This is a genomic window from Streptomyces sp. 142MFCol3.1 (genome assembly GCF_000424945.1).
Taxonomy (GTDB): Bacteria; Actinomycetota; Actinomycetes; order Streptomycetales; family Streptomycetaceae; genus Streptomyces; species Streptomyces siamensis.
Map to the genome: position 1 here is coordinate 115,343 of NZ_AUKV01000012.1, position 185,834 is coordinate 301,176.

At 72.5% G+C, this 185,834-nt stretch carries 151 protein-coding genes and 7 pseudogenes (1 of these 158 cut by a window edge); 73 read left to right on the forward strand and 85 right to left on the reverse strand.

The window, feature by feature from the left end; genetic code table 11:
- Together H305_RS0119205 and H305_RS0119210 are read right to left on the reverse strand one after the other, a co-directional pair.
- On the reverse strand, positions 1 to 290 hold the start of the coding sequence (locus H305_RS0119205) for a glycoside hydrolase family 6 protein (protein WP_028801809.1). 1,426 nt of this gene lie to the left of the window's left edge; 290 of the gene's 1,716 nt are visible here — the first part of the coding sequence; it begins with the start codon at positions 288 to 290; the stop codon falls past the left edge of the window.
- A 34-nt stretch (positions 291 to 324) separates the two neighbouring features.
- Positions 325 to 1,803 (reverse strand): cellulose binding domain-containing protein, encoded by a 1,479-nt coding sequence (locus H305_RS0119210; protein ID WP_028801810.1) that lies wholly within the window; start codon positions 1,801 to 1,803, stop codon positions 325 to 327.
- A 252-nt stretch (positions 1,804 to 2,055) separates the two neighbouring features.
- Between H305_RS0119210 and H305_RS0119215 the strand changes: the two genes are divergently transcribed.
- Both H305_RS0119215 and H305_RS54885 read left to right on the forward strand, forming a co-directional pair.
- On the forward strand, positions 2,056 to 4,971 hold the full coding sequence (locus tag H305_RS0119215) for a glycoside hydrolase family 48 protein (protein ID WP_028801811.1): 2,916 nt from the start codon (positions 2,056 to 2,058) through the stop codon (positions 4,969 to 4,971).
- Positions 4,972 to 5,065: 94 nt separating this feature from the next.
- On the forward strand, positions 5,066 to 5,206 hold the full coding sequence (locus H305_RS54885; protein WP_324608108.1) for a cellulose binding domain-containing protein: 141 nt from the start codon (positions 5,066 to 5,068) through the stop codon (positions 5,204 to 5,206).
- A gap of 166 nt (positions 5,207 to 5,372) precedes the next feature.
- Here H305_RS54885 and H305_RS0119225 read toward each other — a convergent pair whose 3' ends face one another.
- Positions 5,373 to 6,317, reverse strand: a complete 945-nt coding sequence (locus tag H305_RS0119225; RefSeq protein ID WP_028801812.1) for a helix-turn-helix transcriptional regulator — start codon at positions 6,315 to 6,317, stop codon at positions 5,373 to 5,375.
- A gap of 39 nt (positions 6,318 to 6,356) precedes the next feature.
- On the opposite strand from H305_RS0119225, the gene H305_RS0119230 reads away from it, so the two are divergent.
- Entirely contained in the window at positions 6,357 to 6,863 is a 507-nt protein-coding gene (locus H305_RS0119230; RefSeq protein WP_037764528.1) for a hypothetical protein, read from the forward strand.
- Positions 6,860 to 7,330, forward strand: coding sequence for a hypothetical protein (locus H305_RS0119235; protein ID WP_028801814.1), 471 nt, complete (start codon positions 6,860 to 6,862; stop codon positions 7,328 to 7,330). Before H305_RS0119230 ends, H305_RS0119235 begins: the two co-directional genes overlap by 4 nt.
- Positions 7,331 to 7,342: 12 nt before the next feature.
- On the opposite strand, the gene H305_RS0119240 is transcribed toward H305_RS0119235, so the two are convergent.
- The 3 genes from H305_RS0119240 to H305_RS0119250 form a co-directional block, all read right to left on the reverse strand.
- Complete coding sequence (locus H305_RS0119240) at positions 7,343 to 8,059, reverse strand: class I SAM-dependent methyltransferase (RefSeq protein WP_028801815.1); 717 nt, start codon at positions 8,057 to 8,059, stop codon at positions 7,343 to 7,345.
- Between the two features lie 5 nt (positions 8,060 to 8,064).
- Complete coding sequence (locus tag H305_RS0119245) at positions 8,065 to 8,370, reverse strand: 4a-hydroxytetrahydrobiopterin dehydratase (RefSeq protein ID WP_028801816.1); 306 nt, start codon at positions 8,368 to 8,370, stop codon at positions 8,065 to 8,067.
- Between the two features lie 430 nt (positions 8,371 to 8,800).
- Positions 8,801 to 9,919, reverse strand: coding sequence for an ADP-ribosylglycohydrolase family protein (locus tag H305_RS0119250; RefSeq protein ID WP_078629126.1), 1,119 nt, complete (start codon positions 9,917 to 9,919; stop codon positions 8,801 to 8,803).
- 161 nt (positions 9,920 to 10,080) lie between these two features.
- On the opposite strand from H305_RS0119250, the gene H305_RS0119255 reads away from it, so the two are divergent.
- The gene (locus H305_RS0119255; protein ID WP_037764529.1) at positions 10,081 to 10,953 is read left to right on the forward strand and encodes a helix-turn-helix domain-containing protein; all 873 of its coding nucleotides are present in this window, start codon (positions 10,081 to 10,083) and stop codon (positions 10,951 to 10,953) included.
- Between the two features lie 3 nt (positions 10,954 to 10,956).
- Here the strand turns inward: H305_RS0119255 and H305_RS0119260 are convergent, their stop codons facing one another.
- Entirely contained in the window at positions 10,957 to 11,373 is a 417-nt protein-coding gene (locus H305_RS0119260; RefSeq protein WP_028801819.1) for a hypothetical protein, read from the reverse strand.
- A gap of 213 nt (positions 11,374 to 11,586) precedes the next feature.
- Between H305_RS0119260 and H305_RS0119270 the strand changes: the two are divergent.
- The 5 genes and pseudogenes from H305_RS0119270 to H305_RS54890 all read left to right on the forward strand — a co-directional run.
- Positions 11,587 to 11,997: pseudogene (locus tag H305_RS0119270) on the forward strand (choice-of-anchor P family protein); the annotation flags it as partial.
- Positions 11,990 to 12,328, forward strand: a complete 339-nt coding sequence (locus H305_RS0119275; protein ID WP_037764531.1) for a hypothetical protein — start codon at positions 11,990 to 11,992, stop codon at positions 12,326 to 12,328. The pseudogene H305_RS0119270 and the gene H305_RS0119275, both read left to right, overlap by 8 nt.
- A 134-nt stretch (positions 12,329 to 12,462) precedes the next feature.
- Positions 12,463 to 13,326 (forward strand): helix-turn-helix domain-containing protein, encoded by an 864-nt coding sequence (locus tag H305_RS0119280; protein ID WP_028801822.1) that lies wholly within the window; start codon positions 12,463 to 12,465, stop codon positions 13,324 to 13,326.
- Positions 13,327 to 13,365: 39 nt separating this feature from the next.
- Complete coding sequence (locus H305_RS0119285; protein WP_028801823.1) at positions 13,366 to 14,178, forward strand: SAM-dependent methyltransferase; 813 nt, start codon at positions 13,366 to 13,368, stop codon at positions 14,176 to 14,178.
- Between the two features lie 60 nt (positions 14,179 to 14,238).
- A pseudogene (locus tag H305_RS54890) lies at positions 14,239 to 14,619 on the forward strand (nitrate reductase subunit alpha); the annotation flags it as partial.
- 40 nt (positions 14,620 to 14,659) lie between these two features.
- Here H305_RS54890 and dnaK read toward each other — a convergent pair.
- The 4 genes and pseudogenes from dnaK to H305_RS0119305 form a co-directional block, all read right to left on the reverse strand.
- Positions 14,660 to 16,534, reverse strand: a complete 1,875-nt coding sequence (dnaK, locus tag H305_RS0119290) for a molecular chaperone DnaK (RefSeq protein ID WP_028801824.1) — start codon at positions 16,532 to 16,534, stop codon at positions 14,660 to 14,662.
- Positions 16,535 to 16,754: 220 nt separating this feature from the next.
- The gene (locus H305_RS0119295) at positions 16,755 to 17,180 is read right to left on the reverse strand and encodes an OsmC family protein (RefSeq protein ID WP_028801825.1); all 426 of its coding nucleotides are present in this window, start codon (positions 17,178 to 17,180) and stop codon (positions 16,755 to 16,757) included.
- Between the two features lie 270 nt (positions 17,181 to 17,450).
- Positions 17,451 to 17,714 (reverse strand): annotated as a pseudogene (locus H305_RS0119300) (hypothetical protein); the annotation flags it as partial.
- A gap of 65 nt (positions 17,715 to 17,779) precedes the next feature.
- A complete protein-coding gene (locus H305_RS0119305; RefSeq protein WP_028801827.1) occupies positions 17,780 to 18,841 on the reverse strand; it encodes an ATP-binding protein in 1,062 nt (353 codons plus the stop codon).
- Between the two features lie 279 nt (positions 18,842 to 19,120).
- On the opposite strand from H305_RS0119305, the gene H305_RS49450 reads away from it, so the two are divergent.
- Positions 19,121 to 19,513 carry a hypothetical protein gene (locus H305_RS49450; protein WP_158690552.1) on the forward strand — a complete coding sequence of 131 codons (393 nt, stop codon included), beginning with the start codon at positions 19,121 to 19,123 and terminating at the stop codon, positions 19,511 to 19,513.
- Positions 19,514 to 19,658: 145 nt separating this feature from the next.
- Here the strand turns inward: H305_RS49450 and H305_RS0119315 are convergent, their stop codons facing one another.
- Positions 19,659 to 21,734: a phage holin family protein gene (locus H305_RS0119315; protein WP_028801829.1), complete on the reverse strand. Its 2,076-nt coding sequence runs from the start codon at positions 21,732 to 21,734 to the stop codon at positions 19,659 to 19,661.
- Positions 21,735 to 21,839: 105 nt separating this feature from the next.
- Positions 21,840 to 22,235, reverse strand: coding sequence for a hypothetical protein (locus tag H305_RS0119320; protein WP_028801830.1), 396 nt, complete (start codon positions 22,233 to 22,235; stop codon positions 21,840 to 21,842).
- A 285-nt stretch (positions 22,236 to 22,520) separates the two neighbouring features.
- Between H305_RS0119320 and H305_RS0119325 the strand changes: the two genes are divergently transcribed.
- Both H305_RS0119325 and H305_RS0119330 read left to right on the forward strand, forming a co-directional pair.
- Positions 22,521 to 23,294, forward strand: coding sequence for an MBL fold metallo-hydrolase (locus H305_RS0119325; RefSeq protein ID WP_028801831.1), 774 nt, complete (start codon positions 22,521 to 22,523; stop codon positions 23,292 to 23,294).
- Positions 23,295 to 23,376: 82 nt separating this feature from the next.
- Complete coding sequence (locus tag H305_RS0119330) at positions 23,377 to 23,985, forward strand: DedA family protein (protein WP_028801832.1); 609 nt, start codon at positions 23,377 to 23,379, stop codon at positions 23,983 to 23,985.
- A 108-nt stretch (positions 23,986 to 24,093) separates the two neighbouring features.
- On the opposite strand, the gene H305_RS0119335 is transcribed toward H305_RS0119330, so the two are convergent.
- From H305_RS0119335 to H305_RS0119350, 4 genes are all read right to left on the reverse strand, one after another.
- Positions 24,094 to 25,281, reverse strand: coding sequence for an MBL fold metallo-hydrolase (locus H305_RS0119335; RefSeq protein WP_028801833.1), 1,188 nt, complete (start codon positions 25,279 to 25,281; stop codon positions 24,094 to 24,096).
- Complete coding sequence (locus tag H305_RS0119340) at positions 25,278 to 26,525, reverse strand: aminotransferase class I/II-fold pyridoxal phosphate-dependent enzyme (RefSeq protein ID WP_028801834.1); 1,248 nt, start codon at positions 26,523 to 26,525, stop codon at positions 25,278 to 25,280. Before H305_RS0119340 ends, H305_RS0119335 begins: the two co-directional genes overlap by 4 nt.
- 130 nt (positions 26,526 to 26,655) lie before the next feature.
- Entirely contained in the window at positions 26,656 to 27,744 is a 1,089-nt protein-coding gene (locus tag H305_RS0119345) for a hypothetical protein (protein ID WP_028801835.1), read from the reverse strand.
- Positions 27,745 to 27,947: 203 nt separating this feature from the next.
- Positions 27,948 to 28,673 (reverse strand): ANTAR domain-containing response regulator, encoded by a 726-nt coding sequence (locus tag H305_RS0119350; RefSeq protein ID WP_037764600.1) that lies wholly within the window; start codon positions 28,671 to 28,673, stop codon positions 27,948 to 27,950.
- A gap of 126 nt (positions 28,674 to 28,799) precedes the next feature.
- Between H305_RS0119350 and H305_RS0119355 the strand changes: the two genes are divergently transcribed.
- Positions 28,800 to 29,927, forward strand: a complete 1,128-nt coding sequence (locus tag H305_RS0119355; protein ID WP_028801837.1) for a PAS domain-containing protein — start codon at positions 28,800 to 28,802, stop codon at positions 29,925 to 29,927.
- A gap of 15 nt (positions 29,928 to 29,942) precedes the next feature.
- Here H305_RS0119355 and H305_RS0119360 read toward each other — a convergent pair whose 3' ends face one another.
- Positions 29,943 to 30,737, reverse strand: coding sequence for an RNA polymerase sigma factor SigF (locus tag H305_RS0119360; protein ID WP_028801838.1), 795 nt, complete (start codon positions 30,735 to 30,737; stop codon positions 29,943 to 29,945).
- Between the two features lie 372 nt (positions 30,738 to 31,109).
- Here H305_RS0119360 and H305_RS0119365 point away from each other — a divergent pair, with 372 nt between their 5' ends.
- Both H305_RS0119365 and H305_RS0119370 read left to right on the forward strand, forming a co-directional pair.
- Positions 31,110 to 31,496 carry a DUF2795 domain-containing protein gene (locus H305_RS0119365; protein ID WP_028801839.1) on the forward strand — a complete coding sequence of 129 codons (387 nt, stop codon included), beginning with the start codon at positions 31,110 to 31,112 and terminating at the stop codon, positions 31,494 to 31,496.
- Between the two features lie 93 nt (positions 31,497 to 31,589).
- Positions 31,590 to 31,970, forward strand: a complete 381-nt coding sequence (locus H305_RS0119370) for a CBS domain-containing protein (protein WP_028801840.1) — start codon at positions 31,590 to 31,592, stop codon at positions 31,968 to 31,970.
- 69 nt (positions 31,971 to 32,039) lie between these two features.
- Here the strand turns inward: H305_RS0119370 and H305_RS0119375 are convergent, their stop codons facing one another.
- The 3 genes from H305_RS0119375 to H305_RS0119385 form a co-directional block, all read right to left on the reverse strand.
- Positions 32,040 to 32,657 (reverse strand): TIGR03086 family metal-binding protein, encoded by a 618-nt coding sequence (locus tag H305_RS0119375; protein WP_051370737.1) that lies wholly within the window; start codon positions 32,655 to 32,657, stop codon positions 32,040 to 32,042.
- 5 nt (positions 32,658 to 32,662) lie between these two features.
- On the reverse strand, positions 32,663 to 32,896 hold the full coding sequence (locus tag H305_RS0119380) for a DUF6158 family protein (RefSeq protein ID WP_037764603.1): 234 nt from the start codon (positions 32,894 to 32,896) through the stop codon (positions 32,663 to 32,665).
- Between the two features lie 227 nt (positions 32,897 to 33,123).
- A complete protein-coding gene (locus H305_RS0119385; RefSeq protein WP_028801843.1) occupies positions 33,124 to 34,743 on the reverse strand; it encodes an ATP-binding cassette domain-containing protein in 1,620 nt (539 codons plus the stop codon).
- Between the two features lie 216 nt (positions 34,744 to 34,959).
- On the opposite strand from H305_RS0119385, the gene H305_RS0119390 reads away from it, so the two are divergent.
- The 3 genes from H305_RS0119390 to H305_RS0119400 all read left to right on the forward strand — a co-directional run bounded on the left by H305_RS0119390 (position 34,960) and on the right by H305_RS0119400 (position 37,641).
- Positions 34,960 to 36,477 carry a bifunctional phosphatase PAP2/diacylglycerol kinase family protein gene (locus tag H305_RS0119390; protein ID WP_028801844.1) on the forward strand — a complete coding sequence of 506 codons (1,518 nt, stop codon included), beginning with the start codon at positions 34,960 to 34,962 and terminating at the stop codon, positions 36,475 to 36,477.
- Positions 36,478 to 36,605: 128 nt separating this feature from the next.
- Entirely contained in the window at positions 36,606 to 37,427 is an 822-nt protein-coding gene (locus H305_RS0119395) for a class I SAM-dependent methyltransferase (protein WP_028801845.1), read from the forward strand.
- A 43-nt stretch (positions 37,428 to 37,470) separates the two neighbouring features.
- The gene (locus tag H305_RS0119400) at positions 37,471 to 37,641 is read left to right on the forward strand and encodes a hypothetical protein (protein ID WP_028801846.1); all 171 of its coding nucleotides are present in this window, start codon (positions 37,471 to 37,473) and stop codon (positions 37,639 to 37,641) included.
- Between the two features lie 110 nt (positions 37,642 to 37,751).
- On the opposite strand, the gene H305_RS46460 is transcribed toward H305_RS0119400, so the two are convergent.
- The 4 genes from H305_RS46460 to H305_RS0119420 all read right to left on the reverse strand — a co-directional run bounded on the left by H305_RS46460 (position 37,752) and on the right by H305_RS0119420 (position 42,493).
- A complete protein-coding gene (locus H305_RS46460) occupies positions 37,752 to 38,537 on the reverse strand; it encodes a GvpL/GvpF family gas vesicle protein (RefSeq protein ID WP_051370739.1) in 786 nt (261 codons plus the stop codon).
- 97 nt (positions 38,538 to 38,634) lie between these two features.
- Positions 38,635 to 40,482: a transketolase gene (locus tag H305_RS0119410; protein WP_028801847.1), complete on the reverse strand. Its 1,848-nt coding sequence runs from the start codon at positions 40,480 to 40,482 to the stop codon at positions 38,635 to 38,637.
- Positions 40,479 to 41,822 carry an NAD(P)/FAD-dependent oxidoreductase gene (locus tag H305_RS0119415; RefSeq protein ID WP_028801848.1) on the reverse strand — a complete coding sequence of 448 codons (1,344 nt, stop codon included), beginning with the start codon at positions 41,820 to 41,822 and terminating at the stop codon, positions 40,479 to 40,481. Before H305_RS0119415 ends, H305_RS0119410 begins: the two co-directional genes overlap by 4 nt.
- Positions 41,823 to 42,001: 179 nt before the next feature.
- The gene (locus H305_RS0119420; protein ID WP_028801849.1) at positions 42,002 to 42,493 is read right to left on the reverse strand and encodes a phage holin family protein; all 492 of its coding nucleotides are present in this window, start codon (positions 42,491 to 42,493) and stop codon (positions 42,002 to 42,004) included.
- 155 nt (positions 42,494 to 42,648) lie between these two features.
- Between H305_RS0119420 and H305_RS0119425 the strand changes: the two genes are divergently transcribed.
- A complete protein-coding gene (locus H305_RS0119425) occupies positions 42,649 to 42,999 on the forward strand; it encodes a VOC family protein (RefSeq protein ID WP_028801850.1) in 351 nt (116 codons plus the stop codon).
- Positions 43,000 to 43,117: 118 nt separating this feature from the next.
- Here H305_RS0119425 and H305_RS0119430 read toward each other — a convergent pair whose 3' ends face one another.
- The 13 genes and pseudogenes from H305_RS0119430 to H305_RS0119490 all read right to left on the reverse strand — a co-directional run bounded on the left by H305_RS0119430 (position 43,118) and on the right by H305_RS0119490 (position 59,231).
- Positions 43,118 to 45,091 carry a DUF5107 domain-containing protein gene (locus H305_RS0119430; RefSeq protein WP_028801851.1) on the reverse strand — a complete coding sequence of 658 codons (1,974 nt, stop codon included), beginning with the start codon at positions 45,089 to 45,091 and terminating at the stop codon, positions 43,118 to 43,120.
- 51 nt (positions 45,092 to 45,142) lie between these two features.
- Complete coding sequence (locus H305_RS0119435; protein WP_028801852.1) at positions 45,143 to 46,039, reverse strand: arginase family protein; 897 nt, start codon at positions 46,037 to 46,039, stop codon at positions 45,143 to 45,145.
- A gap of 5 nt (positions 46,040 to 46,044) precedes the next feature.
- Entirely contained in the window at positions 46,045 to 46,605 is a 561-nt protein-coding gene (locus tag H305_RS0119440) for a GNAT family N-acetyltransferase (protein WP_028801853.1), read from the reverse strand.
- Positions 46,606 to 46,631: 26 nt separating this feature from the next.
- Positions 46,632 to 46,874 (reverse strand): hypothetical protein, encoded by a 243-nt coding sequence (locus tag H305_RS0119445; protein ID WP_028801854.1) that lies wholly within the window; start codon positions 46,872 to 46,874, stop codon positions 46,632 to 46,634.
- Between the two features lie 118 nt (positions 46,875 to 46,992).
- Positions 46,993 to 47,381 (reverse strand): annotated as a pseudogene (locus tag H305_RS50770) (peptidase S15); the annotation flags it as partial.
- Between the two features lie 49 nt (positions 47,382 to 47,430).
- On the reverse strand, positions 47,431 to 48,366 hold the full coding sequence (locus H305_RS0119455; protein ID WP_028801856.1) for a S66 peptidase family protein: 936 nt from the start codon (positions 48,364 to 48,366) through the stop codon (positions 47,431 to 47,433).
- A gap of 31 nt (positions 48,367 to 48,397) precedes the next feature.
- Positions 48,398 to 50,371, reverse strand: coding sequence for a prolyl oligopeptidase family serine peptidase (locus tag H305_RS0119460; RefSeq protein ID WP_028801857.1), 1,974 nt, complete (start codon positions 50,369 to 50,371; stop codon positions 48,398 to 48,400).
- A 9-nt stretch (positions 50,372 to 50,380) separates the two neighbouring features.
- Complete coding sequence (locus H305_RS0119465; RefSeq protein WP_028801858.1) at positions 50,381 to 51,685, reverse strand: M20/M25/M40 family metallo-hydrolase; 1,305 nt, start codon at positions 51,683 to 51,685, stop codon at positions 50,381 to 50,383.
- Positions 51,678 to 52,511: a M55 family metallopeptidase gene (locus H305_RS0119470; protein WP_028801859.1), complete on the reverse strand. Its 834-nt coding sequence runs from the start codon at positions 52,509 to 52,511 to the stop codon at positions 51,678 to 51,680. The genes H305_RS0119465 and H305_RS0119470 overlap by 8 nt, the downstream gene beginning before the upstream one ends.
- Positions 52,512 to 52,587: 76 nt before the next feature.
- On the reverse strand, positions 52,588 to 53,313 hold the full coding sequence (locus H305_RS0119475; protein WP_028801860.1) for a class I SAM-dependent methyltransferase: 726 nt from the start codon (positions 53,311 to 53,313) through the stop codon (positions 52,588 to 52,590).
- Between the two features lie 169 nt (positions 53,314 to 53,482).
- Complete coding sequence (locus tag H305_RS0119480) at positions 53,483 to 55,975, reverse strand: SpoIIE family protein phosphatase (RefSeq protein ID WP_028801861.1); 2,493 nt, start codon at positions 55,973 to 55,975, stop codon at positions 53,483 to 53,485.
- A 240-nt stretch (positions 55,976 to 56,215) separates the two neighbouring features.
- Complete coding sequence (locus H305_RS0119485; protein ID WP_028801862.1) at positions 56,216 to 58,606, reverse strand: MFS transporter; 2,391 nt, start codon at positions 58,604 to 58,606, stop codon at positions 56,216 to 56,218.
- A gap of 178 nt (positions 58,607 to 58,784) precedes the next feature.
- Positions 58,785 to 59,231, reverse strand: a complete 447-nt coding sequence (locus H305_RS0119490; RefSeq protein WP_028801863.1) for an SRPBCC family protein — start codon at positions 59,229 to 59,231, stop codon at positions 58,785 to 58,787.
- 170 nt (positions 59,232 to 59,401) lie between these two features.
- On the opposite strand from H305_RS0119490, the gene H305_RS0119495 reads away from it, so the two are divergent.
- From H305_RS0119495 to H305_RS0119510, 3 genes are all read left to right on the forward strand, one after another.
- Positions 59,402 to 60,448 carry an Rv2578c family radical SAM protein gene (locus H305_RS0119495; RefSeq protein WP_028801864.1) on the forward strand — a complete coding sequence of 349 codons (1,047 nt, stop codon included), beginning with the start codon at positions 59,402 to 59,404 and terminating at the stop codon, positions 60,446 to 60,448.
- Between the two features lie 205 nt (positions 60,449 to 60,653).
- Positions 60,654 to 62,237: an alpha/beta hydrolase gene (locus H305_RS0119500; protein WP_028801865.1), complete on the forward strand. Its 1,584-nt coding sequence runs from the start codon at positions 60,654 to 60,656 to the stop codon at positions 62,235 to 62,237.
- Positions 62,238 to 62,436: 199 nt separating this feature from the next.
- On the forward strand, positions 62,437 to 62,949 hold the full coding sequence (locus tag H305_RS0119510) for a GNAT family N-acetyltransferase (protein ID WP_199791430.1): 513 nt from the start codon (positions 62,437 to 62,439) through the stop codon (positions 62,947 to 62,949).
- Between the two features lie 113 nt (positions 62,950 to 63,062).
- Here H305_RS0119510 and H305_RS0119515 read toward each other — a convergent pair whose 3' ends face one another.
- Positions 63,063 to 63,641 (reverse strand): adenylosuccinate lyase, encoded by a 579-nt coding sequence (locus H305_RS0119515; RefSeq protein WP_028801867.1) that lies wholly within the window; start codon positions 63,639 to 63,641, stop codon positions 63,063 to 63,065.
- A gap of 367 nt (positions 63,642 to 64,008) precedes the next feature.
- Here H305_RS0119515 and H305_RS0119520 point away from each other — a divergent pair, with 367 nt between their 5' ends.
- The 9 genes from H305_RS0119520 (at position 64,009) to pssA (ending at position 75,647) form a co-directional block, all read left to right on the forward strand.
- Complete coding sequence (locus H305_RS0119520; protein ID WP_028801868.1) at positions 64,009 to 65,814, forward strand: 3-hydroxyacyl-CoA dehydrogenase family protein; 1,806 nt, start codon at positions 64,009 to 64,011, stop codon at positions 65,812 to 65,814.
- Between the two features lie 136 nt (positions 65,815 to 65,950).
- Positions 65,951 to 66,763: a TetR family transcriptional regulator gene (locus H305_RS0119525; protein ID WP_028801869.1), complete on the forward strand. Its 813-nt coding sequence runs from the start codon at positions 65,951 to 65,953 to the stop codon at positions 66,761 to 66,763.
- 1,147 nt (positions 66,764 to 67,910) lie between these two features.
- Entirely contained in the window at positions 67,911 to 69,248 is a 1,338-nt protein-coding gene (ccrA, locus tag H305_RS0119530) for a crotonyl-CoA carboxylase/reductase (protein ID WP_028801870.1), read from the forward strand.
- Between the two features lie 9 nt (positions 69,249 to 69,257).
- Positions 69,258 to 71,285: a protein meaA gene (locus H305_RS0119535; protein WP_028801871.1), complete on the forward strand. Its 2,028-nt coding sequence runs from the start codon at positions 69,258 to 69,260 to the stop codon at positions 71,283 to 71,285.
- Positions 71,282 to 72,247 (forward strand): HpcH/HpaI aldolase/citrate lyase family protein, encoded by a 966-nt coding sequence (locus tag H305_RS0119540; RefSeq protein ID WP_028801872.1) that lies wholly within the window; start codon positions 71,282 to 71,284, stop codon positions 72,245 to 72,247. The genes H305_RS0119535 and H305_RS0119540 overlap by 4 nt, the downstream gene beginning before the upstream one ends.
- 5 nt (positions 72,248 to 72,252) lie before the next feature.
- On the forward strand, positions 72,253 to 72,780 hold the full coding sequence (locus H305_RS0119545; RefSeq protein WP_028801873.1) for a MaoC family dehydratase: 528 nt from the start codon (positions 72,253 to 72,255) through the stop codon (positions 72,778 to 72,780).
- A 2-nt stretch (positions 72,781 to 72,782) separates the two neighbouring features.
- The gene (locus tag H305_RS0119550; protein ID WP_028801874.1) at positions 72,783 to 73,988 is read left to right on the forward strand and encodes an acyl-CoA dehydrogenase family protein; all 1,206 of its coding nucleotides are present in this window, start codon (positions 72,783 to 72,785) and stop codon (positions 73,986 to 73,988) included.
- Between the two features lie 170 nt (positions 73,989 to 74,158).
- Complete coding sequence (locus tag H305_RS0119555; protein ID WP_028801875.1) at positions 74,159 to 74,806, forward strand: phosphatidylserine decarboxylase; 648 nt, start codon at positions 74,159 to 74,161, stop codon at positions 74,804 to 74,806.
- A gap of 22 nt (positions 74,807 to 74,828) precedes the next feature.
- Entirely contained in the window at positions 74,829 to 75,647 is an 819-nt protein-coding gene (gene pssA / locus H305_RS0119560) for a CDP-diacylglycerol--serine O-phosphatidyltransferase (protein WP_028801876.1), read from the forward strand.
- A 68-nt stretch (positions 75,648 to 75,715) separates the two neighbouring features.
- Here the strand turns inward: pssA and H305_RS0119565 are convergent, their stop codons facing one another.
- The 5 genes from H305_RS0119565 to H305_RS0119585 form a co-directional block, all read right to left on the reverse strand.
- Entirely contained in the window at positions 75,716 to 76,978 is a 1,263-nt protein-coding gene (locus H305_RS0119565; RefSeq protein WP_028801877.1) for an ABC transporter substrate-binding protein, read from the reverse strand.
- On the reverse strand, positions 76,975 to 78,108 hold the full coding sequence (locus tag H305_RS0119570) for a branched-chain amino acid ABC transporter permease (protein WP_028801878.1): 1,134 nt from the start codon (positions 78,106 to 78,108) through the stop codon (positions 76,975 to 76,977). The genes H305_RS0119565 and H305_RS0119570 overlap by 4 nt, the downstream gene beginning before the upstream one ends.
- A complete protein-coding gene (locus H305_RS0119575; protein WP_028801879.1) occupies positions 78,101 to 78,991 on the reverse strand; it encodes a branched-chain amino acid ABC transporter permease in 891 nt (296 codons plus the stop codon). Before H305_RS0119575 ends, H305_RS0119570 begins: the two co-directional genes overlap by 8 nt.
- Positions 78,988 to 79,782 (reverse strand): ABC transporter ATP-binding protein, encoded by a 795-nt coding sequence (locus H305_RS0119580; protein ID WP_028801880.1) that lies wholly within the window; start codon positions 79,780 to 79,782, stop codon positions 78,988 to 78,990. The genes H305_RS0119575 and H305_RS0119580 overlap by 4 nt, the downstream gene beginning before the upstream one ends.
- A gap of 120 nt (positions 79,783 to 79,902) precedes the next feature.
- Entirely contained in the window at positions 79,903 to 80,706 is an 804-nt protein-coding gene (locus H305_RS0119585; protein ID WP_028801881.1) for an ABC transporter ATP-binding protein, read from the reverse strand.
- Positions 80,707 to 80,885: 179 nt separating this feature from the next.
- On the opposite strand from H305_RS0119585, the gene H305_RS0119590 reads away from it, so the two are divergent.
- On the forward strand, positions 80,886 to 82,097 hold the full coding sequence (locus tag H305_RS0119590; protein WP_028801882.1) for a PucR family transcriptional regulator: 1,212 nt from the start codon (positions 80,886 to 80,888) through the stop codon (positions 82,095 to 82,097).
- A 225-nt stretch (positions 82,098 to 82,322) separates the two neighbouring features.
- Here the strand turns inward: H305_RS0119590 and H305_RS0119595 are convergent, their stop codons facing one another.
- On the reverse strand, positions 82,323 to 83,441 hold the full coding sequence (locus H305_RS0119595; protein WP_028801883.1) for a glycerate kinase: 1,119 nt from the start codon (positions 83,439 to 83,441) through the stop codon (positions 82,323 to 82,325).
- Between the two features lie 358 nt (positions 83,442 to 83,799).
- On the opposite strand from H305_RS0119595, the gene H305_RS0119600 reads away from it, so the two are divergent.
- The 3 genes from H305_RS0119600 (at position 83,800) to H305_RS0119615 (ending at position 86,540) form a co-directional block, all read left to right on the forward strand.
- Positions 83,800 to 84,879 (forward strand): ADP-ribosylglycohydrolase family protein, encoded by a 1,080-nt coding sequence (locus H305_RS0119600; RefSeq protein ID WP_028801884.1) that lies wholly within the window; start codon positions 83,800 to 83,802, stop codon positions 84,877 to 84,879.
- 110 nt (positions 84,880 to 84,989) lie between these two features.
- Complete coding sequence (locus H305_RS0119605) at positions 84,990 to 85,481, forward strand: NUDIX domain-containing protein (RefSeq protein WP_028801885.1); 492 nt, start codon at positions 84,990 to 84,992, stop codon at positions 85,479 to 85,481.
- Between the two features lie 333 nt (positions 85,482 to 85,814).
- Complete coding sequence (locus tag H305_RS0119615) at positions 85,815 to 86,540, forward strand: SIR2 family NAD-dependent protein deacylase (protein WP_028801886.1); 726 nt, start codon at positions 85,815 to 85,817, stop codon at positions 86,538 to 86,540.
- 51 nt (positions 86,541 to 86,591) lie between these two features.
- Here the strand turns inward: H305_RS0119615 and H305_RS0119620 are convergent, their stop codons facing one another.
- From H305_RS0119620 to H305_RS0119645, 6 genes are all read right to left on the reverse strand, one after another.
- Positions 86,592 to 87,080, reverse strand: coding sequence for a methylated-DNA--[protein]-cysteine S-methyltransferase (locus tag H305_RS0119620; protein ID WP_028801887.1), 489 nt, complete (start codon positions 87,078 to 87,080; stop codon positions 86,592 to 86,594).
- Positions 87,081 to 87,120: 40 nt separating this feature from the next.
- The gene (locus H305_RS0119625) at positions 87,121 to 88,590 is read right to left on the reverse strand and encodes an AlkA N-terminal domain-containing protein (RefSeq protein WP_028801888.1); all 1,470 of its coding nucleotides are present in this window, start codon (positions 88,588 to 88,590) and stop codon (positions 87,121 to 87,123) included.
- Between the two features lie 168 nt (positions 88,591 to 88,758).
- On the reverse strand, positions 88,759 to 89,688 hold the full coding sequence (locus H305_RS0119630; protein ID WP_028801889.1) for a M48 family metalloprotease: 930 nt from the start codon (positions 89,686 to 89,688) through the stop codon (positions 88,759 to 88,761).
- Positions 89,685 to 90,122, reverse strand: a complete 438-nt coding sequence (locus H305_RS46465) for a BlaI/MecI/CopY family transcriptional regulator (protein WP_078629128.1) — start codon at positions 90,120 to 90,122, stop codon at positions 89,685 to 89,687. Before H305_RS46465 ends, H305_RS0119630 begins: the two co-directional genes overlap by 4 nt.
- Positions 90,123 to 90,282: 160 nt before the next feature.
- Positions 90,283 to 91,218 carry a lysylphosphatidylglycerol synthase domain-containing protein gene (locus H305_RS0119640; RefSeq protein WP_028801890.1) on the reverse strand — a complete coding sequence of 312 codons (936 nt, stop codon included), beginning with the start codon at positions 91,216 to 91,218 and terminating at the stop codon, positions 90,283 to 90,285.
- On the reverse strand, positions 91,215 to 92,723 hold the full coding sequence (locus tag H305_RS0119645; RefSeq protein ID WP_028801891.1) for a hypothetical protein: 1,509 nt from the start codon (positions 92,721 to 92,723) through the stop codon (positions 91,215 to 91,217). Before H305_RS0119645 ends, H305_RS0119640 begins: the two co-directional genes overlap by 4 nt.
- Before the next feature lie 217 nt (positions 92,724 to 92,940).
- On the opposite strand from H305_RS0119645, the gene H305_RS0119650 reads away from it, so the two are divergent.
- The gene (locus H305_RS0119650; protein ID WP_028801892.1) at positions 92,941 to 93,324 is read left to right on the forward strand and encodes a BlaI/MecI/CopY family transcriptional regulator; all 384 of its coding nucleotides are present in this window, start codon (positions 92,941 to 92,943) and stop codon (positions 93,322 to 93,324) included.
- Between the two features lie 139 nt (positions 93,325 to 93,463).
- Here the strand turns inward: H305_RS0119650 and H305_RS0119655 are convergent, their stop codons facing one another.
- From H305_RS0119655 to H305_RS0119670, 4 genes are all read right to left on the reverse strand, one after another.
- Positions 93,464 to 93,985 (reverse strand): O-acetyl-ADP-ribose deacetylase, encoded by a 522-nt coding sequence (locus H305_RS0119655; protein WP_028801893.1) that lies wholly within the window; start codon positions 93,983 to 93,985, stop codon positions 93,464 to 93,466.
- Complete coding sequence (locus H305_RS0119660) at positions 93,982 to 95,391, reverse strand: phytoene desaturase family protein (protein WP_028801894.1); 1,410 nt, start codon at positions 95,389 to 95,391, stop codon at positions 93,982 to 93,984. The genes H305_RS0119655 and H305_RS0119660 overlap by 4 nt, the downstream gene beginning before the upstream one ends.
- A gap of 645 nt (positions 95,392 to 96,036) precedes the next feature.
- Positions 96,037 to 96,876: an inositol monophosphatase family protein gene (locus H305_RS0119665; RefSeq protein WP_028801895.1), complete on the reverse strand. Its 840-nt coding sequence runs from the start codon at positions 96,874 to 96,876 to the stop codon at positions 96,037 to 96,039.
- A gap of 88 nt (positions 96,877 to 96,964) precedes the next feature.
- Entirely contained in the window at positions 96,965 to 98,794 is a 1,830-nt protein-coding gene (locus H305_RS0119670) for a gamma-glutamyltransferase family protein (RefSeq protein ID WP_028801896.1), read from the reverse strand.
- Between the two features lie 211 nt (positions 98,795 to 99,005).
- On the opposite strand from H305_RS0119670, the gene H305_RS0119675 reads away from it, so the two are divergent.
- Entirely contained in the window at positions 99,006 to 100,070 is a 1,065-nt protein-coding gene (locus tag H305_RS0119675; protein ID WP_028801897.1) for a lipoate--protein ligase family protein, read from the forward strand.
- 206 nt (positions 100,071 to 100,276) lie between these two features.
- On the opposite strand, the gene H305_RS0119680 is transcribed toward H305_RS0119675, so the two are convergent.
- The 3 genes from H305_RS0119680 to H305_RS0119690 are packed head-to-tail and all read right to left on the reverse strand — an operon-like array spanning position 100,277 to position 102,749.
- The gene (locus H305_RS0119680) at positions 100,277 to 100,933 is read right to left on the reverse strand and encodes a DUF4232 domain-containing protein (RefSeq protein ID WP_158690553.1); all 657 of its coding nucleotides are present in this window, start codon (positions 100,931 to 100,933) and stop codon (positions 100,277 to 100,279) included.
- A gap of 38 nt (positions 100,934 to 100,971) precedes the next feature.
- Entirely contained in the window at positions 100,972 to 101,640 is a 669-nt protein-coding gene (locus H305_RS0119685; RefSeq protein ID WP_028801899.1) for a response regulator, read from the reverse strand.
- Entirely contained in the window at positions 101,637 to 102,749 is a 1,113-nt protein-coding gene (locus H305_RS0119690) for a sensor histidine kinase (RefSeq protein ID WP_028801900.1), read from the reverse strand. The genes H305_RS0119685 and H305_RS0119690 overlap by 4 nt, the downstream gene beginning before the upstream one ends.
- Before the next feature lie 230 nt (positions 102,750 to 102,979).
- On the opposite strand from H305_RS0119690, the gene H305_RS0119695 reads away from it, so the two are divergent.
- The 3 genes from H305_RS0119695 to H305_RS0119705 all read left to right on the forward strand — a co-directional run bounded on the left by H305_RS0119695 (position 102,980) and on the right by H305_RS0119705 (position 105,771).
- Complete coding sequence (locus H305_RS0119695; protein ID WP_028801901.1) at positions 102,980 to 103,987, forward strand: carboxymuconolactone decarboxylase family protein; 1,008 nt, start codon at positions 102,980 to 102,982, stop codon at positions 103,985 to 103,987.
- The gene (locus tag H305_RS0119700; RefSeq protein WP_028801902.1) at positions 103,984 to 104,937 is read left to right on the forward strand and encodes a class I SAM-dependent methyltransferase; all 954 of its coding nucleotides are present in this window, start codon (positions 103,984 to 103,986) and stop codon (positions 104,935 to 104,937) included. Before H305_RS0119695 ends, H305_RS0119700 begins: the two co-directional genes overlap by 4 nt.
- 168 nt (positions 104,938 to 105,105) lie before the next feature.
- Positions 105,106 to 105,771 carry a hypothetical protein gene (locus H305_RS0119705; protein WP_028801903.1) on the forward strand — a complete coding sequence of 222 codons (666 nt, stop codon included), beginning with the start codon at positions 105,106 to 105,108 and terminating at the stop codon, positions 105,769 to 105,771.
- A gap of 17 nt (positions 105,772 to 105,788) precedes the next feature.
- Here the strand turns inward: H305_RS0119705 and H305_RS0119710 are convergent, their stop codons facing one another.
- From H305_RS0119710 to ggt, 9 genes are all read right to left on the reverse strand, one after another.
- Positions 105,789 to 107,315: an NCS1 family nucleobase:cation symporter-1 gene (locus H305_RS0119710; protein ID WP_028801904.1), complete on the reverse strand. Its 1,527-nt coding sequence runs from the start codon at positions 107,313 to 107,315 to the stop codon at positions 105,789 to 105,791.
- Positions 107,316 to 107,512: 197 nt separating this feature from the next.
- Entirely contained in the window at positions 107,513 to 108,532 is a 1,020-nt protein-coding gene (locus tag H305_RS0119715) for a TIGR03842 family LLM class F420-dependent oxidoreductase (protein ID WP_028801905.1), read from the reverse strand.
- Positions 108,533 to 108,550: 18 nt separating this feature from the next.
- Positions 108,551 to 109,951 carry a dihydropyrimidinase gene (gene hydA, locus H305_RS0119720; protein WP_028801906.1) on the reverse strand — a complete coding sequence of 467 codons (1,401 nt, stop codon included), beginning with the start codon at positions 109,949 to 109,951 and terminating at the stop codon, positions 108,551 to 108,553.
- Between the two features lie 162 nt (positions 109,952 to 110,113).
- Positions 110,114 to 110,956 (reverse strand): nitrilase-related carbon-nitrogen hydrolase, encoded by an 843-nt coding sequence (locus H305_RS0119725; RefSeq protein ID WP_028801907.1) that lies wholly within the window; start codon positions 110,954 to 110,956, stop codon positions 110,114 to 110,116.
- A gap of 124 nt (positions 110,957 to 111,080) precedes the next feature.
- On the reverse strand, positions 111,081 to 112,706 hold the full coding sequence (locus tag H305_RS46470; RefSeq protein WP_234020962.1) for a PucR family transcriptional regulator: 1,626 nt from the start codon (positions 112,704 to 112,706) through the stop codon (positions 111,081 to 111,083).
- A gap of 97 nt (positions 112,707 to 112,803) precedes the next feature.
- A complete protein-coding gene (locus H305_RS0119735) occupies positions 112,804 to 114,087 on the reverse strand; it encodes an aspartate aminotransferase family protein (protein WP_028801908.1) in 1,284 nt (427 codons plus the stop codon).
- Positions 114,084 to 114,926 carry a nitrilase-related carbon-nitrogen hydrolase gene (locus tag H305_RS0119740; protein ID WP_028801909.1) on the reverse strand — a complete coding sequence of 281 codons (843 nt, stop codon included), beginning with the start codon at positions 114,924 to 114,926 and terminating at the stop codon, positions 114,084 to 114,086. Before H305_RS0119740 ends, H305_RS0119735 begins: the two co-directional genes overlap by 4 nt.
- A 748-nt stretch (positions 114,927 to 115,674) precedes the next feature.
- A complete protein-coding gene (locus H305_RS0119745) occupies positions 115,675 to 117,390 on the reverse strand; it encodes a hypothetical protein (protein WP_028801910.1) in 1,716 nt (571 codons plus the stop codon).
- Between the two features lie 414 nt (positions 117,391 to 117,804).
- Positions 117,805 to 119,616 (reverse strand): gamma-glutamyltransferase, encoded by a 1,812-nt coding sequence (ggt, locus tag H305_RS0119750; RefSeq protein ID WP_028801911.1) that lies wholly within the window; start codon positions 119,614 to 119,616, stop codon positions 117,805 to 117,807.
- 104 nt (positions 119,617 to 119,720) lie between these two features.
- On the opposite strand from ggt, the gene H305_RS0119755 reads away from it, so the two are divergent.
- Positions 119,721 to 120,482 (forward strand): hypothetical protein, encoded by a 762-nt coding sequence (locus H305_RS0119755; RefSeq protein ID WP_028801912.1) that lies wholly within the window; start codon positions 119,721 to 119,723, stop codon positions 120,480 to 120,482.
- 216 nt (positions 120,483 to 120,698) lie between these two features.
- Positions 120,699 to 122,270, forward strand: coding sequence for a CocE/NonD family hydrolase (locus tag H305_RS0119760; RefSeq protein WP_028801913.1), 1,572 nt, complete (start codon positions 120,699 to 120,701; stop codon positions 122,268 to 122,270).
- 48 nt (positions 122,271 to 122,318) lie between these two features.
- On the opposite strand, the gene H305_RS0119765 is transcribed toward H305_RS0119760, so the two are convergent.
- The 3 genes and pseudogenes from H305_RS0119765 to sigJ all read right to left on the reverse strand — a co-directional run bounded on the left by H305_RS0119765 (position 122,319) and on the right by sigJ (position 124,322).
- A complete protein-coding gene (locus H305_RS0119765; RefSeq protein ID WP_028801914.1) occupies positions 122,319 to 122,612 on the reverse strand; it encodes a hypothetical protein in 294 nt (97 codons plus the stop codon).
- 131 nt (positions 122,613 to 122,743) lie between these two features.
- Positions 122,744 to 123,010: pseudogene (locus tag H305_RS50775) on the reverse strand (ATP-binding cassette domain-containing protein); the annotation flags it as partial.
- 439 nt (positions 123,011 to 123,449) lie between these two features.
- Positions 123,450 to 124,322, reverse strand: a complete 873-nt coding sequence (gene sigJ / locus H305_RS0119775) for an RNA polymerase sigma factor SigJ (RefSeq protein ID WP_028801915.1) — start codon at positions 124,320 to 124,322, stop codon at positions 123,450 to 123,452.
- 97 nt (positions 124,323 to 124,419) lie between these two features.
- Between sigJ and H305_RS0119780 the strand changes: the two genes are divergently transcribed.
- A complete protein-coding gene (locus tag H305_RS0119780; RefSeq protein ID WP_028801916.1) occupies positions 124,420 to 124,806 on the forward strand; it encodes a hypothetical protein in 387 nt (128 codons plus the stop codon).
- A 60-nt stretch (positions 124,807 to 124,866) separates the two neighbouring features.
- Here H305_RS0119780 and H305_RS0119785 read toward each other — a convergent pair whose 3' ends face one another.
- Positions 124,867 to 125,307 carry a DUF6278 family protein gene (locus H305_RS0119785; RefSeq protein ID WP_028801917.1) on the reverse strand — a complete coding sequence of 147 codons (441 nt, stop codon included), beginning with the start codon at positions 125,305 to 125,307 and terminating at the stop codon, positions 124,867 to 124,869.
- 519 nt (positions 125,308 to 125,826) lie between these two features.
- On the opposite strand from H305_RS0119785, the gene H305_RS46475 reads away from it, so the two are divergent.
- From H305_RS46475 to H305_RS0119830, 9 genes are all read left to right on the forward strand, one after another.
- Complete coding sequence (locus tag H305_RS46475; RefSeq protein ID WP_051370741.1) at positions 125,827 to 127,182, forward strand: radical SAM/SPASM domain-containing protein; 1,356 nt, start codon at positions 125,827 to 125,829, stop codon at positions 127,180 to 127,182.
- Positions 127,183 to 127,241: 59 nt separating this feature from the next.
- Positions 127,242 to 127,400: a hypothetical protein gene (locus H305_RS53445; RefSeq protein WP_158690554.1), complete on the forward strand. Its 159-nt coding sequence runs from the start codon at positions 127,242 to 127,244 to the stop codon at positions 127,398 to 127,400.
- A gap of 193 nt (positions 127,401 to 127,593) precedes the next feature.
- Positions 127,594 to 129,117: a coproporphyrinogen-III oxidase family protein gene (locus H305_RS0119800; RefSeq protein WP_028801918.1), complete on the forward strand. Its 1,524-nt coding sequence runs from the start codon at positions 127,594 to 127,596 to the stop codon at positions 129,115 to 129,117.
- 4 nt (positions 129,118 to 129,121) lie between these two features.
- Complete coding sequence (locus H305_RS0119805) at positions 129,122 to 129,838, forward strand: alpha/beta hydrolase (protein ID WP_028801919.1); 717 nt, start codon at positions 129,122 to 129,124, stop codon at positions 129,836 to 129,838.
- Between the two features lie 38 nt (positions 129,839 to 129,876).
- Positions 129,877 to 130,659: a class I SAM-dependent methyltransferase gene (locus H305_RS0119810; RefSeq protein ID WP_037764627.1), complete on the forward strand. Its 783-nt coding sequence runs from the start codon at positions 129,877 to 129,879 to the stop codon at positions 130,657 to 130,659.
- 412 nt (positions 130,660 to 131,071) lie between these two features.
- Positions 131,072 to 131,545 (forward strand): SAM-dependent methyltransferase, encoded by a 474-nt coding sequence (locus tag H305_RS56410; RefSeq protein WP_037764628.1) that lies wholly within the window; start codon positions 131,072 to 131,074, stop codon positions 131,543 to 131,545.
- A 22-nt stretch (positions 131,546 to 131,567) separates the two neighbouring features.
- Positions 131,568 to 133,046: an MFS transporter gene (locus H305_RS0119820; RefSeq protein WP_028801922.1), complete on the forward strand. Its 1,479-nt coding sequence runs from the start codon at positions 131,568 to 131,570 to the stop codon at positions 133,044 to 133,046.
- Positions 133,030 to 134,640 (forward strand): FAD-dependent oxidoreductase, encoded by a 1,611-nt coding sequence (locus H305_RS46480; protein ID WP_051370743.1) that lies wholly within the window; start codon positions 133,030 to 133,032, stop codon positions 134,638 to 134,640. Before H305_RS0119820 ends, H305_RS46480 begins: the two co-directional genes overlap by 17 nt.
- 59 nt (positions 134,641 to 134,699) lie before the next feature.
- Complete coding sequence (locus tag H305_RS0119830) at positions 134,700 to 135,257, forward strand: TetR family transcriptional regulator (RefSeq protein WP_028801923.1); 558 nt, start codon at positions 134,700 to 134,702, stop codon at positions 135,255 to 135,257.
- Between the two features lie 51 nt (positions 135,258 to 135,308).
- Here the strand turns inward: H305_RS0119830 and H305_RS50785 are convergent, their stop codons facing one another.
- The 3 genes from H305_RS50785 to H305_RS46485 are packed head-to-tail and all read right to left on the reverse strand — an operon-like array spanning position 135,309 to position 138,187.
- On the reverse strand, positions 135,309 to 135,509 hold the full coding sequence (locus tag H305_RS50785; protein WP_028801924.1) for an acyl-CoA carboxylase epsilon subunit: 201 nt from the start codon (positions 135,507 to 135,509) through the stop codon (positions 135,309 to 135,311).
- Positions 135,510 to 135,530: 21 nt separating this feature from the next.
- Positions 135,531 to 137,105, reverse strand: a complete 1,575-nt coding sequence (locus H305_RS0119840) for an acyl-CoA carboxylase subunit beta (protein WP_028801925.1) — start codon at positions 137,103 to 137,105, stop codon at positions 135,531 to 135,533.
- Complete coding sequence (locus H305_RS46485; protein WP_051370744.1) at positions 137,102 to 138,187, reverse strand: 3-oxoacyl-ACP synthase III family protein; 1,086 nt, start codon at positions 138,185 to 138,187, stop codon at positions 137,102 to 137,104. The genes H305_RS0119840 and H305_RS46485 overlap by 4 nt, the downstream gene beginning before the upstream one ends.
- 170 nt (positions 138,188 to 138,357) lie before the next feature.
- On the opposite strand from H305_RS46485, the gene H305_RS0119850 reads away from it, so the two are divergent.
- From H305_RS0119850 to H305_RS55785, 3 genes are all read left to right on the forward strand, one after another.
- The gene (locus H305_RS0119850) at positions 138,358 to 138,963 is read left to right on the forward strand and encodes a hypothetical protein (RefSeq protein ID WP_028801926.1); all 606 of its coding nucleotides are present in this window, start codon (positions 138,358 to 138,360) and stop codon (positions 138,961 to 138,963) included.
- A gap of 281 nt (positions 138,964 to 139,244) precedes the next feature.
- Positions 139,245 to 139,874: a TetR/AcrR family transcriptional regulator gene (locus H305_RS0119855; protein WP_028801927.1), complete on the forward strand. Its 630-nt coding sequence runs from the start codon at positions 139,245 to 139,247 to the stop codon at positions 139,872 to 139,874.
- A 350-nt stretch (positions 139,875 to 140,224) separates the two neighbouring features.
- Positions 140,225 to 140,350 (forward strand): hypothetical protein, encoded by a 126-nt coding sequence (locus H305_RS55785; protein WP_267880799.1) that lies wholly within the window; start codon positions 140,225 to 140,227, stop codon positions 140,348 to 140,350.
- Between the two features lie 53 nt (positions 140,351 to 140,403).
- Here H305_RS55785 and H305_RS0119865 read toward each other — a convergent pair whose 3' ends face one another.
- Positions 140,404 to 141,465, reverse strand: a complete 1,062-nt coding sequence (locus H305_RS0119865; RefSeq protein ID WP_028801928.1) for a type III polyketide synthase — start codon at positions 141,463 to 141,465, stop codon at positions 140,404 to 140,406.
- Between the two features lie 576 nt (positions 141,466 to 142,041).
- Here H305_RS0119865 and H305_RS54900 point away from each other — a divergent pair.
- The 3 genes and pseudogenes from H305_RS54900 to proB form a co-directional block, all read left to right on the forward strand.
- Positions 142,042 to 142,296: pseudogene (locus tag H305_RS54900) on the forward strand (WhiB family transcriptional regulator); the annotation flags it as partial.
- 302 nt (positions 142,297 to 142,598) lie between these two features.
- Positions 142,599 to 143,597, forward strand: a complete 999-nt coding sequence (locus H305_RS49455) for an alpha/beta fold hydrolase (RefSeq protein WP_028801929.1) — start codon at positions 142,599 to 142,601, stop codon at positions 143,595 to 143,597.
- A gap of 20 nt (positions 143,598 to 143,617) precedes the next feature.
- Complete coding sequence (gene proB, locus H305_RS46500; RefSeq protein ID WP_037764642.1) at positions 143,618 to 144,829, forward strand: glutamate 5-kinase; 1,212 nt, start codon at positions 143,618 to 143,620, stop codon at positions 144,827 to 144,829.
- Between the two features lie 676 nt (positions 144,830 to 145,505).
- Here the strand turns inward: proB and H305_RS53450 are convergent.
- Genes H305_RS53450 through ccrA (H305_RS0119905) form a run of 5 tightly spaced genes read right to left on the reverse strand, consistent with a single transcriptional unit; the run spans position 145,506 to position 150,337 of the window.
- A complete protein-coding gene (locus H305_RS53450) occupies positions 145,506 to 145,670 on the reverse strand; it encodes a hypothetical protein (protein ID WP_158690555.1) in 165 nt (54 codons plus the stop codon).
- A 16-nt stretch (positions 145,671 to 145,686) separates the two neighbouring features.
- Complete coding sequence (locus H305_RS0119890) at positions 145,687 to 147,060, reverse strand: glutamate-5-semialdehyde dehydrogenase (RefSeq protein ID WP_267880800.1); 1,374 nt, start codon at positions 147,058 to 147,060, stop codon at positions 145,687 to 145,689.
- Positions 147,057 to 147,221, reverse strand: coding sequence for a hypothetical protein (locus H305_RS54905; protein WP_234020964.1), 165 nt, complete (start codon positions 147,219 to 147,221; stop codon positions 147,057 to 147,059). Before H305_RS54905 ends, H305_RS0119890 begins: the two co-directional genes overlap by 4 nt.
- A gap of 24 nt (positions 147,222 to 147,245) precedes the next feature.
- Positions 147,246 to 148,961 carry a 3-hydroxyacyl-CoA dehydrogenase family protein gene (locus H305_RS0119900; protein ID WP_028801931.1) on the reverse strand — a complete coding sequence of 572 codons (1,716 nt, stop codon included), beginning with the start codon at positions 148,959 to 148,961 and terminating at the stop codon, positions 147,246 to 147,248.
- Positions 148,958 to 150,337 carry a crotonyl-CoA carboxylase/reductase gene (gene ccrA, locus H305_RS0119905; RefSeq protein ID WP_037764535.1) on the reverse strand — a complete coding sequence of 460 codons (1,380 nt, stop codon included), beginning with the start codon at positions 150,335 to 150,337 and terminating at the stop codon, positions 148,958 to 148,960. The genes H305_RS0119900 and ccrA (H305_RS0119905) overlap by 4 nt, the downstream gene beginning before the upstream one ends.
- A gap of 262 nt (positions 150,338 to 150,599) precedes the next feature.
- Here ccrA (H305_RS0119905) and H305_RS46505 point away from each other — a divergent pair, with 262 nt between their 5' ends.
- From H305_RS46505 to H305_RS46515, 5 genes are all read left to right on the forward strand, one after another.
- A complete protein-coding gene (locus tag H305_RS46505; RefSeq protein ID WP_063611346.1) occupies positions 150,600 to 151,934 on the forward strand; it encodes a cation:proton antiporter in 1,335 nt (444 codons plus the stop codon).
- A gap of 209 nt (positions 151,935 to 152,143) precedes the next feature.
- On the forward strand, positions 152,144 to 153,559 hold the full coding sequence (locus H305_RS46510; protein WP_051370745.1) for a citrate/2-methylcitrate synthase: 1,416 nt from the start codon (positions 152,144 to 152,146) through the stop codon (positions 153,557 to 153,559).
- A gap of 51 nt (positions 153,560 to 153,610) precedes the next feature.
- Positions 153,611 to 154,750, forward strand: coding sequence for an acyl-CoA dehydrogenase family protein (locus H305_RS0119920; protein ID WP_028801933.1), 1,140 nt, complete (start codon positions 153,611 to 153,613; stop codon positions 154,748 to 154,750).
- Positions 154,747 to 156,222 carry an amino acid adenylation domain-containing protein gene (locus H305_RS0119925; protein WP_028801934.1) on the forward strand — a complete coding sequence of 492 codons (1,476 nt, stop codon included), beginning with the start codon at positions 154,747 to 154,749 and terminating at the stop codon, positions 156,220 to 156,222. Before H305_RS0119920 ends, H305_RS0119925 begins: the two co-directional genes overlap by 4 nt.
- Before the next feature lie 104 nt (positions 156,223 to 156,326).
- Entirely contained in the window at positions 156,327 to 156,857 is a 531-nt protein-coding gene (locus H305_RS46515) for a flavin reductase family protein (RefSeq protein WP_037764655.1), read from the forward strand.
- 281 nt (positions 156,858 to 157,138) lie between these two features.
- Here the strand turns inward: H305_RS46515 and H305_RS46520 are convergent, their stop codons facing one another.
- On the reverse strand, positions 157,139 to 157,909 hold the full coding sequence (locus H305_RS46520; protein ID WP_051370747.1) for a thioesterase II family protein: 771 nt from the start codon (positions 157,907 to 157,909) through the stop codon (positions 157,139 to 157,141).
- Complete coding sequence (locus tag H305_RS49460; RefSeq protein ID WP_051370749.1) at positions 157,897 to 158,994, reverse strand: 4'-phosphopantetheinyl transferase family protein; 1,098 nt, start codon at positions 158,992 to 158,994, stop codon at positions 157,897 to 157,899. Before H305_RS49460 ends, H305_RS46520 begins: the two co-directional genes overlap by 13 nt.
- A 173-nt stretch (positions 158,995 to 159,167) precedes the next feature.
- Here H305_RS49460 and H305_RS0119945 point away from each other — a divergent pair, with 173 nt between their 5' ends.
- The 7 genes and pseudogenes from H305_RS0119945 to H305_RS50790 form a co-directional block, all read left to right on the forward strand.
- Positions 159,168 to 159,437, forward strand: a complete 270-nt coding sequence (locus H305_RS0119945; RefSeq protein WP_037764538.1) for an acyl carrier protein — start codon at positions 159,168 to 159,170, stop codon at positions 159,435 to 159,437.
- A gap of 74 nt (positions 159,438 to 159,511) precedes the next feature.
- Entirely contained in the window at positions 159,512 to 160,870 is a 1,359-nt protein-coding gene (locus tag H305_RS0119950; RefSeq protein ID WP_037764540.1) for an NAD(P)/FAD-dependent oxidoreductase, read from the forward strand.
- Between the two features lie 252 nt (positions 160,871 to 161,122).
- Complete coding sequence (locus tag H305_RS49465) at positions 161,123 to 169,804, forward strand: type I polyketide synthase (protein WP_051370751.1); 8,682 nt, start codon at positions 161,123 to 161,125, stop codon at positions 169,802 to 169,804.
- Entirely contained in the window at positions 169,804 to 175,197 is a 5,394-nt protein-coding gene (locus H305_RS46535) for a type I polyketide synthase (RefSeq protein ID WP_051370754.1), read from the forward strand. The genes H305_RS49465 and H305_RS46535 overlap by 1 nt, the downstream gene beginning before the upstream one ends.
- 91 nt (positions 175,198 to 175,288) lie before the next feature.
- Positions 175,289 to 176,956: an NAD(P)/FAD-dependent oxidoreductase gene (locus H305_RS46540; protein WP_051370756.1), complete on the forward strand. Its 1,668-nt coding sequence runs from the start codon at positions 175,289 to 175,291 to the stop codon at positions 176,954 to 176,956.
- Positions 176,957 to 176,970: 14 nt separating this feature from the next.
- Positions 176,971 to 179,100, forward strand: a complete 2,130-nt coding sequence (locus H305_RS46545; protein ID WP_051370758.1) for an NAD(P)/FAD-dependent oxidoreductase — start codon at positions 176,971 to 176,973, stop codon at positions 179,098 to 179,100.
- 229 nt (positions 179,101 to 179,329) lie between these two features.
- Positions 179,330 to 179,983 (forward strand): annotated as a pseudogene (locus H305_RS50790) (TetR/AcrR family transcriptional regulator); the annotation flags it as partial.
- Here the strand turns inward: H305_RS50790 and H305_RS56415 are convergent.
- Positions 179,927 to 180,919 carry a hypothetical protein gene (locus H305_RS56415; RefSeq protein ID WP_051370760.1) on the reverse strand — a complete coding sequence of 331 codons (993 nt, stop codon included), beginning with the start codon at positions 180,917 to 180,919 and terminating at the stop codon, positions 179,927 to 179,929. The pseudogene H305_RS50790 and the gene H305_RS56415 overlap by 57 nt on opposite strands.
- 239 nt (positions 180,920 to 181,158) lie before the next feature.
- The gene (locus H305_RS46555) at positions 181,159 to 182,907 is read right to left on the reverse strand and encodes an MFS transporter (RefSeq protein ID WP_051370762.1); all 1,749 of its coding nucleotides are present in this window, start codon (positions 182,905 to 182,907) and stop codon (positions 181,159 to 181,161) included.
- 320 nt (positions 182,908 to 183,227) lie between these two features.
- Here H305_RS46555 and H305_RS0119990 point away from each other — a divergent pair, with 320 nt between their 5' ends.
- A complete protein-coding gene (locus tag H305_RS0119990; protein ID WP_028801938.1) occupies positions 183,228 to 183,713 on the forward strand; it encodes a hypothetical protein in 486 nt (161 codons plus the stop codon).
- Positions 183,714 to 184,389: 676 nt separating this feature from the next.
- Here H305_RS0119990 and H305_RS0120000 read toward each other — a convergent pair.
- The gene (locus H305_RS0120000; protein WP_158690556.1) at positions 184,390 to 184,977 is read right to left on the reverse strand and encodes a TetR family transcriptional regulator; all 588 of its coding nucleotides are present in this window, start codon (positions 184,975 to 184,977) and stop codon (positions 184,390 to 184,392) included.
- Between the two features lie 421 nt (positions 184,978 to 185,398).
- On the opposite strand from H305_RS0120000, the gene H305_RS0120005 reads away from it, so the two are divergent.
- Positions 185,399 to 185,834, forward strand: a 436-nt coding sequence (locus H305_RS0120005) for a 2-oxoacid:acceptor oxidoreductase family protein (RefSeq protein ID WP_028801941.1), incomplete at its 3' end; no start/stop codon positions are given.

Sequence of the window (185,834 nt, forward strand, 5' to 3'; positions counted from 1 at the left end):
GTCACGGCCGTGCCGCTCTGGGTGATCCTGGCGTTCCAGCCGGAGGTCACCTTCTGGTTACCGGCGTACGACCATTTCACCGACCAGGACGACTTGGCGGAGGAGTTGTTGGTGACGGTGACGGCGGTGGTGAAGCCGGTGTCCCACTGGTTCTGCACCTTGTAGTCCACGGTGCAGGGGACGGCGGCGATGCCGGGTTCGGGGGCGACGGCGGCGGCAGCGGTGCCGGTCGTGGTCGCGCCGCCGAGGAGGACCAGGCTCGCCAGTAACGCTGTTCTGGTGCGACTCATGAGTGCGGGTGTCCTATCCGTTGACGTGTGTGTCTCATCCGTCGAGGGCGCGCAGGTGGTCGCGCAGCCCGATGCCGTACGAGGTGGGGGTTCCGTCGTAGTCGGAGATCAGGGAGGGGCCCGAGGAGCAGTCCCAGGTGTTCCAGGTCCAGCCGAGGTAGGAGAGGTTCCGGTCGTCGAACCACTTCATGACGGTGTCGACGAAGCCGTGGGAGCAGGTGTTCTCGCCGATCTCCCCGGCCACGAGCGGGACCTGGGCCGCCACCGGGGCGAGTGTCGAGTTCCAGCAGCTCTCGCTCGCGCAGGTGTTGAAGTTGTAGACGTGGTAGGCGGCGACCAGATTGCCGGTGGGATCGGCCGGCTTGTACGTGAGCCACTGGCTGAGGTCGTTGGAGTACGCGAGACCGCCGGCCAGGACGACGTTCCTGGCGCCGGTGCCGCGGACGGCGTCGACCAGGTCCTGCATCCCGGCGACCTCGTAGGAGATGCCGGGGCAGGTGCCGCCGTCCCGCCAGCAGGTCCACGCCTGGGTGGTCGCGGACGTCGCACGGTCCGGGTACGGCTCGTTGAACAGGTCGAACGCGACGGCCGGGTCGTCCTTGAAGGTGCCGGCGACCGAGGCCCAGAACGACGGGGCGTACTGCGCGTCCGGCATCGGCTTCTGGCAGGTGGCGTGCACGTCGGAACAGCCCGCGGAGTTGCCGGTGTACTGGCCGTGGCTCCAGTGCAGTTCGACGATCGGGGTCATGCCGTGCGCCTCGACCTTGGCCACCAGGTCCTTGACGGCGGCGATGTAGTCGGCTCCGCCGTACTCGGGTTTGATGTTGGACAGGCCGAGCCAGCACTCCTCGTTCAGCGGGATGCGGACCGTGTTGGCCTTCCAGTCGGCGATCGCCTTGACGGCGGCGTCGTCGACCGGTCCGTCGAAGATGCCGTATCCCTGGACGCACATGAACTCGCCGCCGGAGCGGTTGACTCCGAGCATCCGGCGGGTGGCGCCGCCTGCGTCCACGAGCTTGTTCCCGGACACGTGGAGCTTCGGCGCCTCACCGGTGGGGGGCGGATCGGTGGGCGGTGGGTCGGTGGGGGTCGGCTCGCCGTCCACGTTGCACGCCGTGCCGTTGAGCTTGAATCCGGTCGGTGCCGTGTTGCTCCCGGACCACGAGGCCAGGAAGCCGGCGCTGACGCTCGCGCCGGTGGCCAGCGAGCCGTTCCAGCTCTCGTTGGCCGCCGTCACCGAGGTGCCGGACTGGGACCACTCGGCGTTCCAGCCCTGGGTGACCTTCTGACCCTGGGCGAAGTCGAAGGTGAGGCTCCAACTGCTCACCGGGGCCATATTGTTGGTGATCTTCACGGCGCCCTGGAAACCGGAGTCCCACTGGTTGGTGACGGAGTACTCCACCGTGCACGCGGGAGTGGCTCCCGAGGCCGTGACCGTCGGCGCGATCGCCGTGCCCACGAGGGCGACGGCGGCGCCGACGAGTAAAAGTCCTGAACGCGGGGGGTGTCGCATGAGCGACTCCTTGCAGCTCGGGCGCGTCGTTACGGACGCGTCGACTGATGGAACCGCTCCCACTGGTGCGGTTGAAGTTAGCGCCAAGCGTCCGCAAAGGACAGAGGTGTTGCGTTGTCGATCAATCGAATCATTTCGACTCACCGAGCACCTTGACCGCTCACAGCCCGCTCTCCACTATGGGAGCGCTCCCACTGGTTCAAGGCTTGTTGCTCCTCCCCCATTCTCCGAGCCGCAAGGAGGAACCAGCACATGCTCCCCAGACCGGGACGCCGCACGTCGCGACGTCTGTGGACCGCTGTCGTGGCGGCCCTGGCACTCCCCCTGACCACCCTGGCGACGGGTACAACTCCCGCACACGCGGCCGGAGTTCAGTGCAGCGTCGACTACAGGACCAATGACTGGGGCTCCGGATTCACCGCGGATCTGACGATCACCAACCGCAGCACGGACGCGATCGCCGGCTGGACCCTCAGCTACGCCTACGCGGGCAACCAGACCCTCACCAGCGGCTGGAACGGCACCTGGTCCCAGTCCGGCAGGACGGTCACGGTGAAGAACGCGGACTGGAACGGGACGATCGCCGCCGGGGCCGCCGTCACCACCGGCGGCCAGTTCACGTACAGCGGCACCAACACCGCCCCCACGTCCTTCGCGGTCAACGGCACCAGCTGCGCGGGCGCGCACCAGCCGCCGGTGACCGTACTGACCAGCCCCACCGCGGGAGCCGTCTACTCCCAGGGCGACGCTGTACCGCTGGCGGCGACCGCGGCCGCCGCCGACGGGGCGACCGTCAGCAAGGTCGAGTTCTACGACGACACCACGCTGCTCGGAACCGACACGAGCTCGCCGTACACACTGTCGGCCAATGGCTTGACCGTGGGCAGTCATTCGCTGGTCGCGAAGGCGTACGACAGCCTCGGCGCGTCCGCCGACTCCACGCCGGTCGGCATCACCGTCGCCTCGGGTCCCGCCGTGGTGGCCTCGCCCTCTCAGCTCGGCGTCCAGCAGGGCAAGGCGGGCACCTTCGACGTGAAGCTGTCCACCCAGCCGTCGGCGAACGTGACGGTCGCGGTGGCCCGGACGGACGGCAACACCGGCCTGTCGGTCACCGGCGGCTCCTCGCTCACCTTCACACCGTCGAACTGGAACACCGCGCAGAAGGTGACGATCACCGCCGACGCCTCGGGCACCGGCGCCGCCACCTTCACCGCCTCGGCGACCGGCCACACCAAGGCCACGGTCACCGTGACGGAACTGGCCGCCTCGAAGGCGTACGACGCACGGTTCCTGGACCTCTACGGCAAGATCACCGACCCGGCGAACGGCTACTTCTCCCCCGAGGGCATCCCCTACCACTCGGTGGAGACGCTGATCGTCGAGGCGCCGGACCAGGGACACGAGACGACGTCGGAGGCGTACAGCTATCTGATCTGGCTGCAGGCCATGTACGGGAAGGTCACCGGCGACTGGTCCAAGTTCAACGCCGCGTGGCAGACCATGGAGACGTACATGATCCCCACGCACGCCGACCAGCCGACGAACTCCTTCTACAACGCCTCGAAACCGGCGACGTACGCCCCTGAGCTGGACACCCCGGACGAGTACCCGGCCAAGCTCGACACCGGCGTCTCCGTGGGACCGGACCCGATCGCCTCCGAGCTGAAGAGCGCGTACGGCACGGACGACGTGTACGGCATGCACTGGCTCCAGGACGTCGACAACGTCTACGGCTACGGCGACGAGCCCGGCAAGTGCGAGGCGGGCCCGACCGCGACCGGCCCCTCCTACATCAACACCTTCCAGCGCGGCGCGCAGGAGTCGGTGTGGGAGACGGTGCCGCAGCCGACCTGCGACGCCTTCAGGTACGGCGGCGCCAACGGGTACCTGGACCTGTTCACCGGTGACTCCTCGTACGCGAAGCAGTGGAAGTACACCGACGCGCCGGACGCCGACGCGCGCGCGGTGCAGGCCGCGTACTGGGCCGACGTGTGGGCCAAGGCCCAGGGCAAGGGCGGCGACGTGTCCACCACCGTCGGCAAGGCCGCGAAGATGGGCGACTATCTGCGCTACGCCATGTACGACAAGTACTTCAAGAAGATCGGCAACTGCGTCGGCCCGTCGACGTGCGCGGCCGGCACCGGCAAGGACGCCTCGCACTACCTGCTGTCCTGGTACTACGCGTGGGGCGGCGCCACCGACACCTCCGCGGGATGGGCCTGGCGGATCGGCTCCAGCCACACGCACGGCGGCTACCAGAACCCGCTGGCGGCCTACGCGCTGAGCTCGAACGCCGACCTGAAGCCCAAGTCGGCCACCGGACAGGCGGACTGGGCCAAGTCGCTCGGCCGGCAGCTGGAGTTCTACCGCTGGCTCCAGTCGGACGAGGGCGCCATCGCGGGCGGCGCGACCAACAGCTGGGCGGGCCGCTACGCGACCCCGCCGGCCGGCACGCCGACCTTCTACGGCATGTACTACGACCAGCAGCCGGTGTACCACGACCCGCCGTCCAACCAGTGGTTCGGCTTCCAGGCGTGGTCGATGGAGCGGGTCGCCGAGTACTACCAGCAGACGGGGAACGCGAGCGCCAAGGCGATCCTCGACAAGTGGGTCTCCTGGGCGCTGTCCAAGACGACCGTCAACCCGGACGGCACCTACCAGATCCCGTCCACCCTCCAGTGGTCCGGCACCCCTGACACCTGGAACGCGTCGAGTCCCGGCGCCAACAGCGGGCTTCACGTCGCCGTCGCCGACTACACGAACGACGTCGGGGTGGCCGCCGCGTACGCCAAGACCCTGTCGTACTACGCCGCCAGGTCCGGCAACACCCAGGCGAAGACGACGGCGAAGGCGCTCCTCGACGGCATGTGGAGCAACTACCAGGACAGTCTGGGCATAGCGGTCCCGGAGACACGCGCCGACTACAACCGCTTCGACGACGGCGTGTACGTCCCGAGCGGCTTCAGCGGCACGATGCCGAACGGCGACAAGATCAACTCTTCCTCGACCTTCGCCTCGCTCCGGTCCTTCTACAGGAACGACCCGGCCTGGTCGAAGATCGAGAGCTATCTGGCGGGCGGCGCCGCGCCGTCCTTCACGTACCACCGTTTCTGGGCCCAGGCGGACATCGCACTCGCCATGGGCTCGTACGCGGAGCTGCTCGAATAGTCCCCGCTGAGGCTCCGTGTACACGGCCCTGTCCCTGACGGCAGGGCCCCGGCCGGGCGGCCCTCACCCGCACCGAGGACCGCCCGGCCTTCGCGTGACCGCGAGGAACGTGAACCGGAACGCCACCCTGGCGCCGGGTTCGTCGGAGGGCTTCGGCTTCACGGGCAGCTGGACGGGCTCGAACACGAGACCCACGTCGTTCCGGCTCGACGACCGGACCCGCACGGCGACCTGACCGGCCCGGGATCCGGACACACCGGGGCAGCCGCGCGACGGGACCGTGCGGCTGCCCCGGCCCGTTCACCGGGCGCCGTGTTGCCGGCCGTCGGCCGTACGACCTCCTCGCGCCAGTCGCCGGACAGCGACGGGGTCGCCTCGGTGCCGTCGTCGGAGTGGACGTTCTATCCGTATCGGCGCGCCAGCTCCCGCACCGTCGCGGCGATCCGCTCGCGCAACTCCGGCGGCTCCAGGACCTCGACCGCCGCACCGAGCCGCAGGAAGTCGTCGTGCGCCTGGTCCACGGACTCGATGGGCACGGTCACCCGCGTCCAGCCGTCCTCGTCCGTACGGCCGTCGGCGGCCACCGCGTCGGCCGGCAGTCCGCTCGGACGGCTTCCGGGAGCCAGCCGGACGACGGCCCGGCCGCGGCGCAGCCGCCGGTGGAAGTCCTGCTGGTAGGCGGTCCAGTACGCGGCCAGGTCGAAGTCCTCGGGACGGGTGAACTCCACCTCCGTCGAGGCCAGTTCGAGAATCTGGTCGACGCGGTAGGTGCGCGGGCCCGGTCCCGCAACGACGTACCAGCGGCCCGCCTTGAGGACGAGACCGTACGGCTCCAGGCGGCGCTCCACGTCGGTCGGCTCGCGCCAGCGGCGGTACAGGATCCGCAGGACGCGCCCGTTCCACACGGCGTCGGCCACCGCCGGCAGGTACGGGGTGTCGTCGGCGTCCGCGTACCAGCCGGGCGCGTCCAGATGGAAACGGCTGCTGATCCGGTCCGCGTGTCCCCGCAGCTCGTGCGGGAGGGCGGCGCGCACCTTCAGGCGGGCGGCGGCGAGGACCGGGCCGAGGCCGAGTTCGGCGGCCGGTCCGGGGACGCCCGCGAGGAAGAGCGCCTCGGCCTCCCCGGCGGTGAGGCCGGTGAGACGCGTCCGGTAGCCGTCGAGGAGCCGGTAGCCGCCGGCGTGGCCCGCGTCTCCGTACAACGGCACCCCGGCCGCGCCCAGCGCCTCGACGTCGCGGTACACGGTCCGCACCGAGACCTCGAGCTCCTCGGCGAGCTGGGCGGCGGTCATCCGGCCGCGGGTCTGCAGCAGGAGGAGGATCGAGACGAGTCGGCCGGCTTTCACTGACACAGGATGTCAGTGGAGCGGGCCTAGCGTCCTGTCATGGCTTCGACGACCTTCTCGGCCTCCCCTGGCTTCCGGGAGAAATTCCTGACCGTGCCGCCGCCCGTCGAGGTGGCGGGGCGGCACATCAAGCGCTACCACGTCACCGCGGACCCCGCCGGCATCGCGCCCGAGGTCGAGCGGGCGGCGTACGCGATACTGCCGCGGCTGCTCCCCGAACCGGACGGCACCCCGCCGGCCACCTTCGTCGTGCTGCACCGCGGCGGCGACGACGGCGCGTACCTCAACGTCTACAGCTGGGTGTGGGACAACGTCCTGCACTTCGGCGGCGCGGCGGCGGGCCAGCCGGTACTGGGCTGCCCCGACCGTGACCCCACGCACTTCGTCGTGCTCGGCCGGCCCTGGATCGGCTGCGTCTGGGAGCTGCCGCCGATCCTGCACGAACGCGACGCCTGGGTGCGGCATCTGCTCGCCCCCGACACCCCCGACCTGGAGGCCTACCTGGCCGACTCGCTGCCCGAGGGAACCACGGGAGACCGCTCATGAGCACCCCGCACGACTTCGACTTCCTGCTCGGCGACTGGGACGTCCACAACCGCCGGCTGACCGACTTCCTCGACCCGGACGGCGGCTGGGAGGAGTTCCCCGCCACGAGCCACTGCCGGAGCCTTTTCGACGGGGCCGCCGACATCGACGAGATGGACGTGCCGGACCTCGGCTGGAAGGGGCTCACCCTGCGGCTCTTCGACCCGGAGGCGCGCCGGTGGTCACTGCACTGGTCCAGCAGCCGCAGCGGCAGGCTCTTCCCTCCGGTGTACGGGCGGTTCGGGCCCGACGGGCGCGGCGAGTTCCTCGGGGACGACACGCACGACCGGAAGGACGTACGGGTGCGCTTCGTGTGGTCGGGGATCTCTGCGACCACCGCCCGCTGGGAGCAGGCCTTCTCGGTGGACGGGGAGCGGACGTGGGTGACGAACTGGGTCATGGAGTTCACCCGCCGCGAGCCGGTGTGACGGCGGGCCGGCTCAGCTCCGGCGGTACGCCCGCAGGGTGAACTCCGGGTCCGGGCGCGGCGAGTCCGGGTCCGGCAGGGCCTCGACGCGGTCGGCGAGTTCAGTGCCGCCGGCGGGGTAGATCACGCCGTCCCGAATGCGGCGGGCCAGCCGGCGCGGGACGCGGCCCTGACCGTGCCCCGGGAAGCGGGCGGTTCCGCTCGGGAGGAGACCGTGCGCGGCGGCGTACGCCGTGACGAGCGCGGCCCCGTCCGTGGCCTGCCCGGTGCGGTAGGGCGCGGCGAGCACGTCGATGTCGCTGTCCACGTGATGCGCGGCGTCCTTGTCGACGGTGGTGACGAGGACGCCGCCGGGCCGCAGGACCCGTGCGGCCTCGGCCACCACGGCTTCCGCGTCGGCCAGCAGGTGCAGCAGCCAGATGACCGTGACCGCGTCGAACGAGCCGTCCGCGAAAGGGAGTCGACGGGAGTCGCCGAGGACTACGGCACCCGGGAGGCGCACCGCGGCCGTGCGGGCCATGCCCGCGGAGGAGTCGACGCCCGTCACCCGCAGTCCGGGCCGGCCCGCGGCGAGACGTCGCGTCACGATCCCCGTCCCGCAGGCGACGTCGAGCAGGCTGCGCGCGCCGGCCGGCACCAGCCCGAGGGCCGAGCCGGCCGCCGCGGCGGCGCGTGGCTCGCCGCCGCGCGTCGCGTCGTACTCGTCCGCTTCCCTGTCGTAGTCCAGCACGTGGGTCAGTTTGCCCCATGCCCCGCTGCGAGGTCCTCCACCCTGCGGGCGAGACGGAAGTCGAGTTCGGTGACCGCGCCGCCGATGCTGTGCGTGTTCACGGTGAGGTGGATCGTGTTGTAGCCGAGGGTGAGGTCGGAGTGGTGGTCGAGCTCCTCCTGCACCTGTGCGATGTGCACCACCATCGCGGTGGCCGCGAAGTGCGAGCCGAGCCGGTAGGAGCGGGCGAGGCGGTCGCCGTCCAGCGACCAGCCCGGCAGCTCGGCCAGCCGGTCCTCGATCTCCTTCTGCGACAGCGGCTCGACGGCCATGACCTCGCTCCTCTCAGGGACAGGGGGCTGCGGGTTCCCGCATTCCTCAGCGTGCCACAGGGGCTCGCGCCCGGCTCCGTGGACACCGGGCCGTTGTCGGCCCCTCGGGCCCGGTCCCGCCTCGTTCCACGGGCTCCGCAGGAGCCGGCCTCGTTCCCCGGACTCCAAAAGAGCCGGCCCCGTTCCCCGCGTTCGGGAGGGCCGGCCTTGTCCCTCGGGCTCCGCAAGGGCCGACCTCGTTCCCGCGCTCCGCAAGGCTGGGGCCGCCCCGCTGCCTCGGACGCCGGAACGGCGGGGTGCTGATCCGACCGGGGCCTCCGCCGACCGGATCCCTTCCCGGCGGGCCTTCCCGCGGTCCGGGCTCACGTCGCCGGGCTTCCCCGGCGCGGGACGCCTGCGGGAGAACGAACGCGGCGGTACCCGGCACGGCTCAGCGCCGGACGCACTCCGCCGCGAAGTCGTCGGCGGCCGCGGCGATCCACGCCCGTCCCTCGACATGCTCCAGCCACTCCTGCGGAAGCCCGTGGTCGCCGTGGCGTGCGCCGAGCAGGTTGCCGCAGATGGCGCCGGTGGAGTCGCTGTCACCGGAGTGGTTGACGGACAGCAGCAGTGCCTCGGCCGCACGGGGGCGGGCCAGCGCGCAGTACACCGCGATGGCGAGGGCCTCCTCGGCGATCCAGCCCGCACCGAGCCGCTCCACCTGCTCCGCGCCGGGGTCACCCGCGTCGGCCAGCTCCAGGGCGCGCCGCAGAGCGGCCGACGTCTCCTCGTGACCGGGGTGCCGGGCGAGCAGCCTGAGCGCCCGCAGGACGGCACTCTCGACGGACTCCCCCGCGACCAGGTGCACGACCATCGCGGCCAGCGCTCCGGCGGCGTAGTACCCGGTGGGGTGACCGTGGGTCATCTGGGCACAGCGGGCCGCGAGACCGAACGCGACGTCCTCCGTCACGGGGCCGAGCCCGAAGGGCGCCGAGCGCATGACGGCACCGCACCCCTTGGACTGGGGGTTCACGGCCCCCGGCGGACCGAGCCGCAGAGCGGGGTCGGGGACGTGGTCCTGTTCGAGCCCGGAGAGGCAGGCGTTGCCGGGGGCGCGGCGGGCGTAGAGCCAGGGCTGCGCGGCCAGACCACCGGTGGGGCCGCCGTATCCGCCGGGGCCGTGCCCTCCGGAGCCGGAGAACGCGCTGTCCTCTGGGCCGGGCCTGCGTTGGGTCTCCAGCCACCGCTCGTAGGCCCAGCGCACCAGCCGCGGGGCGCCGCCGCCGATGCCCTTGCGGCGCTCTCGTGCGTGCGCCTGCCCGAGCCCCTCGACGGTGAACAGCGTCATCTGTGTGTCGTCGCTGACCCGTCCCACGACTCCGTCGGCGTCGGGCACGAGACCGGTCACGCCCCGGGGACCGTGCGCGGAGCGGATCCCTTCGAGGGAGACGAACTCGATCGGATAGCCGAGGGCGTCTCCGATCGCGCCGCCGAGCAGGCAGCCGCGCACGCGTGCGCGGTAGACCGCCTCGGTCTGCCAGTCCGGACGCCCGATCCCTGTCACGCTCACTCGCCGTCCTCCTTACCGCTCACTCGCCGTCCTCCGTACCACTCACTCGCCGATCTCCGTACCGCTCACTCGCCGATCTCCGCACCGCTCACGAGCCGCTCCTTCGCCGCGGTGGCGCCGCTGCCCGGCCGCCACCGCAGTTCCTCGACTACCGTCCTCGTATGAGGATTGTCGCGTCCGGAGCCGCCATGCTTCCCAGTGCCCCCGCCGGCAGAGGCGCCGTGCACGGCGCCGGCAAGGAACGCCGTCCCGAGGAGGGCGTGGGCCCGCTGCTGCGCGGCTGGCGCGAGCAGCGGCGGGTGAGCCAGCTGGAGCTCGCGCTGCGCGCGGGATCCTCGGCCCGTCACATCAGCTTCATCGAGACGGGCCGTTCCCGCCCCAGCGAGGAGATGGTGCTGCGTCTCGCGGAGCACCTGGACATCCCGGTGCGGGACCGCAACGCGCTGCTCCTCGCGGCCGGTTACGCACCGCACTACCCGGAGACGCCGCTCGACGACCCCTCGATGGACGCCCTGCGCGAGGGCATGGAACGGCTGATCCAGGGCTACGAGCCGTATCCGGCGCTGGTGGTGGACGCCACGTACGACGTCCTCGCCGCGAACCGGGGCATCGCCATGCTCCTGGACGGCGTCCCGGAGCAACTCCTCGAACCCCCGCTGAACGCGATGCGGCTCACCCTCCACCCGGAGGGACTGGCGCCACGCATCCGCAATCTGCGCGCGTGGCGCGATCATCTGCTCGCCCAGATGGACCGTCAGATCGCCCTGCGCCGCTCGGAATCGCTGCGTGCCCTGTACGAGGAGGTGGCGGCGTACTCGGTCCCGGAGCCGGAGGTGGACGACGAACCCGTGGACCCGGTCCCGTACTTCGCGCTGCCGATGCAGATCGAGCACGAGGGCCGGACCCTGTCGTTCATCTCGTCCATCTCCACCTTCAACACGCCGATGGACGTGACCGTCGCCGAGCTGGCCATCGAGACGTTCCTCCCGGCCGACCCCGCGACGGTCAAGTACCTCCGGTCGATACTCTCCTGAGGCTCAGGCTTCGCGGGCCCGCAGTGCCGCGTACTGGAGCGCCGCGAAACCCGCCACCGTGAGCGCCTGCAGCACGCCCCACACGGCGCCCGCGGTGCTCGGCGACAACCACAGGGCGACGGCTGCGAAACTCAGCAGCGTCCACGCCAGGTTGGTCTCGATCACGGCGCGCACGGACCACGCGGACGGCTCGGGCCGCGAAGCGAGCAGACCGACGGCCGCCGTGTACACCGCGAGCACGAGGCCGAGTTCCAGGAGCAGGCCGGACCCGACACCGAGCAGCCTCCCGAGCGGCCCGGACGCGGCCAGGTAGGCGACCGCGTTGGCGCCGGTGACCAGGGCATCCAGCACCAGGAACCGGCGCAGCGCGATGCGCGGCTCGGTCGTGCGGGCCAGGGCTGCGAACTGGGTTGCGGACATGGCGGATCACCCTCCGTCGAGTTCGGACTCCAGCGGGACCTCTGCAGGATTCCTGCAGTTGAGATGCCTGGCCCCCGGACCGGAGTGCGCCGGCCCGGGAACCAGTACGCCCACCATGCCGGGCGTCCGGGGGCCGGTCGATTACGTCGGAGGTAATCGCCCCTCCGTCACCGGACGACCTTCCGACACCCCTCCGACAAGCCCTCTCGCGTACACCTCGCCCTGCTGTCCGCGCGGAAGCTGTGCCCCGAGGTCACCACGACGCTCGACCCGGGCAAGGTCACGGCGGTCGCGACCGTCCCGCGGGTCCGCATCGAACTGCCCGGCGTGCCCCTGATCGAGGTGTCCGGGCTCACCGCGACCTCCAGCGGCCGGTGCGGCAAGGCCACGGGCGGCACCGCACTCACCCTGGAGATCGCGGGAGTTCCGGCTAACGTGTCGGGTGATCCGAATACGGAGATCCCGCTCGTCGGAGGTGGCCGACTCGTCGTGAACGAACAAGTGCCCTCGATCGCCGCCGACTCAGGCGTCGAGGTCAACGGCCTCCACCTCGTCCTTCCGGCCGGCGGCGGTGAGGTCGCCCTCGCCTCGGCGGACGGCGCGACGCACAACCGCGGTGACTGAAGACCTCGTCGACCCGGACGGGCCTCGGGAATACACGGACGTGTTCCTGCGGTCCGCCCGCCGGGCCGTCCAGGACCTGTGCGAGCGGCGGGGCGCCGGACTGGAGTCGCTCACCTGCGAAGTCGTGCCCGGCGCTGCGGGCGACGTGGTCGTCGCCGCGACGAGCGTGGTGCACTTCCGCGGCCGCCGGTGTGTCTTCCGCCGCGGGGTCTGGCCGCCGAGCCACCCCGCCGCCACCCGGGCCGCCATCTACGCGTCCGCGCTGGAAGAGGGCCTGCTGACGCGGGTGCACCCCGGGCTCGGCGACGACGCGACGCCGGTCGATCTGTGAGCGCGCACTCACCGGCGCCCGCACCCGGAGGTCACAAAGCCCGCTGCCCACCGCCCCGTTGGCCCGGACCCCCTGAGTGTTCTCCACGAACATGACACACTGCACGCAGACTTCGGCGCGTGGGGAGGCGTGGCGTGAGTGAGCGGCGGGCTGCGCCCACCGTGGGGCAGGTGGTGCTGGGGCGGCGGTTGCAGGAGCTTCGGGAGGCCGCCGGGCTGAAGCGCGAGGAGGCGGCCCAGGTGCTGCGGGTCGCCCCGGCGACGGTACGGCGCATGGAGATGGCCGAGGTCGCCCTCAAGATCCCTTACGTGCAGATGCTGCTGGAGACGTACGGGGTGGCCGACGGCGAGGTGAGCGCGTTCGTCGCGCTGGCCGAAGAAGCCAACCGGCCGGGCTGGTGGCAGCGTTTCCACGACGTGCTGCCCGACTGGTTCAGCATGCACGTCAGTCTCGAGGGCGCCGCCCGGATGATCCGCTCGTACGAGCCGCACTTCGTTCCCGGTCTGCTGCAGACCGAGGACTACGCGCGCGCCGTGCTGGAGGCCGGGACGGTCGGACAGACCGGCCCCGAGGCCATAGAGCGGCATGTCGCGCTGCGCATGAACAGGCAGAAGCTGCTCACCCGCGAGAACCCGCCGCACCTGTGGGTGATCATGGACGAGACGGCGCTGCGCCGGCCCGTGAGCATCGACGGCGGGGTCATGCGGGACCAGATCGACCGGCTCCTCACGGCCATGGAGGGCGATCACGTCACGCTCCAGGTCGCCGAGTACGCGAGCGGCCCCCATCCGGGGACGTACACGTCGTTCGCGCTGTTCCGCTTCGCGGAGCCCGAGCTGCCGGACATGGTGTACAGCGAGTACGTCACCGGCGCCCTGTACCTCGACTCGCGCCCGGAGGTGTCGCAGCACCTGGAGGTCCTCGACCTCATGTCCGCCCACGCGGCGTCCGTGCAGCGCACCAGGAAGATCCTCCGGGAGTTCCGCGAGAGCTTCTGAGACCCGTCGCACCCATCGAGCACCTTGAGGAGCAGCCGCATGACCGAACGTGAAGCCGCGCCCACCCGCGTGGACACCAGCCGGCCCCACCCCGCTCGCGTCTACGACTGGTGGCTGGGCGGCAAGGACAACTACCCGGTGGACGAGGAGCTGGCGCGCAGAATTCTCGCGGCGGACGGCACCGCGGTGCGCGGGGCGCGCGCCAACCGCCGGTTCATGCACCGGGCGACGCGGGCCGCCGCCGACGCGGGGATACGGCAGTTCCTGGACATCGGGACGGGCATCCCCACGGAGCCGAACCTGCACCAGGTGGCCCAGGGCAGCGCGCCGGAGTCGAGGATCGTCTACGCCGACAACGACCCGATCGTGCTGCGTCACGCGCAGGCGCTGCTGCACGGCACCGCCGAGGGTTCCACCGAGTACGTGCACGCCGACGTCCGGGACCCCGAGACGATCCTGCGGCTGGCCGGTGAGTCCCTGGACCTCACGCGGCCCGTCGCGCTGTCGCTGGTCGCGCTCACCCACTATCTGGGCGACGCCGGCGAGGACGACGTGCACGGGCTGCTCAAGGGGTATGTCGACGCGCTCGTGCCGGGCAGCTTCCTGGTGCTGTCCCAGGTGACCTCCGACATCAGTCCGGAGGGTGTGACGAAGGCCGCCGAGCTGTTCCGCCGGAGCGGCACGCCCTTCTATCCCCGCTCGCGGGCCGAGTTCACCCGGTTCTTCGACGGTCTGGAGCTGGTCGATCCGGGCGTGGTGGCGGTCTCCGAGTGGCGACCGGAGGAGGAGGACCTGGCGGCGCAGGCGGAGGGTCCCGTCCCGGTGTACGCGGGGGTGGCCGTCAAGTCCTGACCCGCACGGGTGACGTGAACGGGTGCGCTCCCGCGCCCGCCCCCCGGTTCGGGACAAGGGGTGCCGTTCCTGGTGACGCTGTCGGAGAAGGCGGACGGCGCCTACGTCCCCGCGAAGTTCCTGCGGTGCACCGAGGTGGGGCGGGCCGTTGGGGGCGCCGCGTGGAAGACGGTGGTGCTGGACTCGGTGACCGGCCGGGCGGTGGTGCCGGGCGGCTCTCTCGGCTTGCGCTGGACGGAGTCCGGCAAGGGCAGGCGGAACCTCGAACCAGGCGATGTCGAGCCCGAGTTGACGCTCAACGGGCACGAGACGGCGGGCGGGGTCGAGGTGCTGCTGCCACGCTTCGACACCGAGGGCGGCGAGCACGGCCAAGGCTGCGGCGACGTCGTGCGCCGCGGTGTTCCGGCGACGCGGCCGAGCGGGCGCGGGGGTCCGCTGGTGGACGACGGTCACCCGGCCGGACTCGCTCGCCCGAGGCCGGTCAGGCGGCGCCGCCCTTCGCCTCGCCGTCCCTGGTCTCGTCGACGATCTCCGCGTCCACCACGCCCTCCTCGTCCCCCTGTGCCTGCTCGGTGGGGTGCTCGTCCTGCGCGGGCTGGGTCTGCTGGGCCTGCGCGTACATGGCCTGGCCCATCTGCTGGCTGACGGTGGCCAGCTTCTCGATGCCTTCGCGCAGCACGGCCGTGTCGGTGGAGCCTTCCAGGAGCCTCTTCAGGTCGGCCGCCGCGGCCTGCACCTCCGTCCTGGTCTCCGGCGGAACGCGGTCCTCGTTCTCGCGGAGGAACTTCTCCGTCTGGTAGACGAGCTGCTCGGCCTGGTTGCGGGTCTCCGCCTCCTCCCGGCGCCTGCGGTCGTCCTCGGCGTACTGCTCGGCCTCGCGCATCATGCGGTCGATGTCGTCCTTGGGCAGCGCGGAGCCACCGGTGACGGTCATCTTCTGTTCGCGACCGGTGGCGAGATCCTTCGCCGAGACGTGCATGATGCCGTTGGCGTCGATGTCGAAGGCGACCTCGATCTGCGGGACCCCGCGCGGTGCGGGCGGCAGCCCGGTGAGGTCGAAGACGCCGAGCTTCTTGTTGTACGCGGCGATCTCCCGCTCGCCCTGGTAGACCTGGATGCCCACCGAGGGCTGGTTGTCCGCGGCCGTCGTGAAGATCTCCGAACGCCTGGTCGGGATCGTCGTGTTGCGCTCGATGAGCTTGGTCATGATGCCGCCCTTGGTCTCGATGCCGAGGGACAGCGGGGTCACGTCGAGCAGCAGCACGTCCTTGACGTCGCCGCGGATCACTCCGGCCTGCAGCGCGGCGCCGACGGCCACGACCTCGTCGGGGTTGACGCCCTTGTGCGGGTCCTTGCCGGTGAGCTCCTTCACCAGGTCGGTGACGGCGGGCATACGGGTGGAGCCGCCGACCAGGATGACGTGGTCGACCGCCGACAGTTTCACTCCCGCGTCCTTGACCGCCTGGTGGAAGGGGGTGCGGCAGCGGTCGAGCAGGTCCGCGGTGAGCTCCTGGAACTGCGCCCGGGTCAGCTTCTCGTCGAGGTGCAGCGGGCCGTCGGCGGTGGCGGTGATGTAGGGCAGGTTGACGGTCGTCTCGGTCGAGCTGGACAGTTCGATCTTGGCCTTCTCGGCGCCCTCGCGCAGCCGCTGGAGCGCCATCTTGTCGTGGCCCAGGTCGATGCCGTGCCCGGCCTTGAAGCGCTGGGCGAGGTGTTCCACGATCCGCTGGTCCCAGTCGTCGCCGCCGAGCCGAGTGTCGCCGTTGGTGGCCTTCACCTCGATGACGCCGTCGCCGATCTCGAGCAGCGAGACGTCGAAGGTTCCTCCGCCGAGGTCGAAGACCAGGACGGTCTGCTCCTCGCCCCGGTCCAGCCCGTACGCCAGGGCGGCCGCCGTGGGCTCGTTGATGATGCGCAGGACCTTGAGCCCCGCGATCTCGCCCGCTTCCTTGGTGGCCTGGCGCTGCGCGTCGTCGAAGTAGGCGGGCACCGTGATCACGGCGTCCGTGACGTCCTCGCCGAGATACGCCTCGGCGTCGCGCTTGAGCTTCTGCAGCACCCGCGCCGACAGCTCCTGCGCCCGGTAGCGGGTGCCGTCGACGGAGCCGCTCTCCGGGAAGCGCCAGCTCACGTCGCCCATGTGCCGCTTCACGGAGCGTGCCGTGCGCTCCACGTTCGTGACCGCCTGCCGCTTGGCCACCTCGCCGACGAGCACGTCGCCGTTCTTGGCGAAGGCCACCACCGAGGGTGTGGTGCGCGCACCCTCGGCGTTCGCGACCACGGTGGGGTCCCCGCCCTCCAGGACGGCCACCACCGAGTTCGTCGTCCCGAGATCGATCCCGACCGCACGTGTCATGTCCGTCCCCTTCCGCGAACTCTGCCCGATATCCAGCACAAAACTCGAGTGCCTGGTTGTCAATGGGACGGATGGCCGCTGCCGGGGGGCGCCGCGGGCCCGGCGGGACGGCACGGGGCCGGTGCGACGGCCTTCCCGGTGGGCAGCAGCGGTGCGGCGGCCCGCACACGGCGCTGCCGCGGCCCCGGGAGGGGAATCGCGGCAGCGGTGCGGACGGCTGTCAGGCGAGCTTCGCCGACAGGGTGATCGTCGTGCCGGTCAGCGCCTGGCTGACCGGGCAGTTCTTCTTGGCCTCCTCCGCCGCCGCGACGAAACCGTCGTTGTCGAGGCCCGGCACCGTGCCCTCGACGGTGAGGTGGATGCCGGTGATGCCCTCGCCGGGCTGGAACGTGACGTCGGCGTTGGTGACGAGCTTGGCGGCCGGGGTACCGGCGCCGGCCAGGGCGTGCGACAGCGCCATGGAGAAGCAGCTGGAGTGGGCGGCGGCGATCAGTTCCTCGGGGCTGGTCTTGCCGTTCGCGTCCTGGGCCCGCGACGCCCACGTCACCGGCTGCTGGCCGATACCGGAGGAGTCGAAGGTGACGACGCCGTTGCCTTCGAGCAGGTTGCCTTCCCACACGGTGTGTGCGGTGCGCGTGGTTGCCACGATGAGTCCTTTCGCGTGTGGTCCCCCTCCCGGGGGCCGTGTCCTCATCCGATCACACCCGGGCCCTGCGCACCCACCGGATACGACGCCGACCTGCCGGACCGTGCAGGTGATTTCCCCGGCGGGGCGACCGGCGATGGTGAGCGGCGGGCCCGTCGGCCCGTGCCGGGCCGGGCCGGGTCAAGTGCTCGGGGAATCAGGGGATTCGGCGGGGCGCCTCCCGGAGCGGGCAACCCCGCGGCCCGCGGCGGACGTGTCACCGCACCCGGAGCAGCGGGCGGCGAGGGCATAGCGGTCGGGCTGTTCGCGCTCGCCGGTCGCGGCCGGTACATGGCCGAAGCCGAGGTGGATGACGGCATGGGCGACGGCCCAGGCCCAGGCGGCGGGTTCGGCACGGCGGGTGGGGTGGACGTGCAGGACGCCGTCGGAGTCGACACGCACCAGTCCGTCCCGGGGCGCCCGCGCGCAGCTCTCCTGACGGCAGGTGCTGAATCCGACGGCGGCCAGCGCACGGTTGGCGCGCACCAGCCGCATGCCCTCGGCGAAGGCCTCGGCGGCCGGGTCCGGCTTGTCCTCGGGGCCCTGGGCGTGGCGCCGGCTCACTGCCTGGCCTCGACGAGGCGCGGCATGTCCCGGGCCGCCTCCACCAGGAACCACGCGGGCAGGACGGGATTGCCGTCGGTGTCGGCGGCGATGACGGTCTGGGCGACCTCGACGGAGATCTCGGCGAGCTGGACGAGGAGGGACTTGGCCCGGTACGCGGTCTGGCGGCCGTTCTCGGAGAGATGCTCCCGGTCGACGGGCAGTTCCTTGACGAGTCGGCCTCGGAAGGACTCGGCGAGGTAGTAGAGCAGGTCGCGGTCCTCGGGGCGGTGAGGCCAGCGGGCGTCGCCCTTGACGATCGCCTCGATGCCGAAGCGGCTGCGCACGATCTTGACGTAGCCGCAGAAGGCGACGGCGTGCGCGGGGGTCAGCGTGCCGTGCGCGATCACCGTCAGCGTGGCTTCGTCCAGGGCGGCGCCGAAGGAGTGCAGGGCGTCGGAGAGCATGTGCCAGGAGCGGGGCGTGGAGAAGGGCTCCTCCGTCTTCGGCGGTTTGGACCACAGGTGGTCGGGCCGGTCGGCGAGGTGGTCGAGGACCCAGGGGTGGATGTCGTGGGCGGCGGCCCAGGCGAGCCAGTCCTTCGGCGACGCCTCCAGGTGCACATGGGTGAGGCGGTTGACGAGCGCCGAGGCGATGGGCCGGGCCAGCGCGTTGTCGGTCGCGCGGTTGCCCGCGCCGATCACGATGGACCCCTCAGGCAGTTCGTAGCTGCCGATGCGGCGGTCCAGGATCAGCGAGTAGAAGGCCTTCTGCACGTCGGGGGTCGCCGCGTTCAGTTCGTCGAGGAACAGGCAGTACGGCTCGTCGCGGGCGATCGCCTCGGGCGGGCAGAACACCGAGCGGCCGTCGCGGATCTGCGGCACGCCGATGAGGTCCTCGGGGGCCAGCTGGGTACCGAGCAGACTCACGCACTCCAGGCCCAGCGATTCGGCGAACTCCCTTACGAGGGAGGACTTCCCGATGCCGGGCGCGCCCCAGATGAAGACCGGCCGTACGGTCGCGAGACCGAGCAGCAGTTCCGGTATGCGGGCGGGGGTGACGGTGACGGCTGCCTGCACGCTGGGGCTCCTCGGGGTTGTTCGACGGGGGGCCGCAGGTGCGCGGTGTCCGATGCGGACAGTGTGGGCACCGACGCCCGGCCGTCGCAGCTCATTTTTCTCGCGTGCGGGACCGCTCCCCACCGCTCGCGGATCTGGCGCGCCCCTTCGCCGAGCGGCACGCGGACGGCGCCGAGCCGGTCGTGGAGTCCGTGCACGACCTGTGGCAGAACTCGGGCACCAAGGACGGCTCGCGGCTCGGCAAACCCGTCGCGCCGGCAACAGATGTGACGCTCCGTCATGTCTTCGCCGGAAGGCCCGGTGATCACGCCGGGCCCGGGCGAGACCCGGGTGGCGCTGGACAACGACGAGACCGTGGTGCGGGCCCACCTGTCGACGCGCGAGGCCGCTGGCTCGACGCGCACGCCCGGTTCCGTGGTGGCCCCGCCGTCCGGTGAGGGGCAGCGGGCCGCGGTGGCGCCACTCCCCCGCGACCCGGCCGAGTCGCCGTCCGCGGCCCAGCTCAGGCCGGTCTGGCATCTCGCCGTGGTGGGCTCGGACGCACAGCGCCCGGCCGACGACGTACGCCGTCGGCTGGAGATCCGCGACGTGCCGGGCACCTCGCGGGCGGCTCACGAGATCGAGGGCAACGAGGCGTTGCCGAAGGCCCGCAAGCTTATTGAGGTCGGGTAGGCCGACAGCATGTTCAGGACGCGGCGCCAGGTGGTCGCCCCGCCGGCGTGCTGACGGGGCGGAGGACCCCCGCGGGCCCAGCCGACGGTGCGCGCGACACCGCACGCCGACGGCCGGCCGTCAGGCGACGCTCCTTCGGGGCGCGTCAGGCAGCGCGCTCCTTCGGGGCCGCCGCCAGCGGCACCTGAGGGCCGTCGCACTCGCGCAGCCACCGTCTCAGCACCTGGTGCACCTGCTCCGCTCCGACGAGCGCGGCGCCGTCCCCGACCGGCGCGGACAACGTGACCGGCGACAGCAGGAAGGGCCGCCCCTGGGCGCCGCCGAGTCCGCCGTGCGAGCCGATCTGCTCCTCGAAGGCGAGCACCTCGCCCTCCTCGGGGTCGTACCAGGAGTTGACCATGATGTCGGCGGTGTGCGGGAACGTGTGCGTGCGCCGCACGGCGTCGGCCGCGCCCGGCCCGAAGTCGGCGAGCGGACCGGGGTGTTCATCGTCCAGCTCGTCCAACGGCACCTCCGCGCCGTTCGCGGCGAGGACCAGTGCGCCGTACTCCTCGCTGCGCACGAGCACGAAGCCGACACCGGGGTGGTTGGCCAGCGTGGACAGCAGCGCGGGATGACGGCGGTCGATCTCCTCCCGGCTCATCCGGTGCGGCACGTCCGGGAAGGAGACCAGGCCGAGATTGCCGGAGGCCAGCACGATGGGCTCGGACCGCCGTCGCGCGGGCCGGTGCCGCTCGCCACCCTCCTCGACGGGCCGGCGCAGCGCGGCCCGTACGGCGGCCCGCGCCTCGGCGCCACTGTGCGTGCGCTGCGCCCTGCGCGGCACGGGCAGCCCGCAGCCGGCGCGGACCAGGTTGCCGAGGCTGAGACCGTAGCGGGTCAGGAAGGTCTCGCCGGGGCTCTGACCGTGGTCGGACAGCAGCACGATCCGGTAGGGCCGGGGGGCGTGCTCGGCGACCTTCGCGATCAGCGCGAGCGAGCGGTCCAGCCGCTCCAGCACCTTCTCGGCGTCCCGGCCGCGTGGTCCGGAGTGGTGCGCCACCTCGTCGTAGGCGACCAGATCCGCGTAGACGGCGTTGCGTCCGACGAGCATGTCGCCGATCACCGCGGCGACGACGACGTCCCGCTCGACGACGGTCGCGAAGGCGCGGACGACGGGGTAGAGCCCGCCGCGCTTGACGCGTGGCCGCCGTTTCTTCGCCCGGGCCCGGGAGGACTGGCCGATCTCCCGGAAGACCTCGGCGACGAACGACATGGCGGTCCGTACGGCGTTGGCGGGGTCGGAGAAGTAGGCGAAGTACCCGGCCCGTGAGCGGTTCTCCCGGCCTCGGCGCGCGGCCACGGAAAGGACGAGGGCGAGTTGGCCGGCGCCGCCGCTGAACAGGTTGCCGCGGCTCGCGCCGTCGGCGGTGAGCAGCCCTCCGTCGCCGGTGTGCTCCACGGCCCGGCGCTGGAGTTCGGCCGCGCTGGTGGGCCGGTTGCAGACCATGACCTCCTGGCTGTCCTTCTCGTACCACCGGAACGCCGGGATGTCGTGGTTGCTGCCGTGCAGGATGCCGAGCTGGCTGGCTCCGGTCTGGCTGGACCAGTCGGTGCGCCAGGGCGTGAGCCGGTGGGTGGGGCGGTCGCCGTCGAGCCACCGCGCGACGGTCGGCATCAGGCCCTTCCCGGCGGCCTGTACGAGGAGGTCGTGTCCCACTCCGTCGAGCTGGATGAAGACGGCGCCGGGAGTCGAGGGCCCGGCCCGCCCGTCGCCCCGGCGGCGGCGCCGGTCGGCGAGCCGGTACAGCCGGCGCCGGTACGCGTCGTCGTCCCGTACGGCCAGGGCACCGCCCGTGGCGGAGGCGACGGCGGACATCACGGCGGCGACGACCACCGCGGTCTCCGGGGCGGCCTCGCCCTGCCCGGAGGGGCTGATCCGCAGGGCGAGCAGCAGCAGCGACCCGTTGAGGAAGAACACGAGCAGGCCGAGCACGAGGGCGGGCACCAGCAGCAGGGCCCGCACCAGCAGCGGCCACACCAGCGACGACAGCAGACCGAAGACGCCCGCTCCGGCCGCGGCGGTGACGGCGATCTGCGTGGCGCTGTCGCCGTCGTCCGACTGGAGCTGGAAGTCGGGCAGCAGACCGGCGAGGACGAGCATCGTCGCCGTGGACGCGGCCCAGACGGTGATGCTGCGCCACACTCCGCTGAGGAACCGCCGCCAACGTCCTCCACCCACGCCCAGTCCACCTCGCCTCGCGGCCCGCCCGGTCCGCGAGGCCTGCTCCCACCCTGTCACACCGCCGGCACCGGGCCACGGGCCGTTCGCCGCGCGGAACGCACGTCAGCGGCCGTCGTAGCCCGCCGTCGGCATCGACAGACGGCGGTGGATCCGGGCCTTCATCTGGGCGTCGTACGAGGGTTCGGCGCAGCCGACGGTCTCCACGCGCACCCCGCGGCGCACGCACTCGGCGGTGAACTCGTCGACGGAGACGAGAGCGCGCTCCAGGACCCGGCGGCTCGGTGCGACGAACAGGTCGACGAGACCCGCCTCGACGTCCTCCCACAGGGTGCGGTGATCGGTGCGCAGGCCGCCCACGAGCAGTTCCCGCGTGACCACGTAGCCCCGCTCGGCGGCCCAGCGGGCACAGATCGCGTGCTGGCTGCGGGAGTCGACCAGGAACGGGTCCGCTTCGAGCTCCTCGAGAGGGATCAGACTGGCGATCGCCGTGACCCGCAGCGCCCGTGAGCGGTCCCGGTCGAGCGGACGGTCCGGTGTGTACGGGCCGCGGGCACCGCTCGGTCCGAGCGGACGGTCCGGTGTGTACGGGCCGGGGCCGCCGTGCTCCGGCGGGAACCGGCCGGTGTGCGGGCCGGCGCCGCTCTCCTCCGGCGGGAACCGGCCGGCGTGCGGGACCGAGGCACCGCGCGCGTCTCCCATGGCGTCCCCCTCACCTCCGGGTTTCGCCGCCGACCCTACTCCTGCCCGTAGGCTCGGGGGGAGTCGCGCGAAGGAGGCAAAGAAGTGCCGGTGGAGATCACCTGGTGGGGGCATGCCACCTGCACGCTGGAGGACTCCGGGACACGCGTGCTCACCGACCCCCTCTTCGCGCGCCGGCTCGCGCACCTGCGGCGCAGGCGCGGGGCGCCGCCCCCGCCCGAGGCCGCGGTCGCCGACGTGGCGCTCGTCTCCCATCTGCACGCCGACCATCTGCATCTGCCGTCGCTCGCGCTGCTCGCGCCCGGCACCCGGCTGCTCGTGCCCGAGGGCGCGCCGCGCGCGCTGCCCGGGCTGCGCCGCCTGCGGCACCTGCTGCTCACGGAGATGGCGCCCGGCGACCGGACCCAGGTCGGTGGCCTGGTCGTGCGTGCCGTCCCGGCGCGGCACGACGGACGCAGGCTCCCGGTCGGACCACACCGCTCCCCCGCCCTCGGATACGTGATCGAGGGTGAGGCACGCACGTACTTCGCCGGGGACACCGGCCTGTTCCCGTCGATGGCGGAGGAGGTCGGACCGGTCGACGTGGCGCTGCTGCCGGTGGGCGGCTGGGGACCGTACCTCGGTGAGGGCCACCTCGACGCGGGTCGGGCCGCCCAGGCGCTCGCCCGGTTGTCGCCGCGCAGCGCGGTGCCGGTGCACTACGGCACGTACTGGCCGATCGGGATGGATGCCGTGCGCCCCCATGAATTCCACGCGCCGGGGGAAGAGTTCGTGCGCCTCGCCGCCGAACATGCGCCCCTGGTCTCGGTCCACCGGCTCGGTCACGGCGAGCGCGTCCGGCCGGAGGTCGCACGGTGACGGCGGTGACGGTGACGGAGCTGTCCCCGGGCACGGTGCGCCGGCCGGGGCGCGGCGACGGCGCACGACCGGGGGCCGATCGGTGATATCGCTGTCCGCCGCGGCCACCGTGTCGCCCGAGTCCACTCAGCAGGCCATCGGGTATCCCACGCTGTTCCTGCTCGTCCTGGTCGGCGCGCTCGTCCCGGTGGTGCCGACGGGAGCGCTGGTGAGTTCGGCGGCCGTGGTGGCCTTCCACCAGACGGCGCCGTTCGCGCTGCTGTTGGTCTTCGCCGTCGCGTCGCTCGCGGCCTTCCTCGGGGACGTCACCCTGTACTGGCTCGGCCGGCGCGGCATGCGGTCCAAGAACGGTTCCCGGTGGCTGGCGACACTGCGCGACCGCGCCCCCGAGGAACGCCTCGGCCAGGCGCAGGAGAAGCTGGACGACCACGGCGTCGCCGTCCTCGTGCTGTCCCGTCTCGTCCCGGCGGGCCGCATCCCGGTGATGCTGGCCTGTCTGCTCGCGAAGATGCCGCTGCGCACCTTCGCGCGGGGCGACGTGCCCGCCTGCCTGGCCTGGGCGGTGACGTACCAGCTGATCGGCATACTCGGCGGCTCGCTGTTCAGCGAGCCGTGGCAGGGCGTGGTCGCGGCGGTCGCGGTGACGCTGGCGATCAGTGTCGCGCCGAGCCTGTGGCGCAGGGTGCGATAGCCGGCCAGGCAGACCGGGGCCCGCTTGCCCGGGGCAGACCGGGGCCCGCTTGCCCGGGGGCGGGCCGGGCCCGGCATCCGCGGGGCGCACGGGCGCGGGCCCGGCGGCTCAGTCGGGGACGCGGGAGGCCTCGAGCACCCGTGAGGCCCCGACCGGCAGGTCCCACAGGTCCTCCCGGGGCAGCCCTTCCTTCTCCCAGGCCGCCCGCACCCGCGTCAGCGGCTCAAGGACGGGCTCGGCGGACAGGACGAACGTGCCCCAGTGCATGGGTGCCATGCGGCGGGCACCGAGATCCACCGCCGCGCGGACCGCCTCCTCGGGGTCGCAGTGCACGTCGCTGAGCCACCAGCGGGGGTCGTACGCCCCGACGGGCAGGAGGGCCAGGTCGATTCCCGGGTAGCGGTCGCCGATCCGGGAGAACCAGCGGCCGTAACCGGTGTCTCCGGCGAAGTACACGCGCCGGCCGTCGGGCGCGGTCAGGACCCAGCCGCCCCACAGTGTGCGGCAGGTGTCCGCGAGGCTGCGCTTGGACCAGTGGTGCGCGGGGACGAAGTCGAAGCGGACCCCGCGCAGTTCGGCCGCCTCCCACCAGTCGAGCTCGGTGACCTGGCCGAACCGGCGGCGCCTGAACCAGCGGCCGAGCCCGGCCGGTGCGAACACGGGCGTCTCGCGCGGGAGTCGGCGCAGGGTCGGCGCGTCCAGATGGTCGTAGTGGTTGTGGCTGATCACCACCGCGTCGATCCGCGGCAGCGCGCTCCAGGCCACGCCGACCGGGGTGATCCGGGCCGGGGTGCCGAGGATCTTGCGAGACCACACCGGGTCCGTGAGGACGGTGAGCCCGCCGATCCGCACCACCCAGCTCGCGTGCCCCGCCCAGGAGACGGCGACCGTGCGGGCGTCGACGCGGGGCAGCGGCCCCGGCTCGAAGGGCAGTAGCGGGATGTCGGCCAGCCCTGCGGTCCCGGGGCGCAGCGCCCCCTCGCGCGCGAACCGGGCGAGGGCCCTCAGCCCCGGCAGCGGCGCGGTCAGCCGGTCCGCGAAGGACCGTGGCCACAGCCGCTTCTCGCCGAGCGGGCGGGGCTCGGCGAGGGGGCGGGGCTCGGCGACATGACCGGGGACGGCAGCGGGACGGGGATCGGCGAGAGGACGGGCGTCGACGCGGGGGCCGGCCTCGGCCGGCGCGGCGGGGGGAAGGGGTGAGGACAGGTGCCCGGCCGCCTCCGGGCTCGCACAGGACGCCGGATCGTCGGCGTCCTGGGTGGTCGTGCTCGTGGTCGACTCGGACTGCTGCGTCATCGAGGAGGCTCCCATCGCTGAGCTTCGTCGCGAAGATCGTCGAAGGCCGACCCCAGCAGGGTCAACGCGTGTTGCACATGCGGCAGTTCCAACGGCGAGGAGGCGGTGAGGCATTCCTCCCGCTCCTCGTCCGTGGTGCCGAGCAGCGGTCCCGTGCCCAGCCGTACGCGCAGCGCGGCGAGGTCGTCGCCGAACCGGTGGCCGCCCGGCGCGGGCATCCCGAGCCGGGCGGTGAGGAAGTCCTCCAGGTCCTGGGCGTCGCCCACACCGTGCGCGCCGAGCGCGGTGCGCAAGGGGCCGAGGTCCACGTACAGGTGTCTGCCCGCCTGCGGGGGCCGCGCGAGCGCGCCCGCGCCGACCACCGCGCGGTGCGCGGCACGCGCCACGCCCGCGTGCAGGCGTACGGCTGCCGCGAGCCGCTCGGTGACCGCCTCCGGCTCGCCGAGCGCGTACGCGGCCGCCGCGGCGACCGGTTCCGCGACGCGCGCGCCGAGCACGGTGAGCACGTCGAGGACCTGCGAACGCAACCGCGCCCCCGGGGCGTTGTCGGGGAACCGGGCGACGGCGGCCGGCCAGCCCTGCGGCAGGAACGGGCCCGCGAGGTCGGTGAGAACGGTGACGCGGTCGGGGAGCATCTCGGCGGGGCTGAGCAGCACGGTGTCGTGCGCCCGGTGCAGGGTGTCGCGCCACGTCTCGTCGCTGACGACGTGCAGCCCCTCGCCCGCCGCCGCCTCCACGGTCTCGTGCACCAGTTCGGGCGGTGCGACGGTGGCGGTGGGGTCGTCGGCCACCGACAGGACGACCAGGCGCGGATCGCCGCCCTCCGTGCGGATCCGGCGGACTGTCTCCAGGAGGGCGTACGGGTCCGGGACGCCGCCGCACTCGGCGGGGGTCGCCACATGGAAGACGGACCGTCCCAGCAGGCGGGCCTGCGGCTCCCACCACGCGGCGCAGGGACGGGGCACCAGGACGTCGCCGCCGAGTGCGCCGGTCAGGGCGAGGAGCAGCGCGGGAGCGCCGGGCGCGGCGGCCACCAGATCGGCCGTCGCGGGCAGTCCGCGGCGGTTCCAGTAGCCGCAGGCCGCTGCGAGGAGTTCGGGTCCGCCGCCGCAGGGCTCGGCGCCGGCCGGACCGACGGCAGCGGCGAGCACGGAGCCGAGGGCGGGCAGCACGGGCAGGCCCTGGCCGGGCAGGGGCGGACCGTAGCGGACCGGGCCGTGGTCTTCCGGATCCGTCCGCCGCATGAGTGCCTCCCCGCAGTCCGTGGTGCCGTGCCCTGTCCGGGTTCCCGCCCCGGCACGGCCCTCGGCCGTCTCCGTACCCACGGTGCCAACGCCCCATGGGCACCCGGCCGGGCCGGGCTCCGCCGCGGTGTCAGCGGCCCCAGGTCCTGCGCCGACGGCGCAGGCGGTGCACCGCCGCTCCCACGGCCCCCGCGATGAGGACGCTCCCGCAGATCAGCGCCGGGACGGAATCGGTGAAGGTGCCGCCCGCACCGGCGTCCACCCCGCGCTGGACGGCCGCGGCGCCGTACTCGTCCGTGGTGCCGTGTTCCCCGCCGGTGCCGTGCTCCCCGCCGGTGCCGTCCTCCCCGGTCTTCCCGTGGTCGTCGGTGCCGCCCTCGTCCTCGGCCGTCCCGTGTTCCCCGCCGGTGCCCCGGCCCACGGAGTAGGAGGCGCTCCAGGGCTTCGACCGGCCGCCGGCCGCGGCGGGGCAGGCGCCGTCGACGCCCCACTGGGAGTCGGCGTCGGAGGTGCTGCCCCCCGTCGGGATACGGGCCGTGCCGCGGTACGAGACGGCCGTGGCGCCACCGGGATCGGCCACGCCGGCCGTACCTCCGGGATCCGTCAGACCTGACGTGCCGCCGGGATCCGTCAGACCTGACGTGCCGCCGGGATCCGTCAGGCCTGACGTGTCTCCGGGATCCGTCAGGCCTGACGTGTCTCCGGGATCGGTCAGGCCCGTCCCGGTACCCGGGTCCGTCAGGCCCGCCGCGCCGTCGAGGTCCGTCAGACCCGTCGAGCCGTCGGGATCCGTCAGACCCGCCGGGCCGTCGGGATCCGTCACGCCTCCCGGATCCGTGAGACCCGCCGCGCCACCGGGACCCGTGTCACCGGGTGTACCCGGCGCCTGCGTCGGACCGGGCACGCCACCCGGATCCGCGGTGCCCGGCGTCCTTCCCGCACCCGGCGCGCTCTGCGGACCCCCCGCTCCGGTCACGCCGTCCTGGACGCGGTGCAGCTGGATCTTGCCCTCCTCGAACCCCTTCGAGGTGGCGTCGATGGACTCCGGCGGGGCCCCGGTGAGTTCGTCGCAGGTCACGGAGACGGTCACGGTGCCCCCGGGTTCCACGGACCCCGGGCTTACCTTCGCATCCGGATCCGCGGACGCGGCCGACGCGGAGGCACCCAGGGCGGCACCGGCCAGGGCGAGGGCGGACAGGACACGGGCGGTGCGGCGCATGGATGGGGCTCCTTCGGCAGGGCGGATTCCCGAGAAGCACGGCCGTCGCGCCCCTCGGGCCCATCACAGCCCGACCCGCTGCCGGGCGCGCGCCGCCGGACACCATTCGCGGGAAAACGGGCGTCCGAGCGGGTGACACCGCACGGCCCGCCCGGTGCCCCCGGCGCCGCGTGGGACGGCCGCCGGGCGGGGGCCACGGCCGCTCAGCCGGACAGGGAGAGCAGCTCCCGCTCCAGCCCGCGGCCACGTCTGTCCACGACCGCGCCGGCGACGTCGGCGAGTTTCCGATTGGTGCCCTGCGAGATCCGGCGCAGCACCGCGAAGGCCCGGTCCGCGTCGCAGCCGAGGACGTGCATGACGATGCCGCAGGCCTGGTCGACAACGGGCCGGGAGCGCAGCGCCGTGCCCAGCTGGTCCAGTTCGGTGAGGGCGGCACGGTAGGAGAGGTCGCGGACCAGACAGCTCGCGGCGAGGTCGCCGAGCGCGCGGGCGGGGCCGTGCGGGGCGTCCTTCAGCGCGCCGGGCCGGAAGCTGTAGAGGCTGAGGGTGACGGTCAGCCCGGACCGCCGAAAGGGGATGGTGACGCTGGAGCGGACGCCCGAGTCGAGGGCCACGGCCCGGTACTCCGGCCAGCGCTCCTCGACGAGCAGGTCGGCCGAGTCGACGGGTGCGCCGCGTTCCACGGCGGCCGGGATCGGTCCGTCGCCGGACCGCAGCTGCACCGAGACGAGCCCGGCGAGATCGGGGTGGGTCACCGCGGCGGGGCGCTCAGCGCCACCGCGGGAGACCGTGCTGCTCGCGCCGCAGCAGTCGACGGCGCAGCGCGCGGCCTGCTCGGCGAGTTCCGACAGTCGGCGTCCCGGATGGGCCGAGTCGGGTGACTCCGCGCCCAGAGCGCCGAGTCGACCGTTCTCCGGCGTGATCGGCATGATCGCCTCCTCCGCTCCTTCCACCCCTCTCCCTCGGCGCCTTCCCGCTCACCTGCGCGGAAAACGGGTCCTGCGGGTTCTCCCCCCGGCCCACCCGGAACGGCGGGTTCGGGTTACGTTCGTCGCATGGCGGAGACGGACGATTTCGGTGAACAACTCGCGGATTTCGTGCGCCGCGTCGCGGAGTTGAAGGCGGCGCGGTCCGTTCCGGCCGGCGACCTGCCGACCGTGCTGGACGCGGCCCTCTTCGAACTCGACCATGTGGTGGACCGGTTGTGGCCGTGGTTCCAGCGGCTTTCCTCGGACGGCGTGACCGCCATGGCCTCGGCGGACCGTCAGGAGCAGCAACTCCTCAAGGCGCTCTTCCAACGGGTACCGGTGCCCGTCGCGCTCGTGGACCGCGAGACGGTGGTGCGCAGACTGAACTTCGCCGCGACCGCGTTCACCGGTGTCCGCGCCGGTTACGCGACCGGCCGGCCGCTGACCGGGTTCCTGGCGCACGCCGACCGGGCCGCGTTCCGTTCGCAGGCGGCGGCGGTGGCGCGCGGCGAGGGCGACCGCAGCCTCACCGTGCACCTCCAGCAGGAGCCGTCGGTCCCGGTGCGGGCGACGCTCACCGCGCTGCGCCCCGGCGGGGAGCCCCGGACCGCCGTGCTCGTCGTGCTGCAGCCCGCGGACGACCTGGTGCCGTCGGGGCGGGGCGTGCCGGGCCCCGCGGTGCCGAGTCTGTCCGAGACCACCCGGCGGGCGACGCTGATGGACCTGGTGGACGCTATGGCCACGGCGCTGCTGAGCCTGCCCGGCGAGCGCGCCGCACCGGCGCTCGAACGCGCGGCGGGGGTGCTGCACGGGCGGTTCGCGGACTGGGTGGTGACCGACGCGGGCGCCGCGCACCTGACCCGTACGGCGGTCCTGGGACCGGCGGAGTGCGCCGAGGAGGTGGCGGCCCTGGCCGGGCAGGATCCCGCCGCGTGCCCCCTCGTGGTCGAGGCGGCGCGCGGCGGTTCGACGGCGCTTCAGGTGCGGCCCGAGGACCCTGAGGCCTTCGGCCGTGACACCTCCGGCGCACCGGTCCTCGTACGCGCGAACGTGACGTCGTTGCTGTGCGTGCCGCTGACCGGCGCGTCAGGGACCGTGCACGGGGTGCTGACGCTGTTCAGGAGCGGGACCGGGCCGGCGTTCTCGATGGCGGAGGCACAGGCCGTGGACATGATGTCCCGTCACATAGCCTTGGCCATGGCGCGGTTGAACTGACCGGCGGCCCGCGGGCTACGCCGCGTCACGCATGACCTGGTCGCGCAGCCGGTCGCAGCAGCGGCTGATCAGCCGGGAGACGTGCATCTGGGAGATGCCGAGTTCGTCGGCGATGCGGCTCTGGGTCATGTCGCCGAAGAACCGCATGTAGAGGATGGCGCGTTCACGTTCGGGCAGGGCCTGGATACGGGGCTTGACGGCCTCGCGGTCTACGACGGTGTCGAGCGCGGGGTCGGCCGAGCCGAGCGTGTCGCTGAGCGAGTAGCCGTCGTCGCTGCCGGGCAGTTCGGCGTCCAGGGAGAGCGCGGTGAAGCTCTCCAGGGCCTCCAGGCCGGTCCGGACGTCGTCCTCGCTCATCCTGGCGTGCTCGGCGATCTCGGCGATGGTGGGCCTGCGCCCCGGCACGGTCTGCGCGAGGTCCTGGCAGGCGAAGCGCACCCGGTTGCGCAGGTCCTGGACCCGGCGCGGCACGTGCAGGGTCCACATGTGGTCCCGGAAGTGGCGCTTGATCTCGCCGGTGATGGTCGGCACGGCGTAGCTCTCGAAGGCGTTGCCCAGCTCGGGGTCGTAGCGGTCGACGGCTTTGACCAGGCCGAGAGCGGCGACCTGGCGCAGGTCCTCGTAGCTCTCGCCGCGGCTGCGGAAGCGGCCCGCGAGCCGTTCGGCCATGGGCAGCCAGGCCTCGACGATCCTCTCGCGGAGCAGGTCGTGCTCCGGGCCCTGGGGGAGCCCGGCGAGTTCGCGGAAGGCCCCGACGGTGTCGGGGGCGTCGTCGTGCGGATGGTGCGTCGCGCTCGCTTTGGTTCGCATGATGCGTCGCAACTCCCTCGGAAGGTGCCTTGAGTTGGACAGTCACCGTGGGAGCGCGCCCGTGCGCCGGACGGGTACACCCGTGGCGCGGTTCGCCGCTCCCACGGACGTGCCTCCTGTCCGAAGCACTGGGGCTGCGTCTGCCCCGCCGCATGCGTGACAAACGCCGGGTCCCGCAGGGGACCCGCTCCCGGCCGCACGCGGGACGAAGGTCCTGCCGCACGGGAGCGGACTCCGCCGTCTGCCGGGAGCGCGGCCGAACAGGCCGCCGACCAGGCCGATGTACGCGCGCGTGAACAGGCGTGCGGACGCACGTGTCGAGCGCGGGCCGACGGGTACGCGCTCACCACCCCCGAACCTCTGGAGGGACAGATGCAGCGAGGCAGTGACCGCTTGAGCGTCCACCGGGACGAGGAGATGAAGCACGAACTGCGGGACGTGCTCAGGTCGGGACACCCGACCCGGACCGACGAGTGGCACGATCCCGAGCCGGTCGCCGACGACGATCCGCCGATCACGGTCGGCCCCGTCGTGCCGAACCGGTCACCCGGCTCCCTGGAGACGCTCCGGCTGGAGCTCGCGCGGTACCTGGGCCGGACGTCGTTCCCGGCCGGCCCCCGCGAGCTGATCGGCGTACTGCGTGGCAAGAACGCACCCGACAGCCTCGTCGAGGCGCTGGAACTGCTCCCGATCGAGGAGCGTTACGGCACCGTCCACGAATTGGCCGAATCGGTCGTGGGAGCCGTCAGGGCGCGTTAGCGAAGGCATGGCCGCCGGGACCGGGGGTACTGCGGGTGGCATCGTCCACCACCCGGACACCCCCGGTCCGGGACGGCAGGAAGGCCGGCAGACATGGCAGTTTTCGTCAGGGACGTCATGACGCCGGGCGTCGTCGCGGTCCGCCCGGACGCCTCACTGGTGGAGGCGGCCCAGCTGATGCGCGCCCAGGACGTCGGTGACGTCCTGGTGGCCGATCACGAACTCGTCGGGATCCTCACCGACCGCGACATCACCCTGCGCGCCGTGGCGGACGGCGTCGATCCGCTCGCGGTGAGCGCGCGGGCCGTGTGCACACCGCATCCGGTGGTGGTCGGCCCGGACGACGCCCTGGTGACCGCGGTGACGCTGATGCGCGACCACGAGGTGCGGCGGCTGCCGGTGGTCGAGGACGGACGCCCGGTGGGCATGGTCGCCCTCGGCGACCTCGCCGCGGCGCTCGACCAGGACGTCTAGACCGCGAAGCCGCCACCTGGCGCTCCGTGCCTGTGGGCGCGGCCGCCGGGGCCCGAACCCTCGCAAGGCTCAGGGCCGGCGCCCCAGCAGGCACAGCAGCTTCGTCTGTTCGTCCGCGCCGGGCGGCGGCTGCACCGGCTCGGCGAACAGCCCGCTCTCCGCCAACCGGGCGACGTACGGGGCCACTTCGCGCATCGTGAGGGCGACGAGGTCGGCGGGGAGCTGCTCGTCCGCGCCGATCGCGCGGGACAGGTCCCAGGCGTGCACGACGAGGTCGGCGGTCATCTGCGCGCAGTAGGCGTCGGCGCCGGTGTCGCCGTACGAGAGCTGGACCGTGCGGTCGAGGGCGCGCGGCGCGCCGAACGCCTCACGGGCGGCTCGGGCCGCCGTCTCCCAGGAAGCCGCGGGGTCGGAACCGAGCATGTCACCGTCGAAGGTGTCGCCGATCGCCTCCACGGTAGCGCCGTACCGCACCAGCGCGGGCACCCACAGCTGCTCGGAGACGAGGTGGTTGACCAGGTCGCGCACCGTCCACTCCCTGCACGGCGTGCCCGCCTCCCACTGGTCCGCGCGGACCCGGCGGACCCGGTCGCCGAACAGGTCCAGGGCCTGCGCGTGCCGTGTCAGCAGGGGATCCGGGCCCAAGGCGGCGAGCGGTCCCGTCCTGTGTTCCGTCGTGGGAGTCATGCGGCTCAGGCCCCTCCGGGCGTCCGTCCGCGGGCGCCGTCGCGTGTGCGGCCCGCGACGACCCGGCGGCGCGGATGGCGGCGCAGGTATTCGCCCTCCAGCTGCGCCATGCGTTCGTTGTGGACGCGCAGGGCGTCGTTCGAGCCGTGCAGGAGCGTGTCATGGCGCGTGCGATGGATCGTCTCCAGCTCCTTCATCAGTTGCTGGTCGTCCAGACGGCCCGGTTCGACTCCGGTCATGGTGATACCCCGCTCGTCGTGTCCTACGGTGCGGTCCGGGTACCGGCCCGGCGAGCACGGTCCGAGCGGCATCCGGGAGGGGGCCATGGAGCTCGCCTTCCTCCCTCCACCTTACGAAGATCCGCGGCCCTCGGCCTCCGTGTGCGCCGCAGGAGCGGCTTGCCGGAGGCCGGGTCGGGCCCGGGCGAAAGGCCCGGGCCGAGCCCGCACGTCCCTGGATCAGCGGCTCACCTGGCACGCTCCACGCGGCGCTCGTCCCACACCGGCTCCTGTGTCTCCCGCACCCGCCCGTCGGACCCGAAGACCAGATAACGGTCGAAGGACCGGGCGAACCAGCGGTCGTGGGTGACCGCGAGGACCGTGCCCTCGTACGCCTCCAGCCCCTCCTGGAGGGCCTCCGCGGACTCCAGGTCGAGGTTGTCGGTCGGCTCGTCGAGCAGCAGGGCGGTGGAACCCTCCAGTTCCAGGAGCAGGATCTGGAAGCGGGCCTGCTGGCCGCCGGAGAGCCTCTCGAAGCGCTGCTCGGCCTGCGCGGTGAGCTCGTAGCGGCGCAGCCGGGACATCGCGGCGCCACGGCCTTGGGAGTGCTCGGTCCACAGGAAGTCGAGCAGGGTGCGGCCCTCCAGCTCCGGGTGGGCGTGCGTCTGCGCGAAGTGACCGGGCACCACGCGGGCGCCGAGCTTCCACTCGCCGGTGTGGGCGACGGTGTCGCCGGCGAGCAGGCGCAGGAAGTGCGACTTGCCGGAGCCGTTCGAGCCGAGGACGGCCACCCGTTCGCCGTAGAAGACCTCCAGGTCGAAGGGGCGCATGAGTCCGGTGAGCTCCAGACCCTTGCAGGTGACGGCCCGCACGCCGGTGCGTCCGCCGTGCAGCCGCATCCGGATGTCCTGTTCGCGCGGCGGCTCCGGAGGGGGTCCGGCCTCCTCGAACTTCCGCAGCCGGGTCTGCGCGGCCTGGTAGCGGGACGCCAGCTCATGGCTGATGGACGCGGCCTGGCGCAGGTTCAGTACGAGCTTCTTGAGCTGGGCGTGCTTCTCGTCCCAGCGGCGGCGCAGCTCCTCGAAGCGCGCGAACCGCTCCCGGCGGGCGTCGTGGTACGTCGCGAAGCCCCCGCCGTGCACCCAGGCGTCGGCTCCCGTGGGGCTGGGCTCCACGCTCACGATCTTCTCGGCCGCACGGGCCAGCAGTTCCCGGTCGTGCGACACGAAGAGGACGGTCTTGCGGGTCTCCTTGAGGCGTTCCTCCAGCCAGCGCTTGCCGGGGACGTCGAGATAGTTGTCCGGCTCGTCGAGCAGGAGCACCTCGTCGGTGCCGCGCAGCAGGGCCTCCAGCACCAGGCGCTTCTGCTCACCACCGGACAGGGTCCGCACCAGACGCCACTGCGCCTTCTCGTACGGCACCCCGAGCGCCGCCGTGGTGCACATGTCCCAGAGGGTCTCCGACTCGTATCCGCGCACCTCGGCCCAGTCGGCGAGCGCCTGCGCGTAGCGGAGCTGGGCGGCCTCGTCGTCGACGGTCATGATCGCGTGCTCGGCGGCGTCGACGGCCCCCGCCGCCTCGCGGATCCGTGGCGGTGCCACCGACACCAGCAGGTCCCGTACGGTCGTCTCGTCCCGCACGGAGCCGACGAACTGGCGCATCACGCCCAGTCCGCCCCCCACGGTGACGGTCCCCCCGTGCGGTTTGAGCTCTCCCGAGATCAGCCTCAGCAGGGTCGTCTTGCCGGCCCCGTTGGGCCCGACCAGGGCGACGACGGCCCCTTCTCCCACCCGGAACGACACGTCGCCGAGCAGCGCCCTCCCGTCGGGCAGGTAGTACTCAAGGTGCGCGGCTTCGAGGTGTCCCATGAGGAGGCATTCTCGGTGGACCCGGTGCCGCGGGGCAAACGTGTATTCGGCGCGACACCGAACATCGCGGGAGGTCGGGGCCTCGCGGGGTGCCCGAGGACGCCGGAGGAGGCCGCGGAAGGGCCGGGCGCGCGGGGTGGCCGCGGGCGTCGGAAGACGTCGTGGGAGCCCGGGGGCGAGAAATCGCCGGTCCGGGGTATGCGCAGTGCCATGACCCTGACCCCAGACGTCGACCTCACGCTCCGCCCCCCGGGCCGCCACGTCCTGCGGGACCGCCTGCTCTCCACCGACTCCGGCCTCTTCGAAGCGGTCGCGGCGCGCCACTGGCCGGGCGGCGACCGCGTGCTGCCCCGTCTGAGCCGCAGTGCGAACCACGGCGTGCTGTGGTTCGCCACGGCCGCGGCGATCGCCGCGAGCCGCACCCCGAGGGCCCGCCGGGCCGCCGTCCGGGGCCTGGCATCGCTGACCCTCGCCTCCGCGGCCATCAACACGATCGGGAAGCGGTCGGTACGCCGCTCCCGTCCCGCCCTGGACCCCGTCCCGCTGGTGCGGCAGCTGAAGCGCCAGCCGATCACCACGTCGTTCCCTTCGGGGCACGCCGCCTCGGCCGCGGCCTTCGCGACGGGCGTCGCCCTGGAGTCCCGGGGGTGGGGCGCGGCCGTGGCCCCGCTGGCCACGGCCGTCGCGCTGTCCCGCGTCTACACGGGAGTCCACTTCCCGAGCGACGTACTGGTGGGCGCGGCCCTGGGCGTGGGCGCCGCGTACGCCGTACGGGCCCTCGTCCCGACCCGTGACCTGGGCCGCCCGGCCGGGCGTCCTCGCGTGGACGCTCCTGCGTTGCCCGAGGGCGAGGGCCTGGTCATGGTGGCGAACACGGGTGCGGGCACGCCGGAACGGGTCCGGGCCCTGGCCGACGCGCTGCCGCGGGCGGAGGTCGTCGAGTGCGAACCGGCCGACGTCGGGGCCGAACTGGAGAAGGCGGCGGCGCGTGCCCGGGTGCTGGGCGTGTGCGGCGGTGACGGCACGGTGAACGCCGCGGCGGAGGTCGCGCTGCGTCACGGCCTGCCGCTCGCCGTCCTGCCGGGCGGCACCCTCAACCACTTCGCGCTCGACCTCGGCGTGGAGGGCGAGCGCGATCTGAGCCGTGCCCTGCAGCGGGGCGAGGCGGTGCGGGTGGACGTGGGCCGCTTCTCGGCGGGCCGCAAGGGGGGCATCTTCCTCAACACGTTCAGCCTGGGCGTCTACCCGGAACTGGTGCGGGAGCGCGAGCGCTGGTCGCCGCGGATCGGCGGCTGGCCCGCCGGACTGCTCGGCGCGGCGCGTGTCCTGCGCGCGGACCGCCACCCGCTGCACGCCGAACTCGGCGGTCGCAAGCACCCGTTGTGGCTGCTGTTCGCGGGCAACGGCACATATCACCGGATGGGCCTCGCGCCGGCCCGGCGCTTCGACCTGGCGGACGGCAAGCTGGACGTGCGGGTCGTGCACGGCGGACGCCACCCGGCGATGCGTCTGCTCCTCGCGGCCATCGCGGGACCGCTCACCCGCTCCCCCGCGCACGCCGCCGTCCGGGTGCGGAACCTGCGCATCGACGGCATCGCCCCCGGCACACTCCTCGCCCACGACGGCGAAGTCACCGAGGTGGACGGCCCGGTGACCTTGCGGAAGACGCCCGAGGCGCTGACCGTCTACTGCCCGCTGCCCTTCGACGGCCAGGACACCGGCCCCAGCGCGTGAACGCAGGAGTGTCCACATGGCAAGATATTGATCTCATCATTCGACATGAGCGCGTACGGTGATGGCATCGCCTCGCGGGGTGCGCACGCGGCCCCGCGAGGTCCCGTACGACCCGAAGGGGAACGGTCATGTCGAAGTCGCAGGAGACCGCCGTCTACACGCACGGCCACCACGAGTCGGTGCTGCGTTCGCACACCTGGCGCACCGCCGCCAACTCGGCGGCCTACCTGCTCGGTTCGCTGAAGCCCCACATGAAGATCCTGGACATCGGCTGCGGTCCCGGCACCATCACCGCCGACCTGGCGGCACTGGTCCCCGACGGGCACGTCACCGGCGTGGACCGCGCGCCGGGCATCCTGGACCAGGCTCGCGACCTGGCCGCCGAACGCGGCCTGGACAACGTCGAGTTCGCCGTCGCCGACGTGCACGCCCTGAAGTACCCGGACGACACGTTCTGCGTGGTCCACGCCCACCAGGTGCTGCAGCACGTCGGCGATCCGGTCCAGGCGCTGCGCGAGATGTACCGGGTCACCAGGCCGGGCGGCCTCATCGCGGTCCGCGACTCGGACTACTCGGCCATGACCTGGTACCCGCTGTCGCAGGGCATGGACGACTGGCTGGACCTGTACCTGCGGGTCGCCCGTGCCAACGGGGGCGAGCCGGACGCCGGGCGCCGTCTCAAGTCGTGGGCACTGGCCGCCGGCATCCGGGACATCACGGCCTCGTCGAGCACCTGGACCTTCGCCACCGAGGACGAGCGGTCGTGGTGGAGCGGGCTGTGGGCCGACCGCACGGTGGCCTCGGCGTACGCGGAGCGGGCCACACAGGCCGGTCACGCGACGGCGGAACAACTGCGGGCCGTGGCGGAGGCCTGGCGGGAGTGGGGGCGTCAAGAGGACGGCTGGTTCTCGGTCCTGCACGGAGAAATCCTCTGCCGCAAGGAGGCCTGATTCTCCGGTTCCGGGAAACTCGGACGGGCAGGAGGTCAACACTATGGTTCCCATCCTGCTGGTACTGCTTCTGGTCCTGATTCTCTTCGGTGCCGGTTTCGCGGTGAAACTTCTCTGGTGGATAGCGCTGGCGGTGCTCGTCCTGTGGCTGCTCGGATTCCTGGTGCGCGGCACGAATGCCGGTGGCGGCAGGAGCCGGTGGTACAGGTGGTAGCCATCCCAGTCTGATTCCGGGAGCCGTCCAGAGTTCCCGGGAGAGCGAGACGAGCGGCCCGCGGACCGGCCATCCGGTCCACGGGCCGCTCGTCTCATGCCCCGTGCACGTCAGGCGTGATGGACGGTGGTGTCGCACGCAGGCCATGCCGATTCCCCCGCGAACGCCGGTTCTCCGGTGAAGGCGTAGGCCGCCCACGGCCCGGTGAATTCCACCCGCAGACCTGCCTCCTCATGCTGGGCGCGACGCACCCGCTCCACGAATTCCTCCGATTTCATTCGAGGAACCAGATAGGCCGCGTCGAGCACATTCGCGCCGGACTTCCCGGAGAGCTCCACATTGCGTGGCGGATGCAGACACGCGCCCTCGGCGCGGCGCGACAGGTCGTCATGCAATTGCCGGGCATATTCCTCCGCATTCGCCGGAACCCGACCTTCCGCCGCCGCGCCGGAAATCCCCGCGAGGTCCGGGCCTGAACCGGCGGAGGCGGCGGGCCGGCCGGTCTCCGCGTAGACCCGCACGCGCCATTCCACCCGCCCGTCGATGCGGTCGAGTGCGCGCACGAACCGGTCGTGGCCTTCCTGCATCATCAGGCGCACGGCGGCGTCGTCGCGGAGCACCGTGGCGAGCCGCAGGGGCAGCGGGCTGGTGACGGTGGTGAGTGCGTCGACGACGCACTCGTGGGCCAGGGCGGTCTCGCCCACCCATTCCGGATCCCGCAGACGACCGCGCAGCGGCTCCACGGCGAAGTCCTCCTCCGGGACCGTGCCGACCACGGCGACCAGGTCCTCGTGCACAACCTGGCGGGCCGGGGCTCCCGCGACACCGGTCAGCTCGGCCGACAGGGCCGCGGGGAACGGCCGGCAGATCGCGTAGACGTACCGCAGACCGGTCATGCGCTCTCCTCCTTCGGACCCGGTCGGCGCGGCTTCGGCACCGCCCGCCCTCACCACTCGGCATACCTTCGCGTCGTCCTCCGTCCTCGCCCGCCGCTCAGCGCACCACCGCCGTCTCCACCAGGAGCCGCGCGGCCGCCGCGATCGCCTCGGCGTCGATGCCCGCGGCGTGCAGCTGCTCGCCCGGGCTCGCCGAACCGGGCATCGTACGGACGGCGAGGCGCACCAGGCGCGGCACCGGGCGGCCGTCCAGGAAGGCGTCCAGGACCGCGTCCCCGATGCCGCCCTCCTCACGGTGGTCCTCGACCGTGACGAGGCAGCCGGTCTGTTCGGCGGCGTCGCGCAAGGTCCGCCGGTCGACGGGCTTGATCGAGTAGAGGTCGACGACCCGGACCTGGATGCCCTCGCGGTCGAGCGCCTCCGCGGCGGCCAGCGCCTCGTGGACGGTGACACCGGCCGCGACCAGAGTCAGCCGGTCCTGGCCACTGGCGCGCAGCACCTTGCTGCCGCCGACCGGGAACTCCTCCGTAGGGCTGTAGATCACGGGGCTGTCGCCGCGCGAGGTGCGCAGATAGCGGATGCCCTCCAGGTCGGCCATGGTGGCGACGAGCTTGGCCGTCTGGTTGGCGTCGCACGGGTACAGCACGGTCGTGCCGTACAGCGCGCGGAACATCGCCAGGTCCTCCAGGCCCATCTGGGAGGGCCCGTCCTGCCCGATGGCCACGCCCGCGTGCGAGCCGACCAGGTTGATGCCCGAGCCGCTGACCGCCGCCATGCGGACGAAGTCGTGCGCGCGGGTCAGGAAGGCGGCGAAGGTCGAGGCGTAGGGCACCCAGCCGCGGCTGGCCATGCCGACGGCGGTGGCGACCAGCTGCTGTTCGGCGATGTAGCACTCGAAGAAGCGGTCGGGATGCTCCTTGGCGAAGAACTCGGCGCGCGTCGAATCACTGACCTCGCCGTCCAGGGCCACGACGTCGCCGCGTGCGGTGCCGAGCGCGGCGAGCGCCTGCCCGTAGGCGTCCCGGGTGGCGACCTCGTCGCCGGTGTCGTAGCGGGGCAGGTCGAGGTGTGCGGAGTGCGCGGTGTGCACGGTCCGTGCGGCGGGCGGCTGCTGGACCTCCACGTGCCGGTCGTGGACCCCGCCCAGTTCCGCGACGGCCTCCTCGGGGTCGGGCAGCGGCTTGCCGTGCAGGCCCTCGCGGTCCTGGGCGGAGGCGACGCCCTTGCCCTTGAGGGTGCGGGCGATGATCACGGTCGGCTGTCCGGCGGTGGATACGGCCTCGCCGTAGGCGCGGTCGATCGCGTCCACGTCGTGCCCGTCGACCTCGACGGTGTGCCAGCCGAAGGCCCTGAAGCGCCGGGCGTAGGCGTCCAGGTCGTGCCCGTGCCGGGTCGGTCCGCGCTGTCCGAGGCGGTTGACGTCGAGGATCGCGACGAGATTGTCGAGGTGCTCGAATCCGGCGTGCTCGGCGGCCTCCCACACGGAGCCCTCGGCCAGTTCGCTGTCACCGCACAGCACCCACACCCGATAGCCGGTGTGGTCCAGCCGTTTGCCCGCGAGCGCGACGCCCACGCCGACGGGGAGCCCCTGCCCGAGGGAACCGGTGGCGGTCTCCACCCACGGCAGCCGCCGGGGCGTGGGATGGCCCTCGAGCCGGCTGCCTCGCTTGCGGAAGGTGAGGAGCTCCGCCTCGCTGATGGCCCCCGCGGCCTTGTAGACGGAGTACAGCAGGGGCGAGGCGTGGCCCTTGGAGAGGATGAACCGGTCGTTGCCGTGATGCTGGGGGCGTTCGAAGTCGTAGCGCAGGTGGTTGGCCAGCAGTACGGCCATGAGATCGGCCGCGGACATCGAGGACGTGGGGTGCCCGGAGCCCGCGGCGGCGGCCGCGCGCACGCTGTCCACGCGCAACTGCTGTGCCAGCTCATTGAGTTGACGGCTCTTCATGACGCTCCTTCCGGTCGGTCGGCGTGCTTCGCCGGTGCACCGGGCACTCGTGCCAGTTCCGGCGAGGCGGTGTCCAGGGGGACGGACCACGAGCGGACCAGGCCGAGCTGTACGGCCTGGCGCGGGAGTACGGCGTCCAGCAGCCAGTCGGCCGCGACGCGGATGCGGTTCGCCGGCATGGCGGCGAGGTGGTAGCCGCGGGTGACCGCTCCGGCGACGGGCCCCGACAGCGGGACGCCGAGCGGGTTGGCGGCGGCCTTGGCGCCGCCGAGGTCGACGGTGAAGCCCAGGTCGCGGTGGTGGTAGGCGCGGCGGCTGCCGATGCCGAGCGAGGCGGCGACGTTGCGTCCGGCGATCCGACCGTGCCGCCAGGCGTGCTGGGCGGTCATCGGCGTGTACTGCCCGGGCCGGTCCAGATCCGGTACGGCCGCGGCGTCACCGCACGCGTACACCTCGGGATGGCCGGGCACCTGGAGGTACGGGTCGACGAGCAGCCGCCCGTGCTCCAGAGGCCGGTCGAGTCCCGCGACCAGCGGATCGGGGCGGACACCGACACACCACACCAGGGTCCGGGTGTCCACGAACTCCCCGTCGCTGAGCCGGACCCCGGTGGGCGTGGCCTCCTCGACGGACGTCTGGGTGCGCACGTCGACGCCGCGCTGCCGCAGCACCCGGTCGGCGGTGCGCGAGAGCCGCTCGTCGAGTTCGGGCAGGACGCGCGGCGCGACGTCGAGGAGCAGCCAGCGGGGCCGCATGCCGTCGTACAGCGGCTGCTTGCGCACCAGCGCGTCGGTGAACAGCTTTCCCTGGGCGGCGACCTCGGTCCCCGTGTAGCCCGCGCCCACCACGACGAAGGTGCAGCGTGCGGCGCAGTTCTTCGGGTCGTCGGCCGCGGCGGCGAGCTCCACCTGCCGGGTCACGTGATCCCTGAGGTAGAGCGCCTCGGGCAGGCCGCGGAAGCCGTGCGCGTACTCGGCGACGCCCGGCACGGGCAGCAGTTTGTTGACGCTGCCGACGGCGAGGACGAGGCGGTCGTAGCCGAGGGTGCCACCGTCGCCCTCCGGGCCGGTGTAGTGCACGGTGCGGGCGTCGAGGTCGATGCCGTCGGCCTCGCCGAGCACGAGACGCACCCGTGGCAGGGTTCCGGGGAGCGAGACGGTGACGCGGCGTGGCTCCAGCACGCCGGCGGCCACCTGGGGCAGCAGGGGCAGGTACAGGAAGTAGTCGGTGGGGTTGAGCAGGGTGATGTCGGCCTTGTGCCGGGTCAGCCGCGACAGGACGCGGGCCGTCCGGTACCCGGCGAAGCCGGCACCGACGATCAGGATGCGGGGTCGACTCACGGTTCGCCTCCGGCGGTGTCGCTCGTACGGGGTCTTCCGCGTCCCCAGTGCGCGGTCCCCCAAACACCGGCGCCCCCAGCGTCTCACCCGTGTCGTCCGGGTACACGTCGGGAGCGCCGCGGCGAGGAGTCGCCGTCACCGCAGGCGGCGTGCGTCACGGTCACCGCACGCGGCATCCGTCACGCACGGTGATGGGGCGCCTCCGGATAGTCCGTTCCGGGAATGTGGGGCGTGCTGCCGGGGGCGCCCGGGGGGACGGGCGGGACCGGCGGGTAGGGCATGCCGAGGCCGCTGGGCGGAACGGCCGGGGCCGAACCGCCGGCGACGCGGTCGGGGTCGGTGTGCCCGTGCGGGTGCGCGGAGTGTCCGTGCGTCTGCGCGGACGGCCTGGCCATGCCGCGCAGCACGAAGGCCATCACTGCGAGCAGTGCCGCGGTGATCAGGGCGGCGGCCCAGCCGGGCAGCCCCGCGGCGAGGCCCAGCCCGATGGCCAGAGCCAGCGCGGCGCCCGCGTACAGGGCCAGGGCGCCGGACGCCGCGTACAGCGTGGCCGTGCGGCGCTGTTTGCGGGTCTGTTCGCGCAGCTCGTCCCGTACGGTCTCGCGGGCCACCTGCGCCAGCTCGTCGACGAGGTCCTTGTCCAGGTGTTCCAGATGATCCAAGCGTTCCATGGCCGCCGAGTACCCGGCTCGGCGGGGGCATAACGCGAGGTCGGCGGCGGGACCCGGGCGGCTGGGCGCCCCGGCGGACCGGCCGGTGCGCGCGCGGTGTGCGGGATCCGTGCGAAACGATCTCCCGTCCGGGCGGCCCCAACTAGGCTCCTCCCATGGAGATTCTGGGAGCCACGCTGCGTATCTGCGTCGACGACCTGGAGGCCTCGGTCCCGTTCTACGAGAGACTCGCCGGCGGGAGCGCCCTCCGCTTCGAACGCGGCGGTGTCTCCGTGGCCGCGGTCGGGTGCTTCCTGCTGATGAGCGGGCCCGAGGCCGAACTGGAGGTCCTGCGCAAGGTCGCCGCGACCATCGCCGTCAAGGACGTCGACGAGGCCCACCGTGTCCTCACCGACTCGGGCGCGCACGTGCTCGCGGGTCCCGTCGCCACCCCGGCGGGCCGCAATCTGATCGCCATGCATCCGGACGGATCGGTGTACGAGTACGTGGACCGCAGAGCGGAGTAACCGCCGGAGTGCGTCCGGTGGGCCCCCGGGGGCTCCGGCGCGGGTCCGGCCGGCCCGCCGGGGGCTCAGGTACTGACGGAGCCCCCGGCGGAGCACCGGGGCGCGTGCCTCGGGCCGGTCAGTCCGTGGGCGGCCGCATGCGGAACTCGTACCGCGCCGGCAGCGGATCGTCGGTCAGCCGGGCCCACACCTGGGACATCACCTCGGCGCCCTCCCGCAGGTCGGCCACCTCGAATCCCTCGTCGAAGACGGCGCGGGCCGCGGGCACGTCCCCCTCCGCGAGCAGCAGCTGCGCCTCGATCAGACGGAACCGGCCCCGCGCGCGGGTGCCGGAGCCGAGCCGCTCCCACACGGACCGCGCCTGACGGGTCCGCCGAACCGCGAGGAGCGCCTCCACGGCCTCCCGCCCCAGCGCGGTCGTCGCCGCGGTCCACACCTCCCCGGAGTCCCGCCGCTCGCGGCACAGGTCGTCGAACGCCTCGACGTACCGGTCGGCGGCCCGCTCCTTGTTGCCCGCCTGCGCGTCGGCGACGGCGAGACAGCGCAGCAAGGGCCACAGGGACGGGGCGAGTTCGAGGGCACGCTCCCAACTGCGCACGGCCTGCGCCGAGTCGCCGGCGTGCCACTGGGCCACCCCGAGGTGGTACTCGGCCAGCGGCACGGCGGGCGCCGTCTCCAGCATGTCCCGCCAGTGGGGGGCGACCAGCGTCTCACCGGGCGGTCCGACCCGCCGGGGCTCGGGAAACGCTCCGGTCCGCAGGAGTTCGAGCCAGGGGGCCTGCGCCTCGCCCAGCGTGGACTCCTCGAACGGCGTGCCGGGCAGTTTGTGGGCGGAGCGCAGGACCTCCAGCGCTCCCCAGCCCGATCCGACGGCGAGCACCTCGCCGGGGTCGGTGTCGGCATGCGGCAGCCAGGCGGCGTACGCGGCGTCGACGTCCCGGCGCGGCAGGACGTCCTCCAGCCGGGACTCGGCCTCCGCACGCGCCGCCGCCCAGTCCTCGCCGTGCGCCGCTTCGGCTCCCACGGTCAGCGGGCCGTAGGCCTCCAGCCAGGAGAACTCGCTCTCCGCCTCCAGCCGTACATGTTCGAGCTGCGTACGCGCCAGTCCGGCCTGGATCTCGCAGTAGCCGCCGGTCCCGGGCTCGGTGAGCCACTCCTGCCAGCGCCGCCCGCCCGGACCCGAGCCCCACACGAACAGCTTGCGTCCGCGCAGCAGGTCGGTCGAGGTCTGCACGAGCGCGTCGCCCGCCTCGTCGACCGCCGCGATCCAGCGGCGCTGCCCGTCGGGCACCTCGTAGAAGAAGTCGGCGGGGAAGTGACTGTTGAGCGGGTACGTCCGGTCGGCGTCGTCGTACGACGGCACCGGTATGCGCCGCAGCCGGCGCTCGTACCCGAAGTGCCAGGCCTCGTCGGCCGGCGCCAGGACCCTGCGCTCCTCGGGGACCGCGATGTTGGACCACCAGTACACCGGCGCGGGCCGCTCGTGCGGATTGCGCACGCGGACGCCGACATACAGGAAGTCGGAGCCGTCCGGCAGCCACAGATCGACCTGGAAGGGGAGGTCCCGCAGTCGCTCCCACTCCCACAGGCGCAGCATCTCGCCGCCGTCGGGGGCGGGCACACGGGCGGCGTGGAGGGGTGAGCAGGACAGGGTGGTGTGGCCGGTGGCGCCGATGTTCCACTCGATACCGCCGGAGAACCAGGCGCCGTTGAGGGCGAAGCAGGCGGGCTGCACCACCGGGTTGCGGTAGAGGAGTTCACGCTCGGTGGGTTTGTGCAGGAGCGAGACGATCCGGCCGCCGAGGCCGGGCAGCACGATGGCGCGCAGCCGGTCGTTCTCGATGACGAGGGCGTCGAGTTCGCGGGGCGCGCGCGCCCTGTCGTAGCCGTCCCGGATGCGCTCCGGCAGGACGCTGTGCAAGGGCTCATAGCCTATCTGCCGGGCCATGTCGCGCGGCAGGCCCTCGCGGTCCCGCTCGTCGATGCGGTGCGCCTCGTCGAGGGTCAGCAGCGGAGGAAGCGGATTGCTGGGGCCCAGGTCCGCCGCCGGGAGCGTCAGTACGTCACGTCGGATCGTCGTCACGATGACCATGGAACATGGTCCTGCGGGAAGTGACCAGGGGCTGTGCTCGCAAGAATGCGGTCAGGATTCCGCAAAGGCGGCGACGACGAGGTCGGCGAGCAACCGCCCCGCCGTGTCTTCCGGGTCCAGGTCGGGGTCGTAGATGGTGACGTTGAGGCCGACGCAGTGCGGGGAGCGCACCAAGGGGCGCAGCAGTGCGAGGAGTTCGTCGGGGAGCAGTCCGTCGGGGTCGGGGCTGTCAACGGCCGGCATCACGGACGGATCGAGGCAGTCGGCGTCGAGGTGCACCCAGAAGCCGTCGAGGTGCGGCTGTTCGAGAGTCTGCAGGGTGGCCCGCGCGAGGGCGTCGGCACCCCACTCGCGCAGTTCTCCGACGGTCACCGTAGGGATCTTCAGCGCGGCGAGCTCGTCCCGCTCGGTGTCGTAGTCGCGGATGCCGAAGACCCGTACGTCCTCGTCGCGCAGATAGGGCCTCAGCCCCTCCAGGTCGGTCAGGTCGTCCTGGCCCCGGCCGGTGGCCAGGGCGAGTTCCTCTCCGCCGGCGGCGCCGATCCGGTCGGAGTTGCCGGGGTGCCGGAAGTCCGCGGATCCGTCGACGGCGGCGAGTCCGTAGCGGCCGATGCGGCGCAGCGCGAGCGACGCGCCCAGCTGGATGGAGCAGTCACCGCCGAGGACGACGGGCAGGTCACCGGCGCGGACATGGTGCTCGATGCGGTCGGCGAGCTTGACGGTGTACGCGGCGACGGCGGCGGCGTTGAAGACGCCGTCGCCCTCCTGCCAGTCGCCCCGGTCGTAACGCGGCGGGACGACGACGCCGCCCTCCAGGGCGCCGAGCCGCTGCACGATGCGCTGCTCGCGCAGGGCGCCGGCCAGCTTGTAGCAGCCGGGGACGGTGCCCGGCGCCGGGGGCCGCAGGCCCAGGTTGGAGGGCGCGTCGAGGACCACGATGCTGCGCATGGGGCTCATCCTCTCCCGGCGTCCGCCGGGCGGGAAGAGACCATCTCCGCCGTGATCGCCCAGCGCTCGTGGTCCCGCCAGACCCCGTCGATGCGGATGAAGTCCGGCGAGAAGCCCTCCAGCCGGAACCCGCACCGCCGGGCGAGCGCGAGGGAGCCGGCGTTGCCCGGCTGCGCGTTGATCTCCAGCCGGTGCAGCCCCATCGCGCCGAAGGCGTACCGCACGACGAGGTCGAGCCCCTCGGCCATCAGACCGCGGCCCGCCGCGTGCGCGAAGGCGCCGTACCCCAGCGCTCCGCACAGGAAGCCGCCCTCGACGATGTTGTTGATGTTGATGAACCCGGCGATACCCCCGTGGTCGCGTTCGCAGACGAGAAAGCCGGCCTTCGTCGGATCGTCGATGAGCCGTCCCGCGTACCGGGCGTAGGCGTCGGCGCTGTCGGGCGGGAAGAGCCAGGGCTGGTGCAGTTCCTTGCTCTCGCGGGCCCGGGCGGTGAACTCCGTGCCGTCCTCGTGGGTGAAATGGCGTATGCCCACACGAGGGCCTTCGGCGAGGTAGTCAGGCATTCCGTCACCTTACGCGAACGGGTGTTTCAGCTCCGGCGCTTCCTGACGGCGTACGCGCCGCAGAGCCCGCCGATCACGCCGGTGCCGAGGAGGGCCATCCACAGCGGCATGGTCACCTCCGGGCCGAGCAGCCGGATCCTCGTGCTGTCCCTGTTCTCGAAGACGAAGATCAGGGTGAGCAGGGCCAGGGCCGCGATGCTGATCCTGCCGGGGCCCGCCGGCCCGCCGCTGCCGTTCCCGCCCGCGCTCTCGGAGGTCTTCGGGCTCATGCGTCCAGCATGGGCGGCGGGGTCGCGGCACGCGCGGTGGGACGTTCCTACGGGTGACCCGCGACCATCCACGGTCACAGGTCGCCTGGCCGGTCGCCGGGTCTTGTCGGTCCCCGCGTCAGTCCCCGACGACCGGCAGCTCCAGTACTCCGGTGTCCCCCGGTGAGCCGGTGACGGTCACCGGCTTCACCCCCTTGTTCCCGAAGCCGGCGTCGTCGCCGGCGGTGATGACGAGCCGGAGCCGGTGGCGCGCCTCGTACCCGTGCACGATCCCCGGCAGCGAGTCGGTGAAGCGCCTGGTGACGCCCGGCACCCGCACCGGCGCCACCAGGCGGTGGACCAGCACGACCACGTCGACCGCACGGGGCAGCGGTTCGCTTGTCCAGCCGAGGCGGGTGCCCGGTGTGTCGTAGGCGCCGGGTCGGGCAGTCCGAGGACCCCGGCGAGGGAGCTCTCGCAGTGGCTGGTCGGCGGCGGCAGGTTGCGGTACTCCCGGCTGCCGTTCGCCGCGTGGGCGACCGCCGGTCACGACGCTCGCGGACGCGGCCCGGGAGCCTCAGGCCAGGGCTGGCTCGTCCAGCGTCAACGTCCCGGCGTCGGCGTCGAGTTCGGCCGGCAGGCCGAAGGGTGTGGTGAGCGCGCCCTCACAGTGCCCGAAACCGAAGTGCTCGGCCACGGGCACGCCGAGACCGCCGAGCCGGTCGGCGAACACCGCGCGCACCTCTTCGTAGGGACCGCAGTCCTCCCAGGATCCGAGGGCGATCCCGGCGACCCCGTCGAGCCATCCGGCGCGCAGCAGCTGCGTCAGGATGCGGTCCAGCCGGTACGCCTCCTCGCCGATGTCCTCGATCAGCAGAAGCCCTCCCCGGGCGGAAGGGCGCGCGTGCGGGGTGCCGAGGCCGGCGGCCAGCAGGGACACGCAGCCGCCGAGGGTGACTCCCCGGGCGCGCCCCGGCACCAGAGGGGTGCCGCGGCCCGAGGCGATGGTCCGCACCGACTCGGGCTCGAAGAGGGTCGCCCGCAGATGTTCCTGCGCCCGCGCGTTCTTCAGGAAGTCGATGCCCGCCACCATCGGGCCCTGAAGGGTCGCGAGGCCCACTCGGGTCGCGAACGCCTCGTGCAGCGCGGTGATGTCACTGAACCCGAGGAAGACCTTGGGCCCCGCGGCGCGGATGGCGTCCCAGTCGAGCAGGTCGATCATGCGCTGCACGCCGTATCCTCCGCGGGCGCACAGCACCGCGGACACGTCCGGGTCGCACCAGGCGGCCTGGAAGTCGGCGGCACGGTCGGCGTCCGTGCCCGCCAGATAGGCGAAGTCGGGGTGACGGTCGAGGACATGGGGTGCCACCACGGGGTCGAGATGCCAGCCGCGCAGGATGTCCAGGCCCGCCTGAAGCCGCTCCTCGGGGATGGGGCCGCTGGGGGCGACGACGGCGACACGCGCCCCGGGGGCGAGTCGCGCGGGTCGGGTCAAGGGCTCGGTGGTGGTCACTCGGCGTGCTCCGGTTCCTGGCTGAGGGGTGTCACTTGGCAAGCTCCAGGGTCGGGACGCCGGGCGGGTGCAGTCCGAAGACCTGTGCGTACAGCGAGAGTTCGGACTCCAGGACCCGCACCATCGTCTCGGCCCGCCGGAAGCCGTGCCCCTCGCCCTCGAAGGCGATGTAGGCGTGCGGGACGCGTCGGCCGTGCTCCTCCAGCCTGGCCAGGAACCGCTCGCACTGCACGGGAGGACAGATCGCGTCGTCGAGCCCCTGAAGCAGCAGGAACGGCGTGGTGATCCGGTCGGCGTGCTCGGTGGGCGACCGCTCGGCGTACCGGCCGGGCACTTCGTCGATCGGGCCGACCAGGCTCTCCAGATACCGCGACTCGAAGTCGTGGGTCTCGCCCGTGGCCCAGCCCGCGAGGTCGAGGATCGGGTAGATGATCGTGCCGCAGGCGTACACGTCGTTGCTCACCAGGGACGCGGCCGTGGTCCAGCCGCCCGCGCTGCCGCCGCGGATGGCGAGCCGGTCGCGGTCGGCGGTGCCCTCCGCGGCCAGAGCCAGTGCGACGGCCGCGCAGTCCTCGACGTCGACGACGCCCCACTGCTCGCGCAGCCGGTTGCGGTACTCCCGCCCGTGGCCCGTCGATCCGCCGTAGTTGACCTCGGCGACGCCGATCCCGCGGGAGGTGAAGTAGGCGATCTCCAGGTCGAGGACGAGGGGTGCCCGGCCGGTGGGTCCGCCGTGCGCCCAGACGACGTACGGCGGCAGCTCGTCGCCCGCGGCCACGTGGCCGGGGTGGTGCGGCGGATAGATGTGGGCGTGGATCTCGCGCCCCGCGGGACCCGTGAAGGAGCGGATCTGCGGCTCCGGGTAGTACGCGGGGTCCACCGGGTCCTCGTGCCGGGCACCAATCACCCGGGCGCGGCCGGTACGGGCGTCCAACTCGACGACCTCGTAGGCGCTGCGGGGGCTGGCCCCGACGCCCATGATCCTGCTGCCGTGCACGGCCAGGGTGGGCGCGAACTCGGTCCAGGGGCCGGCCGCGTCGACCACCTCACCGGTCTCCGGGTCCAGGACGCCGAGGGCGGTGGCGCCGCGCCCGTGGACGACGGCGATCAGGCCGGTCTCCAGCGGGGCGAACCAGCGGTGTCCGACGCGCCACAGCGGACCGCCGAACTCCTCCTCGCGCGGGCACAGCGCCGCCCGGTCGCCGTGCGGGCCCAGGCGGTACAGATTCCACCAGCCGGTGCGGTCGCTCGCGTACAGCAGGGTGCCGTCGGCTGCCCAGTCGGCCTGGGCCACGGACTCCTCGGGACCGCCGGCGACGGACCGCGCGGCGTGCAGGGTGCCGTCCTCGGCCACGTCGGCGAGGATCACCTCCGTCCCGTCCCACGGCATCCGGGGGTGGTCCCAGGCGAGCCAGGCCGCCCGGCGGCCGTCCGGCGAAAGGCGCGCCCCGGTGACGAACCGGTGCCGCCCGTCGCTCAGTTCCCGTACGGCGTCGCGGTCCTCGGCGGCCGAGCCGTCCAGCGGTACGGCGGCCAGCACCCGCCGTACATCGGAGGGGCCCTCCCCGGTGAACTCCTCCAGGACGCACCACACCTCGCCGCGCTCCGGCCGCAACTGCGGGTCCACCCAGCGCAGTCCGCCGCCGAGCGTGGAAAGAGGGGTCAACGGCGTGGGTGTGCCGCCCGGTTCGTGCCGGTAGAGCCGCTGGTCGGCGAAGTTGACGAACACCGTCAGCGGGCCCTCGGGGCGCATGATCCCGGCCCACGGCTGTCCGCCGTACTCGATGACGCGGCTGCGCACGTTCCACGGGGCCGGCAGCAGGGACTCCTCCGTGCCGTCCGCCCTGCGGCGGACGAGCGTGCGGCGCCCGCCCTCCTCGGGACGGGGCTCGGTCCACCAGGCCTCGTCACCGACGAAACCCACGAACTCGGGGTGGCCGTCGTGCGCCGCGGCCAGTGTCGCGCCGATGGGCGAGGGCCACGATCCGTACGCCAAGGTCTGCATGCCGTCCCCCTAGGCCGTACGCAGAAAGCGGTCGAGGACGCGGACACCGAATTGGAGCGCCTCGACCGGGACGCGCTCGTCCACGCCGTGGAACAGGGCCTGGTAGTCGAAGCCCTCCGGAAGCTTCAGCGGGGCGAAGCCGTATCCGGTGATCCCGAGGCGCGAGAACTGCTTCGCGTCCGTGCCGCCGGACATGCAGTAGGGCACCACATGTCCCTCGGGCGCGAACTCCTCGACGGCCGCGCGCATCTTCGCGTACGTCGCGGAGTCCAGCGGTGCCTGGAGGGCCACCTCCCGGTGGTGGAACTCCCACTCGACGTCGGGTCCGGTGAGCCGGTCCAAGGTCGCGCGGAACTCGTCCTCCGCGCCCGGCAGATATCTGCCGTCCACATGGGCGACGGCCTCTCCCGGGATCACGTTGATCTTGTAACCGGCCTCCAGCATGGTCGGGTTGGCGCTGTTGCGCACGGTGGCCTCGACGAGCGCGGCGGCCGGTCCGAGCTTGCCCAGGAGGCCGTCCACGTCGTCCAGGTCGGCGTCCACGCCGTACAGGGCGGCCAGTTCGGTCAGGGCCGCGCTCACGGTCGGGGTGAGGCGCAGCGGCCACTCGTACTCCCCGATCCGGGTGATCGCCGCGGCCAGCCGGGTCACCGCGTTGCTCCGGTTCACCTTCGAGCCGTGCCCTGCCCGCCCGCGCGCGGTGAGCTTGAGCCAGCCGGTGCCCCGCTCGCCCGCGGCGATGGGGTAGAGCTGCCGGCCGGCTCCGTCGTGGAAGGTGAACGCCCCCGACTCGCTGACGCCCTCGGTGCACCCCTCGAAGAGCCCGGCGTGCTGATCGGCGAGGAAGCCCGAGCCGTCCTCGGCGCTCGCCTCCTCGTCGGCGGTGAAGGCGACGACGACGTCGCGGCGCGGACGCACACCGGTGCGCGCCCACTCGCGGACGACGGCCAGGATCATCGCGTCCATGTTCTTCATGTCGACGGCGCCACGCCCCCAGACCACACCGTCGCGGACCTCGCCGGAGAACGGGTGCACGCTCCAGTCCTCCGCCTGCGCGGGCACGACGTCGAGATGGCCGTGCACGAGCAGCGCGTCGGCGGACGGGTCGGTCCCCTCGATGCGCGCGACGACGTTCGTCCGTCCACGGGTGCGCTCCAGCAGCGTGGGCTCCAGACCCGCCTCCGCGAGCAGCGCCGCGGCGTACTCGGCCGCCGGGCGCTCCTGGCAGTCGCCTCCGCCGCGATTGGTCGTGTCGATACGGATGAGCTCGGAGGTGAACCTCACGACCTCGTCGAGTGCTTGTGCGTCAGCCATACTGCTCCTCCACCGCGGCCGAGACGATCGTGGTGACCGCCTTGAAGGTGCGAATCCCCTCGTACATGGTGTCGCTGGTGTAGGCCACCTTCCGCTCCCCGATGCGGTCGACACCGGGCACGACGGTGGCCGCCATCGACAGATGCTCGGCGTCGAACTCCAGCGCCACGGTGAACGGGCCACCGACGACCGGTTCATGACGCACCGCCAGCGCCGCCGCCTGCTTGGCCGCGGCCCGGATGTCCGCGGCGGTCCTGGCGGGTGTGCGGCACACGGCCGCATAGCGCGAGACGTGGTCCTTGACGGCGACCTTCAAGGCCTCCGGCGCGTAACCGAGCGCGTCCTCGCAGGCCACGTCGTCGCCGGTGACGAGGACGACCGGCACTCCGTACTCGGCGACGACGTGGGCATTGAGCAGGCCTTCGCTGGCGCGGACGTCGTTCACCCACACCCCCGTGATGGAGTTCGCCAGGTAGGTGTGCGCGAGGACTCCCTCCGTTCCGGCGCCCGCGTGATAGCCGACGAAGGCGACGCCGTCCACGTCGGCGTGCTGCACGCCCTCCACCATGGACAGCGACTTGTGCCGCCCGGTGAGCATCTGTGCCCGCTCGTCGAGCCGCTCCAGCAGGAGATTGCGCATGGTCCAGTGCGCCTCGTTGATCAGCACCTCGTCGGCGCCGCCGTCGAAGAAGCCGAGCACGGCCGCGTTGACGTCGGAGGTGAACAGTGAGCGGCATCGCTCCCACTGCTCGGTCCCCGGCAGCACGTCGGCCGGCCAGGTCACTCCCGTGGCGCCCTCCATGTCGGCGCTGATGAGGATCTTCATGACTCGAAACCGTACGCGCTTCGGCCCGGACCCGGCAGAGCCTGTGGACAACTCTCACCGGTCCAGACCACTGACGTCACCCGGTACGCCCCGCCACCAGCCATTTCGACGGAAGTTCGATGCGTGTGCCGTCCGCCGTGTACTCGGTCGTGACGAGCGGGAGTTCACCGTTCGCGAGGACCGTGAGGCCGGCGGCGCGCAGGTACTCGGGGACGGCGGCATCCGCGACCTCACCGGGGGCGATACCGTGCCGGAACACCGGAGCCAGCTTGGCGGGTGGGCCGTCGGCGCCCTGCGCCAGAGTGCGCAGCACGGCTCCCGCGGCCTCGGCGAGTTCGACGAGGAAGACCCGGCCGCGCTCCCCCACCAGCGTCGCCAGCCCGTCCACCAGCGGCTGCCGGTCGTCCGGCTCGGCCTGGTGGAGGACTCCGCGCATGTAGACGTTGGCGTCGCCGAGCTCCGCGTGCAGGGTCTGCGCCTCGGTCTTCTCCGCGGCGTCGAACTGCCGGTAGCCGGCCTGACCCGCCGGGTCGGCCTGGCGGGCGTGCTCGAGCGCGGCCGCCGACAGGTCGGCGCCGACGACGTGCGGGAAACGGTCGGCGAGGAAGCGGGTCTGGGTGCCGTTGCCGCAGCCGAGGTCCACGACGGGCAGGTCCCGGGCCGCCAAGTGGGGTTCGAGCAGGGCGAGATGCACCCCGGCCGTCAGGGCGGGCTCGGCGTCCCAGAAGACCGCTCCGGGCTCGTCGGGGGCCTCCTGCCAGAAGCTCTCCCAGGCCTGCCTGTACCGACTCGTCACACTCATGCCCGCTCCCCGGGTCGCGACCGCGGCCCGCCGGGTCTGGCGGGCGAGATCGGTCTATCGCGCCCGGCGCGCGGCGACAAGCGGACGGCGCGTTCCTTCACGCCACTTTCGGTCCGCGTACCCCCGGCGCGCTTCGCGCGCCCCGCCCGGTGGCCGCCGGTGCCGCCGTTCAGCGTCGCCGGGGCAGGGTCAGTTCGAACCGGACGGACTTGCCCGCACCGGTCCGGCTGGCGCCCCACTCGCGGGCCAGGGTGCTGACGACGCGCAGTCCGCGCCCGCACTCGTCGGTGGGCCCGGCGCTGAGCAGCGTCGGCAGGGTGTGGTCGTCGTCGGCCACCTCGCACAGCAGGGTGTCGCCGCGCACCAGCCGCAGCTCGATGCGCCGGCTGTGCGCGTGGCGCACGGCGTTGGTGACCAGCTCGCCGACCATCAGCTCGGCGTTGTCGGTCAGTCCGCCCAGGTCCCACGCGTGCAGCTGTTCGCGGACCACCGCGCGCGCCCTGCCGACCTCGACCGGGTCGAGCGCGAGGCGCCATTCGGCGACGTCCTCGGGCTCGATGCCGTTGAGGCGGGCCATCAGGAGGGCCACGTCGTCCTTGCGTCCGCCGCGGGTGTTGAGGGAGCGGATGATGGTGTCGCAGGCGTCGTCCATGGACGCGGCGGGGTGGGCGGCGGATTCGCAGAGCGTGGCGAGGCCCACGCCGATGTCCTCGCCGCGGACCTCGACCAGACCGTCGGTGCACATCACGAGCCGGTCGCCGGGCGTCACGGGCACGCGGACCGACTCGAAGGGCACTCCGCCGACTCCGATGGGCGCACCGGTCGGCAGGTCGAGCAACTCGCTGCGCCCGTCCCCGGCGTGCACGAGGACGGGCGGGATGTGACCCGCGTTGGCGATCTCCAGCTCACCGGCGATGGGGTCGTACACCGCGTACAGACAGGTCGCCAGATAGGCGTCGCCGAGTCGCTGGGCGAGGTCGTCGAGATTGCGCAGGAGCTGGGCGGGCGGCAGGTCGAGCGCGGCCATGGTCTGCACGGCGGTGCGCAACTGGCCCATCATCGCAGCGGAGTTGAGGCCGTGCCCCATGACGTCACCGACGACCAGAGCGGTGCGGGAGCCGGGCAGCTTCACGGAGTCGAACCAGTCGCCGCCGACGCGGCCGAGGAGCGTGCCGGGCAGGTAGCGGGTCGCGATGTCGCATCCGGCCATGCGGGGCGCGATGTGCGGCAGCATGCTCTCCTGGAGGGTCTCGGCGACGCTCTCCTGGTAGGTGTACATGCGGGCGTTGTCCAGCACGAGCCCTGCGCGGGCGGCGAGTTCGGCTCCGGTGACGCGGTCCATGTCGTTGAACTCGACGCGCTCTGGATGGCGCAGCAGGATCATGAACCCGAGGACCACGTTGCGGGCCTTCAGGGGGACGACCAGCATGGAGCGGTTGGTGATGAGCGGCCGGATGTCGCGCTTCTCGAACTGCGCGGCGATCATGTGGCCCATCTGCTCGCTGATGCGCGGGACGAGCACGGGCTCACCGGTGGTCATGCACTGGAAGAACGGGGTGTGGGCGGGAAAGGGCATGGCCTCGCCGACGGGCACGACGTCGTCCCAGCGGCCCGGCTCATCGGTGTGTTCGAGCGCGACGCGGTGCCACATGGTGGTGGTGTCCGGCACGCCGTCGTGGAACCCCTCCCCCGCGACGACCTGTTCGCGCAGGTAGGTGCCCGCCACGTCGGTGAAGCGGGGCACGACGGCCCGGCTGACCTCCAGGACGGTCTGCGCCAGGTCCAGGGAGGTGCCGATGCGTCCGCTGACTTCGTTGAGGAACTCCAGTCTCTCGCGCACCGCGACGTATTCGAGGTCCGTGCCGTCGTCCTGGTCGTCCTGCGGCACGGGCTCCCCTGAGGCGGCGGCCCTGGCGGCCCGGGCGCGGCGCGCCTTGCGCTCGGCGCGCCGGGGGACACCCCAGTCGGGGGTGACGGGCACCCGGTCGTTCTGGCTGAACTCCAGTACGGGATAGCCCAGTTCGAGGACCTGCGCGACGATGCGGGCGCTCTCCCCGACGCTCATGCTGGGCAGGATCTCGGGGAGTCGGCGAGCCAGTTCCTCCGCGCCGGGGAAGTCGGTGTGCAGGGCGAAGCCGGGCGCGATGCGCTCGATGCCCACGCCGGCCGCGGGGTGGCCGTCCGGGCGGTCGGGTCCGCCCTGGTCGCCGGGGCGGAGCGCGGCCGCGTCGGCGGCGAGCACCAGGAGGCGTTCGCGGCCGGGGCCCACCAGCGGGTACGCCCACCACAGGACGTCGATCCGGTCGCCGTCACCGGCGCTGAGCCGGGCCCGCCCGGCGGCCGGGTAGGCGAGCCGTCCGTCGAGGGACGTCTCCAGGCCGGGGCCGAGGCCGTCGTAGGCCGCGTAGGCCCCGTAGGGAGTGGCGTCGTCGTCCTCGGGCAGTGCGCCGGAGACGGGCAGCAGGTCGGCGGCGAGACGGCCCACCGCGTCTTCCTTGGGGGTGCCGAACAGGCGTTTGGCGCCGGTGCTCCAGTGGGAGACGAGCCCACCGCGGTCCACGAGGACGACGGCCAGAGGGATGCGGCCGACGGCGGTGTGCTCCGCCGTGCGGCTCCCAGCTCCGCGGCTGGGAGTCGTGCCCGCTTCGGTGCCACGGTCCATGGCCCAGGCCCCCTCTCCCCACGGCTCCGCAAGATCTGTGCCGCCCCCCTTACCGTACGGCGGCCCCCGTCATGATGTGTGTCAATACGGGAATTGACCTCTCCGGGGGCGGCTCCGGCGCGTGGTGCGCCGGGTGTGCTCCGTCGCGCCACCCTGATGCGCCGCCGACTCCCGTGCCCGGCCCCGCGGCGGGCCCGCGGCCGGGCGCTCCCGCGGCCGCCCGGCCCGCGCGGGCCCGCGTCAGTCTTCGTGTCCCAGTTGCAGGTCCCGTTCCGTCCGGCCTCCCCCGGCGACCTGGAGCACGGTCGCCACCGGCGGGTAGCCCGCGGCGATGACGGTGTACTCGCCGGAGGACAGGTCGACGAACCGGAACGTTCCGTCCGCGCCGGTGGTCAGGGTGTCCACCACGTTGCCCGCGGCGTCGAGGAGGGTCACGCGGGCGTCCTCGACGGGGCGCCCGCCGCCCGCCCGTACCGTGCCGCGCAGCACGGCACCGCCCGCGAGCTCGACGTCCTGGCGGGTCTCGCGGGCGGCCTGGACGGAGACGGGGAGCGCGGCCGGGCGGAACGCGGGAGCGCTGGCGGCGACGGTGTACTCGCCCGCCACCAACTCCGTCATGACGTAGCCGCCTTCGCGCCCGCTGCGGGTGGTGGCCACCACCTCGCCGTGGACATTGGTGAGGGTGACGGTCGCTTCCCGCACCGGGGTGCCGTCCGCGGTGAGCACACTGCCGGCGAGGCGTCCCGCGCCGCCGAGCACGACGTCCAGCTCCACGGGACGTTCGCCGACGGTCACCGAGACGGCCTGCGGCTGATGGCCGCCGGCCGCGGCGATCAGGACGTACGAGCCGGATCCCGGCGTCGACAGTGCGTACCGTCCGTCCTCGCCGCTGGCGCCGCGTCCGATCTGGACTCCCGCGATGTCGATGAGGGTGAGCGCGGCGCGCGGTACGACGGTGCCGTCGGGGTGCTGCACCGTGCCGCAGACGGGGACTCCGGCGGGGTACGCCGAACGGCCCGGCGGGATGTAAGCGGTGGTGCGGGCGGTTTCCGGTTCGGCGGCGGGGGCGTTGTGGGACACCAGGGGTTTCTCCTTGAGGAAGAAGGCGATGGCCAGGCCGAGAGCGAGCACCGGGACGAGGTAGAGGAAGATCCGCGGCATGGCGTCCGCGTAGGCCCCGATGTAGTCGTCGCGCAGGGCGGCGGGCATCGCGTGGACGAGCTGCGGGGTGAGGGACTCGGAGTCCCCGAGGGCGTCCTGCCCGCGGGTGGGCAGGCGCTCGGCGAGGGCGTCGGCGAGCCGGTGGGCGAACAGGGTGCCGAAGACGGCGGCCCCGACGCTGCCGCCGATCTGCCGGAAGTAGTTGTTGGCGCTCGTCGCGGTGCCGAGGTCGGCCGGGGGCACGGAGTTCTGGACGGCGAGGACCAGGACCGGCATCACCAGGCCGATGCCGGCGCCGAGGACGGCCATCCAGATGCTGTAGTGCAGCCGGGGCGTGTCGGCTTCGAGGCGGGACAGCAGCCACATGCCGACGACCGAGAGGGCGCTGCCGAGGAGCGGGTAGGGCTTGTAGCGGCCGGTACGGCTGATGAGCTGCCCGGAGACGATGGACGCGCCCACGATTCCGCCCATCATGGGGAGCATCAGGAGTCCCGATTCGGTGGCGCTGGCCCCGTCGACCATCTGCAGGAAGGTGGGCAGGTAGCTGGCGGCGCCGAAGAGGGCGACGCCGATGACCAGTCCCACCAATGCCGTGACGTTGAAGACGCCGTCCTTGAACAGCTTTAGCGGGATGAGGGGTTCGGGCGCGACGCTCTCGACCACGAGGAAGAGCAACGTCGCGACGAGTGCGCCGGCTCCGAGTCCGAGGATGACCCGTGAGCCCCAGGCGTACTCCGTGCCGCCCCAACTGGTCAGCAGCACCAGGCAGGTGGACGCGGCGGCGAGCAGGAGCACGCCGAGGACGTCGACGCGCCCTCTGGCCTCGGGCTTCGGCAGTTTCAGCACGACGGTGACGACGGCCAGTGTGAGCAGCCCGAAGGGCACGTTGATGTAGAAGCACCAGCGCCAGGACAGATGGTCGGTGAAGTAGCCGCCCAGCAGGGGGCCCGCGACGGACGCCAGGCCGAACCCGGCCCCGATCAGCCCCATGAAACGGCCGCGTCGGCGGGGCGGCACGATGTCCGCGATGATCGCCTGCACGCCGATGAGGAGACCGCCCGCGCCGACGCCCTGGAGCGCGCGGAAGGCGATCAGTTGGTCCATGGTGCGCGACCAGCCGGCGAGTGCCGAGCCGATGACGAAGACGACGATCGCGAACTGGAAGACGCCCTTGCGGCCGAAGAGATCGCCGAACTTGCCGTAGACCGGGAGTCCGACGGTGGAGGTGAGCAGGTAGGCCGTGATCGCCCAGGACATCTTGTCCAGGCCGTGCAGCTCCCCGACGATCTTCGGGAGCGCGGTGGCCACGATCATCTGCTCCAGGGCGGCCAGCAGCAGGGCGAGCATCAGCCCGATGAAGACCAGACGGATCTGGCGCGCGTCGAGCCCGGCGGGCCGGGCGGCCGCCTCCACGGCGTCCATCGGGGGTGCGGTACCCGGCTCGTCCTGCACCAGAGTGATCCCGCCCACGTGCCGCTCCCCTCGTCGCGCCCACCGCACAATTCCCGCTTATCGCGACAACTGCGAGCAAGCGCGACGAGTTACGGCACGACGTCGCGCAACAGGGGGATCCACTCGAAACGGTGAGGACGGCAACGGGCCCTGGAGCGCCGCCCCTTGAGCGCTCGGCCCCTGCCTCCCGGGACCGCTACTTCTTCTCGGTCTCGGCGGCGAGCCTGACGAGCACCGCGTCGTAGATCCGCCCGAGCCCCTTGGGCGCGAAGGTCTTCTCGAAGAAGCCGCCGATGCCGCCCGCGCCGTTCCAGACGGTGGTGACCACGACGCGGGACGAACCCTCGCCCGCCGGGGTGACACGCCAGGTGGTGACCATCGAGGAATTGCGGTCCTTCTCGACGAGCTCGCCGTCGGTGGGCTCGCTCACCTCGAGCAGGCAGTCGCGGACGCGCTTGCTGGTGGCCTGGAGCTTCCAGTGCACGAGGGTGCCCTCGCCGTCGCCGCCCTCGCGCACCTCGTACTCGCTGAAGTGCTCCGGCAGCAGCTTCGCGCGCGTGCCGCTGTAGTCGGCCAGCGCGTCGAACACCGCCTCCGCGTCCGCCGCGATGACCCGCTCCGTCGTGGCCTCGACCTGCGCCATGGCACTTCCTCCAGCACTTGGTTCCTCGGGGTGTGCGGCCAGCCAACCACCAGGCGGCCCGGCCGCCCAAATCGGGGCCGGGCGGGGTCTCCCGGGCGGCGCAGGTATCCGGTCGCACGATCAAGGGAACATGTGTTCTATTCTGTGGCCAGTGCTACCGAGGAGGCGCCATGCGCTGGGAGAACCTCACCGTGGACCCCGCCGGGGACCCGGCCCGCGACGCCGCGCTGTTCGGCGCGGACGCGGTGACCACCCGTACGTTCGACACCCCCGAGTTCCGCGGGATCACCTTTCACGAGATCCGGGCGCGATCGATCGTGAACCGGGTGCCGGGGGCTTCACGCATGCCCTTCGAGTGGACGGTCAACCCCTACCGAGGGTGCACGCACGCGTGCGTGTACTGCTTCGCGCGCAAGACGCACAGCTATCTGGACCTCGACACCGGACTCGGCTTCGACTCCCAGATAGTGGTGAAGGTCAACGCGCCGGACCTGCTGCGCCGCCAGATCGCCTCGCGCCGCTGGCACGGCGAGCACATCGCGATGGGCACCAACGTCGACTGCTACCAGCGGGCCGAGGGCCGCTACCGGCTGATGCCCGGCATCATCGCGGCCCTGCGCGACCACGCGAACCCCTTCTCGATCCTGACCAAGGGCACGCTGATCCTGCGCGACCTCGACCTGCTCGGGCAGGCGTCCGAGGTGACCGACGTCGGCATCTCCGTCTCGGTGGGCTTCACCGACACCGAACTGTGGCGCACGGTCGAGCCGGGCACCCCGGCTCCCGAACGCCGCCTGGACGTGGTGCGCACCCTGACGGACCACGGCATCGGCTGCGGTGTGCTGATGGCGCCCGTCATCCCCTTCCTCGGCGACCACCCCGCTCAGCTGCGCGCCACCGTCCGCGCGATCGCGGCCTCGGGGGCCACGTCCGTGACCCCGCTGGTCCTCCACCTCCGGCCCGGCGCCCGCGAGTGGTTCATGGCCTGGCTGGAACGGCATCACCCGCACCTGGTCCGCCGCTACGAGCGTCTGTACGCGGAGGGCGCCTACGCCCCGACGTGGTACCAGCGCCGGATCACCCGTCAGGTGCACGAGCTGGCGCGGGAATACGGCATCGGCCCCACGCGCGCGAGGATGCCGCGCAGGGTCGCCGCCGCCGAAGCGGCCGCTCCCGAAGCCGTGGCTTCCGGGCCGACCCAGCTGACGCTGCTGTGACGACCGTGCGGCGCGCCACCCGCGCCGCATGAACTCCCAGGACCGGTCCGCGGGCGTCCGTGAACACTTCTGTCGGCAACCGAGCGATCCCGCGGCTCAATCGGGTCAAGTCTTGTCAGAACCGGTTCCTCCGGCCTCCCTTTCCGGCACGATGCGGCGAAGGCCGTGGCGTGCACGGCTCAAAACCTCCGTCCTGGGAGGCCTTATGAAGAAACGCGCAGCTGCTCTGTGCGGGGCAGCCGCCGTGGTGGCCGGGATGATCACGTCGATCCCGGCCGACGCGAGCGCCGGCTCCGAGACCGCACCGCGCACCACCCAGACCGCCAAGCTCACCTGGAAGAAGTGTGCGACCAGCGACTATCCGACGCTCCAGTGCGCGTCGGTGAAGGTGCCGCTGGACCACTCGCACCCGGCCGGGCGGAAGATCACCCTCGCCCTCTCGCGCGTCCCGCACACCGCCGCGAAGTCCCAGGGACCGTTGCTGGTGAACCCGGGCGGCCCCGGCGGCAGCGGGCTCACCCTGGCCGGATTCGTCGCCTCCTCGCTGCCGAAGTCGGTGGCCGCGCAGTACGACGTCATCGGCTTCGACCCGCGCGGCGTCGGCAAGAGCCAGCCCGCCCTGGACTGCAGGCCGGGACACTTCGCACCCGTCCGCCCCGACTCGGTGCCCGCCACTCCGGCCCTGGAGAAGGCCAACGTCGACCGCGCCAAGGCCTTCGCCACGGCGTGCGGCAAGAAGTACGCGAGCCTGCTGCCGTACATCGACACGGTCAGCGCCGTCCGCGACATGGACTCCATCCGCGGCGCGCTCGGGGCCAGGAAGATCAACTACTTCGGCTACTCGTACGGCACCTACCTGGGCGCCGTGTACGCGAAGCTCTACCCGCAGCGCGTGCGCCGCCTGGTGCTGGACTCCATCGTCGACCCCGTCGGCGTGTGGTACGACGACAACCTCGGGCAGGACTACGCCTTCGACGACCGCCAGAAGGCCTTCCTGGCGTGGATCGCCAAGCACGACGCGACCTACAAGCTGGGCACGGACCCGGCCAGGGTCGAGGCCAAGTGGTACGCGATGCGCGCCGCGCTCGCCAAGAAGCCCGCACAGCAGAAGGTGGGCGCCTCCGAGCTGGAGGACACCTTCATCCCCGGTGGCTACTACAACGGCTACTGGCCCTACCTCGCCCAGGCGTTCTCGGACTACGCGAACGGCAAGAAGAGCGACTCGCTCGTCCAGGCGTACGAGGACTTCGGTGCCGTGGACGCCTCGGGCGACAACGGCTACAGCGTCTACACCGCGGTGCAGTGCCGTGACGCGTCCTGGCCGAGGGACTGGAACCAGTGGCGCAAGGACAACTGGGCGGTGTACGAGAAGGCGCCGTTCATGGCATGGAACAACGCCTGGTACAACGCGCCCTGTGCCTTCTGGCCGACGCGCTCGTTGCGGCCGGTGGACATCTCCAACAAGTCGCTGCCGCCGGTGCTGCTCTTCCAGGCCACGGACGACGCCGCCACCCCGTACCAGGGCGGTGTCACGGTCCACCGCAAGCTGCGCGGCTCCAGTCTGGTCGTCGAGCAGGGCGGCGGGAACCATGGCATCACGCTGAGCGGCAACGCCTGCCTGGACAAGTACCTGACGGCGTATCTGACCGACGGCAAGGTGCCGCACGGCAGCGGTGAGGCCGACGCGGTGTGCCAGAAGCTGCCCGACCCGGAGCCGCTGAAGGCGAAGGCCGCGTCCTCCTCCTCGCGGGGTTCGACGCTGCACGGACTGCTCGGCTTCCGGGGCTGATCCCCACAGGCCGAAGGCCCGTCGGAGGCGTTGTCGGACCCGTGGTCCACCATGGACCCATGACCGAGCCGATGCGCGTTCCCGCCCCCGACGGGCCCGTCCCCGCCGCCACGCCGCAGTCCCCGACGCCCCACGGGGACAGCGGGGGGAGCAGCGCGTACGAGGCGGTGCGCGGGTGAACGGGCTCGTGATCCGCGAGATGACCCTCGACGACTGCCCGCACGTCGCCGAGATCCGTGTGCGCGGCTGGCAGAGCGCGTACCAGGGGCTGATACCGCAGTCGTACCTCGACGGGCTCAGCGTGGCCGAGGACACGGCGCGCCGGCGCGCGTTCTTCGAGCGGGGCGACGGCGATGTGGTGAACCTGGTCGCCGAGCGGCAGGGCGAGCTGGTCGGCTGGGCCTGCCACGGACCGTACCGGGACGGTGAAGTCCGCACCGGCGAGATCGAGTTGTACGCGATCTACGTGCGTCCCGACCGGGTCGGCAGCGGGATCGGGCGGGCTCTGCTCACCGAGTCCGTCGCCCGGTGCGTGGCAGCCGGTCACGAGCGGATGCTGCTGTGGGTCCTCGAGGAGAACGCTCCGGCCCGCCGCTTCTACGAGCGGTCGGGGTTCGGGCCGGACGGCGCCGAGGAGCCTTTCGAGGTCGACGGTGTCGCGATACCCGAGGTGCGTTACGCGCGCTCCCTGGCCGATGCCGCCCTCGGCTGAGCCTCCGACGTCCCAAGGCTCCGGACGGTCCCGTACCGGCGCCCTCCGGCCGGCACCGCACCGGCCGAACGCCCGCACACCTTCCGGCCGCTCCCGCACCTCTCCGGTCCGCCCTACCCCTTGCGAGCGGGCAGCAGGGCCAGTGCGTGGACCGCCGCCTCAGCGAGGGCCGGATGGGCCAGCGCCTCGCTCAGCACGGGTCTCGCACGCTCGTCCCCCAGGACGCCGAGGCCCTGCACGCACGCGAGGGCCACGCTCCGGTAGGGGTCGTGCGGACGCAGCCGACGCTCCAGGGTGGTGATCAGCGCGGGCACCGCCTCGGGGGCGCGCAGCTCGACGAGCAGCCGTACCGGATGGAGGGCGTAGGCGACGCGCAGTTCGTTCGTGGCGAGCGCCGCCGCCGCGCGGGCGGTGCGCGGATCACCGAGCCGCGCCAGCGCGTACGCGGCGGACGCGCAGCGCTGCGGGTCGCGGTGGTTGAGCAGCAGGACGAGTGCCTCGAAGGCCCGCCGGTCCCCGGCCAGCCCGAGCCGGAAGGCGACCAACTCCCTGGCCCACAACGGCTGTCCGGTCTCCGTGAGCACGGACGCCAGTGCGCCGGCGTCCTCGGCCGCCACGAGCCGGTCGTACTCCGCCGAGCCTGCGGCCTCGTTCCGTAGACGCTCCGTGAGTGATCGCAACTCTTCGTCCATGCCGCCGAGCCTAGAGAAGCGCGCGGGACGTCGGGACGTACATCACAAACTCGGGGCTGGCGCGCTCGTTACCGGCGGGTTAAGCTCAGACGAGCGAGTTACCCACTCGCCTCACCCTTGCGGTGGCCTGGTGACGCAGCCGCCGCAGGAGCAGTCGGTTCGGTGCCTCAGGTACCGCAGTACGGCACGGCTTGGGACAGGGCCGGTCGACTTCACCGTTCGTCGGGGCGCGCGATCCGAGCGCCCCGGGACGGACCGGGCGTGTGCGCCAGTAGCCCGGCAACACGCGCAATCCCAGCACCATGTGCGCCCGTCGGCGTACCCCATGTGCACTCCTCAGTCGTCACCCTCTTCCTGGAGTCCCGCGATGGCCACTCCCCTGTCCGACACCTCTCTGCCCCAGCTCAAGACCGTCGCCGTCGTCGGCCTCGGCACCATGGGCACCGGCATCGCCGAGGTCCTCACCCGCGCCGGCCGCGAGGTGATCGGCATCGACATCAGCGAGGCCGCGGCCACCCAGGCCGTCGCCGCGCTCGAAGCGTCCACGGCCCGCGCCGTGCGGCGCGAGCGCCTCACCGAGCAGGAGCGCGGCGACGTCCTCGCCCGCTTCCGCACCTTCACCGAGCTGGCCGCCGCGGCCGACGCCGACCTGGTCATCGAGGTGACCCCGGAGTCGTACGACATCAAGCAGCAGGTCTTCCGGGAGCTCGATGCCATCGTGCGCCCCGAGGCCATCCTCGCGACCGGCACCAACGCGCTGTCCGTGACACGGCTCGCCGCCGACTCGGCCCGCCCCGAGCGCGTCCTCGGACTGCACTTCTTCAACCCGGCCCCGGCGATGAAGCTCGTCGAGGTCGTCTCCTCGGTGCTGACCTCCCCGCAGGCCGTCGGCGCCGTCACCGACCTGGCGATCGAGCTCGGCAAGGAGCCCGTCGCGGTCGGGGACCGCCCCGGTTTCGTCGCGGACGGACTGCTGTTCGGCTACCTCAACCAGGCCGCCGCGATGTACGAGGCGAAGTACGCCTCCCGCGAGGACATCGACGCGGCGATGAGGCTCGGCTGCGGCCTGCCCATGGGCCCGCTCGCGCTGCTGGACCTGATCGGCGTGGACACCGCGCGCACGGTCCTGGAGGCCATGTACGCCGAGTCGCACGACCGGCTGCACGCCCCCGCGCCCATCCTCAAGCAGCTCAGCGAAGCTGGCCTGACCGGCCGGAAGTCGGGCCGCGGCTTCTACTCGTACGAGGCCCCCGGCAGCGCGACCGTCGTGCGGGACGCGCTCACGCCGCTGGAGGGCGCCGCCCTGGTCCCGGGCCGCACCGTGCGCTCCGTCGGCGTGGCGGGTTCCGGCACCATGGCGTCCGGCATCGCCGAGGTCTTCGCGAAGGCCGGGTACGAGGTCGTCCTCGCCGCCCGCAGCGCGGAGAAGGCGCAGGCCGCCAAGGCCCGTATCGGCAAGTCGCTCTCGCGCTCTGTCGACAAGGGGCGGATGACCGCCGAGGCCGCCGCGCGGACCCTGGACCTGATCACCCCGGCGGGCACGTACGACGCGTTCGCCGACGTCGACCTGGCCCTGGAGGCCGTCGCCGAGGACCTGGAGATCAAGCAGCAGCTGTTCGCCACGTTCGACAAGGTCTGCAAGCCCGGGGCGATCCTGGCCACCACCACGTCGTCGCTGCCCGTCGTGGCCTGCGCCCGCGCCACGTCGCGCCCGCAGGACGTGATCGGCATGCACTTCTTCAACCCGGCCCCGGCGATGAAGCTCGTCGAGGTCGTGCGCACCGTGCTCACCGCCGACGACGTGCACGCCACCGTGCGCGAGGTCTGCGCGAAGGTCCGCAAGCACCCGGTGGACTGCGGTGACCGGGCGGGATTCATCGTGAACGCCCTGCTGTTCCCGTACCTGAACAACGCGATCAAGATGGTCGAGGAGCACTACGCGACGCTCGACGACATCGACGCCGCGATGAAGCTCGGCGGCGGCTACCCGATGGGCCCCTTCGAGCTGCTGGACGTGGTCGGCCTGGACGTCTCGCTCGCCATCGAGAAGGTCCTGCACCGCGAGTTCCGCGACCCCGGCCTGGCCCCCGCGCCACTCCTCGAACACCTGGTGGCCGCGGGCTGCCTCGGCCGCAAGACCGGCCGCGGCTTCCGCGAATATGCCCGGCGCTGAGCGTACGGGCGACTGGTTCGCGGAGAGCCCCGACTGGGGCGGACTGCTCGACCCGGCCGGACACCCCCCGCCCCAGGAGGGCGGGGGGATCCCCGGACATGCGCGCTCTCCTGCGCACATGCAGTACGTTCGGGTCATGCCCCAGCCCGCCAAGTCCTCACGTACGCCAGCCACGCCCGACGCACCGGAACGTGCCGCCGGCAGCCGCGCGGCCGCTCAACGCCTCAAGATGCGCCGGGAACTGGCGGCCGCGGCCATGGAGTTGTTCGCGACGAAGGGGTACGAGGCGACCACCGTCGACGAGATCGCGGCCCAGGCCGGGGTGGCCCGGCGGACCTTCTTCCGCCACTTCCGCTCCAAGGAAGAGGCGATCTTCCCCGACCACGACGACACCCTGATCCGGGCCGAGGCCGTGCTCAACGCGGCTCCCGCGCACGAGCATCCGCTCGACACCGTGTGCCGGGGCATCAAGGAAGTCATGAAGATGTACGCGGCGCGGCCCGAGATCTCGGTCGCCCGCTACAAGCTCACGCGCGAGGTACCCACCCTGCGCGAGGCCGAGATCGCGTCGGTGGCCCGCTACGAGCGACTCTTCACCCGCTATCTGCTGGGCCACTTCGACGAGCACGCGCACGACGACGACGCCAACGACGACCCGCTGCTGGCCGAGGTGGCCGCGTCCGCCGTCGTCACCGCCCACAACCACGTGCTGCGGCGCTGGCTGCGGGCGGGCGGCCAGGGCGACGTGGAGGCGCAGCTCGACCACGCCTTCGCGATCGTGCGGAAGACGTTCGGCAACGGGATCGGCGCCGGGCGGGAGACCACCCCCCGCTCGGCACCCGCCTCCTCCTTCACGGAAGGCGACGTGCTGGTGACCGTCGCCCGCGTCGACGCCCCGCTCGACCAGGTCATGCGCACGATCGAGCAGGCGCTCAAGGAGCGTCCGTAGCGGCTTCGCCCGCACGCCGGGCCGGCACCGGGGCCCGCACCTCGGATCCGTGAGGGCTCCGGACTCCGAGACGGGCCCCGAACCCCGACCCGAGACCGCGCGGCTCCCCGGCCGGGTCGGCACCGGGGCCCGCACCCGCGCACCGTGAGCGCACCGGACTCCCCCACGTGCTCCGCGCCCGCTCCAAGGGCGCGCACTCCCCAGCCGCGCCGGCACCGGGGCCCGCAGCTCAGAGGAGACGTGAGGGCTCCGGCCCACGAGCCGCGTCAGGCTCCATCCCCGGGCCTTGCCAAGCTCCTCCAGCCCGTGCCCCCTGGCCGCGCCATGCCCCGACCTTTGGCCGCGAGAATCCAGGCCTTCGCCGGTCCCGCCGATCTCGGGGGCCGCCGGGCCCGCACCCGGCCCGGCCCGGAGCCGGCAGCCGGGCGGGCGTCCCGCGCCCGCACCTCCGGGCCGGCGACCGTCGTCCGGCAGCGGCGCCCCCGCGCCTCCTCACGGACGCTCGCGAACAGGCCTTCGGGGCCGGACATCGGTCCTACCCGGGGCAGACGGCCCGCTGCCGACCTCCCGGGCCGCCTCGCCGGCGACCACCACCGGGTCCGCGGCGCACGTGTCGCCGGGCGTTACCCAGCCCCTCGTGCCGCGAGCCGGGGTGCGGCACCACGTGCCGCGAGCCGTCGCGACCGGCGTTCGTCCGAGCTCTCTCTCGCCCCGCCCTCTGCGCACCGTTCCGCGCACCCCGGTATGAACGCCCGCTGCCCGCACCCCCGCTGCGGCTTCCGGCGGACCACGACAAGACCGCCCATAGCCACCTACTGGGCAGTAGCTTTGATCGATCATCGCTCATTTGTTACGTAAAGATTTCATCTGAGGCCAACTTATGGCACTCAGTGCCTTGTCAGGTGACACGCGGTGTCATACGTTGAAGGAGTCCGGGCGGCCGGCGTGCAGAGACCTTTCGTACGCCGGCTGTCCCCGCAAGCCCCCCAGGCTGCGCGCCCGGACGCCTGCGTCACAGGCACCCTCCTGCGCCGACCAAGCGCCGCCACAGCACCACCTCCGCCGAACCGACGGCACCCCTCCCTCAGCAGCACCGACGTAACCCTCAGCGTCTTCCCTCAGGACGCTCATCGCCGGAGGCAACACAGTGAAGGAAATCCTGGACGCGATTCAGTCGCAGACCGCCACGTCTGACGACTTCGCCGCTCTGCCGCTCCCCGAGTCCTACCGTGCGATCACCGTGCACAAGGACGAGACGGAGATGTTCGCCGGGCTCAGCACCCGCGACAAGGACCCCCGCAAGTCGATCCACCTGGACAACGTGCCGGTGCCGGAGCTCGGCCCGGGCGAGGCCCTGGTGGCCGTCATGGCCTCCTCGGTCAACTACAACTCCGTGTGGACCTCGATCTTCGAGCCGCTGTCGACCTTCGGCTTCCTGGAGCGCTACGGCCGGCTCAGCGAGCTGACCAAGCGCCACGACCTGCCCTACCACATCATCGGCTCCGACCTTGCGGGCGTCGTCCTGCGCACCGGCCCGGGCGTGAACGCCTGGCACCCCGGCGACGAGGTCGTCGCGCACTGCCTGTCGGTCGAGCTGGAGTCCTCGGACGGCCACAACGACACGATGCTCGACCCCGAGCAGCGCATCTGGGGCTTCGAGACCAACTTCGGCGGACTCGCCGAGATCGCCCTCGTCAAGTCCAACCAGCTGATGCCGAAGCCCGACCACCTGTCGTGGGAGGAGGCCGCCGCTCCCGGTCTGGTGAACTCCACCGCCTACCGGCAGCTGGTCTCCCGCAACGGCGCCGGCATGAAGCAGGGCGACAACGTGCTGATCTGGGGCGCGAGCGGCGGGCTCGGCTCGTACGCCACCCAGTTCGCGCTGGCCGGCGGCGCCAACCCGATCTGCGTCGTCTCCAGCGAGCAGAAGGCGGACATCTGCCGCTCGATGGGTGCCGAGGCGATCATCGACCGCAGCGCCGAGGGCTACAAGTTCTGGAAGGACGAGCGCACCCAGGACCCGAAGGAGTGGAAGCGCTTCGGCAAGCGCATCCGCGAATTCACCGGCGGCGAGGACATCGACATCGTCTTCGAGCACCCCGGCCGCGAGACCTTCGGCGCCTCGGTCTACGTGACCCGCAAGGGCGGCACCATCACCACCTGTGCCTCGACCTCGGGCTACATGCACGAGTACGACAACCGCTACCTGTGGATGTCGCTGAAGCGGATCATCGGCTCGCACTTCGCCAACTACCGCGAGGCGTGGGAGGCCAACCGCCTGATTGCCAAGGGCAAGATCCACCCGACGCTCTCCAAGGTCTACTCCCTGGAGGACACCGGCCAGGCGGCCTACGACGTGCACCGCAACCTCCACCAGGGCAAGGTCGGCGTGCTGGCGCTCGCCCCCGAGGAGGGCCTGGGCATCCGCGACCACGAGAAGCGCGCCCAGCACATCGACGCCATCAACCGCTTCCGGAACGTCTGAGGTCCCCAGATGACTGAGCGTCAGAAGGACCGGCCGTGGCTGATGCGCACGTACGCCGGTCACTCCACCGCCGAGGCGTCGAACGAGCTGTACCGGCGCAACCTCGCGAAGGGCCAGACAGGCCTGTCGGTCGCGTTCGACCTTCCGACGCAGACCGGCTACGACCCCGACCACATCCTCGCCCGCGGCGAGGTCGGCCGGGTCGGGGTCCCGGTCTCCCACCTCGGTGACATGCGCCGTCTGTTCCAGGACATCCCCCTGGAGCAGATGAACACCTCGATGACGATCAACGCCACGGCCATGTGGCTGCTGGCGCTCTACCAGGTCGTCGCCGAGGAGCAGGGCGCGGACATCACCAAGCTCCAGGGCACGACCCAGAACGACATCGTGAAGGAGTACCTGTCGCGGGGGACGCACGTCTTCCCGCCGGGCCCCTCCCTGCGTCTGACGACGGACATGATCACCTACACGGTGAACCACATCCCGAAGTGGAACCCGATCAACATCTGCAGCTACCACCTGCAGGAGGCGGGCGCCACGCCGGTCCAGGAGATCTCGTACGCGATGTCCACCGCGATCGCCGTCCTGGACGCGGTGTTCGCGTCCGGCCAGATCGCCGACGACCGCAAGGGCGACGTCGTGGCCCGTATCTCCTTCTTCGTGAACGCGGGCGTCCGCTTCGTCGAGGAGATGTGCAAGATGCGGGCGTTCGGGCGCATCTGGGACCAGATCACCCGCGAGCGGTACGGCATCGAGAACCCCAAGCAGCGGCGTTTCCGGTACGGCGTCCAGGTCAACTCCCTCGGTCTGACCGAGGCGCAGCCGGAGAACAACGTCCAGCGGATCGTGCTCGAGATGCTGGCCGTGACCCTCTCGAAGGACGCACGCGCGCGTGCCGTGCAGCTGCCCGCCTGGAACGAGGCGCTGGGCCTGCCCCGGCCCTGGGACCAGCAGTGGTCGCTGCGCATCCAGCAGGTGCTCGCGCACGAGAGCGACCTGCTGGAGTACGAGGACATCTTCGAGGGTTCGCACGTCATCGAGGCCAAGGTGTCGGCCCTCGTCGAGGAGTCGCTGGCCGAGATCGACCGCATCCAGGAGATGGGCGGCGCCATGGCCGCCGTCGAGTCGGGCTACCTGAAGTCGCAGCTCGTCTCCTCGCACGCCGAGCGCCGCGGCCGTATCGAATCCGGCCAGGAGAAGATCGTCGGCGTCAACATCTTCGAGTCCACCGAGCCGAACCCGCTCACGGCCGACCTGGACGCCGCCATCCAGACGGTCGACCCGGCCGTCGAGGCCCGGGTGATCGGCGCCCTGGAGAACTGGCGCGACACGCGCTACCAGCCTCCGTTCAACCACCCGCGCCCGTGCAAGGCGCTGGAGCGGCTGAAGGAGGCCGCCAAGGGCACCGACAATCTCATGGAGGCCACCCTGGAGTGCGCCCGCGCCGGGGTGACCACCGGCGAGTGGGCCGGGGCCCTGCGCGAGGTGTTCGGCGAGTTCCGCGCGCCGACCGGTGTCTCCTCCGCGCCCGTCGCGGTCACCGCCGAGGAGGGCACCGCGCTCGCCCAGGTCCGCCGCAAGGTGGAACTGACGGCACGGGACCTCGGTGTCGGCAAGCTCCGCTTCCTGGTCGGCAAGCCGGGCCTGGACGGGCACTCCAACGGCGCCGAGCAGATCGCCGTGCGGGCCCGCGACGCCGGCTTCGAGGTGGTCTACCAGGGCATCCGGCTGACGCCCGAACAGATAGTGGACGCCGCGGTCGCGGAGGACGTGCACGGTGTCGGGCTGTCCATCCTGTCCGGCTCGCACGCCCAGTTGGTGCCGGACGTGCTGGAGAGGCTGCGCGAGGCCGGCGCGGCGGACATCCCGGTGATCGCGGGCGGGATCATCCCGAACGCCGACGCCGAGCAGCTGCGGGCCGCGGGAGTGGCCGCGGTCTTCACACCCAAGGACTTCGACATCACCGGAATCATCGGCCGTATCGTCGACGAGATCCGGAAAGCGAACAAGCTCGACCCCCTGGAGGTCCCCGCATGACCACGCCCGTCAACCGTCTGCGTCCGCGTCGCTCCTGCCTCGCGGTACCGGGGAGCAACCCGCGTTTCCTGGAGAAGGCCCAGGGCCTCCCCGCGGACCAGGTCTTCCTCGACCTGGAGGACGCGTGCGCGCCGCTGGCCAAGCCCGGGGCACGGCACACCATCGTGAAGTTCCTCAACGAGGGCGACTGGACCGGCAAGACGCGGGTCGTGCGCGTCAACGACTGGACCACCGAGTGGACGTACCGCGACGTCGTGACCGTCGTGGAGGGCGCGGGCCAGAACCTCGACTGCATCATGCTGCCGAAGGTCCAGGACGCCCAGCAGGTCGTGGCGCTGGACCTGCTGCTGACGCAGATCGAGAAGACGATGGGCTTCGAGGTCGGCAAGATCGGCATCGAGGCGCAGATCGAGAACGCCCAGGGCCTGAACAACGTCAACGAGATCGCGACGGCCTCCCAGCGTGTCGAGACCATCATCTTCGGCCCGGCCGACTTCATGGCGTCCATCAACATGAAGTCGCTCGTCGTGGGCGAGCAGCCGCCCGGCTACCCGGCGGACGCCTACCACTACATCCTGATGAAGATCCTGATGGCCGCCCGCGCCAACAACCTCCAGGCCATCGACGGCCCCTACCTCCAGATCCGGAACATCGACGGCTACCGCGAGGTCGCCCGGCGCGCCGCAGCGCTCGGCTTCGACGGCAAGTGGGTGCTGCACCCGGGCCAGGTCGAGGCGTCCAACGAGATCTTCTCGCCCTCCCAGGAGGACTTCGACCACGCCGAGCTGATCCTGGACGCGTACGACTACTACACGTCCGAGGCGGGCGGCAAGAAGGGCTCCGCGATGCTCGGCGACGAGATGATCGACGAGGCCAGCCGCAAGATGGCCCTGGTCATCTCGGGCAAGGGCCGGGCCGCCGGCATGCAGCGCACCAGCAAGTTCGAAGCCCCGGAGGCCTGAGCACCATGCAGTTCGGACGCACCTACGAAGAGTTCGAGGTCGGCGCGGTCTACAAGCACTGGCCCGGGAAGACGGTCACGGAGTACGACGACCACCTCTTCTGTCTGCTGACCATGAACCACCACCCGCTCCACATGGACACGAACTATGCGGAGAAGACGACAGATTTCGGGAAGAACGTCGTCGTCGGCAACTACATCTACTCGCTGCTGCTCGGCATGTCCGTGCCGGACGTGTCGGGCAAGGCGATCGCCAATCTGGAGATCGAGTCACTGCGGCACGTGGCGCCGACCTTCCACGGCGACACGATCTACGGCGAGACGACGGTCCTGGACAAGACGCCCTCCCGGTCCAAGTCGGACCGCGGGATCGTCTACGTCGAGACCAAGGGCTACAAGCAGGACGGCACGCTGGTGTGCGTGTTCCGCCGCAAGGTGATGGTCCCCACCGAGACGTACATCAAGGAGCGCGGCGGCGAGCAGCCCGGCCGTCCCGAACTGAGCGCACCTGCGGACAAGAAGACGGAGAAGTAGCCATGGCGCGACTCGCCCAGACCGCCGGTCTGACCGACATCCAGCAGGAGATCCTCTCCACCGTCCGCGACTTCGTGGACAAGGAGATCATTCCGGTCGCCACCGAACTGGAGCACCGCGACGAGTACCCGCAGCAGATCGTCGACGGCCTCAAGGAACTGGGTCTGTTCGGCCTGATGATCCCGGAGGAGTACGGCGGCCTGGGCGAGTCCCTGCTCACGTACGCGCTGTGCGTGGAGGAGATCGCCCGCGGCTGGATGTCGGTGTCCGGCATCATCAACACGCACTTCATCGTGGCGTACATGCTCAAGCAGCACGGCACGCAGGAGCAGAAGGACCACTTCCTGCCGCGGATGGCGCTGGGCGAGGTGCGCGGCGCGTTCTCGATGTCGGAGCCGGGTCTCGGCTCGGACGTCTCGGCGATCACGTCGAAGGCGGTCAAGGACGGCGACGAGTACGTCCTGAACGGTCAGAAGATGTGGCTGACGAACGGTGGCTCGTCGACCCTGGTGGCCGTCCTCGTGCGAAGTGACGAAGGACACCCCGAGGGCACCGCGCCGCACAAGTCGATGACGACGTTCCTGGTGGAGAAGGAGCCCGGCTTCGGCGAGGTCCGTCCCGGTCTGACCATTCCCGGGAAGATCGACAAGATGGGCTACAAGGGCGTCGACACGACCGAGCTCATCATGGACGGACTGCGCATTCCGGCCAATCGTGTACTCGGCGGGACGACCGGCCGAGGGTTTTACCAAATGATGGACGGAGTCGAGGTCGGGCGCGTCAATGTCGCGGCCCGTGGCTGCGGTGTCGCACAGCGTGCCTTCGAGCTGGGTGTCTCCTATGCCCAGCAGCGTCACACTTTCGGCAAGGCGATCGCCCAGCATCAGGCCATCCAGTTCAAGCTGGCCGAGATGGCTACCAAGGTCGAGGCGGCCCATGCCATGATGGTGAACGCGGCACGCAAAAAGGACTCCGGTGAACGAAACGACCTCGAAGCGGGTATGGCGAAGTACCTCGCCTCCGAGTACTGCAAGGAGGTCGTGGAGGATGCATTCCGGATCCACGGCGGCTACGGCTTCTCCAAGGAGTACGAGATCGAGCGTCTCTACCGCGAGGCTCCGATGCTGCTGATCGGTGAAGGCACCGCCGAAATCCAGAAAATGATCATCGGGCGCAGGTTGCTCGAAGAGTATCGACTCCAGGGCTAGATGTCGTGATTCGGGGTGTTTTCTTCGCGAAGAAGATCACACCCCGTCAACACTCTTCGGTCGCCGACTCGGCTTCCTGGCTTGCCCAGTTGCGGCCCGCGACCGGTACGATCGCCGGAAAGCCGCCGTCCCCCGTTCCAGCGCGGCATCATCCGCTACGAAGGTCATCCATGCCCCACAGCCAAACCTCTGCACAACGCGGCCGGGTCCGCCTCGCGCGCGGAGCATCGCCGTGGCTCCTCCCGACCGTGGCCACCGCAGCACTCAGCCTGGCCCGCGCGCGCCGCTCCGGCGCCGCCAAGGCCGTGGCCGTACCCGCCACCGCGCTCGCGGCCGGCATGCTGTGGTTCTTCCGCGACCCCGAACGTGAGATCGCCCAGGGCCGCGTCATCTCGCCCGCCGACGGTGTGGTGCAGAGCATCATGCCGTGGAAGGACGGGCGCACCCGCGTCGCGATCTTCATGAGCCCGCTCAACGTCCACGTCAACCGCGCGCCGCTCTCCGGCACGGTCACGTCGGTCGAGCACATCCCCGGCGGGTTCGTTCCGGCGTTCAACAAGGAGAGCGAGAACAACGAACGCGTCGTCTGGCACTTCGACACCGAACTCGGTGACATCGAGATGATCCAGATCGCCGGCGCGGTGGCCCGTCGCATCGTCCCCTACATCCCTCAGGGCACCAAGGTCGAGCAGGGCGACCGGATCGGTCTGATCCGCTTCGGCTCGCGCGTCGACATCTACCTCCCCGAGGGTGTCGAGGTCGATGTGGAGGTCGGTCAGAAGACCGTGGCTGGGGTGACTCGAATTGACCGTGATTGATCCTGAGACACAGGCCGGCTGGGTGCCGGAGGCCGAGGACGTGGACGACGAGGAGGAGATGCCGCTCTCGCTCCGCCTCTCAATAGCGGACACCCTCACCCTCGGCAACGCCACGTGCGGCTTCATGGCGGTGTACTTCACCACCACCGGCATCCTGATCCCGCACCTCACGGGCAGCCAGGAGACCGGCATGGCGCGCCACAGCGCCGCCACGGCCGTCATCCTCATGCTCTGCGCGGCGGTCTTCGACCTCTTCGACGGTCTGGTCGCCCGCAAGCTGCGCTCCTCCCCCATGGGCGCGGAACTGGACAACCTGTCCGACCTGATCAGCTTCGGACTCGCGCCGGCGTACTTCGTGCTCGTCTACGGCATGGTCGCGGACGACGCACACCAGCGGGTGGCGGCGGTGGGGGCCATCGTGGTCCTGCTGGCGGTCGTCCTCCGCCTCGCGCGGTTCTCCTGCGTCACGGTCAAGGACGGCACCTTCCAGGGCATGCCCTCGCCGTTCGGCGCGCTGACAGTCGTCTCCATCGTGCTGCTGGAGCTGCCGTTCGTCGCCACGCTCATGGCGATCATCGGCACCGCCTGGCTGATGGTGAGCCGGGTCGAGTACCCGAAGCCGCGGGGCCGCCTCGCGGTCGCGATGCTCTCCTGGATCGTGCTCAGCATGGGTCTCCTGGCGGCCTGGGCGTTCGACGCCCCGAGCGGCCAGCTGCTCCTTCAGACGGGCTGCGCGCTGCAGCTGGTCATGGGCGCCGTCATCCCGCTCTTCGCCACGGCCCGGAGGGTGAACAACTTCCGGGACAACCGCCGCGAGGCACGCGCGGCACAGCTGCCGTAACACCCCGTACGACGCGAAGGGCCCCGAACCGGATGGTTCGGGGCCCTTCGCGTGCGTGGGGCGGGGTGTCACGAGCCGGGTGTGTAGCCCTTGGCCGCGGACGAGGCCTCGGCCTCGCGGACCACCTTCATGCCGCCCACCGCGCTCTTGTCCGGCCGCAGGATCACGCTCTGCTTGGAGGACGCCGACTTCGGGTCGCTGAAGTCCTGCGTGATGCCGAAGCCCGGGTCGAAGGCGTTGATGGTCAGCAGGGCCTTGTCGACGCCCTCACGGGTGAGGTCCTTGGCCGCACACGCCTTCTTCAGGGCCTCGCCGAACGCGGCGGCGGCGGTCCAGCCGGCCACCACGCCGTTGTCGAGGGAGTCCTTCGGATAGGCGGCCTTGTAGTCCTCGACCAGCTTCTTGGCCTGGGGCGTGTCGGCCCCGATCGGCAGCGACGGCGAGGCCACGTAGTAGTTCGCCGTCAGGGCGGGGCCCGCCTGGGTGGCGAGCAGCTGCGGGGCGAAGGCCGAGTTGTTGCCGATGATCGGCACCGGGAACTTGCCGGCCGCCGCGACACCGACCAGGGAGGCGGCCTGACGCGGGCCCGCGCTGATCACGATGGCCTTCACCTTCGCCTGCTTCAGCGCCGCGACCTGTCCGGTCATGTCGTTGTCCGTCGGTTTGATCTTCTGCTCGACGACCTGGAGCCCCGCCTTCTTCGCCATGTACTTGGAGCCGGCCAGCGCGTTCTCGCCGTAGTCGCCCTCGAAGTACACGTGGCCGATCTTGTCGCCCTTCTTGAGGCCCTTCTCCTTCATCAGGAAGTCGATGGCATTGATGGTCTCGATGTCGTACGTGGAGCCGATGACCCGGATGTACGGGCTGCCAAGGAGGGTGGCGGACCAGGCCTGCGGCAGCACCAGCCCCTTGTCCTGGCCGTCGACGCGCTGCTTGACCGCGGCGACGAACGGCGAGCCGATGAACTGCGTGAAGCCGAGCACCTTGGGCGCCAGCTCGGTGTATCCGGAGACGGCCTTCTGCGGGTCGTAGCCGTGGTCGCGGACCGTGAGTGAGAGCTTGTAGCCGCAGACCCCGCCGCTCGCGTTGACCTGCTTCACATAGAGCTGCTGGGCCTGGGTGACGCTCTTGCCGAGGGTCGCGTACACCCCGGTCATGTCGGTGAGCACCCCGAGCGAGATCGTCTTCCCGGAGATGCCGTCACCGGTCTTCACCCCGCCCGCCGACCGCTTGTCTCCGTCGTCGTCCTTGGCCTTGGAGCTGCAGCCGGCCAGCACCAGCAGTGCCGCCAGTGCCCCGGTGGCCACCCTGGCCGTACGTGTCGTTCTCATCGTTCCTCCCCTGGAGTGGCCCCTGAACCGGGACTGACGCGGCGCCGGGCGGCCAGCCTGATCAGGCCGCCCGGCAGGAAGAGCACCACCGCCACGACGGCGGCGCCGTACAGGTACCGGGCTGCCTCGCCCGGTGCGATTCCGCCCGTCCCGGGGTCCGAGACAAGGGGCAGCGCATCGCTGTAGCGGGTCAGCAGCTGCGGCAGCAGCGAGACGAAGACGGCCCCGACCACCGCACCGGCCACCGATCCGAGCCCGCCGATGACGATCATGGCGAGGTAGTCGAGCGAGAGCGTGATCCCGAAGTAGTCGGGCACGGTCCGCTGGAAGACCAGGGCGAGCAGGACCCCCGCCAGACCCGCGTACATCGACGACAGGACGAAGACGGCGGCGCGGTAGCGGGCGACCGGCACCCCCATCACCCCAGCGGCGATCCGGTGGTCGCGGATCGCGTTCATGGCGCGGCCGGGCCGGCCCCGCAGCACCCCGCGGGCGAAGAGGGCGCAGCCCAGCAGCAGCACCAGCCCCGCGTACCAGAGCTTCTCGGCGGAGCCGAACGGCACGGCGGCCACGACTGCCTCCCGGTCGTCGAAGGTGAGGCCGAACAGGCTGAGCGGGGGTACGTCGCGGCCGTTGAAGCCGCCCGTCAGGTCGCGCGCGTTGAACAGCACGTGCTGGCCGATGAAGATCAGGGCCAGCGTGGCGATGCCGAGGTAGGCGCCGCGCAGCCGGCCGGCGATCGGGCTGAACAGGCCTCCGGCGACACCCGCGACCAGTACGGCGAGCACGGCCGCCAGCCAACTCGGCAGTCCCAGACCGGTCAGCCCGTCGCCCCCGTCGGCGGCGAACACGCAGTAGCCGTAGGCGCCGACCGCGAGGAAGAAGGCATGGCCCATGGAGAGCTGCCCGGTCGCGCCGGTGAGGAGATTGAGGCCGATCGCGCCGATGGCCGCGGCCATCGCGAACAGCCCGGCCTGGAGCCAGAAGCGGTCGAGATAGAAGGGCAGCGCCAGCAGCAGGACCGCACCGGCGACCCGGACCCAGGTCCGGGCCCCGGGCAGCCGGAGGGCGCGGTGACGGGCGGGCCGGGTGGTGCCGGTCGTCTCGTCACGGGCGAGGACGTCAGACACGGGCGAGCTCCTTGGTGCCGAACAGCCCGGCGGGCCGGATGAGCAGGATCGCGACCATGACCAGGTAGGGCGCGAGGTCGCCGAGGCCGCGCCCGAGGAAGGTGAGGTCGCTCTGGTAGCCGGTGGCGAGGGACTCGGTGATGCCGACGAGCAGCCCGCCGACCAGCGCGCCCGTCGTCGAGTCGAGGCCGCCGAGGATCGCCGCGGGGAACGCCTTCAGCGCGGCGAGGGAGGTGGCCCGTTCCAGTCCCGGTGTGGGGAAGACGGTCAGGAACAGCGCGGCGACGGCGGCGAGTCCTCCGGCCACCGCCCACGCGCCGAGCGACACCCGGCCCAGCCGCACACCCATCAGTGCCGCGGTCTCCGGGCTCTCCGCCGCCGCGCGCATCGCCACGCCCCAGGACGTGTACCGGAAGACCAGCAGGAAGGCGGTGATGAGCAGGGCGGCGGCGACGAACGCCGCGATCCGTGTGTGGGCGAGCGAGACCGGGCCGACGGTGAGCACGGCGTCGCCCCACGGGTCGCCGAGCGCCAGCACGTCGGTGCCGATGCGCCGGGTCAGTTCGGTGGTGAGCAGGATGTCGACGCCGATCGTGACGATGGCGAGGACGCTGTGGTCGGAGCCCCGGTAACGGCGCATCACCAGGAACTCCACGGCGGCCCCCACCGCCGCCGCGCCGGCGATGCCGACGAGGAGAGCGGGCCAGAAGCCGATGTCGTCGTGGAGGGTCGCGGTGACGTATCCGCCGGCGAGGAGCAGCGAGGCGTGGGCGAAGTTCACGACCTCGGTGGCCCGGAAGATGACGACGAAACCGAGCGCGATGAGTGCGTAGACGGAGCCCAGCGAAATGCCGTTGAGCAGGAGCTCGGCGAAGGTGCTCATGAGTCGCTCTCCTCCCCGTCGGCGCGCTCGCCCAGATAGGCGCGCACCACCGCCGGATCGTTCTGTACGTCCTCGGGTGCGCCGTCGGCGATCCGGCGCCCGAAGTCGAGTACGGTCACCGCGTCCGCGAGCCGCATCACCACCCCCATGTCGTGTTCCACCAGCAGGATCGAGATGCCGAGGCTGTCGCGAACCCCCGCGACGACCGCGGCGGTGCGGCGCCGTTCGTCGGCGGTCATGCCGGCGACGGGTTCGTCCAGGAGCAGGATCCGGGGTTCCATGCACAGCGCCCGGGCGAGTTCGGCGAGCTTCTGCTGCCCGTACGGCAGTGAACCGGCGGGCCGGTCGAGGCAGTCCTCCAGGCCCACGAACGCGGCGATCTCGCGGACACGTTCGCGGTGCCGCCGTTCCTCGCGCGCCGCCGCGGGCAGCCGCAGCCCCGCGGCCAGGAAACCGGTGCGGGTCAGCCGGTGGCGGCCGAGCAGCAGGGAGTCCTCGACGGTGGCGTGCGGCGGCAGGGCGAGATTCTGGAAGATCCGGGCCACGCCCAGTTCCGCGATGCGGTGGGGCGGCAGACCGGTGAGCTCGCGGTCGCCGAAGCGGACGCTGCCGGACGCGGGCCGGCAGACACCGGAGAGCACGTTGAAGCACGTGGACTTCCCGGCGCCGTTGGGGCCGATGAGGGCGTGCACGGTCCCCGGACGCACGGTGAAGCCGACCCCGTCCAGCGCGGTCAGCCCGGCGAACCGGACGGTGACGTCGCGGACGTGCAGCGGGGGGACGTCGGCGATCGTGCCGTGCCCGGGTCCGGGAGCTTCGGCGGCGTCGCCCTGCACGGCGGCGCCGGAGGAGGGCCGGTCCTCGGCGGGGCCGGGTGTCACGGCTGTTTCAGGTGTTTCCACTGGTGCTGTTCACCCCTTCCAGCGGGACAGGGCCGGCAGGCCGCCCGCTCGGGACACGTCGGCCGCCGCGTCCTCGTCGGTCACGCCCAGATAGCGGCGGCGCACTTCGTCGGAGGAGGCGAGCGTGTCCGCGGGGCCGGAGAGGGTCACCTCCCCCACCTCCAGGACGTAGGCGCGAGATGCCAGCCGCAGGGCGAGCGCGGCGTTCTGCTCGACGAGCAGGACGGAGGTGCCCTGTTCGTTGATCTCCCGCACGGTGTCGGCGATCCGGGCGGCCATCAGCGGGGCGAGCCCGAGCGACGGCTCGTCGAGGAGCAGCACCTTCGGGGAGCCCATGAGTGCCCGGCCGACGGCGAGCATCTGCTGCTCCCCGCCCGACAGCAGTCCCGCCCGCTGCTGGGCCCGGTCGGCGAGGACGGGGAAGAGGTCGTGCACACGGCGCAGGGCACGGGCCCGCTCCGCCCGGCCGCCCGAGCCGCCGAGCGCGCCGGCACGCAGATTGTCCGCGACCGTCATGCGGGCGAACACCCGCCGTCCCTCCGGGACTTGGGACACGCCGGCGGCCACGACCCGTTCCGGCGGCAGCCGGTCCAGTGGGCGCCCGCCCAGCGAGACCGTGCCGCCGGTCACCGCTCCCCCGTGGAAGGAGAGGGTCCGGCACACCGCCCGCAACAGCGTCGACTTTCCGGCGCCGTTGCTGCCGAGAACGGCCACCACGGCGCCTTCGGGCACCTCCAGCGACACCTGGCGCAACGCGCGCACGGGTCCGTATCCGACCGACAGATCCCGCACGAGCAGAGCGGATCCGCCCATGGCACCTCCCTTTCCTCGCTCGGTGTGGCGCTCACCTCAGCACCGGCGGGGACGCCCGTCCACGGGGTGCGGACGAAACGCGGCGGGAGCCCAGAGGTGACGTCGGCCGGTTGTGCGCGCGCACAACACCGCGTGTCAGGGGCCTGTCCGGCAGGGTCCCGCGGTGGCATCCTCCGGCCATGGGACGGCGCAGACCGCGGACCGGTCATGACTGGAAGCTGCTCGGGGAGTCCTGTGCGGCGCTGCTGGAGCGACTGCCCGAGCTCGTCGACGAGCACCTGCGTCAGCTCGCCGAGCACTCACCGGTCTACGGGCAGGTGCTGCCGTACGACCAGCAGTGGCAGGAGGCGGAGACGGCGATGCGCATCGGCATCCAGACGATCTCGGCACCGCGGGACTCCCCGCGCCGCGACCTGGAGCACGCCGAGGACGCGGGGCGCCGCCGCGCCCAGCAGGGACTGCCTCTGGAACTCCTCGTCCACGCCTACCGTGCCGCGGGCTATCTCGTGTGGGACGCCCTGCTGGAGGGTGCCGCGGGCCGGGAGCCGGAACGACTGGCGGTGCTGATGCGGTCCGCGACGATGGTGTGGGCGGCCGTGGACGCACAGGCCGCCATCGCCTCCGAGGCCTACCTCGCGACCGAGAAGGAGCTGCGGCGCCGCACGGACGAGCAGTTGCAGGCCCTGCTCGACGCCCTGCTCGAAGGCAAGGAGGCGCCCGGGCTGGCGGCGCGGGCCGCCGCGGGACTCGACCTGCCGGAGCGGGGGCCGTACGCCGTGGTGGTGCTGCGGCCCGACCGCCGCGACGGACGGGACGCGTTCCCCCGGCCCATGCGGGGAGCGGGGCTGCGTTTCATCTGGCGGATGCGGACGGACTGCGAGGTCGGTGTGGTCGCGCTGGGCCCGGGGCAGGGCCTGGACGCCGTGGCGCAGCTCTTGGACGGGCGCCATGCGGGGCCGGGTGGCATCAGTCCGGTGGTGTCGGGCCTCGCCGAGCTGGGCCGGGCGCGGCGGATGGCCGAGCTGGCGTTACGCACCTGTCCGCCGGACGCGGCACATGTCGTACGCCTCGACCGGCGGATGCCGACGGCGCTGGTGGTGAGCCAGCCGGAGCTGGCGGGGCAGCTCGTGTCGGACGTGTTCGGCGAGCTGCTGGCGCTGGACCCGGCGGACCGGGCGGTGCTGCTGGAGACGCTCGACGTGTGGCTGGCCTGTGAAGGCTCCGCGGGCCGGGCGGCAGGGCAGCTGTACTGCCATCGCAACACGGTCTTCAATCGGCTGCGGCGGCTGGAACAGCTGACGTCGAGATCCCTGGCCCGGCCCCGGGACCTGATCGAGATGACGCTGGCGCTGGACGCGTACCGGCTGGCCGGGGGCGGGGCGGCGGCCTGAGCCATCACGGATCCCTCCGGCCGGGGCGAGCGCCGCCTTTGCACCACGGACGTCCGGGTCCGGACCCGGCAGCGGGCCCGTCACCTCGGCGGGCTCCGCCGCGCCTCAGCCCCGAAAGCCCTGTCGGTGGCTCGGCCGGGAAAACCCGGCCGCCGCTCAGCCGGAGGGTCCGGCCGCCCCTGAGCCCGGACGGGAAGGACCCGGCCGCACCCCCGTCACGGCGTCTCAGCCGAGGAAGTCCCGCCCGATGTTCTCCGCGACCCGCTCCAGGATGGGGCCGGCGTTCGCGATGCACTTCGCGACGTCGGGCTCGACCTCCGTCAGCGGGTACGCCCGCCTGATGCCGGCTCGTCCGAGCGCCTCGGGAGGAAGGGCGAGGCGCCCGCAGACCGCGACGACCTCCTTGCCCGCCGCGCGTGCGGCGGCGGCGACGCCGGCCGGGGCCTTGCCGTGCAGGGTCTGCTCGTCGAGCGAGCCCTCACCGGTGACGACGAGGTCGGCGCGGTCGAGGGCCGGGGCGAAGCCGAGGACGTCGAGCATGACCTCGATGCCGGGACGGAAGCGGGCCCCGAGGACGAGCGCCCCGTACCCGATGCCGCCCGCCGCACCGGCGCCGGGTGCGCCCGCGTACTCGGCGGCCCGGGCACCGATCGCCTTCTCCAGGACCGTGGCGAAGTGGGCGAGCGCGGCGTCGAGGGTGGCGACGTCGTCGGGGCTCGCGCCCTTCTGGGGGCCGTAGACGGCCGGGGCGCCCTTGGGCCCCGTCAGCGGGTTGTCCACGTCACTGGCGAGCACGAAGTCGACCGAGGACAGCCGGGCGTCCAGCGCGGAGAGGTCCGCGCTCGCCACGTCGCGCAGCGCCGCACCGCCCGGTGCGACCGGCTCGCCGTCCGCGTCCAGGAAGCGCGCTCCCAGCGCGGCCAGCATGCCCGCGCCGCCGTCCGTCGTGGCGCTGCCGCCGACGCCGAACACGATGGTGCGCGCACCGGCGTCCAGCGCGGCGCGCAGCAGCTCGCCCGAGCCGTACGTCGACGCGGTGAGCGGTGCGAAGACCCCGGCGGGCAGCCGCTGCAGCCCGCTCGCCTCGGCCATCTCGACCACGGCGGTGTCCGACCGCAGCGCGTACGCAGCGGTCACCTCGTCGCCGAGCGGCCCCGCGACGCGCAGCTCGCGCCGCTCGAACCCGGCCGCGACCGCCGCGTCGACGGTCCCGTCGCCTCCGTCGGCCACGGGCAGCGCCTCGACCTCGGCGCGCGGCGCGACCCGGCGCAGTCCGGCCGTCACCCGTTCGGCGACCTGCACGGCCGTCAGCGATCCCTTGAACTTGTCCGCGGCGATGAGCACACGCGGGGTCCGATTCACTGCAGCGTCCGCCACCTTGCATTCCCCTTGCTTTCCGGGCCTTGCTCACGTCAAGGCAGTCGCGCCGCTGCGACCTTAACCGGAGGAAGCCCCCGCCGTCATGCCCCGCCCACCTGCCGGAACCGTCCCGCTCCGTGGACCGCGACGGTCCGATCCGTGGATCACAGCGGTACGGCCACGGCTCCCCATCCGTGGCTCGCGGGGCTATCCGCAAGGGGTCCGGCACCCGGCGGCGTACGGCGGCCCGGGCCGTGCGACGCGGCGAAGCCGTCCGGCGCCCGGAAGCACCAGCCTCGCCGAACACCGCGCGGGGGCGCCCGTAATTGGGTAAACCGGAGCTATGACCCCTGTGGGCACTGAGCTCGCGGACCGCGTCCTCGGGGGCTGGCTGGGCCGGATCGCGGGCAACATGCTCGGCAAGCCGGTCGAGCAGGGCGACCACTGGACGCGGGATCGCATCGACCGCTATCTGCGGCAGGCCGCGGCCCTGCCGCTCACCGACTACCTCCCCGAGCCGGCCGACGACGGCGCCGGTGAGGAGTTCGCGCTGCGCCCGGAGTGGCGGCAGTGCGTACGCGGGCGTATCCACGGCAGCTGCCGTGACGACGACGTGGACTACGCGATTCTCGGACTGGACCTGCTGGAGACCCACGGGTTCTCCTTCAGCACCGAGCAGGTGGGCGACCTGTGGCTGCTGCGGCTGCCGTATCTGCAGACGTTCACGGCGGAACGCGCCGCGTACCGCAACCTCGCGAACGGTCTGAAACCGCCGCTGACGGCCACCTACGACAATCCTTACCAGGAGTGGATCGGGGCGCTCATCCGCGCCGACGTCTACGGCTGGACCTGTCCCGGTCATCCGCGCCGCGCGGCCTCTCTGGCGCGCCGGGACGCCGTCCTGTCCCACACCGGCAACGGCGTGTACGGGGCGATGTGGGCGGCCGCGCTGGTCTCGGCGGCGTTCACGGCACCGACCGTACGGCACGCCCTGGACACGGCGCTGACGGTGATCCCCGCGAGCAGCCGCCTCGCCCGCACGGTGCGCCGGGTGCTCACGCTCCACGAGACCCGGATGAACTGGGAGGACACGCTCAGCACGGTCGCCGAGGAGACCGCGGGCCTCGGCTGGATCCACACCGTCCCGAACGCCGCGGTCCTCACGGCGGGGCTGCTCTACGGCGACGGGGACTTCACCCGCACCATCACGCTGACCGTCCGCGGCGGTCTGGACACCGACTCGAACGGCGCGACGGCGGGCTCGGTCGCCGGGGTCCTGTGCGGGGCGGACGCGCTTCCGGAGCAGTGGAAGGACCCTCTGGAGGACACCGTGCGCAGTGCGGTGTTCGGCTTCGACGGGGTGCGGATCAGTGAGCTCGCGTCCCGCACGGTCGCTCTCGCCGAGGCCGGGAACGGTTCCTGAGCCCCTGGGCCGGTGCGCTGCTCAGCCGGTGGCCGAACTCACGCGGCTGAGCCCGTACTTCGCGCAGGTGAGTCCGGGGACGGGCGGCGCGGGCTGGTTACCCTTCGGGCATGACCACTTCGGACTTCGCCACGTACATCGCGGGTCTGCCCCGCATCCTCGCCGGGGCAGCCGCCCTGTTCCGCGACGCCGAGGGGCGGGTGCTGCTCGTGGAACCGAACTACCGGGAGGGCTGGGCCCTGCCGGGCGGCACCGTCGAGTCGGACGACGGGGAGACCCCGCGGCAGGGCGCGCGCCGGGAGACCGCCGAGGAGATCGGTCTGGATGTCGGCCTGGGCCGGCTGCTCGCGGTCGACTGGGTGCACGGGACGGCGCGGCCCCCGCTGGTGGCCTATCTGTACGACGACGGCGTCCTGGACGAGAGCGCGCTCAAGTCGATCCGCCTCCAGGAGGAGGAACTGCTGTCCTGGCGCCTGGTGCCGCGCGAGGAGCTGGCCGGCCATCTGCCGGGCGCCCTGGGCCGACGGGTCCTGGCCGCCCTCGACGTCCTGACGGACGGCGGGGGCACGGTGGAGCTGGAGAACGGCCACCGGGTGGGCTGACCGCCGTCCTTGGGTCACCCGGCCTCGCCCCGTCGTGGCAGCTGCCCGTCTCTCGGCGGAGTCGCCGTGCGGAGGGAGAGCGCCGGCGCAGTCGTCTTACCGGATGGGCGAGTACCGCGAATCGCTGGAGTGCCGCGAGAAGCTGCTGGACGGCGGGAAGCCCTATGGGGACCATCGTCCGCGCATCGTCGCGAACCGGGACTTCGCGCCGGGGAAACCGCGCTCGGGTGCCGGGCCGGGCGCACGGACACGCGTCGGTGGGTGAACTTCGTTCCGTGCGGGGCGAACGATATCCGTTCGACCCGCTCTCCGGCCCGGCCTACCCTCGGTCCCATGAACAGGCCCCTCGTCGCCATTCTGAGCGGCGCCGGTATCAGCACGGACTCCGGAATCCCCGACTATCGCGGTCCCCAGGGGCTGTGGCGGCGGGATCCCGAGGCCGAGAAGCTCGTCACGTACGAGTACTACATGGGTGATCCGGAGATCCGGCGCCGCTCGTGGCAGATGCGGCGCGGGAACCGGGCGCTGGAGGCCGAGCCGAACGCGGCGCACCGGGCGGTGGCCGAGCTGGAGCGGTCCGGGGTGCCGGTGCGAGTGATCACGCAGAACGTGGACGGGCTGCACCAGCTGGCGGGCATGCCGGCGCGCAAGGTGCTCGAACTGCACGGCACCGCACGGGCCGTGGTGTGCACCGAGTGCCACGTGCGGGCGCCGATGGAGGACGCCCTGGCGCGCGTCGAGGCCGGCGAGGGCGACCCGCCGTGCCTGGAGTGCGGCGGCATCCTCAAGTCGGCGACCGTCATGTTCGGCGAGCGTCTCGACCCGGTCGTCCTCGGCGAGGCGGTCGCGATCACCAAGGCCTGTCAGGTGTTCATCGCGGTCGGGAGCAGCCTCCAGGTGCAGCCGGCCGCCGGGCTCGCGGGGGTCGCCGCCGATCACGGGGCGCGGCTGATCATCGTCAACGCCGAGCCGACGCCGTACGACGACCTCGCCGACGAGGTCGTACGGGAACCGATCGGCACGGCGCTGCCCGAGCTGCTGCGGGGGCTGGGGAGCTAGGGGGCCTTGGGACCCAGGCTGGTCAGAACGACGCCCCTGGCCGGCCGGCCCTCAAAAGAGGGCTCCTCCGCTCTCGAAGTCGAGCAGTCGCTTCTTGCGGTCCAGGCCGCCGCCGTATCCGGTGAGGCCGCCGTCGGCGCCGACGACACGGTGGCAGGGCACGATGATGCCGATGGGGTTCTTGCCGTTGGCGAGGCCCACCGCGCGGGAGGCGCCGGGGCTGCCGAGGGCGTCGGCGAGGTCACCGTACGAGCGCGTCTCGCCGTAGGGGATGCGGCGCAGCTGGTCCCACACGCTGCACTGGAACGGCGTTCCCCGCAGGCTCAGTTCGAGGGTGAACTCCTTCAACTCCCCTCCGAAGTAGGCCTCCAGCTGGTCGGCCGCCTCGTCGAAGAGCGAGTCGTCGCGGTCGCCGAAGGTCTCGTCCGGCGGACGGTGGCGCTGGCCCACCATGTAGAGGTTGGACAGGACACCGTCCGTGACGACGAGGGTCAGGGGTCCGTACGGGCTGTCGAGCACTGTGTGCCGTTTCGCTGTCATGTCGCGGAAGATCCTTGGTCGTCGGCCCTTGAGCCGGTGGTCACACGGGGAGGAAGTTGATCGGGTGGCCGTCCGTCGCCCACAGGTACTGGACGGCGTAGGCCCGCCACGGCCGCCAGGCCGCCGCGCGGGCGGTGAGCGCCGCGGGCGTGGACGGCAGGCCGAGCCCCTGTGCGGCGCGGCGGATGCCGAGGTCGGTGGGCAGGAACGCGTCGGGGTCGCCGAGTGCCCGCATGGCGATGACGTCGACCGTCCAGGGGCCGAACCCCGGCAGGGCGAGCAGCCGGGCCCGGCTCTCCTCCCAGTCGCTCTCGACGCCCAAGTGGAGTGTCTTGTCGGCGAGTTGGGTCACCAGTGTGGTGAAGGTGGTCCGCCGGGTGCGGGGCATGGCCAGCGACTCGGGGTCGACGGCGGCGAGCGCGTCGGGCGCCGGGAAGAGATGGGTGAGCCCGCCCTCCGGGTCGTCGACCCGATCGCCGTGCGCGGCGACCAGACGGGACGCGTGGGTGCGGGCCGCGGCCGTGGAGACCTGCTGGCCCAGCACGGCGCGTACGGCGAACTCCGCCTCGTCGACCGTGCGCGGCACCCGTCGGCCGGGCGCCTTGTCGACGAGCGGGGCGAGCAGCGGGTCGGCGCGCAGCCGGTCGTCGACGGCGACCGGGTCGGCGTCGAGGTCGAGCATGCGGCGGCAGCGGCTGATCGCGACGGGCAGGTCGCGCAGGTCGCTGAGGGTGAGCCGGCACGCGATGTGGTCCGGCATCGGCGTCAGCGCGGCGATCCCGTGTCCGTACGGGAGCCGCAGGGTCCGCCGGTAGGCCCCGTCGCGCCACTCCTCCACGCCGGGTACGGCGGTCGCGGCGAGGTGGCCGAAGAGGTTGTCGGGGTTGAGCGGGGCGCGGAAGGGGAGCCGGAGGCTGAGCACGCCCGGTGTGGCGCCGGCGCCGTTCTTCGGCCGGCGGGCGCGCAGTTCGCTCGGGGAGAGCGCGAAGACCTCGCGCACGGTGTCGTTGAAGGTACGGATCGACGAGAAGCCGGCCGCGAAGGCGATCTCCGCCATCGGCAGGGGTGTGGTCTCGATGAGCAGCCGCGCGGTCTGGGCGCGCTGGGCCCGCGCGAGGGCGAGGGGTCCGGCGCCCAGCTCGGCGAGGAGCTGCCGTTCGATCTGGCGGGTGCTGTAGCCGAGCCGGCCGGCGAGGCCGGGGACGCCCTCGCGGTCGACGACGCCGTCACCGATCAGGCGCACCGCGCGGGCGACGACGTCGGCGCGCTGGTTCCACGCGGGAGAGCCGGGGCTGGTGTCGGGCCGGCATCGCTTGCAGGCCCGGAAACCGGCCTGCTGGCAGGCGGCGGCGCTCGGGTAGAAGGTCATGTTCTGCGGCTTCGGCGGTACGGCCGGGCAGCTGGGCCGGCAGTAGATCCGCGTCGTCAGCACCGCGGTGAAGAACCATCCGTCGAACCGCGCGTCCTTCGACTGGACGGCACGCACGCAGCGCTCGATGTCGGTGTGCATTCCGTTCCGCATGTCTCCAGCATCGGGCACCTGCGAGGGCGGGGCTGGCGAAAAAGCGACATGTACGTGGGCCTGCCCGCCGGCGCCCGGACCGCCCGGCTCACCGGCCGTGGCCCGGCCTCAGCGGCACGGCCGAGTGACGTCCCGCCGAGCGGGACACGGGCGGGGTCAGCGGACCGCTTCGCCCTGAGCCACCTCGACCTGGTGGTGGAAGGCGAGCACCCCGGCCGCCGAGGAGCCGGCCGACACGCAGGCGCAGGCGACCACGAGCAGGGCCGGCCAGAAGGCGGCGCGGGAGCGGCGCCGGGGAGCGGCGAGGAGGGCGGCGACGCGCCGGGGCACGGGCCCCGTGCTGACCGCGGGGGCGAAGTCGGGACGGTCCGAGCGGGCCGCCTGCGTGGCCAGCGCGGCACGGGCGATGGCGCGCGCGGTCAGTCTCCGGTCCCCCACCACGGCGGCCGCCGCCTCGTCGGCGGCGCGCTCCGCGGCGAGCGCGACGGCCGCACGGACCGGGCGCAGACCTGGATGGCAGTGCGCGGCGAGCTCGGCCGCGAGAAGGAAACGGTGGTGGCCGTAGTCGTTGTGGGCGCGTTCGTGGGCGAAGAGCACTTCGCGTTCGCGGGGGGCGAGGCTGCGAAGCATCGCGGTGGTGACGACGATGCGGTGCGGGCGGCCCGGCAGGGCATAGGCGTCCGGGTGCGGTGACTCGATGACGCACAGGTCGCCCGCGGCGGGGCGGCGGCCGGCCCGGGTCCGGGCCACTCGGAAGGCGCGCAGCTGACGCACGGCGGAACGGACGAGGGTCCAGGCGCCGACGGTGAGCACACCGGTGGCGCCCGCTGCGGCGGGCAGCACGACCAGGTCGGACGCGGTGCGCAGCGGATGGACGAGTTCGCCGAGGCTCGCGAGGACCGGCACCTTGAGCAGGCCGTTGAGGACGAGGGCGCCGAGCGCCGCCACGGACGCGCCGGCCAGCACGAGGACCGCGCAGGTCAGCGTCCACAGCGCGGTCACCGGCGCGAGCCGGTCGAGACAGCGGCGGGCGAGCGGCGGCAGCGTGAAGGGCAGCAGCAGCGGGAGGAAGAGCAGGGCCGTCATCGCCCACCCGATTCCGGCAGGCATTCCCCGCCGGGCTCCGTCAGGCCGTGCTCGGCCGTTCCCGGGGAGCCGTCGGACTCCAGCAGGTCGCGCAGGAGGCGTTCGTCGTCGGGGCTGAGCTGGGCGACGAACCGGGCGAGGGCGGTCCCCCGGTCGTCGTCCCGGTCCAGTTCGGTGTGCATGCGCCGGGCGGTCAGGCCGTGCGGGTCCTGGACGGGGAAGTACGCGAAGCCGCGGCCCTGCCGCTCACGGCCGACGATCCCCTTCTCGTGCAGCCGGGACAGGATCGTCGTCACCGTCGTCCGGGCGAGGCCGGAGTCCAGCTCCGCCTGGACGCGCCCGGGCGTCAGGGGTGCGCCCGCGGCCCAGAGAGCGGCCAGCACGTCGGCCTCGAGCTCGCCCGCCGGCCGGCGTTCGTCCTTCGCACTGCTCATGGGCACGATCCTCATCCCGTCATCGTCTACAGTCCAGTAGACCATCTACGGGATTGTAGTCACCGAGGTGTGCCTCGACGCTCCGACGCTACGCGCCGGTCGCACGTGAGCGGTCGTGCGCGGACGACCGCGCCCGCGGCCGGCCCGGTCCTGCGGTGGTTCACAGGACCCGGCGTCGCACCAGTACGCCCAGCGCCATGAGGCCCGGGAGCAGGGGCAGCCAGGTGGTGAGCAGCCGGTAGCCGAGGACGGTCGAGGCGGCCGCGCTGCCGGACGCCCCCGCGAGAGTCAGGGCCAGGGCGAGGGCGGCGTCCAGCGAGCCGAGGCCGCCGGGAGTGGGCAGCAGGACCGCGGCACCGCTGGCGGCGAGGTAGGCCAGGGCCACCTCGGCCGGGGGCAGCGGCAGGCCGACGGACTGGGCCACGGCGACGACGACGACCGCGTGCAGCCCGGCGAACGCCAGCGAGCCGCCCCACAACGCGGCCGCCCGTCCGGGGACCTCGTGCACCGCGCGGACGTCCGCGAGCACCGCCCGCAGCGCGCGCCGCAGGAGCCCCGAGAGCACGATCACAGCGGTGGCGAGCACCAGGACGGTCACGGCCCATGCCGCCGGGGAGACATGCGGAAAGCGCAGGGTGCCGGGGCAGGCGGGCGCCAGCGCGGCGATCAGCAGGGCACGGGCCACGGCGCCGGCCGTCGCCTTGACGGCGAGCGCCGTCGCCGACCTGGGCACCGGCAGCCCGCACCGGTTCAGGAAGCGGAAGTTGACCGCTCCGGAGCCCAGTCCCGCGGGCAGCAGATGGTTGGCGGCACAGGCCGCGAACTGGACCGCCACCAGGCGGCCGGTGGGCAGCGGCCGGACCACGGCGCCTTGTTGGGCGAGGGCTGAACATGCCCAGGTCGCCAGGGCGGCCGCGGCCGCCACGAGCAGCCAGCCGCGGTCGGCGTGGGCGAGCCGGCCCGCCGCGGTCTCGATCACCGGCCAGTGCCGCCAGGCCAGCCAGCCGGTGCAGAGCAGGACGGCCAGCGCGATCCCGGCCTGCCAAGGCGCCCGCCGGCCCAGGGCCGTCTCGGCGGTGCCGGGCGGAGAACTCATGAGGCCCGTCCTCCCGGCCCGGTGGGGGCGAGGTAGGCGCGCAGGCCGCCGATGCGATGGACTTCCCAGGTCCGGGCGAACGCGGGCGGTCGGCCGCTTCGGGAGGTCAGCACCGCGACCGGCCGGCTCCGTCCGGTCCGCGCGAGCGCCTGCCCGGTCGTGTTCGCGTTGTGCCCTGAGGTCGCGACGGAGGCGCACCCGGCGCGGAAGGCGATCGGGACGGCGTCCCGGCCGGTCAGGACGCACGGCGGCCGTATCCCCAGCCCGCGCAGGTCGGCGGCGGCGCGGGCCCAGTCGCGACGGGAGTCCGTGGCGTCGCGGACGGTGTCTTCGAGCACGGTGTACTGGACCGCCAGATGGCAGGCGAGGCCGAGCGCGACCGCGGTCACGGCCGCCGGGCGCCACACGCCGTGCGCGACGGTGACGAGACGGACGAGGGCGTCGGCGACCGGGAGGGAGAGGAGCGCGTAGGCCGGGAGCAGGAAGCGCGGGGCGGCGTAGCCGATCATGAACAGGTACGGGAACGCGGCCGTCGCGGCGCAGGCCAGCGGGAGCAGCGTGGGCGCCGTGCGCCGGGCCCTGACCGCGGCCACGAGACCTGCCGCGGCCAGGGGGAGCAGCGCGAACCACCACACCAGCACGGCGGTGTCGGGCATCGCGCCGGTGCAGGGGCGGCACAGGATGCGTCCGCCCAGGCTGCGCATCTGGTCGGCGACGGCGATGTTCCAGCCCAGGCCGCCCTGGATGCGGGAGCCGTCGGCGAGCCTCTGGCCGAGGCCCCCGTAGCCGATGTACGCCTCGACGATCCACTCGGCCGCGCCGGCCATCAGGCCCCCGGCCAGCGCGGCGGGCAGCCAGGGCCGTCGTCGGCGCAGCTCCGGCACCGCGAGGACCAGCAGCGGGAGGGTCGCCCAGACCGCGTCGGTGGGCCGCATCCACGCCATCAGCGCCGCGCCCAGCCCCACGCCCCACAGCGCCGCCCGGTTGCGGGGGACGGAGCGTGCCCGCAGGAAGCAGGCGACGCACAGCAGTGCTCCGACGGCGACCCAGTAGTTGGGCATGGCCTGCGGACCGTAGAAGAGGGTCACCCACAGGGTCGCGAACAGGGTGCCGGCCAGGGCGAGCAGCCGCGCCGGGAACAGGTGCCGCCAGGCGCACAGCGCCACGAAGAGGCCGAGCCCCGACAGCAGGGCCAGACACACCCGCAGGAGTGCCGTGGACGACGACCAGGAGGCGACGGGGGCGACGAGCAGGGGGACGCCGCGGGCGCGGGGTGCGCTGAAGAACGCCGCCGGCGCGTCCCCGCTGACCTGGCTGACGTAGACCGTCTCGTCCCAGCCGAGCCCCATGCCGGGCCCCACCAGCAGCAGTTGGGCCAGAGTGAAGGCGAGGGCCACGAGGGCGATCCCGCGCCGTCCGCCGACGTACCGAGCGGCCGGACGGCCCGACGGCCGACCGGCCGCCCTTTCGGCACCGGCGAGCGGAATGTCCGCGGTCCTGACCATCGTCCTCCCTCCAGCCCTACAAGCTGTAGGGCCCCTTCGACCCACGTGACGCGAGGCAAGGGTCAAATCCGTGAAATCATGGACAAATTACCGCGCACCTCAGGGCCTCGCAGTCCGGGAACGGCATCCGGGGCGAGCGCCTCGCGCCCCGGTCCCCCGTCTCGCCCGAGGCCCGGACCGGCCTCCGCTCCCCCCTACGCGCTGTAAGGTGGCGACCATGGCTGGCACGAGCCCCCACGGCAGAGCGGACCGGCGCGGCGCGGGCGAGTTGGAGAGCGCGGTGCTCGCCACCCTCTGGGCCACCGACGACGCCCTGACGCCCGCCCAGATCCAGGGAGAGATCGGCGGGGGCCTCGCCTACAACACCGTGCACACCATCCTCAAGCGCCTGTACGACAAGGGGTTGGTGCGCCGCGACGTCGACGGGCGGCGCGGCGCCTACCGGCCCACGAAGGACGCGGCCGAGATGACCGCCGACGCCATGCACGAGGCGCTCGACCGCGGCCCCGATCCGATCGCCGCCCTCCGGCACTTCGTCACCGGGCTGAGCCCGCAGGAGGGAGCGGTTCTGCGCGGGCTGCTCGACGGGGACGAGCCGTGATGATCGACGTCCATGCCGTGGACGTCACCCTCGCTCGTGTCGTCCCCTCCACCAGGTGGCCGGTCCCTCGCGTCAGCGGCCGGCAGCCGTGGGACGCCTTCCACTGCGGTCCGGGACACGGCCGACCGGCCTTCGGCGGCTACTTCTCCTCGGAGGGGACCTGTGCGGCGAAGGCCCGGTAGGCGGACTCGTCGAAGAGGACGAAGGTGACCTCCTCGACGTCCGTCGGGGTGGCCCGGACCGTCTCCACGGCGATCCTCGCGGCGTCGTCCATCGGCCACCCGTAGATGCCGGCGGACACGGCCGGAAAGGCGACCGTGCGCGCGCCGAGTTCGTCGGCGACGCGCAGGGACTCGCGGTAGCAGGACGCGAGCAGCGCCGAGCGGTCGTCCTCGCGGCTGTACACCGGCCCCACGGTGTGGATCACCCAGCGCGCGTCCAGTTCGCCGGCGGTCGTGGCGACGGCCCGGCCGGTGGGCAGACCCTTGCCGTAATGCGAGGCGCGCAGCCTGCGGCAGTCCTCGAGGACGGCAGGGCCGCCGCGGCGGTGGATGGCTCCGTCCACGCCTCCGCCGCCGAGCAGCGAGGAGTTCGCCGCGTTGACGACGGCGTCCACGCTCTGCCGGGTGATGTCGCCCTGGACCAGCTTGATCGCGGTCATGCCTGTCTGAGTCTCCTCCACACGGCCTTCGCCGCGTTGTGCCCCGACATGCCGTGGACGCCCGGGCCCGGTGGGGTGGCGGACGAACAGATGAAGACGGCCGGGTGGGGGGTGCCGTAAGGGAACAGGGACAGTCTGGGGCGCAGCAGGAGCTGAAGCCCGGAGGCGGCGCCGCAGGCGATGTCACCGCCCACGTAGTTCGCGTTGCGGGTGGCCAGCTCCGGCGGGCCCGCTGTCGCACGGGCGAGCACACGGTCGCGGAAGCCCGGCGCGAAACGCTCCAGCTGCCGCTCGATCGCGTCCGTGAGGTCACCGCTCCAGCCGTTCGGCACGTGTCCGTACGCCCAGAAGACCTGCTTGCCCTCGGGCGCGCGGCTGGGGTCGGCGACACCGGGCTGCACGGTGATCAGGAAGGGCGTGTCCGGTGCCCGGCCCTCTCGGGAGGCCGCGTGCAGCGCACCGGCGATCTCCGCACGGCTGCCGCCGACCTGCACGGTACCGGCGGCGCGCGCCTCCTTCGCGGTCCAGGGCACGGGCCCGTCCAGCGCGTAGTCGATCTTGAACACGCTCGCCCCGTACCGGTAGTGCTCGTAGAACCGGCCGAGCCCGGCGATGCGGGCCAGGGCGGTGGGCGAGGTGTCGAAGACGTACGCGCGGGCGGGCGGCAGGTCGTCGAGGCGCTTGACCTCGTAGTCGGTGTGGACGGTGCCGCCGAGGTCCTCGAGGTACGCGGCGAGCGCGTCGGAGATGGCCTGCGAGCCGCCGCGCGCGACCGGCCAGCCCCGGGCGTGCGCGGCCAGCGCGAAGACGAGGCCGACGGCGCCGGTGGCGAAGCCGCCGAGCGGGGCGATGACATGGGCGACGAGGCCCGCGAACAGTGCCTGGGCCCGCTCGTCGCGGAAGCGGCGCATCAGCCAGGTCGAGGGCGGCAGCCCCGTGAGGCCGAAGCGGGCGAGGGTGACCGGGTCCCGGGGCAGCGCGGTCAGCGGCAGCGACATGAAGTCGTGCGCCAGCGTGTCCCACTTGGTGAGGAAGGGCGCGACCAGCCGGCGGTACGCCCCGGCGTCGCGCGGGCCGAACGACGCGGCCGTCTCGGCGACGGACCGCGCCAGCACCGCTGCCGTGCCGTCCGTGAAAGGGTGCGCCATGGGCAGCTCGGCGTGCAGCCACTCCAGGCCGTACCGCTCCAGGGGCATCGCCCGGAACGCGGGAGAATTGACGCCCAGCGGGTGCGCCGCCGAGCAGGGGTCGTGGCGGAAGCCGGGCAGGGTCAGCTCTTCGGTCCGCGCTCCCCCGCCCACGGTGTCCCGGGCCTCGAAGACGGCCACGGAGAAGCCGCGGCGGGCCAGCTCCACGGCAGCGGTCAGTCCGTTCGGCCCCGCACCCACCACGACGGCATCGAGCATCGACGGCACCTTCGGACTCCTTTGTCAGCCGATGGCCACTGGGGATCAGGATATGCCGCAGGACCGACAGCCTTGGCGGCGCGGGGGGTTGGGAAGGAGACACCTCCCGACGTGCGCGGGGCGGCCCACGCCCCCCGGGGGGGCTCGGCGGAGGCACCGGCGAGCTCCCCGAGCCCGACCGGCAGCACCCTGGTCCCGGCGCCATCAGCCCCCTGCCCCGGTCACGCTCGGTCCAGCGCCCGGACCGGGCCCGGCGGAACCTGGTGCGTCCGCGGCAGGCCGGCGTCTTCTCGAGGGCCCCTCCCCCTTCGGGTTCGGTACCGCCGCGCACGACGGACTCCGTACGGGCAGTGATGCCCTCACCGGGGTCGGGCGGCGGACGCCGGGCGGCGGTGGCCGTGCTCGTCCGGGTGCCGCTCCGCGGCCGGGCTCGTCGACGGCGGGCTCGGTGTCATCCCGGCCGGCCGACCGCTCCGACAGCCGGGGCCGTGACCAGGCGTAACCCCAAGCGGTCGAGCTCACCGGCACCGACGGGGCGGGTCGGTGACCGGGCAGGCCCTCGGTGTCACCCCGGAAGGCCGAGCTCACCGCAGATCGGGACGGGGTGCTCCGGCCGGGAGGGGCCGGGTCGGCGTCGGGTCGGGCTCACGCCGACAGCAGGGCCACCACGCGGCGGGCGGTGGCCTCGTCCCGGGCCGCGGTGAACGGCAGCGCGTTGCCCCCCGTCACGCGGAACGGCTCGCCCGCGAGGGTCAGGTGGGCGCCGCCCGCCTCCTCCACAAGGAGCAGGCCCGCGGCGTGGTCCCACGCCGCCTCCCATGAGAACGCGACCGCGTCCGACTCCCCCCGTGCCACGGCCAGGTACTCAAGGCCGGCCGAGCCGCAGGGGCGCGGGACGACTCCCTCGACGCGCAGGCCGATCAGCGCGCGCTTCTGGTCGTCCGTGGTGTAGTCCGGGTGGGACGTGGCGACGTCCAGGTCACGGCCGGGCACCGGCGAGCCGGAGCGCAGGGGCACGCCGTCGAGGAAGGCTCCCCGGCCGCGTATCGCGACGGCGAACTCGTCGCGCGCGGGGGCGTACGTCCAGGAGGCGAGCACGACTCCGTCCCGGGCGAGCGCGACGAGCGTGCAGAAGCCGGGATCGCCGTGCACGAACTGGCGGGTGCCGTCGACGGGGTCGACGATCCAGACCGGCGCGGAGCGCTGGATCGCCTCGTAGGTGGCGGGGTCGGCGTGCACCGCTTCCTCGCCGACGACGACCGAGCCGGGCAGCAGCGCGGTGAGGGCACCGGTCAGATACTGCTCGGCCTTGCGGTCGGCGTCCGTCACCAGGTCGTGCGGGCCGGACTTCTGGTCGATCTCATGCGCTGCGAGCTGCCGGAAGCGGGGCATGATCTCGGCCGCCGCCGCCTCGCGGACCGCTTCTTCGACGTCGGAGCTGTGCCGGGCGAGAAACTCGTCGATGGTTTCGATGTCTTCGATCATGGCTCCATGAGAGCACGCGCCGCTGACAATCCCCGCACGCCCGGTGCACTCCGGGTGGAATCCGGATGAACTCCGAGGGGCGCCGCACTCAGCGTCCGACCGCGTACCCCTGCATCCCGCGCGGATTCGCCGCGGCCGACAGCACGCCGGTCGCGGGGTCCCGCGCGACCGCGCACAGACGTCCCTCCGACCACGCCTCTCCCACCTGGACGTCGTGCCCGCGGCGCCGCAGCTCGTCGACGACCGCCTCGTCCGTGCGGGCCTCGACCGTGAGGCTGCCGGGGTGCATGCCGCGCGGGTAGAAGGAGCCGGGGAAGCTGTCGTTGTGCCAGTTCGGGGCGTCGATCGCGCCTTGGAGGTCGAGACCGCCGCGCACGGCGGAGCGCAGCGCCACGGCCAGGAAGAAGTGCGTCTGCCACTGGTCCTGCTGGTCTCCTCCCGGCGTACCGAACGCCATGACCGGGACGCCGTCGCGCAGGGCGAGCGACGGGGTGAGCGTGGTGCGGGGACGGCGGCCCGGCGCGAGGGAGTTGGGCAGTCCCTCCTCCAGCCAGGTCATCTGGAGCCGTGTACCGAGCGGGAAGCCCAGTTCGGGCACGACGGGGTTGGACTGGAGCCAGCCGCCGCTGGGCGTGGCGGCGACCATGTTGCCCCAGCGGTCGACGACGTCGAGGTGGCAGGTGTCGCCCCGGGTGCCGCCGTCGGCCGCGACCTCGGGTTCCGGGGCCGTGCGGGCGGGCCGTGCCACGGTGGGTTCGCCCGCGCCGGGCGCCGCGAGCGCGTCGAAGCCGGGTTCCCACGGAGCGGGCACGCGCGCGTGCCCGCTCAGCCGCGGGACGCGCCCTCCGGGGCTGCCGGGACGCAGCTCGTACGACGCCTTGTCGCCGACGAGCGCCCGCCGCTCGGCGTTGTACGACTCGCAGAGCAGCTCGTCGAGGGGTACGTCGTCGGCGTCCCCGTACCAGGCCTCCCGGTCGGCCATGGCGAGCTTGCAGCCCTCGACGAGCAGGTGGACGTACTCGGCGGAGCCGTACGCGGGCAGTTCGGGCGGCAACAGGGCCAGCTGCTGCAGCAGGACCGGGCCCTGGCTCCAGGGGCCCGCCTTGCACAGGGTCCAGCCGCGCCAGTCGTAGGTCACGGGCGGTTCGTAGGTGGCGGACCAGCTCGCGAGGTCCGCGGCCGTCAGGGTGCCGGTGTGGCGCTCGCCGCTGGTGTCCAGGGTGGGGCGGCGGGCCTGGCGCACCAGGGCCTCGGCGATGAAGCCGGAGCGCCAGACCCGGCGCGCGGCCTCGATCTGTTCCACCCGGCCGTCCTCCGCGGAGACCTCGGCGAGGAGCCGGCGCCAGGTCGCGGCCAGGGCGGGGTTGCGGAACAGCTCGCCGGGGCGGGGCGCCCTGCCCTCCGGCAGGTACACCTCGGCCGAGGTCGTCCACTCCGTCTCGAACAGCTCGCGCACCGTCTCGACGGTCTCTCCGACGCGTTCCACGGGCGCGTGGCCGTCCTCGGCGTATCCGATGGCGTACGCGAGGACGTCGGCGAGCGGCTTGGTGCCGTGGTCGCGCAGCAGGAGCATCCAGGCGTCGAAGGCGCCCGGCACGGCGGCGGCGAGGGGCCCGGTGCCGGGGACGAGGTCCAGCCCGAGCCCCTTGTAGTGGGCGACCGTCGCACCCGCGGGCGCGACGCCCTGCCCGCACAGCACCCTCACCTCGCCACCGGCCGGGGCGAGGATGATCGGGACCTCGCCCGCGGGTCCGTTGAGGTGGGGTTCGACGACGTGCAGGACGAAGCCCGCGGCGACGGCGGCGTCGTACGCGTTGCCGCCGTCCTCCAGGACGGCCATCGCGGACTGCGAGGCGAGCCAGTGGGTCGAGGACACCATGCCGAAGGTGCCCTGGAGCGTCGGTCGGGTCGTGAACATGCCTGCCACCTCGCTGTGCCGAGCGATCAACCTCGCCCACGACTATGGCACTTGCCGCGGCCAGGGCGGCAGGGTGGCCCGCCCGGATCGGACGGGCGCCTTCCGGGACGTCCCACGGACCGGCCCCGCCGGTACGGAAGAACCCGGAATGATCGGAATCATTCGCCCCCGGCCGTCGTTGCTCCTCGTGGAACTGAACGGAGGCGGATCGGTGCACGGTGAGTACAAGGTCCCCGGCGGCAAGCTCGTCGTGGTGGATCTGGACGTCGAGGGCGCGGTGCTGCGCCACGCGCGCGTGGCGGGCGACTTCTTCCTCGAACCCGACGAGGCGCTGGACGCCGTCAATCACGCGCTGGAGGGTGCGCCGGCCGACACCGACGCGGCGGGTCTCGCCGCCCGCATCGACGCCGCGCTGCCCGAGGGCACGGTCATGTACGGCCTGACCTCGGAGGGCATCGGGATCGCGGTGCGCCGGGCGCTGGCGCACGCCGCCGACTGGACGGACTACGACTGGCAGTTGATCCACGAGGGGCCGCAGTCCCCGGCCCTGCACATGGCACTGGACGAGGTGCTGACCACGGAGGTGGCCGCGGGCCGGCGTGCGCCGACGCTGCGGGTGTGGGAGTGGGGCGCCCCGTCCGTGATCATCGGCAGTTTCCAGTCCCTGCGCAACGAGGTCGACCCGGCGGGCGCCGCCCGGCACGGCATCGAGGTGGTCCGCCGCATCTCCGGCGGCGGCGCGATGTTCGTGGAGCCGGGCAACACCATCACGTACTCGCTCTCGGTGCCCGAGGCCCTGGTCCAGGGCCTGTCGTTCCAGGACAGCTACGCGTATCTCGACGACTGGGTGCTGGGCGCGCTCGGCGACATGGGGATCAAAGCCTGGTACCAGCCGTTGAACGACATCGCGACGGATCAGGGGAAGATCGCCGGCGCCGCCCAGAAGCGGGTGGTCGGACCCGGCGGGGGCCCGGGCGCCGTGCTGCACCACGTGACCATGTCGTACGACATCGACGCCGACAAGATGCTCGAAGTGCTGCGCATCGGGCGGGAGAAGCTCTCCGACAAGGGGACGAAGAGCGCGAAGAAGCGGGTCGACCCGCTGCGGCGGCAGACGGGACTGGCGCGCGAGGCGGTCATCGAGCGGATGATCGACTCGTTCCGCGGGCGGTACGGGCTGGTGGACGGCAAGGTGACGCCGGAGGAACTGGCGCGGGCGCAGGAGCTGGCCCGCTCGAAGTTCGGCGCCCCGGAATGGACCGCGCGCGTGCCGTGACCGGTGCCGCGCGCGGCACCCGCCGCCAGGGCCTGTCCGATGCCTCCCGGCGTCGACCGCAGGGCGGCCCGGCGGCGTCAGGTGCGTGCGCTCGGTGTGCCGGGCGCGGCCCCTCGTGCTGGATGTACTCGGGGCTGTGCCCGGTGCGGCGAGCGTGCGTGCATGGCGTCGCACCGGGCGGGCGGGAATTGTCCGACAGGTCCTGGCTAGGTGGCCGGTGCCCAGGCTGTCGTGCCCAGGGTGTTCTCCGGGCCGATGTCGAGGGGGTCCGGCAGGCGTACCGTCGTGGGGCTCCGCCCCGCGGCCGGGGCGACCCGCAGGTAGGTGCCGTCCTCTGCGGCCATCCGCCAGTACAGGCCCGCCCGCGCGCTCTCGCCGGGACCGAGCGTGAGTGCCTCGGGGCCGGGGTCCTCGGGCGCCATGGCCACCTGGTCGGTGCCCTCCACGGTCAGCACGCCGGGGATCGGGTCGCCCTCCGCGCCGAGGACCCGGACGGACGGGTACCCCTTCAACTCGTACGGCTTCTTGCCGCAGTTGGTGAGCGTGATGGTCATGGCGCGCAGTCCCATGGCCGCCTCCACGGGGCCGGTGCCGACGCGCAGGCCGGACGGCGGGCAGCCGCGGTCCTGCTGCACCGGGACGGCAGGTGACGATTCCGGCCCTCCGGGGACGGCGAGTGACGTCTCGGAGACCACGGGAGCGGACGGCTGGGCGGCGCGGGTCCGGGTGGCGGCGGGGGTGGGCTCCCGTCCGGGGTTGCGCTCGCGGTCCAGCTCCGCGGAAAGTCCGCAGCCGCTGAGGGTGAGCGCCAGCAGACAGGCGAGAGCGGCGGAACGGATTCGCTTGCGGTGTGTGGCGATCACGGACCGATGATCGCACGAGGCGGCCTCGACGGACGGCCTCACTCCGTGTGCCCACGTGCCGTGACGAGACCCGACTCGTAGGCGAAGACGACCAGTTGGGCGCGGTCGCGGGCCCCCAGCTTCGTCATCGCGCGACTGATGTGGGTCTTGGCCGTCAGCGGGCTGATCACCATGTGCGCGGCGATCTCCTCGTTGGTCAGGCCGCGCGCGGCGAGCGCGGTGACCTCGCTCTCTCGACGGGTGAGGCATTCGAGTCCCGGCGCCGTGGCCCGGTCGGGGGGACGGGCCACGAACTCCCCGATCAGCGTCCGGGTCACGGACGGGGACAGCAGCGCCTCGCCGAGCGCGACGACCTCGATGGCCTGGAGCAGATCGGCCGGTTCGGTGTCCTTGAGCAGAAACCCGCTGGCGCCGGCCCGCAACGCCTCGAAGACGTACTCGTCCAGGCCGTAGTTGGTGAGGATGACGACGCGTACGCCGGAGAGTGCGGGGTCCTCCGCGATACGGCGGGTCGCCTCGATGCCCGTCATCACGGGCATCTGCACGTCGACGAGGGCGACGTCGGGGATCTGCGCGCGGACGAGCGCGAGCCCCTGCTCGCCGTCGGCGGCCTCACCCACCACCTCGATGCCGTCCTCCGCCTCCAGCAGGGCGCGGAAGCCGGCGCGCATGAGGGCCTGGTCGTCGACGAGCGCCACCCTGATCACGGGGCGTCCCCGGGCGGGCACAGCGGAAGGGCGGCCCGGACCGAGAAGCCGCCCTCGGTGCGCGGGGCGGCGTGCAGGGTGCCGCCCAGGGCCTGGACGCGCTCACGCATTCCGGTCAGTCCGATGCCGGGGACGGGCGCGCAAGAGGGCCGTGCGGTGCCGTCGTCGTCGACGCGGATCGTCAACTCCTGCTGCTCATAGCCGAGTTCGACCAGGACCTTGGCGGGCCCCGCGTGCCGGGCGGCGTTGGTGAGGGCCTCCTGCACGATGCGGTACGCGGCACGGTCCACGGTCGCCGTCAGGGGCCGTTCCTCGCCGGTCACCCGGAGGTCGACGGCGAGGCCCGCGGCACGCGCCCGTTCCACGAGCACAGCTGGTGTGCCGGTCGGCTCGTCGGTGCGCAACACCTCCAGGGTGGAGCGCAGTTCGCGCATCGCCTCGCCGCTCGCCGCCTGGATGGCGAGCAGCGCGGGCGGTATCTCCTCGCCGCGCTTGCGGGCGAGGTGCACGGCCACCCCGGCCTGGAGCTTGACGATCGAGATGCTGTGCGTGAGCGAGTCGTGCAACTCCCGTGCGATGCGCAGCCGTTCCTCGCCGGCGCGCCGCAGGGCCGCCTCCTCTCGAGTGCGTTCGGCCTCCAGGGCGCGCTGCTCCGTCTGCCGCAGATACGCCTGCCAGTTCCGGTCGGCGAGGCCGGTGACCAGGGCGCAGAGGAACCAGCCGGTGAGCAGCGTCGTCCGCTCCACGAGCTCCTGGGTCGTGGGGCCCGCGGTCGCGAAGCCCGCGAGGAACACGACGCTCGCCAGCGCGGCCACGCCGCGGCGACCGGCTCGTGCCGCCGTGTGGACGGCGCTCAGCACCGGGAGCGCGGACAGCGAGCCGGGGTGGGCGTGCACGACGTACGCGGTGGTGGTGACCGTGGTGATCGCCAGCACGGCGCGCGGGGTGCTGCGGTAGGCGGCGAGGGCCAGTGAGCCGAGGGCGACGAGGGCGAGGTCGACGGGGGTCGTGTCGGCGTCGAAGGCGGCCGCGGTCAGCACGAGCGCGCCGACGACGACCGCGAGGGCCGTGTCGGCCAGGCGTCTGCGGGTGGCCTGGTCGAGCTGCATGGACGGCACTTTATGCGTCGGGCGCGAAACCCGCGTCAGACCTGTGGAGGGCACCCGGCCTACTCCCGGCGGAGTAGGCCGGGCGTTTCCCGGGCCCGGTGGAGCAGCCCGCATCGCCTCCGGGTGTACGACGCCCCCAGGGCCCCGTCCGGGCGAGGGTTCTCACGGCGCAGCACATGGCATCCGGCGCCGCCGGGGGTGCCGCGCTCGCCCGACCCAGGAGGCATGACATGCCGCTCTCCAGCCCCTTCCGGTACACCACCCCACCGCCGCCCGACGCGGCGAGGGGACGGACCGCCGAGGTCTACGCCCAGCTCTCCGAGGACTTCGGCATCGCGCGTCCGCCGACCTTCGTGGTCCTCTCCTCCGCTCCCGAACTCATGGCCGCTTCCTGGGCGTTGATGCGCGAGTCGCTCGTCGCGGGCGCCGGCGGGCGGGCGGACAAGGAGCTCGCGGCACTCGGGGTGTCCCAGGCGAACCGCTGCCCGTTCTGTGTGGACGCGCACACGATGCTGCTGCACGCCACCGGCGACCACGCGCTCGCGGAGTCGGTGGCCCGCGGCGAGGCGCCCGCCGACGCGGAGCACGCGCGTGTGCTGGCCTGGGGCCGGGCGACCCGGACCCCCGGCGCGCGGGAGCTGAGGCCGTATCCCTTCCCCGCGGCGCACGCACCCGCGTTCATCGGCACCGTGCTCTCCTTCCACTTCATCAACCGGATCGTGTCGGCGCTGCTGACGGAGAACCTGCTGCCGGGCAACATCCAGCGGTTCCGGGCGGTGCGGAGTCTGGCGGGGCGCTCGGTCGCGCGGACGGTGCGCCGCAGCCCGGCCCCGGGCGCGGGGACGACGCTGCTCGACACCACGGACCCCGGTCCCGGCTGGGCGCTCGGCACCTCCGTCGGTCCCGCCTACGCCGCCCTGCGCGACACCGCACTGCAGGGCGCGGGACTTCTCGACGAGGCCGACCGGCTGCTCGTACAGGACGTGGTCGGGCGGTGGGACGGCACGCACCCGCCGCTCGCGTGGGACGCCCTTCCGGACCGGTCCCGCCCCGGGGCGCGTCTCGCGCTGCTGGCCGCCCTCGCTCCGTACCGGATCACGGACGAGGACGTGACGGCGTGGCGCGGACCGGAGCATTCCGACCATTGTCTGGTGCATCTCGTGGCGTACGGCGCGTTCGCCGCCGTCGACCGCATCGAGAGCGCCCTGCCCGTGCGCCGGGTCCGGGAGGCGTCGTGACCGTGATCGCCAACTCCGTGCAGGCAGAGGCCTGGAACGGCCCCGTCGGGGCGCACTGGGCCGCCCATCAGGAGCGGTACGACACGATGATCTCCGGCGTGAACGACGCGCTGTTCGCGGGCGCGGACATCGCACCAGGCGACCGCGTCCTGGACGTGGGCTGCGGCGCCGGGGCGACCACGCGGATCGCGGCACGGCTCGCCGCGACCGGGCACGCGGTCGGGGTGGACATCTCGGCGCCGCTGCTCGCCAGGGCGCGGGAGATCACCGCGGCCGAGGGCGTCCCGAACGCCGCGTACGAGCTCGCCGACGCGCAGGTCCACCCCTTCCCGCCCGCCGGGTACGACGTGCTGATCAGCAGGGGCGGTGTGATGTTCTTCGCGGATCACGCAGCCGCGTTCCGGAATCTGGCACGGGCGTTGCGGCCCGGCGGGCGGCTCGCGTTCGTCTGCCCGCAGCCGGCGGGTCCGGACGTGGAGGAGTCGCGGGCCCTCGGCCTCTTCGCGGGCCTTCTGGAAGGAGCCGCACGGGCCGCCGGACAGCGCTCCGGTGCGCTCCGCGGGACGGACCCTGCCGCGGAGGCCGGTGCCCGCACCGGCACGGACGCCGCTCCGGCCCCAAAGGACCGGCGGACCTGTGCGGCTGTCCAGTCCGCTCACGCCGCGATGACCGCGATGGCCTCGCTGTCCGACCCGGCACGGATCCGTGAGGCGCTGAGCCTGTACGAGGACGTGTCCGTGACGCCGGTCGACACGGAGACGGTGTGGGGACGCGACGCCCCGGACGCGGTGCGCTTCCTGCTGTCCCGCACGCCGGGCCGGTCGATCGCGTCCGAGACCCGCGCCGCGCTGGAGGACACCCTGCGCCCGTACGAGACGGCCGGCGGCGTCCGGCTCCGGGCGGCGGTGTGGCTCGTGACCGGACGGCGCAGCGCGCGACGGAGCGTCTGACGGACCGTGAGCCGGTGTCCCGTTGTCACCGCACGGGCATGGTGCCCCCGCTGTCACCGCACAGGCACGGAGCGAGTTGGCACTTTCGCCCCACAGGGACTCGTGTGACACTGGCGTCCCGTCCGCAGTGCGGACCCGCTCCGCACCGTCCCCCACGAGAAGTGAGCCGTGCGTTCTCTTCCTCTGCCGCTCGCCCTCACCGCGCGTCTGCTGCCGGTGGCCGTGCTCGCCTCGGCGGGCTGGGCCCTGACGTCAGGCCCGTTCGCCGCGGCCCCCACCGCGGAGCACAAATCGTCCCAAAAGAAGACCAGTACGGCGTCCGCGCCGTCGACGTCGGCGGCCACCAAGACGTTCACGGCATCGCCCGCGCCCTGCGGAAGCGTGCCGACGGCCACGCTCAAGTCCCTGGTCCCGGGGGCCAAGACGGCAGGCCAGGAGATTCCGTCGACGGATAAGTCGGTACGGCGCACCTGCTCCTGGAACGCCCTGAAGGGGTTCGACTACCGCTGGCTCGACGTCTCGTACGAGATCAAGGAGTCGGACCAAGCGGCACAGAAGTCGTACGAGGGTCGCATCGCGGACAAGAGCGGCGGAGGGGCGGTTCCCGGGCTCGGTGACTCGGCGTACTCCGTCGTGAACCTGACCACCGAGGACAAGCAGCAGACCCGTGAGGGGGTGGTGATCGCCCGCGCGTCGAACGCGGTGGTGATCATCACCTACAACGGCAGCGACTTCGAGACGAAGAAGGCGCCCGGCACCGACGAGATCAACAAGGGCGCCATCAAGGCGGCCAAGGCGGCGGTGGCCGCACTGGAGGACGGCCAGAAGGGCTGACCGTCCTCCCTAGCGCGTCAGGCGGTGATCTCCTGCCTGCCGCGCGGCAGCATCAGCACCAGGTACAGCACCAACGAGGTGCCGAGGCCGACCGCCCAGCCGTAGTCGGCCAGGGGTTCCAGCGCCGGGATCGGCCGTCCGTCGACCAGTGGGTGGAAGTCGGCGCCGCCGACGGCCAGGACGCCGCCGGTGACGAAGGCGACGACGGCCCGCCAGTTCCAGCCGCCGTCGTACCAGTACCGGCCGCTCGTGCGATACAGGTCCACCAGGTCGAGCCGGGTGCGCCGCAGGATCCAGTAATCGGCGATGAGGATGCCGGCGACCGTGCCGAGCAGGCCGCCGACGAGGCCGAGCCAGGTGAAGATGTAGCCCTGCGGGTCCGAGTACAGCTTCCACGGGAAGATGAGCACGCCGAGCACGCAGGTGACGAGCGCGCCCGCACGGAAACTGACCTTCCGCGGCGCGACGTTGGAGAAGTCGAAGGCAGGTGAGACCAGGTTGGCCGCGATGTTCACGGACAGGGTCGCCACCAGCACGGTCACCAGCGCGTACAGCAGTCCCACCACGTTGTCGGTCTTGGCGGCGAGCTGGACCGGGTCCCAGACCGGCTTGCCGTACACCGCCTGCGAGCCGGAGGTCACCAGCACGGAGAGGAAGGCGAAGAGGGTCATCGTGGTCGGCAGGCCGAGGGCCTGGCCCCACGTCTGCGCCTTCTGGCTCCTGCCGTACCGGGTGAAGTCCGGGATGTTCAGGGCCAGCGTGGACCAGAAGCCGATCATGCCCATGAGAGAGGGCCAGAACAGCTTCCAGAAGTCCCCGCCCCAGCCGAGCGCGGAGGGCTGGTCGAACAGCGGGCCGAAGCCGCCGGCCTTGCTGCTCATCCACCACAGCATCACGCCCGCGCCGACGAGCACGAAGGGCGCGGCCCAGTTCTCGAAGCGGCGGATCGTCTCCATGCCCCGGTAGATGATCGCGACCTGGAGCGCCCAGAAGATCGCGAAGGACAGCCACATCGTCCAGGCGTGGCCGCCGATGTGCGAGGCGTTCGCCCAGCCGTCGCCGAAGAGCTTCCCGGCGAGGAAGTAGATGGCCTCGCCGCCGATCCAGGTCTGGATGCCGAACCAGCCGCAGGCCACCAACGCCCGCACCACGGCTGGGAGGTTGGCGCCGCGAATGCCGAACGAGGCGCGCGCGAAGACGGGGAAGGGGATGCCGTACTTGGGTCCGGCGTGCCCGGTGAGCAGCATCGGGACCAGCACGATCAGATTGGCCAGGGCGATGGTGAGGACGGCCTGCTTCCAGTCCATGCCGACGGCGATCAGGCCGGAGGCCAGGGTCCAGGAGGCGGTGTTGTGGGCCATGCCGACCCACAGCGCCGAGAAGTTGTAGGTGGTCCAGGTGCGCTTCCCGGTGGGGACCGGCAGCAGGTCCTCGTTGGCGTAGGGGCCGCTGGGCTGCGGCGAACCAGGGGCGATCTCCACCCGGCCGTCGGCGAGGGTGACTTGGTGTGTCGGCGGTATGGCCGTGGGAGCGGTGTCGGTCATGGGCAGGCCAATCGAAGGAGGTGGGACGGGAGAGGCCGTGCGGGTGACGCCGATGGGGGGTGCACTCCTGGGGACACCGGTCGCGGTGTCCTGTGACGAACCTGCTCGGAGCGCCCTGACCCCCTTCCCGGGACGGCGGGAAGGGGGAGTTCACAGGGGACGTACGGGGACGGGGGGCCCGGACGGGGGACGGGAGGCTAGCCGTTGACGACGGGGATGACCTCGTCGCCGTACGCGTCGATGGTGGCCTCCTGCGCGTCGTGCATGTCGTAGACGGCGAACTGGTCGACGCCCAGCGCACGGAGCGCGTTCAGCTTCTCGATGTGCCTCCCTGGGGTGCCGATCAGGCAGAACCGGTCGACGATCTCGTCGGGCACGAACGCGGTGTCCGGGTTGTCGGCGCGCCCGTGGTGGGAGTAGTCGTAGCCCTCGCGGGCCTTGATGTAGTCGGTGAGTTCTTCGGGTACGGCGCCGGAGTGCTCGCCGTACTTGGCGACCAGGTCGGCGACGTGGTTGCCGACCATGCCGCCGAACCAGCGGCACTGTTCCCGTGCGTGGGCGAGCGCCTCGGGCGAGTCGTCCTCGGTGACGTACGCGGGTGCCGCCACGCAGATCTTCACGTCGGACGGGTCGCGGCCCGCCGCGGCCGCCGCGTCCTTCACCGCCTTGACCATGTACTCGGTGAGGTAGAGGTCGGCCAGCTGGAGGATGAAGCCGTCGGCCTCCTCACCGGTCATCTTGAGGGCTTTCGGACCGTAGGCGGCCATCCAGACGGGGAGTTCGGCGCCGGGCCGGACCCAGGGGAACCTGACGACGGTGCCGCCGAGGTCGGCCTCCTCGCCGCGCGCGAGTGCGCGGATCACCTTCATCGCCCCGCTTATCCGGGCGAGGGTGTTGGGCTTGCGTCCGGCGACGCGCATCGCCGAGTCGCCGCGCCCGATGCCGCACACCGTGCGGTTGCCGTACATGTCGTTGAGCGTCGCGAAGGTGGAGGCGGTGACCTCCCAGGTGCGCGTGCCGGGGTTGGTCACCATCGGTCCGACCGTCAGCCGCTCGGTGTGCGCGAGGATCTGGCTGTAGATCACGAAGGGTTCCTGCCACAGCACGGCGGAGTCGAAGGTCCATCCGTAGGTGAAGCCGTTGTCCTCGGCCCGCTTCATCAGCTCGATGACGCGGGAGGCAGGGGGGTCGGTCTGCAGGACGAGTCCGAAGTCCATGGCGCCACTCCTGGTCGCTCAGAGAAGGTACTGACAGGTGGAGCGGGGGGTGTAGACGCCGTGCCCCACGCGTCCGGTGAACTCCCGCTCGGTGATCACCGGTTCGCCGCGCGAGAGCACGGACTCGACCCGTCCGGTGACGCGCTTGCCCTCGTACGCCGAGTAGTCGACGTTCATGTGATGCGTCTCGACCGACATGACCTGTTCGGCGTGCGGGTCGTAGATGACGACGTCGGCGTCCGCGCCGGGCGCGATCGTGCCCTTCTTCGGGTACAGACCGAACATGCGCGCCGGGGTGGCGCAGGCGATCTCGATCCACCGGCGGCGTGAGATGTGCCCGTCGACGACGGCCTGGTGGAGCAGGTCCATGCGGTTCTCGACGCCCGGCAGGCCGTTGGGGATCTTCGAGAAGTCGCCCCGGCCGAGCTCCTTCTGGCCCACGAAGCAGAAGGGGCAGTGGTCCGTCGAGACGACCTGGAGGTCGTTGGTGCGCAACCCCCGCCACAGGGCCGCCTGGTGCTCCCTGGGGCGAAGAGGCGTGCTGCACACGTACTTGGAGCCCTCGAAGTCCGGCTCGGCGAGGTTGTCCGTCGACAGGAACAGGTACTGCGGGCATGTCTCGCCGAAGACGTTCAGGCCCTCGTCGCGCGCCCGTGTCAGCTCCGCGACGGCCTCCTGTGCCGAGACGTGCACGACGTACAGCGGGGCGCCCGCGACCTGGGCCAGTTTGATGGCGCGGTGGGTGGCCTCAGCCTCCAGAAGCGCTTTGCGGACCTCTCCGTGGAAGCGCGGGTCGGTCTCGCCGCGGGCCAGCGCCTGCTCGACGAGCACGTCGATCGCGATGCCGTTCTCGGCGTGCATCATGATCAGTCCGCCGTTCTCGGCGGAGCGCTGCATGGCACGCAGGATCTGGCCGTCGTCGCTGTAGAAGACGCCGGGGTAGGCCATGAACTGCTTGAAGGAGGTGACGCCTTCCTCCACCAGCAGGTCCATCTCCTTGAGCGTCTCCTGGTTCACGTCGGAGACGATCATGTGGAAGCCGTAGTCGATGGCGCAGTTGCCGTCGGCCTTGGCATTCCAGGTGTCGAGGCCCTCGCGCAGCGAGCGGCCGACGCTCTGGACCGCGAAGTCGATGATGGTGGTGGTGCCACCCCAGGCCGCGGCCCGGGTGCCGGTCTCGAAGGTGTCGGAGGCGAAGGTCCCGCCGAAGGGCAGCTCCATGTGGGTGTGGGCGTCGACGCCGCCCGGGATGACGTACTTCCCGGTGGCGTCGATGGTCCGTTCGGCCGTCCACGCCTCGGCCGCGGGAGTGCCTGTCGCGGCGAGGGCGGCGATCCGGCCGTCCTCGATCAGGACGTCGGCGTGGATCTCGTCGGACGCGGTGATGACGAGTCCACCACGGATGACGGTACGGCTCATGCTCCCTCTCCTTCCGGTCGTGCGTGCACTGAGGGAATACCGAAGCTGTCAGGGGCTGGGGTCAACGCTGTTTCCTCGGGGGAAAGCCGGGTGCGGGGGCGGGGGCCGCGCGCCGGTCCGCGGGCCCGCCCCCGTGTGCCGGGCCCGCGGGACGCGGCGTGCCTACGGGGCGGTCAGCGGCCCGTACGTGCCCGGGGCGCGGTCGCGGTAGAACTGCCAGCGGTCGCGGACCTCGCGGAGCTTGGCGAGGTCCAGGTCGCGGACGACGAGTTCCGTCTCCTTGTCGCCTGCCACCTCGCCGACGAACTGGGCTTCCGGGTCCACGAAGTACGAGGTCCCGTAGAAGTCGTTGTCGCCGTACTCCTCGACGCCGACCCGGTTGATCGCGCCGATGAAGTACTCGTTGGCGGCGGCCGCCGCCGGCTGCTCCAGTTGCCACAGATAGCCGGACAAGCCGCGGGAGGTGGCCGACGGGTTGAAGACGATCTCGGCACCGGCGAGGCCCAGCGCGCGCCAGCCCTCGGGGAAGTGCCGGTCGTAGCAGATGTAGACCCCGATCCTGCCGACCGCCGTTTCGAAGACGGGCCAGCCGGAGTTGCCGGGCCGGAAGTAGAACTTCTCCCAGAATCCCGGGACCTGGGGGATGTGGGTCTTGCGGTACTTGCCGAGGTACGAACCGTCGGCGTCGATCACGGCCGCGGTGTTGTACAGGACGCCGGGCTGCTCCTCCTCGTACATCGGCAGGACGAGGACGAGGCCCAGCTCCTTCGCCAGCGCCTGGAAGCGGCGCACGATGGGTCCCTCGGGGATCTGCTCGGCGTACGCGTAGAACGCCTTGTCCTGGACCTGGCAGAAGTACGGCCCGTAGAACAGCTCCTGGAAGCACAGGACCTGGGCGCCCTGTGCGGCCGCGTCGCGGGCCGCCTGCTCGTGGACCTGGATCATCGATTCCTTGTCGCCGGTCCATGCGGTCTGGAAGACGGCGGCGCGGATCACTCTGCTCATCGGGACCTCCGGTCGCTCGGTGTGCGAGGAGCCTAGGAAGCCCGGACGGCGGCTTTGAGTTGCACCGTGTCACGTCTGAGACGCCCGGCCGTTCCACCGTGTCACCCTTGCGTCGTCCCATGTTTCACCTGAGTCGTCCGGTGTTTCCGTGTCTTTGCCCGTCGTGCTCCCACCGGTGACGCGGGGTGTGCTCCCGGTGTTGTTGCGCGTCGTGCGCGAGCAGTGCGATGTGCACGGACGCGGCCTGTTCGAAGTCGTCCAGGTCGACGCCCAGACGCGTCTGTATGGCCTCCAGCCGGCGGTACAGGGCTGGCCTGCTGACGTGGTGCAGCTGAGCGGTGCGCGACTTGTTGCGGCCGGTCGCGAGGTACGTCCGCAGCACCGGCAGCAGCTCCTGCTCCGCGTCGGCCCCGCACAGCAGCCCGTCGAGCTCCCGCTCGGCGAAGGACTGGACGTGCGGATCGTCGCGCAACAGCCGGACCAGACCGCGCAGATGCACGTCCCGCAGTCGCACCAGCACCGGCCGGTCCTCGTCGGCGGGCGCGTCGGCGGCGGCCTCGGCGACGTGCAGGGCCTCGCGCAGGCCGCCCGGTACGTCGTCCCAGGCGATGCGCGCGGAAGCGGCGGCCACGGTCGTACGGGTGCCGGTCTCGTGGCGCAGCCGGGCGGCGAAGTGCGCGGCCAGCGCCTCCGCGTCCTGGTCGCGGGCGAGACTGAGCAGGACGGCCGTGGCCCCGTCCGCGAGTTCGGCGACGAGGCCGGGAAGGCCCACCAGCCTGAGGACGCGGTCGAGTTGTGCCGGATCGCCGTCCGGCACGACCAGCGGGACGAACGTCCGCCGGTTGACGGGCAGTCCGGCCGCCCGCGCCCTGGGCAGCAGGTGCCGGACCGGGACGACACCGCTCACCAGGTCGGTCAGCAGACCCTGCGCCGACTCCTCCTCCCAGGTGTGCACGGAGCCGCCGAGCATCCGGTGCAGGACCAGCGCCTCGGCGGCGCGGTCGGCGAGCAGTCGCCCGGTCGCGCCGTCGCCGCGGTATCCGCACAGCACGATGCGGCCCCAGCGCTCTCCGCGTCCGCCCAGCTCGGCGCGGATCCACCCGTCGCCCTCGCTGCCGCCCGCCTGCCGCGCGATGCGCTCCCAGTCCCGCAGCACGTCGTCCACCGCGGACCGCTCGCCCGCCGTGGCGAGCACTCGGTGCGCGAGGTTGCTGACGACGACGGGGCAGGCGGCGTGCCCGGCGATCTCGTCGAGCATCCGTTGCAGCGGGGCGCCCGCGGTGACGAGCCCGGTGAGCGTCGTGCGCACGGCCTCGGAGAGGCTGACGGCCGCGAACTTGCTGCGCACCAGCCGGGACTGCACCTCCTCCGTCAACTCGGCGAAGGGGAACGGCCGGTGCAGCACCACCATGGGCAGCCCGCACCGCTCGGCGGCCCGGCGCATCACGTCGGGCGGTGCGGGGAAGGCCCGGCCGAGCCCGAGGACGACGGCCGCGGCCTCCGCGCGGTGCAGGGAACGGATGTACTCGGCCTGCGCGTCGGGGTCGCCGGCGAGCAGCACGCCGGTGGTGAGCACCATTTCGCCACCGCTGAGCATGACGCCCACGTCGGCGGCCTCGGCGACGTGCACCCAGCGCACCGGCCGGTCGAGGTGGCCCGCCCCGGCCACCACCTCGGGCTCTCCGGCGAGCACCCGGTCCAGGCTGAGGACCTGGCGTACCGACAGGGCGGGTTCCAAGGCGGTGGTCATGGCGACGTTCCCCTCATGTCCTCGGCTCGGTTCGCTCCGGGGTGCCGTCGCCCGTGCCGGGGAGGCCGGCCGTGCTCGGCTCTCCTTCGCCGTGCTGCTACTGGGCGCGCCGCAGGGCGCGCTCCAGGATCGCCGCGCCCTCCTCCGCCTCCGCGACGGTGAGGGACAGCGGCGGCGCGATGCGCAGCACGCTGGTGCTGTGGCCGCCGCCCTTGCCGATCAGCAGGCCCTCCTCGCGGGCCGCTTCGAGAACGGCCGCGGCCGCTTCCGGGTTCGCCTCGTCGCTGCCCGCCTTGACCAGTTCGACGCCGATCATCAGGCCGCGTCCGCGGACTTCGCGTACACCGTCGAGCTGCGCGGCGATCGCGCGGAGCCGCTCGATGAGCAGACCGCCGACGCGCCGGGCGTTGCCCTGGAGGTCGTGTTCGAGGAGGTAGCCGAGGTTCGCGAGCCCCGCCGCCATCGTGACCGGCGAGCCGCCGAAGGTGGAGATGGAGTTGGAGTCGAGGCTGTTCATGATCTCGGCCCGGGCGACGACCCCGCCGATGGACATGCCGTTGCCGATGCCCTTGGCGAAGGTGAGCATGTCCGGGGGGCCCGCGTCGGCGTGCGCCTGCCAGCCCCAGAAGTGGTCGCCGGTGCGGCCCCATCCGGTCTGCACCTCGTCCGCGATCCACAGGACGCCGTGCCGGTCGAGGACTTCGCGGAAGGCCGCGTACAGGCCGTCCGGCGGTGTGGTGAAGCCGCCGACGCCCTGGATGGGTTCGGCGATCAGGGCCGCGGGCGAGCGGACATGGCCGAGCAGGTCCTCCAGGTCTTCGACGCAGGCCGCGATGAACTCGGCGTCCCCCAGAGCCGCGTAGGGGCCGCGGGTGCGTACGCCGCCGTGGACGTAGAGTGTCTGGAGGGGCGAGAGCGAGGTCGGTGACCAGCTCTTGTTGCCGGTGATGCCGACGGCGCTGAAGGAGCGGCCGTGGTAGCTGTTGCGCATCGCCAGGATCTGGTTGCTCCGCCGGTGTGCGGTGGCCAGCAGCAGGGCGGTGTCGTTGGCCTCGGTGCCCGAGGTGGTGAAGAAGACCCGGGCGTCGGGGATGCCGGACAGCTGGGCGATCCGCTCGGCGAGTTCGACCATCGGCCGGTTGAGATACAGGGTCGAGGTGTGGATGATCCGGCCGGCCTGTTCGCTGACGGCCTTGGTGACCTCGGGCAGGGCGTGCGCGGTCATCGTGGTGAGGATGCCGCCGAAGAAGTCCAGGTACTTGTTGCCCTGGGCGTCCCAGACGTGCCGGCCCTCGCCGTGGGTGATCTCGATCGGGTCCTCGTAGTAGAGGGCGAGCCAGTCCGGCAACACCGCCTTGTGCCGCGCGTACAGGTCCGTCACGGCTGCACCAGCCCTTCGTACGCGTCGGGACGGCGGTCCCGGTAGAACGCCCATTGCTGCCGTACTTCCTCGATCAGGTCGAAGTCGAGGTCGCGGACGACGAGTTCCTCGCTCTTGTCGCTCGCGGGGTCCCCCACGAACTGTCCGCGCGGGTCGACGAAGTACGACGTCCCGTAGAAGTCGTTGTCCCCGTACTCCTCCTGCCCGACGCGGTTGATCGCCGCGATGAAGTACTCGTTGGCGACGGCCGCCGCGGGCTGTTCCAGCTGCCAGAGGTAGGCGGAGAGACCGCGGGAGGTGGCGGAGGGGTTGTACACGAGCTGCGCGCCGTTCAGGCCGAGCTGCCGCCACCCCTCCGGGAAGTGCCGGTCGTAGCAGATGTAGACGCCGATCCTGCCCACGGCGGTGTCGAAGACGGGCCAGCCCAGGTTCCCCGGTTTGAAGTAGTACTTCTCCCAGAAGCCCTTCACCTGGGGGATGTGGTGCTTGCGGTACTTGCCGAGGTAGGTGCCGTCGGCGTCGATCACGGCCGCGGTGTTGAAGTAGAAGCCGGACTGCTCGACCTCGAACACGGGCACGACGACGACCATGCCGGTCTCGCGGGCGAGCTCCTTCATGCGGGTGACGGTCGGGCCGTCCGGCACGGGCTCCGCCCAGCGGTAGTGCTCGGGCTCCTGGACCTGGCAGAAGTACGGGGCGTTGAAGACTTCCTGGAACCCGATGACCTTGGCGCCCTGGCGGGCCGCCTCGCGGGCGTGTTCCTCGTGCTTGGCGACCATGGATGCGGTGTCGCCGGTCCAGGTGGCCTGGACCAGGGCGGCACGTACGACGTTGGCCATGAGCTGCTCCTTCGACGGGACGTCAGAGAGCCTCTACGCCCGTAGACAAAGGCTGTAGAGGCTCGAAAGTAAGCCCCGGGGAGAGCCTTGCCAAGACCATCGTCGTTAACCCGCTGAGTCGATCACGTTTCTTACCCCAGCGGGTGAGTGACGGCACGGACGCCCCGGCGGAAACACCCGCGCGGAAGGGGGCGGGGGACCCGGCGGTGGCGGCCGGGCGCCTGTCCGGTGGGTGGGTCGGCGCCGTGCCGGTGATCCGCCCGTTGCAGCCGTTGTGTGGTCCGGCGTGTCAGTGCGGTGGGGTGGTGGCGCCGTCCGCAACGGGCAATTGATTCACCGGCACGGCCCCTTCCGCGAGAGGGCGACTGCGGGTGTGAGGGGCTGGGGGCTGGGGCCGGCCGTCGGCCCGTCCGACCGTGGCTCCCGTCCGGTCCGACGGCAGCTCCCGTCCCGCATCGAGGGCAGGGCAGCACCTTTCAGCCCGTCCGGCGTTTGAGGACGAGGCCGTCCAGGCCGATCGGGGGTCCGGGGGCGGAGCCCCTGGGCTTGGGACGGGTAGGGGCGGAGGGGGCGAAGGAACCCGGGGTCCAGCCTGGGACGGGCGCGCGGGGCCGGTCGGGGCTTCGGCCGGACGGCGGGGCGTTGACACTGCCGGGCGACAGGTCACCGCATGCGGGCGGGATCACGTCAGCCTCCCCCGGACGGGGGCCGCACCGCCAACAGGCGCGGCCCTCTCCCGACGAGCGGGTCAGGCCGTGTGGCCCGCCACTCTGAGGGCGTGGACCAGGTCCCAGTGACACTCGTCCGACACCTCCCGCGCGGCCTCCAGGAGCAGGGGGACCAGCCGCTGCGGGTCCGTTTCCGCGCTCCGGGCCACCTCCTCCGGGGTGCGTACGCGGACGTACGCGCCGAGCAGGGCGCGGATCTCGCGCTCACGGCCGTGCTCCGCGAGGCCCAGCACGGCGGCCCCGATCTCCGGCGCCGGCCGCGCGACGCCCTGGCGCAGCATCCGGCGGCCGTCGGCGCTCCGGCCCGCGGCGGTGAGCGCGTCGGCGGCGGCGACCAGCCGGTCGGCGGGCAGCGAGGCCGCCTCCCACAGCAGCGTCGCCCAGTCCGCGTCCAGGCCCGCGCGGTGCAGTTCGGCCGCGAGCAGCGGGAAACGGGCGGCGGGCCAGTACGCGGCCTCGACGAGCAGGGCGTGCGCCTCGCCGCTCCGTCCCTCGCCGCGCAGCCGCGTGAGCACCGCCACGGTCTCGGAGGCGGCCCGCAAGGCGTCTCCGTCCACGGGGGCCGTGCGTGGCTGTTCGGGTTCCTCGGCAGCCCCCGCGAAGCGGGCACCCCGGGGCGTGCGCCGGGCGCTCGGTGCGGCCGGTGCGGGCAGCGCCTGCACGGGCTGGGGTACGGCCTCGGGTGCGTCGTCCTGCTCCATCATCCCGGCGAAGCGGGCGCTGCCCCGGGGGCGGCGTTTCGATCGCTGCTTGGGGACGGGCGCCGGCGTCCCGGCCGTGGGGCGAGGACTTCCGGACGCTTCTGCGGGCTCGACGGCGGGCCTCGGGCCGCGCGAGACCCCGGAGGGCTCCTGGGGGCTCGCCAGGGGCTCCGCGGGCGCGTGCGCGCTGCTGTGCGGGCCACTGGCACCGAGTGGGGCGTGCACGTCGTGCGCGGCGGCGGGCGGACCGCTCCATGCCTCTGCCTGCGGGCCGCCGTATCGGGTTGCCTGCGGGGCGCCGTGCTCATCTCCCCGCAGGCCGCCGTATCCGGTTGCGTGCGGGTCGCTGTGTGCGGCTGCCTGCGGACGGGCCACCGCACCGCGCGCGCCAGCACCAGCACCAGCACCAGCCTCCCACCGGGGGGCACCCGTCGACGTCGGCAGGCCGTCCGGTGCGCGTGCCGGCAGCGCGTCGCCGCTCGCCCCGGGCGGAAAACCGAGCGCGCCCTGCGCGTGGGGGCGCAGGGCGCGGCGGTCGAGGTCGACCATGCGGCGTCGGAGCTCCGCGCAGCGGGCCGAGGCGCGTTCATGGTCGTCGTGGGCCCAGGCGAGGTCGAGGCGGATCGACTCGGCCTCCTCCGCGGAGCCGGCCGAGGGGAGCTGCCGGTTCAGTTCGGCCTGGCGTTCCGCCGCGTAGCGCTGCTCGCGGAGCATGACGTCGAGTCGGTCGCTGAGGGCGTCGCGTCCGCCCGGCCGGGCGTCGTACGCGGCGAGCGAGGCGCCGTGCAGGGCGCGGGCCCGTTCGCCCTCCTCGTCGGCCGCACGGTCACCGAACTCGGCGGCGAGGTCCTGGAGGAGCGCCGCCACGACGTCCCAGGGCGGGACCTCCCAGCCGTGCAGGCAGGCCCGCATGCCGTCGGGATCTCGCTGCCAGAAGACTCCGCACCAGCCGCCGCCCTGGTCGAGCCGTGCCATCAGCCCGTTCAGGTACTCCGCGAAATCCCGTATCTGCACCGGGAGTTGTCCTACGGCCATCACACGACTCCCTGCCCGAACGGACCACTTCGGTCCGGTAGACAACACCAGTCGTGTTACGGGACGGCTACGGGGAGTTTGCGGGCGGGACGCAGCGGGCTCCCGCACGGGGCGCACGGTGGTGTGCGGTCCCGCACGACCCGCCCGTCACGCCGCCACGGTCGGCGCGCACCGCACGACGAGGTCGTCCATGGACAGTCCGAGCGCCTGAGCCAGCGCCGCCACCCGGACGCGGGTCCGCGCATCCTGACGGCCCGCTGACCGGCCCCCGGGGTCCGGCGGCGTCCGCCCCCCCCGTGCGCCCGCCCGGACCGCACCGAGCGGGCGCGAACAGCCTGCCGGGGCCGGGCGCGGACGACGCGGGGCCGGCCCTGCCGGCCCCGTCGCCGCACACCCCCCGTACCGCGCCCGTGGCTACGAAGCCGGGCGCACCACCATCGCCGAGCCTCCGCCGCGGCGCACCTTCTCCGCCGCGGCCAGCCACTCGCCGCTCGGCAGGCGCTGGACGCCCGTCGCCGCGCCGATCTCGGGGTTCAGCTTGAAGGAATGCCCGAGGGCGGCCAGCTGGGCACTGGTCGTGCTGTCGTACAGGCCCGGTTCGAGTTCCGTCTGAGCGGCGTTGCGCTGGCTGGCCCGCGGCGCGGCGATCGCGTCCACCAGCGGCATCCCGCGGTCCACGAACTCGGTCAGGGTCTGCAGGACGGTCGTGATGATGGTCGCGCCGCCGGGCGACCCGAGCGCCACGACGGGCCGGTCGCGCTTGTCCAGGACGATGGTCGGCGAGATCGACGAGCGCGGACGCTTGCCGGGGCCCGGGAGGTTGGGGTCGTGCACCGCCGGGTTCGCCGGCGTGAAGGAGAAGTCCGTCAGCTCGTTGTTGAGGATGAAGCCGCGGTGCGGGACCGTGATGCCGCTGCCGCCCGTCTGCTCGATGGTCAGCGTGTACGAGACGACGTTGCCCCACTTGTCGGCGACCGTCAGGTGCGTGGTGTTCTCCCCCTCGTACGTCGTCGGGGCGGCCTTCCCGGCGGCGGCGCAGGCCGCCGGGTGGTCCGGGTCACCGGGTGCCAGCGGGCTGTTCAGTACGGCGTCGTCCTTGATCAGGCACGCGCGCGAGTCGGCGTACTTCTGCGACAGCAGTCCGCGGGTGGGCACGTCCTCGAAGGCGGGGTCGCCCAACCAGCGGCCGCGGTCGGCGAAGGCGATGCGGCTCGCCTCGATGTAGCGGTGCAGGTACTGCACGTCACTGGCCTTCGAGAGGTCGGACCGCTCCAGGATGTTGAGCGCCTCCCCGACCGTGGTGCCCCCCGAGGAGGACGGGGCGATCGAGTAGACCTTCAGACCGCGGTAGGAGACCTTCGTCGGCGCCTGCCGCTTCGCCTCGTAGGCCTCCAGGTCCTTGAGGGCGAGCCTGCCCGGGCGCGCGTTGTAGCCGGAGGCCGGGTCGACCGGCGGCTTGTTCACGGTGTCGACGATCTCCCGGCCGAGCTTGCCGCCGTAGACGGCGTCGACGCCCTTGCTGCCCAGCTCTTCGTAAGTGCGCGCCAGATCGGGGTTCTTGAAGGTGGATCCGACGACGGGCAGGGAGCCGCCGGGGAGGAACAGCCGCGCGGTGTCCGGGAAGTTCTTGAAGCGGGCCTGGTTGGACTCGGTCTGCGAACGGAAGGTCGCGTCGACGGTGAAGCCGTCGCGGGCGATGCGCTCGGCCGGAGCGAGCACGCTCGTCAGCCGCTTGCTGCCCCAGCTGTCCAGCGCGGTCTGCCAGGTGGCAGGCGTGCCCGGTGTGCCCACGCTCAGCCCGCTGGTGACGGCGTCCGCGAAGGCGAGGGGTCTGCCGTTCTCCACGAAGAGGTTCGAGTCGGCGGTCAACGGCGCCGTCTCGCGGCCGTCGATCGTGTGCACCGTACGGGACTTGGCGTCGTAGTAGACGAAGTAGCCGCCTCCGCCGATGCCGGACGAGTAGGGCTCGGTGACACCGAGGGCCGCCGCGGTGGCGACCGCCGCGTCCACGGCGTTCCCGCCCTTCTTCAGGACCTCGATCCCCGCCGCGGAGGCGTCCGCGTCGACGCTCGCCACCGCGCCGCCGTACCCGACCGCGACGGGCACCTTGGCCGGCGTGACGGGTGCGCCCTTCGCCCCGGCGGAGGGCGGCGCCGCCGCACCGACCGAGACCACCGCCGCCGAAACCGCCAGGACCGCCAGATTCCGCGCAACAGAGCGACGCATCCGTACCTCCAGTCATCAGCCGTCCGCGCAGCGTAACTTCAGCGCACCGTCCCCGTCAGGACCCCCTCGAACACCGTTCCGCATTCCCGCTAGCATGCGCGCCCATGAATGACGACGTGCGCAACATCGTCCTCGGCGTGGTCGCCGCCGGCCTCAGCGCCGCGCTCGGCTGGCTCACCCGTACCTACCTGTGGAAGCGCAAGCTGCGCCGCAAGCAGGCGTTCTTCGGACTGCCGGACAACTCCGAGTCGCTCCTCGTGGTCAACCGTGAGGCGGGCGGGCCTGAACTCACGGTAATGCGCCACGACGTGTTCGCGCTGCTCGAACTGTCCGCGCTGATCAAGGACTGCGGTGCGCATGCCCAGGTCATCGCGCACGACACGGCGCAGCAGGGCTTCGGCGAGCGCACCGAGTTCTGCGTGGGCGGGCCGTCGTCCAACCGCCGGATGGCCGCGCATCTGCACTCGCTGCTCCCAGGCATCCGCGTCAACGTCGACCCCGAGCCGGGTCCGGACCGCGGGGCCTTCCAGATCGGCAGCGAGCGCTACCGTCTGGAGTCGGGCAAGAGCGAGTACGTGATCCTCGCCCGGCTGGTCGCGGGCCAGGACCGTGCGACGAGACCGGTCTTCCTCTTCTGCGGCCAGCGCGCGATCACCAATCAGGCGGCGACCCGTTATCTCGCCCGCAATCACGAGCGCCTCGCACGCAAGCACAGCAACGGCTCCTTCGTCCTGCTGCTGAAGGTCGTCAACTCCCAGGCGTACGGCCCCGATGTCGTCGAGGTCGTCGCGGACGTCACCCGGGCCGCCCAGAGCCCGCTGCCCACGCCCGCCCCGCCGCGGAGCTCGCACCGGGCCGCCTCGTAGCCCGAGGGGTGATCCCACACGTGTCGCCGGGCTCCCGGCGGCACATTTCACGCCCGGCGTCCAGCACCTGGAGCGCACACTTCGGCCCCCTCGGCACTCATCGAATGCACAGTTCAACGATCGTTACTCCCACGTAACTTACCAGCGGGTTACCTTCAGTAAGAGGGTGAGGTTACCGTCGGGTCACTTTGCGCTGACACGAGTGAGGAGTGCCCCGTGGGACACGGTCGCAACACCCTGCGCACGTCCGCCGCCGGTGCCGTCTCGGCGACGCTGCTCGCCGCCGGTCTCGGCCTGGCCCCCGCCGCCTCGGCCGCCGCCGGCACGCCCGGCATCCGCTTCGTCGACATCTCCGGAGACGGGGGCACGGTCCTCAAGGCCAACGTCGTCGCCCCCGCGGGCGCCGACGGCACCCGCAGCTATCCCCTCGTCGTGCTGCCGACGAGTTGGGGCCTGCCTCAGGCCGAGTACCTCGTCCAGGCCCAGAAACTCGCGAACTCCGGTTATGTGGTGGTCAGTTACAACGTCCGTGGCTTCTGGCAGTCGGGCGGCGAGATAGAAGTCGCGGGTCCGCCCGACGTCGCGGACGCCTCCAAGGTGATCGACTGGGCGCTCGCGAACACCCCGTCCGACGCGCGGAAGGTCGGCATGGCGGGCGTGTCCTACGGGGCGGGCATCAGTCTGCTGGCCGCGGCGCACGACGAGCGGATCAAGGCGGTGGCCGCCCTCAGCGGCTGGGCCGACCTCATCGACTCGATCTACTCGGGCCGCACCGAACACTCCCAGGCCGCCGCGCTGCTGGACGGCGCCGGTGCGCTCACGGGCCGGCCGAGCGCCGAACTCCGGCAGACCTTCAAGGACTTCTTCTCCTCCGACCTCTCCAAGGAACAGAACCTCATCGCCTGGGGCAAGAAGCGCTCCCCGGAGACCTACGTCGACCGGCTCAACGCCAACGGCGCGGCGATCATGCTCGCCAACGCCTGGGGCGACACGATCTTCCCACCCAATCAGTACACCAAGTTCTACGAGGAGTTGACCGGTCCCAAGAGGCTGGAGTTCCGCCCCGGCGACCACGCCACGGCCGAGGCGACCGGGCTGTTCGGACTCCCCAACGACGTGTGGACGGACACCGGACGCTGGTTCGACCATTACCTCAAGGGCGCGGACAACGGCATCGACCGTGAGCAGCCGGTCCAGCTCAAGTCGCGCTCCACGGGCGGCTACGAGGGCTACCCGGACTGGAAGTCGGTCGGGAAGGCGTCGAAGAAGCTCGCGCTCCCGGGCACGACCACCATCCACGCGAACGTGGACTCGGGCGCCGACGGCGGAATCGTGTTCCTGTCCAGCATCCTGGACCAGCTCGCCCAGTTGCCTCCGACGGCCTCGATCCCGCTGCTGCCGCGGTGGTGGGCGGCGGTCTGGCAGTCGGAGAGGTGCGCGAGCGCGCAACAGGTGCGCGGCACAGCCAGGTTGCACACCACGGTCACCGCGACCAAGGAGAGCGGCACCCTCGTCGCGTACCTGTACGACGTGGGCCCGCTCGGCCTCGGCAAGCTGGTCAGCAACGCGCCGTACACCTTCCACGGGCGGACGCCCGGCAAGCCGTTCGGTGTGGACCTGGAGTTGTACTCCACGGCCTACGACGTTCCGGCAGGGCATCGCCTCGCCCTGGTCGTCGACACGGTCGACCCGCTCTACATCGAGCACAACCCGTCCGGCGCGCAGCTGACCTTCTCCTCGCCGGCGCACGACCCGTCGTATGTGACGGTGCCCCTGCGCGAGCAGTGATCTCCGGCTGCCGCCGGCCGGGCCTGGCCCTGTGAGCTGCTGCTCCCCCTACGGTCTCGGGGCCGTGGGGGGACCCCCACCCGGCAGCAGCGTCCCTGGTTCGGCCGGTGCCCCGTGCACGGCCTCGGTCTTGGGACCGTGCCGCTCCCGCCGGGCCGCCCCGAGGGCGACCCAGTGGTGCGGCATGCACGTCCCGGTGCGCGACGGCGGGGGCGCCACCGGCACGAGGACGAACGGCACATCGTAGTCGACGTTCCGCGCGAGCGGCTTCCCGGTGCGGACGAGCGCCCTGTCGCCCGGCAGCGGCCGGACCTCATGGGCGCACACGTGGGGTACGGACATGTGCGGCACTCCCCGTTCAGTGCTTGAGCATCTCGGAAAAGAAGTCCTTGGCGCGGTCACTGCGCGGGTCGGTGAAGAACTCCTCGGGAGTGCGGTCCTCGACGATGCGGCCGTCGAGCGTGAACACGACGCCGAAAGACCATGCCGGCCTCGGTGCGGAGCCGGGCCGGGGCCTCGCCCTCGTCGGGGAGCGGCCGGCCGTCGAGCTCGATCCTCCCTGATTCGACGGTCTCCGGACGGTTGATCGTTCCGTGCGGGGTGGATGCGTCCGGGCCCGACGGGCCGGTGATCACCACCACCTCCCCCGTGCCGGCCGTGAGGCTGATGTCTTGCAGGACATGTGGCTCCCCGAAGTACTTGTTCACGTCGTGCAGCTCGATCAACGGATCGACAGCCATACCGGACCTGCCCGCTTTCAGCTCTGTCGATCACGCAAACTATCGACGCAAAAGGGGACTTACGGGACGACACGCACTCACCATAATTAACCGTATTTGAGGCTGCATAACGGTCGGATCACGACGCCGGGCGAGCGGGGCCGCCCCACCTCGTTCCGGCGCCGCGAGGGCACGGCCGCCCGATCGCGCCCGGTCAGCGGGGGTGCGGAACCTTCCGCCATGGGTTCACCCCGGACGGCGGTCCCCTGAGCGGCCCCTCGGACGATCCGATCGTCGGCCTGGGCGTGTCGCCGGTCGACGCCCACGAGCGGCGGTCGTGGGGCGCACCCGAGGCCGCGCCGCGGCCGGACGCGGGTCCCGCCCTCTCCGCTGACGGGCCGGGCGCAGGAGCCGGCCATCCCCCAGGACACGACGGGCCACGAGGGCCCGCTTCCTGGGACTAGGTCCACGCCCCGAGCTTCTCGGGGTTGCGCACCGCCCAGATATGGGTCACCCGGCCGCCGGAGCCGGAGAAGGCCGCCACCGTCACCGTGATCCCGGCGCGCTGGGCCACGAGGCCGGGCTGGCCGTTGACCGTCCGCTCCAGGAGCGTCAGGCCAGACACCTTCTCGGCGAAGTGGGCCAGGTACTGGGCGATGCGCTCGCCGCCCGCGACCGGGCGCAGCGCGGCGCCGACCACGCCGCCGCCGTCGGCCGTCATCGTGGCGTCGGGGGCGAGCAGACCGACCAGGGCCTCGATGTCCCTGGCCTCCCACGCCTGCTTGAAGTCCCGTACCGGACCGGCCTGTCCCGAGACCGGGGGGTGCGCGGCACGCACCCGGCGCCGGGCCGACGACGCCAGCTCACGGCAGGCCCCCGGCGACCGGTCGAGGATCTCGGCGACCTCTGCGAAGGGGTACCGGAAGACGTCGTGCAGCACGAACGCCACGCGTTCGGCCGGTGTCATCGACTCCAGGACGACGAGGAAGGCCATGTGCACCGACTCGTCGAGCGTGACCTGGTCGGCGGGGTCGACCGCCCGGTCGGTCCACTCCGCGCGGTCGGGCAGCGGCTCGGGCACCCATGCGCCGACGTAGCGCTCACGCCTGACCCGCGCAGAGCCGAGCACGTCCAGGCAGACCCGGGTCGCCACCGTCGTCAGCCAGGCGCCGGGCGAGGCGATGGCCTCCTGCTGCCGCGACGACAGCGCGCACCAGCGGGCGTACGTCTCCTGCACGGCGTCCTCGGCCTCGGCCAGCGACCCGAGCAACCGGTAGGCGATGTTGGTCAGATGCCGCCGTTCGCCGAGGACCGCGCTCAGCTCTGTGGTCACGAAGACCGTCCCCCTGACATTTTCCGAACCTGTGTCGTCGAAACAGCGCAACCGTACAGAAGATCCACTGCCACGAGGCAGGAGAGAGGACCGCATCATGGCCATCCGGACGTCGGCACTCCCGCGCGGCACCACATTCCTCCAGCTCGCGGTCGCCCTGCAGACCGCCACCATCTTCCTCCAGGCCGTCAGCGCCGGACTGCTGCTGACCGCGCACTACGGCGAGGTGATGCACAGCGTCGGTGCGCGGGTGATGTACGGCGCGTCGATGCTGTACGTGCTCGCCGCGGTGCTGGCCTGGAAGCCGGGCGGGGGTTCGTCCCGGCCCGTCCTGCACGCGTCGGGCTTCCTCGCCCTCGCCTCGGTGCAGGTGGTGCTGGGCATCGCACACGTACCGGCGTTCCATGTCCCGCTCGGCATCCTGATGTTCGGCCTGAGCGGGCTGGCGCTGGCGCGCCACCGGTCCGAGGCCGTCCCTTCCTGATACGGCGCCGACCGGATCACGTCGCCCGCGCTGCGATCGCACGGGCCGGGAGGGAGCGCCTCAGGCCTCGGCGGCCTCGGCGTACACCTGCGACAGCTCGGGGACGCCCTGCACGGCCCAGTCGAGCCCGGCCTCGACGACGGGGAGCTCGCGGCCCGAGGGGAGCCGTACCACCGGGCTGCCGCCCGACCAGACGTGCCACGTGGCCCCGGGAACGGTGCGCACCACGACGGTGCCGAGATACAGGCCCGCGTCGTTCCCCAGCCACGGCAGCGCCTCGGGGTCGTCGCGCCAGCGCGGCAGGAGCTGATCGAGCGCGGTCAACGAAGCGGGCGTGTCGTCGAGTTCGAGCCCCACGGCCGACGCGTGGGAGCGGAGCAGCTCGCACTCCGAGAGCAGTTCGGCCACGCCCTCCGGGTCGTTCTCGAAGGCGACGGCGAGGCTCTGTCCGTGCTCGTGCGGGGTGCGCCCGAGCAGTCTGTCCAAGAAGCGGATGTTCATGACCGGCCTCTCCGTGGGGTGCGATCTCCGACAGCTCCGCGTTTCCGGTATTTCCAAGAATGTATCTTGCGGCAGTTGATCACGGAATCATCCGAATCACGGCGCCGTCCCCCCGGACCGCACGTCTCGCCGCGAGCATGACATGCCGTCGGCACCTCACCACCGGCCGCCGCGAAAGGGTCACGCCACCCACACCGCTCGCCGACGCCCGCCCCGAGCGCGGCACACCGCTCGCCGACGTCGCCGCTGCTTGCCGCCGCCGTGAACAGAGCACGTCGCACGCACATCATGCCGTCGGCAGCCGCCCGGCACGAAAGGCGCAGGTCGCCCGCACCGCCCGCCTCGAACGTTCCACACCCCCTCACTCCCTCACCCCACCCTTGCGCGACCTACTCCGGCGGCCGTGTCCGTCGCACCCTTGCCAAAGATATTCATCCTTCGTAGAGTTCAACGCAGCATGAGTTCAACACACGTTGACTTTCATGTTCCGCCGCCCCACGACCAGGAGAGGCAGGGCCCGTGCAGAAGATTCCCTTCCAGGTGAACGAGGGCGGGATCGTCGCCCTGCTGCCGAACGGGCATGTCGAGTTCCTCGCCGCGTCCGCACGGGAGCTGATCGAGCGCCACAACTCCGGACAGGCCGTGAGCGCCACGGAGTTGATGACGCACGCGCTCGCCGATCCGCTGGTGACGCTCGACCGGTTCCATCTGCCCGCCCCGGCCATCGCCTTCGTGGAGACGACGAACCTCTGCAATCTGCGCTGCCGCCACTGCTACGCGGACTCCGCGCTCAAGCGCCCCGACGAGATATCCACCCCGCGCATCAAGCAACTCCTCGACGAATTCGCGGAGATGGGCGTCCTCCAGGTGTTCCTGACGGGCGGCGAGATCTTCTCGCACCGGGACGCGGTCGAGATCATCCAGCACGCCCGTAGCAAGCCCTTCAGCACGCAGATCTTCACCAACGGCCTGCTGGTCACCGAGGAGCGGCTCGCCCGGATCCCGCCCGGCCAGTCGTTCTTCATCAGCTTCGACACCGCGGACCCCGAACGGACCGTCCGCGGCAAGATGGACTTCCCCAAGCTCCAGCACGCCTTCGAGATGATGCGCAAGCACGGGCACGTGTTCCGCACCGCCATCTCCGTCCACCGCAACAACATCCAGGACGCCGAGGAGATCTTCGACTGGTGCGCGGAGCGCGGGTACCCCCGGCCCCAGTGGCTGGAGACGCACCCGGTGGGCCGGGCGCTGCTCCACCCCGACATGCTGCTGCGCCCCGAGGACGTCGACGAGGTCTTCGAGGTCTACAGGCGCTGCATGGACCGGTACTCGGCCGAACCCGACCAGGAACCGGTCGCGACGCCCGCCGGTGAGGGCCGGCGGGCCGCCGACGAGATCCGCGGGGTGGACACCATCCAGTTCTGCCAGCGCCTGGAACGCGCCGTGGGCCAGGAGAAGTGCGGCCGCTCGGTCGTCTACGTGAACAGCCGCGGCGACGTGTACCCGTGCAGCAACTGCATGTCGGGGCAGCTCTACCGGGCCGGCAACACCACCGAGAAGCCGTTCGCCGAGATCTGGCGGCACGGGTTCGACGAGTTCCGCGACATCCGCTTCAGCGACCACTCCGTGTGCGGCTCGTGCCCGGTGGCCCAAGAGGACATCTGGTGCCAGTTCCGCTGCCCGCCGCTGGCCCGGAACATCACCGGCGACCCGAAGGGCTGCGGCGCCACCGAGTACCTCCAGGAGTTCACGCTGCGCTCCGGCCGCTACTGGCGCGACCGCAAACAGCGCAACGTACGCCTGACCCTGACACCTCGTCAGTCACCGTCGGCCGACCCGTCCGGCCCCACCCGACTCCCGCTCCCGACGACGTGAGCGGGCCCCTGTCCCACGGCGGCGCGACAGCTGCCGCCTCCACCGAAGGGAAGACTGCCATGCCCGAAGAGAAGAAGGTCATCCGCATCCACCTGGAGCCGGGGCAGGAGGGCGTGACCCTGAGCGCCGTCGGAGCCGCCTCGGCCACCGCCCCCGCCGAGACCCTGGTGGAGGCCACCAACATCACGGAGGCCACCGTCATCGAGGTCGAGGTCTGATCCCACGCCTTTGCCGAAGGCGACGAAGCGGTGCACCGCTTCCCGGCCCGTTGAGGGGCGGGCCGGGAAGCCCCGCCGGACGGCAGAGGCCCGCACGCCATCCGTTCCTCCCCCGACGCGCCGGACGGCCCGGAGCGGGGGGAGACCATGCCCAGCTCCCTGCGCGGAGCCGGCTGTAGGAGACGAGGTCGCGATGAGCAGGACGGCTGCTTCGGCCGGCACCACAGCACTGCGCCGCCCCGGTGGGGGAACCACGTCACGCCCCGGTACGGGCACCGCGCCGCGCCCCGGCACGGGACTCGCGCGGCTGCTCGACCAGAACCCCGCGCTGCGGATCGGCCAGGACGACTACAACATCAACGTGACGGCCAACTACGGTGACCAGCTTTCGGCTTCGCAGGTCGCCGCCGCCATCCGGGACCATCCGGGAGCCGGCCGCCCCGCCCACCTCTACTTCCACGTGCCGCTGTGCGCCTACATCTGCCACTTCTGCAACTACGTCAAGCGCAAGGTCGCGGACGGCCCCGAGGGCGAGGCGGCCCCGCGGATCTGGACGGACCTGCTGCTCGACGAGTCCGGCCGGCGGCTCGCCCACTCCCCCTGGCTCGCGTACGCCCCGATCGAGTCGGTCTATCTCGGCGGAGGCACCGCCTCGCTGCTCGGCACCGAACAGCTGAAGCGGCTGCTGGACCACGTACGCGCCCGCTACACGCTCGCCGACGACTGCGAGATCTCGCTGGAGGGCAACCCGGACAACTTCCAGCACGACGAGCTGGCCGAGGCATGCGCCATCGGGTTCAACCGCTTCAGCGTCGGCGTGCAGTCCCTGCAGAGCGAGGTCAACGCGTTCGCCGGACGCGGCCACGACGCCGAGATGTCGCTGCGGGCCGTCGCCAAGCTGCGGGCCACCGGCAGGCCGTTCAACGTCGACATGATGTTCGGGCTGCCCCATCAGTCGACGGCGACGGTCGCGGACGACATCCGGCGTCTCATCGACCTGGACGTCCCGACCATCACCATCTACCGCCTGCGCAACGCCGACCGCGCCAGGATGGGCATCGGCAACCGGGCGCTGTGGAACGTCGAGAGCGTCAAGAACAGGCTGCGCGAGCAGCACCTGTTCCCGTCGCTCGGCGAGACGTACGCGATGCGCGAGGCCGTCGTGGAACTGCTGCTCGACGGCGGCTACCACCCGAGCCCCTGCGGCTGGTGGAACCGGCCCGGCGTCTACCCGGACGGGAACATCCCGCGGGTCTCCCGCAACAAGTGGCAGCGCCACGACTCGATGATCGCGTACGGGCCGGGCGCGTACGGCTGGCTGACCGGCGACGGGGACACCGTCGTACAGACCCACAACATCGCCGACATCTCCGGGTACGCGGCCCGGCTCAAGGAAGGCCCCGGTCTGCCCCTGGCCTCCGGGCGGCGGCTGGCGGGCTACCAGGCCGTCGGCATGGTGCTCGGCTTCGCCTTCAAGGCGAACCAGCCCGTCGACGCGGGCCGGTTCCGCCGGCGGTTCGGCGTCGAGCTCTTCCACGACGAGCCGTTCGCAGGGGTCTTCGCCGAACTCGTCGAACGGGGCCTCATGGAGCGGGTCCCCGGCACCCCGGAGAGCATCGCCCCCACCCTGGACGGCGAGGCGCTCCACGAGGAGATCATCAGCGTCTACTTCCACCAGCGCATCGGCGGTTTCGCCGAGGCCGTCTGCCACAGGTGAACCGATGAACGTGCATCAGCGCACCCAGTGGCACCGGGACTCCGACGGGACGCGGTACCGCACCCGGCGGTCCTTCCCCGCCGGTCCGGCCCGGGCCACCGTCCTGCTGGCCGGTCCCGGCAGCGTCTCCGTCGTGGACGGGCAGGGACGGGACGACCTGCTGCTGGAGCAGCTGACCGGTCGGCTGGTCACCCAGGGCGCGCAGGTGCTCACCTGCGACATGCCGGCGCGGGAACCGGACTCGCCCTCCACGGAGGCCGATCAGCGCAGCAGGGCCGGCCGGCTGTCCCGGCTGCTGGCGGCACACCGGCACCTGCCCGCCGGACCGCTCGTGCTCGTCGGGTTCTCCCTGGGCGCGCTCGCCCTGCTCCAGCTGCTGCGCTCCGGCGAACCCCGGCAGGCGGACCGCGCGGTGCTGGTCGGCACGGTGATCGAGGAGGACGTCTTCCTGACCTCGCACGTTCCCTCCCTCGACCTCGTGTACGGCAGCTTCGACCTGGTGGGCTACGTGGCCGACGCCGACGACGAGACACTGCCGCCCGCCGTGTTCGCCCCGGACATGTACGGCCAGTGGTCGGCGAGCCGGCTGGTCGGGCGGCGCGCCTTCGAGGTCCGCGTGCATCTGCTCGAAGGGCTCGGGCACACCCTCCAACCCTGCGGCCCGGGCCCGTCCCGGGACGCGATCGCGGCACTCACCGACCTGGTGGGCACAGCTCAGTGACGGACAGACGGCACACGACGCAGAAGGCGGCGCACGACATGCTCTCCAGCCAGCGATTCGACAAGATCGCCGAGAACTTCGCGACCAGCGAGGTGCATCGTTCCAGCCCCACGATGGAGGCCCTGCACGAGACGCTCGGCCCGCAGACGGGGCGTGCCGTCTGCGACGTCGCCTGCGGCGCGGGCCACCTGGGCCTGTCGTTCGCCGACGAACTCCCCGCTCGTCTCGTCGCGGTGGACCCGGCGCCGAACATGCTGGCGTCCGTCCGCAGGCTCGCGGCGGAGCGCGGCGTCACCGTGGAGACGGCCGAGGCCCGTGCCGAGGAACTCCCCTTCGCGGACGCCTCGTTCGACCTCGTGGTGTCCCGCCTGGCCCCGCACCACTTCGGTGACATGCCGAAGGCCGTGAGCGAGATGACACGGCTGCTGCGCCCCGGCGGGCGTCTCGCGGTCATCGACCTGGAGGGCCACCAGGACCCCGCCGTCGACGCGCTCAACCACGAACTGGAGATGCTGCACGACCCGACGCATGTGCGCAGCTACACCCTGGACGAGTGGATCGGCTTCCTCCAGGACGCCGGGCTCAACGTGCCGGTCGCCCGGGGTGCCCAGTCGGAGAGCCGCACCGGGGTGCCCGTGAAGCGGTGGTGCGAGATCGCCTCGTCCGGCGCGGAGGCCGAGCGGGCCGTCCGGGCACGGCTCTCCGAGGCGCCGGCGCGGCACCGGGAGGCCCTCGGCATCCGTCGGGAGGGCGAGGAGTACTTCATCCCCGTGCGCACCTGCATGGTGATCGGCGTGAAGCCGCTCGGCGGGGTGCGCTGAGATGCCGGTGATCAGGCTCTTCTCCCCGTCGCCGAGCCCCGGGGCGGCCGTGCTCGGCGAGCTGGCCGACTCGGTGACGGTGCTGCTCGGGCTGGAGCGCGGTCACTGCTGGGTGTGGTGGCAGCGCCTGGAGCCGGACAGCTTCCACCGGCCCGAATGGCACGCGGGTGCCGCGGCACCGGCTCCGGTGGGGTTCGTCGTGTGCAAGGAGAGCTACAGCCGGTCGCAGGTGCACCGGCTGCTGCGGCTGCTCCAGGAGCGCCTGGGCGACCTGCTCGACGTGCCGCGCGAGGAGATCTATCTGACCGTGCAGCGGGCCACCGAAGGGGAGTTGCTCGTCCGGGACCGGGTGTGGTCCCTGGAGCGGGACGCCGCGGGACCGGCCCTGGACGGCGACGACGGAAGGACTGGCATGACCGGTGGACCGATCACTGACCTGGTGCCCATCGCGCAGGTGCACAACGAACGGCGCGAACTCGTCGACGACCACTGGGGGGAGGTGACGTCCGTCATCCGGCTGGACGCCGAACGGTTCACCGCGGACGCGCTGCTCTCCCTCGACTCGTTCTCGCACCTGGAGGTCGTCTTCCACTTCCACCGGGTTCCGCCGGGCAAGGTGCAGGAGGGCGCGCGCCATCCGCGCAACAACCCCAAGTGGCCGCTGGCCGGCATCTTCGCGCAGCGCGGCAAGAACCGCCCCAACCGCATCGGGGTCTCCCGCTGCCGGCTGGTCAAGACGGACGGCCTCGATCTGCACGTCGTCGGGCTCGACGCCGTCGACGGCACGCCGGTGCTCGACATCAAGCCGTATCTGCGGCAGTTCGGACCGCGCGAGGAGGTCGTCCAGCCGCAGTGGGTGGACGAACTGATGCGCGACTACTACTGACCACCGACCGAGTGAGGAAGCCATGGCACAGGCAGCGGAGCGGGCGCGGCGCGGGCGGCCGCGCGGAGCGGCGGCGGTCCTGCTCGTCGCGGTCTTCGTCGACGCCCTCGGCAGCGGGCTCTACATGGCCGTGTCGGTCGTCTTCTTCACCCGGTATCTGCACCTCGGCGGCGGACAGGTCGGAGTCGGGCTCTCCGTCGCGGGCGCGGTGTCCCTCCTGTCCCTGGTGCCGATCGGGCTGCTCGCGGACCGGGCCGGCCCGCGACGCATGCTGATCGCCGCGCATCTGGCCCGGGCGGCACTGCTCACCTGCTGTCCGTTCGCCTCCGCCTTCCCGGCGTTCCTGTGCGTGATCTCGCTCCTCGCGGTCGCCGACCGCGCGGCCTCACCGCTGGTGCAGGGCCTGTTCGGTACGGCGGTCGGCAAGGAACAGCGGGTCAGGGCCATGGGGCGCGCACGGTCCCTGCAGAACCTGGGGCTCGCCCTCGGCGGCCTGGCCGCGGGGGCGGCGATGGTGCCGGACCGCGACGGCGTGTACGTGGGCATCGTGTATGCCAACTCGGTCTCGTTCGTGGTCGCGGCGGCCCTGGTCGCCCGGCTGCGGACGACGGCGGCGGCCGCGCTCGACGGTGGGCGGCCGATGCCGTGGAAGCGGCGGTTCAGTGTGTTCCGGGACCGCCGCTTCGCTCTCCTGACCGGGCTCAACTCACTGGTCAGCCTGCACGTCACCGTGCTGACCGCCGGTGTCCCGCTGTGGGTGCTCGCCCATGACCGCCTGCCGCGGGCGGCCATCGCCTGGACGCTGGTCCTGAACACCGTCGTGGTGGTGCTCTTCCAGGTGCGTGCCACCCGGGGCATCGAGAGCGCCGGGGACGGCGGGCGGGCGTTGCGGCGCAGCGGGCTGCTGCTCGCGGTGGGCTGCGGCGGGCTTGCCGTGACCGGGGCGGTGCCGACCCCGTTCGCCGTCGCGCTGCTGCTCGGCGCGGTCGCCTTCCAGGCCTTCGCCGAGATGCATCAGCAGGCGGGGGCCTGGGCGATCTCGTACGACCTGGCGCCCGAGGACAGCCGCCAGGTGTACCTGGCCTTCTTCGGCCTGGGGAACGCGGCCCGCAACACCTACGGGCCGCTGGTCGTGACCTTCCTGGTGGTGCGGCAGGGGGCGGTGGGCTGGCTGCTGCTGGGGACCCTGGTGCTCGCCGCCGGGGCCTGGTCCGCCCGCGCCGGCCTGTCGGCCGGCCCACCACCCGTCGCCGGGTCCGCCGGGTCCGCCGGGGAGACCGCCGCTCCGGCCGCGGCGCCGTCGGCCGACCCCGCCCTTCCGCCGTCCGCGGACCCGGCCGCGGCCCCTTCCGCGACCCGGGGCGCCGCGCCGCACGCCGACCCGGTCCCGGCGCCGTCCGCGACCCGGGTCGCCGCTCCGTCCGCAGACCCGGCCGCCGCGCCGCACGCGCCGTCGTCCGTGTCCCACGTCCAAGGAGGAATCCGTGGCCATCGCTCCTGAACAGTCCGTCGTCGTCGTGGGAGCCGGGCCCACCGGGCTCGCCCTGGCGTGCGAGCTGGCCGCGGCCGGCGTGTCCTGCACCGTCCTCGAACGCCGGCTCGCCCCGTCCACGCAGTCCCGGGCGATGGGCCTGTACAGCAGGACCATGGAGGTGCTCGACCTGCGCGGTCACGCCGACGCCCTGGTGGCCCTCGGCCGGCCGGTGGGCCGGATGGTGCCGGCGCGCGGTGCCCGTGTCGACTTCGCCGAGCTGGACACCCGCTTCCCCTCCCTCAACGTCATCCCGCAGAGCCGCACCGAGGAGGTGCTCCAGCAGCGGGCTCTCGACCTCGGCGTCACCATCGAGCGCGGCGCGGAGGTGTACGGCCTGACGCAGGACGGCTGCGGCGTCACGCTCCAGGTGCGCACTGCCGACGGGGAATGGGAGGAGAGCGCCGACTTCGTCGTCGGCTGCGACGGCGCCCACAGTGCCGTACGCGAACTGGCCGGCATCGCCTTCCGCGGCCGTACGTACGACATCGCGCCGATCCTCGCCGACGTGCGGCTGCGCAAGCCGCCGCCGGACGACGTGCTCGTCGTCTCCGGCGGCGGCGGGGTGATGGTCTCGGTGCCGTACGGCGACGGGCTGTACCGAATCGCCGTGGCACGCCGCGACCGGCCCTGGACGCGGGAACCGGTGACGCTGGAGGAACTCGGCGAGGTCCTCACACGGGCGCTGGGATTCGATCCCGGACCGTACGACCCGGAGTGGCTGGCCCGGTTCAAGATCCACCAGCGGATCGCCGACCAGTACCGGACCGGGCGGGTGCTGCTCGCCGGGGACGCGGCGCACCTGCACTCGCCGCTGGGCGGGCAGGGGCTGAACCTCGGCATCCAGGACGCGGTGAACCTGGGCTGGAAGCTCGCCGCCGAGGTGCAGGGCTGGGCGCCCGACGGGCTGTTGGACTCGTACGAGTCGGAGCGCCGGCCACAGGCCGAGCGGATTCTCGCGGCCACCGACCGGGCCACCCGGCTGGCCACCGCCGCGTCCCCGTTGGTGACCGCGCTGCGCCGTGCGGCGATGGCCAGGGCCCTTTCCCACCGGCGGATCCGGAAGGCCGCCGGCGAGGCGATCTCGGGGCTGCGGACCGGGTACGCGCGGCGCGGGGCACCCGGCGCCCGGCTGTCCGTACGGGCGGGGCAGCGGGTGCCCGACCTCACCGTGCCGCGCGCCGGAGGTGCTCCGGTGCGGCTGTACTCGCTGATGCGCGACGGGAGGTTCCTGCTGCTCGACCTCGCCGAGGACGGGCGGTGCGCCGCGGTGACCGAGGCGTGGGGGTCCCGGGTCAGCCCGCTGCGTGTCGGTGCCCCGCTGCCCGAACTGCCCGGTGTGGGCGCCCTGTTGGTGCGCCCGGACGGCTATGCCGCCTGGGTGGACGGGACGGGCGACGCCGACGGGCGCGAGGGGCGGATGCGGTCGGCTCTGCACGAGTGGTGCGGCGAGGAGGGACCAGCGCCGCAGCCGGCGGTCCGGGAGGCCGGCCGGGCGGGCGCCGCCGCGCCCGGTGCGGCGACGGCCGCCGAGCAGGAACCCTCGCCCGTCGAGCAGGCCTGAGGGCGAAACGCCCGCTCCCGTCGGACGGCGGGGCCGGGCCGGGGTGAGGGAGGAAGGCCGTGGTGACAGTTCGTTCCCAGCGGACCCGCGAGGCGATCCTGTACGCCGCTCGCGTGCACTTCGCGGCCGACGGGTACCAGCGGGCGACCATACGGGCCATCGCCGCGACTGCGGCCATAGACCCCTCGATGGTCATGCGGTACTTCGGAAGCAAGGAGCGGCTGTTCGAGGCCGCCCTCGACGTCGATCTGGGCCTGCCCGACCTGACGGGCACACCGGTGGAACGGCTGCCGCACACCCTCGTCGCGCATTTCCTGGCGCCGTGGGAGCAGGACACGGCCGAGGGGTCGCTGCGCCTGCTGCTGCGTTCGGCGGCCACCAACGAGCGGGCCGCGGAACGGCTGCGCAGCGTGCTGCACGAGCAGTTCACCAGCAGTCTGACCGGTGTGCTGGGCGTGGAGCGGGCGGCGGCCGGCAGCGGACTGGTGGCCGCACAGCTGCTGGGGGTGGCCTTCGCGCGCTACCTGTTGCGGCTCCAGCCGATCGCCGAGTTGTCCGTGCCCGCCCTGGCCGACCTGGTCGCCCCGTCGATGAGGGCCGCGCTGGCCGGTCTGTGAGACATGAGGGAAGGGGCCCGATGCCGTCGGCATCGGGCCCCTTCCCCTGTGTCAGCCGCGCCAGCTCTGCGGCGAACGGTAGGGCGCCGGACGGTCCCAGAGGGGGACGACCGGCGCGGGCGGCGCCTCGTCGGCGGCGGGGGCGGCCCGGGCCAGGAGGACCGCGGTCAGGGCGGCCAGCTCCTCGGCGGGCAACGCGCCTCCCCTGACCACGCGGACGAGGGGCGCTGCTGTTTCGGTGGCTGTGGTCATGACGCTCCTTCGGGTGCGCGGTCACTGAGGGGGGTTGCCGTGTTTGCGGGATGCCAGGTCGGCGTGCTTGGTGCGCAGCATGCGGAGCGACTCGGCGAGGACGCGGCGGGTCTCGACGGGGTCGACGACGTCGTCCAGCAGTCCGCGCTCCGCGGCGTAGTACGGGTGCATCAGCTCGGCCTTGTACTCCTTGACGAGCTGGCGGCGGGTGGCCTCGGGGTCGTCGGCGGCCCGGATGCGGCGGCGGAAGATGACATTGGCGGCACCCTCCGCGCCCATCACCGCGATCTCGTTGGAGGGCCAGGCGAACGAGAGGTCGGCGCCCACGGAACGGGAGTCCATGACGATGTACGCGCCGCCGTAGGCCTTGCGCAGGATCAGGGATATCCGGGGCACGGTGGCGTTGCAGTACGCGTAGAGGAGTTTGGCGCCGCGCCGGATGATGCCGTTGTGCTCCTGGTCGACGCCGGGCAGGAAGCCGGGGACGTCGACCAGGGTGACCAGCGGGATGTTGAACGCGTCGCACATCTGGACGAAGCGGGCCGCCTTCTCGCTGGCGTCGATGTCGAGGACACCCGCCAGGACCAGGGGCTGGTTGGCGACGATCCCGACGACCTCGCCGCCGATGCGGGCGAGGGCGACGATCACGTTGGCCGCCCAGCGTTCGTGGATCTCCAGGTACTCGCCGTCGTCGACGATCTCCTCGACGACCCGTCGCATGTCGTAGGGCCGGTGTCCGCCGGCGGGGACGAGGTCGAGGAGCGGGTCGCAGGGCCGGTCCACCGGGTCCTCGGGGTGGACGGCGGGCGCGGTCTCGCGGTTGTTCTGCGGCAGCAGGGAGAGAAGGTAGCGGACCTCCTCCAGGCAGGTCTCCTCGTCGTCGTACGCGAAGTGCGCGACGCCCGACACCTCGGCGTGCACGTCGGCGCCGCCGAGCCCGCCCAGGGTCACCTTCTCGCCGGTGACCGCCTGGACGACGTCGGGTCCGGTGATGAACATCTGCGAGGTCTCGCGGACCATGAACACGAAGTCGGTGAGCGCCGGAGAGTAGGCGGCGCCGCCCGCGCAGGGGCCGAGCATCACGCTGATCTGCGGGATCACCCCGGAGGCGCGGGCGTTGCGGCGGAAGATCCCGCCGTAGCCGGACAGCGCGGTCACGCCCTCCTGGATCCGGGCGCCCGCACCGTCGTTGAGCGAGACGAGCGGGGCCCCGGCGGCGAGGGCGCGGTCCATGATGCGGTGGATCTTCTCGGCGTGGGCCTCGCCCAGGGCGCCGCCGAAGATGCGGAAGTCGTGGGCGTAGACGAACACGGTCCGTCCGTGGACGGTGCCCCAGCCGGTGATGACACCGTCGGTGTGCGGCCGGCGGTCCTCCAGGCCGAATCCCGTGGCGCGGTGCCGGCGCAACGGCTCCACCTCGGTGAAGGTGCCCTCGTCCAGCAGGAGTTCGATGCGTTCGCGGGCCGTGAGCTTGCCCTTGGCGTGCTGGGACGCGGTCGCCTTCTCGTCCGGGCCGCGGCGGACCTGCTCGCGCAGTCCGCGCAACTGCGCCACGCGTGCCCTGATGTCGGGGGCGGCCGGGTCGTCGGCGGTCACGGCGCGAGGGGGCCGACACGGCCACCGACGGTGAGGAGGTGGGGGACGGCGGGGTCGGCGTCGGGCGCGGGGGCGCCCGCGCGGGGTTCCATCGACCAGTTCAGCAGGGCGATACCGAGGCTCATCCCGCCGCCGAACGCGGCGAGGACGACGAGGTCTCCTGGTGCGGCGGCTCCGCTGCGGTTCATCTCGGCGAGGGTGATCGGAACGGAGGCCGCCCCGGTGTTGGCGTAGCGCTCCAGGGTGAGGTGGAGGGCGGCGCGGTGCAGGCCGAGGTCGGGCCAGAGTTCGGCGAGCATGATGCCGTTGGCCTGGTGCGGGACGAAGTGCTGTACGGCGTCGGCCGGGACGCCCGCCCGGCGCAGCAGCCGGCTTGTCTCGTAGGGCAGGGCGCGGGTGACGAAGTCGCGCACGCCTCGGCCGTCCATGCGGAAGTAGTGGTCTCCGTCGGTCACGGTCTGCGGGGAGGGCGGGCGGCGACTGCCGCCGGCGGTGACCTCGATCAGCCGGTGCGCGTCGCCGCGGGAGACCAGCGATATCTCGCGCAGGCCGAGTCCGGGGGCGACGGGCCCGAGTACGGTCGCGCCGGCGCCGTCCCCGAAGAGGGCGGCGGTGCGGCGGTCGCCGTAGTCGAGGATGCGGGAGTAGATGTCGGCGCCGATGACGAGGCCGTGGCGCGGTTCGCCGCCGGGGGCGCCGCCGAGCAGTTTCTCCACGGTCTTGAGCGCGTAGACGAAGCCGCTGCACACCGCGTTGACGTCGAAGGCGGCGGCCCGGCGGGCTCCGATGCGGTGCTGCACGAGGGCGGCCGTGGCCGGCTGCGGATGGTCGGGGGTGGAGGTGGCGACGACCACGTAGGCCAGCTGATCGGCCGTCAGGCCCGCACTCTCCAGCGCGCGTCGCGCCGCCGCGACGGCGAGGTCCGAGGTGGCCTCGTGCGGGGCGGCGCGGCGTCGCTCGCGGATTCCGGTCTTGCGGACGATCCACTCGTCGGTCACGCCGGCGCCGTGCCCGATCTCCGCGTTGCTGATGATGGCCTCGGGCAGGTAGGAGCCCACTCCGATGATGCCGATGGACTGCACGATTCCTCCTCGGGCAGCGGCGAGCCACTACTTAACTCACCGGGCGTTGAAATCATCGCAGAGCCGCTTGACAAATTCAACACCGAAAGAGTTCACTGAAGCGTGAATTAATCGGCGCGCACCGCCCGCCCCGCCGACCGAGACGCCCCACACCAACGGGAGTTGCCGCGATGACCGTCACCGACACCGTGACCACGTCCGAGGCCCGCGCCGAGGTGACCCAGGCCCTGATCTCCGCGGGCCGCACCCTCTTCACCCGGCTGGGATACCGGCAGACCGCCTTCGCGCAACTGGCCGCCGCGGCCGGCCTCGACGAGGACCGCGCGCGCGAACTCCTGCCCGGCAAGGCAGAGGTCTTCGGCGCCCTCGTCGAACGGACCGTCAAGGTGGCCGGAATTCTTCGCCCCGCGGTGACCGAAGGCGTCGACGAGGACCTGCCCGTCCGCCTCGCCCGCACCTATCTGTCCCTGTGGGAGCCCGGCGAGGAGGAATCCCCGATGGTCGAGCTCTACCGGGTCGCACTCTCCGACGCGGAAGCTTCCCTGATATTGCGCGACCGCGTCAGCAAAGCCCTGAACAGCCAGGTCGACCACGAGCTGCCCGGCGTCGAGGCCGAGCTGCGCACCGCGCTCTTCGGGGCGCAGCTCGGCGGAGTAGCCTTCGTGCGACACCTCATGAGGGTGGACTCCGTCGCCGCGGCGGACCTGGAGACGGTCGTCGAGACGATCGCACCGGGACTGCGGCAGACTCTGCTCGGGAGCGACACCACGCGATGACCGCACCCCGGCCGCGCCGGTGAACACCACCCGGACCGGAGTCGTCGCGCACGCCAACGCCCGGACGTGACCATGTACTTGCGGAGCGCTTCCTGTGGATGGAATCCCGGGGGACCGCCTGATAGGATGGTTTTCACTACTCAGTGAATTATTCGCTCACGGACCCCCCGAAGTGCAGTGATCCCATGACATCCAGGCGCACAGACGGTTCGCCCACCCCCGCACGCAAGCCCGGCTCGCCTCGGCGGGCCGCCTCTCCCGCAGCGAAGAAGCCGCGCCCGGTGCGTGCGCGCAGCGGGCGCCGGCCCGGTGACAGCGGCACGAGAGAACAGATCCTGGAGTCGGCGCTCCAGCTCTTCGCCGACCGCGGCTACGCCAGGACCACCATCCGCGCCATCGCGGAGGACGCCCAGGTGGACCCGGCGCTGGTGCACCACTTCTTCGACAACAAGGAAGGCGTGTTCGACGCAGCGGTGAACTCGCCGCTCAGCGTCTCCTCCGTCTTCGACGAGATGCCCCCCTCCGTGGAGGAGACGGGCACCTCGGAGGCCTCCTGGCTCGCCCGCGCGTACCTCACCTTCTGGGAGAACGAGGAGACCCGGCACGGCATGACCGCCATCTACCGGGCCGGCCTCGCCGACAGCGCCACCTCGGAGACGCTGCGCGCCCGTGTCGAGGCGAGCACCAAGAGCTGGGCGGCGAGTTCGGGCTACAAGGACCGGCCGGACGCGGAGACCCGCGCCGCCCTGGCCTCGGGCCACCTCGTCGGCCTGGCTCTCATGCGTTACGTGCTCAAGATCCACCCCCTGGCCTCGATGGACTTCGAGGAGTTCCTCGCCTGGGTCGTACCGGCCCTGGAACAGCGCCTGTCCAGCGAGCTGGAGCCGCGCACGGCTCCGGCGCAGGACTGACGCGCGCGGGACGGAGCCGGGCCCGTCACGTCGCACGCCCTGACGGGCCCGGGTTCGGCGGCAGGCAAACCCGCGGGGCCGCCGGTCGCCGCGGGGCCGCAAGGGCGTACGGGACGGCGCGCCGCGGGGCGGTGGTCGTGCGGCACGGCGGTACGGGGGCCGCGCGTAACGCACGGGCCCGCCCTCGCGTCGGCGACGCCGGTACCGGTGCCTGCCGCGGGTGCGGATTCGGGCACGGTACTGGTACTGGTGCGGGTGTGTACGGACGGCCGACGCGGTCGCGCACGCCGTGGGGGTGCGACCGATGCGGTCACGGACCCATGCGGGTGCGGACGACACGGTCGAGGGCCATGAGCGTACGGCCGGTGCGGTCGCCGGGCCGTGCGCACCGGGTCGGCGCGGTCGCGGGAGCGGGGGACGAGGGCCGGTGCGGTGTCCGCCCGCTCCTCGACGGCCCGACGCACACGATGATGTGACCGTGTGTCAGACATCTGGCGGGCGGCCGTTGCGCGAGGCGGCCGGCCCGGGGTCACTGCCAGGGTCGCCAGACGGCCCGGGCCGCGAACAGGGAGACACCGGGACCGGCCGCGAGGACGAGCCCGTGATCGCCCTCGGCGGGCGACTTGACGAAGGTCCGTTCCAGGACGTCGAGGACCGAGACCGAGCCCACGTTGCCCAGTTCCCGCAGCGAGTCGCGGGCCAGGTCCACCATCGCGGGGTCGCAGCCGAGACCGCCGACGATCGCGTCCAGGATGCGGGGGCCTCCGGTGTGCGAGACCACGAAACGCGGCACGGGATCAGTGCCGGGCGGCGCGACGCGCTCCAGCCATTCGAGGATGCGCGGCATCGTGCCCTCGATCACGTTCCGCAGCCTCGGGGAGTTGTAGGCGTGCAGCCCGTCGCCCTCCGTACGGCTGCCGACCAGGTCGCGGCTGCCGGGGTGGAGGTACTCCCAGGAGTGGGTGAGCTGCATCCGGGGGCCCTGGGCCTCGGGACGCACCACGCAGGCGCCGGCCGCGTCGCCGAACAACCCCTTGAGGATCATGCCGTCGAGGCCGGTGTCCCCGCGGTGCAGATAGTGGCTGAACACGTCGGCGCAGACCACCAGGACCGTGGCGCCGGGGTGGGCCGCCACCATGTCCATGGCCCGGACCAGTGCGAACACCCCGCCACCGCAGCCGACTTGGGTGACAGGTATGCGCCGCACCGAGCGGGGCAGGTCGAGCCGTTCCATCAGGAAGACGTCGAGCCCCGGCATGGTGTGGCCGGTGGCGCTGAGGACGACCAGGCCGTCGATGTCGGCCGCGGTCAGGCCCGCCTCCACGAGGGCTCCGCGTGCCGCCTTCTCCGCCAGGTCCAGGCTGTCCTCCAGATGCCTGCGCGTACGCTCCGTGAGCGACAGGGTGTCGTCGAACTGCTCCTCCAGCGGCCGGGTGTACCAGCGCGCGCGGACCGTGGTGGACCGGATGACCCGCCGGGCGACGGCGAGACCTGGATGACCCTCGTACAGCTCCGTGATGCGGTCGAGCAGTTCGTCGGTGGTCACTTGATGGCGCGGCAGCGTGACGACGGGCGCGGTGACGACGGACATGGGACCTCCAAGAGCTCTCGGACAGGTGCGAACTGAGAACGAGCCCGCTCAGGACGGGGCGGCCACGGCCCGGATCATCCGGGCGTGGTGCCGGCCACCGGTGCGTCCGACAGCTCTCGCCATGGAAGTCTGCGCACGCGAAACACCCCCCAGGTGTCGACCGTGCTCCCCCCGTTGGGAGCGCCGTACAGCGCGGTTGGAATACGTCGAGCTCGATGGCGCATGACGTTCAAGAACATTGGTTCTCGGCGCTCCCCGCGAGCGCGCAGAGGACGGTGGGGGCGTCCGGGCACAGCCCGGAGCACGTCCGTCGGCGCTTCCCGAGGCCCCGTGGTGGGCCCGGCGGGTGAAGCCAACGTGACCGTACGCCAGCGGAGTTGATGCCAGCAAGCCCCTATTTCAACAAGCGTGGAATCCACAGGAAGACCGTCCCACCTTCAACTTTCCCCCTCCTTCACCCCTCAGAGCGCATGACTTCAGGCCAGATGTCAACAACCATTGAAATCATTGCATGTTGAGTTTACTCTCGGTTCCGTGCCCACCGTCCCCGCCCGCAACGAGGAAGGGCTGACCGCCATGCACGCACCGGCGCGCCACCGCGCGGACATCGACCCCTGGGTGGAGCGCGCGGCCTGCCGTGACACCGACCCCGAGACCTTCTTCCCGCCCGCGGGCGGCACGGACGAGGACCGGGAGAGCATCGCCAAACAATGGTGCGCCGCCTGCCCCGTGGCCCGGCAGTGCCTGGACGAGGCGCTCCGCAACGGCGAGAGCACGGGCATCTGGGGCGGACTCAACGTCCGCGAACGCCGCGAACTGCTCCGCGTCGCCGCCACCCTCGGCACGATCAGCTCCGAACTCGCCGCGTTCCTCGCGAACGGCGGCCGGCGCATCGAGACGCACCCACGACAGCGGCCGGCGTACGTGTGGTTCCTGCGGCGCCGCGGCTGGAGCCCACGGCGCATCGCCGGAGCGCTGGGACTGACCTTCGGCCAGGTCCAACAGGCCTGGCACACGGCCGAGTCGGCGTCCGTGTACGTCCGCGTTCCCGAGGAGCGCGCCGCGGACCCCGCGGCCCGCGGGCCGCGGACACGCAGGCCCCAAGCGCTCGCCGCCGGCCATGGCGGGGCGTCATGACCGCCCTGGCCCTCGACGGACCCCGCCACCTGGCGGGCCCGGTCACCACCGACGACGGCGCCGAGATCGCCGTCTACGCGCACGGCGATCCCCGTGCGCCCGTCACCGTCCTGCTGTGCCACGGCTGGACGACGTCCGCCCGGGACTGGCGGCCGCACATCGACGCACTGACCCGGCCCCGCCAGGGTTTCCCGGCGGTACGCGCGATCAGCTACGACCAGCGCGGCCACGGCCGCTCGACCCGCGGCGGCGCCGCGCTCGACATGGCGCTCCTCGGCCGGGACCTCGGCCGTGTGCTCGAGGAGGCCGTCCGGGAGGACTCCGGCGTCGTGGTCCTCGGCCACTCCATGGGCGGCATGGCCATCCAGCAGCTCGCCGCCCGGCAACCCGCGCTGTTCGGGGCGCGGGTGACCGCAGTGGGCCTGGTCTCCACCTGCCTGAACGAGGTGGCCGAGGGCCTGACCGTCCCGGCCGACCGGCCCGGGGCGGCGGTACGCCGGCTCACCCGGGCCCGGCAGCGGCTCGCGGACGGGCTGATGCGCTCACCGCGCTCGGCCAGGACCCTGCACCGGCTGCTCACCGGGCCGCTGTCACACCCCAGTTCCGCGCCCCTGTGGCGGGCGGTGCTGGGAGCCGGGCCGCACACCGAGACGGTCCGCTCGCAAGCCCGTGCCTTCCGGGACATCCCCGCGATGGCCATCGCCGAGTTCTACGCCGCCCTGACCACCCACGACTGCGCGGGCCGGCTCGGCGCCCTGGCCCGGGTGCCCGTGCGCATCCTGGTCGGCGCCCTGGACTGTGTCACCCCGCCCGCCCAGGCGCGACGGCTCGCGGCGGACATACCGGGAGCGGTGCTGCAGACCGTGCCGGGGCAGGGGCACGACCTGCCGTACGAACGGCCCGTGCTCGTCGTGGAGACCGTGCACGCACTGCTGCGCGAGATGTCCCGGAGTCTGCCGGGAGACCTCGCCCTGTCCGCCGCGGGTGCCCGGTGAACCGCCCTCCGCACCCCGGCTTGTCAGGTGAACATGCCCTGCGTGTAGATGTTCTGACGGCCCGTCGCATCGTCGTCAAAGTGGGCTCCTCCTCGCTCACCACCGCCTCCGGGGGCCTCGACTCCGACCGGGTCGACGCCCTGGTGGACGTCCTCGCGCGGTCGCGGACGGCCGACACCGAGGTTGTCCTCGTGTCCTCGGGCGCGATCGCCGCGGGGCTCGCCCCGCTCGGCCTCACCGAGCGGCCCCGGGACCTGGCCCGGCAGCAGGCGGCGGCGTGTGTCGGCCAGGGCCTGCTGGTCGCCCGCTACACCGCCTCCTTCGCCCGCTACGGGATGCGCGTCGGCCAGGTCCTGCTGACCGCCGACGACATCAGCCGCCGCGCGCACTACCGCAACGCCTACCGCGCGCTGGCCCAGGTGCTCGCCATGGGTGCCGTTCCGGTCGTCAACGAGAACGACACGGTGGCCACCGCGGAGATCAAGTTCGGCGACAACGACCGGCTGGCCGCGCTCGTCGCCCATCTCGTCCGCGCCGACCTGCTGGTCCTGCTCTCCGACGTCGACGGCCTGTACGACGGCGATCCCCGCAGACCCGGGTCACGGCGCCTGCGGGAGATCCGCGGCGGCGAGGACCTCGCGGGCGTGGAGATCGGCAGCGCGGGCAGCTCGGGCGTCGGCACCGGAGGCATGGTGACCAAGGTGGAGGCGGCCCGCATCGCCACCGACGCGGGGATCCCCGTCGTCCTCACGGCCGCCCGGCACGCCGCGGACGCGCTCGCCGGACGCGAGACCGGCACATTCTTCCACCGCACCGGGGAGCGGTCCGCCGACCATCTGCTCTGGCTGGAGCACGCGAGCAGCCCGCGGGGCACGGTACGGCTCACCCCGCCCGCCGTCCGGGCCGTCCTCCAGCGCCGCGGGCCGCTGCTCGCGGACGGCGTGACGCACACCGACGGGGACTTCGTGGCCGGTGATCCGGTCGAACTGCTCGACGAGAACGGGCGAGTGGTGGCCCGCGGGCTGGCAGGCCTGGACGCCCGCGAACTGCCCCGGCTCCAGGGCCGTTCCACGCGTGAGGTCGTCCATCAGGACGATCTGGTGCCGCTGGTACGGCCCGCGCCGTCCGGCGACGCGGCACCTCCGCCCGCGCCGGCACGCGTGCGTGTCCGCATCCGGACGGCGGCGGAGTACGCCCGCGTGGGCACCGCGCCGGACCGCTCCGGCGACTGAACGGCCCCACACACGCATACGTGTCTTCGTCGGCACGGCAGCCGAGAAGGCACGCACGGGGAGCACACCCCACCGCACCGGTCACTGAGCCATCCCGCACACGTATGCATGCCCTCATCCGTGCGGCAACCGCATACGCCCGCGCCGGGACCACCCTCACCACACCGGCGCCCGAGCCACCCCCCACACACATGCCTGCCCTCATCCGCACAACAACCGCATACGCCCGCACGGGGACCGCCCCCACCACACCGGCCACTGAGCCACCCCACACACATGCCTGCCCTCGTCCGTGCGGCAGCCGAAAGCTCCCGCGAGGGGGCCGCGCCTCACCGCACCGGCCGCTGGGCGACCCCCACACATGCCTGTCCGCGTCCCACACAGCAGCCGCATACGCCCGCCCCGCGGTACCCCGCCGTACCCAGTGAGCCGCACACGCGCGCCCCGGCTGTGCGGTGGGCGGCCGGTGCAGGAGTGCCCTCTCGGCGCTCCGGCAGGGACCGGCGGCACACGTCCAAGTCATCTGCTTTCCGCCCCCGTTGAAGGTCCGAGGCCGATACACGGCGGAGAGGGCGGTGGTCGCCCCTCTCGGGTCGACCGCCGCCCTCTCCGGCCGGACACACCGTCGCGCCCGCCTCCCGGTCCGAAGGCGCGCGCGGCACCCCGCGTCGGGGCGCTAGTCGATGCCGCGCACGATGTGGAACTCGGCCGGGTCGTCGTCGACCCCGGCGAGCACCAGCCTCGGCCGTGGCGCCGGCAGCACGTGCCGTTCCCGGCGCGGCTGCTCCTCGTAGAGGAGCCGGCCCGCGGGTTCCGTCGCGGTGATGATGCGTACGTACATGACCGGACCTCCCGATCTAGGGCAGCGGGGCGGCGGCTCCGCCCCGGATGTGCCCGTCGCCCACGAGGACGTACTTGGTGGTGGTCAGCGCGGTAAGTCCCATCGGGCCGCGCGCGTGCAGCTTCTGTGTGGAGATGCCGAGTTCGGTGCCCAGACCGATCTCGCCGCCGTCGGCGAAGCGGGTGGAGGCGTTGACCGCGACGACCGCCGTGTCCAGCGCCGCGACGAAGCGGCGCGCGGCGCTGTGCGAGTCGGTCACGATCGCCTCGGTGTGTCCGCTGCCGTGGCGCCTGATGTGGCGGACGGCCGCGTCGAGGGAACCGACGACGGCGGCGGCGAGATCCAGGGAGAGGTATTCGCGCCCCCAGTCCTCCTCGGTGGCGGCCACCACCGACGGGTGGAGAGACCGTACTCGTTCGTCGCCGTGCACGGTCACCCCGTGGCCCGCGAGTGCGGACAGGGCTCGGGGCAGGAAGGCCGGTGCGACCTTCTCGTGGACGAGCAGCGACTCGGCGGCGTTGCAGACGGAGGGCCGCTGCGTCTTGGCGTCGAGCAGGATCGCCAGCGCCTTGTCCAGGTCTGCGTGTTCGTCCACGTACACATGGCAGTTGCCCACGCCCGTCTCGATGACCGGAACCGCGGAGTCACGCACGGTGGCCTGGATGAGGTCGTGTCCGCCGCGCGGGACGAGGACGTCCACCAGGCCGCGCAGGGAGATGAGTTCGCGGACGCTGTCGTGGGTCGTGCCGGGCACGAGCTGGACGGCGTCGACGGGCACGGCCGTGTCGGCGAGGGCCTCCCGCATGGCGTGCACCAGGGCCGCGTTGGTGTGCCGGGCCGTGGAAGACCCGCGCAGGAGGGCCGCGTTGCCGCTCTTGAGGCAGAGCAGCGCGGCGTCGACGGTCACGTTCGGGCGTCCCTCGTAGATCACGGCGACGACTCCGAGGGGTACCCGCACGCGCCGTACCTCGAGGCCGTTGGGCATGACGCAGCCGCTCGTGGTCCCGCCGACCGGGTCGGGCTCGGCCGCCAGTGCGTCCGCCGTCCGCGCGAGTCCGGCGAGCTGCCGCTCGGTGACCGTGAGGCGGTCCAGCGCGCTCGCGGACCGCCCGGCGTCGCCGGCCTCCCGCACGTCCTGCCGGTTCGCGGCGAGGATCCACGGGGCCCGCGCGGTCAGCCCGCGGGCGACGGCGGTGAGCGCGGCGTTCCGCTCCGCTCCCGTGAGGGTGGCCAGCCGGGTGGCGGCGGCGCGAGCGGCCACGGCGGTCTCACGGACGGTGGCCGCACCCGGGCTCGTCGTGCCCGGCGCCCTCGTGCCCGGCGTCGCGTCCCCGGTCGCCGGGTCCGGATCCGTCGTATCGGTGCCTCCCCCGGTGCCGACCGCGGTCACCGTTCCGCTCCGTCCTGTGTCGCGGTGTCGGGAGTGGCCGCGGGTTCGCCGGGCGCGGGGCCGCCGAGGGCCCAGGCCACGTCGGCGCAGCCGGTCAGTTCGGCCAGCATGGCCCATCCGAGGGCGTCGGCGGCGCTGCGGTCGGAGTCCTGGCTCGTCATGTACTTCCTCCTCGGGGCGGGCGGTCAGCCGTAGACCCGGAATCCGGCGCCGGACTTACGGCCTGCGCGGCCGGCGGCCACCAGGTGCCCCAGCAGGGGTGCGGGAACGGTCCGGGGGTGCCGGTCGGCGTCGTGCAGGACCCGCTGGATGCTCAGCGAGATGTCCAGACCGATGATGTCGAGCAGTTCGAAGGGGCCGAGCGGATAGCCGCAGCCCCGCTTCATCACCTCGTCTATCTCGTCGGCGGTGGCGTAGTGACTCTCCGTCAGTCGCACCGCGCCGTTGAGGTAGGGGAAGAGCAGCGCGTTGACGATGAAGCCGGGCCGGTCCATGCACTGGACCGGGTGCTTGCCGAGACGGCCGCACAACTCCCGTGCCGCGTCGACGTGTCGGGGCGCCGTCTCCAGTGACGGGATCACCTCGACGAGCCGCATGAGGGGCGCGGGGTTGAAGAAGTGCAGCCCGATCACGTCCTCGGGGCGTCCGGAGGCCAGACCGCACTCGATCACGGGAAGGCTGGAGGTGGTGGTGGCGAGCAGGGCGCCGGGCCGGCAGAGGCGGCCCAGTTCGGCGAACAGCTGCTTCTTGACCTCCAGATCCTCGGCGACGGCCTCGACGACCAGGTCGCAGGCGGCCAGCCGGCTCCGGTCGCCGACGGGGGTCAGCCGCTCCAGGGCGGCCTGCCTCTCGGCCTCGGTCAGCTTTCCGCGGCGCACGGCCCGTGCCGTCGAGGCGGCGACGGCCTCCCGGGCGGTCCTGGCACGTGCGTCGGTGCGGCCGACGAGCACGGTGGCGATCCCGCTCTTGACGAAGACCTCGGCGATGCCGGTGGCCATGGTGCCGGTGCCGACGACGCCGACGGTGCGCGGCGCGTCGTCCGCGGGCGGGCCGACGGGTGCGGGCGGTGCGGCGGCGCTCGCGGCGTCGGCGGGTTGCCGGTAGTCGTAGAAGCCGCGTCCGGACTTACGGCCGAGCAGACCCGCCAGCGCCATGTGCCGCAGTCTGCGGGCGGGCTGGAGCGACGACTCGGCCGAGCGGGCGGACAGCACGTCGAGGATGTCGCAGGCGGTGTCCGTGCCGATGAGGTCGAGGAGTTCGAGCGGTCCGAGGGGCAGTCCGCAGCCGTGGCGCATCGCCGCGTCGATGTCGTCGCGGCCGGCGAGCCGCTGGTCGTACATCGTGACGGCCTGGTTGAGGAAGCCGAACAGGAGCGCGGTGGAGATGAGACCGGGCCGGTCGCCCACGGTGACCCGGCCCAGGCCGATGCCGTCGACGAGGTCGCGGATCCGGGTGAGGGCGCTGTCGTCGGTCATCACCGTGCGGCCGATCTCGGCGAGGCCGGCCGTCGGCAGGGCGAGGTGGAGTCCGACGACTCGTCCGGGGCGTCCGGAGGCCGCCGCGAGGTCGGTGAGCGAGAGGGCCGCGGCGGTGCTGGCCAACACGGTCGCGGACGGGCAGGCCCGGTCGAGGGCGCGCAGCACCTCGGCCTTGGTGTCGCGGCGCTCGGGCACCGCCTCCAGCACCGTGGCGGCGGGGGCGAGTTCGTCCCAGCGGTCGACGAGACGGATGCGTCCGCGCGCCTCGGGGGTCGCGTCGAGGAGCCGTGACAGCCGCTCCTTCGTGCGCGTACCGGGGTCGAGGACGAGGACGGGGTGTCCGGCCGCAGCGGCCCGGGCGGCGATCGCGCCGCCGATGGTGCCCAGGCCGACGACGCCGAGGGTGTCGTGCCGGGCGCTCATGCCGCGACCTCAGTCAGTACGGGCGCCGTGGCCTTGGGCCGCGGGGTGCGGAAGCGGTTGATGGCACTCTCGTGGAGTGCGCGGAATTCGGGGGCCGTGACGCCGAGTCCCTCGGCGGGGGCGAGACAGCGCACTCCGACCTTGCCGTGGTGCTCGTTGCGGTGGATGGACTGGACGGCTCGGCCCACCTCGTCGAGCGCGTACGTCCGGGACAGCGTGGGATGGATCCTGCCCTTGGTGACGAGCCGGTTGGCCTCCCACGCCTCGCGGTAGTTGGCGCAGTGCGAACCGATGATCCGCTTGAGGCTCATCCACAGGTAGCGGTTGTCGTACTCGTGGGTGTAGCCGGCGGTGGACGCACAGGTGACGATGGTGCCGCCCTTGCGGGTGACGTAGACCGAGGCGCCGAAGGTCTCGCGGCCGGGGTGCTCGAAGACGATGTCGACGTCCTCGCCGCCGGTCAGCTCGCGGATGCGCTTGCCGAAGCGCTTCCACTCCTTCGGGTCCTGGGTGTGCGGGTCCCGCCAGAAGCGGTAACCCTCCTCCTTGCGGTCGATGATCAGTTCGGCGCCCATGTCCCGGGCGAGTGCTGCCTTTTCGGGGGAGGAGACCACGCAGATGGGGTGGGCGCCGCCGGCCAGCGCGAGCTGGGTGGCGTACGAGCCGAGTCCGCCGACGGCGCCCCAGACGAGGACGTTGTCGCCCTGCTTCATGCCGGCGCCGTTCGGGGTGACGAGCTGACGGTAGGCGGTGGAGTTCACCAGGCCGGGCGAGGCCGCCTCCTCCCAGGTGAGGTGTTCGGCCTTCGGGAGCAGCTGGGTGGCCTTGACGAGGGCGAGGTCGGCGAGTCCGCCGTAGTTGGTCTCGAAGCCCCAGATGCGCTGTTCGGGGTCGAGCATGGGGTCGCCGTGGCCCTCGGCGTCCTCCAGTTCGACGGAGACGCAGTGCGCGACGACGCGGTCGCCGGTGCTCCAACGCCGCACTCCGGGCCCGCACTTGAGGACCACTCCGGCGAGGTCGGAGCCGATGACGTGGTACGGCTGGTCGTGCCGGCCGGCGAGACCGCCGAGGCGCGCGTAGCGCTCCAGGAAGGCGAAGGTGGGGACCGGCGAGAACAGGGCGCTCCAGACGGTGTTGTAGTTCACGGCGCTGGCCATGACGGCCACCAGCACCTCACCCGGTCCCGGGGCGGGGGTCGGCACGTCCTGGATGTGGATGGAGTCGGCGGGGCGCCGGTCGCGCAGTTCCACTCCCTCGAACATGCCGATCTCCTCCTTGTGGAGGACGGCCGCCCGGAAGGACTCGGGGACTCCCAGGGCCGCCAGATCGGCCGGCGCCGAGTCCGGGGACTCGATCACCTCCACCAGTTCGCGCATGGTCAGGCACCACCTTCCGCGGTTCACACTCGACAAGAACTCAACAATCAGTGAACTCAACAAGTAGGGAGTTTTGCATGAAGCGGAGACCCGGGCAAGCCCCGATCCCTTTGCCCGGCACGGCTCTTGACTTCGGGGCGGACATCCCGTCGACGCCTCTTGTGTGCGCACCGCGCCGCGTGCAAAACTCATCATCAGTTGAGTTCAACGGGCAGTGAATTAAGTTCAAGACGAGACCATTTCCGATGCCGGAGGACATGCCGTGACGCATCCGCACGCCGCCGAAGCACTGCAAGCCACCGCCATCGCCGGCATCGCCGTCATCCTGATCGCGGGTACGGCCCTCGCGCATGCCGCACGACGTATACGCCAGCCCGCGGTGATCGGCGAGATCACCGCGGGCATCCTGCTGGGCCCCAGCCTGCTGGGACTGCTGCCCGGGAACCCGACGGACCGTCTGTTCCCCGACGAGGTAAGGCCGTTACTGTCGATGGTCGCCCAGATCGGCCTGCTCCTGTTCATGTTCACCGTGGGCTGGGAACTCGACTGGACGACGATGCGGCGCAGGAAGAGCTCCGTCGCCGGGGTGACCGCGGGCAGCATCCTCGCCCCGATGCTGCTCGGCCTCGGGGTCGCCGCGCTGATCTACCAGAACCACTCGCACGTCAACGGCGAGAAGGTCCCCTTCAGTTCGTTCGCCCTCTATCTCGGCGTCAGCATGTCGATCACCGCGTTCCCGGTGCTCGCCCGCATCCTCAAGGACAACAACCTCAGCCGCACGAAGATAGGGGCGCTCGCACTGACCAGCGCGGCCTTCGGCGACGTCCTCGCCTGGTGCCTGCTGGCCGGGGTCGTCGCCATCGTCACCGCCTCCGGCCCCTCCGGGTTCACCGACACCCTCTGGATGTCCGCCGGCTACGGCGCCGCGATGATCGGTGTCGTCCGCCCGCTGCTCGCCCGGGCCGTCGCCTGGATGTCCCGGCGCGGCACCGGCCTGTATCTGGCGGCCCTGGTCACGGCGGGCGTACTGCTGTCCGCGTACACGACGTCGAAGATCGGTATCCACCCCATCTTCGGCGCCTTCGCCTTCGGCCTGGTCATGCCGCGCAGGCCCACGGCGCTGCTGGAGGAGAAGATGCTCCGCCCCATCCAGCACGCCGGTGAACTCATGCTGCCCGTCTACTTCATCGTCACCGGACTCTCCGTCGACGTCGCCGGCATGTCGCTCACCGCCTGGGGCGAGCTCGGTCTCATCCTCACCGCCGCCATCCTCGGCAAACTGTTCGGAGCGGGACTGCCGGCCAAGTCCTTCGGGCTCACCTGGCGCGAGTCGACGGGCGTCGGCGTCCTGATGAACACCCGGGGCCTGACCGAACTGATCATCCTCGGCGTCGGACTCAGCCTGGGCGTGCTCGACCGGACCCTGTTCACCGAGATGGTCCTGATGGCACTGATCACCACGGCCATGACCGGCCCCCTCCTCCCCTTCGTCCTCCCCCGTTCCCGGATGGACCTCGTCGCCGGCCCGGCCAAGGCCTCCCCGCTGGTCCGGATCCCCGGTCCGGCCGACGAGCAGGCATCCGACCTGGCCGGATGACCGGGCGCGGCCCTGACGCCGGGCCGCCCCGCCGGTCAGGCCCCGCGCGCCCGGTTCCCGGGCAGGCTCCGCCCTGCCCGCGCCGGCCCTGCCCGGGGACCGGCGCCCGCCCGTCCCCAAAGCCGAGGGCCGAGACGGTCCGCGACGCGTGACACCACCCCCCCTTCGTCGCTCGGCACCCGCAGGAGAGGCGACGCACAGACAAGGAGATGGCCCAGGTGCACCCCGTCATCAGCACTCTTTCCCGCGTCTTCGACATGCCGTCGGAGTTCATCGGCGACGAGATGCAGCTCCGCGCCGTGGCCAGCTGGGACGACCTCACCGCAGTGGAACTCCAGGTCCACCTGGAACACGAGTTGGGCACCACCCTCGACGACCGCCTCATCGAACAGATCCACTCGGTCGGGCAGTTGCGCGCCTTCTACGACGAACGGCTCGCCGAACTCTCGTACATCAAGGCCCCGCCGGACGCCTCCGCCATCGCACCCGCCCTGCCCGGCCCCGTGCCGCCGGCCGCCGTGCAGGAGCTCACCGACATCTCCGACGTGGTCGTCGGCGAGACGGGCATCTCCGAGGTCGACCCGGTCCGCGGCAGGCTCGCCTACCGGGGCTATCCCATCGAGGAACTGATCGGCCGGGTCACCTTCGAGGAGGTGGTGCACCTGCTGATCCGCGGCTGGCTGCCCGACGCCGAGGAGCTGAGCGCCTTCAGGGCCCGGCTCGCCGCCGCTCGTGAACTGCCGCCCATGGTCGCCACGAACCTGGTGCTCAACGCCGGCTCCAGCACCTCCTCGGTGCTGCGTACCGCGGTGCCCGCGCTCGGCGTCGCCGCGGAGGCCAACGCCGACCCGGCCGCCCACATCGACCTGCGCGAGCGCCTGGTCGCTCGCATTCCGACGATCTTCGCGACCCAGCAGGCGGCCCGCGCCGGACGGCGGCTGCCGAAACCGGCGCCCGAGCTGTCGCACGCCGAGAACATCCTCTACATGCTCGGGCTGCCGCACGACCCGGAACGGGTACGGCTGGTCGACCTCTGCCTGATCCTCCAGGCCGAACACGGCTGCAACGCCTCGGCGTTCGCGGCCCGCGTCGCGGCGGGCACCGGCGCCGACACCTTCGCCACCATCACCGTCGCGCTCGCCACGTTCACCGGGCCGCTGCACGGCGGCGCCGCCCACCAGGTGATCGACCTGGCCCGCGAGGACGGCAGCCCGGACACGGCCGCCGCGTATCTGCGCGGGCGGGCCGACCAGGCGTCCGCCACCCGTACCCGGCCCGTCGCACCCGCCGAGGAGGACCCCCGGGTCAGGCCGCTGCGCGACGCCGCCCGGCGCTTCAACGCGGGCCCCGGCGGCGACCGCCTCCTGCGGGTCCTGGACGCCGTACGGGCCGCGGCCCACCCGTCCAAGGGGCCCCGCCCCTATCTGACCGTCGACTGCTACGCGGCCGCGATCTACCACCTGCTGGGCATGTCCTCCGACCTGTTCGTCCCGATGTTCGCGGCGGCCCGGGTCCCCGGCTGGCTCGCCCACGTCGAGGAGCAGCGCGCCCGCCAGGGACGCATCCATCCACGGCTGCGTTACGTGGGCCCGCGCAACCTGCGCCACTGCCCCGAGCAGAACTGACCAGCATCCGATGAGGGAGGGCGCCCCCTTCCCCGTACCCCAGGAGCAGATGTGGAGTTCGGCTGGAACGAGGGCCAACAGGCCCGCTACGACGAGGTACTGGAGTCGACTCGGGCGGCCTTCCCCGCACCGCCCGGCGCGGGCCACGGCTTCTACACCCGCAAGGACTGGCTCCGGCTCGGCGAGATCGGCATGCTCGGGTCCTGTCTGCCCGAGGAGTTCGGCGGACAGGGGCTCGGCGCGCTCGACACCGCTCGCGTCGTCGAGGCCGTGGGCCGCGGCTGCGCGGACACCGGTCTGGTCTTCGGTGCGGCGGCGCACACCTTCGCCTGCGCCGTACCGATCGAGCGGTTCGGCAGCGACTCCGTACGCCGCCGGCTGCTGCCCGAGCTGGCCGCCGGCCGGCTGATCGCGGGCAACGCGATGACGGAGCCGGAGGCCGGATCCGACTCCTCGCGGCTCGCGATGACCGCGACCCCCACCGACGGCGGTCTCGTCCTCAACGGCACGAAGAGCTTCGTCTCCAACGGACCCGCCGCCGACGTGTTCGTCACGTACGCGACGGTCAACCCCAAGGCCGGCTTCCTCGGTGTCACGGGTCTGGTCGTCGACCGGGACACACCCGGCGTCGTCGTCGGCAAGCCCTACGAGAAGATGGGCCTGCACTCCTGCCCCGCCGGACCGGTCACCTTCGAGGACTGCTTCGTGCCCGAGGAGCAGGTGCTCGGCGGCGCCGGCGCCGGCGCGGCGATCTTCCAGCACTCCATGGGCTGGGAACGCGCCTGCCTCTTCGCCCTGTACATCGGCCTGCTCGACAGGCTCCTCGACCAGTGCGTCACGCACGCGCGCGAACGCCGTCAGTTCGGCCGCAGGATCGGCGACTTCCAGTCGGTGTCCAACCGGATCGCCGACATGAAGGTGCGCCTGGAGAGCGCCCGGCTGCTGCTGTACCGCGCCTGCTGGTCGATGGACCGGAAGGACCCGTCCGTGCTGCACATCGCCCTGTCGAAACTGGCCGTGTCCGAGGGTGTCCTGGCCTCCGCCGCCGACGCGGTCCGGGTCTTCGGCGGTCGCGGCTATCTGCGCGAGGACGGTGTCGAGGCCGCGCTGCGCGACGCGGTGCCCAGCACGATCTTCTCCGGAACCTCGGACATCCAGCGTCAGTTGATAGTGAAGGAGATAGGACTGTGAGGCTCCATCAGCTCGTCATCGACTCGGCCCGGCGCGCCCCGGACGCCCCGGCCGTGCGCTCCTCCCAGGGGGTGTTCAGCTACCGCGAGCTGGACGACCTCGCCGACCGGTACGCGGCGGCACTGCACCGTCGCGGGGTACGCCCCGGCGACCGCGTCGTGCTGTGGACCCACAAGACCCTCGACGCCATCGCCCTCATGCAGGGCGCGCTGCGCATCGGCGCGATCTACGCGCCGGTCAGCGCCAACAACCCGGCGGCCCGGGTCCGGCGGATCGCGGAGGGCTGCACCCCGGCCCTGGTGGTGGCCGACGCGGACGGGATCCGCCGCGCGGCGGACACCGACTGGGACGAGGCCCTGCCGATCGCCTCCTTCGCCGAGGTGCGTGCGGAGGCACCGCCCGAGGACGCTCCGCCGCCGTACGAGAACGAGCCCGACGAGCCCGCCTACATCCTCTACACCTCGGGCTCCACCGGTGACCCCAAGGGCGTCTGCATCAGCCATCGCAACGCCCTCTCCTTCGTCGAATGGGCCGCCGGCGAGGTCGGCGTGACCGCGGACGACCGGCTCTCCAACCACGCGCCGTTCAACTTCGACCTGTCGGTCTTCGACCTGTACGCGACCTTCCTCGCCGGCGCGTCCGTGGTCCTGGTGCCCGAGGGACTCGCCTACGACCCGGCCCAGCTCGGCGCGCTGCTGCGCCGCGAGCGGATCACCGTCTGGTACTCGGTGCCGTCCGCGCTCGTCCTGATGATGCAGCGCGGCGAACTGCTCACCGACGAGCCGCCGCAGGATCTGCGGGTGTGCGTCTTCGCCGGGGAGCCGTTCCCCGTTCAGCAGGTCCACGAGCTGCGCAAGGCGTGGCCGGACGTGCGGATGCTGAACTGGTACGGGCCGACCGAGACGAACGTCTGCACCAGTTACGAGGTCACCGACCGCGACCTGGGCAGCACCCGTCCGCTGCCCATCGGCACCGCGGTCAGCGGCGACCGCATCCGGCTCCACCCGCCGCGCGAGCGCGAGGGCGAGATCGTGGTCAGCGGCCCCACGGTCATGCTCGGCTACTGGGGCCAGGAGCCACAGAAGGGCCCGTACTTCACCGGTGACATCGGCCGGATGGGTCCCGACGGCATGCTGGAGTACGTGGGCCGCCGCGACCACATGGTCAAGGTGCGCGGGCACCGCATCGAGCTCGGCGACATCGAGGCCGTCGTCGCCGCCAACCCCAAGGTCGCCTCCGCGGCGTGCGTCGTGGTGGGCGACGGCCTGGACGCGAAGATCCACGCGGTGGTGGTGCCGGAGGGTCCGCAGGGGCCCGGCCTCCTGGAGATCAAGCGCGACTGCGCCGACCGGCTGCCGCTGTACATGGTGGTCGACGCCGTGCACTGCTTGCCCGTACTCCCCCTGACGGGCAACGGCAAGACGGACCGTCAGGCATTGCTCAGGCAGATCACCTCGCTCGACGCCCGGTGATCCCGATGCCCGACGACCGGCACCGTCCGACGAACGCCTCCCGGTGAACCCCGATGAGCTCCGCGGCCCTGACCCGCCTCGGCCTCAGAGACGAGGACCTGCCCATGTCTGAACGACTCAGCACTTCCGATCCCCTGCCGGACCAGGTGGACCTGCACACCTTCCGTTCGGTGATGGGGTCGCTGCCGACCGGGGTGAGCGTCGTCACCAGCCTCACCGCCGACGGCGAACCGCGCGGTCTGACCTGCAGCGCGGTGTGCAGCGTGTCGGCCTCGCCGCCGCTGCTCCTGGTCTGTGTGAAACAGCCCAGCGCGACCCTCCAGGCGATCCACGACAGCTCGGTGTTCGCGGTGAACTTCCTGTCCGCGGGCATGACCGAGACGGCCCGCACCTTCGCGTCACCGGTGCCCGAGCGGTTCGAGGGCGTCGGGTGGACGCCGGGCAAGCGCACCGAGGCGCCGGTGCTCGACGACACCGTGGCGTTCGCCGAGTGCGTCCTGACGAGCAGTCATCTGGCGGGCGACCACCAGGTCCTGATAGGCCGCCTGGTGCACGGCGACATCTCGGCCACCCACACGCCGCTGGCGTACTGGCGGGCCCAGTTCTCCGAACTCCAGGCCCACTCCGCCGCCTGAACCGGCCCCTCCCACCGCCGCCGGCCCTCCCCTGCGCATCGGGGCGAGGGCCGGCGGCGTGCCGTGCGGCGGCCGTGTCCCGCCGTGTCGGGTCGGCCGTCGCCCCGGGTGCTCGTAGGCCTCGGAGCACCGCCGGTCCCCGGGCGTCGTCGGCCCCGACGCGTGAGGCCACCGCCCAGGCCGCCCTCGGCCCGGCAGAGCAGGCCACCGCCCAGGCCGCCCTCGGGGCGGAGGGCAGGCCACCGCCCCCGGGCGGCGCGCACCCGGGGGCGGTCCGGCCGTCAGTGCGTCGTGCCGGTGCGCGGCAGGGTCCGCAGCACGCCCGCGACGTACGCGTGGAAGGCCGGGTCGTCGAGGATGAAGTGGTTGCCGGGCAGCCACTCGATGGCGACGTCACCGGCGCCGTGATGCTCCCAGTCGCGCAGTCCCGCGTCGTCGACCATCGGGTCGTCGACGCCCGCGCACACCCACAGCGGGCAGTCGAGCGGCGGCCCGGGCAGCGGTGTGTACGTCTCCGAGATGGTGAAGTCGGCGCGCAGCACCGGCGTGAACAGCTTGATCAGCTCGGGGTGTTCGAAGAGCTGCGGCGGGGTTCCGCCGAGCCGGCGTACGGATTCCAGGAAGGCCGGGGCCGACAGCGTGTGCAGGTCGGGCAGGATGCGCCGGGCCGTGGGGCCGTTGCGGCCGACCACGACGACTCCGGCCGGGGGGCGGCCCAGGGCGCTCCAGTAGCGGCCCGCCTCGTAGGCGAACGCCGCGCCCATGCTGTGCCCGAGGAGCACGTACTGCCCGGTGGTGTGCGGTGCGGAGCTGCGGATGAGGTCCTCGAAGACCGCGCCGAAGTCGTCGCGCACCGGCTCGGCCATCCGGCTGCCGTGGCCGGGCAGTTCCAGCAGGGCCGTCCGTGCCGCCCCCGGCAGCGCCGCCTCCAGGCCGGCGAAGGCCCGTGCGGCGCCGCCGGCGTGCGGCAGGCACAGCAGTGTGGGGAGGTCCTGGGGGGCATCCTCGGCCACGGCGTCGGAGTCGGGGCCGGGGGTACTCAGCTGCGGCATGACGGGGTCTCCTTCGTGGGGTGGGAGCCGGTGGCGGGTCGCGGCCGGTCCCCGGACTCCGAAGGGCTCGCCGACCGCGAGGGCCAGGGGCGCACTGAGGGCTGCGGAGCACCGGGCGGCGCCGCGGACGCGGACCGGACGGGCCCGCTCGAAGAGCCGGTCGGAGGGCGGGCCTCGGCAACCGAAGAACCGGGCAAGGACCGGGTCCCACCGCCCGACGGACCGGACGCAGGCGGACCGCCCGAGGCACCGGACACACAGCGGACACCGGCTCCCGAGGAAGCGGGCAGCGACCGGGCGTCGGCGCCCCGAGGACCCGACCGGAAAGGGAGCTGGGGCCGCTCGCCCGGTTCGAGGGCGAAGAGCCGGACGGTTCCGCCTCCGCCCGCGACGGCCACGGCGGCCCGGAACTCGGGGCCGACGTCGACGAGCCGGAGGTTCCAGGCGCGTGCGGCGGAGCCGGGCGCGGCGTGCACCCGGACGGCTCCTTCGCGCCGTGCGCCCGGGTCGACCCGCACGGCGGTGAGGTCGCCCGCTAGCCCGCTGCCGAGGGCCTTGAGGACGGCTTCCTTGCACGCCCAGTGGGTGAACAGGCCACTGTTCAGGGGGCCTTCGCGGTCGGCGGGCCAGCGCTCGGCCTCCTCGTCGGAGAGCACCTGGCGACGCAGTCCGGCGGGGTCCCGGAGCGGTCTGATCCGTTCGACGTCGACGCCGACGGGGCCGTCGCGGCTGACCGCCACCAGGGACATGCCCTCGGTGTGCGCCAGGCTGACCCGCAGGCCCGGGTCACCGGCCACATGGGGCTTTCCCAGCCTGCCCCGCACGAAGGCGACTTCGGACGGATGCCGTCCCGCGTAGGCGGCGGTCACCGAGCGCAGCGCGGCGTGCGCCGAGGCGTGGAGCGCGCGTTGCGAGGGCACCATGGTGCGCCAGCGGCGCAGCTCCCCCCGCGAGAGCAGGGCCAGACAGCGCCAGAGCGCCTTCTCGTTCCCGGGGCCGGGCTCCCGCACAGCCCAGACGTGGACTTCTCCGGCGGGCGGTCCGAGCCTGCGCGTGGTCGTGGTCCGGGTCATCACTTGGGTCATCGCATCTCCAACCAGTCGGTCATCACTGTCCGTTGGCCTCTTGACGATGAACTCAACACTAGTAGAGTTCATCGAGAAATGACATCATCAGGTGTTGAAATCAACGGCTGTTGAACTCCGTTGGTCCACCCGGCGGGACACCCGCCCGTCAACGCGTCTTTTGGAGGTACGGCGTGGCCAGTGACCGCGACGAACTGATCGGCCAGCTCACCGAGTTCATCCAGGAGCGGCTGCTCGCGGAGCCCGACGCCCAGGGCATCGCCCCGGACACCCCGCTGCTCGAGTGGGGCATCCTCACCTCGATCAACACCGCTCAGCTGCTCACCTTCATCCGGGACGAGCTGGGGACGAACATCCCGCCGACCGAGCTGACCGGCACCAACTTCCAGAACCTCGACAGCATCACCGACCTGCTGCTGTCCCTGCGCACACCCGCTCACTGATCCAGGGCCTGCCCGACGGGCCCTCGCGGCCACGGCACAGCGTCACCCACCCGAATTCGCGACAGGAGATCACGTTGTCCGAGACATCGGCGAACTACGACTACGACATCGGCATCATCGGCGGCGGACCGGCCGGCTCCACCGCCGCCTCCTACCTCGCCAAGGAGGGGCTGTCCGTGGTGGTCTTCGAATCGGAGACCTTTCCGCGCGACCACGTCGGCGAGTCGCTGGTCCCGGCCACGACTCCGGTGCTCATCGAGACCGGCGCCATGGAGAAGGTCGAGGCCGCGGGCTTCCCCAAGAAGTACGGCGCCGCCTGGACCTCCGCGGAGGACCGAGACATCGACCACATGGGCTTCCAGGGCCTGGACCACGACTTCCGCGCCGCCGAGGTCCTGTTCAGCGAGCGGGACCAGGCAGGCGTCGACCGGGACCACACCTTCCACGTGGACCGCAGCAAGTTCGACCAGATCCTGCTCCAGCACGCGGAGAGCCTGGGCGCGAAGGTCTACCACGGCGTGCGCGTGAACCGGGTCGACTTCACCGACCGGGACCGCCCCGTCATCCAGGCGAAGGTCGGCAACCAGCCGGTCGGCGTCCCCGTCCGCATGGTCATCGACGCGAGCGGCCGGCGCACCATGATGGGCAGCCAGCTCAAGGTGAAGGAGCCGGACCCGGTCTTCAACCAGTACGCGGTGCACGCCTGGTTCGACGACTTCGACCGCAAGGCCCTCGCGGTCAACAAGGACCAGGCGGACTACATCTTCATCCACTTCCTCCCGCTGGAGGACACCTGGGTCTGGCAGATCCCGATCACCGACACCATCACGTCCATAGGTGTCGTGACCCAGAAGGCCCGGTTCAAGGAGGCCAAGAACGACCTGGAGACCTTCTTCTGGGACACCATCGGGAGCCGTCCCGCCCTCCAGGACGCGCTGAAGAACGCCAAGCGGGTCAAGGAGTTCAAGGCCGAGGGCGACTACAGCTACGCGCTCACCAAGATCGCCGACGACTCCCTCGTGATGATCGGCGACGCGGCCCGGTTCGTCGACCCGATCTTCTCCAGCGGTGTCAGCGTCGCGCTCAACAGCGCCCGCCTCGCCACCGCCGACATCATCGCGGCGCACAAGGCCGGCGACTTCCGCAAGGAGCGCTTCGACGGCTACGTCAACACGCTCCGCGGCGCGGTCAACAACTGGTACGAGTTCATCTCGATCTACTACCGCCTCAACATCCTCTTCACCGCGTTCGTCCAGGACCCGCGCTACCGCCTGGACGTCCTCAAGATGCTCCAGGGCGACGTGTACGACGGTGAGCCCAAGGCCCTCGCCGCGATGCGGGAGATCGTCGAGGCCGTCGAGAACGACCCCACCCACCTCTGGCACAAGTACCTGGGGACGCTCAAGGCGCCCTCCGCGGCGGCCAAGTTCTAAGGGCGTCGGGGAAGTCCCGGCACACACCGGGCACCACGGAGCCGCACCGGCACCTCCCCGCCGGCGCTCCACGGGTCCGCCTGGTCCGCCACCGGCGGACCAGGGCCCGACCGGCCCCGTCCCGGCCGGCAGGCACCACGGCAGCCGGCCGCTGCCGGGCACGACCCGGGTGGCGTGGACGCCCCTCCCGCCACCCGGCCCCGGACCTCGTCCGCACCCACTGTCTGTCGCACTCCCGGAGGGGGATCAGCCATGCCCGCCCGCAACGGAATCACCACCGATCCGGCCATAGCCCTTGTCGGCATCGGGTGCCGTTACCCGGGCGGGGTGGACGGTCCCGACTCCTTCTGGCACGTCCTGCGGGACGGCGTCGACGTCATCGGGGAGATCCCGCCCGAACGCTGGGGACCCGAGTACATCAGTGAGGACGGGGCCGCGCCGGGCACCGGCTACTGCCGCTATGCGGGAGTGCTGCCGGGGCTCGACCGGTTCGACGCCGACTTCTTCGGCATCTCGTTCCGCGAGGCACGCGAGATGGACCCGCAACAACGGCTCCTGCTCGAAGTGTCCTGGGAGGCCCTGGAGCACGCCGGGCTCACCAAGCCGCAGCTCGCCGGCTCCCGCACCGGCGTCTTCTTCGGCATGCTCGGCATGGACTACACGCTGCTGCACTCCAAGACGCGCGGTGTGAAGGCCATCGACCCGTACTACGCGAGCGGCAAGGAGTTCAGCTTCGCGCCGGGCCGCGTCGCCTACACGCTGGGGCTGCACGGGCCGGCACTCGCCGTGAACACCGCCTGTTCCTCGTCCCTGGTGGCCGTGCACCTGGCCTGCCGGGCGCTCGCGAGCGGCGAGGCGGACACGGCGCTCGCCGGCGGTGTGAACGTCCTCGCCGCCCCGGAACTGTCCATCTTCATGAGCAAGGTGCAGGCCCTGTCGCCCACCGGACGGTGCAAGCCGTTCGCCGCCGACGCGGACGGCATCGTCCGCGGCGAGGGCTGCGGCGTCGTCGTGCTCAAGCGGCTCGACGACGCGCTCGCCGACGGCGACCGGGTGCTCGCGGTCATCCGGGGCAGCGCCTTCAACCACGACGGCCGCAGCGCCGGCCTGACCGTGCCCAACGCCTCCGCGCAGGTGGCGCTGCTGCGGGAGGCGTTGCTGCGCGCGGACGCCACCCCGCACGAGGTCGCCTTCGTCGAGGCCCACGGCACGGGCACACCGCTCGGCGACCCGATCGAGGCCTTCGCCCTGTCCGAGGTGTTCGGGCCCGGCCGCGACCCCGGTCACAAGCTCCACATCGGCTCGCACAAGGCCAACTTCGGCCACACCGACGCGGCCGCAGGCGTGGCCGCGCTGATCAAGACCGTACTGACCGCACGGCACCGGGTGATACCGCCACAGCTGCACCTCGGCACGCCCAACCCCGCCATCCCCTGGAACGACGGCCCGCTGAGCGTCTGTGCCGAGGCCCGGCCGCTGGACGAGGACGCGGGCACGCTGTTCGGCGTGAGCGCCTTCGGCCTCAGCGGCACCAACGCCCACCTGCTGCTGTCCGCACCCCCGGCCCCCGCGCCCGAGTCCGCCCCTCCCCCGCAGGACGGCCCCCGGGTGCTGCTGCTCTCCGGCTCCACGGAGGCCGCCCTCCAGGCACGCGCACGGGACCTCGCCGAGACCCTCGACGGTCCGCAGCCGCTGTCCGACGTGCTGCACACCGCGGCCGTGCGCCGCACCCACCACGAGGCACGGGCCACCGTGATCGGCGCAGACGCGCACGAGCTGCGCTCCTCGCTGCTCGACCTGGCCCAGGGCGCCCCGGACGAGCGCACCGTCACCGGCACGGCAGAGCCCCGGCGCCGCCACCACACCGTGTTCGTCTTCTCCGGACAGGGCTCACAGTGGCGCGGCATGGGCCTGGACCTGTGGGACCGCGACCCGGTCGCCGCGGCGGGTCTGGAACGCGGCGACGCCGTCCTGCGCGAGCTGGGGCTGCCCGGCCTGCGCCGGCTGCTCGGCGACAGCGATCTCTCCGCCACCGAGCTCGCCCAACCAGCCGTCGTAGCGGTCCAGTTGGCCTTGGCCGAGGTGTGGCGCTCGCGCGGCGTGGAACCGACCAAGGTCGTCGGACACAGCCTCGGCGAGATCTCGGCCGCCTGTTTCACCGGCGCCCTCGACCTGCCCACGGCGCTCGACCTGGCCGTGCGGCGCGGGCGCATCATGGCCGCCGCCGCGGGCACCGGGCGGATGCTCGCGGTGGCACTCTCCGAGGAGGAGGCGGCCGAGACCGCCGCCGGGACCGGCCGCGCGGTCACGGTCGCCACGGTCAACGGACCGGGCGCCACCGTGCTCGCCGGTTCCGAGGACGATCTGACGGCGATCGCCTCGCTGCTGCGCGAGCGGTCCGTCCCGGCCCGCTTCGTGCCCGGCGACTACGCGTTCCACAGCCCGGCCATGGCGCCGTTCGCCGAGGAACTGCGCGCGGAACTGGGCGACCTGACGGCCGACCGGCCCGAGGCGTTCGTGTCCACCGTGTGGCCCGACGAACCCCCGGCCACGCTGGACGCGGCCTACTGGGCAGCCAACGTGCTCCGCCCGGTCCGCTTCTGGCCCGCCGTACGCACCCTCCTGAAGGACCGCGGCGCGGACTTCGTCGAGATCGGCCCGCACCCCACCCTCGTACGCCCGCTGACCGAAGCCCTCACGTCACTGCGGCGCCAGGGCGTCGCGGTCGGTTCGCTGCGCAGGGACACCGACGGCACGGCGACGATGCTCTCCTCGCTCGCCGCCCTGCACTGCGCCGGCGCCGACGTCCGCTGGGCGGACCTCGTCCCGGGCCGGCTCACGGAGCTGCCCCCGCACCCCTGGCAGCACGAGTCGTTCTGGCTGCCCGACGTGACCCCCGGCACGCAGTACGCGCCGGCCGCGCGACCCGACGCACGGGCCGCGCCCGCCCGGCTCGCCGTACAACTGCTCGACCCCTCGGGCAGGCCGCTCGGGCCCGCCCGCCAACTCGACCTCGGCGGTACGCCCGAAGACACCGCCACGAACCCGCCGGAGCCCCTCGGCTCCGGCGGCACCGCCCCGGCCGCCGCCCCCACCCCCCTCGGGGCCGGCCGGGAAGCCGCCTCGTCCGTCACCGCCCCGTACCATCCCCCGGCGGGAGCGGTGGCGGACGGGACCGGAACCGGCCCGGCCACGACGGAGGCCGGGAACACCCTGGACGCCACGGCGCCCGACCCCGCACCGGACGCGGCGAACGCCGACCGCGAACGCAGGACCCTGATGCGGACGACGTCCGAGGTGCTCGCGGAGACCCTCGGCCAGGACCCGGGCCGGCGCATCCCGCCCCGGCGCGGCTTCGCCGACCTCGGTCTGGACTCGCTGAGCATCGTGGAGTTCGTGGACCGCCTGGGGATGCGGGTCGGCCTGGACATCCCGCTGTCGACCCCCTTCGAACGCCCCTGCCTGGACGAGCTGGTCGACCATCTGCTGCCGCAGGTGCTCGCGAAGAAGGCGCCGCGGCCGTCCTCCGCGGAACTCGCCACGACCGACCGGACGCAGACCCCGCAGGCCGGCGCGCCCGCGCCCGCCGACGACCCGATCGCGGTGGTCGGCATGAGCTGCCGGTTCCCCGGCAGCCCCACGGTGCGGGACTACTGGCGGCTCCTGCTCGACGGCCGCGAGGTCATCCGCGACGTGCCCGCGGACCGCTGGGACGGCCAGGCCTTCCTGTCGGACGGACCGTGGACGCCCGGCACGATGACCTCGCTGCGCGGCGGGTACCTCGACGACGTACGCGGCTTCGACGCGGCGTTCTTCCGGGTCTCGCCCCGCGAGGCCCGCAGCCTCGACCCGCAGCACCGGCTCTTCCTCGAAGTGGCCTACGAGGCGCTGGAGGACGCCGGCGCGACCCGCGACCGGCTGCGCGGTTCGGCGACGGGTGTGTTCGTCGGCATGAACAGCGCGGACCACGCGCAGCACGTCGGCAGCCACCTCCAGGACGTCGACCTCTACTACGGCACCGGGAACTCCTTCGCCGGAGCGTCCGGACGGCTCTCCTACTTCCTGGGCCTGACCGGGCCGAGCATGGCAGTGGACACCGCCTGCTCGTCCTCGCTCACCGCCGTGCACCTGGCCATGCAGAGCCTGCGCCAGGGCGAGAGCGACCTCGCGGTGGCCGGTGGCGTCAACGTGATCCTCAGTCCGGTGATCCCGGTCGCGGTGTCGGCCGGCGGCGCCCTCTCCCCCAGCGGCCACTGCCGTACGTTCGACGAGGCGGCCGACGGCTATCTGCGCGGTGAGGGGTCCGGCGCGGTCGTCCTGAAGCGGCTGTCGACCGCACTCGCCGACGGCGACCGGATCTACGCCGTGCTGCCCGGCAGCGCGGTGAACCAGGACGGGGCGAGCAGCGGACTGACCGTGCCGAACGGCACGGCGCAGCGCGCGCTGATCGAACAGGCCCTGCGCCAGGCGGGACTGACCGGACGCGACGTCGGCTACGCCGAGGCGCACGGCACGGGCACACCGCTCGGCGACCCCGTCGAACTGCGGGCGCTCGCCCAGGCGCTGCGCCCCGAAGGGGCCGACGGCGCCCCGCTCCTGGTCGGATCCGCCAAGCCCAACATCGGGCATCTGGAGGCCTCGGCCGGCATGGCCGGGCTCATCAAGGCGGTCCTGTCGGTGCATCACGACCGGATCGCGCCGCACATCGGGGTGAGTACCACGCCGACGCGGCAGGTCGCCTGGGAGCGGCTGGGCCTGGAGATCGCCGAAGGCATGGAGGCGTGGCCCGAGGACGGCCGGCGCAGGGTCGCGGGGGTGAGCTCCTTCGGGTTCACCGGGACCAACGCGCACGTCCTGGTCGCCCAGGCACCGGCGTCCGCGAAGAGCGGCGGCGAGCCCCCGGCACGCTTCGCGCTGCCGCTGTCCGCCGCGCAGGAGGCAGCGCTGCCCGCGGCCGCGAAGCAGTACCTCGCGCTGCTGGAGCCGGGCGACGCGACCGCCCTCGCCGACCTGGCGTACACGGCGTCGGCGCGCCGCAGTCACCTCGACCACCGGGCCGTCGTCGTCGGCCGGGACGTGGTCGGCGTCCGCTCCGCGCTGCGTGCCCTGAGCAAGGGCGAGGAGCACTCCCAGGTCCTCACCGGCACGGCCGAGCTGGAGCGCTCCTGCGTGTTCGTCTTCTCCGGATTCGGCTCCCAGTGGGCGGGAATGGGCCGCCGGCTCCTCGAGAGCGAGCCGGTGTTCCGGGACGCGGTGCTGGCCTGCGAGGAGGAGATGCGGAAGTGGATCGCCTGGTCCCCGCTGGCCTCGCTGCGCGGCGAGCCGGACAGCCGCCCCTTCGACGAAGGCATCCCGCAGGAACTCATCTTCACCGTGCAGGTCGGCCTGGTCGCCCTGTGGCGCAGCTGGGGCGTGGTGCCCGAGGCGGTCGTCGGACACAGCATGGGCGAGGTGGCCGCCGCCTGGGCCGCCGGGGCACTGACCCTGGCGCAGGCCGCGGAGATCCTGTGCCTGCGCTCGCGGCTCCTCGACACGCTCGTGGGCACCGGCGGTTCGATCGTCGTCGGACTGCCCCGTGCGGAACTGGCGCCGTATCTGGTGCTGTACGAGGACAAGCTGGGCGTCGCCACGATCAACGGGCCGCGCACCACGGTCGTCGCGGGCGATGTCGACGCCCTGGAGGAGCTGGCCGAGGAGCTCACCGAGGCGAATGTGTTCGTCCGCCGGGTCAAGGTGCCGGTGGCCCCGCACTCGCCTCTGATGGAGCCGCTGCGTGAGCGGCTGGTGGCGGGGCTCGCGGATCTGGTGCCCGCCGAGGCCCGTATCCCGGTCTACTCCTCGGTCGAGGGCCGCGAGGTGGCGGGATCCGAGCTCACCGCCGAGTACTGGGGCCGCAATCTGCGCAACACCGTGCTCTTCCAGGACGCGGTGAGCGCGGTCGAGGACCCGCAGGACCGGGTGTTCGTGGAGGTGTCCCCGCATCCCGTGCTGGTCTCCGGCACCGAGGAGTCGTTGCGGGCCGCCGGTGTGGGTCAGCCTCTGGTGCTGCCCTCCCTCGTCCGTGATGAGGACGAAGTGGGCACGCTGCTGTGCTCGTTGGGCGCGCTGCACGCGCAGGGCGTCCCGGTCGACTGGGCGGCGTTCGCCGGACCCGGACGCGCGGTGGTGGACCTGCCCGGCTATCCGTGGCAGCGCAAGGAGCACTGGCTGCAGGACACGCCGGTGGACCGTGCCGGCGGCTCGGGCTCCCTCGTCGGCGCGCCGGTCCGTCCGACGACCGCGCCGTGGACGGCGCTGCTCCCCGTGACGGTCGACGGCACCCGCAGCCCGTGGCAGGTCAGCGGCGCCGGAGCCGGTACGACGGTCTCGGCGCCCGCGCTCCTGGAGGCCGCCCTCGCCGGGGCCGCGGCGACGGGCTCCCCCGCCCCGGTGCTCCACGACGTGCGGTTCGGCACGCCGCCGCGAGCGGACGAGGACGGTCGTGCCGGTCTCCAGGCCGTCGTCGACACCCGGCAGGGCACGGTCGTGCTGCGCCGGCTGTCCGGTGACGGCGACGGGCTCGCGCTGACCGCGTCGACCGACGGGTCGCACGGGCCCACCGCGAGCGCTCCCGACCCGTCGGCGCTCGCCGACGACGAACCCCTCAGGGCCACGCTGGCCGAGCGTTTCCCCGCGCTCGGGGTTCGGGCGGCCGGCAGCGGCCGGGGCGGTGCGGACGTCACCGTGGAACTGGCGGACGGCGCCTCCCGGCACCGGCTGCCCGCCGAACTGCTGCGGCTGGCACTGCATCTGATCGCGGACGACGCCGACGGCGACGCGGGAGGGGACGGCGAACCGCTGCCCGCCGCCATCGCGTCGGTCCGGGTCCGCGCCGCCGTGGAGGGCACCGTACGGCTGCTGCGGGGTCAGGTCCGGGCCGGTTCGGACGGGCGGCCCGAGGCCGATGTGGTGGTCCTCGACGCGGCCGGACGTGCCGTCGTGGAGCTGGCCGGGCTGCGCCTGGCGGGCCCGCCCGAGCCGGCCGCGGCCGACGCGGACCGGGACCGGGTCGCCGACCTGCTGTACCGGATGGTGTGGCACCCCGCGGGCCAGCGGCCGGCCGGCCGTGACGGCGCTCAGGCCGCGCCCGCGACGCGCTGGCTGGTGTGCGGTGACACCGGACATCTGGCGGGTGTCGTCGCCGACGGGCTGCGGGCGGCCGGCTGCGAGGTGCGCCGGGTGCGCTCCGCGGCCGTACCCGGCGAAGAGGCTCTCGTCGTCGACCCCGCCGACCGGGAGGCATGGCGGACCCTCCTCGCGGTGCACGCGAACGAGGGGACCACGGGCATCTGCGACCTGTGGCCACTGGAGGACCTCGACTCCCGGCCGGACGGGTGGCGTGTCACCACCGCGCTGACCGCCGCCCTGGCCGAGGCCGAGGGGACCCCGCCCCGGCTGTGGCTGGTCACCCGGCACGCCCTGCTGCCGACCGGTCACGAGGGCTTCCCCGACGGCAACCAGGGCGCGCACGCCGGGCTCGGCCGGACCCTGGCGATGACCCGCCCCGAGGCCTGGGGCGGCCACGTCGACCTGAGCCGCGGAAGTGCGGAGGAGCTGCGGGCCCTGGTGACACGGCTGCTGTGCGCGCCGGGCGACGAGCACGTCCGCGTCGAGCACTCCTCCGTCCAGGTGGGCGCGCTGGTGCGGGCCGACGTGCCCGACCGGCCCGGCCGGCGGCCGCTGTCCGCGGAGCGCTGGCATCTGGTGACCGGTGCGGGCGGCGCCCTGGTGCGCCCGGTGGTGGACTGGCTGGTCGGCGCGGGCGCCCGGCGGATCGTGCTCGCGGACACGGAGCCCGAGCAGGCCGAGCGTCTGCCGGCCGACGACCGGATCGCCGCGTGGCGCGCCGCGGGCGCCGAGGTCCGCACGGTCCGTACCCGCGGCGCACGCGAGGAACTGGCCCGCCTGGTGGAGGAGTTGCGCGCCGACACCGGGATCGCGGGTGTGGTGTGCGCGGCGGCTCCGGAGCTGGCGACGCCGCTGGAGGAGACCACCGAGGCCGTGCTGCGGGCGGAGTGGAACCGCGCGGAGACGGCCGAGCTGCTGCACCGGCTGACCGCGAAGGACCCGGTGCGTCTGTTCGTCCTGCTGGGATCCGTTCCGGGTACCTGGGGCGGCGCCGTGACGGGCGCCGCGGCGCCGTCCGACTGGTCGCTGCGGGCGCTGGCCGCGCGCCGCAGGGCCTCGGGACTGCCGGTGGCGCACGTGGAGCTGATGCCCCTCGAAGGCAGTCGGCTCCTCGACGAACGGACGACTTTACTGCTGAAGTCCAGCGGGGTCGCCCCGCTGCGCGATCGGGACCTGGCCACCGCACTGGACCTGCTGGTCTGGGACCACACGGTGCACGCCTGCGTGGCCGACGTGGACTGGGAGCTGTTCGGGAGCGCGCTCGCCGACGCCCCGCACCGGGAACTGTTCCGCACCGTCCTGGGGGCGGCGCGGCAGACCGGCGGCACCGAGTTCGTGGCCGGGCTGCGGGGCCTGGACCCCGGGCAGCGCCGGGACCGGATGCTCGACTGGGTGTGCGCGCAGGTCGCCGCGGTGCTCGGGCTCGCGGAGGACGATCTCCGGGCCGACCAGGGCTTCTTCGAGCTCGGCATGGACTCGGTGATGTCGCTGACGCTGCGGCTGCGGCTGTCCCGGGAGCTGGAGACCGAGTTGTCCTCGACGGTCGCCTTCGAACACCCGACGGCGCTTGCGCTCACCGCGCACCTGCTGGAGCAGCTCGGCCTGCCGGCCGCCGGCTCCGACGACGCGACCGCGGATCCGGTCGCGGTCGACGAGGACGGTGCCGGGCCCGCCGACGACCTGGACGACCTCGACGACGACGAACTGCTACGCCAGCTGGAGGCGGAGATCTCCGACTCACGGGCGCTTGGATTTGAGGAGAACTGATGACGAAGAGCCAAGCCGAGCAGCCGAGCCAGGAGGTCCTCCGCGGTCGGCTCAAGGACTCCCTCGGCACGATCCGCAGTCTGCGCGCGCGGGTTCAGGAGCTCCAGCAGCCACAGCCGCTGGCCGTGATCGGTCTGTCCTGCCGGCTGCCGGGCGGCGCGACGCCCGAGGCGTTCTGGGAGTCGCTGGCCGAGGGCCGTGACTCGACGTCCCGGTTCCCCGAGGAACGGCACTCCGTTGCGGGGTTCTACAACCCGGACCCGGACCACCCGGGCACCGCGTACACGCTGTCGGGGAACTTCCTCGACGGCCCGGTGGACACCTTCGATCCGACCGTGTTCGGGATCTCGCCGCGCGAGGCGGCGGGAATGGACCCGCAGCAGCGGCTGGTACTGGAACTGGCCTGGGAGGCCATGGAGAACGCCTGTCTGCCGCCGAGCGAGCTGGAGGGCAGCCGGGTCGGCGTGTTCCTCGGCGCGAGTACCAGCGACTACGTACGGATGCGGCAGCAGAAGGGCTCGATGGCGGACGTCGACGCCTACCAGCTGATCGGCGAGCCGAGCTTCCTGGCCGGACGGATCTCCTACACGTTCGGGTTCCAGGGTCCCAGCATGGTGATCGACACGGCGTGCTCGTCGTCGCTGGTGGCGCTGGAGCAGGCCGTCCTGTCGCTGCGTTCGGGCGCCTGCGACATGGCGCTGGTCGGCGGCGTGAACCTGATGCTGTCGCCGTACGGATTCGTCCTGGTGAGCAAGTTGCGGGCGTTGTCGCCGGACGGACGGTGCAAGACGTTCGACGCCTCCGCCGACGGATACGCGCGCGGTGAGGGCGGCGCGCTGTTCGTGCTGAAGCGGCTGAGCGAGGCGGAGGCCGCCGGGGACCGCGTCCTCGCGGTGGTGCGCGGCGTGGCGACGGAGCACGACGGGCGCAGCAGCGGTCTCACGGTCCCCAACCCGGCCGCGCAGCAGAACGTCATCACCTCCGCCCTGAAGGACGCGGGGGTCTCCCCCGCCGAGCTCACCTACGTCGAGGCGCACGGCACCGGCACCCAGCTGGGCGACCCGATCGAGCTCAAGGCGCTGAACGCGGTCACCAGCACCGGGCGTGCGGCCGACCGTCCGCTGCTCGTCGGCTCGGTGAAGACGAACATCGGACATCTGGAGCCTGCCGCGGGAGCGGCGGGCCTGCTGAAGGTCGTCCTCGCCCTCCAGCACGACACGCTGCCCCGGCATCTGCACCTGAAGGACCCCAACCCGCAGGTCCCCTGGGACGCCATCAATCTGAAGGTGACCGCGGAGGAGACCGTCTGGCCGGACGGGCCGAGGATCGCCGGGGTGAGCAGCTTCGGAGCCAGCGGCACCAACGCGCACACCGTGCTCGCCGAGGCGCCCCGGCCCGCTCCCCGCGAGGGCACCCCGCGCGAGGTGGGACTGCTCACGCTGAGCGCCAACAGCCCCGAGGCGCTCCGCGCGATGGCGGGCGTGTACGAGGAACGGGTGCGGGAGGCGGACCCGCGGGCCCTGTCGGACATCTGCTACTCGTCGCACATCGGACGGGCCCGGATGAAGCACGGCCTCAGCGTGACCGGCGATCGCGGGCAACTCGCCGCGGGGCTGGCCGCGTTCGCCGCCGGTGAGCGGGCCGACCAGGTCACGGCGCACGGACCGTCGGGCGCCAAGGCCCGCCGGCTCGGCTGGATGTTCACCGGGCAGGGCTCGCAGTACGCCGGGATGGCCTCCTCCCTCACGGCGGCGGAGCCGGTCTTCGCGGACGCCCTGGCCCAGGTGGTCGAGGCCCTCGACCGCCACCTGGACGAGCCGCTCGGCCCGGTCCTGTCCGACGGCGAGCGCATCGACCGGACGGGGTTCACCCAGCCCGCGCTGTTCGCCGTGGAGTACGCGCTGGCGAAGATGTGGGAGTCGTGGGGGGTGCGGCCGACCGCGCTGATCGGGCACAGCCTGGGCGAGATCACGGCGGCGTGCGTCGCCGGGGTGCACTCGCTCGACGACGCCGCACGACTGGTCACGGCCCGCGCCCGGCTCATGGAGGCGCTGCCCACGGGCGGTGTGATGGAGACCCTGGTCTGCGACGAGGAGACCGTGCGCGCGGCGATCGCCGAGGCGGGCCCGGTGCCTCAGGTCGCGGTGGCGGCGGTCAACGGCCCGACGGACGTGGTCCTGTCGGGCCCCGAGGACGAGGTCGCCCGGGTCGTCGAGGTGCTGGCGCGCCGGGGCGTGAAGCACCGCAAGCTCGTCGTCTCGCACGCGTTCCACTCCCCGCTGATGGCGCCGATGATCGACGAGTTCCGCAAGGTCACCGAGACGCTGACCTTCCATCAGCCCAAGTACCCGATCATCTCGAACGTCACGGGCCGCGAGTGGGGGCCCGAACAGCTGCGCCCCGCCTACTGGTCCGAGCACGTGCTGGCGCCCGTGCGCTTCTACGCGGGCGTCACCACCCTGTACGAGACGGGCTGCCGCACCTTCCTCGAACTCGGCCCGGCGCCCGTGCTCCTCGGTCTGGGCGCGCGCTGCCTGCCCGAGGACGGGGTCGGCTGGATCCCGTCGCTGCGCCGTGACCGTGAGGACGCGCACATCGTGGGCCAGGCGCTGGGCGCGCTGCATCACCGCGGTGTGCAGGTCGACTGGAACGCGGTGCACCGCGACGAGAAGCCGCGTCGCACCTCGCTCCCCAGCTACCCGTGGCAGCGCGAGCGGTACTGGTTCAACGACGACGCTCCGGGCGACGCACCGGAGTTCGCGGCCGACGACGCGCCGGGGGCGCTGTTCGAGGGCCATCTGCTGTCCGGCGCGCCCACCTTCTCGCCCCAGCTGGACGACCTGTCCGACGTGTTCGTGCAGACGGGCCCGGACGGCCGGCGGTCCGTGTCGGCGGGCGGCTTCTGCCACTGGGCACTGACGGGCGCGGCGAGGCTGCCCGGTGCGCAGCCCCGGCTCGTGGACCGTTTCGTGGTGGGTGAGCCGCTGCTCCTCGACCCGGAGCACCGCCCCGCCCGTATACGGGTCTACGTGCTGCCGCAGGACGACGAGGGCCGCTCGCTCTTCCTCTGCTTCTCCCGGCAGGGCGTCGACTCGGTGGAGAGCGGCAGCTGGCGCCTGCACGCCCGCGGTGTGCTGGTGCGGCGTCCCACGGACACCCGGCGCGCCGACGGCGATCTCGACGCCGTCCGGGCCCGGTGCGTGCCGGTCGACCCGGCCGACATCACGGTGCCCGGCTGGGCCGAGCCGGTCCTCAACGAGGTGTACCAGGGTCCCGGCGAGGTGCTCGCCGAGGTCAACCGTGCCGCCGAGGACCTGCCCCGCGGCGCCCTGCTCGACCTGACGCTGGGCCTGCTGCGCCAGTCCGAGAACGCCCCGCGGCAGGGCGGCACCCCGGTGCCCACGGCGGTGCCCGAGGGCACCCGGCGTTACGTCCACGGCTGGCTGGACCCGTCCGGGGAGGACGGTGAGCTGCGCGGCGGCCTGGAGATTCTGGGATCCGACGGCAGCGTGCTGATCATGATGCGGGACGTCCATCTGCGATCGTCGACGCAGCCCGCGCCGGACGTGCCGCGCACCGCTCGCGAGGAGACGGTCTGGGAGCAGGTCTGGCGGCCCGCGGCCCCGGAGGCGTTCGCCGAGAGGAGTCTGCGCGACGAGCGGGTGCTGCTGGTCGGTTCGGGCGGCGCGGACACCGGACCGCTGGAGGCGGTGGCGAAACAACTGACGCTGCGCGGCGCGGTGGTGGCGCAGTCGGAGCCGTCGGCCGAGGCGGTGCTCCAGGCGCTGGAAGCGGGCCGTCCGTACGGACATGTGGTCCTGCTGAGCGGCCTCGAACTCCCGCTGACCGGGTACGACGCCGAGTCCGTGGGACAGGCACGGGCCTCGGCGGAGCACGTCTTCCTGGCCGCCGCCCGGCAGCTCGCCCTCGACGAGGCGGCCACGCGGCTGTGGGTGGTGACGCGCGGCGCCCAGTGGACCGGCACCGGGCAGAACGAGATCTGTCTGCCGGCGGCCCCGCTGTGGGGTCTGGGCAAGGTGGCCGCGCTCGAACACCCGGAGCTGTGGGGCGGGCTGCTCGACCTGGACCCGGCCGGAGAGGCGGACGAGGCGGAGCGGATCGCGGATCTCGTCGCGACCCGCAGCGCCGAGGATCTGACGGCCCGGCGCGGCGGCACCGTCCTGGTGCCCCGGCTGGTGGCGGCCGGCTCGGGCGACGAGGACACGCCCCGGCCTGCCCCGCAGCTGAGCGACCTCGGGAGCTATCTCGTCACCGGCGGACTCGGCAGCCTCGGTCTGCTGATGGGCGAGTGGCTGGCCCGCAACGGCGCGGGCACCGTCGTCCTGGCCGGACGGTCGGGCCTGCCGGACCGCGCGGCCTGGGACGACCCGCAGCACGACGACACCACCGCGTCCCGGATCGCCGGGGTGCGTCGTATCGAGGCCCAGGGCGCGGACGTGCGGGTGGTGGCGCTGGACGCCGCCGACGAGACGGCGCTGCGCTCGCTGACCGACCAACTCGGCCTGGCCGGGCGTCCGTTGCGGGGTGTGGTGCACGCGGCGGGCCTGTCGGAGCCGCAGTTCCTGCGGGAGAGCGACCCGGACACCTACGACCGCTGCCTGCACGCGAAGGTGGACGGCACCTGGGCGCTGCACAACGCCACCGTCGACCAGGATCTGGACCTGTTCGTCTCCTTCTCCTCGATCGCCTCGGTGTGGGGCTCGCAGCACCTGGCGGGGTACTCCGCGGCCAACGCCTTCCTCGACTCCTTCGCCCACTTCCGGCAGCTGCGGGGACTGGCGGCCACGACGGTGAGCTGGGGGCCGTGGGCCGCCAGGTCCGGGCTCGCGGACGACTCGGTGATGGCGTTCCTGCGCTCCATCGGGCTGCACCAGCTCAACCCCGACCACGCGCTGGAGCTGCTCGGCGAGGCCGTGGTCGACGGCGTCGCGCACCGCACCGTGTGCTCGGCGGACTGGACGCTCTTCCGCGACCTGATGGAGGCGCGCCGGGAGCGGCCCATGCTCAGCGAGGTCCGCAGCGCGCCCGCCGCGGGCCGGGCGGACGACTCCGAACTCGGGGCGCTGACCGCGCGGTTGACCGGTCTGAGCCGTACCGAGCGGCTGGCCGAGCTCAACGAGTACATCCGCGTGCAGCTGTCGGAGATCCTGCGCCTGGAGCTCGACACCCTCACCGAGGACACCCGGCTCGCCGACATGGGCCTGGACAGCCTCATGGTGATGGAGCTGATCAGCCGGTGCCGAGACGACCTGGGCCTGGAGATCAACAGCCGCGACTTCTTCGCCTGCCCCGGCATCCACTGGGGCTCCTTCCTCCACGAGCTGATCGAGGAGAAGTACCCGGCCGGCAGCCGGCCGACGGACCCGGCATGACACCCCTGGGTCCGGGGCGCGCGGCACGTGCCGCGCGCCCCGGACCCTCCCGTACCACCACTCCGCCCCGACCCCTGGAGGAACGAGCATCATGCAACCGCTGCCCGCGTCCGACTCGCCCGACAAGGCCGTCCACGACGTCGCCGTCCTGGGCGCCGGAATCGCCGGCTCCATCCTCGCTGCCATCCTGAGCCGCAACGGGGTGAAGACGGTCCTGATCGACGCCGGCACCCACCCGCGCTTCGCGGTGGGCGAGTCCACGATCCCGTACACGTCCGTGATGCTGCGCATCCTCGCCGCCCGCTACGGAGTGCCGGAGATCGCGCATCTGAGCCACTTCTCGACGATGCGCTCCAAGGTGTCCTCGAACTCCGGCCAGAAGCGCAACTTCGGCTTCGTCTACCACCGCGAGGGCGAGAAGCAGGTCGCCGACGAGATCAACCAGTTCGTGATCCCGGTGGCGCTGTCCACCGAGTCCCACATGTTCCGCCAGGACGTCGACTCGTACATGTTCAACGTGGCCGTGCGCTACGGCGCGGTGCCGCGGCTCGGCACCCGGGTGTCCGAGGTCGAGGTGGACGGCTCGGGCGTCACGCTCTCCGTGGACGGCGGGCCCTCGATCCGCGCCCGCTACGTCGTCGACGCGGGCGGCCACAACTCGCCGCTGGCACGGAAGTTCGGGCTTCGTGACGAGGTTCCTCAGCAGCGCACTCACTCGCGCACCCTCTTCACGCACATGATCGGTGTGCGCCCGTACGACGACTGCCCGGCCGGCCGGGCGCACGACAACCCGAGTCCGTGGCACCAGGGCACCCTGCACCATGTCTTCGACGGCGGCTGGGTGTGGGTCATCCCGTTCGACAACCACCGCGGCGCCACCAACCGGCTGTGCAGTGTCGGTCTGACCCTGGACCCGCGCAAGCACCCGAAGACTGATCTGCCGGCGGAGCAGGAGTTCGCACAGTTCCTGGAGCGGTTCCCGGACATCGCCCCGCAGTTCAGGCACGCCAAGGCCGCCCGCCCGTGGGTGTCCACCGGGCGTCTGCAGTACTCCTCGCACCAGGTCGTAGGCGACCGCTTCTGTCTGACCTCGCACGCCGCGGGATTCGTGGACGCGCTGTACTCACGCGGACTGACGAACACCACCGACGTGGTCAACTCGCTGGCCTGGCGGCTGATCGAGGCGGCGAAGGACGACGACTTCTCCGCCGAACGGTTCGGGCACATCGAGACGCTCCAGCAGGGTCTCGTGCGCGCCCACGACGAGGTGGTCGCCTCCTCGTTCACGTCGTTCCGGGACTACGGGATGTGGAACGCCACGTTTCGTATGTGGGCGCTCGGCACGGTACTCGGCACGCTCAACGCGCAGGACGCGCTCGTGCGCTTCCAGCGCTCCAAGGATCCGATGATCTGGCGGGAGTTGGAGGCGCAGCCGCATCCGGGGGCACTGTTCCCCGCGAGCGTCGGCTTCAACAAGATCACCGATGCCGCGTGGGCGGCCTGCCGGGACGTCGAGGCCGGTCTGATGACTCCGGACCGGGCCACCGGCGAGCTGTTCGATCTGCTGCAGGACGACGGCTACGCGCCGCCGCCGTTCGGTCTGCACGACCCGGCGAACCGGTTCTACAACCCCAATCCGGCTCGCATGATCCGCACCATGCACTGGGCCCGGCGCGGCTCCGCGGCCGCGGACACCGGCCCCGTGGTGGCCGGCGCACTCGGCGGATTCCTGCGCTCCCGGCTGCGCAGGCACTCATGAGGAAGGACCGGCGCATGCCCAAGGAAGAACGCACGGAGCGACCGTCCCCGGCGGGCCCGGCCCGGCCGCCGGACCAGAGCTGGGCGGAGGGTGCCGAGGCGGTGGGGGCGGCCGAGTCGGCGCTGCCCTACGAGCCGACGACCGGCGCGGAGCCCGCGAACCGGGTGGGCGGGTCCGGCCCCGTGGCCGGTACGACGGCGACGGCCGCCGCCCGGACGAGGACGGTCACGACGCCGCCCGCAGCCCGTTCGAAGACCGGCACGGCGCCGCCCGCCACCTCCCCGGACAGCGCGTCGACCACCGCCGCCCGTGACAGCGCTGACGCAACGACTCCCGCCCGCACCGGCGGTGACGCGCCGGCCTCCGGCCCCTCGGGCTGGACGGCGCAGGCGTCGACCCGTGCCCCACAGCCCGCCGGCACGAGCACATCGACCGGTGCCCCGCAGCCCGCCGGCGCCGGCACGCCCGCGAGTGCCGACGCCCCGGCCCGTCCGGCGCCGCGGCCCGGCCCCGCGCGCACCGGCGGCCGGACACGGCACACCGTGGCCGTGCTCGGCGCGCACCTCGGCGGCGGCATGCTCGCCGCGATCCTGGCCCGCTCCGGGATCGACGTGGTGCTGGTGGACTCGCCGCACGACGCGACGACCCCGGCGGGCGAGACGACCGTCCCCTACACCGCGGAGGTCTTCGAACTGCTTGCGCGCCGCTACGGCGTGCCCGAGCTGTCCGCCCTCGGCCACTTCGGGCAACTGCCGGCGGAGGTGCGCAGGACCTCCGGGGTCAAGTCGAGCATCGGCTTCGTGTACGCGCGCCCCGGCGCTCCCGTACGGCCGCACCAAGTGGTGCAGTTCAACGTCCCCAGCGAGCACGGCGAGTCGCACCTGTACCGGCCCGACGTCGAGGCCTGGGTGCACCGGCTCGCGGCGGGACACGGCGCGAAGGTTCCGCAGGGGCGCCCGGTCTTCACCGAAGTACGGGGTGAGGCGGGCGACTTCACGATCGAGCTGGCCGACGGAAGCGAGGTCGGGGCGGCGTTCGTGGTCGACATGTCCGGCCCCGACGCGCCCATGCTGCGCCGCCTCGGACCCGACCCTGCCCTGCGTCCGCTGCGCCATTCCTCGCGAGTGCTCACCGCGCACCTGCGGGGGGTGCGTCCGCTGGAGCGGCGGGTCGACCCCGGCGAGGGCGGCACGCCCTGGACGGGCGGCACCACGCAGGTGGTCTTCCCGGGCGGCTGGATCCAGCTCGTCCCGTTCGGCGACGACCGCACCGGCGAGACCGCGCTGACCAGCGTGGCGGTGAGTCTCGACGCCAAGCTGTGGCCGCAGCGGTCGGCGTCCGCCGAGGAGGACTTCCAGCAGCTGATACGTCAGTTCCCGGATCTGCAGTGGCAGTTCGCGCAGGCCACCGCAGTGCGTCCGTGGACCGGTTCCGAGCCGTGGCAGTACGGCGCCAACACGGCCGCCGGCGACGGCTTCGTGGTCCTCGACCGCTCCGCCGTGCGCTGCGACTTCACACTGTCCCGGGACGTCACCCTGACCGCGGAACTCGTCCACGAGGCCGCCGCGCACCTCATCGCGGCGGCGGACAGCGGCGACTGGTCGGTGGAGCGCTTCCGGCCCCTGGAGTCCTTCCAGGCCGCGCTGATCGAGCACGGCGACCGGCTGCTGCGTACGGCACTCACCGCGACCACCGACTTCAGGCTCTGGAACGCCTTCTGCCGGGTGTGGCTGCTGCACTCCATGTTCGCCGCCCTCTCCCTCAAGCGGGCCCGGAACGACGCCCTGGCCGCGCCCGGACGGGCCGACCGGTGGCGGGAGTTGGAGCGGTACCGCGGGGCGGGACTGTGGTTCCCGGTCTACCCGGGCTTCGTGGCCCTGTTCGACGACATGGACCGGCTGGCGCGGCAGGTCGCCGACAACCGGCTGGCGCCCGGTGCCGCGGCCGAGCGGATTTTCGGCCAGTTGCGCAGGGCGTCCTTCGTGCCGCCGCTGTTCGCCTTCGGTGATCCCACCGACCGCTACTACAACTTCACCCCGCTGAAGCGGGTCAAGGTCCTGCTGTGGGCGAAGCGCCGGGCGCCGCACATGGTCCAGCGGGTCCTCACACGGGGGGCCACCGTACTGCCCGACGTGGAGCGGTAGGCGGACGCTGCGGGGAGATCGAAGGAATTCGGGCAGAGGAACCGCCGTCCCGCAAAGGCTCGCCCGAACGGGCCCGGGACGGCGGTTCCTTGTCGCGCGACGGCCGCCGGGCGCGAAAAGGTGCCGCGGCTGATCGGTTCCGGCCAGCCCGCGCGCGGTCGCGCGATTCGGGCTCGACACCGCCGCGTCCTGCCGGAATGCTCCCTACCGGGGAGTCTTCCCATGTGGGATGCTGATATCGTCGATTTCCTACACGCATGAATTAATACCCGAAGGGGGACTGGTGAGCGCCGGAAACGGGATCCCCTGTGCCACGCAGGCGAACGCACAGCCGGGCGACGCAGCCCGCGGCAGGCGGTCGCCCTCACGCGGCGGAGGCCGACGTCCGGGGCAGAGCAGCACCAAGGAGCAGATCCTGTCGGCCGCGCTCGCCCTCTTCGCCGAGAAGGGCTATTCGGGCACCACGATGCGTGGCATCGCACAGCAGGCACAGGTCGACCCGGCCCTCATCCACCACTTCTTCAGCAACAAGGAAGGCGTGTTCCAGGATGCCGTCCAGTCCCGCCTCGACGTGTCGGCCCTCTTCGACCCATTGACGGACGACGACGCGGAGCCGGTCCTGGAGCGCCGCGGCGAGCGGATCGTGCGTACGTTCCTGTCGTACTGGGAGGACGCGTCGACGCGGCCCGCGCTGGTCGCGATCTATCGCACCGGGCTGTCGGACGAGTCGACCTCCAAGGCGTTCCGTGACCGCATCGAGGAGGGCTTCGCCGCTTGCGTGCGGCGGATCGTCCCCGAGCGGAGCGACCGCACCCAGGCGCTGGCGTCACTGGTGTCCGCGCAGCTCGCCGGCCTGGTGATGCTGCGGTACGTCCTGCGGATGGAGCCGCTCGCCTCGCTCGACTTCGAGGAGCTCATCGAGTGGTTCGCGCCCGCCGTGGACGTGCACTTCGACCGGCTCTCGGAGGGCTAGCCGCCCCCGGGCGGCGGCCTCGGTGTGCGTGCCCGTGAGGACGACGACGCCCCGTGCGGCGGCGGCCGCCGCGGCGCATCCCGCCAGCGTCGCGGGAAGACCACCGGGGTAGCGGTCCCCCAGGACCAGGACCCCGACGACCACGGCGAAACCGGGGTTGACCAGAGTGAGGGTGGCCAGCGGCGCCTCCAGGCCGCCCCGGTAGGCGAGCTGGGACAGTGTGAGGCCCGCGACGGCCAGGCAGGCCACGCCGGCCGCGAGCGCGACGGCGGACGGCGGCAGCCGCAGGGCGCCGCCCCGGGTCAGTTCCAGGACCGCCGTCTGGGTGAGCGCCGAGGCCGCGCCGAACGCCACCCCCGCGGCCACCGCGTACCACAGGCTGGTGGTGATGGCGCGCCGGGCGGTGGCAGCCGCCACGACGGAGGTCCCGAGCACGGCGACGGTCAGGCCCAGGACGCCGGCCGTCTGCGCCGGAGTCAGTGTCCGGCTGGCCTGTGCGGACCGGGTCAGGAAGAGCAGTCCGGCGACACCGGCGACGGCGCAGGCGATGCCGGAGCACTGGGCCGCGGTGGTACGGCGCCGCCGCACGAGCGCGGACAGCAGGGGCGCCGCGACCAGGGTGAGCACACCGAGCATCTGCACGGCCACCAGGGAACCGAGGCGCAGTGCCGCCGTGTGCAGCGCCGCGCCCAGCAGGTTGAGCGCCAGTGACACCCACCAGGTCGCTCCGCGCAGGGCGGCGCGCCGCCCGTGTCCGGTCGCCGTGGTGGCCACCGCCCGTTGCGCGACGGCCGCACCGGCGTACGCCAGCGCCGAGGCGGCGCCGAGCGCGAGAACCGACAACACGGTTCGTCCTTTCACCGCGCGGGCGCGGGTGCTGGAGGGCGGACCGGCACGGGGCCGGGACGAACGGGAGGTCCGGGATCGGGACGACCAGGAGGTCCGGGACCGGGAGAACGAACAGCGGAGGGAGAGGAGGCAAGGGTTGGCGGGCGAGGGGCCGCGCACGACGGCGCCGCCCGCCCGGTCGCGACGGGCGCACGCCCGTCGCGACCGCCGCCGGCGGCACTCCGCACCGGACCGGGTCAGGCTCCCCCGGGCACGTCCTGGACGTCCTCGGGACGGATCTTCGGGAGGGCGAGGACGAGCAGGCAGGACAGGCCGAAGCAGCCGATCTGCCAGAACACCACCTGCTCGAAGCTGTCGCCGAAGTTGGACTTGCGCGCCTCGGGCACGGCCTTGCCGAGCACCGCCGCCTGCACCTGCGCCTTGGTCTGCGCCGGCACCGGCGCGCTCGCCATCTGCTTCTCGATGCGCGCGCAGCTCGCCGGTGTGGCGGTGAGGTCCTTCTGGTTCATCTTGTCGTGGAAGCAGGTCCGGAATCCGGTGGTGACCTGCGCCTGCTGCGCCTCGGAGAGTCCGGCCGCGGCGAGATCGGCGCGCAGTTCGGGCAGCGCGGTCCGGCTGGCGCCGTCGGCGTTCGACCCGAGCAGTCCGTAGAAGAGGATGCCTGCGACGGCGATGCCGATGGCGATGCCCACCTGCTGCACGGTGGCGAGCATGCCGGACGCCGAACCGGCCTCGCGGGAGCGGATGCCGGCCAGGATGATCCCGGTGCAGGGGGCGAGGAAGAAGCCGCCGCCGAGACCGGCGACCATCAGCGAGGGGATCAACTGGTAGCCGTGCAGGTCCGATCCGGCCCAGTGCAGAGTGCCGATCACACCCGACATGCCGACGAGCAGCAGGCCGGTGCCGACCGCGAGGGTCTTCGTGCCGAGCCGCTTCACCACGGCCGCCGAACGGGCCGAACCGACCGCGATGAGCGCGGCGAAGCCGAGGCTGACCAGACCCGCGGAGATCGGGGTGTAGCCGAAGCCGATCTGCAGGCTCATGAAGAAGACCATGAAGAACGACGGGATGCCGGCGAAGAACACCACACTGATCACGAGGCCGACCGTGAACGAGCGCTCCTTGAACAGCCCGCTCGGCACCAGCGGTGACCTGTCGGCCAGCTTCGACAGCTTGTTCTCGTACACGAAGAACTCGGCGAGCACGAGCGGACTCAGCACGAGGAGCACCAGGCTCCAGCCGGGCCAGTCGTGTTCACGGCCGATGACCAGCGGCAGGATCAGGCTGAAGAGTCCGGCGCTGAGGATGATCGCCCCGGTGACGTCGAGCCGCCGGGCACCGCCGCCCGAGGACTCCGGGATCTTGGCGAGGCCGAGGAGCAGGGCGATCAGGCCGACCGGCAGGTTGACGTAGAAGATGGCCCGCCAGTCGGTGTCCATGATGTTCAGCTGGATCAGCCAGCCGCCGAGCACCGGGCCGAGCACCGTGCCGAGTCCCACCGAAGCGCCGTACATCGCGAGCGCCTTGGGGCGCTCCTTGGCCGAGAACGTGACCTGGATGATCGACAGCACCTGAGGGAACATCAGACCCGAGCACATGCCCTGGAGCACCCGGGACACGATCAGGAAGGTCGAGCTGGGAGCCGCGCCGCACAGCGCCGAGGCGAGGGTGAAGCCGAGCATGCCGATCAGGAAGATCTTGCGACGCCCATAGATGTCGCCGAGCCGGCCGCCGGTCACCAGGACGCACGCGAAGGCGAGCGAGTAGACGGCGACGACCAGTTGGATCTCGGCGAACGTCGAGCCGAGGTCGCTCTGCAGCGAGGGCAGGGCGACCATCGTGATCGTGGTGTCCAGCATCTGCATGAAGATGGCGGACAGCGTGACGGCGAGGATCACCCAGCGTGCGGGGTTGGCCGGGGATCCCGGGACGGGCGAAGTGCCGGGCGGGGCCGCCGCCTTCACGCCCGCGTCAATCGATTCCATGTTCCCTCCTTGGGTACGCCGTCCGCTGACAGCACCCCGAGTTATTCATTCTCCAATGAAGTCTACGAGTACTGAATTCCAATCCGCAAGGTCGATGGCCGTGTTCCGGACAGCGCTCACCGCTCCAACGGCCTTTCATGTGCGACTCGTTGACGTGCGCGTACCGCTACGGGACAGTCAGGAGCGGCTACGTGCGGGCTCGTTCCGGATCAGCGATGTGCGGCCGAGTCCGGCCACCGCGCGCTCCGTTGCCGTCGCCGGGTCAACACCTGCCGAAACGCCCGGCACCCGTGGCCGGACCGGCATGACGGCATGCGGTCATGTCCGTCCCGCACCCCGGCGGCGCCCCCTATGCGATCACCGTGCTGTACTCCGTGCCCGATGACGCCTGGTACCTGGAACTGGAGCTCGTCGGCGAGCGACGAGCCCTGGTGACCGCGATCGTTCCCGACGAGGACCCGGCGCGGGAGCCGACGGTGTGCTTCGACCCCGGGCGGCACCTGGACGTGCCGTACGAGGTGATGCGCTGGTTCATGGACCAGGTCGAGGAGGAGATCCGCACGTCCCGCGCCTGGATGCGACTGCGCCCCGACCTCGTCGGGGTCATCCACCGACGGCGCCAGGAGCACATGGGTGTCGTCGACGACGACCACTTCCCTCAGGTCCTGGCAGAGGTGCGCACGGCGGTCCCGGAGGCAGATCTCCCCTCCGTGCTCGCCGCCGCGTTCGGGCGGAGGCCCGACGGAACCACCATGGACGGTCCCCGGTCGTCCCGGTCGGCGGACGACCTGGGAGCTGACACCTGAGTGGGCTTCAGGAATGGGCTCGCGACGATTCCACGGCCTCGATCAGGCACGTGCGGTCGGTCCCTGCCGGTCAGCCCGTCCGGCGTCGCCCCGTCGTCCAGCAGCGCGCGCACCGCGTAGGCGTGTGCGGCGAACGCGGCCCGGCACCGGGCGCGTTCCGGGTGATCGCGGTCGGCGCCGAGGAACAGCACCTGGCGTTCGCCGTCCGCGTCGACGGGGCGGGACAGCTCGGCGGCGAGGCATTCCGGCACGCCCGCCTTCAGACCGCCCGCCCGACCGTCATGTCCGCGGTCACGAAGCTGGACCCGCTTTTCGGCAGCGCGGGCGCGGTCCACCCCGGGCCGCCCGTGCACGACCACCGATCCGAGCGGGTGCGGCCGGCCCCTGTGAGCCGTCCGGCCCGCCCGGGCGACCCGGAGCCGCCTCTCCGCTCCGGCTCGTCCGGGCCCCCGGCCACCGGCCGCCCCCGGGCCGCCGAACCGCGCGTGCGATCACCGATGCGATCCGAGCGGCTGCCGACCGGTCCGTCCGAGTCATCCGTCCGCGCCAAGCCGCCCGGCCGCCAAGCCGCCCGGCCGCTGAGCCGCCGGACGGAGAGCCGGAGAGCCGTGAGCCGGTGAGCCGGTGAGCCGGTGAGCCGGTGAGGGGCAACGACGTCTTCGGCCCGCGACGTCCCTCAGTCCGCGGCCGGGGCGGGAACCGCCCCCGCCGGATCCGCCGCGAGAAGCGCGGCCACCGCCGGAGCGAGCACACGCACGAGTTCCGAGGAGTCGCTCTCCGCACTCAACTCCGGTGGTAAAAGGCCCATGTGTCTCGAGGTCATGACACCGACGAGCAGACTGCTGATCAGCGCCAGTCTGATCTCGTCCGCTCCCCCGAGCCCTTCCGGGACCAGGGACTGGCTCATCCGTTCCCGGGCCGCGGGCAGGTCGAGCGCGGAGCGCAGCACACCGAGGATGCGCCGCCGCTGGACGGGGTCGCCCCAGTCGGTCACCGCGTGCCGCAGGAGCCATTCGGCCGTACCCGGATCGCGTCGCGCCACCGCCTCGCGGAAGATCTCGGCCGGTCTGACCGTCTCCTCGACGACGGCGTCGTACAGCGCCTCCTTGGAGGTGAAGTAGTGGCCGATGAGCGCGGGATCACAGCCCGCGTCCGCGGCCACCGCGCGGAGCGAGGTGTTGCGGTAGCCGAGTTCGGCGAAAAGATCCGCGGCGGAGCGCATGATGGCCCGCCGGCTCCCGGCTGCGCCTCTGGTTTCGGCCAAGGCGGCACTTCCTCTCGATCACGAGTTCCCCCGAAGGACGTGCCTCCCGCCCGGTCTCCACACGGGTGCTTTCGCGGCGACGGGGCAGCGTGACGCCACCCTCCACATCAATTCATCCAGCCATGAAGTCTACACTCAGTGACTTCTCGGGTCAAAGCTTTCGCGACATCCGAGACGTACGCCAACACCCGTTCAGGCGTGGGCGTTTGGCACGTTACCAGCACTGGTGATCGACGCCCGGAACGCGCGCCGAGCGCGCGCCGCCAAACCTCTCCCGCACCCCGCCGCACTCAATTCAACGCCCATTGAAATTAGGCGACGATCCCCCTACGCTCGCAGCGGGCGCCCAACCCTCGTTCAGTGCGACGGCTCTGCGGGTGTGCATGCTCGCGCACGCGCACTCCGCCCCAGGGAGAGGCACTTGCAGGTGACGAAACAGACGGACCGGCTCGACCGGGTGATCATCCGTTTCTCGGGTGACTCGGGCGACGGCATGCAACTCGCGGGTGATCTGTTCACCTCTCAGACGGCGTCCTTCGGCAATGACCTGGCGACGCTCCCGAACTTCCCCGCGGAGATCCGCGCGCCCGCAGGCACCCTGCCGGGGGTGTCCAGCTTCCAGCTGCATTTCGCGGACCACGACATCCTCACGCCCGGTGACGCGCCGAACGTGCTGGTCGCGATGAACCCGGCCGCCCTGAAGGCGAACATCGGGGACGTGCCGCGCGGCGCGGAGATCATCGTCAACACGGACGAGTTCACCAAGCGGGCGATGACGAAGGTCGGCTACGCGACGAGCCCGCTGGAGGACGGCTCCCTGGACGGATACCGCGTCCATCCCGTACCCCTGAACACCC

What these genes read in the sequence shown, in the direction of transcription:
- H305_RS0119350 (WP_037764600.1), bottom strand. Translation starts at nt 28,673, where the DNA reads ATGCCGATCACGCCGGAGAACGGTCGACTCGGCGCTCTGGGCGCGGAG.
- H305_RS0119425 (WP_028801850.1), top strand. Translation starts at nt 42,649, where the DNA reads ATGGAGATTCTGGGAGCCACGCTGCGTATCTGCGTCGACGACCTGGAG.
- H305_RS0119440 (WP_028801853.1), bottom strand. Translation starts at nt 46,605, where the DNA reads ATGCCTGACTACCTCGCCGAAGGCCCTCGTGTGGGCATACGCCATTTC.
- H305_RS0119550 (WP_028801874.1), top strand. Translation starts at nt 72,783, where the DNA reads ATGGCGCGACTCGCCCAGACCGCCGGTCTGACCGACATCCAGCAGGAG.
- H305_RS0119510 (WP_199791430.1), top strand. Translation starts at nt 62,437, where the DNA reads ATGACCCTCGACGACTGCCCGCACGTCGCCGAGATCCGTGTGCGCGGC.
- H305_RS0119410 (WP_028801847.1), bottom strand. Translation starts at nt 40,482, where the DNA reads ATGAAGAGCCGTCAACTCAATGAGCTGGCACAGCAGTTGCGCGTGGAC.
- H305_RS0119900 (WP_028801931.1), bottom strand. Translation starts at nt 148,961, where the DNA reads ATGAGCGCCCGGCACGACACCCTCGGCGTCGTCGGCCTGGGCACCATC.
- H305_RS0119615 (WP_028801886.1), top strand. Translation starts at nt 85,815, where the DNA reads ATGAACAGGCCCCTCGTCGCCATTCTGAGCGGCGCCGGTATCAGCACG.
- H305_RS0119545 (WP_028801873.1), top strand. Translation starts at nt 72,253, where the DNA reads ATGCAGTTCGGACGCACCTACGAAGAGTTCGAGGTCGGCGCGGTCTAC.
- H305_RS0119820 (WP_028801922.1), top strand. Translation starts at nt 131,568, where the DNA reads ATGGCACAGGCAGCGGAGCGGGCGCGGCGCGGGCGGCCGCGCGGAGCG.
- H305_RS0119755 (WP_028801912.1), top strand. Translation starts at nt 119,721, where the DNA reads ATGAATGACGACGTGCGCAACATCGTCCTCGGCGTGGTCGCCGCCGGC.
- H305_RS46545 (WP_051370758.1), top strand. Translation starts at nt 176,971, where the DNA reads ATGCCCAAGGAAGAACGCACGGAGCGACCGTCCCCGGCGGGCCCGGCC.
- H305_RS54905 (WP_234020964.1), bottom strand. Translation starts at nt 147,221, where the DNA reads ATGACGAGCCAGGACTCCGACCGCAGCGCCGCCGACGCCCTCGGATGG.
- H305_RS0119710 (WP_028801904.1), bottom strand. Translation starts at nt 107,315, where the DNA reads ATGACCGACACCGCTCCCACGGCCATACCGCCGACACACCAAGTCACC.
- H305_RS0119590 (WP_028801882.1), top strand. Translation starts at nt 80,886, where the DNA reads ATGGGACGGCGCAGACCGCGGACCGGTCATGACTGGAAGCTGCTCGGG.
- H305_RS0119620 (WP_028801887.1), bottom strand. Translation starts at nt 87,080, where the DNA reads ATGACAGCGAAACGGCACACAGTGCTCGACAGCCCGTACGGACCCCTG.
- H305_RS0119600 (WP_028801884.1), top strand. Translation starts at nt 83,800, where the DNA reads ATGACCCCTGTGGGCACTGAGCTCGCGGACCGCGTCCTCGGGGGCTGG.
- H305_RS0119990 (WP_028801938.1), top strand. Translation starts at nt 183,228, where the DNA reads ATGTCCGTCCCGCACCCCGGCGGCGCCCCCTATGCGATCACCGTGCTG.
- H305_RS49455 (WP_028801929.1), top strand. Translation starts at nt 142,599, where the DNA reads ATGACCGCCCTGGCCCTCGACGGACCCCGCCACCTGGCGGGCCCGGTC.
- H305_RS0119670 (WP_028801896.1), bottom strand. Translation starts at nt 98,794, where the DNA reads ATGTTCACGACCCGACCGACGCTCCAGGGCACCTTCGGCATGGTGTCC.
- H305_RS0119540 (WP_028801872.1), top strand. Translation starts at nt 71,282, where the DNA reads ATGACCACGCCCGTCAACCGTCTGCGTCCGCGTCGCTCCTGCCTCGCG.
- H305_RS46540 (WP_051370756.1), top strand. Translation starts at nt 175,289, where the DNA reads ATGCAACCGCTGCCCGCGTCCGACTCGCCCGACAAGGCCGTCCACGAC.
- H305_RS0119445 (WP_028801854.1), bottom strand. Translation starts at nt 46,874, where the DNA reads ATGAGCCCGAAGACCTCCGAGAGCGCGGGCGGGAACGGCAGCGGCGGG.
- H305_RS0119245 (WP_028801816.1), bottom strand. Translation starts at nt 8,370, where the DNA reads ATGGCCGTCGAGCCGCTGTCGCAGAAGGAGATCGAGGACCGGCTGGCC.
- H305_RS0119355 (WP_028801837.1), top strand. Translation starts at nt 28,800, where the DNA reads ATGGCGGAGACGGACGATTTCGGTGAACAACTCGCGGATTTCGTGCGC.
- H305_RS0119725 (WP_028801907.1), bottom strand. Translation starts at nt 110,956, where the DNA reads ATGAGCAGAGTGATCCGCGCCGCCGTCTTCCAGACCGCATGGACCGGC.
- H305_RS0119650 (WP_028801892.1), top strand. Translation starts at nt 92,941, where the DNA reads ATGGCTGGCACGAGCCCCCACGGCAGAGCGGACCGGCGCGGCGCGGGC.
- H305_RS0119495 (WP_028801864.1), top strand. Translation starts at nt 59,402, where the DNA reads ATGCGCTGGGAGAACCTCACCGTGGACCCCGCCGGGGACCCGGCCCGC.
- H305_RS53450 (WP_158690555.1), bottom strand. Translation starts at nt 145,670, where the DNA reads ATGTACGTACGCATCATCACCGCGACGGAACCCGCGGGCCGGCTCCTC.
- ggt (WP_028801911.1), bottom strand. Translation starts at nt 119,616, where the DNA reads ATGCGTCGCTCTGTTGCGCGGAATCTGGCGGTCCTGGCGGTTTCGGCG.
- H305_RS0119260 (WP_028801819.1), bottom strand. Translation starts at nt 11,373, where the DNA reads ATGTCCGCAACCCAGTTCGCAGCCCTGGCCCGCACGACCGAGCCGCGC.
- H305_RS0119215 (WP_028801811.1), top strand. Translation starts at nt 2,056, where the DNA reads ATGCTCCCCAGACCGGGACGCCGCACGTCGCGACGTCTGTGGACCGCT.
- H305_RS0119255 (WP_037764529.1), top strand. Translation starts at nt 10,081, where the DNA reads ATGAGGATTGTCGCGTCCGGAGCCGCCATGCTTCCCAGTGCCCCCGCC.
- H305_RS0119785 (WP_028801917.1), bottom strand. Translation starts at nt 125,307, where the DNA reads ATGAACATCCGCTTCTTGGACAGACTGCTCGGGCGCACCCCGCACGAG.
- H305_RS0119665 (WP_028801895.1), bottom strand. Translation starts at nt 96,876, where the DNA reads ATGATCGAAGACATCGAAACCATCGACGAGTTTCTCGCCCGGCACAGC.
- H305_RS46465 (WP_078629128.1), bottom strand. Translation starts at nt 90,122, where the DNA reads ATGAGCAGTGCGAAGGACGAACGCCGGCCGGCGGGCGAGCTCGAGGCC.
- H305_RS46520 (WP_051370747.1), bottom strand. Translation starts at nt 157,909, where the DNA reads ATGCCGCAGCTGAGTACCCCCGGCCCCGACTCCGACGCCGTGGCCGAG.
- H305_RS0119745 (WP_028801910.1), bottom strand. Translation starts at nt 117,390, where the DNA reads ATGGCCGTAGGACAACTCCCGGTGCAGATACGGGATTTCGCGGAGTAC.
- H305_RS0119430 (WP_028801851.1), bottom strand. Translation starts at nt 45,091, where the DNA reads ATGGTCATCGTGACGACGATCCGACGTGACGTACTGACGCTCCCGGCG.
- H305_RS0119800 (WP_028801918.1), top strand. Translation starts at nt 127,594, where the DNA reads ATGAGCAGGACGGCTGCTTCGGCCGGCACCACAGCACTGCGCCGCCCC.
- H305_RS0119395 (WP_028801845.1), top strand. Translation starts at nt 36,606, where the DNA reads ATGTCGAAGTCGCAGGAGACCGCCGTCTACACGCACGGCCACCACGAG.
- H305_RS0119765 (WP_028801914.1), bottom strand. Translation starts at nt 122,612, where the DNA reads ATGTCCGTACCCCACGTGTGCGCCCATGAGGTCCGGCCGCTGCCGGGC.
- H305_RS46515 (WP_037764655.1), top strand. Translation starts at nt 156,327, where the DNA reads ATGTCTGAACGACTCAGCACTTCCGATCCCCTGCCGGACCAGGTGGAC.
- H305_RS0119630 (WP_028801889.1), bottom strand. Translation starts at nt 89,688, where the DNA reads ATGACGGCCCTGCTCTTCCTCCCGCTGCTGCTGCCCTTCACGCTGCCG.
- H305_RS49465 (WP_051370751.1), top strand. Translation starts at nt 161,123, where the DNA reads ATGCCCGCCCGCAACGGAATCACCACCGATCCGGCCATAGCCCTTGTC.
- H305_RS0119640 (WP_028801890.1), bottom strand. Translation starts at nt 91,218, where the DNA reads ATGAGTTCTCCGCCCGGCACCGCCGAGACGGCCCTGGGCCGGCGGGCG.
- H305_RS0119780 (WP_028801916.1), top strand. Translation starts at nt 124,420, where the DNA reads ATGGCCATCCGGACGTCGGCACTCCCGCGCGGCACCACATTCCTCCAG.
- H305_RS56410 (WP_037764628.1), top strand. Translation starts at nt 131,072, where the DNA reads ATGACCGGTGGACCGATCACTGACCTGGTGCCCATCGCGCAGGTGCAC.
- H305_RS0119690 (WP_028801900.1), bottom strand. Translation starts at nt 102,749, where the DNA reads ATGCAGCTCGACCAGGCCACCCGCAGACGCCTGGCCGACACGGCCCTC.
- H305_RS0119340 (WP_028801834.1), bottom strand. Translation starts at nt 26,525, where the DNA reads ATGCGGCGGACGGATCCGGAAGACCACGGCCCGGTCCGCTACGGTCCG.
- H305_RS0119375 (WP_051370737.1), bottom strand. Translation starts at nt 32,657, where the DNA reads ATGACTCCCACGACGGAACACAGGACGGGACCGCTCGCCGCCTTGGGC.
- H305_RS0119660 (WP_028801894.1), bottom strand. Translation starts at nt 95,391, where the DNA reads ATGCTCGATGCCGTCGTGGTGGGTGCGGGGCCGAACGGACTGACCGCT.
- H305_RS0119400 (WP_028801846.1), top strand. Translation starts at nt 37,471, where the DNA reads ATGGTTCCCATCCTGCTGGTACTGCTTCTGGTCCTGATTCTCTTCGGT.
- H305_RS0119385 (WP_028801843.1), bottom strand. Translation starts at nt 34,743, where the DNA reads ATGGGACACCTCGAAGCCGCGCACCTTGAGTACTACCTGCCCGACGGG.
- H305_RS0119365 (WP_028801839.1), top strand. Translation starts at nt 31,110, where the DNA reads ATGCAGCGAGGCAGTGACCGCTTGAGCGTCCACCGGGACGAGGAGATG.
- H305_RS0119470 (WP_028801859.1), bottom strand. Translation starts at nt 52,511, where the DNA reads ATGAAGATCCTCATCAGCGCCGACATGGAGGGCGCCACGGGAGTGACC.
- H305_RS0119370 (WP_028801840.1), top strand. Translation starts at nt 31,590, where the DNA reads ATGGCAGTTTTCGTCAGGGACGTCATGACGCCGGGCGTCGTCGCGGTC.
- H305_RS0119565 (WP_028801877.1), bottom strand. Translation starts at nt 76,978, where the DNA reads ATGAGAACGACACGTACGGCCAGGGTGGCCACCGGGGCACTGGCGGCA.
- H305_RS49460 (WP_051370749.1), bottom strand. Translation starts at nt 158,994, where the DNA reads ATGACCCAAGTGATGACCCGGACCACGACCACGCGCAGGCTCGGACCG.
- H305_RS0119605 (WP_028801885.1), top strand. Translation starts at nt 84,990, where the DNA reads ATGACCACTTCGGACTTCGCCACGTACATCGCGGGTCTGCCCCGCATC.
- H305_RS0119655 (WP_028801893.1), bottom strand. Translation starts at nt 93,985, where the DNA reads ATGACCGCGATCAAGCTGGTCCAGGGCGACATCACCCGGCAGAGCGTG.
- H305_RS0119850 (WP_028801926.1), top strand. Translation starts at nt 138,358, where the DNA reads ATGACCGTCACCGACACCGTGACCACGTCCGAGGCCCGCGCCGAGGTG.
- H305_RS0119460 (WP_028801857.1), bottom strand. Translation starts at nt 50,371, where the DNA reads ATGCAGACCTTGGCGTACGGATCGTGGCCCTCGCCCATCGGCGCGACA.
- H305_RS0119490 (WP_028801863.1), bottom strand. Translation starts at nt 59,231, where the DNA reads ATGGCGCAGGTCGAGGCCACGACGGAGCGGGTCATCGCGGCGGACGCG.
- H305_RS50785 (WP_028801924.1), bottom strand. Translation starts at nt 135,509, where the DNA reads ATGACCACAGCCACCGAAACAGCAGCGCCCCTCGTCCGCGTGGTCAGG.
- H305_RS0119285 (WP_028801823.1), top strand. Translation starts at nt 13,366, where the DNA reads ATGACCGAACGTGAAGCCGCGCCCACCCGCGTGGACACCAGCCGGCCC.
- H305_RS0119865 (WP_028801928.1), bottom strand. Translation starts at nt 141,465, where the DNA reads ATGTCCGTCGTCACCGCGCCCGTCGTCACGCTGCCGCGCCATCAAGTG.
- H305_RS46460 (WP_051370739.1), bottom strand. Translation starts at nt 38,537, where the DNA reads ATGACCGGTCTGCGGTACGTCTACGCGATCTGCCGGCCGTTCCCCGCG.
- H305_RS53445 (WP_158690554.1), top strand. Translation starts at nt 127,242, where the DNA reads ATGCCCGAAGAGAAGAAGGTCATCCGCATCCACCTGGAGCCGGGGCAG.
- ccrA (WP_037764535.1), bottom strand. Translation starts at nt 150,337, where the DNA reads ATGCGCGAACTGGTGGAGGTGATCGAGTCCCCGGACTCGGCGCCGGCC.
- H305_RS0119515 (WP_028801867.1), bottom strand. Translation starts at nt 63,641, where the DNA reads ATGGACGAAGAGTTGCGATCACTCACGGAGCGTCTACGGAACGAGGCC.
- H305_RS0119520 (WP_028801868.1), top strand. Translation starts at nt 64,009, where the DNA reads ATGGCCACTCCCCTGTCCGACACCTCTCTGCCCCAGCTCAAGACCGTC.
- H305_RS0119805 (WP_028801919.1), top strand. Translation starts at nt 129,122, where the DNA reads ATGAACGTGCATCAGCGCACCCAGTGGCACCGGGACTCCGACGGGACG.
- H305_RS0119435 (WP_028801852.1), bottom strand. Translation starts at nt 46,039, where the DNA reads ATGCGCAGCATCGTGGTCCTCGACGCGCCCTCCAACCTGGGCCTGCGG.
- H305_RS0119360 (WP_028801838.1), bottom strand. Translation starts at nt 30,737, where the DNA reads ATGCGAACCAAAGCGAGCGCGACGCACCATCCGCACGACGACGCCCCC.
- H305_RS0119715 (WP_028801905.1), bottom strand. Translation starts at nt 108,532, where the DNA reads ATGGACTTCGGACTCGTCCTGCAGACCGACCCCCCTGCCTCCCGCGTC.
- H305_RS0119535 (WP_028801871.1), top strand. Translation starts at nt 69,258, where the DNA reads ATGACTGAGCGTCAGAAGGACCGGCCGTGGCTGATGCGCACGTACGCC.
- hydA (WP_028801906.1), bottom strand. Translation starts at nt 109,951, where the DNA reads ATGAGCCGTACCGTCATCCGTGGTGGACTCGTCATCACCGCGTCCGAC.
- H305_RS0119500 (WP_028801865.1), top strand. Translation starts at nt 60,654, where the DNA reads ATGAAGAAACGCGCAGCTGCTCTGTGCGGGGCAGCCGCCGTGGTGGCC.
- H305_RS0119645 (WP_028801891.1), bottom strand. Translation starts at nt 92,723, where the DNA reads ATGGTCAGGACCGCGGACATTCCGCTCGCCGGTGCCGAAAGGGCGGCC.
- H305_RS0119380 (WP_037764603.1), bottom strand. Translation starts at nt 32,896, where the DNA reads ATGACCGGAGTCGAACCGGGCCGTCTGGACGACCAGCAACTGATGAAG.
- H305_RS0119210 (WP_028801810.1), bottom strand. Translation starts at nt 1,803, where the DNA reads ATGCGACACCCCCCGCGTTCAGGACTTTTACTCGTCGGCGCCGCCGTC.
- H305_RS0119480 (WP_028801861.1), bottom strand. Translation starts at nt 55,975, where the DNA reads ATGGACCGTGGCACCGAAGCGGGCACGACTCCCAGCCGCGGAGCTGGG.
- H305_RS46555 (WP_051370762.1), bottom strand. Translation starts at nt 182,907, where the DNA reads ATGGAATCGATTGACGCGGGCGTGAAGGCGGCGGCCCCGCCCGGCACT.
- H305_RS0119810 (WP_037764627.1), top strand. Translation starts at nt 129,877, where the DNA reads ATGCTCTCCAGCCAGCGATTCGACAAGATCGCCGAGAACTTCGCGACC.
- dnaK (WP_028801824.1), bottom strand. Translation starts at nt 16,534, where the DNA reads ATGACACGTGCGGTCGGGATCGATCTCGGGACGACGAACTCGGTGGTG.
- H305_RS46470 (WP_234020962.1), bottom strand. Translation starts at nt 112,706, where the DNA reads ATGACCACCGCCTTGGAACCCGCCCTGTCGGTACGCCAGGTCCTCAGC.
- H305_RS0119230 (WP_037764528.1), top strand. Translation starts at nt 6,357, where the DNA reads ATGGCTTCGACGACCTTCTCGGCCTCCCCTGGCTTCCGGGAGAAATTC.
- H305_RS0119695 (WP_028801901.1), top strand. Translation starts at nt 102,980, where the DNA reads ATGCCGCTCTCCAGCCCCTTCCGGTACACCACCCCACCGCCGCCCGAC.
- H305_RS0119235 (WP_028801814.1), top strand. Translation starts at nt 6,860, where the DNA reads ATGAGCACCCCGCACGACTTCGACTTCCTGCTCGGCGACTGGGACGTC.
- H305_RS0119585 (WP_028801881.1), bottom strand. Translation starts at nt 80,706, where the DNA reads ATGGGCGGATCCGCTCTGCTCGTGCGGGATCTGTCGGTCGGATACGGA.
- H305_RS0119475 (WP_028801860.1), bottom strand. Translation starts at nt 53,313, where the DNA reads ATGAGTGTGACGAGTCGGTACAGGCAGGCCTGGGAGAGCTTCTGGCAG.
- H305_RS0119625 (WP_028801888.1), bottom strand. Translation starts at nt 88,590, where the DNA reads ATGCACACCGACATCGAGCGCTGCGTGCGTGCCGTCCAGTCGAAGGAC.
- H305_RS55785 (WP_267880799.1), top strand. Translation starts at nt 140,225, where the DNA reads ATGAGCGTACGGCCGGTGCGGTCGCCGGGCCGTGCGCACCGGGTCGGC.
- H305_RS0119740 (WP_028801909.1), bottom strand. Translation starts at nt 114,926, where the DNA reads ATGGCCAACGTCGTACGTGCCGCCCTGGTCCAGGCCACCTGGACCGGC.
- H305_RS49450 (WP_158690552.1), top strand. Translation starts at nt 19,121, where the DNA reads ATGTCTTCGCCGGAAGGCCCGGTGATCACGCCGGGCCCGGGCGAGACC.
- H305_RS46535 (WP_051370754.1), top strand. Translation starts at nt 169,804, where the DNA reads ATGACGAAGAGCCAAGCCGAGCAGCCGAGCCAGGAGGTCCTCCGCGGT.
- H305_RS0119555 (WP_028801875.1), top strand. Translation starts at nt 74,159, where the DNA reads ATGCCCCACAGCCAAACCTCTGCACAACGCGGCCGGGTCCGCCTCGCG.
- H305_RS0119465 (WP_028801858.1), bottom strand. Translation starts at nt 51,685, where the DNA reads ATGGCTGACGCACAAGCACTCGACGAGGTCGTGAGGTTCACCTCCGAG.
- H305_RS0119335 (WP_028801833.1), bottom strand. Translation starts at nt 25,281, where the DNA reads ATGACGCAGCAGTCCGAGTCGACCACGAGCACGACCACCCAGGACGCC.
- H305_RS0119525 (WP_028801869.1), top strand. Translation starts at nt 65,951, where the DNA reads ATGCCCCAGCCCGCCAAGTCCTCACGTACGCCAGCCACGCCCGACGCA.
- H305_RS46510 (WP_051370745.1), top strand. Translation starts at nt 152,144, where the DNA reads ATGGCCCAGGTGCACCCCGTCATCAGCACTCTTTCCCGCGTCTTCGAC.
- H305_RS0119345 (WP_028801835.1), bottom strand. Translation starts at nt 27,744, where the DNA reads ATGCGCCGCACCGCCCGTGTCCTGTCCGCCCTCGCCCTGGCCGGTGCC.
- H305_RS0119575 (WP_028801879.1), bottom strand. Translation starts at nt 78,991, where the DNA reads ATGAGCACCTTCGCCGAGCTCCTGCTCAACGGCATTTCGCTGGGCTCC.
- H305_RS0119420 (WP_028801849.1), bottom strand. Translation starts at nt 42,493, where the DNA reads ATGGAACGCTTGGATCATCTGGAACACCTGGACAAGGACCTCGTCGAC.